The 176,270-nt window shown below is 55.5% G+C and carries 165 protein-coding genes, 1 tRNA gene and 2 pseudogenes (1 of these 168 running past the window's edge); 70 read left to right on the top strand and 98 right to left on the bottom strand.

Features of this window, described 5'->3' with window-relative positions:
• The 22 genes from ACAW74_RS04760 to ACAW74_RS04865 all read left to right on the top strand — a co-directional run.
• A protein-coding gene (locus ACAW74_RS04760; protein ID WP_370697047.1) for a sialate O-acetylesterase crosses the window boundary here: on the top strand, positions 1-494 show its 3' portion. Its footprint begins 370 nt before the window's first position; the window shows 494 of its 864 coding nt (coding positions 371-864); the start codon falls outside the window, past its left edge; its stop codon occupies positions 492-494.
• A gap of 124 nt (positions 495-618) precedes the next feature.
• Positions 619-1,482, top strand: coding sequence for an alpha/beta hydrolase (locus ACAW74_RS04765; protein WP_370697223.1), 864 nt, complete (start codon positions 619-621; stop codon positions 1,480-1,482).
• Between the two features lie 46 nt (positions 1,483-1,528).
• Complete coding sequence (locus ACAW74_RS04770; protein ID WP_370697048.1) at positions 1,529-3,202, top strand: GH39 family glycosyl hydrolase; 1,674 nt, start codon at positions 1,529-1,531, stop codon at positions 3,200-3,202.
• A 19-nt stretch (positions 3,203-3,221) separates the two neighbouring features.
• Positions 3,222-5,312 carry a discoidin domain-containing protein gene (locus tag ACAW74_RS04775; RefSeq protein ID WP_370697049.1) on the top strand — a complete coding sequence of 697 codons (2,091 nt, stop codon included), beginning with the start codon at positions 3,222-3,224 and terminating at the stop codon, positions 5,310-5,312.
• 152 nt (positions 5,313-5,464) lie between these two features.
• Positions 5,465-6,592 (top strand): esterase, encoded by a 1,128-nt coding sequence (locus ACAW74_RS04780; protein ID WP_370697050.1) that lies wholly within the window; start codon positions 5,465-5,467, stop codon positions 6,590-6,592.
• A 21-nt stretch (positions 6,593-6,613) separates the two neighbouring features.
• Complete coding sequence (locus ACAW74_RS04785; protein WP_370697051.1) at positions 6,614-7,783, top strand: alpha/beta hydrolase-fold protein; 1,170 nt, start codon at positions 6,614-6,616, stop codon at positions 7,781-7,783.
• Between the two features lie 12 nt (positions 7,784-7,795).
• Positions 7,796-8,875, top strand: coding sequence for an alpha/beta hydrolase-fold protein (locus tag ACAW74_RS04790; RefSeq protein ID WP_370697052.1), 1,080 nt, complete (start codon positions 7,796-7,798; stop codon positions 8,873-8,875).
• 55 nt (positions 8,876-8,930) lie between these two features.
• Positions 8,931-10,037 carry an alpha/beta hydrolase-fold protein gene (locus ACAW74_RS04795; protein WP_370697053.1) on the top strand — a complete coding sequence of 369 codons (1,107 nt, stop codon included), beginning with the start codon at positions 8,931-8,933 and terminating at the stop codon, positions 10,035-10,037.
• A gap of 67 nt (positions 10,038-10,104) precedes the next feature.
• Complete coding sequence (locus ACAW74_RS04800; RefSeq protein WP_370697054.1) at positions 10,105-11,256, top strand: alpha/beta hydrolase-fold protein; 1,152 nt, start codon at positions 10,105-10,107, stop codon at positions 11,254-11,256.
• A 68-nt stretch (positions 11,257-11,324) separates the two neighbouring features.
• Positions 11,325-13,247 carry an alpha/beta hydrolase-fold protein gene (locus ACAW74_RS04805; protein WP_370697055.1) on the top strand — a complete coding sequence of 641 codons (1,923 nt, stop codon included), beginning with the start codon at positions 11,325-11,327 and terminating at the stop codon, positions 13,245-13,247.
• A 79-nt stretch (positions 13,248-13,326) separates the two neighbouring features.
• On the top strand, positions 13,327-14,436 hold the full coding sequence (locus ACAW74_RS04810; protein ID WP_370697056.1) for an endo-1,4-beta-xylanase: 1,110 nt from the start codon (positions 13,327-13,329) through the stop codon (positions 14,434-14,436).
• 110 nt (positions 14,437-14,546) lie between these two features.
• The gene (locus ACAW74_RS04815) at positions 14,547-15,146 is read left to right on the top strand and encodes a Crp/Fnr family transcriptional regulator (protein ID WP_370697057.1); all 600 of its coding nucleotides are present in this window, start codon (positions 14,547-14,549) and stop codon (positions 15,144-15,146) included.
• 110 nt (positions 15,147-15,256) lie between these two features.
• On the top strand, positions 15,257-15,547 hold the full coding sequence (locus tag ACAW74_RS04820; protein WP_370697058.1) for an antibiotic biosynthesis monooxygenase family protein: 291 nt from the start codon (positions 15,257-15,259) through the stop codon (positions 15,545-15,547).
• Between the two features lie 412 nt (positions 15,548-15,959).
• Positions 15,960-17,882, top strand: coding sequence for a sialate O-acetylesterase (locus tag ACAW74_RS04825; protein WP_370697059.1), 1,923 nt, complete (start codon positions 15,960-15,962; stop codon positions 17,880-17,882).
• A gap of 245 nt (positions 17,883-18,127) precedes the next feature.
• Positions 18,128-18,703 (top strand): RNA polymerase sigma factor, encoded by a 576-nt coding sequence (locus tag ACAW74_RS04830; protein WP_370697060.1) that lies wholly within the window; start codon positions 18,128-18,130, stop codon positions 18,701-18,703.
• A complete protein-coding gene (locus ACAW74_RS04835; protein WP_370697061.1) occupies positions 18,700-19,056 on the top strand; it encodes a hypothetical protein in 357 nt (118 codons plus the stop codon). The genes ACAW74_RS04830 and ACAW74_RS04835 overlap by 4 nt, the downstream gene beginning before the upstream one ends.
• Positions 19,049-19,513: a Spy/CpxP family protein refolding chaperone gene (locus ACAW74_RS04840; RefSeq protein WP_370697062.1), complete on the top strand. Its 465-nt coding sequence runs from the start codon at positions 19,049-19,051 to the stop codon at positions 19,511-19,513. Before ACAW74_RS04835 ends, ACAW74_RS04840 begins: the two co-directional genes overlap by 8 nt.
• Before the next feature lie 78 nt (positions 19,514-19,591).
• A complete protein-coding gene (locus ACAW74_RS04845) occupies positions 19,592-19,990 on the top strand; it encodes a hypothetical protein (protein ID WP_370697063.1) in 399 nt (132 codons plus the stop codon).
• A gap of 53 nt (positions 19,991-20,043) precedes the next feature.
• A complete protein-coding gene (locus ACAW74_RS04850; RefSeq protein ID WP_370697064.1) occupies positions 20,044-23,046 on the top strand; it encodes a TonB-dependent receptor domain-containing protein in 3,003 nt (1,000 codons plus the stop codon).
• Positions 23,047-23,159: 113 nt separating this feature from the next.
• Complete coding sequence (locus ACAW74_RS04855; RefSeq protein ID WP_370697065.1) at positions 23,160-23,672, top strand: RICIN domain-containing protein; 513 nt, start codon at positions 23,160-23,162, stop codon at positions 23,670-23,672.
• 221 nt (positions 23,673-23,893) lie between these two features.
• A complete protein-coding gene (locus ACAW74_RS04860) occupies positions 23,894-25,438 on the top strand; it encodes a zinc metalloprotease (RefSeq protein ID WP_370697066.1) in 1,545 nt (514 codons plus the stop codon).
• A 27-nt stretch (positions 25,439-25,465) separates the two neighbouring features.
• Positions 25,466-26,041, top strand: coding sequence for a HEAT repeat domain-containing protein (locus ACAW74_RS04865; RefSeq protein ID WP_370697067.1), 576 nt, complete (start codon positions 25,466-25,468; stop codon positions 26,039-26,041).
• 95 nt (positions 26,042-26,136) lie between these two features.
• Here ACAW74_RS04865 and ACAW74_RS04870 read toward each other — a convergent pair whose 3' ends face one another.
• The 4 genes from ACAW74_RS04870 to ACAW74_RS04885 form a co-directional block, all read right to left on the bottom strand.
• Positions 26,137-27,000: a sigma-70 family RNA polymerase sigma factor gene (locus ACAW74_RS04870; RefSeq protein WP_015331426.1), complete on the bottom strand. Its 864-nt coding sequence runs from the start codon at positions 26,998-27,000 to the stop codon at positions 26,137-26,139.
• Positions 27,001-27,067: 67 nt separating this feature from the next.
• Positions 27,068-29,203, bottom strand: a complete 2,136-nt coding sequence (gene pnp, locus ACAW74_RS04875; RefSeq protein WP_370697068.1) for a polyribonucleotide nucleotidyltransferase — start codon at positions 29,201-29,203, stop codon at positions 27,068-27,070.
• Between the two features lie 383 nt (positions 29,204-29,586).
• Positions 29,587-29,862: a 30S ribosomal protein S15 gene (rpsO, locus tag ACAW74_RS04880; RefSeq protein WP_015331424.1), complete on the bottom strand. Its 276-nt coding sequence runs from the start codon at positions 29,860-29,862 to the stop codon at positions 29,587-29,589.
• Between the two features lie 115 nt (positions 29,863-29,977).
• Positions 29,978-30,520, bottom strand: a complete 543-nt coding sequence (locus ACAW74_RS04885) for a PAS domain-containing protein (protein WP_370697069.1) — start codon at positions 30,518-30,520, stop codon at positions 29,978-29,980.
• A 274-nt stretch (positions 30,521-30,794) separates the two neighbouring features.
• On the opposite strand from ACAW74_RS04885, the gene ACAW74_RS04890 reads away from it, so the two are divergent.
• Together ACAW74_RS04890 and ACAW74_RS04895 are read left to right on the top strand one after the other, a co-directional pair.
• Positions 30,795-30,868, top strand: a tRNA-Asp gene (locus tag ACAW74_RS04890).
• A 139-nt stretch (positions 30,869-31,007) separates the two neighbouring features.
• A complete protein-coding gene (locus ACAW74_RS04895) occupies positions 31,008-32,174 on the top strand; it encodes a tyrosine-type recombinase/integrase (RefSeq protein ID WP_370697070.1) in 1,167 nt (388 codons plus the stop codon).
• A gap of 208 nt (positions 32,175-32,382) precedes the next feature.
• Here the strand turns inward: ACAW74_RS04895 and ACAW74_RS04900 are convergent, their stop codons facing one another.
• The 18 genes from ACAW74_RS04900 to ACAW74_RS04985 all read right to left on the bottom strand — a co-directional run bounded on the left by ACAW74_RS04900 (position 32,383) and on the right by ACAW74_RS04985 (position 53,138).
• Positions 32,383-33,834, bottom strand: a complete 1,452-nt coding sequence (locus ACAW74_RS04900) for a hypothetical protein (RefSeq protein ID WP_370697071.1) — start codon at positions 33,832-33,834, stop codon at positions 32,383-32,385.
• 34 nt (positions 33,835-33,868) lie between these two features.
• A complete protein-coding gene (locus ACAW74_RS04905; RefSeq protein ID WP_370697072.1) occupies positions 33,869-34,465 on the bottom strand; it encodes a master DNA invertase Mpi family serine-type recombinase in 597 nt (198 codons plus the stop codon).
• Positions 34,466-34,589: 124 nt separating this feature from the next.
• On the bottom strand, positions 34,590-35,996 hold the full coding sequence (locus ACAW74_RS04910; protein WP_370697073.1) for a hypothetical protein: 1,407 nt from the start codon (positions 35,994-35,996) through the stop codon (positions 34,590-34,592).
• A complete protein-coding gene (locus tag ACAW74_RS04915; protein ID WP_370697074.1) occupies positions 35,996-41,095 on the bottom strand; it encodes a phage tail tape measure protein in 5,100 nt (1,699 codons plus the stop codon). The genes ACAW74_RS04910 and ACAW74_RS04915 overlap by 1 nt, the downstream gene beginning before the upstream one ends.
• Before the next feature lie 487 nt (positions 41,096-41,582).
• Entirely contained in the window at positions 41,583-42,140 is a 558-nt protein-coding gene (locus ACAW74_RS04920; protein WP_370697075.1) for a hypothetical protein, read from the bottom strand.
• The gene (locus ACAW74_RS04925) at positions 42,131-44,188 is read right to left on the bottom strand and encodes a DUF5977 domain-containing protein (RefSeq protein WP_370697076.1); all 2,058 of its coding nucleotides are present in this window, start codon (positions 44,186-44,188) and stop codon (positions 42,131-42,133) included. The genes ACAW74_RS04920 and ACAW74_RS04925 overlap by 10 nt, the downstream gene beginning before the upstream one ends.
• Complete coding sequence (locus ACAW74_RS04930) at positions 44,176-44,697, bottom strand: hypothetical protein (protein ID WP_370697077.1); 522 nt, start codon at positions 44,695-44,697, stop codon at positions 44,176-44,178. Before ACAW74_RS04930 ends, ACAW74_RS04925 begins: the two co-directional genes overlap by 13 nt.
• A complete protein-coding gene (locus ACAW74_RS04935) occupies positions 44,694-45,545 on the bottom strand; it encodes a hypothetical protein (protein ID WP_370697078.1) in 852 nt (283 codons plus the stop codon). The genes ACAW74_RS04930 and ACAW74_RS04935 overlap by 4 nt, the downstream gene beginning before the upstream one ends.
• On the bottom strand, positions 45,542-45,718 hold the full coding sequence (locus ACAW74_RS04940; protein WP_370697079.1) for a hypothetical protein: 177 nt from the start codon (positions 45,716-45,718) through the stop codon (positions 45,542-45,544). Before ACAW74_RS04940 ends, ACAW74_RS04935 begins: the two co-directional genes overlap by 4 nt.
• Positions 45,718-46,158: a glucosaminidase domain-containing protein gene (locus ACAW74_RS04945; RefSeq protein ID WP_370697080.1), complete on the bottom strand. Its 441-nt coding sequence runs from the start codon at positions 46,156-46,158 to the stop codon at positions 45,718-45,720. Before ACAW74_RS04945 ends, ACAW74_RS04940 begins: the two co-directional genes overlap by 1 nt.
• The gene (locus ACAW74_RS04950; RefSeq protein WP_370697081.1) at positions 46,092-46,466 is read right to left on the bottom strand and encodes a hypothetical protein; all 375 of its coding nucleotides are present in this window, start codon (positions 46,464-46,466) and stop codon (positions 46,092-46,094) included. The genes ACAW74_RS04945 and ACAW74_RS04950 overlap by 67 nt, the downstream gene beginning before the upstream one ends.
• Before the next feature lie 309 nt (positions 46,467-46,775).
• Positions 46,776-47,384, bottom strand: coding sequence for a hypothetical protein (locus tag ACAW74_RS04955; protein ID WP_370697224.1), 609 nt, complete (start codon positions 47,382-47,384; stop codon positions 46,776-46,778).
• Entirely contained in the window at positions 47,276-48,079 is an 804-nt protein-coding gene (locus tag ACAW74_RS04960) for a hypothetical protein (RefSeq protein ID WP_370697082.1), read from the bottom strand. Before ACAW74_RS04960 ends, ACAW74_RS04955 begins: the two co-directional genes overlap by 109 nt.
• A 26-nt stretch (positions 48,080-48,105) precedes the next feature.
• Positions 48,106-49,098, bottom strand: coding sequence for a DUF6712 family protein (locus ACAW74_RS04965; protein ID WP_370697083.1), 993 nt, complete (start codon positions 49,096-49,098; stop codon positions 48,106-48,108).
• Positions 49,095-50,429 (bottom strand): hypothetical protein, encoded by a 1,335-nt coding sequence (locus ACAW74_RS04970; RefSeq protein WP_370697084.1) that lies wholly within the window; start codon positions 50,427-50,429, stop codon positions 49,095-49,097. The genes ACAW74_RS04965 and ACAW74_RS04970 overlap by 4 nt, the downstream gene beginning before the upstream one ends.
• On the bottom strand, positions 50,430-50,726 hold the full coding sequence (locus tag ACAW74_RS04975; protein WP_370697085.1) for a hypothetical protein: 297 nt from the start codon (positions 50,724-50,726) through the stop codon (positions 50,430-50,432).
• A 335-nt stretch (positions 50,727-51,061) separates the two neighbouring features.
• Positions 51,062-52,621, bottom strand: a complete 1,560-nt coding sequence (locus ACAW74_RS04980) for a terminase large subunit domain-containing protein (protein WP_370697086.1) — start codon at positions 52,619-52,621, stop codon at positions 51,062-51,064.
• The gene (locus ACAW74_RS04985; protein WP_370697087.1) at positions 52,614-53,138 is read right to left on the bottom strand and encodes a hypothetical protein; all 525 of its coding nucleotides are present in this window, start codon (positions 53,136-53,138) and stop codon (positions 52,614-52,616) included. The genes ACAW74_RS04980 and ACAW74_RS04985 overlap by 8 nt, the downstream gene beginning before the upstream one ends.
• A 94-nt stretch (positions 53,139-53,232) precedes the next feature.
• Between ACAW74_RS04985 and ACAW74_RS04990 the strand changes: the two genes are divergently transcribed.
• Positions 53,233-54,255, top strand: coding sequence for a DUF4062 domain-containing protein (locus ACAW74_RS04990; protein ID WP_370697088.1), 1,023 nt, complete (start codon positions 53,233-53,235; stop codon positions 54,253-54,255).
• Positions 54,256-54,460: 205 nt separating this feature from the next.
• Here ACAW74_RS04990 and ACAW74_RS04995 read toward each other — a convergent pair whose 3' ends face one another.
• From ACAW74_RS04995 to ACAW74_RS05140, 30 genes are all read right to left on the bottom strand, one after another.
• Positions 54,461-55,033 carry an AAA family ATPase gene (locus tag ACAW74_RS04995; protein ID WP_370697089.1) on the bottom strand — a complete coding sequence of 191 codons (573 nt, stop codon included), beginning with the start codon at positions 55,031-55,033 and terminating at the stop codon, positions 54,461-54,463.
• On the bottom strand, positions 55,030-55,209 hold the full coding sequence (locus ACAW74_RS05000) for a SymE family type I addiction module toxin (protein WP_370697090.1): 180 nt from the start codon (positions 55,207-55,209) through the stop codon (positions 55,030-55,032). Before ACAW74_RS05000 ends, ACAW74_RS04995 begins: the two co-directional genes overlap by 4 nt.
• 70 nt (positions 55,210-55,279) lie before the next feature.
• Positions 55,280-55,447 carry a hypothetical protein gene (locus ACAW74_RS05005; protein ID WP_370697091.1) on the bottom strand — a complete coding sequence of 56 codons (168 nt, stop codon included), beginning with the start codon at positions 55,445-55,447 and terminating at the stop codon, positions 55,280-55,282.
• Between the two features lie 55 nt (positions 55,448-55,502).
• Positions 55,503-55,661 carry a hypothetical protein gene (locus ACAW74_RS05010; protein ID WP_370697092.1) on the bottom strand — a complete coding sequence of 53 codons (159 nt, stop codon included), beginning with the start codon at positions 55,659-55,661 and terminating at the stop codon, positions 55,503-55,505.
• Positions 55,662-55,770: 109 nt separating this feature from the next.
• Entirely contained in the window at positions 55,771-56,580 is an 810-nt protein-coding gene (locus ACAW74_RS05015) for an N-6 DNA methylase (protein WP_370697093.1), read from the bottom strand.
• A 60-nt stretch (positions 56,581-56,640) separates the two neighbouring features.
• Complete coding sequence (locus ACAW74_RS05020) at positions 56,641-57,315, bottom strand: hypothetical protein (protein WP_370697094.1); 675 nt, start codon at positions 57,313-57,315, stop codon at positions 56,641-56,643.
• Between the two features lie 95 nt (positions 57,316-57,410).
• Positions 57,411-59,168 (bottom strand): hypothetical protein, encoded by a 1,758-nt coding sequence (locus ACAW74_RS05025; protein WP_370697095.1) that lies wholly within the window; start codon positions 59,166-59,168, stop codon positions 57,411-57,413.
• Between the two features lie 56 nt (positions 59,169-59,224).
• Entirely contained in the window at positions 59,225-59,968 is a 744-nt protein-coding gene (locus tag ACAW74_RS05030; protein ID WP_370697096.1) for a GREB1-related protein, read from the bottom strand.
• On the bottom strand, positions 59,947-60,570 hold the full coding sequence (locus ACAW74_RS05035) for a ParB N-terminal domain-containing protein (protein ID WP_370697097.1): 624 nt from the start codon (positions 60,568-60,570) through the stop codon (positions 59,947-59,949). The genes ACAW74_RS05030 and ACAW74_RS05035 overlap by 22 nt, the downstream gene beginning before the upstream one ends.
• A gap of 18 nt (positions 60,571-60,588) precedes the next feature.
• Complete coding sequence (locus tag ACAW74_RS05040) at positions 60,589-61,212, bottom strand: hypothetical protein (RefSeq protein WP_370697098.1); 624 nt, start codon at positions 61,210-61,212, stop codon at positions 60,589-60,591.
• A 90-nt stretch (positions 61,213-61,302) separates the two neighbouring features.
• Positions 61,303-61,554, bottom strand: coding sequence for a hypothetical protein (locus tag ACAW74_RS05045; RefSeq protein ID WP_370697099.1), 252 nt, complete (start codon positions 61,552-61,554; stop codon positions 61,303-61,305).
• A 184-nt stretch (positions 61,555-61,738) separates the two neighbouring features.
• Positions 61,739-62,122: a hypothetical protein gene (locus tag ACAW74_RS05050; protein WP_370697100.1), complete on the bottom strand. Its 384-nt coding sequence runs from the start codon at positions 62,120-62,122 to the stop codon at positions 61,739-61,741.
• A gap of 12 nt (positions 62,123-62,134) precedes the next feature.
• Entirely contained in the window at positions 62,135-62,332 is a 198-nt protein-coding gene (locus ACAW74_RS05055; protein WP_370697101.1) for a hypothetical protein, read from the bottom strand.
• A gap of 66 nt (positions 62,333-62,398) precedes the next feature.
• Positions 62,399-63,067 carry a hypothetical protein gene (locus ACAW74_RS05060; RefSeq protein ID WP_370697102.1) on the bottom strand — a complete coding sequence of 223 codons (669 nt, stop codon included), beginning with the start codon at positions 63,065-63,067 and terminating at the stop codon, positions 62,399-62,401.
• Positions 63,068-63,160: 93 nt separating this feature from the next.
• Positions 63,161-64,153, bottom strand: a complete 993-nt coding sequence (locus tag ACAW74_RS05065) for a hypothetical protein (protein WP_370697103.1) — start codon at positions 64,151-64,153, stop codon at positions 63,161-63,163.
• 56 nt (positions 64,154-64,209) lie between these two features.
• Positions 64,210-64,710: a hypothetical protein gene (locus ACAW74_RS05070; RefSeq protein WP_370697104.1), complete on the bottom strand. Its 501-nt coding sequence runs from the start codon at positions 64,708-64,710 to the stop codon at positions 64,210-64,212.
• 2 nt (positions 64,711-64,712) lie between these two features.
• Positions 64,713-65,573, bottom strand: a complete 861-nt coding sequence (locus ACAW74_RS05075) for a S49 family peptidase (protein WP_370697105.1) — start codon at positions 65,571-65,573, stop codon at positions 64,713-64,715.
• Positions 65,574-65,742: 169 nt separating this feature from the next.
• A complete protein-coding gene (locus ACAW74_RS05080; protein WP_370697106.1) occupies positions 65,743-66,060 on the bottom strand; it encodes a hypothetical protein in 318 nt (105 codons plus the stop codon).
• A gap of 96 nt (positions 66,061-66,156) precedes the next feature.
• Positions 66,157-66,621, bottom strand: a complete 465-nt coding sequence (locus ACAW74_RS05085; protein WP_370697107.1) for a DUF1353 domain-containing protein — start codon at positions 66,619-66,621, stop codon at positions 66,157-66,159.
• Positions 66,621-67,064 (bottom strand): hypothetical protein, encoded by a 444-nt coding sequence (locus tag ACAW74_RS05090; protein WP_370697108.1) that lies wholly within the window; start codon positions 67,062-67,064, stop codon positions 66,621-66,623. The genes ACAW74_RS05085 and ACAW74_RS05090 overlap by 1 nt, the downstream gene beginning before the upstream one ends.
• Before the next feature lie 15 nt (positions 67,065-67,079).
• Complete coding sequence (locus ACAW74_RS05095) at positions 67,080-69,950, bottom strand: phage tail-like protein (RefSeq protein ID WP_370697109.1); 2,871 nt, start codon at positions 69,948-69,950, stop codon at positions 67,080-67,082.
• 3 nt (positions 69,951-69,953) lie between these two features.
• Positions 69,954-70,535, bottom strand: coding sequence for a hypothetical protein (locus ACAW74_RS05100; RefSeq protein ID WP_370697110.1), 582 nt, complete (start codon positions 70,533-70,535; stop codon positions 69,954-69,956).
• 188 nt (positions 70,536-70,723) lie between these two features.
• Positions 70,724-71,200 carry a hypothetical protein gene (locus tag ACAW74_RS05105; protein ID WP_370697111.1) on the bottom strand — a complete coding sequence of 159 codons (477 nt, stop codon included), beginning with the start codon at positions 71,198-71,200 and terminating at the stop codon, positions 70,724-70,726.
• A 590-nt stretch (positions 71,201-71,790) separates the two neighbouring features.
• Positions 71,791-72,030, bottom strand: a complete 240-nt coding sequence (locus ACAW74_RS05110; protein ID WP_370697112.1) for a hypothetical protein — start codon at positions 72,028-72,030, stop codon at positions 71,791-71,793.
• 19 nt (positions 72,031-72,049) lie between these two features.
• Positions 72,050-72,355, bottom strand: coding sequence for a hypothetical protein (locus ACAW74_RS05115; protein ID WP_370697113.1), 306 nt, complete (start codon positions 72,353-72,355; stop codon positions 72,050-72,052).
• A 21-nt stretch (positions 72,356-72,376) separates the two neighbouring features.
• Positions 72,377-72,535, bottom strand: coding sequence for a hypothetical protein (locus ACAW74_RS05120; RefSeq protein ID WP_370697114.1), 159 nt, complete (start codon positions 72,533-72,535; stop codon positions 72,377-72,379).
• Between the two features lie 172 nt (positions 72,536-72,707).
• Positions 72,708-75,674 carry a primase-helicase family protein gene (locus ACAW74_RS05125; protein WP_370697115.1) on the bottom strand — a complete coding sequence of 989 codons (2,967 nt, stop codon included), beginning with the start codon at positions 75,672-75,674 and terminating at the stop codon, positions 72,708-72,710.
• A gap of 132 nt (positions 75,675-75,806) precedes the next feature.
• The gene (locus tag ACAW74_RS05130; protein ID WP_370697116.1) at positions 75,807-76,073 is read right to left on the bottom strand and encodes a hypothetical protein; all 267 of its coding nucleotides are present in this window, start codon (positions 76,071-76,073) and stop codon (positions 75,807-75,809) included.
• On the bottom strand, positions 76,070-76,228 hold the full coding sequence (locus ACAW74_RS05135) for a hypothetical protein (protein ID WP_370697117.1): 159 nt from the start codon (positions 76,226-76,228) through the stop codon (positions 76,070-76,072). Before ACAW74_RS05135 ends, ACAW74_RS05130 begins: the two co-directional genes overlap by 4 nt.
• A gap of 117 nt (positions 76,229-76,345) precedes the next feature.
• Positions 76,346-76,579: a hypothetical protein gene (locus ACAW74_RS05140; RefSeq protein ID WP_370697118.1), complete on the bottom strand. Its 234-nt coding sequence runs from the start codon at positions 76,577-76,579 to the stop codon at positions 76,346-76,348.
• 125 nt (positions 76,580-76,704) lie between these two features.
• Here ACAW74_RS05140 and ACAW74_RS05145 point away from each other — a divergent pair, with 125 nt between their 5' ends.
• From ACAW74_RS05145 to ACAW74_RS05160, 4 genes are all read left to right on the top strand, one after another.
• Complete coding sequence (locus ACAW74_RS05145; protein WP_370697119.1) at positions 76,705-77,043, top strand: helix-turn-helix domain-containing protein; 339 nt, start codon at positions 76,705-76,707, stop codon at positions 77,041-77,043.
• Between the two features lie 419 nt (positions 77,044-77,462).
• Complete coding sequence (locus ACAW74_RS05150) at positions 77,463-77,663, top strand: hypothetical protein (protein ID WP_370697120.1); 201 nt, start codon at positions 77,463-77,465, stop codon at positions 77,661-77,663.
• A 356-nt stretch (positions 77,664-78,019) separates the two neighbouring features.
• Entirely contained in the window at positions 78,020-78,676 is a 657-nt protein-coding gene (locus ACAW74_RS05155; RefSeq protein ID WP_370697121.1) for an SDR family NAD(P)-dependent oxidoreductase, read from the top strand.
• 158 nt (positions 78,677-78,834) lie between these two features.
• Positions 78,835-80,142 (top strand): glycoside hydrolase family 2 TIM barrel-domain containing protein, encoded by a 1,308-nt coding sequence (locus tag ACAW74_RS05160; RefSeq protein WP_370697122.1) that lies wholly within the window; start codon positions 78,835-78,837, stop codon positions 80,140-80,142.
• A gap of 11 nt (positions 80,143-80,153) precedes the next feature.
• Here ACAW74_RS05160 and ACAW74_RS05165 read toward each other — a convergent pair whose 3' ends face one another.
• Together ACAW74_RS05165 and ACAW74_RS05170 are read right to left on the bottom strand one after the other, a co-directional pair.
• Positions 80,154-82,658: a glycosyltransferase gene (locus ACAW74_RS05165; RefSeq protein ID WP_370697123.1), complete on the bottom strand. Its 2,505-nt coding sequence runs from the start codon at positions 82,656-82,658 to the stop codon at positions 80,154-80,156.
• A gap of 153 nt (positions 82,659-82,811) precedes the next feature.
• Positions 82,812-84,038: an MFS transporter gene (locus tag ACAW74_RS05170; RefSeq protein ID WP_370697124.1), complete on the bottom strand. Its 1,227-nt coding sequence runs from the start codon at positions 84,036-84,038 to the stop codon at positions 82,812-82,814.
• A 110-nt stretch (positions 84,039-84,148) separates the two neighbouring features.
• On the opposite strand from ACAW74_RS05170, the gene mazG reads away from it, so the two are divergent.
• Positions 84,149-84,979, top strand: coding sequence for a nucleoside triphosphate pyrophosphohydrolase (gene mazG, locus ACAW74_RS05175; RefSeq protein ID WP_370697125.1), 831 nt, complete (start codon positions 84,149-84,151; stop codon positions 84,977-84,979).
• Positions 84,980-84,993: 14 nt separating this feature from the next.
• On the opposite strand, the gene ACAW74_RS05180 is transcribed toward mazG, so the two are convergent.
• Entirely contained in the window at positions 84,994-85,617 is a 624-nt protein-coding gene (locus ACAW74_RS05180; protein WP_370697126.1) for an SGNH/GDSL hydrolase family protein, read from the bottom strand.
• Between the two features lie 121 nt (positions 85,618-85,738).
• Between ACAW74_RS05180 and ACAW74_RS05185 the strand changes: the two genes are divergently transcribed.
• On the top strand, positions 85,739-86,317 hold the full coding sequence (locus ACAW74_RS05185) for a hypothetical protein (protein WP_370697127.1): 579 nt from the start codon (positions 85,739-85,741) through the stop codon (positions 86,315-86,317).
• Between the two features lie 87 nt (positions 86,318-86,404).
• Here ACAW74_RS05185 and ACAW74_RS05190 read toward each other — a convergent pair whose 3' ends face one another.
• Complete coding sequence (locus ACAW74_RS05190) at positions 86,405-86,794, bottom strand: hypothetical protein (protein ID WP_370697128.1); 390 nt, start codon at positions 86,792-86,794, stop codon at positions 86,405-86,407.
• Positions 86,795-87,102: 308 nt separating this feature from the next.
• Between ACAW74_RS05190 and ACAW74_RS05195 the strand changes: the two genes are divergently transcribed.
• Entirely contained in the window at positions 87,103-90,093 is a 2,991-nt protein-coding gene (locus tag ACAW74_RS05195) for a serine hydrolase domain-containing protein (protein WP_370697129.1), read from the top strand.
• A 108-nt stretch (positions 90,094-90,201) separates the two neighbouring features.
• Here ACAW74_RS05195 and ACAW74_RS05200 read toward each other — a convergent pair whose 3' ends face one another.
• Positions 90,202-92,718 (bottom strand): beta-propeller fold lactonase family protein, encoded by a 2,517-nt coding sequence (locus ACAW74_RS05200; protein WP_370697130.1) that lies wholly within the window; start codon positions 92,716-92,718, stop codon positions 90,202-90,204.
• Between the two features lie 191 nt (positions 92,719-92,909).
• On the opposite strand from ACAW74_RS05200, the gene ACAW74_RS05205 reads away from it, so the two are divergent.
• Positions 92,910-93,509, top strand: a complete 600-nt coding sequence (locus ACAW74_RS05205) for an RNA polymerase sigma factor (protein WP_370697131.1) — start codon at positions 92,910-92,912, stop codon at positions 93,507-93,509.
• Positions 93,506-94,210 carry a hypothetical protein gene (locus ACAW74_RS05210; RefSeq protein WP_370697132.1) on the top strand — a complete coding sequence of 235 codons (705 nt, stop codon included), beginning with the start codon at positions 93,506-93,508 and terminating at the stop codon, positions 94,208-94,210. The genes ACAW74_RS05205 and ACAW74_RS05210 overlap by 4 nt, the downstream gene beginning before the upstream one ends.
• Before the next feature lie 16 nt (positions 94,211-94,226).
• Here the strand turns inward: ACAW74_RS05210 and ACAW74_RS05215 are convergent, their stop codons facing one another.
• Entirely contained in the window at positions 94,227-95,402 is a 1,176-nt protein-coding gene (locus tag ACAW74_RS05215) for an acyl-CoA dehydrogenase family protein (protein ID WP_370697133.1), read from the bottom strand.
• A 242-nt stretch (positions 95,403-95,644) separates the two neighbouring features.
• On the opposite strand from ACAW74_RS05215, the gene ACAW74_RS05220 reads away from it, so the two are divergent.
• The 3 genes from ACAW74_RS05220 (at position 95,645) to ACAW74_RS05230 (ending at position 98,646) form a co-directional block, all read left to right on the top strand.
• Entirely contained in the window at positions 95,645-96,355 is a 711-nt protein-coding gene (locus tag ACAW74_RS05220; RefSeq protein ID WP_370697134.1) for a porin family protein, read from the top strand.
• Positions 96,356-96,385: 30 nt separating this feature from the next.
• A complete protein-coding gene (locus ACAW74_RS05225) occupies positions 96,386-97,111 on the top strand; it encodes a porin family protein (protein WP_370697135.1) in 726 nt (241 codons plus the stop codon).
• 134 nt (positions 97,112-97,245) lie between these two features.
• Positions 97,246-98,646 (top strand): alpha-L-fucosidase, encoded by a 1,401-nt coding sequence (locus ACAW74_RS05230; protein WP_370697136.1) that lies wholly within the window; start codon positions 97,246-97,248, stop codon positions 98,644-98,646.
• Positions 98,647-98,703: 57 nt separating this feature from the next.
• Here ACAW74_RS05230 and ACAW74_RS05235 read toward each other — a convergent pair whose 3' ends face one another.
• The 3 genes from ACAW74_RS05235 to ACAW74_RS05245 all read right to left on the bottom strand — a co-directional run bounded on the left by ACAW74_RS05235 (position 98,704) and on the right by ACAW74_RS05245 (position 100,954).
• Positions 98,704-99,276, bottom strand: coding sequence for a TetR/AcrR family transcriptional regulator (locus tag ACAW74_RS05235; protein WP_370697137.1), 573 nt, complete (start codon positions 99,274-99,276; stop codon positions 98,704-98,706).
• A gap of 80 nt (positions 99,277-99,356) precedes the next feature.
• On the bottom strand, positions 99,357-100,457 hold the full coding sequence (ychF, locus tag ACAW74_RS05240) for a redox-regulated ATPase YchF (protein WP_370697138.1): 1,101 nt from the start codon (positions 100,455-100,457) through the stop codon (positions 99,357-99,359).
• A 173-nt stretch (positions 100,458-100,630) separates the two neighbouring features.
• Complete coding sequence (locus tag ACAW74_RS05245; RefSeq protein WP_370697139.1) at positions 100,631-100,954, bottom strand: DUF3276 family protein; 324 nt, start codon at positions 100,952-100,954, stop codon at positions 100,631-100,633.
• Positions 100,955-101,222: 268 nt separating this feature from the next.
• Between ACAW74_RS05245 and ACAW74_RS05250 the strand changes: the two genes are divergently transcribed.
• Positions 101,223-101,669: a septal ring lytic transglycosylase RlpA family protein gene (locus ACAW74_RS05250; protein WP_370697140.1), complete on the top strand. Its 447-nt coding sequence runs from the start codon at positions 101,223-101,225 to the stop codon at positions 101,667-101,669.
• 251 nt (positions 101,670-101,920) lie between these two features.
• The gene (locus ACAW74_RS05255) at positions 101,921-102,844 is read left to right on the top strand and encodes a DUF58 domain-containing protein (RefSeq protein ID WP_370697141.1); all 924 of its coding nucleotides are present in this window, start codon (positions 101,921-101,923) and stop codon (positions 102,842-102,844) included.
• A 95-nt stretch (positions 102,845-102,939) separates the two neighbouring features.
• Here the strand turns inward: ACAW74_RS05255 and ACAW74_RS05260 are convergent, their stop codons facing one another.
• From ACAW74_RS05260 to ACAW74_RS05290, 7 genes are all read right to left on the bottom strand, one after another.
• On the bottom strand, positions 102,940-103,695 hold the full coding sequence (locus tag ACAW74_RS05260; protein WP_015331342.1) for a zinc ribbon domain-containing protein: 756 nt from the start codon (positions 103,693-103,695) through the stop codon (positions 102,940-102,942).
• Positions 103,696-103,803: 108 nt separating this feature from the next.
• The gene (locus tag ACAW74_RS05265) at positions 103,804-104,913 is read right to left on the bottom strand and encodes a Nif3-like dinuclear metal center hexameric protein (RefSeq protein WP_370697142.1); all 1,110 of its coding nucleotides are present in this window, start codon (positions 104,911-104,913) and stop codon (positions 103,804-103,806) included.
• A 117-nt stretch (positions 104,914-105,030) separates the two neighbouring features.
• On the bottom strand, positions 105,031-105,897 hold the full coding sequence (locus ACAW74_RS05270) for an inositol oxygenase family protein (protein WP_370697143.1): 867 nt from the start codon (positions 105,895-105,897) through the stop codon (positions 105,031-105,033).
• A 163-nt stretch (positions 105,898-106,060) separates the two neighbouring features.
• Positions 106,061-106,441, bottom strand: a complete 381-nt coding sequence (locus ACAW74_RS05275) for a type II toxin-antitoxin system VapC family toxin (RefSeq protein ID WP_370697144.1) — start codon at positions 106,439-106,441, stop codon at positions 106,061-106,063.
• Complete coding sequence (locus ACAW74_RS05280) at positions 106,441-106,725, bottom strand: YlcI/YnfO family protein (protein ID WP_370697145.1); 285 nt, start codon at positions 106,723-106,725, stop codon at positions 106,441-106,443. The genes ACAW74_RS05275 and ACAW74_RS05280 overlap by 1 nt, the downstream gene beginning before the upstream one ends.
• A 137-nt stretch (positions 106,726-106,862) precedes the next feature.
• A complete protein-coding gene (gene groL, locus ACAW74_RS05285; protein WP_370697146.1) occupies positions 106,863-108,497 on the bottom strand; it encodes a chaperonin GroEL in 1,635 nt (544 codons plus the stop codon).
• A gap of 110 nt (positions 108,498-108,607) precedes the next feature.
• The gene (locus ACAW74_RS05290) at positions 108,608-108,886 is read right to left on the bottom strand and encodes a co-chaperone GroES (protein WP_173401288.1); all 279 of its coding nucleotides are present in this window, start codon (positions 108,884-108,886) and stop codon (positions 108,608-108,610) included.
• A 263-nt stretch (positions 108,887-109,149) separates the two neighbouring features.
• On the opposite strand from ACAW74_RS05290, the gene ACAW74_RS05295 reads away from it, so the two are divergent.
• From ACAW74_RS05295 to ACAW74_RS05305, 3 genes are all read left to right on the top strand, one after another.
• A complete protein-coding gene (locus ACAW74_RS05295) occupies positions 109,150-109,854 on the top strand; it encodes a hypothetical protein (RefSeq protein ID WP_370697147.1) in 705 nt (234 codons plus the stop codon).
• An 82-nt stretch (positions 109,855-109,936) separates the two neighbouring features.
• Entirely contained in the window at positions 109,937-112,651 is a 2,715-nt protein-coding gene (locus ACAW74_RS05300; RefSeq protein ID WP_370697148.1) for a vWA domain-containing protein, read from the top strand.
• A gap of 260 nt (positions 112,652-112,911) precedes the next feature.
• Positions 112,912-113,265, top strand: coding sequence for an energy transducer TonB (locus ACAW74_RS05305; RefSeq protein ID WP_370697149.1), 354 nt, complete (start codon positions 112,912-112,914; stop codon positions 113,263-113,265).
• 95 nt (positions 113,266-113,360) lie between these two features.
• Here the strand turns inward: ACAW74_RS05305 and ACAW74_RS05310 are convergent, their stop codons facing one another.
• The gene (locus tag ACAW74_RS05310) at positions 113,361-114,116 is read right to left on the bottom strand and encodes a DUF1223 domain-containing protein (RefSeq protein ID WP_370697150.1); all 756 of its coding nucleotides are present in this window, start codon (positions 114,114-114,116) and stop codon (positions 113,361-113,363) included.
• A gap of 77 nt (positions 114,117-114,193) precedes the next feature.
• Here ACAW74_RS05310 and ACAW74_RS05315 point away from each other — a divergent pair, with 77 nt between their 5' ends.
• The 4 genes from ACAW74_RS05315 (at position 114,194) to ACAW74_RS05330 (ending at position 117,348) form a co-directional block, all read left to right on the top strand.
• Positions 114,194-114,571, top strand: a complete 378-nt coding sequence (locus ACAW74_RS05315) for an MGMT family protein (protein ID WP_370697151.1) — start codon at positions 114,194-114,196, stop codon at positions 114,569-114,571.
• Positions 114,572-114,641: 70 nt separating this feature from the next.
• Positions 114,642-115,295: a hypothetical protein gene (locus ACAW74_RS05320; protein ID WP_370697152.1), complete on the top strand. Its 654-nt coding sequence runs from the start codon at positions 114,642-114,644 to the stop codon at positions 115,293-115,295.
• Complete coding sequence (locus ACAW74_RS05325) at positions 115,296-115,979, top strand: response regulator transcription factor (protein WP_370697153.1); 684 nt, start codon at positions 115,296-115,298, stop codon at positions 115,977-115,979.
• A 19-nt stretch (positions 115,980-115,998) separates the two neighbouring features.
• Positions 115,999-117,348, top strand: coding sequence for a sensor histidine kinase (locus ACAW74_RS05330; RefSeq protein WP_370697154.1), 1,350 nt, complete (start codon positions 115,999-116,001; stop codon positions 117,346-117,348).
• A gap of 44 nt (positions 117,349-117,392) precedes the next feature.
• Here the strand turns inward: ACAW74_RS05330 and ACAW74_RS05335 are convergent, their stop codons facing one another.
• The 5 genes from ACAW74_RS05335 to ACAW74_RS05355 all read right to left on the bottom strand — a co-directional run bounded on the left by ACAW74_RS05335 (position 117,393) and on the right by ACAW74_RS05355 (position 123,032).
• On the bottom strand, positions 117,393-118,373 hold the full coding sequence (locus ACAW74_RS05335; protein ID WP_370697155.1) for a hypothetical protein: 981 nt from the start codon (positions 118,371-118,373) through the stop codon (positions 117,393-117,395).
• Positions 118,374-118,453: 80 nt separating this feature from the next.
• Positions 118,454-119,500 (bottom strand): hypothetical protein, encoded by a 1,047-nt coding sequence (locus ACAW74_RS05340; RefSeq protein WP_370697156.1) that lies wholly within the window; start codon positions 119,498-119,500, stop codon positions 118,454-118,456.
• A gap of 36 nt (positions 119,501-119,536) precedes the next feature.
• The gene (locus ACAW74_RS05345) at positions 119,537-120,784 is read right to left on the bottom strand and encodes an MFS transporter (RefSeq protein ID WP_370697157.1); all 1,248 of its coding nucleotides are present in this window, start codon (positions 120,782-120,784) and stop codon (positions 119,537-119,539) included.
• A gap of 139 nt (positions 120,785-120,923) precedes the next feature.
• Complete coding sequence (locus ACAW74_RS05350) at positions 120,924-121,655, bottom strand: hypothetical protein (RefSeq protein WP_370697158.1); 732 nt, start codon at positions 121,653-121,655, stop codon at positions 120,924-120,926.
• 117 nt (positions 121,656-121,772) lie between these two features.
• Positions 121,773-123,032: an arsenic transporter gene (locus ACAW74_RS05355; protein ID WP_370697159.1), complete on the bottom strand. Its 1,260-nt coding sequence runs from the start codon at positions 123,030-123,032 to the stop codon at positions 121,773-121,775.
• Positions 123,033-123,935: 903 nt separating this feature from the next.
• Here ACAW74_RS05355 and ACAW74_RS05360 point away from each other — a divergent pair.
• Together ACAW74_RS05360 and ACAW74_RS05365 are read left to right on the top strand one after the other, a co-directional pair.
• Positions 123,936-127,634 carry a PAS domain S-box protein gene (locus ACAW74_RS05360; RefSeq protein WP_370697160.1) on the top strand — a complete coding sequence of 1,233 codons (3,699 nt, stop codon included), beginning with the start codon at positions 123,936-123,938 and terminating at the stop codon, positions 127,632-127,634.
• Positions 127,635-127,692: 58 nt separating this feature from the next.
• Complete coding sequence (locus ACAW74_RS05365) at positions 127,693-129,153, top strand: glycoside hydrolase family 30 protein (protein WP_370697161.1); 1,461 nt, start codon at positions 127,693-127,695, stop codon at positions 129,151-129,153.
• A gap of 9 nt (positions 129,154-129,162) precedes the next feature.
• Here the strand turns inward: ACAW74_RS05365 and ACAW74_RS05370 are convergent, their stop codons facing one another.
• A complete protein-coding gene (locus ACAW74_RS05370; RefSeq protein WP_370697162.1) occupies positions 129,163-129,603 on the bottom strand; it encodes a WapI family immunity protein in 441 nt (146 codons plus the stop codon).
• A gap of 216 nt (positions 129,604-129,819) precedes the next feature.
• Here ACAW74_RS05370 and ACAW74_RS05375 point away from each other — a divergent pair, with 216 nt between their 5' ends.
• From ACAW74_RS05375 to mnmE, 4 genes are all read left to right on the top strand, one after another.
• Positions 129,820-130,200: a response regulator gene (locus ACAW74_RS05375; RefSeq protein ID WP_370697163.1), complete on the top strand. Its 381-nt coding sequence runs from the start codon at positions 129,820-129,822 to the stop codon at positions 130,198-130,200.
• Between the two features lie 101 nt (positions 130,201-130,301).
• Positions 130,302-131,063 carry an MBL fold metallo-hydrolase gene (locus ACAW74_RS05380; protein WP_370697164.1) on the top strand — a complete coding sequence of 254 codons (762 nt, stop codon included), beginning with the start codon at positions 130,302-130,304 and terminating at the stop codon, positions 131,061-131,063.
• Positions 131,064-131,151: 88 nt separating this feature from the next.
• Positions 131,152-132,189 (top strand): oxygenase MpaB family protein, encoded by a 1,038-nt coding sequence (locus ACAW74_RS05385; RefSeq protein WP_370697165.1) that lies wholly within the window; start codon positions 131,152-131,154, stop codon positions 132,187-132,189.
• Positions 132,190-132,289: 100 nt separating this feature from the next.
• Positions 132,290-133,657 (top strand): tRNA uridine-5-carboxymethylaminomethyl(34) synthesis GTPase MnmE, encoded by a 1,368-nt coding sequence (gene mnmE / locus ACAW74_RS05390; protein ID WP_370697225.1) that lies wholly within the window; start codon positions 132,290-132,292, stop codon positions 133,655-133,657.
• Positions 133,658-133,685: 28 nt separating this feature from the next.
• Here the strand turns inward: mnmE and ACAW74_RS05395 are convergent, their stop codons facing one another.
• The 3 genes and pseudogenes from ACAW74_RS05395 to ACAW74_RS05405 form a co-directional block, all read right to left on the bottom strand.
• Positions 133,686-133,832, bottom strand: a complete 147-nt coding sequence (locus tag ACAW74_RS05395) for a hypothetical protein (protein ID WP_370697166.1) — start codon at positions 133,830-133,832, stop codon at positions 133,686-133,688.
• A gap of 241 nt (positions 133,833-134,073) precedes the next feature.
• Positions 134,074-134,433, bottom strand: a pseudogene (locus tag ACAW74_RS05400) (ATP-binding cassette domain-containing protein); the annotation flags it as partial.
• On the bottom strand, positions 134,390-134,719 hold the full coding sequence (locus tag ACAW74_RS05405; protein ID WP_370697226.1) for a hypothetical protein: 330 nt from the start codon (positions 134,717-134,719) through the stop codon (positions 134,390-134,392). The gene ACAW74_RS05405 and the pseudogene ACAW74_RS05400, both read right to left, overlap by 44 nt.
• A 68-nt stretch (positions 134,720-134,787) precedes the next feature.
• Between ACAW74_RS05405 and ACAW74_RS05410 the strand changes: the two genes are divergently transcribed.
• Complete coding sequence (locus ACAW74_RS05410; protein ID WP_370697167.1) at positions 134,788-135,018, top strand: VF530 family protein; 231 nt, start codon at positions 134,788-134,790, stop codon at positions 135,016-135,018.
• A 72-nt stretch (positions 135,019-135,090) separates the two neighbouring features.
• Positions 135,091-136,563: an IMP dehydrogenase gene (guaB, locus tag ACAW74_RS05415; protein WP_370697168.1), complete on the top strand. Its 1,473-nt coding sequence runs from the start codon at positions 135,091-135,093 to the stop codon at positions 136,561-136,563.
• Between the two features lie 74 nt (positions 136,564-136,637).
• On the opposite strand, the gene ACAW74_RS05420 is transcribed toward guaB, so the two are convergent.
• The 11 genes from ACAW74_RS05420 to pnuC all read right to left on the bottom strand — a co-directional run bounded on the left by ACAW74_RS05420 (position 136,638) and on the right by pnuC (position 148,304).
• Positions 136,638-140,051, bottom strand: coding sequence for a M36 family metallopeptidase (locus tag ACAW74_RS05420; RefSeq protein WP_370697169.1), 3,414 nt, complete (start codon positions 140,049-140,051; stop codon positions 136,638-136,640).
• Positions 140,052-140,201: 150 nt separating this feature from the next.
• Positions 140,202-140,930, bottom strand: coding sequence for a metallophosphoesterase family protein (locus tag ACAW74_RS05425; RefSeq protein WP_370697170.1), 729 nt, complete (start codon positions 140,928-140,930; stop codon positions 140,202-140,204).
• Between the two features lie 16 nt (positions 140,931-140,946).
• A complete protein-coding gene (locus ACAW74_RS05430) occupies positions 140,947-141,669 on the bottom strand; it encodes a DUF2306 domain-containing protein (protein WP_370697171.1) in 723 nt (240 codons plus the stop codon).
• Between the two features lie 102 nt (positions 141,670-141,771).
• Complete coding sequence (locus ACAW74_RS05435) at positions 141,772-142,665, bottom strand: LytR/AlgR family response regulator transcription factor (protein ID WP_370697172.1); 894 nt, start codon at positions 142,663-142,665, stop codon at positions 141,772-141,774.
• Between the two features lie 12 nt (positions 142,666-142,677).
• Complete coding sequence (locus ACAW74_RS05440; protein WP_370697173.1) at positions 142,678-143,301, bottom strand: rhomboid family intramembrane serine protease; 624 nt, start codon at positions 143,299-143,301, stop codon at positions 142,678-142,680.
• 1 nt (position 143,302) lies between these two features.
• Positions 143,303-144,286, bottom strand: a complete 984-nt coding sequence (locus tag ACAW74_RS05445) for a polyprenyl synthetase family protein (RefSeq protein WP_370697174.1) — start codon at positions 144,284-144,286, stop codon at positions 143,303-143,305.
• A 35-nt stretch (positions 144,287-144,321) separates the two neighbouring features.
• The gene (locus ACAW74_RS05450; protein ID WP_370697175.1) at positions 144,322-145,083 is read right to left on the bottom strand and encodes a DUF5672 family protein; all 762 of its coding nucleotides are present in this window, start codon (positions 145,081-145,083) and stop codon (positions 144,322-144,324) included.
• A gap of 11 nt (positions 145,084-145,094) precedes the next feature.
• Complete coding sequence (locus ACAW74_RS05455; protein WP_370697176.1) at positions 145,095-146,093, bottom strand: glycosyltransferase family 2 protein; 999 nt, start codon at positions 146,091-146,093, stop codon at positions 145,095-145,097.
• A gap of 139 nt (positions 146,094-146,232) precedes the next feature.
• Entirely contained in the window at positions 146,233-146,829 is a 597-nt protein-coding gene (locus ACAW74_RS05460; RefSeq protein WP_370697177.1) for a hypothetical protein, read from the bottom strand.
• Positions 146,830-147,183: 354 nt separating this feature from the next.
• Positions 147,184-147,651, bottom strand: a complete 468-nt coding sequence (locus ACAW74_RS05465) for an adenylyltransferase/cytidyltransferase family protein (protein WP_370697178.1) — start codon at positions 147,649-147,651, stop codon at positions 147,184-147,186.
• Positions 147,648-148,304: a nicotinamide riboside transporter PnuC gene (gene pnuC, locus ACAW74_RS05470; RefSeq protein ID WP_370697179.1), complete on the bottom strand. Its 657-nt coding sequence runs from the start codon at positions 148,302-148,304 to the stop codon at positions 147,648-147,650. Before pnuC ends, ACAW74_RS05465 begins: the two co-directional genes overlap by 4 nt.
• A gap of 131 nt (positions 148,305-148,435) precedes the next feature.
• On the opposite strand from pnuC, the gene ACAW74_RS05475 reads away from it, so the two are divergent.
• Entirely contained in the window at positions 148,436-149,629 is a 1,194-nt protein-coding gene (locus ACAW74_RS05475) for a Gfo/Idh/MocA family protein (RefSeq protein WP_370697180.1), read from the top strand.
• 145 nt (positions 149,630-149,774) lie between these two features.
• Positions 149,775-150,356 (top strand): type 1 glutamine amidotransferase domain-containing protein, encoded by a 582-nt coding sequence (locus ACAW74_RS05480; protein ID WP_370697181.1) that lies wholly within the window; start codon positions 149,775-149,777, stop codon positions 150,354-150,356.
• Between the two features lie 122 nt (positions 150,357-150,478).
• On the opposite strand, the gene moaA is transcribed toward ACAW74_RS05480, so the two are convergent.
• Together moaA and ACAW74_RS05490 are read right to left on the bottom strand one after the other, a co-directional pair.
• Complete coding sequence (moaA, locus tag ACAW74_RS05485; protein ID WP_370697182.1) at positions 150,479-151,459, bottom strand: GTP 3',8-cyclase MoaA; 981 nt, start codon at positions 151,457-151,459, stop codon at positions 150,479-150,481.
• A gap of 87 nt (positions 151,460-151,546) precedes the next feature.
• Positions 151,547-152,005, bottom strand: coding sequence for a hypothetical protein (locus ACAW74_RS05490; protein ID WP_370697183.1), 459 nt, complete (start codon positions 152,003-152,005; stop codon positions 151,547-151,549).
• 160 nt (positions 152,006-152,165) lie between these two features.
• On the opposite strand from ACAW74_RS05490, the gene ACAW74_RS05495 reads away from it, so the two are divergent.
• Complete coding sequence (locus tag ACAW74_RS05495; RefSeq protein ID WP_370697184.1) at positions 152,166-152,636, top strand: GAF domain-containing protein; 471 nt, start codon at positions 152,166-152,168, stop codon at positions 152,634-152,636.
• A gap of 9 nt (positions 152,637-152,645) precedes the next feature.
• On the opposite strand, the gene ACAW74_RS05500 is transcribed toward ACAW74_RS05495, so the two are convergent.
• A complete protein-coding gene (locus ACAW74_RS05500) occupies positions 152,646-153,164 on the bottom strand; it encodes a pyridoxamine 5'-phosphate oxidase family protein (protein WP_370697185.1) in 519 nt (172 codons plus the stop codon).
• A 134-nt stretch (positions 153,165-153,298) separates the two neighbouring features.
• Between ACAW74_RS05500 and ACAW74_RS05505 the strand changes: the two genes are divergently transcribed.
• From ACAW74_RS05505 to ACAW74_RS05525, 5 genes are all read left to right on the top strand, one after another.
• Entirely contained in the window at positions 153,299-154,426 is a 1,128-nt protein-coding gene (locus ACAW74_RS05505; protein WP_370697186.1) for a glycosyltransferase, read from the top strand.
• Positions 154,427-154,579: 153 nt separating this feature from the next.
• Positions 154,580-155,245: a polysaccharide deacetylase family protein gene (locus ACAW74_RS05510; RefSeq protein WP_370697187.1), complete on the top strand. Its 666-nt coding sequence runs from the start codon at positions 154,580-154,582 to the stop codon at positions 155,243-155,245.
• Positions 155,238-156,278: a glycosyltransferase gene (locus ACAW74_RS05515; protein ID WP_370697188.1), complete on the top strand. Its 1,041-nt coding sequence runs from the start codon at positions 155,238-155,240 to the stop codon at positions 156,276-156,278. The genes ACAW74_RS05510 and ACAW74_RS05515 overlap by 8 nt, the downstream gene beginning before the upstream one ends.
• 148 nt (positions 156,279-156,426) lie before the next feature.
• Positions 156,427-156,723: a hypothetical protein gene (locus ACAW74_RS05520; RefSeq protein WP_370697189.1), complete on the top strand. Its 297-nt coding sequence runs from the start codon at positions 156,427-156,429 to the stop codon at positions 156,721-156,723.
• An 81-nt stretch (positions 156,724-156,804) separates the two neighbouring features.
• The gene (locus ACAW74_RS05525) at positions 156,805-157,638 is read left to right on the top strand and encodes a TatD family hydrolase (protein ID WP_370697190.1); all 834 of its coding nucleotides are present in this window, start codon (positions 156,805-156,807) and stop codon (positions 157,636-157,638) included.
• On the opposite strand, the gene ACAW74_RS05530 is transcribed toward ACAW74_RS05525, so the two are convergent.
• Positions 157,625-159,445 carry an ABC transporter ATP-binding protein gene (locus tag ACAW74_RS05530; protein WP_370697192.1) on the bottom strand — a complete coding sequence of 607 codons (1,821 nt, stop codon included), beginning with the start codon at positions 159,443-159,445 and terminating at the stop codon, positions 157,625-157,627. The two genes, ACAW74_RS05525 and ACAW74_RS05530, sit on opposite strands and share 14 nt — an antisense overlap.
• A 92-nt stretch (positions 159,446-159,537) precedes the next feature.
• Positions 159,538-160,965: a high affinity choline transporter 1 gene (locus ACAW74_RS05535; protein WP_370697193.1), complete on the bottom strand. Its 1,428-nt coding sequence runs from the start codon at positions 160,963-160,965 to the stop codon at positions 159,538-159,540.
• A gap of 199 nt (positions 160,966-161,164) precedes the next feature.
• On the opposite strand from ACAW74_RS05535, the gene ACAW74_RS05540 reads away from it, so the two are divergent.
• The 4 genes from ACAW74_RS05540 to ACAW74_RS05555 all read left to right on the top strand — a co-directional run bounded on the left by ACAW74_RS05540 (position 161,165) and on the right by ACAW74_RS05555 (position 168,237).
• Entirely contained in the window at positions 161,165-161,794 is a 630-nt protein-coding gene (locus ACAW74_RS05540; protein ID WP_370697194.1) for a TetR/AcrR family transcriptional regulator, read from the top strand.
• The gene (locus ACAW74_RS05545) at positions 161,781-163,463 is read left to right on the top strand and encodes a TolC family protein (protein ID WP_370697195.1); all 1,683 of its coding nucleotides are present in this window, start codon (positions 161,781-161,783) and stop codon (positions 163,461-163,463) included. The genes ACAW74_RS05540 and ACAW74_RS05545 overlap by 14 nt, the downstream gene beginning before the upstream one ends.
• A gap of 100 nt (positions 163,464-163,563) precedes the next feature.
• The gene (locus ACAW74_RS05550; protein WP_370697196.1) at positions 163,564-164,715 is read left to right on the top strand and encodes an efflux RND transporter periplasmic adaptor subunit; all 1,152 of its coding nucleotides are present in this window, start codon (positions 163,564-163,566) and stop codon (positions 164,713-164,715) included.
• Between the two features lie 87 nt (positions 164,716-164,802).
• The gene (locus ACAW74_RS05555; protein ID WP_370697198.1) at positions 164,803-168,237 is read left to right on the top strand and encodes an efflux RND transporter permease subunit; all 3,435 of its coding nucleotides are present in this window, start codon (positions 164,803-164,805) and stop codon (positions 168,235-168,237) included.
• 70 nt (positions 168,238-168,307) lie between these two features.
• Here ACAW74_RS05555 and ACAW74_RS05560 read toward each other — a convergent pair.
• The 3 genes and pseudogenes from ACAW74_RS05560 to ACAW74_RS05570 form a co-directional block, all read right to left on the bottom strand.
• Positions 168,308-168,628 (bottom strand): annotated as a pseudogene (locus tag ACAW74_RS05560) (PIN domain-containing protein); the annotation flags it as partial.
• An 85-nt stretch (positions 168,629-168,713) separates the two neighbouring features.
• Positions 168,714-168,920 carry a DUF8507 family protein gene (locus ACAW74_RS05565; RefSeq protein ID WP_370697199.1) on the bottom strand — a complete coding sequence of 69 codons (207 nt, stop codon included), beginning with the start codon at positions 168,918-168,920 and terminating at the stop codon, positions 168,714-168,716.
• 148 nt (positions 168,921-169,068) lie between these two features.
• The gene (locus ACAW74_RS05570; RefSeq protein WP_370697200.1) at positions 169,069-170,037 is read right to left on the bottom strand and encodes a lysylphosphatidylglycerol synthase domain-containing protein; all 969 of its coding nucleotides are present in this window, start codon (positions 170,035-170,037) and stop codon (positions 169,069-169,071) included.
• A gap of 32 nt (positions 170,038-170,069) precedes the next feature.
• Here ACAW74_RS05570 and ruvC point away from each other — a divergent pair, with 32 nt between their 5' ends.
• The 4 genes from ruvC to ACAW74_RS05590 all read left to right on the top strand — a co-directional run bounded on the left by ruvC (position 170,070) and on the right by ACAW74_RS05590 (position 175,053).
• Positions 170,070-170,663: a crossover junction endodeoxyribonuclease RuvC gene (gene ruvC, locus ACAW74_RS05575; RefSeq protein WP_370697201.1), complete on the top strand. Its 594-nt coding sequence runs from the start codon at positions 170,070-170,072 to the stop codon at positions 170,661-170,663.
• Between the two features lie 268 nt (positions 170,664-170,931).
• Positions 170,932-172,269 (top strand): PhoPQ-activated protein PqaA family protein, encoded by a 1,338-nt coding sequence (locus tag ACAW74_RS05580; protein WP_370697202.1) that lies wholly within the window; start codon positions 170,932-170,934, stop codon positions 172,267-172,269.
• A gap of 969 nt (positions 172,270-173,238) precedes the next feature.
• Positions 173,239-173,652: a hypothetical protein gene (locus ACAW74_RS05585; protein WP_370697203.1), complete on the top strand. Its 414-nt coding sequence runs from the start codon at positions 173,239-173,241 to the stop codon at positions 173,650-173,652.
• 654 nt (positions 173,653-174,306) lie between these two features.
• Positions 174,307-175,053, top strand: coding sequence for a CPBP family intramembrane glutamic endopeptidase (locus ACAW74_RS05590; RefSeq protein ID WP_370697204.1), 747 nt, complete (start codon positions 174,307-174,309; stop codon positions 175,051-175,053).
• A gap of 559 nt (positions 175,054-175,612) precedes the next feature.
• Here the strand turns inward: ACAW74_RS05590 and ACAW74_RS05595 are convergent.
• The gene (locus ACAW74_RS05595) at positions 175,613-176,053 is read right to left on the bottom strand and encodes a hypothetical protein (RefSeq protein ID WP_370697205.1); all 441 of its coding nucleotides are present in this window, start codon (positions 176,051-176,053) and stop codon (positions 175,613-175,615) included.
• Positions 176,054-176,270: the final 217 nt, after the last annotated feature.

Genomic DNA, 176,270 nt, shown 5'->3' on the forward strand with positions numbered 1-176,270 from the left:
ACAAAGCGCTGTACCAGGCCTACCTCGATTCGTCAGCAGCCGAGAAGCCCTGGATGATCAACATGGCGAAGCAGTATGGTGGCAACCCCTACCAAAGGCTGGTCGAGATGGCGAAGCTGGCGCAGCAACAGGGCGTTATCAAAGGGATCTTGTTGCACCAAGGCGAATCGAATACGGGCGATAAAGCCTGGCCAGCCAAAGTCCAGAAAATATACAATGACCTGCTGGCCGACCTGAACCTCCCCCCCAACTCGGTGCCGCTGCTCGCCGGTGAGCTGGTCAACGCCGATCAGGGAGGGAAATGTGCCAGCATGAACCCCATCATTGCCACCCTCCCGCAAACGATTCCACTGGCACAGGTTATTCCCTCGAATGGGTTGGCGCCCGTGCCTGATAAGTTGCATTTTACCAACGAAGGCATCCGAAAATTCGGCAAACGATACGCGGCAAAAATGCTCGGGTTGCTGGGCTACAACGTACCTGCGGTAGACTGACAACCCCACCCCGACACCCGCCCCATTTATCGGCAATGAATTGATAGCGACTTTATTTCTCCAAATGATTATGAAAACGGATTGGCGGCAGACAATAGCGCGAACGACTGTCATCGCAACGGTGATGATGGCTTCGTTCGGAGCAAACGCCCAGGAAATCATCCCCTTGTATTCGGGGGCAGTTCCTAATTCAAAAACGTCGGATGTACAGGAGTCTGGTGCCGAAACGGGTGTGATCAAGGGCGTCACTAAACCCACCCTGGCTTATTTCAAACCGGCACCCGACAAGGCATCCGGGGCGGCCGTCATCATCATTCCCGGTGGCGGCTATGGCGTGGTGGTGTATAACGGCGAGGGCGTCAACACGGCAAAAGCGCTGGCCGAAAAAGGTGTGGCCGCGTTTGTATTGAAATACCGCCTGCCCAGCGACGCCATCATGCCCGATAAGAAAATCGGTCCGTTGCAGGATGCCCAACAAGCCATCAAACTGGTGCGCGAGAATGCCGCCAAGTGGGGCATCGACGCCAATAAAGTAGGCATTATGGGCTTTTCGGCGGGTGGTCACCTAGCCTCGACAGCGGCCACGCATTTCGAGAAAGCGTATGTCGACAACGCCAGTAACGCCAGCCTGCGCCCCGACTTCCAGATTCTGGTTTACCCTGTCATCAGCATGCGCGACAGCCTCACGCATGGCGGCTCGCACGATAATCTGCTGGGCAAAGCCCCATCACGGCAAGATATCGAGCTATTCTCCAACGAGCTACAGGTACGTGCCAACACGCCCCCAACGTACCTGACCCACGCGGCCGACGACAAACTGGTCGACGTCGATAACAGCATTGCCTATTTCGAAACCCTGCGCCGCCAGAAAGTACCCGTCGAAATGCACATCTACCCCAAAGGTGACCACGGTTTCATCTTCCGCCACCCCGGCTGGATGGAGCCACTGTTCGACTGGATGAAGCTGAACAACTGGCTCAAGCCCTGAACGGCTCGGTGGACCCCAAACTAGTACAACAAAGCCCTCCTCAACCATGATTCGCATCGTCCTTCTTCCTTTCCTATTGCTTTGTCTCCGGTTTGCTTCCGCGCAACAGACGCCGGTTTCGATTCAGGTCGATGCGACCAAGCCGGTGGGCCAGATGAAACCATTCTGGGCGTTCTTCGGCTACGACGAGCCCAACTACACCACCCGCAAAGACGGCCAGAAACTCCTGACCGAACTACAGCAACTGAGCCCCGTTCCGGTTTACGTGCGGGCGCACAACCTCCTGACTTCCAAAGGCGAAAGCCCAGGCCCGGATCTGAAGTGGGGTTTTACCGATGCCTACAAGGAAGACGCCAACGGCAAGCCCATTTACAACTGGATGACGGTCGACAGCATCGTGGATACGTACATCAAACGGGGTATGAAACCGCTGATGGAAATCGGGTTCATGCCCAAAGACCTGTCAGCCAAACCCGAGCCCTACGCCCACACCTGGAGCAAGGGCGGCAACATCTGGACCGGCTGGACGTACCCACCCAAAGACTACGACAAGTGGCGCGAACTGGTGTACCAATGGGCGAAACACTCCATCGACCGCTACGGCAAAAAAGAGGTTAGCTCGTGGCTCTGGGAAGTCTGGAACGAACCCGACATTGGCTACTGGTCAGGTACGTTCGATGAGTATTGCAAGACCTACGATTATGCCGCCGACGGCCTGAAACGTGCCTGTCCCGAATGCACCATTGGCGGGCCGCACACCACCAGCCCGCGCAGCGAAAAGGCATATAGCTACCTGACCCGGTTCATCGAGCATTGCCTGCGGGGACAGAATTACGCCACCGGCAAAACGGGCACGCCGCTCCAATACATCGGCTTCCACGCGAAAGGCAATCCGGAAATTGTGGACGGGCATATCCGTATGAACATGGGCGTGCAGTTGAAAGACGTGCAGCGGGCCTTCGAAGCGGTGAACTCGTTTCCCGAGCTCAAAAACATTCCCATCATCATTGGCGAGTGTGATCCCGAAGGTTGCGCCGCCTGTTCGGCCACGCGTGACCCCAAGTATGGGTACCGCAACGGCACCATGTATTCCAGCTATACGGCCTCATCGTTTGCCCGCATCTACGAACTGATGGACCAGCACAAAGTAAACCTGCGCGGAGCCGTGAGCTGGTCGTTTGAGTTTGAAGATCAGCCGTGGTTTGCGGGCTTCCGTGACCTGGCCACGCATGGCGTCGACAAGCCGGTACTGAACATATTCCGAATGTTCGGGAAGATGAACGGGCAGCGACTGGCCGTGCAGGCCAGCCAGGGTTTACAGGCGACCGACATCATCGCCAACGGCGTCCGCAGCCGAAACGACATCAACGCCATCGCCAGCAAAAGCGCCAATTCGGTCTGTGTGATGGTCTGGAATTACCACGACGACAACGTACCTGGCCAGGCGGCTCCGGTCGAACTAACCGTAAGCGGCCTCGGCAAAAACAAGGTACAGGTTCGCCATTACCGGGTCGACGATCAGCACAGCAATTCCTACGAAAAATGGAAATCGCTGGGCAGTCCGCAACAGGTTTCGGCTGACCAATACAAGACGCTTGAAAAAGCCGGGCAGCTAGAGGAACTGACTCCGACAACGACAAAGGCGGTCGCCAACGGCAAAACCACCTTAACCTTCGACCTGCCCCGGCAGGGTGTATCCTTCGTTCAATTGACCTGGTAATTCTTACGGACCACCGCGTATGCGTAAATCATTGCTTCACTTTCCACTCGTACTGTTTCTGCTGACGACTCTTGCCGGCTTGGCCCAGCCCAGCCCGCCCAAGCCCGTCGGCCCATTACCCAACGCAAACCAGTTGCGCTGGCAAAAAATGGAATACTACGCCTTCATCCATTTTTCGATCAACACCTACACCGACATGGCCTGGGGGCTGGGCAACGAAGACCCGAAGCTGTTCAACCCGACGAAGCTGGATTGTCGGCAGTGGGCGCGGATCTGCAAGGAAGCTGGTATGAAAGGCATCATTTTCACGGCCAAGCACCACAGCGGTTTCTGCCTCTGGCCCTCGAAATACACCGAGTACTCTGTCAAAAATGCGCCCTGGCGTAACGGCAAAGGCGATGTGGTGCGCGAACTGGCCGACGCCTGCAAAGAATACGGCCTGAAATTCGGCGTGTACCTCTCGCCCTGGGATCGCAACCATGCCGACTACGGAAAGTCCGAGTACATCACCTACTTCCGCAACCAGTTGACCGAGTTGCTGACTAACTACGGCGATATTTTTGAAGTCTGGTACGACGGGGCCAATGGCGGCTCGGGCTATTACGGTGGGGCCAACGAAACGCGTAAAATCGACGCCAAGACGTATTACGACTGGCCGAATACGTACAAACTGGTCCGTAAACTCCAGCCCAACATCGTGATCTGGAACGACGGGGGCGACCGGGCCGACCTCCGCTGGGTGGGCACCGAGGCTGGGTACGTTGGCGAAACCAACTGGAGCCTGCTGAATGCAACCGGCGACGTACCTGAAGACCAATTGCGCCACGGTGTCGAGAACGGCAATGCCTGGGTGCCGGGCGAAGTGAACACGTCGATCCGCCCCGAGTGGTTTTACCACGAGCGCGAAGACCGAAAGGTGAAAACGTTGCCGCAACTGATGGATACGTATTACAATTCCATCGGCCGAAACGGGACGTTGCTGCTCAATTTCCCGATCATGCCCAACGGGTTGATTAACGAACTAGATGAAAAAGCGGTACAGGCCTTCGCTAAAGCGACCAAAGAGGCCTTTGCTGTGAATCTGGCGAAAACGGCGCGGGCCACGGCCTCACAGGTACGTGGGAAAAGCGCGGCTTACGGTGCTGAAAAAGCCATTGATGCCGATCTGGACAGTTATTGGGCAACGGATGAGGGCACCCGAAACGCATCGTTGACGCTCCAGTTTGGCAAACCCACGGCGTTCAATCGCTTTCTGGTGCAGGAACACATCCGGTTGGGGCAGCGGGTCAAATCGTTTACGGTCGAGGCCCTGGTAGATGGACAGTGGAAACAACTGGACAAACAAACGACCATTGGCTACAAGCGGATTCTGCGGTTTCCAACCGTAACGGCCACCCAACTGCGGCTGACGATTCTGGATGCCAAAGGCTCCCCGCTGATCTCGAATCTGGCCGTTTACAATGCGCCCCTCATTCTGTCGCCCCCCGTCATCACCCGTAATCAGACTGGCGAATTGCACATCAAACCCGGTGATAGCGAGTCGGACGTGTACTACACCCTCGATGGCAGTACGCCAACCGCAGCGTCCAGCCAATACACGGCACCAGTGAAAACCGGTGCTGGCAAAGTGGACGTCAAAGCCATTGCCTACAACCGGTTTACGAAACAGAGCAGCGTACCCAGCGAGGAAAGATTCGACATCAACCGCGCAGCCTGGAAAGTGATCAGCACCGACGCCAATTCGGCGAATCGGGCACTGGACGGTAATCCGGGTACGTCGTGGCACCAACCCAAAAGCCTGAAGATGCCCGCCGATCTGGTCATTGATCTGGGTAAGGACGAAACGCTCGTCGGTTTCCGGTATCTGCCCGCCCAGAATTGGTGGGAAGAAGCCAGCATCATTACCCACTACGAGTTTGCCGTTTCGCCGGACAACGCGACCTGGAAAAAGGTCAGCGAGGGTGAGTTTTCCAACATCAAAAACAGCCCCGTCTGGCAAACCCAATCGTTCGAGCCAACCAAAGCCCGTTACGTCAAACTCCGCGCGCTGAAAAACACGCAGGAGGGGTCGGCCTCGGCCTATGCCGAAGTAGATGTGATTACGCAGTGAGTGTGTTGTTTTCCTAGTTTTTGTCATCCCGAGGAACGAGGGATCTCTTGTAGCCGGATGTTTTTAGCCTTACCCGAAGATCCCTCCTATCGTCGGGATGACAAAAACGGATGATAAAACAAAATCAAATCATTCCTAAACCTTAACTATCTATGAACCAACAAGTAGTTCGTCGATTCTGGCTCTTCTGGGCTGTATTCGGCCTGTATGCCGGGGCGCTGGCCCAGCCGCCCGGCGGACCGGTAGTGGTGTCGCCACAGGTGAATGCCGACAACACGGTTACGTTTCGGTTGCTGGCGCCCGCAGCCAAAGACGTAAAGCTGAACGCCCAGTTTGAAAAGGCTCCCGTCACCATGACCAAAGATGCGCAGGGCGTCTGGAGTGTGACAACCGCACCCGTGAAGCCAGACATGTATCCGTATTCGTTCGTGGTCGATGGCATTTCGGTGGCCGACCCTAAAAACTCAGCCATCTTTCCGAACGAAGGATTTCAGAATAGCGTGGTTGAAATAACCGGCGCTACGCCGTTGGTGCATTCACTCCGGAACGTACCCCACGGCACGGTATCGTATCGCTATTACACCTCGCCCGAACTGGGGCAACGGCCCGTGGTCGTGTATACCCCGCCCGGCTACGAAACCGACACAAAAACAACGTACCCGGTGCTGTACCTGCTGCACGGCACAACGGACGTAGAAGAAACCTGGACGAAAGTGGGGCGGGCAAACCTCATTCTGGATAACCTGATTGCGCAGCGAAAAGCCAAACCGATGGTTATCGTGATGCCCTACGGACGGGCATATCCGACCATCAGCAAATCGTCGGGGAGCCTCCGCAACTGGGACAATTTGCAGGCGTTCAAGAAGGATTTTATGGGCAACCTGTTCCCGTTTGTCGAGAAGAACTACCGGGTAAAGAAAGACAAAGACAGCCGGGCCATCGCCGGGTTTTCGGGTGGTGGTGGCGAAACGCTCTACCTGGGCCTGAACAACCCCGACCTGTTTAGCTGGGTTTGCGGCTTTGCGCCCGGTATGCTCAAAGAAGAGTTCGACCGGAACAATGCCACCGCGTTTGCCAATCCCACGCAGACCAATCAGCGGCTGAAGCTCTTCTGGATCGGCGTCGGCAAAGAGGACGGCCTGTACCCTGTTATTAACGACTACCTGAAGGTGCTCGACGAGAAAAAGATCAAGCACGAAACGATGATCTCGGAGGGCGGCCATACCTGGATGAACTGCAAGCTTTACCTGAGCACGATTGCCCAGAAACTATTTCAGTAACCCAACTAAGCCTCTGAACCAATGAAACAGTACAACCAAAAATGGGTCCGGCTAACGCTGCTAGTGGCCCTGCTTTGCGCGGTTGGCATTATCCATGCCCAGCCGCCCCGTGGTCCGCTGGTGGTGTCGCCACAGGTGAACGCCGACAAGACCGTTACGTTCCGCTACCTGGCTCCGCAGGCCAGCAAGGTAGAGCTGAGCGCGCAGTTCGAAAAAGCCCCGCTGCCCATGACTAAAGACGCCCAGGGCATCTGGAGCGTGACCGTCGGCCCCGTCAAACCCGATATTTACCCGTACAACTTTCGCGTGGATGGCGTATCGGTGATGGACCCGGCCAATGTCGCGTTTTTCCCGAATGAGCGCTTCAAAGCCAGCCTGGTCGACGTACCTGGCGATACGCCCCTGATTCACGCCATGCGCGACGTACCCCACGGTTCCATCAACTACGAATACTACCCGTCGATGGAAGGAACAACCGGCTCGCTGGTGGTATACACGCCACCGGGTTACGACCAGAAGCCTAACCAAAAGTACCCGGTCTACTACCTCATCAGCGGCACGACTGATACCGAAGAGACCTTTTTCAAAGTCGGCAAAACCAACCTGATTCTGGATAACCTGCTGGCCGAGGGCAAGGTGAAACCGATGATCATTGTCATGCCCTACGGCAACATCGCGGCCCGCGTTGCCGAACAAAAAGGCGGTTCCAAACCCGCCGACCCGACCGTTCGCGACGGGGCCGATGCCGTCAAACGGGCCAACGATTTCACGACGGATCTGGTGAGCAACGTCATTCCGTACGTCGAGAAAAGCTACCGGGCCATTCCTAATCGGGAGAGTCGGGCAATCGGCGGGTTTTCGCGCGGGGGCGGGCAAACGCTCCGGGCCGCTTTCAGCAACATGGACAAGTTTGCGTACGTGTGCGCTTACAGTTCGTACCTGTCGCCCCAGGAAATGGACACGAACTTTCCGACTATTGTCAGCAAACCCGACCAGACGAACAAGCAACTCAAACTGCTGTGGGTGAGCGTAGGGAGCGATGATTTTCTGTACAAAGGCACCGTGGAGTTTATGGACTACCTGAAGGCGAAAAAGGTGAACTACAAAAGCCTGATCACCGACGGTGGGCATACCTGGATGAACGTGAAAACGTACGTTGCCGCCACTACGCGCCTGCTGTTTCAACCCTAAACCGTTACGTCCATGAAACGCATTCTTTATATTCTGCAAGCCGTTCTTTTATCGGGGGCTACGGTACTGGCGCAGCAACGCCCACCGGCGATCAGCTCGCCCGATGTGCATAAAGACCATAGCATCACGTTCCGGTTTTTCTCCCGAAATGCCAAAAAAGTGACGGTTTCCGGCGAGTTTCTGAAAGCCCCGGTCGCTATGACGAAAGACACCTCAGGTATCTGGAGCGTAACCGTGCCACCGGTGAAGCCCGATATCTATCCGTACAGCTTTATGGTCGACAGCGTGTCAATCGCCGACCCGAGCAACACCTACATCTTCGCCAACGAGCGCTTCAAACGCAGCATCGTCGACGTACCCGGCGACCAGCCGCTGGTGCATTCGCTCCAGAACGTACCCCACGGCAAAATCAGCTACCGCTATTACAAGTCAGGTACGTTGGGCACGACGCGGCAACTGCTGGTGTACACGCCACCGGGCTTCAACCCGAACGGCAAGACCAAATACCCGGTGCTGTACCTGATTCACGGCGGCTCCGACACCGAAGAAACCTGGACCAAAGTGGGCCGCGCCAACCTGATTGCCGACAATCTGATCGCGCAGGGAAAAGCCAAACCCATGCTGATTGTGATGCCCTACGGCAACGTGCGCCCCGCGCCGATGGCTGATTTCACGAAAGACATGGTCAACGACATCGTACCCTTTGTGGAGGCCAATTACCCGGTCATCAAAGAGAGCAAAGGACGCGCGGTAGCGGGCTTTTCGGTCGGTGGTGGACAGACGCTTAACATCGGCCTGACCAACCCCGCTACATTCGCTTACGTCTGCTCATACGCGCCCTACACCGCTACCGACGAGTTCAAGGCGAATTTTTCCAACTGGTCGCCCGATGCGAACAAGCTCAACAGCCAGTTGAAACTATTCACCATCAGCGTCGGCACCGACGATTTTCTGTATGAGCCAGTGAAGCAGAACATCGCCATGTTCAACGAGAAGAAGATCAATGTTAAGCCGCTAATAGTACCCGGCGGCCATACCTGGATGAACTGCAAACTGTACCTGGCGAATACGCTGCCGCAGCTGTTTCAGTAACTGTCTTTCTACCCCACCCCCAACCAATATTCCTAATCAAATTCCCTTTAATCAAATGACAGTCAAACCAATCGCTGCTTTTGTTGCAGCCACGCTACTCAGTCTCAGCGCCTTTGCGCAGACAATTCAGGAGGATTTCAAACCCTCCGAACTCAACCAGCCGGGGCAGGAATACCCGCAGGTGAACTCGCAGGGTTACGCCCGGTTCCGCATCTTTGCCCCCAAAGCCGACAGCGTCAAGGTGAGCCTGGGTCTCGGAGGTCGGGGGGGCACCATGCTCAAAAAAGGAGCCGACGGGTACTGGACGGCCACCACGGAAGGGCCGATGGATGAAGGCTTTCACTACTACAACGTAACCATCGATGGCGGGAAATTCAACGACCCCGGTGCCAAGAATTACTACGGCTCCGTTCGCTGGGAAAGCGGCATCGAGATTCCGGCCCACGATCAGGATTTTTACGCCCTGAAAGACGTACCCCACGGCAACGTGCAGCAGATTCTGTTCCCCTCGAAAAGCACCGGTACGTCGCGCCGGGCGTTTGTGTACACACCACCGGGCTACGAGAAAGAAAAGTCAAAGAAGTACCCGGTACTGTATCTGCAACATGGCTGGGGCGAAGACGAAACGGCCTGGAGCAACCAGGGCCACGCCAACCTGATCATGGATAACCTGATCGCCGAAGGCAAGACCAAGCCATTCATCATCGTGATGACCTACGGCATGACCAACGAGGTAAAGTGGGGTAAAATTCGGGAGTTCAAAATCGACCCGTTCCAGACGGTCCTGACCGAGGAACTGATTCCGTATGTCGATGCCAATTTCCGCACGATGAACAACCGGGATAACCGGGCGATGGCGGGCCTCTCGATGGGCGGCATGGAAACCAAAATGATCACCCTCAACAAGCCCGACGTATTTGGGTACTACGGTCTGCTGAGCGGTGGCGTTTACGCCCCCGACGACCTGAAGGACAAAGCAAAACCGAAGCTGGTGTTCATCAGCTGCGGCAGCAAAGAGCGGCCCGATGGCGTAACGAAAGCCGCCACCGACCTGAAAGCCGCCGGATACAATGCCGTTTCGTATGTGTCGGACAAAACCGCCCACGAATTCCTGACCTGGCGCCGGAGCCTGCACGAACTGGCCCCGCTGCTGTTTAAGTAGGCGAAATAGTCATGATGCTACGCGTCATTGCGCTTCGCTGTCATTAAATATTCCTAAACCCTTTATCATGAAACGGTTAATCGCATTATTTATCGGGGTGGCAAGCCTGACGGTACCGGCTGTGGCTCAGACCACCGGCGTACCCGCCACAACGAACATTCCGGGGCAAAAGTACCCGCAGATTCTGCCCGACAACCGGGTGGTGTTTCGGGTGAAAGCGCCCGACGCCCGCAGGCTGCAAATCGATTTGGTGAAGAAGTACGACATGGTGAAAGACACCAGCGGCTTCTGGACCGTAACGACGGAGCCGGTCGTGGAAGGTTTTCACTATTACTCGCTCATTGCCGATGGCATTGCCATCTGTGATCCGTCGAGCCAGACGTTTTACGGCATGGGGCGCATGGCCAGCGGCATCGACATTCCCGATAAGGACATGGACTATTACCAGCCCAAAAGTGTGCCGCATGGCCAGGTACGTTCGGTCAATTACTACTCCGACATGACCAAAGCCTGGCGTCGGGCCAACGTGTACACGCCCCCCGGTTACGACGAAAACCCGAAGAAGCGCTACCCCGTACTATACCTGCAACACGGCTCGGGTGAAGACGAAACCGGCTGGCCAACGCAGGGGAAAGTGGATTTCATTCTCGACAACCTGATTGCCGCCGGACAGGCAACGCCCATGATCGTGGTGATGGAACGCGGCTACGCCACCGACCCCACCCGCCCCGTCAGCACGACCCCTACGGGCCCCGGCGGCATGAACAGCAACGTATTTCCCGAGGTGCTGGTGAAGGAAGTGATTCCGATGATCGACAAGCAGTTCCGTACGCTAACCGATCGTGAGAATCGGGCGATGGCGGGCCTGTCGATGGGTGGTTTCCAGACGTTCCAGACCACGATGACCAACCTCGACAAGTTTGCCTACATCGGCGGGTTCAGCGGGGCCGGTCGGTTGCAGCCGGGTGCCGACATCAAGCAACTCTACGACGGCGCCTGGACCGATCCCGACGCCTTCAACAAGAAGATGAAAGTGGTCTACGTAAGCATCGGCACCAAGGAGCCCGAGCGCATGTATAACGGTGTGAAAGGGTTTCATGACGCGCTCGACAAAGCGGGCATCAAGCACGTGTACTACGAGTCGCCGGGTACGTCGCACGAGTGGCAAACCTGGCGCCGGTCGCTCCGGCAGTACGCCAGCCTGATCTTTAAAAAATAACCCAGTGCATGGCCTGCTCTTCGTCGGAATGACATAAAAGCCGCTTGTCATGTCAACATAGTAAAATCATGAAACGATTCTTATACCTGATGACTGCCCTGAGCTTGTTAAGCGTTGGCAGTTACGCCCAGAACATAGAGAAAGAAGCCCCGAAAGGCTTCGACCAGGTACGTTCGGGCATCGCCACGGGCAAACTGGATTCCATCAGCTACCCGTCGAAAACCGTAGGTACGTCCCGTAAGGCGCTGGTGTATACCCCGCCAGGCTACAACAAGAAGACGAAATACCCGGTACTGTATCTGCTGCACGGCATCGGGGGCGACGAAAAAGAATGGCTGAACGGCGGCAAACCGCAGGTCATTCTCGACAACCTATACGCCGAAAACAAGCTCCAGCCGATGATCGTGGTGATGCCCAACGGCCGCGCCATGAAAGACGACCGGGCGGTGGGTAATGTGTTTGAGAAAGACAAGGTCGAAGCTTTCGCTACCTTCGAAAAAGACCTGCTGACCGACCTGGTTCCGTTCATCGAGAAGAAGTACCCAACCCTGACCGACCGCGAACACCGCGCCATTGCGGGCCTCTCGATGGGCGGTGGTCAGTCGTTGAATTTTGGCCTGGGCAACCTGGATAAGTTTGCCTGGGTAGGTGGTTTCTCCTCGGCCCCCAACACCAAACGACCCGAAGAGCTGGTGCCGAACCCCGCCGATGCCAAACAGAAGCTGAAGCTGCTCTGGATTTCGTGTGGCGACGCCGACGGGCTCATCACATTCAGCAAACGTACCCACGATTATCTGTACCAGAATAGCGTGCCGCACATCTACTACGTGGAGCCGGGTGGGCATGATTTTAAGGTCTGGAAAAACGGCCTGTACATGTTCTCGCAATTCCTGTTCAAGCCCGTCGATGTGGCCTCGCTGACCAAGTACACTGTGCTGGGCACCCCGGCGGCCACCAACGCCCGCAACGCCAAATACCCGCAGATTCTGCCCGATAACCGCGTGGTATTTCGGGTGAAAGCGCCCGACGCCCAGAAGGTACAGATCGATCTGGGCAAGAAATACGACATGGTGAAAGACACGAGTGGCTTCTGGACCGCCACCACCGACTCCATCAGCCGGGGCTTTCATTACTACTCGCTCCTGATCGACGGCGTAGCCACGGCCGACCCGGCCAGCGAAACCTTTTACGGCATGGGCCGGATGGCCAGCGGTATCGAAATCCCCGATCGTGAAAGTGGTTACTACGCCATGAAAGACGTACCCCACGGCGACATCCGCATCAAACGCTACCTCTCGAAAGCCACCAACACCTGGCGCGAGATGTACGTCTACACCCCACCGGGCTATGACAAATCGACCGACAAGTATCCGGTGCTGTACCTGCTGCACGGCGGGGGCGAAGATCAACGCGGCTGGGCTACGCAGGGTAAAACAGACCTGATTCTGGATAACCTGATCGCCGAAAACAAAGCCAAACCGATGATCATCGCTATGCTCGACGGCAACGTGAGCGCCGGTGGCCTGGCCGGTTTCAACGAAAACGTGCTGAAGGCGTTTGAAAACGAACTCAAGCTAGGCGCGATTCCCTTCGTGGAAAGCAACTTCCGGGTCGAAACCGACGCCAAAAACCGGGCACTCGCGGGCCTGTCGATGGGTGGCTTGCAGACGCTGTACGCGGGCATCAAAAACACGAATATGTTCTCGAACCTGGGTGTGTTCAGCTCAGGCTGGTTTGCCAACAACCCCAAGCTGACTGACCCGCAATATGCCTTCATGAAAGACAACGCGTCTACCATCAACAGCAATCTTCAACACCTGTGGATTTCGATGGGCGGCAAGGAAGACATCGCTTATCAGAACTGCCAGGTTATGATGAAAAAATTCGATGAGTTGGGTGTCAAGTACAGCTACAGCGAATATGCGGGCGGCCATACGTGGCCTGTCTGGCGGCACGACCTGTCCCAGTTTGCGCAGGTGCTGTTCCGGTAGAGACCGCGGCGGCGGACCGTGCAATCCCTTGCGTCTCATCCAGTTACCGAATTGACGCAACCTGAAACAAAACCTTTTTATGCTTTCGAAAAATCACGTAATCACCCTTAAGGCAGCGGCCTTCCTGAGCCTATCCATACTGCATGGAACGGGCTACGCCCAAAAAATACCCTCGCTGAAGGACACGTTTAAAAAGGATTTCGGCATTGGCACCGCGCTGAACAATGCGCAGATCGACGAACGCGACCCGGAAACGACGGCTTTTATTGTGCGCCAGTTCAACATGGCCACGCCCGAGAACATCATGAAGTCGGCGCTGATCCACCCCAAGTGGGACACCTACAATTTCGAGATGGCCGACAAACTGGTGGCGTTTGGCAAAAAGCACAACATCAAGATCAACGGGCATACGCTGGTCTGGCACTCGCAGTTGCCGCCGTTTATCCGGGGGATCAAAAGCACCGATTCCATCCGGGCGTTCTTCACCGACCATATCAAAACCGTAGCCGGGCGGTACGAGGGCAAGGTCTTCTCATGGGATGTGGTCAACGAAGCACTCAATGAAGATGGCACCATGCGCAAATCGGTGTTCCTGCAATACCTGGGCGACGATTTCGTGACGGAAGCCTTCCGGCTGGCGCAACAGGCCGCTCCTAAAACCGAGCTGTATTACAACGACTACAACAACGAACAACCCAAAAAGCGGGCGGGCTGTATTGAGCTTGTGAAAAAGATTAAGGCCGCTGGGGTACGTATCGATGGCGTAGGCATTCAGGGACACTGGCACGTCGGCAAAGTACCGCTACAAGACATTGAGGAAAGCATTTTGCAGTACGCAGCCTTAGGTGTGAAAGTGATGTTCACCGAACTCGACATCGAGGTATTGCCGCGCAACTTCCAGGGGGCCGATGTGGGTCAGCGCATGACCGCCAACGCCCAGTCGAACCCCTACCCCGACGCCCTGCCCGACAGCGTGCAGCAACAACTGGCTTCTGATTACGAAGCCCTGTTCAAGCTCTTCCTGAAGCATAAAGACAAAGTCACCCGCGTCACGTTCTGGGGCGTCAACGATGGCGATAGCTGGCTGAATGGCTGGCCCGTTCGCGGTCGTACCAATTACCCGCTGCTGTTTGATCGGAAAAATCAGCCCAAACCGGCTTTTTATAAGGTGTTGGCCGTGAAGAAGTAAATCATTTTCTGAGTAGCGGGAAACGAGTGTTTGGCCGGTCGATAGCTGACTAAACACTCTTTTTTTGTTGCTGCGTTAAAGAAGAGGAGACGGATCAGACCTGTTAGATCTTGGAAAATACACCACCCTTTTCATCAATCTTCGACCACATCACTTCACACATAAACCTGAATCAACAGGATAAGGAGTTGTTCACGTCGGTGCTGAGGGTGAGAAAAGTGAAGCGCAGACAGCTACTGGAACAGCCCGGGTTCATATCAGGCCATCGCACTTACGTAGTCACAGGGGCTTTCCGGGCCTATTTCGTCGGGACCGACGGGCAGGAACATACGCTCTCATTGGCTGTAGACAACTGGATGATCGGCGATCCGGGTAGCTTCCTGTTGCAGGAACCAGCGACGTTGTTTGTCGAAGCCCTCGAAGACAGTACAGTCATCCAGTGGACTTATGAAAGCGAGCAAATGCTGGTCGAAAAAATACCCCATTTTTCGGTAGCCATGATGCGAAGAGCGCAGCAAATTGCGGTTATGATTCAGCGACGGGTAGTGTCTTTGCTAAGTCTTACCGCCGAAGAGCGCTACGAGGAGTTTGCCCAGACCTATCCGGTGTTCGTCCAGCGCATTCCGCTATATGTCATTGCGTCTTACCTGGGAATGACCCGCGAGTTTCTTTCCAAAATCCGCAATCAGAGAACCGCTCCGAAAAAGTAGATCGCTACGTGAACTGGTTCACACTCATTTGGTAATCCAGTTCACCCACCAAGTCATGGCTCTATCTGAACTTTGCTGCGTCAATCCCGACGAATTAAAAGCAAGTTACTATGAATACGCCATTGAATGTTATTGTTCGCTTTGACGTACCCGCAGACGGTATCGACGCACTTATTGCGTTAATCGGGCACTTTTTCAGGAATGAGGTAAGCCGCTTTCCCGGTTTTATATCCGCAAAACTTCATCGTAACGAGGAGGGCACTGTCCTGATCAACTATGCCACTTGGGAATCACAGGAGGCCTTTTTTCACTTCATGACATTCGCCCGCGATTCGGAGTTCTCCAAACAAATTCAGGCCTATAAACCAACCCAGGACCGGGTTTTCGAAGTCTCACTGTAAAGCAGAAGTATAGGGTGCCTCACAGGGCGAATAAGCCTGTTACATTCATTCGAACGGCCTTATTCGCCCCGATCCATATGTAGCGGTTTCAGCCAGTCACGTGCGTCGGGCCAAAACGAGACAAAAGTAGCTGGTCCTCCGGTACAGAAAGTCCAAGTTCCAGAGCCAGCAACATAATGAAAATGGCGACTAATGGCATCACCCAGGAAAGCACCCGCTCCAGGAGTAGCTCAACGCGCCGGGTTTCGTAACACCCTCGATGGATAGCGAGGGAGAAATCGCCCGTTTCCGGCTGACCCGACAAATGGCCCGCTCCTGCCCGGCCATAAAAACCTGCCTGAACCCGCCTTTTTTAAAGTAATTGCCATGGCGAAATAGCCTTTTACCTTGTATACATTTTTTTTACCGACAGATGAAACCGATTGCATTGCTTTTGTGGACCCTTCTACTACCAACCAGTATACTGGCCCAGCTTCGGTTACCCAGCCTGATCAGCGATGGCATGGTGCTGCAACGCGATAAACCCCTGACCATCTGGGGCTGGGCAAAAGCGGGCGAAAAAATCACGGTGCGCTTTAACCGAAAAAGCTACAAAACCGTAATGGATGCGAACGGAACGTGGCGGGCTACGTTACCCGCCATGCCAGCGGGCGGTCCCTTCACGATGGACATTGTCGGAACCACGCAATTGACCGTAAAGGACATTCTGCTGGGCGACGTCTGGTTTTGCAGCGGCCAAAGCAACATGGTGCACCAGTTGAATATCCACGATGTGACCTATGCCCGTGAAATCGCCGAAGCTAACTTCCCGCAGATCCGGCAGTTTTGGGTACCTACGCTTACCAACCTGCAAGGCCCCCAAACCGACGTACCCAACGGGCAGTGGAAAAAAGCCGTGGGCGACGACGTGCGTCCGTTTTCGGCGGTGGCGTATTTCATGGCCAAAAAGCTGCATCAGCAGTATAACGTACCTGTCGGCATCATCAACGCCAGCGTGGGCGGCACGCCCATCGAAGCCTGGATCAGCGAGGCCGGGTTTAGTAATCTACCAACGCAGAAGGCAACCATCGACAAAAACAAGGATACGGCCTACGTCAACAGCTTGACCCGCCGAGCACCCGCCCCCCGCGCCGCGCCGCCCGTTGATCTGGGTATGTCGGGGTCCGCCAAGTGGTACGAGGCCACCTATTCCCCGAAAGGCTGGCGGCCCATTAACATCCCAGGCTATTGGGAAGATCAGGGCATAAAAGACCTCAATGGCGTAGTCTGGTACCGGCGCGACATCGACATACCGGCGTCGATGGTGGGCAAAGCCGCGAAGGTGTTTCTGGGCCGGATTGTCGATGCCGACGAGTTGTACATCAACGGCAAACAGGTGGGTCGAACGACCTACATGTACCCTCAGCGTCGCTACAACGTACCTGCCGACCTGCTGAAAGCGGGCAAGAACACCTTCGTGGTCCGGGTAACCAACACGGCCGGCAAAGGTGGGTTCGTGCCCGACAAGCCGTACTGTATTTTCGCGGGCGCCGACACCGTCGACCTGAAGGGCACCTGGCAGTACAAAGTAGGCACCACCTACCGGCCCTTCGCGGGCGGGGGCTTTGGCGGGGGCATCAACGCCCAGAACCAGCCAACGGCCCTGTACAACGCCATGGTCGCCCCCGAAATTCAGTATGCCATCAAAGGGTTCTGCTGGTATCAGGGCGAGAGCAATGCCGGTCGGCCCCAAGAGTACCAAACGCTGCAAACCGCGCTGATCAACGACTGGCGGCAACGCTGGAGTCAGGGTCAGCTGCCGTTTCTGTACGTGCAGCTTCCCGGCTTCATGGACTACAACTACCAGCCCTCCGAGAGCGGCTGGGCGGTGTTGCGCGAGGCCCAGTTCAACGCCCTGTCGACACCCAATACGGCTATGGTCGTCGCGATTGATCTGGGCGAATGGAACGACATCCACCCCGACAATAAAAAAGGCGTGGGCGACCGGCTGGCGCTGGCTGCGCAGAAACTGGCCTACAACGAGAACCTGGTGTATTCGGGGCCCTTGTACCAGTCGGCAACGGTCGACGGCAACAAGATCGTGATCGGCTTTACGAACGTCGGGGGCGGGTTGATAACCAACGACGGCGAAGAACTGGGCGACTTCGCCATTGCAGGCGCCGACAAGAAATTTGTATGGGCCAAAGCCAGCATCGTCGGCAACACGGTGGTGGTGAGTAGCGACGAAGTGCCTTCACCCCAATACGTGCGTTACGCCTGGGCCGACAACCCCGTTCACCCCAATTTGTACAACAAAGAAGGCCTGCCTGCCTCGCCGTTCCGAACCGATAAGTAAAGCCCAGCTTACGCACGGTTCCAGCCGTGTGGTGCCGTTGTTTACGTAACAAAAAACCACTTACGCTCGAGCGTAAGTGGTTTTTTGTTGGCCCCTCCCCGAGCAGCCTGCGCTTTTTTCGGTTGATAGAGAACGGAATCCATCCTTTCGAAAAAAAAGGGGCGGGCACCGCAAGTTTGCCCGAAAACCGGGACCTAACCAATTGATAACCCGCCTGGAGAACGCCCAGTATGGAGATACCCGGTATGGAGATACCTGCTGACGACATAACGTACCTGGAACGCCTACGGCAAGGCCATGAACCCACGTTTCGCTGGCTGGTCGAGACGCATCAGCAGCGGGTATTCCGAACGGCCCTGGCCATCGTCAATTCGACGGAAGACGCCGAAGATGTGGCGCAGGAGGTGTTTGAAGAGGTATTTAAAACCATTGGGACGTTTCGCGGCGAGGCCAGTCTGTCTACGTGGCTGTACCGGATTACCACGTCGCGGGCCCTGAAGAAAGAACGTGACCGAAAACGCAAAAAACGCTTCGCTTTCCTGACAACCCTATTCGACGACTCCGACACGCTCCGCCATGACCCATCCGATCATCAGACACCGCAGCTTGCCCTGGAACTCGATGAACGTACCCAGCTTATCCATCAGGCCGTAGCGACGCTGCCCGAAAACCAGCGGATCGCTTTTACACTGCATTATCAGGAAGAACTTTCGTATGCCGAGGTAGCCAGCATTCTGGAAACCTCGGTGGCAGCAGTCGAATCGCTGCTGTTTCGCGCTCGCCAATCGTTACGCAAAAAAGTAAGCTCAGTAAACCTATGAACGAGTCAAGCAACGTACCCAACGAATCGGACCCGTGGGAAAACGAGTTCCGGCGGTGGGGCAAACGGCCACAGCCCGAACCCCGTCCGTTTTTTTATACCCGCCTGCAAGCCCGTCTCAACCAATCGGTCGAGTCGGCGACGTGGCTGCCGTGGTGGCTTCGTCGGCCCGCCTACGCCTATGCCGCCCTGGGGTTGCTGGTGCTGCTCAACATGGGCGCGGTGATCAGTCTGACCAGCACCGCCCCGCCCGCCGACGAGGCAGCCCCCGCCATTACCACCTTACAGGACAATTACCTTGTCAATGATCCTGTCAATGACCCCGTCGATGATTTCACCCTGGCTTATGAATAACTCCCACCGCATCCGTCTGCTCATTGGGCTGGTCATCGCGCTGGCGGCCCTCAACATTGGCCTGCTAGCCTGGCTTTGGCTCAAACCGGCCCGGCCTGTCTTCGGACGAAACCGGCTCACCAATCCCACGTTTCTGGCCGATACGCTGAAGTTCAACGCCAGCCAACGGCAACAACTGGATAGCCTGCAAAAGCGCTATTTCGGCGAGGTCCGCCCCCGCTTCCGCCAGTTACGCAACGACCGCAAAGCCTATTTCCGGCTGGTCGACGCCACCTTCACGGCCGAGCAGCGACGTACCCAGCGACTGGCCTTCTACCAGAAATCGGCCGAATTGGACTCCATCACGCTGGCCCATTTCGACAACGTAGCGGCCCTCTGCACGCCGCCGCAGCGTCAGTTATTGAGCAAACTCCTCACCGAAATGCCCCGCCGAAACTTCCGCCGGACAGCTCGCTGAAAAAAAAGTACCGGTCGACCGCAAGGCAACGCGCCAGAGGGGACCTAAGTCTGTAAACAACAAAACAACTCAGTAACCATGCAAAAGACACTCATTGCCACTGCACTTCTTTTTGTCCTGTTCCTCACCAATGCAACGGCCCAGAATCGCCGCGCCAACCGCGCCAACCGCGACACGACGGGTAACGCTACGGGTCAGGCGGGGCCTCGGTTCAGGCAGATGGAGCAGGTGGCCCAAACCGACCTGCCCACCAGCGTACTGCCTTACATCAAGGCAACGTACCCAAACACCGAGGTGCGGCGCGTAGCCAAAGACAAGGACGGTAAATTCTACGTGGTGTTGGTCGATGCCAACAAGGCCCGTAAACTGCTCGTAACCAGCAGCACCGGCGATATCCTTCAGACCCGCGACATGCCCGCCAACATGGGCCGTCGGGGACGGGGTCAGGGCGGCAACGGCCAGCCCGAAACCAATTAGCGTAGCCTAACCGGGCGGAGTCTGTTGGCTCCGCCCCTTTTTCTCTCAACGTCATGAAGCGCCTATCCACCCTCTGCCTCCTGAGCGGCCTGCTGCTGGGGCTCACCATCACCGTTGGCTTTGCCCAGCAGTCCGATACGCTGCGCGTGCCTACCCCGCCGCCAGCCGACACACTCCGGCGTATCGCCGTGGATACCCTCCGGCCCGACACGGTGCTGGTCGGCACGCCAACTGTATCAACAACGGCCGCCGTTATTCCCAGCACCACCGCTTCGTTGCAGGGCACCGTCACCGACATCAAAGGCGACACACTGATTGGCGTTACCGTCCGGCTCACCAGCTTGCCCGACAGCAGCTTGCGGCGGGGTATGGTGACCGACGTAGCCGGGCAATTCATCTTCGACAAACTGCCGGTTGGTCAGTACCGGCTACAGGCGTCGTATGTGGGCTACATGAACGTGACCGAAACCGTACGGCTGGATTCGAGCGGGCAGCAACCGCTGTCGATTCGAATGGGCGAAACGGCCCGGCAGCTCAACGAGGTAATTGTTCGGGGGAAAACGTCAACAGCCCAGCAGTTGGGCGATACGCTACAGTTTAACGCCAACGCCTTCAAGGTGAACCGCGATGCCCAGGCTGAAGATTTGCTCAAAAAGATGCCGGGCGTTGACCTGAGCAGTGGCGGGGTGAAAGTGCAGGGCGAAGATGTCCGCGAGATTCTGGTCGATGGTAAGCCGTTCTTCGGTGACGACCCAGCCATTGCCCTGCGCAACCTGCCCGCCGAAGTCATCGACAAAATCGAGGTATTCGACCGGCAGAGCGACCAATCGCGCTTCACGGGTGTCGACGACGGCAACACCACCAAGACCATCAACATCATCACCCGGCCCGACAAGCGCAACGGGCAGTTTGGCAAGGTGTATGGCGGCATCGGCACGGAAGGTACGTATTCGGCGGGTGGTAGTGTCAACCTCTTCAAAGGCGACCGGCGTATCTCCATCATCGGTCAAAGCAACAACATCAACCAGCAGAACTTCTCGAGCCAGGATCTGCTCGGCGTGCTGGGGGGCAGCAACGGCGGTAATGGTCGACGCACCGGCGGTCGTGCAGGTGGCGGGCGCGGTGGCCGGGGTGGCGGCGCAGGCGGTGGTGGTAACGGGGGCGGGGGCGCAACAAACACCGACAACTTTCTGGTAGGCCAGCAAAGTGGCATCAACACTACCAACTCGCTGGGCGTCAATTATTCCGACAATTGGGGCGACAAGCTGACCGTTCGGGGTAGCTACTTCCTGAACCAAAGCCAGAACCGCAACGAAAGCGCCCTGCAACGTACCTATTTTCAGGATACCAATGATTCGGCACGTACCTACCGCGAGCAATCGACCGACAACGGCATGAACCTGAATCACCGGCTCAACTTCCGGCTGGAGTACACTATCGACCCCAACAACTCGCTGCTGATGACGCCGCGGCTGAGTCTGCAAAACAACCAGTCGAACTCCTTCGCCGACAGCGATACCCGGCTGGGCGACGCGCTGCTCAATCAGGCCAATAACACCTATTCGGCTACCAATAATGGCTATACGTTTGGGAACAACCTGCTGTATCGGCACCGCTTTGCGCTGCGGGGACGTACCCTGTCGCTGAACATCGGCACGACGTTCACCAACCGAAGCGGCCTGAACAGCCTCTCGTCGCTGAACGACTTTTTTGAGGGAGACACCACCCGGCAGCTCATCCAGCAACGTACCCAGACGGCCTCGGCCGGGTATCAGCTGTCGGCCAACCTGACCTACACCGAGCCGGTGGGCAAAGGCATCATGCAGTTTTCGTACAATGCCGGGCTCAACAACAGCAACTCCGACCGGTTTACGTACCGCTTCAACCCGCTGTCGGATCAGTTCGATCAGCTCGATTCACTGTTGAGCAACCGTTTCGACAATGACTACCTGACCCAGCGGGCTGGGGTCGGCTACAACCTCAATACCCGTAAACTGCGTCTCTCGACCGCCCTGAACCTGCAATATGCCGACCTGCAAAGCGATCAGTTGTTTCCGCGCGTGGGGCAGGTCAATCGCACATTCACCAACCTGCTGCCCACCGCCACCGTCGATTATCGCTTTGCCGACGATCTGCGGTTCCGGCTCACGTACCGCACCAGCACCGATGCGCCCAGCATCACGCAGTTGCAGAACGTGCTTAACAACACCAACCCGCTGCTGCAATCCATCGGTAACCCCGACCTAAAACAAAGCTACACGCACGCCCTCTCGACCCGCTTCACCAAAACGTCGGTGCAGAAAGCCAGTAGCCTGGTGGCCCTGCTCAGCCTTAACTACACCCAGGATCCCATCGGTTCGTCGTTGTTCATCGCCGACAGCGCCGGGGTTGTGCCGGGTGTGGTGGCCTCAACGGGCGAGGGCGTGTTTCTGCAACCGGGTACGCAACTAACCCGCCCCATCAATACCGAGTCGGCGCTGAGTACGCGCGGCTTTTTCTCCTACGGCACCCCGCTGACGTTCATCAAGAGCAACCTCAACCTGAACACCTCGCTCATTTACAATAAAACGCCGAGCGTTATCAACGGGCTGGTCAACCGGGCTAATACCTACGGGCTGAGTCAGGGCGTCGTGCTCAGCAGCAACATGGGTGAGAAACTGGATTTTACGCTCTCCTACAACTATGGTTTCAACCGGGTCGTCAACACGCTGCAACCCCAGTTGAACACAGCCTTCACCACACAATCGGCCGGGGGCAGCGTAGTCTGGAACGTCTGGAAAGGGCTGGTCCTGCGCTCCGACGTCAGCCATCAACGCTACGGCGGACTGTCAGACGGTTTCAACCAGCAGTTTACGCTCTGGAACGCCAGTTTGGCCCAACGGTTCCTTAGAAACCAGAACGGCGAACTGAAACTTTCGGTATTCGACCTGCTCAACCAGAACACGAGCGTGGGCCGCTCCATCTCCGAAACCTACGTCGAAGACAACCGCTCGCTGGTCTTGCGGCAGTATTTCATGCTGACATTCACCTACAACCTGCGTCAGTTCCGGTCGTAGCTACGGTTACGGGAAAATAGAGCATCGAAGCGATAAGTTGGGGCGTTTGTTGTCTTTACCGAATGACGCCTCTATGTCTGCATACGAATCACTGTTTTTCTACCAGAATCGCCATGAAGCACCTCATGCTGCTTACCTGCCTGTTCGGCGTAAGCACGTTGGCTACAACCAGTTTTGCTCAGCCGATCAAAGGGACCTACGCTATCAAAAATGTGCAGACGGGGCTGCTGCTCCGCCCTGAAGAAGCCCGTAAAGCCAACGGCACAGCTATCGTGGGCTACTCGCCCGTCAACTGGAAATGCATGACCTGGGATTTCCAGCATATCGGGCACGATGCGTACCAGTTAAAGAATCTGTTTACGGGCAAAACAATTCAGCCGGTGGCCAATGCAACCGCCGATGGCACGAAGCTGGAACAGCAGCCCCTGCAACCCAACCAGCCTACGCAGACCTACGAATTTTTGCCAGCCGGGCAGGGGCGTTACCGCATTCGGTTAAAAGGCACGGAGTTGTACATAACGCCATCAGCTGGCAGTGGCACTGTCAATTCAGCCATTGTCTTAACGAAAAAGAACGGCTCACCCAATCAGCTCTGGACTATCTACGAACAGCATCCGACCCAATAACGCCTTCGCTACCCGCTTTGTCGATCTGGTGGATACGTACCTGAGCCGCGCCAGGGCTACTATCGCCAACGAATCGATCTGGGCGCAGGTAAATTACCGCAACACCTCCATTCTGTCAATCAAGTACTTATACGTCTATAAACTCAGTAGAATAGCGCTACTAGGCCGACTGATTGGGCTCTACCTTGCCATTGGTATTTATAAACATCCACGCCAAACCAATGGAGACACCACAGACAACCACCCGGAACGCTTTTCTACGAACGGCTCCCGGAAATGCATTCTCGCCCACTGACACCGCGCCTTACGCCGAACTCGATTTCGCGAAAGCATCAATCGACGACATCAGCCGGACACTGGGTCTATCGAGGGCCGAAGCCACTAAAGTTCAGCCCTGGCTCCGCCGTTACAACGCGGCCAACGAGTTGAAGACAACCGGCCTTAAACGCACTACAGCCGAGTTGCTCAGCCGTCATATCGCCTTTAGAGCACTCCCCAAGTTTATTATCACGGACGTAATCGCTGAACCAACGTACCTGCTGAGCAACCGTACGTTTTCCCTGCTCATTCGCTTTCTGAACCAGACAGAATCGCCGGTCGAATTTCTGTCAATCAACGTGGCGTGGGCGGGTGAACCCTTCACGGTTCAGCAAGTGATTGAGCGCAACGAACAGCGGAAAGGGCAGGTTGCCGTGGCCTTCGATTCGACCCGCACGTTACCGGTCGGGTTGGCGGAGTTCACCGTCGATCTGTTTCGGGCCGATGGCAGCCAAACCTCTTTCGTCAAGTCGTTCTATGTGCTGCCGGCCAATCCGCTATCCTTGCAGGTCGCACCGGCCGGTGCCACGGTTACCGGAACCTGGAGCGTACGGGGGGCCTTTCAGCCCGCCACCAATACCTTCCTGACCGAGTGTCTGGTTACCGTGGCCAACGGTGATGCCGTACCCGTAACCATGAAACGGCGGGTCAACTGGAGTTTCTGGGATGGACCCGTGGGGAGCGGCACACTCGTCGAATCGGGCGGTTTTGACCTTGGCAGTGCGCCTGTAGTTCCGGCCTTTTCGACCTGGCAGGCGTCTTTCTGGTTCAGTTCGCCAGCCGGAAGTGGTATCCACAATAAATACAAAGCCAAAGAAGACATGGCCATCGAGATTCGGATGGAATCGACCGCAGGCCGGGTTGTTGCGGGTCAGATTACCGCCCGGGTTATGCTGGCTTATGGCGTTAACATCATCAAAGTGGGCGATTTCGGCACGCAGGAACACAACGACCTCTACACGGCGGTTGATCAGATGCGACAAATCTACGAACGGCGCGACATTACGCTCCGGGGCGTACAGCGGTACATCATCAACAACGCGCAGGCGGGCGGTTTCACGGTGCTGGATAGCGAAACCGAATTCCGGAACCTGCTGTCTGGCTGGTCGGTACAAAACGATTTCGTCGATGTCTATGTGTGTCAGGGCTTCAACTGGAATTCCTACAACGGTTATGCGGGTGATATACCCGGCCCAACCAGCAAAACAGGCAACAAAGACGGCATAGCGGTTGACAAAACAGGCTTTACAGACGCCGCCGGGGTACGTCGGCTCAACACAGCCGTACTGAGCCAATTGATTGGGCACGAAGTTGGACACTATCTAGGCCTTCAACACCTGGAAGACGCCAACAACCTGATGCGCTCCAATACGGGTGTCCGTGGACCCAACCTCGACTACAATCAGTATCGCACGATGCTACCCCACGGCTACATGGTCTTCATTTAATCAACCACACCTTTTGCGTTACCCATTATGGAAACTTCCGATTCACTAAGTCGCCCCTCGCGCCTGATCGATACCATACCAACCAAGGCAATTCAACTTCGGATTAGTCTGAATCAGCAATTACTGGCTGGTTCCTGCGGGTTTGATAAGCCCGTTGAGTTTTCCTTTACCGCCGACGAACAGCAAGTGCTGCGCGTAATAGCTACCGAACGGTTTACTCACCATACCCACCTGCGTAAGCAGGCCGTTCGGGCGTTAGGCTACCAAAAAAACATAGACGCCCTCGATGATCTGATTCGGCTAACCAAGGCTACACACGAAGAAGACACCATCCGGCTGGAAGCTATTCAGGCCATTCATCGCCTGTCACCGTCCGTTGGCCTGATCATCATGCAGAACCTGCTGACGAACGGTGCCTCAATGCTATCGCTGTTTATTCTGCGATTTCTCAGCGCATCAACGAACGCCGAAGAGCGGGCTCTGGCTGAGCACAGTTTATCGCTCAAAAAGAATCAGCGCATTCGTCAGCAACTGACGCAGAAACCATCCAAACAGACGGCGACCACGCCTAAATCAGATGGTCGTTCTAAAACGGATTCGTAGTTAACTGATTGCCAACAAAAAGCCCCGACCAGTACTGGTCGGGGCTTTTTGTTACGCTATACCCTGTGGAGTTCGTAACCTTACAGGGTTGTAGATTATCCCAGGTACGTCTTCAGCGCTTTCGAGCGTGACGTGTGGCGCAGGCGACGGATGGCTTTCTCTTTGATCTGCCGAACGCGCTCGCGGGTGAGGTTGAACTTCTCGCCGATCTCTTCCAGCGTCATGGCGTGTTCGCCATTCAGACCGAAATAGAGCGTAATCACATCGGCCTCGCGCTGAGTCAGCGTCGACAGCGCGCGTTGTACTTCCTTACGCAGTGAGTCGTTGATCAGGCCTGAATCGGGCTTGTCTTCACCGTCGTTTTCGAGTACGTCGAGCAGGCTGTTTTCTTCACCCTGCACAAACGGTGCATCCATCGACACGTGACGACCTGAGATCTTCAGGGTGTCCACGACTTCGGCCGGCGAGATATCGAGTACTGCAGCCAGTTCTTCGGGCGACGGCTCGCGCTCGAATTTCTGCTCCAGATCCGAGAACGTCTTCGAAATCTTGTTCAACGAACCCACCCGGTTCAGCGGGAGGCGTACAATCCGCGACTGCTCGGCCAAGGCTTGCAGAATAGACTGACGAATCCACCAAACGGCGTAGGAGATGAATTTAAAACCACGGGTTTCATCAAAACGTTGGGCCGCTTTGATCAGGCCGAGGTTGCCCTCGTTGATCAGGTCACCCAACGACAACCCCTGGTTCTGGTATTGCTTGGCTACCGACACCACGAAACGCAGGTTGGCCTTAGTCAGGCGTTCGAGCGAGAGCTGGTCCCCTTCCCGGATCTTCTGGGCGAGCGTCACCTCTTCGTCGGGCGTAAGCAGGTCCACTTTACCAATCTCCTGAAGGTATTTATCAAGCGATTGGCTCTCGCGGTTGGTAATCTGTTTTGAAATTTTTAGCTGTCTCATGGCTTATTGAGGTAGGTCGGGCAGTAACACCCTCAAAAAGACGCTACTACCCTTTTTAGTCAACAATTCAGGCTTTCGTATTGTTCTCCGGACGGGGTAGCAGGGCCTTACGAGATAAACGGTATTTACCCGTTTTCTTGTCAATCTCGACCAATTTTACCCGCACTTCATCGCCTACTTTAAAGACGCCGTCCATGGTTTCCAGACGCTCCCACTTCACCTCTGAAATGTGGAGCAGCCCGTCTTTGCCCGGCAGGAACTCAACGAAGGCACCAAACGGCTGAATGGTCTTCACCTTACCGTCGTAGATTTCACCAACTTCGGCAGTGGCCGTGATGCCTTTAACGCGGCCAACGGCTTTATCCATGCTCTCTTTGTTGGTCGCGAAAATGCTGACAAAACCAGCACCTTCCCGCTCCTCGATGTTGACCGTAGCCCCAGATTCACGCTGAATCTCCTGAACCACTTTACCACCGGGTCCGATTACGGCGCCGATCTGATCCTGCGCGATCTTGATCACGTATGCACGCGGCGCAAACGATTTCAGGTCCGGCTTCACGGCGTCGAGCGCCTTATTCATCTCACCCAGGATGTGCAATCGGCCAGCGCGGGCCTGCATCAGGGCTTCGGTCAGGATTTCGTACGACAGGCCGTTCACCTTCATGTCCATCTGGACAGCGGTGATGCCTTTTTCTGAACCCGTCACTTTGAAGTCCATGTCGCCCAGGTGATCTTCATCGCCCAGGATGTCCGACAATACGGCGTATTTACCGGTGTCTTCGTCGGTAATCAGCCCCATCGCGATCCCGGCAATAGGCGCTTTGATTTTGATACCGGCATCCATCAGCGCCAACGTACCTGCACATACCGTCGCCATCGACGACGAGCCGTTCGACTCCAGAATGTCGGATACGATACGGATGGTGTAGGGGTTGTCCTGACCTTCGGGCAGCATGCCTTTCAGGGCGCGGTGAGCCAGGTTACCGTGGCCAACTTCGCGGCGGCTGGCACCCCGGTTGGGTTTCACTTCACCCGTTGAAAAACCGGGGAAGTTGTAGTGCAACATAAACTTGTTGTAGCCCTGCGTCAGCGGCTGATCCACGATTTGCTCATCCAGCTTAGTGCCGAGCGTTACGGTGGTCATCGACTGGGTTTCGCCACGGGTAAAGATGGCCGAACCGTGCGCACGGGGCAGGTAATCGACTTCGCACTGAATGGGCCGGATCTCGTCGAGCTTGCGGCTGTCGAGGCGGTAGCGCTCGTTCAACACCAGGTTGCGCGATGCTTCCCAAACCAGGTCGTGGAAATACGTTTTAACCAGGCTTTCGTTCACCTCGGTGCCTTCGGGCAACGACGCCATATATTCGTCGCGAACGGCCTTGAAGCCTTCCGAACGGGCTTTCTTGCTAGCCTGTCCTTTCTTCGCTACTTCGTAAATCTTGTCATAGCAAAACGCCCGTACGGCAGCGCGCAGCTCTTCGTCGTGCGTTTCGTGATTGTACTCGCGCTTTTCGGTCTTGCCAACCTTCGCTTCGAGTTCTTTTTGAGCGGCAATCTGCGCTTTGATGGCGTCGTGGGCCACTTTCAACGCTTCAACCACTTCGTTTTCCTGCGCTTCGTCGAGTTCACCTTCCACCATGTTGATATCGCGCTCGTTGGCAGCGACAATCAGGTCGAGGGTAGCGTTTTGCAACTCAGACGTCAGCGGGTTGATTTTGTATTCGCCGTTGATTTTGGCAACCCGTACTTCCGAAATGGGGCCACCAAACGGAATGTCGGAAACGGCCAGCGCTGATGAAGCAGCCAGGGCGGCCAGCTGATCGGGCTGTACTTCGGGATCGGCCGAGATCATGGTGATCATCACCTGCACGTCGGCGTGGTAATTTTCGGGGAAAGTGGGGCGCAGCGCCCGGTCAACGAGGCGGCTGATCAGGATTTCGTAATCCGACAGCCGACCTTCGCGGCGCTGGAAGCTACCGGGAATCCGACCGGCAGACGCAAATTTTTCCTGATAATCGACCGACAGTGGCAGAAAATCGATCCCTTCGCGGGCTTCTTTACTGGCCACGACGGTGGCTAACAACATCGTATCGCCCAATCGAACGACAACGGCTCCGTCGGCCTGACGGGCCAGCTTACCGGTTTCAATCGTGATCTCCCGTCCATCGGGGAGGGCGACCGTTTGTGTGGTGACTTGAAACATACAGACAGTTTTACTTCGCGCTACAACAGCTTTAAAAACATCAAAAATTAGAGACTCTACCCTACCGCTTGCACCACAAAATTGAAGGTCGCTCAACGCCGGTCTGTTGAATCGGAGGAATCGGGGTCCTCATGCGGCCAAACGCCGCCTGCGATAACCGGGATTTGGGGAACTTCGCTTTATGAATCAAGCCTAGCCGAAAGGTCACTTGTCGGACTATGGATTATTCAAAAAAAGAAGGTACCTATTCGATAAATCGCTCGAAACTACCGGCTATCGGTAGCTATCGTTCGTTATTGGGCACCTAATGATTACTTATAAATGTCCATATATGCAAACAGGGAACCCGCTAGAGAGTTCCCTGTTTGACGCAACCGATCCGATTACTTACGGATACCGAGTTCCGCAATAATGGCCCGGTAGCGGCTGATATCTTTACGCTGGAGGTAGTCCAGCATGTGGCGACGCTTACCTACCAGTTTCAGCAGTCCCTGACGGGTGCTATAATCATGCTTGTGAGCCTTGAGGTGCTCAGTCAGGTGATTGATCCGGTACGTAAACAACGCAATCTGAGATTCTGCCGAGCCGGTGTCAGCCGAAGCTTTCTGAACACCGTGCGAAGCGAAAATTTCCTGTTTCTTTTCAGATGATAAATACATCGTCAGACAGCTTTTTGTTTACACTTGATTTTTTAACAGGCTGCAAAGGTAGGGAATAAAACTGGGAAGTCATAGCGCGCCCGTGACCGCGTCGGGCTGCCCTTCACGGCCCTGTCTACACCATAACCTCCGATTCGATGGCGATGAAGTGCGTGAGTTCACCCTGGCTGTTGCGGAGGGGATCGATCGCCACCTGACACTGGTAGGGCTCACCGCCTTTCCGGTAATTGACCAGACTGGCTTCAATAGACGTAGCCTGCCGCAGGTGTTTCCGGATACGGGAGAGTTCAAAATGGCTCGTGTCGGCCCCCTGTAAGAACTTGGGGGTGCGGCCCACGGCTTCGGCGGTGGTGTAGCCGGTCATGCTCAGGAAGCTGTGGCTGGCCCACAAAATGGTCTTCGACAGGTCGGTTAGCACCAGGGTCATACCCAGGCTAAGGGCCTTCAGGTACGTCTTCCGCTGCTTCCGGGTCAGTTTCCAGTCGAAGATGTCGATCAACTGACCGAAAACCGTAGCTTCTTTATCCTTGGCTTTCTTCTCGGCCTGATCCAGTAAAAAAATTTCCAGGCAAGGAAGCGGATAAGACCGCTGCCCGTCGAGGTTGCATCGACTGTTGGCCCGGTTAATCATTTCGGTATAAGCTTGTGAAAAAACCATGATTAAAGAAGAGAAAGGTGAAAATCAACTTGAAAGATACTAGACAGGCCGGTCATTTTCAAATCCGTGCATCGATATTGAGGCTACGGGACAGCCGCCGAAGCAAAAAAAATTTTGTGGGCTAGTTAATTGAGAACCAAGCCAAAAGCGATCTAATCGCAGCAGAAGCCACATTTTTTTCGGGCAAGGGCTTGCGCAACGTGTTTTAACGCTCTACTTTTGCACCACGATAACGGAACAACGCAGCAGCGAAGAGACGAAGTCAAAAGTAAAAGGATTGGTAGTTCAGTTGGTTAGAATGCCGCCCTGTCACGGCGGAGGTCGCGGGTTCGAGTCCCGTCCAGTCCGCAGAAGTTCAAGAAAACCCCTTCAGGAGTCTCCTGAGGGGGTTTTCTGCGTTTAATCCCCTTCCGAATCACTTCCGAACGCGCGTATTAGGGTCTTTTCCGTCCGAATTACGTCCGACTTTTTCCTGATTTCGCTGCTCATGAAGACGTCAATTCGCCTCATCATCAAAGACGATCACGTAAAACGCGACGGCACCGCTCCCCTTTACCTACAGGTGTTCATCGAGGGAAAAATGATCCGCTTCCCGCTGGAGTTAAGCTGGTCGGCGGCTCACTTCAGTAAGGCCTCGTCCAAACTACTGGCCCGGCACAAGGGGGATGCCCAGCTCGACGACTATCAGTTGATCATCCGTGCCAAGGAGGCGCAGCTTAATGAGATCTTCACCCATTACCGGCTGGCCAAAAAGACGTTGACGGTTGAGCTGCTCCGGAAAGAGTTTTACAACGAGAGTGGCCGCGACGACTTTTACGCCTTCTGGAAGAAGGAGATGGACGACCGGCTGCGGCGGCGCAAGATCGAGCAGGCTTCTTGGGTGTGTCATTCAGCCTCCCTGAGCAAGCTCAAACAATACAAACCCACCTGCACCTATCAGGAGCTGACACCCAAACTACTGGAGAACTTCCGGGCCTGGATGAAAAGCAAGCTGGGCAACGCCCCAGCTACCCGCGAGAAGACACTGAAAGATGTTCGTACTTATGTGCGACTGGCGCTGGCTTCGGGCGTAATATTCGACGATCCCTTCAAAGTCGTCAAGGTCAAACATATTGAAACCGTCCCCGACGTGCTGACGCTAGAGCAGGTTAAGCAATTACTCGACCTATATAATAGGCCCAGCCTCAAGCCCGCCTGGCACTGCGTACTTCAGCACTTTCTATTTTCCTGCTTTACCGGCCTTCGCATCTCCGACATCATGCGGGTAACGGATGCGCATATTATTGACGGCGCTCTTGTCTTTGAAGCACACAAAACCCGCAACAGTCATCGCCCCGCTATCACAATTCCGTTGCACGAGCTGGCGCTAAGCTTTATCACCAAACAGCAAGGCAAACTCTTTACCACTTTCACGGATCAGTACGCCCGGCGAATGCTTAAAGAAATCGCCTCAGAGTTAAACTGGACGATAAAGAAGTTTGGTACGCACACGGCCCGACACACCTTTGGCACCAACTTCATTGAACTGGGCGGCGACGTGGTCACACTAAAAGAATACATGGGTCATAAAAAGATTCAGACGACTATGCAATACGTACACATCAGCAATAAGCGTAAGCGGGAACAGATTAAGGTTTTTGACTACTTTAAGTAGGTTTTGCTTTCGACTTCAAGATTAAAGCTTACATCTCCCAATATATATTTGAAATGCAATCCATCGATTTAGGTGGCGATGTGGTGACGCTTTAAACACGTATGAGGCACAGTTCAAGCAAAATGGCTACACAGTATGTTAGTCTGAGTGAGCATCGAAAAAGTGTGCAAATTAATGTTTTTGATTGCTCTGATAAATGGCTAATTTACTATCGATCTGGTTTTGATACGGTAAGAAGTATTTGATTAATGTGATTGAAATCACTTATTATTTGTATATAGTATCCAGCATAAAACCAAGCTCTGCCGGGCCAGTTACCACTCGCTATTTCATTGATTTCAACATTTTCATCAAACATCAGCCTACGTCCTATATCATCACCGAACGTTTTCAATCCTGTACTTACTAACAATCTAATTTCATCTTCACTCCAAGTGTCATCAAAATTATTTGTCAGCCTTGATAAACAAATAATACTTTCGCCTCGAATTTGTATAAATTGTAAGCTATTAAAGAAGCCCATGTAACGCCATTCGCTTTCAATAAAATATTGATTATTTGTCTTGAATCCTTGTTTTTCTTGTTCAATTTTATGTCTCCTAATATCTTGTTCTAAAAATCCTAAAAATTGATCTGGATCGATTACTATTAATGATAAATATTCATTGTAAAAGCTCAAAAACTCTTTAGCTGTGAATACTAGAGTATTTATGTACAATACGCCATATAGCAGCTTTGCTTTCTGTGTTAGCTTTTTGTCCTCAGTGATCAGAATGTCACAGTAAGATGCTGTGAAAGCATGTAAGCTGTCACTTACTCTACTCTGCACAGTAGTAGCTTTCAGATTTTCAATTAAAATGCCTGTGAGTTCAAGCATTTCATATGATCTAGTGAATAAGTGAAAATTATTTATAGATTCAATATCTGTCTTATTGAACATACTTACGATAGGTAGAAAGATATTGTCAACAATAAAATTTTGGAGATCACTATTTTCTAAATCGACCTTCAGATTAGGTTTTTTATAGTCTATCTGTTGCTTAGGCAGTGAATAAGAGCTTCTTGCATCATCATAAATACTTTTAACAAATTTTTTCTGACGATCTTTAGAAGATTCTAAAGTATTTTTAAGCCCTTTATTTAAATGCCTTTCGAATTTTCTCATAGTTATATCTTTTCTACTAAATGGCACTAACTCTCTTATAGAATTGTATAAATTAGTCTCTTCTTTACTTAATGTTTTTTTGCTTTTCTCAGCTTTTTCTAAAACTTTAATATATGATTCATAAAATGCTTTAATTTGATCATAGGCCCCTATTCGTTGAGTAAATGACTTTCTTACAGAATAATTAGAGTATTCATTAAACTTACCAGAGTAGTAAGCTTTAGTAGCGTCATCTTCTTTAACCGTTAATCTGTTAATATTAAAGTTAAATCTAAAAAACTTAGACATCCCAATCTTGCTCATAAAAGCGAGATCAACATTTTTTTTGTCTGTTAGATCCCTCTTTAAATCTGAAAAATGCCCAATTGAATAAGGAAGAACAAAACTTTCCTTTTGTTTTGTTATGAGATTCAGTAAGTCAGAATATTCATTAGAATTATTAATGTTTAGAGAAAGATATCTTATTATCTGCGTGTCTAAGTATACTCTGAGCATATTTTATTTTTGAATGATTTGCCTACTGATAGATTTACATATTGTTAGTTTTAATAAAAGCACTTACTGTTTGTCTATCCACGCCCAAGATACGACCGATAGCAGAGTGCGAAACGTTAGCTTTCAGTAGCTCCTTAATTACATCTCCCTTACCCGTTAACTTCACCTCTCTATTTCGACTTCCTTGTGGCCGGCCGAGTTTGACTCCTTCTGCTTTTTTGCGCTCTAGCGCTTCACGTGTCCGTTGGCTGATTAGCTGCCGTTCAATTTCGGCCGACAAGCCAAACGCAAACGCCAACACCTTACTGTTGATATTGTTGCCTAGCTCGTAGCCTTCCTTAATGGCATATACCCGGGCGTCTTTCTCCATACACGAATGCAGGATGGCCATGATCTCCATCAGGCTGCGACCAAGACGCGAAAGTTCCGTCACGTATAATGCGTCCTTAGGTTTCATTGAGGAAAGTAACTGGCCCAGCGCCCGCTCGTCGGCAGATCGGGTGCCCGATACGGTTTCCTCAACCCAGTAGTCGATGTGGACTCTGTCGGCGGCAGCCTTCTTCAAAATCTCGTACCGTTGGTTTTCAGCCGTTTGGCGGTCAGTCGATACGCGGATATAGGCAAAAATCATAGGGGCAAGAGTTAACCCATTACTAGCATTAAATATACGCGGTTATTGACGGATTGTAACCACTGATAACATACCCTATTTATTAGGAGGTAAAACGAGCGTTTATATCCATCAGTCTACATCGCTAAGCCCGAAGTAAACTTACTTCAGCGGGGATCAGCTGCCGGCCACTGCTTAGCTGGGCCTTCATCGAACCGACCAGGTAGTTGACCCCGCTGATATGCACTTTCTGCCGGAAGGAGAACCGGGCCAGATCGGCGGGCGTCAGGTACACCACCTTCGTGACCGTGAACGTATCGGCCTTGAACTGCTCCAGCTGCCGGTAGCTCCGATCGACAAGGTTATTGGGCCCATGCCAGTAGAGCGACCGGTTGCCATGGACAGCCGTGGCGGTCGGCTCGCCATTCACCAGCCCATGCCAGAACAGCAGTTTGGGCGTCGAGGGGTTCTTGTTCTCCTTGTTCAGCGGCGAGCTACCCACCTGCGCGGTCATGGCCCTACCAGTGCCGGCATCGGTGAGCAGCGTCGACACCCGCGACCGGATCGGCAGCAGGGCGCCGTCTTCGGTCACCGTCGTTTCTGCACTCGTGTAGGTTTCGAGGGGCGCGGGGATCGGCTTCAGCAGCGCATCGTTACTATCCAACTCGTAAGACAACTCCAGGCGATTGGTCAGATCAGGCGCTTTGATGTGCTGCGGCTGGGCCTTATCGGTCCAGTCGACGACATCCCCACCCGTTAGTACCTGCGCCCCGAAGTCCATCGTGCAGACCCGTTTGTACACGTCGAACTCCAGATACAGGTTGAACAACTTCCGCAGATCGATCAGCAGCTGCGGCATCGTCAGGCCCGGCAGGTGGTTGTTGGCGTTGATGGTCGTTAAGCCGTCCAGACTATAGGTGTTGTACAGCAGCAGCCGTTGCAAGTCAGCATCGAGCGTATACTGCCCCTTAAATTGCCAGCCGGTCAACGCCCCGAACTGTCCCAATACCTGTCCCAAAAACGGCATGGGTACCCTGGCCACCGCGTTGGGCGTACCACCCGTCCATTCGTTCATTAGGCCGTTAAAGCCGGTCAAAGCCTGGTTGCCGTAAAACGCTTCGTTGCGGATCGTGGGAAAGGCGTAGGGGTCGACCAGGTGATTGGCGTCGGCTGAGCTGCCAATCGCCTCGACGCCCAGGTTCAGCTGTGACAGGGTTACGTTCTGGCTGTCGCCGAAGATCTCGCCCAGATTTTGCGTAAAAAACACGCTATACCCGGACGGCTTCACGTCATGGATCATCACGTACCCCTGCTCGATCAACTGCCCGGCGAAATACTTCTCGCAGCGGAATTTACGGGCCTGATACCCGACCTGATCCTGATAGAAGTAGCCCAGCAGCCGCCGGTTGGTCGGAGTGGCGGGCAGCTCGAACCCATAGACTCGGCTACCCTGTACCGAGTCGAAGGAAAACAGCGGGTTGAAGCGTTCCAGCGTTAGGCTTGTGGAGGGCAGCAGGTCTACCGACTCCCCATCGATGCGAATGTCAAGCATTAGGCGAATTCTGATTTTTGAACCACGACGTCAATCTGGTTCTGTACGTTAACAAAGGCCTGGTACGATACCGACAGGTCTTTATCGGCAATCCGGTTCAGCAGTTGCGACTGGTAGTTCTGGGTCTGGTTGGTGTTGTTGACCGCCCCCTGCACGCCGTCGAGTCCCTGCTTGCTGGTTTCATTCAGTTGGGTCAGCCCCTGCTTACTGGTTTCGTTCAGCTGACCCAACCCCTGCTGGGTGGTGGTCTGCAAGCTCGTTAGCCCCTGCTTACTAGTTTCGTTCAGTTGGCCTAGCGCCTCCTGCGTGGTGGTCTGTAAACTCGTCATCCCCTGCTTGCTGGTTTCGGTAAGTTGGCCGAAACCCTGTTGGGTGGTGGTCTGCAAACTCGTCAGCCCGCCCGTCAGGTCGGTGGACATTTGTTGCATCGTTATCTGCTGCACCGATCGGTTTCGCTCAGCCTCCTTCTCATTGCTGGCCTGAAGGTCCGACAGGGCCGTTTGTGTACCCGTGTTGAGCATATCGATCGCCACAGTGGTCGACTTCTCCAACTGCTTGATGTCGGTATTAAGCCCATGTTTTAGCTCCGTCAGGCTCTGAGTCGTCTGCTGTTTGAGGTCGACCAGCTGCCCTTTCAAATCCACGCCCAGCCCACTCAGCCCCGTCGACAGGCTCTTGGTCAGGTTGCCAATCAGCACCTCCAGCGCCCGGATGAGCGTATCGTTGCGTTTGGCCTGCTCGGTATTCAGCTGAAACAGGTATTCACGCACGTCGAGCCTAAACAGCCCCAGCACTTCCATGACCTGCCCCAGATCGTAGGTCTGTTGGAGCGTCATCTTCGAGAGCGCTATGTTCGTGTCCAGCAGGGTGAGCGCCGTCGCTCCGGTGTTCTTACCGATCAACTCCATCGCGGCCTGGCTCTGCTTGATCTGCTCGTCCGTAACCGAATCAATCGTTGCGGCGGCACTCTCGGCAGTTTCTTCCGAACCTGACGGCTTGTAATCCTGGACCGGCTCCTTGTAGCCCCCACTGTCGTATTCCTCCTCGATCTCGCCCATCCAGCCCCCACCGTCGAACATCACGCCCCCTTTCTGGAAGCGCCCGCGCGGCGGACCGTGTTTGACGTAATCGCCGTAGCTACCGCCTTCCCCAAAGAACCCACCGTCGCGCATGACGGGAGCACCGTTGCGGTGCAGCGAGGAATGCATCAGCCCGTCGATGAGCCGACGGTTGTTGCGGTAGGTCGACCGCGACAACACCATCACCGGCTCACCGCCTTCCATTTCGGCCACCTCTTCACCCGTATCCCGCCGGGTGATGGCCAGGCCCGAATCGCCGTAGCGGTTGCCGTGGCTGGGACCTTCCACCACGCCCGCATTGCGAACGTACCCACCCCGTCGCATCGAGGGCGGTTGCTGAGCCTTGATGATGCCGATCTGCACGGCCGTCGTAGCCGCGGACACGGCCACCCCGATCAGACCCAGCGGCCAGCCCAGCGTGGCCAGTGATTTGAGCGCTGCCTGCGCCCCGTTGACGATCGCCAGCGCGATGTCGAGCTTTTGCTGGTTGCGGAAGGCCTGCACCTGGGCCGCCTTCATCTTGGTATCCGCATCCTTATTGATCTTATCGACGCCTTTTTCGTACTCGTCTTTGCTGATCAGGCCCCGGTTGTACTTGTCTTTCCAAGCCGCCAGCTGCGAGTCGCGCTCATTCTGGATGTTCTTCAGCTCCTTCTCCAGCTTCATCTGGTTGAGCTTGTTGAGCGCATTGACCGCCATCAGCGTGTATTCCCCGATCGCGTCGATGGTCGAAATGTTGGCCTTCTGCTTTTCGGTCAGCTGCGTCTTTTCCCCTTGCAGCTTCTTGGTCAGGATGTCGGTAAACTCCTTAAAATCGCCCTCCATCAGGGCTTTGATCGCGTTGTAGTATTCCTGCTGGTTCTTACGCCGCGCTTCGGTTTTTTCGGCCGTCAGCGCCGTTTTGTCGTTTTCGTATTTGACATCGTTGGTCGTCAGGTTGGCCTTCAGCTGGTCGTCGGTGGCTTTGTTAGCCGCTGCCCGTCGATCGGTGTCGGCAATGTTGGCGTTGTTGTGGGCTACCTGCTCGGCGGCTTCGCGCTCCAGCTTGGCTTTATTGTAGTTGTATTCCGCATCGAGCCGCAGCTTTTTGGCCTCGTAGATACCCTGGGCGTTGGTACCCGCCAGCAGCAGCCGGGCGTCAGCATCGGCCACCGTCGCCCGGAACTGGGCATCCTGAAGGGCGGCATCCTCGCGGGCTTTCTTCTGGCGGTACTCCTCCTCGACCCGCTGTTTGTCAGCGATCAGCCGGTCGTTGATCTGTTTGAGCAGCGCCGCTTTGTCGGTTTCGTCCTTAACGTCCTTCTCGATCTGGATGCGCTGGGCGCTGGCCACGTCCTCCAGCTTCTGGAGCTTATCGGCTTTCTCGTCGCCTGATAGTTTAATCTTCAGGTCGAGTACCCGTTTGGCCGCTTCCGACTCCTCCTTCTCGTGCTTCAGGCGGTGGTCGGTTTCGATCTTGTCCTGATCGCGGTGCAGCTGCTCGGTCAGCGCTTTTTCCCAGACGGCTTTGGTGGTCTGACTCGCCTTGCTCTGAGCAATGGCGGCAACCTCGTTATCATACTTGAATTTAAGGCGAGCCAGATCCCGTTCCAGATCGTCCTTGATGGCGTTGATGCGGGCCTCCTCGGTCTTTCTGATCGCATCCGCCTCGGCTTTGGCCACCTCTTCCGCCTGCCGTTTGGCGGCTTCCTGCGCCTGTTTTAGCTCGGTCTGCCGGTGTTTTTCGGCCTGCGCGGCCTTTTTGTCGAGGGCCTTCTGGTCCGACGCCGTGACGATATCAGCCAGTTCATTGGCATTCTTTGTCTCGGCGGTTTTCTTGGTGTTGAGCGTAGCCTGGTGGGCGGCCACCTGTTTGGGCCGATCTTCGGCCAGTTTATCGCCGTAGCCCTTGTTGAAGGCGTCGCCAATGCTGCCGGCTGCCGACTTCACTTTGCTCACCAACTCGTCGACGTGCAAAAACGAACTGATGGCCGAGCCGATGGACTTGATCTTGGTTACGCCCTGATCGATCATCGTCCAGAACGAGGCCAGCCCCTGGCGAACCGGCTCCAGCGCCACGGTGATGCGACTCAGCCCGCCCGATACCAACGTACCTGCCGCTCCGGTCAGCAGGTTGAACCAGCCCACGCCCCGGTCGACCAGATTCCACACGAAGACAAACCCATCCCCGATCGCCGCCAGTACCGGACGCAGCGGGTCCAGCCCCCGACCGATGAACTCGATCGTTTTCTCGGTCAAATCGGCCAGCAATCCAGCCCCGGTTTTGACCACTTCCCACGTACCCGAAATGATGCCCCGCAGGGTGCTGCTGTTGTTGTAGAGCGCCGTAAAGCCAGCCACTAGCAGCGCTACCGCCGCCACCACCAGCCCGATCGGGTTGGCTGTCATGGCCGCATTGAGCAGCCATTGGGCCGCCGTTGCCGAACCAGTCCACACCTGACGCGCTTTTTCGGCGGCGGCGTGGGCGATGCTGCTGGCGGTGGCCAGTACCAGGTTCCCGTTCAGGGCCAGAATGGCCACCCCCAGCGCGGCAAACGAGGTGCGGTTTTCGCTCAGAAATTCCGGTACTGCCCGGATCACGTTCACAAACGTGACCACGCCCCGGGTGACGGCCGTCACGCCCGGCAGCAGGGACTGCCCGATCTCGGTGGCAATCAGGCTCAGCGCTTTTTGCGACTTCTCGTACTCGGCGGCGGCGTTGTTGTTGACCGTATTGAACTCCTTTTGCAGGCTGGTGCCTTCGGCCATTGCCTTGCTGGCCAACTCCTGCTTCTGGCGAACCATATCGGTCTGGTCCTTCAGCAGGGCCATTACTTTGGTCGCTTCCTGCGACTTGATGCCCAGGGCGTCGAGGCGGGTGGCCAGCTGATCAGCGGGTACGTTCTTGAGCGATTCGGCCAGCCGCAGCAGAAACTCGTTTGGATTGGTGTTGATCCATTCCTTCATCTGGCTATCGGCCACGCCGATCTGCTGGGCGAAGGTGGACGTGTCTTTTGCGGCCGTCAGCAGGATATTGGATAGCCCACCCGATGAGATCTCGGCCGACAAACCCAACTCCTGGAACGCTGCACCCAGCCCCATCGTCTGGGCGATCTGCGGGCTGAGGTCGCCCAGCTGACCCATGCGGGCCGTGAACTCGGCAATGACGGGGCCCGTAGCGGCACCATCGGCCCCTAGCTCGTTGATGGCCGAGCCGATCTGATTGATGGCCTCCCCGGCATTGAGGTCTTTGGTTTCCTTAAACAGCTTCTGGAGACCGCCCAGGGCCGAACTGACCTCCTCGGCCCCGCCGGTAAACTCGTCGCCCAGCGCCACGTTGGCCATATCGACGGATTTGACGAAGCCCAGCAGTTCGGTATTGGCCACGCCCAGCTGCCCACCGATCTGGGCAATGCCCATCAGGCTTTCTTTCGTCGAGCGGGTATCAATTTTGTCGAGTTCCTGACTCAACTCCCGGACCTCCTCGCTGCTCTGGCCGGTAGCTTTGGCCACACCCGACATCGAATCTTCGAGTTCGAGGGCTTTTTTGATACCCCCCGCCACGAAGTTGAAGGCCTGTTCGAGCAGTTCGGTGGCCGAAAATGCCGCCAGAAAACCAGCGGCGGCCCCTTTGGCCCGTTCCCACAGGCTCGGCTGCTTCTCGATCTCCTCGTTGGTGGCGCGGGTTGTCGCCCTATGGTTGGCCAGCAGGGTGTTGACCTCCTGTAGTTCATCAGCCTTTTTGAGGTAGGCTTCGGTACCAGGCGTGAGCTTGTCGATTTCGGCGGCCAGCTGCTTATAATAGCCCTTCAGCTGCTGCACCGTCATGCCCGACACGCCCATCTCCTCGCGGACCTGCTTGATAGAGGCTTCGAGTTCTTTGATGAGCGCCTTGTTGTCGGCCCACTCTTTGGTGCCTTTCTCGACCCCTTTCTGGGCTTCTTTTACGTCGTTGAGCTGCTTTTCGAGTTCACCCAACTGATTGACGACCGGCTTACCGTCGAACTTCAGGGTGAATACAGCCTCCTCTTTGAATTGCATTGCGCTGGTGGTTCAGCCATGATGGCGTAGACCAGCAGCGAAAGAATACCTTACAAAAGGCTCAGGGTAGGACGTAAAATGAACACATAGACGGTTAAGAGCAGAACAGTAGCAACGCTTGGTAAGCGCGAGAGCTGGCATGAAAAATGAATGTCTTACTTAGAAAGCAAAAGCCATTACTGTATGGAGCGACCGCTAGATTTTGACCAACTGTGTTTTGAACTAGGTTTAAAGGGGTGGATACACCTCAACGCAGGCACCAAAAGCAAGCTTTTTATTCGGTTCACGTTAGATAGGCCCTTTATTAACCGCAATCGTGTCTGTTATGACTTGTATTTTGTAAGTCTTTCTGGTAGACCCCGGCTGCGCCTTAGTAAAAGAGCACCCCGAAAAAGTTTACTTACTCTCAACTATCCACCCTTACCAAGCGATCTTTTGCGCATATTCAAGCTGTGTGATTGTCCACATACTGCATGAATCAATCCTCCTACGCTTGCTCCAGTTGTTCTTTCATCGCGCGCAGGATCGGCGTCGGCAGCGTTTCCAGCAGCTGGTTAGCCATGTCATAGATTAGCCGGCCACGTACCGGGTTGTAGAACGCCTTCGCCTTGGATCGGGTGGCGCTCCCCAGATGTAAGCGGTTGACGGCGATACCCCACGCAATACGGTTGATGGCCCGGCTCTCCGGGATGTGCAGCGTCCGGTACCTGGCTCCCAGCAGATAGCCCGGTACGTACTTGAAGTTGTCCAGGCCAATCTCCCGCACGTAGTCTTCCAGCACCTCGATTGGCGGCATCTTGTTGTAGAGCAGCTTACGCATATCCTTAAAACGCCCGTACCCGGCAAAGCCCAGCGACATTTCCGCGTACAGATCGCGGCCGATCACCAGCGATTCGTGGCGCATCGAGTTTAGCAGATCACCCGTCAGCACGAAGCCCGCCGCCTGGAGCTTGCGCTGCATGGTGATCTGGGCCTCAGCGACCACCCGGCCCACAATCTCGGTAGCCGCGCTCTCGAACTCCTCCAGCGTGAGGTTTAGTACCATGTCGTGCGCAGGTTCAGCACTTCGATAAACAGCCGGTCGCCAGTAGCCACCGTTTCCCCAGCGCCCAGCATGACGTAACCCATGCCCGCGTTCAGCGGCAGCGTCCGGGTACTGATCAGCAACCCGTTCCGATACACCAGCACCTCGCCAACCCCGGCAAAGTCGGCCCGCAGCAGCAGCAGCCAGTTGTGGGGGTTGCTGCGAAGCGGCAGCGCTACGTTGTTTTTCGGGTAGCGCCACACATCCGGATTGTTCGGGTCGAGCGCCAAATGCCAGGCGTTACCAGCCGCCGGCGTACCGTCGTAAAACACCGACAGGTTATCGGGCAGGTTGGTGCGGAAATGGAAGTAACCCGGTGGCACCGTCACCACGTAATCTTTAGGGTTCAACGCACACGAACCGTACTGATTGGCGTAGGCCTGGGTATCCATCGCTGCCAGCGCCGAGGCGACCCGCGCGGCCAGCTGCTCGGCGTTTTCGGCCCCGATGCTGCCCGCCTCCAGCACCAGCGTGGCCGGGCCACCTTCCTGCCCTTCGCCGCAGTTATTGCGGGCGTAACGCCCCGTCTGCTCGATCCGGGCGTTGGTGAAGGGCGTGGCCGCACAGACCGCCGAAGGTACGGGAGCCTGATAGCCTTCCGTACCAGGTACGTTGAGCTTTACCCGGCGCGGCTTGACCAGGCTAAAATCATCGACGTAGCGCTGCTCCAGCTGCACGGCGCCCATCAACCCGGAACGAATACCCTGCTCGTTGATAAGGCAGAACGTGTTGACCGGTACCCAGCGCGTGGGCCGGGCGGCGGCGGGTGGGGCGACGGGCAGGGCCGAATAGCCCACCTCCGTTTTGCCCAGCCCGAAGGTCAGCACCCGACCGGCCAGGTCTTCTTCGGCTCCCCGCAGTTCCAGCGCCGTATCCCCTGAGGCGGCCAGCGTCAGGGCGACGTACCCGTCCTGACTCACCAGATACACCTCCTCGGCAAACAGCAGTTCGCTCAAATAATCCAGTTCGGCCCCGTCGCGCAGGCCGGTGGCCACCGTCAGGGTACGTTCCCCGCGCCGGTTGAGCTTGACAAATTCCGCCGTTCCGGGCCGGTAATTGGGGTCCAGCGGGCGTTGGATATCGGTTCCCCGCACCAATAGTCGGCGGCTGCTGGCTCCGGTGCAGCGCAGGGTGTCGAAGCCGCCCAGCGAGTTGGCCAGCAACAGATACAGCACGTTAGGCTGGTACTCCCGGTTGACCCAATAGGTACGGACCTCCGAGAGCCGGGCGTTCGCTTCGTTCGATAACCATACCTGGTAGCTCAGTACCGTTTTTTTGGTCAGGGCCTCCTGCTGGGGCAAGCCCAACGCCACAAAGCCCACCGGTACGCTGTAGACCGTGTACTGCGCCACGTTGGCGGTCTGCATCGGCGTCAGCACCTCGCTCGTCCCATCGGTGTAGGTCACGGCTACCCGCAACCGTAGCTCGGTCGGCTTGGGCGTGTAGTTGACCAGGTGATACAGAAATTCGGGCTGGTCGGTTTCCACCCACTTCCGGGCGGGCTGCCAGGTGAGAAACTGCCGGGTGTCAGCCAGGTAACTCGTAAAAAAGTCATCCCGCCAGCTGGCGAACTGCTCCACCGATAAAGCCCCCTTCAGGGCATATTCCAGCGGAAAGGTCTGTTTGGTGTCGGGTACCAGCGTACCGTTCTGAAGGATGCAGGTCTGCACCAGAAACGGCGTGATCAGGCCCGCGCAGGCCACAAAGCCCCCCTGATCGGGCATCGGTGGGGTCCGGTGCAGATCGTCATCGAGGTACACGGCCACGTCGAACGCGGCCCCCGGATAGACCGTCGCCCCAAACTCCTGGCGAGGTGGCACCTCCCGACCGGGCAGGGTGACCAGCTCGGTGAACTCGCCGGAACCGAAGGTTTTGGGCGTTTCCAGCCGCAGCACATACGACAGGGCGGCCCGATCGGCCAGCGTATCGGGGGCCGCGTCGACCACGTAGGCAATGGGGTTGCGCGAGAACCGCAGGGGCCGAAACGAAAGGGGTGCTAGACTATCCATGCGTCAGGGAACAGTAAACGGTTAGCGGGTACGGTCACGTCGACGTCAATGTAGTAGCCCTCCAGTTCGACGTTGGCCAGTAGCCCGATCGGAAACATTTTCTGACCCGGCTGGATCATCAGCTCGAAGGGCTCGCCCAGGTCTTCCAACTCCTCGGCGTCACGGTCAGCCATTGCCCGCAGACGGCCCAGCAGGTGCAGCAGCAGTTTCTGGGTTTCGTTGCGGGCCAGCAGCCCGGCCCCAGCGCCCGGATCGGCGGGTTTCATGGCCACCGTCAGGCTGCACAGAAAGGTGAGCGAATCCAGCCCGGCCCCGTTCGTTTTGGGCTGCGACTCGGCTACCTGTAAAAAGCAGGTGATGCCGGCGTAGTCGTTGGTGTAGTAGGCCTCGATCTCGTTGATGGCCTTCAGCCCGTTGGAAAGAGGCATAAATTTTTCGATAGTCGGCACCAGCTGGACGGCTTCTTCGATGAAGGCCGTCAGGCTGAGCAGGTCCGTGATCGGGGTCATGGGTGTTGGGCTTTTTCGCGGTCTTGAGCCTCCTGCTGGTTCAGCAGATCGTCGAGCAGGGAGGCAAACAGCAGGTGGGCGGGCATGGTGCAAACTTTCTCGTAATCGCCGAAGTGGCCGTCTTTGGCCACGTTCTTCAGCAGCATCACCCAGCCCCGGCCGTCGCCGTAGCGGGGTTCGCGGCTCTTGCCAAACAGCTCCCCATACAGGGCCATGAAGGCGTTGTTAGAGCGCTCGAAGTAATCCAGCACCAGCATCTTCAGGTTTAGCGGGAGCTTATCCAGCTGCTCGGCGTGGGCCTGCGCGCGGGCCTCGTTGAAGGGTTCGCGCACGTCGCCGTTCCACTCGGCGCTGTTCATGAACTTGCGCCAGTCTTTCCGGCGGGGCCGGCACAGGATGGCCACCAGCTGGTTCAACGCCCTAGTCTTGCCCGCCACGTCGGTTACACCCTCTTCGAGTGGGGCCGCAAACTCCAGATAGGCCATGTTGGCCGCCGCCAGATCAGCCCCGGTGGTGTCGGCCATATCGGCGGCGGGCAGGTGGTAGTTGACCCCGCCGCACTCAAACGACATGATGGGCGGCTTGCCTTCCGGGGCGGTGTCAAAGAGCCAGGCGAATTGCCCCCGCAGCTGGCACCACTGCCAGGGCGTAATAATCAAATCACGCCACATGCGCGGGCTCATGCCCAGCCACACCCGGCAGGCGGCGGCCTGGTGCTCGACGGTATCAAAGGAGCCATCCGCCTTCAGGCGAGGGCACAGGATCAGCTGCACGTACTGCTCGGTGGTCAGTTCGGCCCAATTCTCGGCAACCCGGTAGGTCTTGTTACCAAATTCGATTGTCTTCATTTACCCAGTTCTTTACGTAGCTCCTCCCGATTCTCCAGTCGTTGCAGGCGGCGTTCCAGATCGTCGATCTTTTTGTTGCGCTCCTGGACATACTGCCAAGCAAAAGCGGCCAGGCCAATACTGGTGGCCTGGCCGATCAGGGCGGTAATGATGTTGATGGCGTTCTGCGACATCAGGCCAGCGGTTGGATGCGTTTCAGTTTCTGAAAGGCCAAAGCTAGTTTCCCCCCGTAGCTGGGGTTAGGACAGAACCGCCAGCAGATGTGGGCCAGATATTCGGCCCGGCTGCTGATGCTATACTTGCGGATCGTGGCCGCTTCGTAGTCGCCGTAATCATCGAGCGAAGCCACCGGGCTGGCGTACCGGCAGTAGCCATCGGGCGAAACCGACGTGTAGTAGCCCCGCCCGTTTTTCTTCATACCGAACAGGTTGTGGCCGTGCCTGGCTAACTCCACCTCTGACCACCAGTAACCCGTCTCGACGGCGCTGATGGCCCACGCCACGTCGGGGTAGCGGTACCCCTGGCGACTGATCCGCCGCCAGTAGGTCAGATGAGTTTGAACTTCGCGGCTACGAACACCGCCACGCTCACCCGCCACAGCCAGTTCTCCCACCGCGCTGCGCGCAACTTCGTCCGGGCTTCGTCGGTATGGGCCTGGGCCTGCTGGCTGACGTTCTGTTTGGCCTGCTGCTGGCGGTTGATCTGCTCGATCTGCCGATCTTTCTGGTCGACCAACCGCCCCAGCGCCACGATCGACGAGTCTTTCAGGACAATCGTGGCCCGGCTCGAAAGGGCCTCGGCTTTGTAGCGGAGCGCCAGCCGCGCGCCCTCCTCGGTGAGCAGAATCGTTTTGGGTGGTACCTCGACGGGGCGGAGCCGTTTGAGGCTGTCGTACACCGCCACGCCGGACGGGTTCGTCATTGAACTGGCGATCAACTTCACGCTGCAACTCATCCCCAGACAACCGATCAATACGACCTTTCTCGCGGTTAAGGTCGCCACGAAGCGCCTTGATTTCTGATTCATAGACCTTCAGTTTAGTGTAGACTTCGTAATTCAGCTGGCCCTGCGCGTTCAGATTCTTGTAATACGTGGTCGAGTCGAACCCCGCCGTGGCCGGACGTTTGGGGGCCGCTGCCTTTGGGCCGGACAGGACGTAGTAGCCCACGCCAACCAGCAGCAGCAGCGCGATCACGACCACCCCCACGCCGTTTTCATCGAAGAACTTTTTCATGTTTCAGGAATGAAGCGGACGATATGCCGCACGATGGACTTAGGCCGCGGGATGTTGGCGTACACGCCCTGCCGGTTGTTACCGGCGGTGGTGTTGGCCCCGTTGGCCACGAAAATGCGGACGCGGGGATCGGGAGGCCAGTGCTTCAGCAGTTCGGCGTGGGACCAGATCGTGTAGGTGATCACGTCCGCCGGCAGCGGCGTCTGCCCTTTCTTCAGGTGCCGCGCCCGAACGTTGTTGAAGGCGGCCACCGCCGTCCAAGAGCCTTTGCCCATCGGCACCTTGCACTGGATGAAGACCCACGCCACGAAGGCCGCGCAGTAGGGTTTGGTCCTAGCCGCCATGCGCTCCGGGTGCTTGATGCCACAGGCCCGAAAGTATTCGTCTATCTGCGGGTGGTCGTTGTTGTTGGTCTTCTCCTGCACGAAGGTTTGCCCCTCGGCGGTTTCCAGCACGCAGGTACGTACCCGGTTCAGCGAGTCTAGGCCGGGCGTCGCTACGCGTACAGGGCCTGGTAGTAGCTGGCAAAGACCTGCATGAACGTATAGAACAAGCCCAACAAGCAGGCTAAGACCACCCAGGCGGGGGCTTCGTGGATGAGGGATTCGAGCGAACGCTCCGAATCGACGCGATTGTGCCATATGCGGTAGAATTGAGGAAAGCAGAAACGAATGAAAAAGACCGAGACCAGGAACGTGGCGAAGGTGAGCGTGAAGGCCAGCAGGCCACGCAGGGGCGCGTTGACCAGCATCGACTGGCCGATGGCGTTCATGGGGTCCTGGGCGATGGGTTGACCGACCAGGTACGTTGCGCCCAGAAAGGCCAGAAACAGCCCGATGATGAGCCAGATGGCGTTGCCCGTCGAAATGGGCCGGGGTGCGGGTTTGGCCTCGGCTTCGGCCACGGTGGCCGGATCGATCAGGTTCAACTCGACGCCCAGCCGGGTGGCTTCGGCCTCCGCCGCGCGGGCCTTGCGTAGATACTCCTTTGCGCGCCCTTCGTCGGCACTGGTGCGGGCGATTTCGCGCCAATCGGCAGCATCCTCCAGCAGCGCCGCCCGCTGATCGACTTTCTCCTGGCGGGCCGTGGCTTCGGCCTGCTGGCGTTTCTGGGCGGCTTCGGCCCGGCGCTGGTTGAGTGCCTCCAGCTGCTGGGCGATCTCGTTTTCTTCGGCCGACACTTCGGTCAGTTGCGCTTCGGCATCAGGGCCGGGGGTTTCCTCGGGGTGCTCGACCGTGAACGGCGAGGGGCGGAGGGTGTTCTGACGGGCTACCACGTCGGTTTTGGGGGTGTTTTTCATGGTTAAAAAGAGGAAGATTGTCTATGTCAGCGCATCCGAAAGACGCCCTGGTAGCGGCTGTTGTCGGGCAGTGCGTTTGGGCCTGGGGCCGCGTAGCTGCTACTGTTTTTGTAGAGGGGATAGGCCTCGGCGTTGGCGGTCAGAAACGATTTGAGGCTGTTCAGACTCGCCGCCGCCTGCCCATCGGCCCGGCGCTGGGCCTGCTCCAATTCGTGGCCCGTTACGGCTTTCTGGTTGTAGATGCCATCGAAATCCGAGAGCATCCGCAGCTGACCGCCGGGGGTCTGCACCACGTTGAGGTTGTAGAGCGCTTCGGCGTAGGCCACCGTCGCCGCTGCCTTGCCTACCTTTTCCAGCAGGTCCGCGTTAACCGTCGAGAGATTGCCCGCCAGCTGGGCCGCTTTCAGGGCGTCGAACTGCGCTTTGCCCAGCAATGACGTGATGCTCATGCGTTCGGCATCGGCCAGATACGTTTTGAGCGAGGTGTACAGTCGGTAACTGCCTGCGGCCTGGGGCAGCGATTTTGTCAGTTCGGTGGCGTTACCAATAAACAGGCCCCGCGCGTCGCGGTAGCTGTCCGAGCTTTTCCAGGTGGGGTATTGCTCCACGAAGGTGAATAGCTGCACCAGCACCTGCTCAATGGCCTTTGAGGCGTTTTCCGCCGTTTCCCGCCGCCGCAGATCGAGCACGCCCATCCGAACCGGCTTGGTATCGTTGGTCCCCTGCTCCTGCATCCCGTTGTCGCCATCGTTGCCGATGCTGTAGGGCAAATACTTCTGGTAGGCGTAAAAGGCCAGCGCTTTCTGGGTCAACTCCAGCAGCAACCGGTTGACCGGCGTCAGGGTGTTTGCCGTCACCTGCGTTTGTAGCTCAGCCAGCATTTCCGGGCCGATAGCCGGCACGATGTACTCGTACTGCGCCAGTTCGACGTAGGATTGAATAAACGCCCAGGTGGTGGCCTTGTTGATGGCCCGCCCCAGGTAGCGTTTCAGCGTGTCAATGTCGTTGATCAGGGTCATTTTTGGGCCGGTTTAGGGGTTTTCGTATCCTGTTCGTTTCCCGAATCAGTCGCGCCGCCGCCGGAACCCGTCGCCTTTTTCGACGACCCGGACTTTTCCTTGTCGAGTGTTTCAAGCAGGATGTTGTTGAAGCCGAAATACACGTCGCTCGGCAGGCCCAATTCGGGCTTGATGAGCCGGTTCCAGTAGCTTTCGATCGCCTGACGCTCGCGTGGGGTGCGGTAGAATTGCTGGTATTCGGCGGATACCCGTAGCTCGGAGCCTGAGCCGCCCAGCTGCTTGCCGTCTGTTACGCCGGCCAGCCCGGAGAGAATGCCCGACGCATTGGCGAAGGCGGTCACCGCCATCTGGTACAACTCGGTGTACTCCTTGCCCGTCAGCTGGGTTTTGATGTCCTCGAACTGAATCCAGGGGGTCATCTTGCCATCCCCACCGATGGCGCACTCGTCGAAAATGACCCGCCGCTTGCCTTCCCCGCCGAACAGCAGGCTATCAATCTGGGCGTAGAACTTCTCCCGGAAGGCTTCTTGCGACTCGTCGGTGTCGCCGCCGAACTTGGTAAAATAATCCTCGGCTACCCGACAGATACGGGCCGCGTTGTACTCGGTATCCAGCCCGTTGTTGTGGAAGGTCGGCACCCGGTTGGCCAGCCGAATCCATTCGGCCGACGCCCACCAGATCGGGAACCCGTAGTAGAACTGGCCACTCTGCCGGCGTTTGATCTGATGCAGCGTTTCGGGCGCTGTAGCGGCATTCTCCGGCGTCAGGGCGGGTACGGCCACGATGTCTTTGGCTTTGGCCTGGCTCCAGTCGGGAGCCAGCAGCCAGGTATCGACGTAGCCTTTAGTGGCCACCACCGCCCGCACCGTCAGGCTATCGCGCACCGAGAGGGTGAGCGTGCCACCGTCCCGGCTGTGGTTGACAAAGGCGTTGCCCGTCTCGACCAGGTACGTTAGCTGGGTATTGACCAGCTCCTGAAGGTCGTTGACCTGCTCGAACGCCTCAATCTTGGCGTCGGTGTACGGCTCCCGGATGAGTTTTCCGTTCTCGGTGCGGTGGCGAAACCAGCCGCAGCCCGCCCCAAACAGGAAGTCCGCGCGGGTTTGGACCAGGTTCATCACGTCGCCGTTGCTACGGTACAAGGCCAGCATGTCGTTGATCAGCTGGTTGTTGCTCCCCCAGGGGTAAATCTTGTAGACCGTACCCTGTACGGTGCGCTTGTTGGCGGCTTTGACCGAGTTGCCGTCCTGCTGGTTTTCGACCGGCTGGGCAATGGCGCTGGGGCCGTGGGTCAGTAGTTTGACGGGGCGGTGGTTGCTCTTGGCAGTCATCTAAAAACGGTGGTCGATACGCTGACCGTTGAATGTGACAAGCAGGGGAATGTGCAACTCAAACTGCCGCCCGGAGGCCTCCACCAGATGCAGCTTTCCGGCCTGCCGGTTCTCCTGCCGAATGCTGGTGAGGTCTTTCTTACCGGTAGGCTGCTGGCCCGCCTGCCGCCGCACGCCGGTTTTCTGACCGAAGCTGCCGTCGGCTTTGCGGTAGGTCAGCTCGAAGTAGGGCGAGTGGCCCGACAGGCCCGACGCCCGGTAGCTGGCCAGCACTTGTGAGAGATAGATTGCGCTCATTGTCCCCGTTTTGGTGGTACAATGATCGGTTTGGCCCCTTCGCGCGGGTAGGACGCAACTAGACGGATGGGCATTCCGCCCTTTTTCCGGTCTGCCCGCAAACCTCAGCGGTGGCCGTCAGGCAGTTGCACCCGAATCCGGGGTCTATTTTTCCGGCTGTCTCGCTTCGCAGGCCCGCGCTGTAGCGAAACGGGCGATCGCCAAAACGAAAAAATGAATATATGCCGAGGGGGGTATGGGGGGTAACGTTACACACCATACACGTCGGCCACTGCCTGGCGCGGGGTGGCGCTGGGCAGTGGCCGATAGGATGAGCGTTCCGGGCGGAGTTGGCCTTAGCGGAAGGTGATGCCGCCCTGACGGGTGCCGCCGCCGGTGACGTATTGGCCGAAGCGCTTATAGAGCAGATAATCGAAGCAGTCGCTAAGGTGCGTAGCGTACTGCTGCGGCAGGGCTTTGTTCTGCTCCGAGGCTTTGACCTTCTCATAGGTCGTGCCATCCACAGGGGCTGACTGTAGGCTAATCAGCAGGGACTTACAACGGGTATGGTTGATCCTGATCTTGGGGATGCGTGTGTTGGTTTCCTGTAGTAAAGCATTGATAACGCGATACCGAACAGGATAAGGCGGATAAGAAGACTGGACTTTGTCAATGACGGTCCAGCCTTTGGCTTTGAGGATACCTTTGAGTAGTTCAACGTAGGTGCGCGTTCGGCCAGGGTCTTTCTTATTGCCACCGTTGTCGCCATAGATGTTGACCACTTTCTTTTTGTGAGCCTGGTATTTGTCCGCAAAGGTGGTAGCCAATTTCTCCACGAGGGTTTCGGTGGCATTGGTTACCCATAGTTCGTTGACCAGCCTGTATTCGGAGCGATGGTCCTGCCCTACGATCAGGGATGTAAAGGCCGCGTTAAAATCCCATGAGGTGTCGAGTTCTTTGGTTGGATCGTAATCGGTGCGGTCCGAGACATAGAGCCGCTTCTCCTCGTCGAACTGGTAGCCATAGCCCTCATTATAGACGTGCCTGGCTGTATCCAGGGCGTGGTAAAAGCCCCGGCCCACCGTGGTTAAACGTTGGTTGAGTATCTCCATGTTAAACGTTAGCTCGTCGCCGCAGGTCTCCCGCTGATCCTCGATGAAGCTGCCCGGCAGAAAGTCCAGGTTATCGTAGGCCGTCGACTGCATGAAAAAGTACTTACTGGGGTTCTGGGGCATCAGCTCCTCGGTCTTGAATATCCAGTTACCCTGGGGCGTCCAGGGTACGCTGGTGTAGTCGGTGATGAGCCAGTGCAGCGGGTGGTTGAAGCCTTTGCGTCCGGGCCGGGGGTCGCGGTAGATGGATTTGTTGGCCCGGACCGTTGGGCGTAGCACCTTATTGTAAAACTCCTCTTTGATGGTGGCCGACTCGTCGATATAGAGCTGATCGAAGTTGGCACCCCTTATCGTTTCGGGCCGATCGGCTGAGACAAACTGCACGGTGTAGCCATTGGCAAAGACCAGGCAGTTGTCGTAGGTACGTACCGTGTTGAGCGCATTGCGCCAGTGATCGGGCGGGCGGCGGTTGATCACGTACTGCCCGTACCCGGTTTTAGAGTTGTATTCGTACAGGCCGTGCTCCTCGAACACGGCCGATGCCTGGCTCAGAATGATGTCCTGCACCTGCCGGAAGGTCAGACCCGCCAGCCCGGCTTTCGCGCGGGGCAGCTGAAAGGCCGATTCGGCAATCAGGTGCTGGAGTACCCGGCTTTTGCCCGATGCCCGCCCACCCTGAAATGTGGCCCGAAAGCCACTTTGGTAGGCCTGTCCGTTTTTGACAAAATCGGCTTGGTTCCCCGTTACGGACTGGTGAAACAGCAGCTGCTTCGAGTTGAGCCGAATGACCGCCTCCTTACTCATTGGTTGGGCTCTCCGGGCCGTAGTTGTTCACCGTGACGTTGTTCTGCACGTACTTGGCCACCCGCGCGGGCATCAGCTCGTCGATCGACATCGGGATCTCGTCGACGTGCAGCTTGGTGAGTTTGGCAATCTCCCGCGTGGCGGCAATGATGGCCTCGGCGTTCTTGTCTTTCACGGCCAGGCTCATGGCCACGTACAGCGTTTCGATCAGGATTTTAGTGGTACCTGCTTTGTCGATGTCCTCCACTTTCCCGTAGAGTTTCGTCGACTCGCTCATGATCTGGTAGGCCTGCGAGTACTTGATACTGTATTCCTGCATGAGCATCGAGACGCACTGCTGGGGCGAAAACAGCTTACAGCGCCAGGCAAAGGCTTTGCGGTACTTCTCCAGCATCAGCTCCTCTTTGGGCGTCAGGTGCGTCTGGTGCAGCAGGTGATCCCGGAACTTGTCGAGCTTTTCGGCCTTTTTCTGGTCGCCCGACTTGTCAGGCAGTTGGGGAGAAGGTAGGGGCAGCATAAAAAACGAGGTACGGGTCAAAATTGACCCGTACCTCGCTAGCAGGGTAGGACGCTTTCACTACATTTGAAAATGTTCACTCCTTAATAGAATCATGGCACAAACACGTAAACTGCAAATATTTGTCTCCTCTACATTCACTGATCTAATTGATGAACGCCAAGCTGCCGTAATGGCCATTCTAACGGCAGGTCACATACCTGCTGGTATGGAATTATTCACTGCTGGGAGCGAAGAGCAGATGAAAGTAATCTATGATTGGATAGACGAGTCAGACGCCTATATGCTCCTGATCGGCGGTCGATACGGCAGTGTAGAACCTAACTCTGGAAAAAGCTACACCCAGCTCGAGTATGAATACGCTACGAAGGTTGGTAAGCCCACTTTTGCGCTCGTCTTGCATGAAAAATTCATCGATGAGAAGGTCGCTCAGCAAACTCGCCAAGTGGTGCTGGAGAAGAAACACGCTCGTGAATTGGAAGAATTCACGTCAATAGTAAAACGCAACATGGTCAAGTTCCCAGAGAATATAGACCAAATTAAACTACATACCAGAGAATCTATATCGGAGATTGAGCGCAAGCCAGGCCTCACAGGTTGGATACGAGCGACAGACGCAAATCAGGAAGTCGCAGAGCAGCTTGCTCAACTCGTTAAAGAAAATGGCCAACTTAGAGAACGATTAAGAAACTTACCTGATGATAGCAATAAATATGGTGGATTAAGCTTTGATCAAACTATAGAGCTCCTTAATCAGTACAGTACTGAACTTTGTTTTTCGGAACAAGGTCTAGAATTGGCAAAAACAATTAAATTCTCTTTCAACCAAAATTGCCACTACATCAGCGCCGCAGATTATTTATGGCTTTGGTATTTAGTATTACCCAGAACTGGACTGGTAGCATCTGACGATAATGAAGGCGGAATATTAAATCAATTACACGAATTAGATTTAGTGTCAATATCACCTCAGGGATTCGGCTCAAAACCTGTCTACGGAATCAACAAAAGTGGTTTGACATTTTGCTTGAAGATAAAGCATTCGACGAACATGGGTGTATTGCAGCCTATTATAACAGAGTTCAAATCTACTGGCTACGATTTATTTAGGCCGTAATTTTGGGTACAGATCGTGATCCTTCTCAGGGCCAATGCTATTTTATTCCACGCGTTATGAGCGTTAAAGGAATATTCTGGAGCATATATTGATATACTAACTATCCGGACTATGACCTACCAGCAGCCCAAGGAGAATTTCTGATATAACAAATAATGCACAGAAGGGGCTACAAGTAGTAGCCCCTTCTGTGCATTATGAAACCCTACTCAAACAAACTTCTACCACTGGGGTCGCTGATGGCCTCCATGGCATTCATCCGCATTTCCGACTCACCGTCCACGTCGTGATGCGGATGCAGCTGCGTTCCCTCGTCGAAGAAATGCGCCCAGCTGCGTTTGAGCCGCCTACCCCGTTCGTTGTGCTTATCGAGCGCAAAGTCAGGTATCTCCAGCATCCTAAATGGGTGGGTGAGCCACGCCCAGATAAGCGTCCAGTCGATCATACGCGACTTTCTGGCGCGGCACAGCAGCAGGACCGCGTGCGTCAGAAACAGCCGCTGAGGCTCGTTTTTGTCCTCCTTCTTTTTGGCCTGTTCCTGATGCATCCGGTAGAGCGCCCAAATCTGCGCGGGCATCCCCGGCTCAGCCAGCCCAATATCTTCGCTGCACATGATCCGCAGCCGCTTCCAAGCGTATTCCACGAACCCCGAATCATATAGCTCCACCGCCCAGAAGAGCGCTTCCTGCTCCCGATCCCGACGGATGCACTTTTGCATGGCACTGCTGACCTCGTAAAAGTCGTACCCCTTCTTGGTCTTTATTTCGTACTTACTCATAGCTCAAACTGATGAATGATGATTTTACCGTTTTCGATTGTTACCATGACCTGCTGGCCGATCTCAAACCCGGCCTGGGTCATCCACTGGCCAGCCAGTTGCAGGGCTGGGAACCACACCAATTGGCGGCGGGCATTTTTGCGCGTCATTGCGCCGATTTTTCGTTTACTTTGCATCGTCTGAATTGGAAGTGAACATCCTAGCTTAGACCGAGGGCCGGTGTCGCAAGCACCGGCCCTCATTTGTTTAGAACAGGCTCACCTGAGCCACGTTGATCGTTTTCTTCCGCATCCCCGATCGGATGTTCATCCACGCATCACGCAGGCATTCTCCGAAGAACAGCCAGATACGTTTCTTCCACAGGCGATGCGCCTCCCTCATCACGTGCCGCAGCAGCGTTTTCTTCTTTGTCATCTTCGGGTTCTCGAATTTCCGGGCGGTCCCGCGTTCGGGCTTGCGGATATACATCTTAGTAGGGGCGGTTTAGGGTAAAGGTGACGAACTGGAGCAGGCAGCCAGGGTACTCCTGCTCAAACATGGCGATGGCTGTGGCCATCAATTGGCACTGGAACGAGGTGCAGCCTTCCAAACCGCAGGGTTCCTGAAAATGGATTTTGAACGTGAACATTTTAGCTTCGTAGTCAGGGGGTTATGTGTCTCGACTACCTCTGTATATTCTCCCAGCAGATCGGATGTACAATTCGGCAATCCTGAAATATTTTTCGTTTTTTTCAGCCCTAAAACAGGCTCAGTTGCCCCATCTGGACCGATTTAGCCGCGGGTGGTACGGGTGCTGGCGCTTTCGGGTCGACGCGCTTTTTTTCCTCCCAGGCAGCCTTTTCGGCCTGCCACAAGCGCCACGCCCGGCACTGCTCTTTGGTGATCGGCTCGATGCTCGGACAGCCTGTACGGTTCAGGCGCGGGTTGATGTTGTAGCCGAAAAACCAGTCATCCGGCGTCAGTGAGTTCATGCACACCGCCTGCCCCACGCAGCCGTGCAGGCACATATTGACGGCCGACATCTTGGCACAGATGCGGTCCAGATCGGCGGCGTACTGGTAGTTGCCCGGAGCCGAGGTATGAGCCGCCAGCAGCATCCGCCCGGAGCCGCTGCATGGGTCCTGGATGCTGAGGCCTTGCCCCTTCAGATCGGGCGTGAATCCCGTTATCATGGTGATCATATCGCAGACCTCCGGGGGCGTGAAAAATTGACCCAAGACACCCTTCTTGGAGTTGGGTGCAATGACCTCGTAGAACGTACCCAGCGCATCGTACCAGTCGCCCGGACCATCCCCAACGACCATTTTCTGTTGCACCAGCAACCATTCGCGGGTCATGTCGGTAAACCAGTCGAGCGAACCGTGCTTCTGCTTCAGCCGCTCGCATTCGCTCGGGCGGCGATCCGTCTGACGGACCGGCATGAAGGCCTCCACCAGAAAGTCGACCCAATCGCGGAACGAGTCCGCATAATCCCATTTATAGTCGTTCGTAGAAAATACCTTGTTGAGCGCCCGCAGCTCGTGCGGCACGTCGGTTGATTTCGGCATCGCAGTAAATGAAAAAGCCCCGCCGGATGGGCACGGTCCGCCGCTGCGGGGGCGTGGTGATCAGAAGGGAACGGTATCGGTCAGGGCCGGGTGAACAAGTTGGGCCATCTTCAGCAGGTGCTCGGCGTAGTAATCCTTGATGCGGAAGGTGGTCAGCCCCTGAAACCGGCTTTCGATGTGGGTCAGCTGCCACTGGAGCGGCGAGACGAACCCGCCCGGCTTCCAGCTTTTGACGAACTGGATTATATCCTCCATGGTCACCGGAATGGGAGCCACCTCGTTGATTTCCTGAAGCTGCACATCCAACTCGATCCCGGTCTTTTTGAACCAGCTTTTCGAAACGTCGCCCAGGTGGTTGCGATCGCCCCAGCGCTCGAAGTTGTCTTTGGGGAACGGCTTCAGGTACTCGTTGAGGACCGTTTCGGCAGACAGGTACATCGTCGCATCGATGCGAACGCGCTGCCACAGGCGGGCCAGTTCCAGCGGGTTGACCGAGTTCTCGAGCAAATAACTCGTTTCCTGCGCTTCACTCTCTACGCCTTCCGGGAGCAGGGTGGGCAGCTGAGCCAGATGCGCCACGGTGTAGATGCCCAGCTGGGCGCAAATCAACCGGTCGAGGTTGTTAATGTGCATCTGCCGGCCTACCTGGCTGGCCCACTCGTTGTAATCGGCTTCGCTTTTGCCGGTGGTGGTCATGAACCGATCACGGTTTCTGCGGGTCGCTTGCGCTTCCATTGTCTGAGATATATTGGAGTTGAACATCCCCTGTATATTCTCCCAGCAAGGCGGATTAACAATGCAATGTTTTTCTATTTTTTAAAATAAACTTTCTAATTGTTGCGGTCTATTTTATTGTAATCGATCAGAAAGCTATTCTTAAACCATTTTTTCATTTCATTTGATATACTAATTTTATTATCCTTAACATATACAGTCAATAAAAAATCGTCGAATGATACAGCTGATGCATATTCGTAACTGCCAATTTGTGAAATAGTAAATTTGTTATTATTGAGTTTTGATTTTGCTTTCTTTAAATACTTATTATATTCGTCAATAGCAGTTTCTAATATTATCCTTTTCGAAGAAATTGCGTCTCTGAGTATTATTAAAGTGTCTATATTTATTACGGTTAGCGACTTGATTTTTTTTATATCATATCCTTCATTTTCCATTTTATACAACATTGATTTGAATTTATTGTTTAGGTAAGTATTTATACCAACGGCATTAAGGCTACTGTCGTGTATAACCAGTATTGGGTATATAATACATTTGCTCTGTTTTAAGCCGATGTCAAATTTGTAGATACCATTTAGAATCATTTTAATATTGTTTATTATTTGGGGCAGGCCCTTTACATTAACGAGTTTTTCGTCTATTGTAGATGCAATATTTTTCATCGAATAGGAGGTCTTTACCTTTCCACTAATAAATATGTCTTTGTTTTCAAACAAAAAAACTTTATTACCATTTCTAATATAATAATCTGCACCGCCTAAAGTATATTTCTCAATTTCTGTTCCACTAAACTGGATATAGCTTCGTTTTGAATAAATAGATTGCATTACATTATAGAGTAAAAATTTTTCTGAAAACTCAGTTGTAAAGTATTGTCTAAAAAGTGGTTTCTTACGCTCACCTATCAAATCATATATTTCTTTCAATTCAAAGTATAAACCATTGTATATCTTTTGGATTACAAATAAATCGTATACAACCATGTATGACTTATCGTCATATTTTATAATTGGTCTTGTTCTCAAGGCTATAAAATCTATATCGTCATAAATAGTCGATGATATAATAAAATTTTCCATAAATCCTATCATACTATCATCTATTTCGAAAACAACAGGACTAAAACCATCAGAATAATTTTGATTTATAAATATCCAATTTATAATCCTCGAAAATGCATTTATGTACTCATTGAAATCTTTGCAAGAATATTTTTCATAAAATACATTCAATATTTCTTTATTGCTTTCCGAAAAAAATTGAAAGCAATACAAGGCCTTTGCTAATTGTGCTGTCAATGTGTAGTAAATGAGAAATGGGCTATCATCCATAAATTCTCGTTCTGCTACAGAAATCGGCGTAAAAAATTGCACACCGGCATCTAAATCTGATTCGCTTATTTTACTGTATCCACTATTGTGCTTTACATTTTGGTCTCTGTTTACGAGTAATAAAGCCTTAAATAAATTGATTTCTGCTTCTTCTGGCCTAACAGTTCTATTATTTGTATTTATGTTAAGACCTAGGGCATACTCTAAAAAATACAAAGAGTCTATTTTACTGACAAATGAGTGGGTTGTTTCATTGATTGAGCCATTTTTAAAATCAAGTAACTTAATTTTCCTATAAAGTTTCGTCGCAAAATCTTTGTTCTTTTCACTAAACCAAGTTCCATTCAATAACCACTCCCAATTACTCCATTTTTCTAAGTGACTGACTCCTGCGATGATATGAGCAGAGATTCTAACTATATCTTCATTATTTACGCTAGCAAGATATGAATCGATGCTTTGAATTTCTTCATCAGGAAATACGTCTTTAAATTCAAGGCGGATTATCATTTTCATAGCATCTTTTATTTTAGCACTATCCCCATCTATGGGAATAGTGCTAGTTGTATTAATTAGAAAGGTAGTTTTAAAGTCTTTTGAAATTTGTGTTTTAATTGCGATTTAGCTGATGCCTTTTTCAAAGTAACGATATCTGACCCAAATACTCGCTGTAACAATTCAAAATCGTGCTGTTCAGCGTCCACATTTCTAAACTCGGACAGCCCACCCGGATTAACGAATGTCTCTTTCTGAGCAAAGTAAAACCGGGTGTCCTTCCAGCTGAGCCGGTGCTCGTAGGCATTCAAACAGCTGATCCAGTAATCTTCGTTGACCTTGATTTCCGGGCTGTACCACAGCTTCGACCCTGATAGCACACCATGGGCGCAACCGGTATGGTAGCCGGCCAGATCAATCGGCGCCATCGGGTTGTACAGCACCGGTGCCGGCACGTGGCTGAAGGAAAACAGATACGCCCCGGCCTGACGGCAGGCATCCGCCGTGGCCTGAATGATGGCGTAGGCCGTGGCTGGGTCAACTTTCGATGGCTCCCCCGGCTCGGCGTACACGCGCTGCATTGAGGCAATGTCATCGTCGAGCATGAACACCGAGCCAAAGTGCCGAATGATCCAGTCGCGCTTTCTGGCCAGCCCGATCACCGAGTCCGGGTGTGTGACAATCTCGCAGCCCGGATTATTACGCCGGTAGTCGTCGGCCTGAGCGTCCGGCACGCAGATGATCGTGTTCTCGACCACCGCCGAGGTACGTACCCGCGTGGCCCGCTTGTGGCTCGGAATTACGATTTTGCAGCTTTCCATGCGTCGATGAACTGCTTGGCGTGAATGACGCTGGTACGGCCTACCCGGTCTGATTTGTAGCTTTTAGCCTCGGAAAGCTGCAAAACCTCCGCCACATGGTTGGCGTCGATGGCGTTTGTACAGATGATCACGACCGCGCTGTACTGCTCCGAGAACTTGGCCACGATCGGCAGTTCAGGTACGTCGGCTTTGGCGCTGGTCTGCTCGTGCAGCTGCTCCACATCCGCCAGGCTAATGCCGAAATCAGCCAGATCGACCTCCGCGAAATGCTCCCGCAGCAGTTCGTCGACCCAATCCCCTTTGATGGCATTGCTGGCCACGTTGTATTCCTTGAACTCGGCATCGGTCAGCTGCCGGTTCGGTACGCGCACGTCGACCAGTTCATCACCCCGCCCCAGCGCCACCATCGCTTTGCAACGTTGGTGGCCGGCCAGCAGGACGCCATCGGCATTAATGACCGGGATCTCAACCAGCCCAAACTTCTCCAGGCTCTCGCGCAGCTTGCGGCTCTGCTGGGCCGTCATCTTGCGCGGGTTGTACTCGTAGGGCAACAGATCAACGACCTTGCGTTGCTGCGTTGTCCAAGCTAATTTCTCTAACATGGGTGCTAACTACGTTGACTAACTCAGTTTAAAGTCCATTTCCTGAATCTTCAGCTCACACGCGGCCAGCTCCTGCTCCCACTCCGTGCGTTTGGCTAGTTTGGCCTTCGGGTTCTCCAGCTTTTTCTTCAGCTTCGATTTCTGATCGATCAGCCGCCGCTTCTGGTAGGCCAGTTCATAGCGGCCGCGCGGCGGACCGTCTGGATCATCACCCGGCAGCTGCGGCAGTTCGGCATCCCGCTTTTCGACTGGCTTCTCATCAGGCAACCGCCGGTTACGCTCCAAGTAGCGTTTGCGGTCCCAGATCACCTCAATCTGCGCTTTGAGGTCCAGAATTGGGCCGGTCAGTTCCGGGCAAGCCACCCCGTCAGGTACCTGGTACAACTGGTTGCTGAGGCCGGCCATTTTCCGGTTCAGCCCATCGGCTTCAGCGGACATTTCGGCCTGGAGTCGGGCGTACTCATCACCACTCACCGTTGGCCCTTCCAGGTCAGGAGCATGGGCCTGCGGCTGGTCAACTCGCGGTTGGGGCTCCTGAAGTGGTTTAAAGTCTCTCTGCGCCTCCAGATCGGCCAAACGCGCCTTAGCCCCATCTAACTCCATCTGGGATGCACGTCGCGCCCCTACGAGCGATTCTAGCATTTGTACGGTGGCTTTTTGCTGGCGAATGTGATCCTGAAGATTCATGCCAACAAAAAACCCCCACCGGATCGGGTGAGGGTAGGACGGGCATTAGGCCTCGTCGTCGTCGCCATTGCCATCATCAGGCTTATCGACGATCATTTGTTGGAAGGTCCCGACCGCTTCTCGGTAAGCCCAGGCCTGGTGCTCGGCCTGCACGTCGGTAGACCAATCGCTCCGGGGCATATTATCGGGAGTTTCCAGATAACGCTCCAACACGAAGCTGAGGTGAGCCGCATCCACGCCCGCCTCGTGCAGATGAACACGCAGGTCGGTAAACCCTTCGGGCGCAGGAATGGGCATATGGGAGTCGGTTGGTCACTGCTAACATTCACTTGGTAAGTGACCGTGCCGTACTCACAACGGCGTGCCAACCGACGTGTCTTGGGTCACGCCGGTTGGTCACTCACCAAAAAAACTGAATGTTAGCATTGCAAACATACGAAAAAGCCCCAACGGGTCAAGGTTGGGGCTTTCGCTTACGGGGTTAATTCTGGGTCTGGTTCGGGTCATCCCCGCTACCAGCCTCCTCCTCGGGTTCGGCTTCAGGCTCTGGCTCCTTGGTCATCTCGGCCAGCTGCTCGTTAAATTTGGCTTGGATCGCCGCCAGTTCGTCGACTCGGCGTTGCTCCAGAATCTGGGTAACCTCTTCGGGTGTCTTGCCCACGAATTCGGCATTGCTAACCGCCCGTTCCTTTGCGTTTTGCAATGTCCGCACGATGTAGCCCAGATTCTCCAGCGGGTTGGTTTCCATCGCCGAGCCTTTGAACTCGCCATCGGTCATGGCGTTGAGCGCCGCCACCGCGTTTTTACCCGCGTTGCCCAGGCTCTTGAGCACGCCGTCAATTTTGTTGCTGTCTAAGTTGTACATGAGCTGTTTTTATTAGGCCGCCTCAGCTGAAGCTACCAGTTCGATATAACCCTTTGCCAGGTCTGAGCCCTCGTACAGAGTGGCCAGCGACAGCTGGGGCGTGTTGTGGTCGAGCAGCGTGGTACCCTCGCCCGTTTCGAGCTTGATCTTACCCGCGAATTCGTCTTTGACCTGATACATTTTGATGAGGGATTTACTGCGTTTAGCCATAAAAAAAGGCCCCTCCGCGGCGGCGTACCGTCCTGACGAGAGAGGCCCGGTTTAGGTACGTACCTGTTACACCGGCAGCGGCACCACCACCGTCGAGGCCAGCAGGGGCGGGTGGAAGGCGTAGCCCGACCCCTTGAACTTGAAGTCGATCTGGTTTTTGTCATCGCCCTTCGCCCCTGAGTCGGTTGTATCCTCGAAGGTCAACGGCTCCAACTGCGTACCGTATACAGCCCGATCGCCGTTTTTGTAATACACAATCGCAATCCCACCGTTGTTGATGGTCTTATCGATGGCCGCAATCTGGGCCGCATCGTAACCGGCAAACTTGCCTTCCCCGTCCACGTCGACAGTCTGATAACCCAACTCCCCTTTCCGGGCCGATTTAGCTCGGCCAGTGTTCGTATCGAAGGTCAGTACAGCCCCAACCGTGCCAGCCGCTACCGGGGGCGGGGTCGAGAGTACGCCCAGGGTGATGTCTTTTTGCAGGGGCCAGTCCGTGGTGAGGTCCGTATCGGCAAACAGCACCATTTTGGTGATACCGCCGAGGTTGGCCACCCCGCGCGCCCGGCGACTGATGCCGGTGAAGACGGCTGCGGCACCGACAACCCCTTCCGGGGCAATCACAAAATCATGCAAGCTAGGCGGCACCATCGCCTGCACTTCAGCGGGGAAAACTGCACTGGCAATCATCACCAGCGCGAAGAGAAACGAACCGAAAAGCCGTAAATGCTTCATTGTAAAGAGAGAGAAAAAGGTGAAGTAGAAAAGGCGGTGAACATCTGCGATGACTATCCTAGCTATGACTCAGACTGCCGATCGTTAGACCGCTTACTTGTCGTTCATGAACAGTACCCGGCCATCGGCGTAGTCGATACCGATTTCCCCGTCCATGAAGATTTTCAGGGTACGTTCCGCCGCTTCGACCTGGATCGAGGGAACGTCCTCGGTGGTATCTTCCGGCCCCAGCACCGCCAGGTTACCCGGCAAGGTCAGCAGCTGCTTATCCGTCCCCTTCAGCCACGAGCGGGCCTCGATCGACGAGTTGGGCAGGAACGCCAGCCGCAGCTTACCACCCTCGCGGTACACGATCTGCTGGTTGTTGCTCAGCTGCGAATCCAGCGCCTGGGTGATGTAGACGATGTGCATCGGGTCGACGGCGATAATCACCTCTTCCTCCAGCGGCTCATCGAAGGCTCCGAAGAACAGCAGGCCCAGCTTCTGAAGCTCCGTCAGCACGTTGCTGGCGTTGATCGTAGCGGCTGAAGTCACGATGTTGGCCACCGGGATGTCGCCAACCCAGCCCGTTCCCGTCGTGGCGATACCCTGGGTAAACTTCAGCTTCAACCCGTCCATGATGTCGACGGGGTTCGTGCCTGTTGAGTTCAGCACGCCTTTGTAGATGGCCCCCAGCACATCTTTCCGGCACTGACGCATCACGTTCTCCATGTACCAGTTCATGGCCTCGAAGCTGTAGATATCGCTTGAATCGGTCGCCTTCTTGCGGGCCAGGTACTGCTTGGTCCAGGCGTACAGGGTTTGTTCGTCCAGCTTCAGGTTGGCCTGGAACGGACGCAGCACACCCTCCCGGTTGGCTAGCTCAACCCCGCCTTTGTAGTTGGGTGAACCACCCTTGCGGCCAGGTTGCAGCATGGGTGTGGTCGAGCTGCGGACCAAGGGCACCTTGTCCCGAATCTGATACCCTGTAAACAACCGGTCCTGCTTGATATTGAAGCCGTTGGACTGGTTGAGGTAGAAAATTTTACTGTAGTCGGCAATATTCTCTTTGAGCTTGCTCGACAGTTTGGTTACGTCTACTGACACGTCGCAAAAAATTTAAGAGGTGAAAAAAGAAGGAAGGTGAGCGGAGCCGGTTGGGGCTACTCCTCGTCGGTGGCCGTGTGCAGATCGGCCATCAGACCCGGATAGGCCTTGGCCAGCCGGTTCTTGTCGTCGAGGATTTTCTGATCCTTTTCGCTCGTGCTGGCAGCAGGGGCGGGTTTACCCTTCCCGTTGCCCGTATCGTTGCCCATACCCGACCCTTTGAGCGAGGCCTGGTACGCATCCCACTGGTCGGCTTTGGCCTGCGCTTCGGTGGCCAGCTTATTAGCGGCCGTCAGGTCGGTATTGGCCTGAGTCAGGTTGGCTTCCGAGGCCGTGAGTTTGTCCTGGGTTTCCTTCAGCGTCGCGTTCGCCTGAATCAGATCATTCGCCACGGCCTGGTTACCTTCGGCCTGGGCGTCGAGCCGATCCTGGACTTCCTGCGCGTCTTCGGCGAGGGCGTTGAACTGCTCGGTACTGAGCGCTTCCGAAAGAGCTTTCTCGCTTTTCGGAAACAGCTCGGCCACGATGGCCGAGACGGGTTTAGTGGTTTTAGCCATGACTATTTTGAAAGTTGAATTGCTCGTTGATAGGCCTGCTGGAATGACCCTTTGCGGTCAGCTAGGCCTAGCTGCACCGCCTGACTGGCGGTGTACATTTTGCCGGTGAACACCTCATCGGACTTGATCTTGCCCACCCGGCCCCGGCGCACGTAGCCCACAAACTCCGATCGGCAGGCGTTCAGGGTGGCCTGCAACTCGGCCCGCGTGGGATCGGCGATCGGCTCAATGCCGTTGACCAGTGCCTTCTGGTGAGAACCTTCGGCCCGCATAATCTCCACCTCGATGCCCTGCTTTTCGAGGGCCTTGCTCTGGTTGGTCAGCACCATCAGCACGCCGATGGAGCCGACGCCGCCCACCTGCTGATCTTCGACCCAGATTTCCCGCGACTGGCTGGCCACGAAGTAAGCCGCTGAAGCCGCGAACGGCGTCCAGGTAACTACAGGCTTGACGGCGTTGACGGCCTGAATCGCATCGGCAAAGGCTTTGGTCGAGTCGACGGTACCACCCGGTGAATTGACCCGCAGCAGCACCGCGCGGGTGTGCTCATCGCGGCCCAGAATGCCAGCCCAGGCCATCAGCGTTTCGTTGCCGTAGGAACAAAGCTCACCCGAGCGCGACATGGCCCCGTTGATCGAGAGAATGCCCACCCCCTCCGGCGTGCGGAAGTAATCGGCAATCCGCTGCTCGCCACTGGTCAGGCGCGCGTCGATAGGCGGCGGTTCCGCGTCCGGATTAATCTGGAGAAGCGATTGAGGCAGGGGGTCTTTCCCAGCCTCCAGGCGGGGGCGGATGACCTCCCGCATACGCTCGGCGTAGCCGTAATCGAGGTACCAGGTACCGGCAAAAGAAAAACCAGTCATGAGTGTGCGTCTGGAAAATGACCGCGCGGGCGGTCCCGGCTACAAACATCCTGGGCTAGAAGGGGCCACAATAGGACACAAAAAACCCCGTCTGTAACCACAGACGGGGTTTACGTACCCACCGTAACTTAAAATAAAACTAGTTTAGGCAACCTGAGCTAGTGCTTGCTTATCCTTTGGCCTGGGCCGAATTCCAACCGACTGAGGTCAATAGCTTTATAACCTCGTTGGCCACGTAGCTGCCAACAATGACGGCGTATATGTTTTGGGAAGGGATTGCCAGCGAGTCTAAAAATTCTTTGTAGGTGATGACAAGCTCAAGCTCCTGTTCCCGTTTACAGACCACTTTAACGAACACATCTGGTCCTTGAACGAACGTAAACGATAACTTCACATCAGCGTACGTTTTGCTAACAGCATTTATCACACATTCTTCAATAATTCGCTTTTCAGCCTCAAGGCCAAGGTAATCATTTCCGAAGCCCATGAATATCTAGTTTGTTTGATGTAAAGACAAATATTAACGATTCAACTTAATCAAACAACAAATACTCAGATATTTATACAGTGTTTTTTTAGTAAATCAATTTCGAAACGAACGCCATCGCCACCAGCCAAATAGGCGAACGGCCACCCAGTACAAGCCGTTTCTCCATTCGCCCGGGGCCATCTGCTCCATCAGTCGGTAATACGCCTCATCGGCATAGGCCCTGGGGTCATTGATAGCCATGGCCAGAAGCTTAGATTGAGCGGGAAACCCGTCCCGCCGCTCTCGTAGTTGGTGATAGTCAAAAGCCTCCCAGTGCATATACAGGTAGTCATGAACAATCGCTGCCAGATTCGTGCGGCAATGGTAGGCAGGCAGCAGATTGTGCAGGAGCGGGGGCGTACTGTGACAGTCCGTCACAAATCCGGCGGTCACCGTAACCAGCCGACCATCGAACAATTCGACGGTGAACGATTGAGATACGCGCATCTGATCCCGTTTGGGTAGGCGGGAGTCGATCTCCACGCTTACCACGTAGGCCATGTCGGTTTGCCGAATCATCACAGCTGCCCACGTTGGTCGATCTTCCCGATCTCGGCCCCCAGCAGCGCGTACAGCCCATCGGCAAAGCTATCGTTTTTGGTCAGGCCTGCCATGGCCATCACCTGCGCGAAAGTTAGGCTCCGAAAGAACTGAAGCTGCGGAATAGCCCCCTCGGTGTCTGCCGTCACTACTTGACCCGTCGCGTCCACGAAGGCCCCTTCGGTGGTACGGGTGACCAGCTTGGTCTGGTAGAGCGTGGCCAGCTCCTGGCGCTGCTGCTCGGTCAGCGTCTCATCGGCTGCTGCCTTTTCCAGCAACGGAACGCCCTGATCGTCGCAGAACACGATGTTGGTCTGCTGGACCATCTCACGACTGGCCAGGATAGTAAACGAAGCAAAAACGCCCAGCCGGTTGAGTCCTGTTAGCGGCTGGGGAGCAATAGATTGTTGGATGGTTGACATGGAAAAGAAAAGAGGTTAAGCAATCACCACGTACTGAATATCAATGGTTGCCGTACCGGCATCGATCGCGCTGTCGGTCGTTGAGATCGTGAAGTCGGTGGCCGTAATGGCCGAGACGAACAGCCGCCCCAGCTGATAGCGACCGTTCTTACTGCGAGCGTCGAGCATCACCACTTTGGGCGCTGCCGTGTAGGCGGTGGCAAACGTCACCTTGCATACTTCGGCGTTTACGCCGGTACCACTGCCGGCAGTCAGGCTGATCAGGCCAGCCATGTCGGCCCCGCTGATACTGGCAGTGCCGCCCGTCCCCAGGCCGGGGCGAGTAGCTATGCCGGGTATGTTGCCACCGGCCACGATACCCGCCGATCGGATACGGCCCATCACGTGCAGCTTCTCGGCCGGATTGTCGGTACCGACCCCAATCGAGCCGGTGGCGGTGATGCGTACCAGTTCGGGGAACGAGCCACCGGCCCAGCCTTTGAACACAAAGGCATCGCCCGCCTGATCGTCGCCAGCGGCTAGCCCGATTCGCCACATGGCAATGCCCGACGAGTGAAACTGAAGCTGGGCACCCTTGCGACCTGTGGAAGAAAACTTGTTGGTAAAGGTGGCAATGACCCCGTCGTTCGCGTTCGTCCCGGCAATCTCCGCCTGCGCGTTGCTGTTGGTCAGGGCGGTGGTGCCCAGCAGCAGCTTACCGAATCCGGTCAGGCGCATGAGTAGGGCCGATAGAGCTGGCGACGTACCGGCGTACCAGTTGTAATCGGTGTTGCTCCCATCGACCTGAAGCCGAAACTCGCCGCTGTTAGCCCCCAGCCCGATGAACTGATGATCGTTACCCGTCACCTGCCACATAACCAGCTTCCGGTTACGGAACGCGCTGGGGAGCTGTAGCTCATCCAAGTTCAGTACCCCTGCCGCCGTAACGGTTAAAAACTTATGGAAGTAGCCAGCAATCCGCCCCCAGAAGCCGCCAGGCGCACCCGAGTCAGTTACGTACAGTGTCAGCCCATCAGTTTGTGACGGAATCGCGTCACGCTGGGCACCTGACATGCGGGGAAACAAAAAACCGGCATCGGTCGAACGTACTTCCAGTGCCGCGCAGTCGGGCGGGCCATCGTTGGCCTGAAAGCCAAAGGAGGCGTACTGCTTATAGTTCCAGCCAAAGGGTAGCCGATTCCAGAACCGCCCCTGGTTAGAACTTTTCCCGGAAAAACCACCCAGACCGTGCAGCGCAAAGTTTGACCCTGCCGCGCCCATAGCCTCCAATGTTACTCGCACCCGGTTGCCACCTAAATCAACCGGGATGAACAGGTAGTAGCTGGAAAACGTAATATTGGCTTCAGCTAGCCTCGTTGTATAGCTGGTTCCGCCATTGCCTGAGGTTTCTACCGTTACTTTCAAGTTTGTCGCAAAGCCGACTGCTCCCGTAAAATAGCCCATGTAGACAGCTAGCATGGCTCCTTCACTGGAATTATCGGTCTGGATGGTCAGACGGTATTTCTCACCCGCGTAAATAAGGGTTTGTGACGCCAAGAAGGGGCGGCCCGCCAGTAGCTTCTGGAAGCCCAGCGAAACCGTCGCGTTTTGCACATCCCAAGACGAGGTACCGACGTTCCATTTTTCGCATGACTCCAATAGTCTGCCTTGAAATATATCGGTATACTGGCTGAATAGAAGTCCCCTCAGGTCTTGGGCAATATTGCCCGTTGGCCCGAAGGTACTGTTCATTCTTAGCGGCAAGGCGTTCAGCGGAATGCGTTGCAGAGTCGTGCCCTGTTGCAGTACCGCGTATGTAGCGTCGGTAATCCCTCCGCCGTTATTGACTTCAGGAAATGCACTAGCCGTTAGTGTACCTGGATCGCCTTTCAGTCCCTGCGGACCACGCACATCCTGCGCCAGTGCGATGTTGGTTGTAAAACCCGTAGCCGTGAGGTATTGCCCGATGTAATCCGTAGGCTTTACCCCTTCCCCACCGATGTAATCCGTTACCTGACGCACGACGCGGTTCCCATCGGGCACGGGCAGCGTTATTTGCGTCCAGCCCCGGTAACCCTGGTCACCCTTGTCGCCTTTAGCCACCAACAGGTCCCAATTAGCTCCGACGCCGCTAAAGCTGCTGCCCGACGAACCGGCCACCTTCCGCACGTAGGCGCTGCCCCCAGTGGATACCACATCACCAACGGCATATACCGTATTGGCGACCCAGGCACCGCGCCAGTTCAGGCCTGGAATACCCCGCAAGTTGCCTTTCAGTATCCAGCGGCCTGTGCCAAACTCACAGCGGTACACGTCGCCGGTCAGCGTGTGCAGGCATAGATCACCCCGCTGACCAAAGGCAGCTGGATCGCTCAGGTCCAGTGGTACCATGTCGGAAGCGAACCATGAAGCCCCGCGAACATTAACCGCCTGACTTGCTTCGGTGACGATGCCGTTCGTGCCGACGTAACCCAGACCCGGCTTATTGCCTTCGCCACCGGTCCAGTCGACCACTTTCAGCACTATACCCTCGACCCAAGTGCTCCCTACCGGCGCTGTGCTTTGCAGTTGCAGTAGGGGCGACCAGCCTTTTATGCCCTGAGTGCCCCGAATGCTCACCGCGTCGGCAACATTGGTGACCCGGCCTGTGGTGCCGATGTACTCGCCAATGTTCGGCTTGGGGCCGAGGCCACCGGTCCAATCGACGATCTGGATCACCAGCCGCAGACCATCCGTGGCCAGGCCAAATACAGGTGCCCACGTATTGACCGATAGCATATCGATCATCTGATCGATGCCATCAGCCAGGTACTCCGCTTTGATGGATCGAGGTGGAGCGGGTGGCGTGGGTTTGAGCCACCTCCGGAAAAACGCCTTCACGTCGGAAGGCTGGTAAGGCTGCGCCATAAATTATGAGTTGAACTCGTCAGAAAATGCGTAGGAGAATTCCGCACCGGCGTTCTCAAACAGCCAGAACTCGGTGAAGCCCAGCGCCGGCAATGGCGTGAGCGTCGAACCGACCAGGTTGAAGCTGCTGGGGTTGGTCCCAAAGCCGGTGTCGAAACGAAGTGGGTACTGCGGCAGGCTGATCAGCCGCCCCCCGCCGTTGGCGTCCTGAATGACGGCCACCCAGCGGCGGCCCATAAGCCGGGCCAGCACCAGTTGGGTCTGCGGGTGGTCGCGCGGCAGGGTGATGCTTACCGTCTGGGCGTAGGCCACGCCCTGCACGCTCGATACGGTACGCTGGTTGTAGGTCCCCAGCGCCGCGCGGCAAGTAAGAGCCACGTAGGGGAAGGCCTCGCCGTCGATGAGCGTCAGGCCGCCTTCTGGCAGCGCCCAGCTGGTGAGCGTGCCGGGCCGGGTGCGTGGATCGACGACCCCCAACACGTGCCGGTCTTCCACCAGCCAGAGGCGGCGAATACCGGGCACGTTCGTTTGACCGGCCTGTTTCGGTAGTGCAGGAATGTCAGTGGTCCGGTCGACGGGAGTCATTCGGCAAAGTACCCCCGAAGAATAGCCAATTAATAGGACGCAGAATCGGCCCTTTTTAACGCTAAAAACCGCCTCCTTATGATGGAAAGGCGGTTTTTAGCCGTGAACAACTCGTCAGATGAACGAACAAGTCGGTATATCGGTGAGTACCCCCCGAAAACGGGCGAACAACTGCCCAACCTTTTTTTTCAATTCAGCGACTGCTGCATCATGCTTGTCACTTTGCGCTTCATGTAGCGCTGATGGTCGCGCCATTTCTTGCGCAGGGTGTCGGAGGCCACCATGTCTTCGGTGATGCCGTAACGCTCCATGAACAGGTTCACCGCGTCGTAATCCGACATGCCCAGCATCAGGCTCACCTCGCAGGCCTCCAGGAACATCTGGGAAAACATGTAGTTAAACATCTTCTCCAGCAGCTGAAGCTTGTTGGGGTGAATGAAGTGATTTTTAAGCGAGTCGGGGTACATCAGGATGACCGACGTGGCCTGATCGACCGCGCAGGAGGGGATTACGTGGCGGTAGCCTACCTTCTCGCAGCTGAGTTCAGCCAGTACGCCCAGCATGGATTTTCTCGATAGCTCGACGGTGGTGGTGTTGTTGCCAAAGCGGGCACAGATGAACTGACGAACGTGACGGTCGCGGACAGGTACACAGGTCTTAATCATTGAGTAGAAAGAGGTTGTCGAATCAGCTGCAAGCTATTCGGCGGGTAGTGGATTGGCAGGGACCAAGCACTTACAAGTTACTACCTAGTGAAAAACTATGCAATTATTTTTCATACGTATAACTACCGATTTGCACTTTTTAGGGAAACGTACACAACAAGGTGCCATCCTTCCGGGAAGTGGCCGCTATTTAGCTGCTAGGCGCGAGTCGCAAAAACCTGTAATTTTTTTGTAATCCTGTAACAAGGGCCTAAGTGGCTGGTTACCAGCGCAAGCAACCTGTTACGGTTTGCCGAATGGATTGTAACAACCCCCATTGGGTTTGTATCACGGCTAACTGGCGAAAGGTCAAGGGATTATGTGTTACAGATTTTTGTAACAGAGTCAATTTTGTTACAAAGACAAAATCTATTTTGTAACACCTTAATAGCTTGACAACCACAGTGTTTACCTTGCCCCTCCCCCTCTTTGTTACAGAGTTACAGCCTAAACGTAGTTCTAAGGGGAAGATTGCAAAGAAACGGCGGCTGTGGTGGCGTGGGGCACGAAAAAAGGGGCGCGAGGCCCCTTAGAGATAGGATTGTGTTTAGTTAGAAAGGCAGCAAGCTGCCGTCGCGGATCATGCTCATGACGTACTCGGTAGTGCGGTGGACCTCCTCTTCCTTCTGCACGTCCAGCAGGATAGTATTAGACCGTAGCCCATGCCAGGCGTCGAGTACGATAAACAGCCGATAGTTTTTGGCGTCAATCCATTTGCTGTACTGCCGCAGCACTACTTCAGATGGTGCCGTTGAGGTCATCATCGGTTTCTGGGGTGCTGGTGGTGTCATAGCTGTTGGTCTTCCGTATTTATTCGAAAAGCTTGATTTGATTGTGGTACTTACCAGTCGGCCCGTACAGCCGTCGGCGCCAGTTATCGCGTCGATCGTGCGCCAGGTGGCAGACGTGGCACAGCGATTTGAGATTGAAAAAGCTACAGTTAGCCGGGTTATGGTCCAGATGGGCCGTGTGTAGCTCAACCTCCGTACCGGTCTTCGGATGCGGTTCGCCGTGTTTGGCTCCGCACTCCTCGCATTTACCCTTCGCCCGGACGAACCGAATGAAATAGCTGATCTTCCGCCACTTCCGGGGGTACTTCTTTCGGTCGATGGGCATGCAGTTTGTGTCGTAACAGAGTTACTTTTTCCGATCTCGCACGCCCAGCCAATCGATAAGCAGCGGGTGTATTATCATCAGCAACAACAGGCTGGCCAGCCCAATCAGTAGACCGATGGCCACTGCCGGCAGGTAGAGTATCCCACCAATCACACAGTCCTGTAGCGCTTGCGTGGTCATGACTAATCAGCCGTTAAGTGCGTCTCGATTCGGTCAATGGCTAGGTCTACAGCGTCCAGAGCATCGCTTAGCTGTTCGTCCCTGTCTGTTTGGTGCAGTTGGTCATCAAGCCGATCTCGCAGATCATTCAACTCATCCAGTAAGGTTTCTAGTGTCGTCATCTTGGTTGAAATTAAAAGTTGAGCTTACTTTCGGGTAATGCACCCTCCTCATCATCCCAGTAGCGGCGCTCGGGGGCAAGCAGGGCGTCGGTCTGGATGTACAGGTACTCGTCGGTAGCGGTGTTGCCGGTGGTGACCCACTCCCCGCGCTGGAGCGTGTATTTGTTGTGTCGGCACATAATCCGGCCATCTTTCCCCTTCAGATCATTGGGCTGCAACGTGTAGCCGTTGTAGTTGCACCAGGCTTTGAGCTTATCCATGAAGCCTTGACTTGACAAGTTTCCCTGCACATTGGTCTTGTAGGTTTCGTAGGCCATGTAGCGCGGCACCAGTCGATCAAGGCGCTTATCGTCGGCGTTGAAATACGCATCCGCCCAGGCATGGAAATTTGGCCCCATCTGCGACTTATAGGCGTTCAGCATGACGTTATCCATGGGCGGCAGGATCTGCCCATGCTGGAGCCACAGCTGCACGCAGCGGGCCATCAGGTTGTAGTAGTGGTTCCATTCGGCGGGCGTGAAATCGGCAAACAGCGACTTGCCAAACTCCGAGATCGGTACGCGCTCCTCCCGGTAGGTTCCCTCCGGGTTTTTGTGGTAATAGTCACTGAAGGCCGTAAACCAGATGCGGCGGTACGTCGATTTGTCGAGCTTCGAGGGCGGGTAGTTACTGGTGATACACAGTTTCGGCGACTTGGCGAAGGGAATCGTGTATTTAGCCTGCCCCTTGGGGTTGACCTCCGTGAACGAGGTAATCATCGAATAGAAAAACTCGAAGTCCAGATGCTTATTGGCATCGTCGATCAGCATTAGATCGGTATGTTCGGTGGTGCCTTCCAGTACGTGCGCGTTGTTGGTCAGGTTGGCGTTTCGACCGGCCAGCATCATCGTCTGCATGAGCCAATCCAGCGAGGTATAGGCCATCGACTTGCCGGTACCGCCCTGGCTTTCGTCGACGTTGGTAATGCTGTAGTCCATCGCCCAGATAGCGAAGGCGTGGGCCGGGTCTTTGTAACGGTGCAGCAGATAGCCCAGGCTGGCCAGCTTGTTGAGCAGATGCTGTTTCTGCTCGTACTGTTCCTCTTTAGTCAGCAGCGGCCCGGCAATGTCGAACTGGTGTTTCTTCAGGTACGTGTGGCGCTCATTGTGGGGCAACTCATCGGCCTTATCCTCCAGTTCGCGGCGCCAGTATACCCGCGAGGCGTTGATTAAGTAGCGAAAGAAAAGGCAATCTGTATTTGAGATCTCGATATCCAGTTCCCCCGTTTTTTCGTCTCTGGTGACCGTAAACGGGGCATCGTGCAGCTTTACATCGTGCTTGGCTACCTCGTCTTCCCACACGTACACGTCGCACTTTTTAGACTCGACCGCCTTCACACCATCGGCCGTCACGCGCCAGGCTTCGTTCTGGAAAAACAGCCACTGAAAATCACGGCCGAAGTCCTCAAACGTCAGTTTGATGAGCTTCAGGTTATTCATCGAATCCTTGCTGAAGTTCGTGCTGCGGTGGAAGGCGTTCAGCAGATCGAGCGAGCTGTAGCGGTCATTGAGGAAATTCTTAACGAAGCGGTTGATCTGCGGAAACTCGATGGGCCGCACCACGTTGCCATCCACATGCACCAGAATTTCGCCCTTCTTATCGGTCGGCATTTCCATTAGCCCGAACCCGTTGCGGTACAAAAAATGATAGATCAGCTCGTTGTTGGGCTTGTAGTCATACAGGGGCCGACCAAACTTGGTCACCAGCTCCCCATCGCGGGTGCGCCGCACCTCCTCATCCCAGAATTTAAGCGGGTAGGCGTGCTTCAGCAGGTTGTCGAAGCTCTTGGTCGTGTAGTAGTTGAAGTAGTCGCGCCCGTCTTTACAGGGCTTCCCTGACAGGCTCCGGCGTTTCTGTAGCTCCTCCGGCAGGTATATCGTCCGCAGGTCGAGGTATTCCATCGCCAGCTTGTGCGCTTCCCGGCGGCCCGTTTCGTCGATGTCCGGTAGATTATATACGCACTCGGCCAGCCCCTTCAACTCGTTGTACTGGTAGCTCTCCAGCAGGTCAGTTTCCGAGTTTTTCCAAACGGGTAAATAGCCCAGCACAGCAACGTTCAGAGCATCCGATCCGCCGCTGCACAGGATGATTTCGGGTAGTTTGGTCGGCCCTTTCTTTTCCTCTTTCGTGGTGACCGGGTTACCCTCGTCGTCGACTGCCGTAGTAGAAGGGGGCTTTATTTCGTCCAGCCGCTTCCTGATCTGCGGCAGGCCGAACATGTATTTACTGGGCTTTTTACCAGTCGAGAAAAAACGTAACCCGCCTTCCTTCGCCTTGGGGATATAGTACTTTTTCCAATCGCCCTCGTCGAACAGAAACATCGGGTAGCTATCCGTCGATTTGAAAATGAGCGCTTCCCGGTTCTTGATGAACGTGTAGCTGGCCAGCGAATGGAGGTTATATCGCTGGCAGATCGGGAGCGCGTTTTCCAGTGCCTTTTCGTCGCTGGGGGCTTCCGCTGCCATCAGGCCCATGCGGCTCAGGTAGCTCCACACCTGCTTGGCGAACAGGTGTTTCAGATCGGCGACCGAGAATGGTTTTAGGGTCGGGTAGTATTCGCCTTCAACTTCGTCAGGAGTGGCTGGGCGTCTCTCGAACTCATAGCCGCGCGGCGCTTTTTTTGGATCATCACCCACCAGCTGGTAGCGCTCGGTAAGCAGCTTCATGGCGTCGCTAAACTCAATCTGTTCTTCCCGCATTACCACGTCGATGGGGGACATTGAGCGTTCAGAGGAACCGTAATCTTTGACGTACCAAACGCCGTTGTACTCGCTGATGGTGCAGGAAGGGGTACGTTCGTCGCGGATGCTGAATTTCTTGCCCGGTCGGGAATGACTGCGGCTATGCACACAGGCCTCAGCCTGCGGATAGTACGCTAGAATGATGTCGAGGCCTCCCCCTGTGGCATCATAGACGTGCTGTGGCGTGATGTTGGTCATTGAGCCACGAAGGACAGGGTGATAAAACTGGTGCGTAAGGACGCAGCGGGTGCGCCCCAAAAGGATAAAGACCTCATCTCTCTGTTGGGAATAATAAAGGGCGACCTGTTAGGAGCAGGTCGCCCGATCGGGTTAATCCGCGCAACCGTACTGCACGGTGAGCATACTGGTTAGGCTGGCGTGTAGAATCTCCAGCTTCGGTACCGTCAGGCTGACTGTCTTTTGGAGGCGGTCATTGCGGTCATACATCGTATAGATGGCCTCCTCCACACACATGGCTTTAAAGGCCGTTTCGGTGCCGGCAATGACGGCTTCAGCCTCGGAAAGCTGGTCATACGTCAACGTACCCAATTGGTCCTGCTCTTGCAGATCCAGCAGTAGAAATAGGTTAACGATCATGATCGGGCGGGTAAAGTTGTTGCCATCTTATTTCGGTAATGAGCGACCAGATCAGGCCTTTCGTCGAGCTTAGCCCGGAGCAGTCTGGCGGCGTAGGTTTGATAGGCCTGCACACGAGCGTGTTGCGTGAGGGGATTTGTGATGTAGTTTTGCATTCCGCTTTGGAGTTTTGGCCCCGGTACTGTGTTCGAGACAGTGCCGGGGCATTTTTATGAATTGGATTGATTAAGCGTTTTCAAAAGAGCCTTTCCATTTGCATCGAGCGGAAACAGTCACTGGATCAGATCGACCGTACGGGCAGTGGCCTGTAGACTTCCCCGCCCATTGACGATGTTCTGCATTCGACTATAGCCTACCACATCGGCATAGTAATCATCATTTTTGGCTAGCTCCGCAGCTAAACCCCTTAGGGAGTATTTGGACGGTAGTAAGGTCTGTAGTCGGCCACGCCAATAATCGACCGTTAGGGCCTGCGTATTCACCGCTCGTTTATTAGGAGAACTCATGGGGTTGACTGCGTGAAAGTCGAATCCTACATTTACACAGCAAGGGTTACTGTGTAAATTTTGATCGTTACAAATGTAGACTAATAATCTACAATGACAATACGATCATCTACATTTTTTTATAGATGGAGGAGTCTGAATTCGGGGAGCGGCTCAAAGCCCAGCGGATCGCTAAAAAATTATCTCAAGACGACGTCGCTAAGGCAATGGGAAAGCAGCACCGTACGACGATATCGAACTGGGAGAAAGGCAAACAGCAGCCTTCATTATCAGAGATAAGACGGTTGGCTGAGTTGTTAGACACGACAGTAGGTTACCTGGTTAACGGCGAAGAAAGCACCGTTCCGAAAGGGTTTCGCCTTGTTGAAGATGATCAATGGGATCAGCAGAACCGCCGTCTTATCGAGTTACAGGAAGAATTGATAAAATACCAGAAAAAGGAGTTGGCTCGCACTCAAGCCTAGCGCTGTTACGGGCCATACTCTTATCAGGCAGTTCTTTAAACAGCCTAATCCTAAACTCAACGTCGGCTTATTCAGAAGCAATAGAGCCTTTCTTAATCTGGGACTTATAAAACAACAGCCAAAAACGAATCGACCAATCGTAAGGAAAATGGCAGAACCAAGGCAAAACCTTCCGAATCCCTTCCGAATTTTCCGTAACGTACTGACTGTCAACATATATTCAATTTCCGTCCAGTCCGCAAAAGCCTGCAAGTCGGTCACTTGCAGGCTTTTTTGTTGCCCTTTAGCTCAGCATACCTAGCCGAAAAAAGGCCAATCAGTACGCTGTTCTATTTTTCGGCAGCTAACCGACATCCAAGTGACATCTTTTGACGTAGTATATAGTTACAGCCGGACGTTCAACTAACTACATCTACTGCATGACCGCTCAACAGATTGTCGACAATGGCAACCTGCGCGTCGAGTTTAGTTCCGTGACCGATGCTCTTCGCTTTATCTATCACTGCGATCGACCGGCCGACTGGGCCCGCGTTCTGGGGAGTGATGGCAAAATATGGGTGCTGGCGGCCCGCTATGCGCACATCCTGATTGCCGCTGGTTACGAATACGCCTGTCGCTGACCCCAGTACTGGCAGACAGACAGACGCTGTTAGTTCGATCGCGATTATCGGCGTTTGTAATCAGGCACAGTCATCTACGAACTACAAGCATTCGCCCCCTTCCTGCTTTATTGAGGAGAGGCAAAACGAGTGTTTTCTGTCTATAAACGAAGTGAATGCGCTACAGCCAGGTACGTTTACCAGTACATAGAATCGGCTGGTAATGCCTTGGCGTGTTGCAACAAGTCCATTTCGTTTGAGACCGGCTGCTTGGTCAAGTCTAATCGGTGTAGGATTTTCCGCTACTCCGCCTCGACTGACCGACCTGTTGCGTGTGTATCTTACGCCTCTAACCAACCGTATTTCGTTCGTCAGCCATGCATTCACCGCATCTTCTGATTATTGGCGCCGGGCCGGGTGTAGCGATGGGGGTAGCCCGGCGGTTTGGCCGGGAAGGCTTCCGAGTTACACTGCTTGCCCGCAAGCCCGATTCCCTCAGTCAGCTACGCGCCGAACTCACCAACCTGGGCGTCGACGTGGCAACGTATGCCGCCGACGTGGCCGATTTTGACGGGTTACGGCAGGTACTCGAGCAGGCAGCTACCGAGGGTGGGGCCGTGACTGTACTGCACTATAATCCGTCGGTCTACCGCGAAGCCGACGCCCTGACCCTCGACCCGGCTCTGTTCATTCAGGATATGCGCATTAATGGCGGCGGGCTGCTGGTCGCCGTGCAGGCGTTGTGTCCGGCCATGATCGCCGCCGGGTCTGGCACTGTGCTGGTGACGGGGGGCGGTTCGGCCTTGAACCCCTACGGCCCGCTGCTGTCGTTGTCGGTAGGGAAAGCGGCGGTCCGGACGATGGCCGAGTGTATTCGGCAGACGCTCGAGCCACAGGGCATTCATGTGGCTACTGTCACTATCAACGGCAGTGTCGGCAGCAATGATCATTTTTCGCCTGATCGCATTGCAGAGGTGTTCTGGATGCTCCATCAGCAACCCCGCTTTGTCTGGACGTTCGAACTAATCCACTAAACAGCAGCCTCAGGCATCTGGGCTGTCTTTTTCGGCGCACAGACGTCTTTTTTAGCTTCGATTTAGCGCTTTACGGCCAAAAATCTGCTAACCGGTAGGTGACTAGTTGGAACGCAGGCGGTCAAGATAGTTGCATGTTTTCCCCTGACCTATCTACCATGCGGTTGCTGCTACTTTGCCTGTTTGCCTTCTCTTTGGGAGGTTGCCACGACACTAGCTCGACCCAACAACGCTACACCAGCGAAGCCAGCCAACTGGCGACGGCTGTGCGGCCCACCGCCAATGGCTTTGAGCTACTCCGACATGGCAAACCATATTTTATCGAGGGCGCGGGCGGGGTACGTTACTTCGACCGTCTGAAAGCCTGCGGCGGCAACTCCATCCGCATCTGGGACGACAACGACGCCGAGCGGGTACTCGACGAGGCCCAAAAACTCGGCCTGACGGTGATGCTGGGCCTGTGGGTCGAGCGGGAGACCGAAGGATTCGACTATAACAACGGCGAGGCGATTCAAAAACAGCAGGAACGTATTCGGCAAACGGTGCTGAAATACCGAAATCATCCCGCGCTGCTAATGTGGTGCGTGGGCAATGAGGTGGGGCTGTATGCGACCAACCTGCATGCCTACGACGAGATGAACCGGCTTATGCAAATGGTGCACAAACTCGACCCTGCGCATCCGGTCACCACGGCGCTCTCGCTCGACAGCAGCCGCGAGGTGTGGCTCCTGCGCGAACGTTGCCCCGACCTCGATATTCTGTCGGTCAATGTGTATGGCGAAATCGGGAAACTGCCGCAGATGCTTCAGGAAGGCGGCTGGACAGGCCCTTACATTTTCTCGGAATACGGAGCCAAAGGGTTCTGGGGTGAGTCAGGTACGTCGCCCTGGGTGACACCCATCGAGCCTACCAGCCAGGAGAAATACGATTTTGTGAAGCAGGCTTATCAGCAGCATATCGGCTCCCGGCCACCCAAGTGCCTAGGTTCATACTTTTTCTATTGGGGCAACAAGCAGGAAGAGACAAGCACCTGGTTCAGCGCATTTGACGAAACTGGGCGCGAATCGGCCATGGTTGGTCTGATGCAGGAGTTGTGGACAGGTACGTCTCCCCGTAACCGGGCCCCTATCATCAAGGCGCTGCGCGTGAACGGCCAATCGATGCCTTTCCGTGAATTTACGGCCTCATCGACGGTACAACACGCCGATGTGCTCGTCACCGATCCCGATGGCGATACACTCACCTATCATTGGGAGATTAAGCCGCAGGCGCAGCAGAAAGCGCATTTTATGGGCACAGCCATGCCCCCGATCGAAGGCCTGATGCGCTCGCCCGCCAATGGTCAGCGGCTGTCGTTTGTGCTGCCGTCTGCACCAGGTCCCTATCGGCTCTTTGTATTCGCCTATGATCAGCACAACCACGTCGCGACGGCGAATCTGACCTTCCGGGTGGTGAAGGGAGACTAAGCCCCCCGCTCCTAGTCGAAAATCACCCCGCGAACCTGCGGGTAGCGCTCCTGAATTATGGTCAGCGCGTCGCTTTTCCAGTTAGCGCCATCGGGCGACTGCGGCGTTGCGGTCGTGCCGAAATGCGTGATCAGCACAGGTTTCTGCCGGATACTGTAAGCCTTGTGCATCCGAAGGGTGTTGTGCCTTTCCTGGTACAGGTAAGCAAACGAGTGGTGCAGCGAATCGGGGTTCTGCGCCGGATTGTCGTAGACCGATACGCCCACCCAATCGACGTAGTCGGCGCCCGGGTATTGCTCAACGATGGTGTTGGGCCGCGACGGGCACCACACCCAATAGAGGTTGTAGGCCCGGTGGTCGCGTAGGAACGTAACCACATACTGCCAGGCTTGCCGGTAGCGCAACAGCGTGTGCTGATGCTGCATGCCCCACACCTGCGTGGGGTCGTCAAACTCGGGCATCAGGCTGATGAGCACCGAACCTGGGTACGTGCGTAGGGTCGATGCCAGTTGAACGAGCGGCGCATCGTAACGGCCTTTGGTGATGTCTTCGAGAAAGAGCTGCACGGACCGTTCGGTATTGGGCGGACCAATTTCCGGCTCCAGATACAGCAAAGGCAGCTCGCCGGGGTTGCTGCTCAGTTTAGGCGGCGTAATGGATTCGAGCGTGTTGAGCGGCCAGTTCAGGTGTTGAGGTACAATTGTTTGTCCGCCCTGCTGCATGGCACTCACGGTTTGCTGAGGCTGTTCGCTGCCGAAATAAAACGGCTGCGTATTGGCATACCGAAGCTCGTGCGGGAGCTGACGCGTTTTGCGCACCACGGTGTAGGCCATCAGCCCCCCCGCCAGCAACAGCAGCACCCCGAACAACGGCAGCGCCGACCGCCGTAGCCAGCCATACAGCCCGTAACGCAGTTGCCAGGCCACCACCCGGCCCGTATGAATCGACGACTGACGCAGGCTCAGCCGGTCAAACCAGCGGATGGCCTTCAGCACAAACGCCTCCTGCCCAACCAGCACGTTGATGCTGAGCACGGTAGCATTGATAAAGGCAAAACTCAGCATCAGCAGCACAAACTCATTCCGGAACGCAAACCGCCAGTAGTGGAAAATGCTGTAGCTCATAGCCCCCATCGTAGCCAGCAGCATCAGCAGATTCGGCAAAATCAGTGTGAAATTGTTGCGCGGCCGGTCGTCTTTGGGTGTTGGAATGTAGGGCACTTTCACCCGGAATATGGTGTAAATCAGTCCCAGCGTATAGACCCACCACGTACCGCTGGCGAGCATACCGCCTACCAGGTGAAAACCGGGCTCGTGTTTTTCGATGAGCCAGCGTTGAGCGTACTGCCGCACCAGAAAGCCCGTCAGCAGCAGAGGCGTGTAGACCGTAGCAAAGACGAGCAGATCGAGCCGGATGGGCATCTCCATCAGCACCAGCGCCCCGATGGGAATCAGCAGGTCGAAGAAGTAAACAAGGCCCAGCAGGTAATAGAGCGGCAGCGTGGTGTAATGTATTTTCTGGCGCAACGTAAGCCCACTAAAAATACGCGGCAGGGTCGTCACCAGTAGCTCGAACGTACCCCGCGACCATTTCAGCTGCTGCTTGTAATAAGCTGCCATCGTAGCCGGTACCAGTCCATATGAGAGGGGCAGCGGTACGTAGGCCGACTTCCAGCCTTTCGCGTGCAGGCGCATGGCCGTGTGCATATCTTCGGAAAGGCCGTTGGCGTGGCCGCCGATGCTGTCGAGAGCCGTGCGCCGGAAGGTGCAGTTGGCCCCGATTGCCTGCGCCGTGCCATACTGACCCATACAGGTCATCATCGGGCCGTAGAAGCTGTAGGTCTGCTCAGTGGCTCCAAACGCGACGATGCTTTCTTTCTGGTTGTAATAGCCCTGCACGCACTGCACAAACCCAATCTGCGGGTCGTTGAAATACGGCAGCACCTGATCCAGAAAATCGGGTACAGGTACGTGATCGGGGTCGATCACGAGGCAGAGATCACTCGTAGCCTCACGCAGGGCATTGTTGATGTTACCCGCCTTAGCATCTTTCTTCTGGGTACGTGTTACATGCCGTACGCCCATATCGGCACAGACCTGTTTCAGATACGGGTCGTCGGCTTCGTCGCACAGGTACGTGGTATGCGGGTAACGGATGCGCTGGATGGCTTTCAGCGTGTTGATCACCATCTCATACGGTTCTCCGGCGCAATACGTCGTCAGCACATCGACCGTCAGGGGGGCATTGGCGGTGGCAGGGCGAACGGGCGGCTTTACGTTCCAGTAATGGTACCACTCGTGCAGCAACCGCAGGAGTTTGAAAACGACCGAAATCGTCAGCAGTATATACAGCCACGAATACCCAACGTTATCGGGCTGGAAGTACACCCACCCAAAAGCGGCCATGAACAACAGGCCAACGACAATCAGGATGCGGACGGGGCGGTGGTCGCCGGGCGACGACGTAAAATTATACTGGGCATTGGGAGAGGCGTCGGTAAACGTCGGCCATTTCATTCGATGTGATGGATTAGGGACTCTCTACAGGTCAGGTAAACGTCGAGTTGCTGGCAGCGCGTTACCGAAACCATAAGGTCGGAAACTCGCAAAACGAACAAGCCTTAGTTTTTAGACTGTATTTGAGGCTAATGTCACGCCGAAGTGACCGACTTAGGCCGCTCTTTCGCCCTTATTAATGAAACGGACCAGAAAAACCCAACCCAGCAACGCCATAAAGCCCGCCAGCACCAGCGGTAGCCGCAGGTCGATGGTCTCGATGTAGCCGGCAATAATGGGCGGCAGTGCAAACGAAGCCGACAACACCGACTGGTTGATGCCCAGGATTTTTCCCTGCTCGCCCGCCCCGGCACTGGCCGACACCAGCGCGGTGGCGTTGGGCGACGTCAGCCCCTGGAACAGCGCCATCAGCGGCGCTACCAGAAACACCTGCCAGGCCTGCTGAGGCAGCAGAAAGCACCACAGCGCAATGGCCAGCCCCAGCACGCTCACCCGCACAATTTGCTGTGGCGTATACTGGGCCGCAACCCGCCGCACCACCAGCCCCTGCACCAGCGCGATGCAGATGCCCACAAAGCCAAAGTACCGCCCGATCTGCACCTGATCGAAATCGAACCGCTTGAGCAGGTAGACCGAGAAAAACTGGGTGTAAAAATTGAAGCCCAGCGCATAGAAGAATACGCCCACAAAAAGGATCCTCAACCGGGCGTTGCCAAAGGCCTGGGCGATGTTCCGGAAGCCCGTGAGTGGTGTAATGGGCCGGATCAGGGGCGTAGCCAGCGTTTCGCGGAAGGCTACGAGCACCATCAGCAGATTCAGGATGGCGAGCAGCGCGGCGGCGTAAAACGGCGTGGTAAAATTGAACCAGGCTACCGTTTGGGGGTTGGCCAGCTCGCCCCCCAGCGTGGGGCCGATGATGAAGCCCAACCCGAACGCCACACCGATCAGACCGAAGTTTTTGATGCGCGATGCCGGGTCGCTTACGTCGGCGATGGCCGATTGGATGATGGCAATGTTTCCCCCGCCGATGCCATACACGATCCGGCTCAGGAACAGCAACGACAGGTTACGCTGCTGAATCCCGAGCGCGAAAATGAGGTAACCTGCCAGCGTGAGGCAGAGCGAAAAAATAAGCATCGGTTTCCGCCCATATCGATCCGACAAGGCGCCGAGTAGCGGGCCACCGAAGAAGCCGGCAATCGAAAACGACGCCAGCAGAAACCCCAATACCACCGTACGCTCATCGACGGGATAACTGGGGGGCAGCAGACCTGAGTCGGGCCGGAGCAGCAACGGTGTGATCGTGGGTGTTGCTATGCCCACGCCGATCACATCGAGCAAAACCGTAACGAAAATGGTAGTCAGGGGTAACCGATTCATGGAAAAAGGATAAACGAGCGATAAAAGGCCGGGGCGTTTTTGTATGGCAACTCGACCACTAAGCTAGCCGTTCACGCTTTCACTATTTCGCTCTTTCGTATCTTTACCGTATGACTTTCGATCAATTACCGCCGCGTCGCCAGGAACAGCTGATGGCCTTCAATCGCCTGCTGACGATTATGGACGAACTGCGCGAACAGTGCCCCTGGGACCGTAAACAAACACTGGACAGCCTCCGCCACCTGACCATCGAAGAGACCTACGAACTCTCCGACGCCATTCTGGAAGGCAACCTCAACGAGGTGAAAAAGGAAATCGGTGACCTGATGCTACACATGGTGTTTTACAGCCGCATCGGCTCCGAGCAGCCCGCCGACTCCCCTACCCGCTTCGACGTGGCCGACGTACTGAACGGTATTTCGGAAAAGCTGATCAACCGTCACCCGCATATCTATGGCGACACCGTGGCCGATACCGAAGAGCAGGTGAAGGCCAACTGGGAACAACTAAAACTGAAAGAAGGAAACAAGTCGGTGCTGGGCGGCGTACCCCAGTCGCTACCGGCGCTGGTAAAAGCCATGCGTATTCAGGAAAAAGCGCGGGGTGCGGGCTTCGACTGGGAAGAGAAAGAGCAGGTCTGGGAAAAAGTGGAAGAAGAAATGCAGGAGTTTCGGGCGGAATTCAACCACGACAACGTACCTGACGCGCCGGGGCAGGCCGAACGGGCCGAGGGTGAGTTTGGCGATCTGCTGTTTTCACTGGTCAACTATGCCCGGTTCATCAACATCAACCCCGAAACGGCGCTGGAACGAACCAACCGGAAATTCATTAAACGATTCCAGTACCTCGAAGAACAGGCGCGGGCCAACGGTCAGCAGCTTAGCGACATGACGCTGGCGGAGATGGATGTGTACTGGAATGCCGCAAAACGGATGCCATAAGGCCCCGGAGGGCCCTATTTGAGCCATTTATCTACTATAGGGAACGCTTGTTCGGCCCACTGTTTCATTTGCTTGCCCGAGTAGTGCAGGCCATCATTGGCAAATTGAGTGGCATCGCCAGCGGCGGCCCGGCTTAACGGTGTAATGTCGACAAAGGCCACCCCGGCCTGCTGGCTTTCATCGCGGGCAATGGCATTAAACGCATCGATCTGTTGGCCAATCTGCTGACGGTCACGCCCTTCGGCGTAGGGCGATTGCCCCCAATCCGGGATCGACAGGACCACAACGCGGTCGGGGCGTTTGTTGGCGTAACGAATGGCGGTTTGCAGCAATTGCCGGAACTCCGTCCGGTAGCGGTCGGTAGCCTGCCCCCGGTACTGGTTGTTCACCCCGATGAGCAGCGATACAACATCATAGGTTTTCTGATTACCAGACGCTTGAATTGCATCCTGCAACTCAGCCGTTGTCCAGCCCGTTCGGGCAATGATGTCGGGGTCGGCCAGATCAACGCCTTTCTGGCGCAGCATTCGCGCCAGTTGAACCGACCATCGGTCGGCCTCGGCGACACTTTCGCCGATGGTGTAAGAGTCGCCCAACGATAGAAACGTTTTGGCGCTGGCAGAAGCAGAAGTGGTCATTTGCGTGTCGGCAGGTTGCGTGCAACAGAAGCATGTAACCGCGAAAATCAACGTTTTTAGGGTGTTGGCTAGATCTAGCATAAAATTTGCTCTGGTAATGGTATTTGCCTACCCATAATTCATGTTCAGATATACAGCCAACGCTATGGACGAAACTGTTAGCGCACATTTGTCCGATTTCTTCAACGGAAAGATTACCCCGGAAGCCTTTGAACAGTGGATTGGGCAAACACCAGAATTGAAAGAACTGGTAACGGAAGATGACTATTTTCGGCTGGTTTCGACTGATTTTAAAGTAGCTGATGCCCGCCATTCACTAGAAGACCTACTCCGCAAGTACATCGACTGGGCACAGTATGAAAAAGAGAAATTGTCTGAAGTGCTGATGTGCATTATCTGGAAGGATAAACCGATTGATGCCTTACTTGACACATATCAACGCTATACGAACGGGCAGCGATTTCTCCAGACCCTAGGTTATAAGTACGGCAAACTCTTTACACAGGCCGAGGCACCGCGGAGCCTCCGCCGTAAGCTTACCTCCGATCCCGCGCCACTCGACCACGACGCGCTTTTCGAGAAGCACTATCCTGAACTAAAAGCAGAGGCGACCCGCCTGTTGGGGTTACTGGTAGCCGACCGCATTCGGTTTACTGGTACCTACACGGTCGGCGGGTGCGCCGAGTACACCGAGGACTAAGCACACCTGCGTCGACTTTCCAATCGCCTATCAATAAAAAAGCGGTCGGCTCGTAAGCCGACCGCTTTTTTATTGATAGGTTATCGCCTACCGGCTGGCAAGCGTATTCTGTTCCGTTTTATTGTTATTGGCAATTTTAAACCGTAGCCGGGCCGTATAGACCTGCTCCACGTAGGCAACGGGCTCCGTCGGCACGAGGCGCAGATTGACCAATTGCCGGGTCAACTCATCGTTCAGCGACTGATCACCGGTGAATACCTGCGGGTTCTTGACGCGGTTGCGTTCGTCGAGCCGAAACTGCACCACCACCACGCTGTTTTCCTGACACGCCTGCAACGCCCGCGGAAAGGTCAACCGGCTAGCCAATTGCTGTTCCACGCTTGCCTTTGGGGTGGCGTTCGACTTCTTAACGGGGTTGGCGGTGGCGCCTGCTGTAAGCAGCCCGCTTAGTATCACGGCAAAAACAAGCGTTTTCATGATGATGGCAGGTTTATACCTCTCTTTTCATGTAATAATACAAACTTTAGCCGTCAATGTTAAGCGAATGTTAACAAAATGTTAGGTTAATGTTATCTAACTCCACATTCGAACGTACCCAGCCGCCGAAAAACCGCCTTGTCGGGCAGTAACCCGATCGCTAATCTGAGCTAAGGCGTGTTTTATTCAGTCCCTCATTGGCTTTACCAACAAGCCGATCGGTTGAAGCGGGAAATGGTCGCCGACCGCGCAGCATTCCCGCCGGATTGTCCGTACTTTTGAGGATTGCCAATCCATCTTCTTTCTGCATGACTGCTCTTCGTCGGATAATTGCCGCGCTTACAGTACTTCTTGTCTTTTCTTTTCCGCTGCTGGCCCAAACGCGAACGGCCACGCGCCCCACCCTTCCCCCTTTCCTGCGCGATACGCTCGCAGCCAGCCGTTGGGCCGACTCCATCATGGCCGACCTGTCGCTCGAACGGCAGGTAGCTCAACTGATCATGGTGGCGGGCTATTCCAACCGCACACCGGGCTATGAAGATTCGCTGACGACACTCGTACGGACTCACCAGCTTGGCGGTGTCGTGTTTTTTCAGGGAGGGCCCATGCGGCAGGCAAAGCTGAATAACCGGTTGCAGGCCGCCTCGAACGTACCCCTGCTGGTGGCGATGGATGCCGAATGGGGCATTGCCATGCGCCTCGACAGCACCGTGCGTTACCCCTATCAGATGACGATGGGGGCGATGCCCGCCTCGGCCGATAACCTGATCTACCAGATGGGTGCCGACCTGGCCCGGCAGGCCCGGCGGCTGGGAATGCATGTCAATTTTGCGCCCGACGCCGACGTCAACAACAACCCCAACAACCCGGTCATCAACTTCCGCTCCTTTGGCGAAGACAAGTATGCTGTAGCCCGCAAGGCGCTGGCGTATCTGCGCGGTATGCAGGACAACCGCCTGCTAACGAGCATCAAGCATTTTCCCGGCCATGGCGATACCGGCACCGACTCGCACTACGACCTGCCCCTGATCAACAAAAGCCGGGCGCAACTCGATAGCCTGGAGTTATACCCGTTTCGGGAATTGATCAAAGCCGGAGCGGCGGGCGTGATGGTAGCGCACCTGAGCATTCCGGCCCTCGACACCACGCGCAATCGCCCGTCGACGCTGTCGCCCAACATTGTGACTAAGCTGTTGAAAACTGAATTGCAGTTCAACGGGCTGGTTTTCTCAGACGCCATGAACATGAAGGGCGTGACCAAATATTTCCCCTCGGGCCTGGCCGACCGGCGCGGGATGGAAGCAGGCATGGACGTGCTTGAATTCACCGAAAACATCCCGATGGCGATCAGCCAGATTTGCCAGGCAGTCGATGAGCGCACCGTCACGGCCCAGCAGATTGTGAACCGGTGCCGTCGTATGCTGATGGCCAAGTACTGGGCCGGCCTGAACCGCTACCGCCCCGTGGTGCTCGATAATCTGGTGGCCGACCTGAACCGCCCGGAGTCGGAGGTGATCAACCGCCGCCTCACCGAAGCCAGCCTGACGGTGCTGACCAACACGCAGAATGTACTGCCCCTGCAACGTCTCGATACCCTGCGGATCGCTTCGGTGTCGGTCGAAGCCGCCGCGCCAACGGTGTTTCAGAACCGCCTCGCCGACTACACGACCGTAACGCCTTACCAAATCAGTTCGAAAGCGACCGACGCGCAGATTGCCGCGCTAATGGATTCGCTGGGCCGCTTCAATCTGGTGCTGGTGGGCGTTCACCTCAACAACATCCGGCCGGGGGCTAAATACGGCATTCAACCCCGCACCGTCGAACTGGTGCAAAAACTGGCCAACACGGGCAAAGCCGTCGTGACGGTTTTTGGCAATGCCTACGCACTCGACGCCTTCACCGACGTGGATAAAGCACGGGCGCTGGTGATGCCCTATCAACTCACCACCCACACGGAAGACCTGTCGGCCCAACTGATTTTTGGCGCGATCGGCGCGGCGGGTCGGCTACCCGTTACCGTCAATCAGCAGTTTCGAGTGGGCGACGGCAAGACCATCGCCCCGATCGGCCGCCTCAAATACACCATCCCCGAAGAAGTGGGCATCAGCAGCACGTACCTGGCGCAACAGGTCGACTCGGTGGTGAACCGGGGCTTGCAGGCCAGGGCGTACCCCGGCTGCGTAGTGCAGTTGGCAAAAGATGGTAAGGTGATCTTCCGCAAAGCCTACGGGCAGCATACCTACGACACCAGCCTGGGCGGTGCCGCCGAACCCACCCGCCTCGACGATCTGTACGATTTCGCGTCGGTCACCAAAGTGAGCACCTCAACGCCCGCGCTGATGCGGCTGGTCGACGCAGGCAAGTTCAACATCGACGGTACGATGGGCGAGTATCTGCCGGGCTACAAGAAATCGAACAAAGACACGCTCCGCTGGCGCGACGTACTGACGCATCAGGCCAAACTGAAAGCCTGGATTCCGTTCTGGCAAACGACCAAAAACCCCGACGGTACGTTCAAAAATAAAACGTTCACCAACGTTCGCTCGAACCGGTACCCCATCGAGGTGACCGATAGTCTGTTCCTGTTCAAAAAGTACCCACGCACGATTTTCAAAGCGATCAAGGATTCGCCGCTGAACGCCAAGAAAGAGTACGTCTACAGCGACCTGTCGTTTTACCTCTACCCGCAGATTGTGCAACGGATCACGGGCGTACCGTTTGAAACGTACCTGAAAGACAGCCTGTATGCACCCATCGGGGCCAACACGCTCACCTATAACCCGCGCCGGTTCTACCCGCTCAGCCGTATCGTGCCGACGGAATACGATTCACTGTTCCGCAAAACGTTGATCTGGGGACGGGTACACGACGAAGGAGCCGCCATGCTCAACGGCCTGTCGGGCCACGCGGGTCTGTTTGGTACGGCCAACGACCTGATGAAGCTGACGCAGCTTTACCTGCAACGCGGCCAATACGGCGACCGGCAGCTGATTCGCCCCGAAACGATCGCCGAGTTTACGCGCTATCAGTTTCCTGAACTGGGCAACCGCCGGGGGCTGGGTTTTGAGAAACCCGCTTACAAGTACAACGGCAACGCGCCACGCCTCGCCAGCCCGGTTAGCTATGGGCACTCGGGCTTCACCGGTACGTTCACCTGGATCGACCCGGCCGTTGGTCTGAACTATGTATTTCTCTCGAACCGGGTGTACCCCACGCGCAACAACAACAAGATCACCGAACTCGGCATCCGTACCGGCGTAGCCGACGCCTTCTACCGAGCCATCAACCGGGGGATTTAGCGTTGGATAATGAAATAGGAATTATGAGTTATGAATTGGGGGTTGCTAATGAACCATTTAGTGCATCGGCAACCCCCAATTCATAACTCATAATTCCTATTTCATAACTCAATCGTCGTCATCTTCGTCTTCTTCTCCCCGTTCGGCCAGCTTGACGAAGGCACCACGGCGGGGGGCGGGCATCACGCTCCGTTCGCCGCGCACCGTTTGCCAGACCACTTCACTGAACACCAGATCATTGATCACGTCGGGGCGGCTAAAGTCAAACTCCGCCGAGCGGCGCGAGTTACGGTTGATCGCTACGTTTTTCTGATTCAGATCAATACCCGGCTCCTTGGCAACGAACGGCGTAGCGTTGGGTTTATTCATGAAACAGCGCCACATGGGCGTTGCGGCCGCGTCGTACTGACTCATAGGCTTCAGACCCAGAATCAGTTCAATCGTCCGTAGCATCCCCGAGGTTGAGTACATGGTGTGGTCGACGTAGTGTCGCTTCACCAAGCCACCCGCCACGAAAGCGATCGACCGATGGGCGTCGACATGATCGGGGCCGTTCTGAGCATCATCTTCGAGAATAAATACCACCGACTCGTTCCAGATGGGGCTTTTCGATAGGTGTTCGACAAAACGGCCCACAGCCAGGTCGTTATCAGCAATGGCGGCATCGGGCGTGGGGGACCCTACCCGCGCGCCCGACGTGTGATCGTTGCCAAACCGGATGGTACTCAATCTGGGTACGTTATTGGTCGCGACTAACCGGTCGAAATCGGCCTCCCAAGCTCCTTCCCGCTTCACATCCATATAGCTCAGGTCGTAGCCCTTGAACGTGGGGCAGAATCGGTCGGCGACCGCCTTGATGTTGGGTTTTTCGTCGTCGGCAAACCAGCCGTAGGTACGGAACGGGATGTTGGCCCGCAGGCAGTGATCCCACAGAAAACCATCGCGCGGATGGGCAATTTCTTTCTGTCCTTCGTAATCATACGTACCGCCCCGCCCGCCGTAGCTGGTGACCCAGTTTTTTTCGACATAATCGTTGGCATAAGCGGCCGACGACCAGTTGTGCCCATCGGCGCTTACTTCGGCATCGACATAGAAGTTGTCCAGCAGCACAAACTCACGAGCCAGCGCATGCTGATTGGGCGTCACTTTTTCAGGAAACAGGCAGAGCGCCGGATCGCCGTTGCCTTCTTTCATATCACCCAGAATCTGGTCGTAAGTGCGGTTTTCTTTGATGATGTAAAAGACATATTTGATGGGCGACGGTGCGCCCACCCGGCGAGGAATGGGGTTACCGGCTTCGCCCTCGGCCTCGGTCTCTTTCCGTTTGGTGTACGGCGTGTTGGCATAGACCAGCCGCGAATAAGCAGCCAGCACGTCAGGTTCGGGTTTGCCAGCGTCAGGTACGTCGATAATAGACAGGGTGCCTTTGAACAGCCCACCGATATACTGCGGCTGACCAGCATTAGCCTGTGGATTGGGCCCGATCTGCTGCGGTACCCGCGACCGATTTGGGTTCGGCCCCTTCGGATTGGCTTTCGAGGTAAAGCCTTTTCCGTTGGTCACGAACAGCCGGTTGCCCACCACCTTCACCGCCGTTGGGTACCAGCCTGTGGGGATGTAGCCAGTCGAGCGACTTTGTCCCTTCGTCGTCACGTCGAAAACGGCCAAGCAGTTGTTGTCAGCATTGGCGATGTATAGCGTCTGTTCGTCGTCGCTCAGAGCCAGGCCATTGGGCGTCGTGCCAACGGGCGCATCGGGAAACAGCGAAGCCGTTAGTGTTTCAATAACCCGACGGCCCGCCACGTCGATCAGGCCAACGGTGTTGTCATTGCCATTGGCCACAAACAGGTACTTCCCGTCGCGGGTCAGCAGCAGATCGTTCGGGTTCTTATTGGTCGAAATGCTCGAAACCAACGTCGGCGCGGCATCGCCCGTATTCACGTTGATCACGGCCACCCGTGCCCCGCCCCATACTGAGGCGTACAGTTCGTTTTTATTGGGCGACAGCGTGCAGGTATACCCCGCCGCGCCGAGGCTGAGCCGATGCAGCACCCGCCGGGCTTTCGTATCGACCACATACAGCGCACTATCTTCTTTGGTAACCACGTAGAGCCGATTGCGGGCATCGTCCAGGCATAGGCCAACGGGCGAAATCTTCACTGGCCACGGCTTGCCCAGTGTAATCGGTTCGAGCGCACGGAGCTTCCGGTTGTCGAGGGCATACACCAGGATTGTATTGTCGTTGCCCCCCGAGGCATAGAGCCGCTGTTCGTCCTCGCTGAAGGCCAGCCCCACGTAAGCTTTGGCTACCGTGGTCGTATCCAGCACTTGCTCCGTTTCGGGGTCGATGAGCGTAATCCGCTGGGTACTCTGCCCGTTGTTGGTTACGGCCATCAGTTTTCGCGAGGGCGACAGGGCGATGGTCAACGGCAGATCGTCGAGGTTGAGGCTACGGCCGGGCGGGGTCAGCGACCAGCCGTTCGGCAAGTCAATTCGTTTGGCAGCCAGCTGTTTATAAATTTCGGTAGCCTCTGCCGACGCCCCCGACGAGGTGTTGACCCGCTGGCAGGCCAGAAAGCCACCCACCAGGCAAAGCAGCGAAAGAACGAACCAGTGATTTTTCATAAACGATACGGATGACGAGCCAAGAACTCCCGAAATAAGCAGGCAACGACCAGATCTAACTATGCTTCATAAAATGATAACTGAGCCCAACCAGGTGGAATGCGATAAATTGGACTGGCGATTATGGAAATTGGCGCGTTGCGGCATCAATACCATGTCTTTGTTGTTTTACCGGTATACGCCCCGCGCCTATGTTCTTTAAACGGTTCCGACGCCAGCCCAACCGCCCCCGCCCTACCACCGACGCGGAGTTTGTGGCGGCATACAAGGCCACGGGCAACCTTGATTTGCTGGGCGAATTATACGAGCGGCACATCGATCTGGTGTATGCCGTCTGTTATAAATACCTGCGCGACGAAGACGACAGTAAGGATGCCGTAATGCAGCTGTTTGAGCAACTCGTGACCGACCTGCGTCGCCACGACGTGACAAACTTCAAAAGCTGGCTGCACTCGGTAGCTCGCAATTATTGCCTGATGCACCTGCGTAGTCAGCGGGTGCGCGTTGGGGCCGGCGTGGAAACCGACCTACCCGACGAGGACCGTTTTGATCAGCTTAGTCTCGCCGAATGGACCGACGATGACGACGCGCTCGATCTGGAACAAGCCCTCAGCCGACTGCCCGATGCACTTGAACGACTGCCCGAACCGCAGCGCATTTGCATCGACCTATTTTATCTGAAGCAGAAGAGCTACGCCGACGTAGCCGACCTCACAGGCTACGACTTCAAGCAGGTAAAAAGTTACCTGCAAAACGGCCGCCGTAACCTGAAATTGATCTTACAGAGATGAACCGTCACGCACACGCCTACGAACCTGCCGATCAGCTGACCATCGATGACCTCCGGGCCTACCGGGCGGGCCAATTGACGGGCGCAGCCCTCCACCGGGTCGAGCGATTGTTGCTCGAAAATCCGTTCTACGCCGATGCCCTCGATGGCCTCGACGCCCTCCAACAGGTAGGAGCTAACCTGCATACCCACACGCGCGACCTGCACATTGCGTTGCAGGAACGGGTAGAAGGCATTGCCGCAGAAACCGCCACGCCACGCCGCCTGATGCCCCTCTGGGTAACCAGCGCGGCGGCGTCGATTCTACTCGTCGTTTGTGTAGCGCTCTATTACTTCTTCTACGTTATTCCGGGCCGGGGCAACGTACAGGCGGCCGATGCCATTGAGCCCGGCACCGTACTGATCGACGCGAAAGCGCTGGGCCTCGCCCCAACCGATCACGCTGCCGAAACTGCCCCGGCTCTACCCCAGCCTGCAACCAAGGTGGTTCAGGTACGTACCCGCAAACAGCCAGTTGCTCGTGCCCTACCTGCCGTCGAACGTACCCAGCCGGTTGAGACTACGTCCGTAAAGCCCATGGCAGTGGCCCACCACGTACCTGACCTGAACGCCGAGGATACCGATATTCTGCCCCTGCCGATCAGCGAAGCAGACATCCAACGCCGACACGCCGTCGATACTGAGCGGGCTTTCCGTCAATAGTCTGACTGTCTGTATTTTACGAGTAAGCGGGCTTATACGCCACAGCGTCGACGACAATCTTGGCGATGATCTCGCGCATGATCTCCGACGTGCCACCGGCAATGGTACCCACACGGGCATCGCGGTAGGCGCGGCAGATGGGGTACTCTTCGATGTAGCCATACCCACCAAAAAATTGCAGGCAGGTGTCGATCACCCGCTTCTGCATCTCAGACGTGTATAGTTTGGCCATCGAGCATTCCTTGACCACGACCTCGCCCTGCGTAAACAGCCAGCAGGTGTGATACACAAACTGCTTCGCCATCTCGATCTCCGTGGCCACATCGGCAATCTTGTGCCGGATCGCCTGAAACTTGCCGATCGGCTTCCCGAACGCCTCCCGCTCCTGTAGGTACGTCAGCGTCCAGTCGAGGGCAAGTTCGGCACCCGAAACGGCCATGACCGCAGCTACCAACCGCTCCAGTTGCAGGCTCTCCATCAGGTAGTAAAAGCCCGCGTGTTCGGTTCCAATGAGGTTTTCCACTGGCACACGTACCTCGTCAAATCGAATTTCGGCGGTGTCGGAGCTATGCCAGCCCATCTTGTTCAGTTTCGTTCGCGACACGCCGGGGCTGTCCAGATCCACCACGAGCAGGCTTACGCCGTTGGTACCGCCACCGGGCGCGGTTTTCACGGCCAGGGTGACAAAATCGCCATACGTACCATTGCTGATAAAGGTCTTGGCGCCATTCACGACGTAGACGTCACCTTCGCGGCGCGCCGTTGTCCGAATCGCCGCCACGTCGGAGCCGGCATCGGGCTCAGTAATGGCCAGCGCGGCGATCTTTTCACCGGCAATGGCAGGCACCAGGTACGTCTGTTTGAGCGACTCGCTACCCGCTTTGGCAATGTGGTTGATCGCCATGTATTCATGAACGCTCACCGCCGTGGTAAATCCACCCATACCACAACGGGCCAATTCTTCCAGAAAGACCACCGAAAACCAAAAATCGGCGTTTGAGCCACCATACTGCTCAGCAAACGGCAACCCCAGGAAACCGAGCTCACCCATTCGCCGAAATACCCCCGCCGGAATGCGCCGGTTCGTCTCCCATTCGTCGGTATGCGGCACCACCTCTGTGCTGATAAACTGCCGGACACTCTGCCGAAACAACTCGTGTTCATCGGTGAAATAAAGGGATGGACGTTTCATGGAAGTTGGCGTTCTGGCTAATGATCTCGCTACAATCAAAGCTACGGAATGCAGGCCGTTCGTAAAAACAATGCAGTATTCTGAAACAAAACGCACAGGATGCCGTTATGCCACCAAGATGCCAACTTAAAAATGTTATACTGCACTTATGGTCATCAGTTGGCTACACAGCTACAAATCACTGTTCTACAGCGTATTGTATCTAAATAGATCCGTAAGCGCAACCAACCAATCACTTTTTTATGCAAAACGTACATTTGCAAAAATCAACGTTCACACTACTTTTCTTTGCACTCGTTCTTACTCAGCAAGTTAGCTACGGCCAATCGCGACAACGGTGGAGCTTTGGCCCCCGCGTTGGCGTTAACCTGACTAACTTCGTGGGTAGCGACGTCAAAAACGCCACCCAGAACAACCCCGACGCCAACAAATTGTTGCCGGGCCTGTCAGCGGGTGTTGGCTTCCTGTATAGCGACATCAGCCGGTTCGGCTTCGGTGTCGATCTGCTTTATTCGCAACGAGGTAACAAAGTCGAAACGAGCGGCATCTCCAATGTGAATCGCGTCAATTACCTGGAACTGCCCCTGACGGCCCGGTACTTTCTGACGGCCGGTGGTAAGTTTCGCCCCAACATCTACTTAGGTGCTGTTCCGGCGCTGCGGCTCAATGCAGTTAACAAGCTGAACATCAACGGTAGTGAGAGTAAAATCGACGTCACCGACTCATACCGCACTGCCGATCTGGGCCTGACGGGCGGTATCCAACTGAACTTCAGCACAGGCGATCGGCAGCACTTTACCATCGACGCTCGCTACACGCAGGGGATTACCAACGTTGTTACGAATTCAACCGACATCCGTAACCAGATGATCACGCTGGGTCTGGGCTATAACTTCGGCATCGGTCGTGAATATCAGCCGGGCGATCGTAAACTGCCGATTCGGCCCCGCTAGAATCAAGAGTAACCCAATCCATTCAACACAATGAACCGTACTACACGTATTCTGCTGCTGGCTTCGGTTGCCGGCACGCTTTTTCATAGCCAATTGGCGCAGGCACAATCGCGGCAGCGATGGAGTTTTGGTCCCCGCGTTGGTCTGAACCTGACCAATTTCGTAGGTAGTGACGTAATTGTTCGGAATCCGTTTCCCAATGTAGAAGCCAATCGGCTGACGCCCGGCCTCTCGGCAGGGGTCGGCTTTATCTACAGCGACATCAGCCGATTCGGCTTCGGCGTCGACCTGCTCTATTCGCAACGCGGCAACGAGTTGAAGAACAGCGCTCCGGGCTCGCGTGACCCCGAAACCATCGTATACCGCGTCAACTACCTCGAACTTCCGCTGACGGCCCGGTACTTCCTGAACCGGTCAGGCAACTTCCGACCTAACGTGTTTGTCGGTGCGGTGCCAGCCCTGCGGTTGAATGCCCGAGACAAAGCCAGCGGCAATGGTGTAACCTACACCAACGACGTAACCAGCCGTTACCGCACGGCCGATCTGGGCCTGACGGCCGGTTTCCAGCTCAACTGGCGCACGGGCGACCGGCAGCGCTTCACGGTTGATGCCCGTTATACGCAGGGGGTGACCAACATCGTGACTAACGCCTCCGACGTGCGTAACCAGATGATTACGGTGGGCCTCGGCTACAACTTCGGCATTGGCCGCGAGTATCAGCCCGGTGATCGTAAACTGCCGATTCGGCCCCGCTAACGATCCCTTTTTGTACTGAATTGACCGAAGCCACTGCATCATGTAGTGGCTTCGGTCGTTTACGTGCGCTGGTAACGCTGGTAAGTTTGAGCAGGCAGCCGCTTTGGTAAGCAAATCAACTAATGCCTACCCTTATGCACCGGCAGCTACTCACCCTACTCCTATTCCTGTGTATTGCCTACACGACGCTGGCTCAGTCGCGCTATGAAGCCAACTGGACCAGCATCGACAGTCGGCCCGTACCGGCTTGGTTCGAAGATGCCAAGTTTGGTATTTTCATCCATTGGGGCCTGTTTTCGGTGCCCGCCTTTGGCCCTACCGCCCGCGACAGCGTTGGCGTATATGATCGCTACGCCGAATGGTACTGGCGCAAATCGACCGACGGCAATCCGAAGAACAAGACGTATCGGGTATTCAAAAACTTCGAGGAACGTACCTACGGCCCCAATCACAAGTACCAGGATTTTGTGGATGGCTTCACCTGCGACTTCTTCAAACCCGACGACTGGGCGGATGTCTTCCGGCAGTCGGGCGCCAAATACGTGGTGCTCACCAGCAAACACCACGAGGGGTTCACGCTGTGGCCAAGCGCTCAGGCCTGGAACTGGAATGCGGTCGACGTAGGCCCACACCGCGATCTGGCGGGCGATCTGATCAAGGCCGTGAAGGCTAAAGGCATTCGGATGGGTTATTACTATTCGCTATACGAATGGTTTAATCCGCTATACAAAGCCGATGTTGCCGGGTACGTTGATCGGCACATGCTGCCGCAGATGAAAGACCTCGTTACCCGCTATCAGCCGGATATTGTCTGGACCGATGGCGAATGGGACCACCCATCGGAAACCTGGCGAAGCACCGAGTTTCTGGCGTGGCTGTATAATGAGTCGCCCGTCAAACAGGACGTGGTGGTAAATGACCGCTGGGGCAAGGAAACGCGCGGCAAACACGGAGGCATCTTCACGACCGAATATGACCTTGTTCATGATGCGAACTCAGAGGGAATGTCCTTCAGCCGCCCCTGGGAAGAATGCCGGGGCATCGGGTCGTCATTCGGCTACAATCGGGCCGAGAACCTCGAAGACTATTCAACCAGCAAACAGCTGATCGACATTCTGGTCGATAAGGTGGCGCGGGGTGGCAACCTGCTGCTCAACATTGGCCCCACCGCCGATGGCCGCATTCCGGTGATTATGCAACAGCGCCTTAAAGACATTGGCGATTGGCTGGCGGTCAATGGCGAAGCGATCTATGGCACACGCAAGTGGGAGAAAAGCCCGAAAGTCGACAGCAAGACCACGCTCTTCTACACGAAAAAAGGCAACGATCTGTATGCGATCTGCACCCGTTGGCCCGACGCCCCGCTGACCATCCCGGGCGTACATAAACCAAAGCGGGTCAGCCTGTTGGGCTACGCCGGGAACGTACCTGCCAAAAGCAGTGGCAATAGTCTGGCGCTCACGGCCCCGATCCTGTCACCAGCCACTATTCCCTGCCAGCATGCCTGGGTGTTTAAACTGGAAGGTGTTTTGTAGAGACGCAATCCCTTGCGTCTTTGCACTGGCCTAGACGCAAGGGATTGCGTCTCTACGTTACAGCGCGCTCATTGTTACGGCCACAATGGCCTGTAGCGTGGGGTCGTTGGTTTTGCCCAGCACCCGCAGGCCCGTCAGCTGACTCACCAGAAACGCAACGGTTTCATCGACGAGCAGATCGGCGCGGCATTGCTGCTGCTCAATGGCTTCGTAAAGCAGCGATCGAAACAACGTACCCAGGTAATTAAAATGGCGTTCGATGATCGGGGCCACGTCGGCGTAGTGGGGGCGCATCTCGAGCGTGGCATTGGTCATGAAACAGCCGCGCCGTTCGTGGTCGTCGAGCGTTTCTTGCACCGTCCGGTCGAAAATGGTCTGAATTTTGGCCCGTGCCGACTCCATGCCCGCCACGGCCTCAGCAATGTCGGCCCGGTTCAGGTCATGGTACCGCTCAAGCGTCAGCTTGTAGAGGGTATGCTTGTCGGCAAAGGTGTCGTAGAGGCTGGCCCGGTTGATTCCCATCGAATCGACCAGATCCTGCATCGACGTCTGGTGGTATCCTTTCCGCCAGAACGTTTCCATCGCCGCGTGCAGGGCATCCTGTTCCGCAAAAGCCTTCGGTCGTGCCATTGTGAAATAGGTTCAAGGTCCAACGGTCAAGGTTCAAAGCTAACAACATTGAACCTTGACCGTTGGACCTTGAACTCGTTTTATGCTCCGTGCAGGAATTCCATAATGTCGCCGTCCTGCACGACATACTCCTTGCCTTCGACTGATAATTTACCGGCTTCGCGGACGGCGGCTTCGGTTTTGTATTGCTCGAAATCGGGCAGCTTCATTACCTGCGCCCGAATGAATTTCTTCTCAAAATCGGAGTGAATCACGCCGGCCGCCGCGGGTGCTTTCCAACCCTGCCGGATTGTCCAGGCGCGCACTTCTTTTACCCCCGCCGTGAAGTAGGTGATCAGGCCCAGCAGCGCATACGATGCTTTGATGAGCTTGCTCAGGCCCGACTCGGTGAGGCCATATTCGCTCAGGAACAGTTCGCGTTCTTCGGGGTCTGTCATCTCGGCAATCTGGGCTTCGATGCTCGCCGAAATAATGACCATCTCGGCACCTTCGGCTTTGGCGGCTTCGCGCAGTTGCTCCGAGTAACTATTGCCCGACGGCAGCGACGCTTCATCGACGTTGGCGACGTACAGCACGGGCTTGGCCGTCAGCAGGTCAATATCGCCGATCGCTTCTTCTTTTTCTTCGGGTGATACCTGCACCGCCCGCGCGCTTTTACCCTGCTCGAGTGCCGCTTTGTACACCTTCAGCGTTTCCAGTACGGCTTTAGCTTTCGCATCGCCCGACTTGGCATTCCGCTCTACTTTCTGAATCTTCTTATCGACCGAATCCAGGTCTTTCAGTTGCAGTTCGGCGTCGATAATTTCCTTGTCGAACACAGGATCGACCCGACCTTCGACGTGCACGATGTTGTCGTCTTCGAAGCAGCGCACCACGTGAATAATAGCGTCGACTTCCCGAATGTTGGCCAGGAATTTATTGCCTAGCCCTGCACCCTGGCTCGCCCCTTTCACCAGACCGGCGATGTCGACAAACTCAATGATGGTTGGCACCACCCGTTGCGGCTTTACCAGCGCTTCAAGCGAGTCGAGCCGTGTATCGGGCACAGTTACTACGCCCACATTGGGCTCAATCGTGCAGAAAGGATAATTGGCGGCTTCGGCCTTGCCGCTCGAAATCGCATTGAACAGTGTCGACTTACCTACGTTGGGCAAGCCTACAATACCACATTGTAGTCCCATATGATTTGTAGAGACGCAACCCTTTGCGTCTCAGCACCGGATGATTCTATCCGTATACTAGTTGCTGACGTTGGCCAAGACGCAAAGGGTTGCGCCTCAGTCAACGGCAAAATTACAATAAAAAAGCCTCAGCAGGCAGCCAAGGCTTTTCGTGCATCAGAAGCAAAATTGTACTATTCCCATTTTAGCTCCGAATTGAAGTCATCCGGGACGGCCTCTTTTCGGTCAAATTGGGTAAAATCAGTATCGGACATCAACTCATTTTTCACATAATCGATGGTTTCCTGCAAGGATTGGACAAACTTGGCAAAGTCCTCTTTATAGAGAAACATTTTCTGCTTATCGTACGTAAATCCGTCTCCCTGCGGAAACCGACGGCTTTCCGTCAGGATAATGTAGTAGTCGTTAGCTCGAGTCGCTTTTACGTCAAAAAAGTAGGTGCGTTTGCCCGCACGCACTCGTTTTGAGTAAATTTTGTCGTTTTCTCGTTCGTCCATGCAGTCGGTGGTTAAGCAATTTGCTCATCAAAATACGACCGGAGTCGTCGTAACTAAAAAGGAAAGCCACAAAATAATTTTCCCAAAAAGTCATATTTGGCAGATAGGCTTAGTGTAGAACAGATTACACAACTCTGTGGTAACGTTTGGACAATCAGCCATTTATCCATACCTTTGTTATCAGGGAATTGCATTTTTTGGTGAAAGAGGGCGTTATGAAGCGTTTTGAACGAGTCTTCTTTTAATTGTTTCACTAACCAAAAACTGTATGAGTTTACTAATGTCCCTACTGCTGTTCGCGGGCAGTTTGAAACCGGCAAAGGCCCCTCAGGAAGGCCCCGTACAGCAGTCAGGTAAGGCGTCTTACTACGCTAACAAGTTTAGTGGATGCCGCACAAGCAGTGGTGAACGGGTAAAGCAGCACATCTTCACGGGTGCTCACCGCACACTCCCTTTCAATACGTTGGTCGAAATAACCAACACCAATAACCAACGGTCGGTGATTATCCGTATCAACGACCGGGGTCCATTTCATAAAGGCCGCATCGTCGATATGACGTATGCCGCCGCCAAAGCCATTGGCCTGCTCGGTAAAGGTGTCGCCAATGTTACGCTTCGAGTCGTGAACCCTAACCGGATGGTGTCCATGCTCGATAATTCGCTGACGCTCGATGGGCGTTCGCCACTGGTACCGGATCTGCTGCCGGTTCAGTAAACCAAACGGTATAACCACAAGCTGAGCGACGTAGGTTGTATCGATGCCGATTTGGCTGTGCGGACGAGTACAGTCCGTTTTCTATAAAACCTGATTCACGGGCTGGCCCCCTTTTTGCAATTCCCTTTTGCAAGGCACCAGACCCACGAATCAGGTTTTTTTGTGCAATCGTACCGAAGCCTCTACTTCGGACGTTCAGAAAGCGTAGTATTGTCTAAAACAACCGGAGCAGGCGCTTCGGCATTTGACCCTTGGCAGCATCACTCAACTTAGCGCAGGTACGTTCGTTCGGGAACGTTGAATTTCTGGCCCGTCAGTTGGTCGAAGGGTTTATCACGGGCCTCCACAAGTCGCCTTTTCATGGCTTCTCCGTCGAGTTTGCCGAGCATCGGCTCTACAACGCCGGCGAAAGCACCCGGCATATCGACTGGAAGGTGTTCGGCAAAACCGACAAACTGTTTGTCAAACGATACGAAGAAGAAACCAACCTCCGTTGCCACCTGCTGCTCGACGTGTCGTCGTCGATGTATTACCCCGAGAAAGATTTTGGGAAAGTAACCTTCAGCGCGATGGGCGCAGCGAGTCTGGCGTATTTGCTGCAACGGCAACGCGACGCCGTGAGCCTCTGCACGTTTGCCAACGAGATTGAACTGCAAACGCCCACCAAATCGACGCCGGGTCACGTGCACAAGATTTTTGAACACCTGAATCAACTGCTAAAGTCAAACGCGCCCAACCGGCGCACAAGCACGGCGGAGGTGATTCACGAAATTGCTGAGAAGATCAACAAGCGATCGCTGGTGGTGCTGTTTAGCGATATGTTCGATACGGCCGGTGCCGACCCCGAACGGCAGGATGCCCTGTTTTCGGCCTTGCAACACCTGCGCCATAACCTGCACGAGGTGCTGATTTTCCACGTGACGGACCGCAGCACCGAACAGGCGTTTGCCTTTGCCGATCAGCCGCACGAATTCATCGATCTGGAAACGAACGCCCGCGTAAAGCTCCAACCCAATCAGGTACGTGAAGCCTACAAGCAGGCCGTCAGCGATTATTTACAGGCGCTGAAACTCCGCTGTGCCCAGTACCGCATCGACTTCATCGAAGCCGACATCGCCGAAGGCTTCGAACAAATCCTGAGCGCTTACCTGGTCAAGCGGACGAAGATGAAATAAACTAGGTTCAATGTTCAAGGGCCAAGGTCCAATGTTCTCTCCGGATGCGGAGGCGATACATTGGACCTTGGCCCTTGAACATTGAACGATCTCTTCTACCGTCCCCGGCCCGTGGTGGCGACTTCCACAACGGCGTCGACATCGGCAAGGATACGGCCACAGTGTTCGCAGACAATGATTTTCTTCTTGTCTTTGATGTCGGCCTGGCGTTGAGGCGGCACTACGTTGAAACAGCCACCACACGCACCGCGTTTTACGGTTACCACGGCGAGGCCGTTGAGTGCGTTGTTCCGGATTTTGTTGTACGACAACAGCAGGCGCTCTTCTACGTTTTTCGACTGGGCTTCGCGCTCTACGGCGAGTTGCTTCTCGTCGGCTTCGCTTTCGGCGACCAGTTGGTCGAGTTCCTGCTTTTTCACGCGCAGGTCTTCTTTCCGGGTGTTGAGCGTTTCCTGCGTGGCGTTGATCTCTTCCTGCTTCGACTGAATGCGGAATTGTGATTCACCAATCTTCTTGTCGGCCAGTTCGATTTCGAGCGATTGCAGTTCGATTTCTTTCGAGATAGCGTCGAATTCGCGGTTGTTCCGCACGTTCATCTGCTGCTCTTTATAGCGGGCGATGAGCTTATCGGCGTCTTTCTTCGTGCTCTTATACCGGTCTACTTCTTCTTGTAGCGCGCTGATCTCACTGTTGAACTTGCCGATCCGTGTCTCGAACCCGATGATTTCGTCTTCAAGATCGCGAACTTCTTCAGGCAGGTCGCCGCGCATCTTGCGGATATCGTCTAACTGAGAATCAATGGTTTGCAGTTTAAGAAGTGCATCTAACTTTTGCGCTACCGTTAGTTCCATTCGGGGGAGTATGTTTTTTAATGTATAATGAATAATGCACACGGTGCGCTGAAAGTTCGGCAGCGCGGTAGGGTGCCAAACGCAGCGTCAGCTGGCCTTGTCCATTATTCAGTCAAAATAGTACGAAACGGGGTTCGTATTGGTTTCTGACAAAATTACCGCAAAGGTAGTGAATTTTCGGGCCAAATGCTGTTGAATCAGGTCTTTGGTAAAGACTTCGCTTTCGTAATGCCCGATGTCGCAGATCACCAAACGGCCCTCGGCGTCGAAGAATTCGTGGTACTTGTAATCGGCCGTCACGAAGGCGTCGGCACCGGCGCGCAGGGCATCGCCCAACAGAAAACTGCCCGCTCCACCGCATACGGCTACGCGCCGGATAGGCCGGTCGCGCAGGGGGGTGTGGCGCACCACGGTGGCGGCCATACTGGTTTTCAGGTACCGGAGCCAGGTACGTTCGTCCATCGGTTCGGGCAGGTCGCCCACCGCACCCGACCCGACGGTCTGGTTCGTGTTGGCGAGGGCATACAGATCGTAGGCGGGCACTTCGTAGGAATGGGCCTGTTTCATAGCCCGCACGGCGGCCCCTTCCAGGTACGTGGGTAGCAGCACTTCGAGCCGTAGTTCCTGCACGGTTTCGTCGTGCCCCACCGCGCCCACTACCGGGTTGGCCCCGTCGAGCGGCCTGAACGTACCTGTCCCTCCTACCCGAAACGAGCAGTGGTCGTATGTAGCTATGCGACCGGCCCCGGCTTCATACAAGGCCGTCAGAACACCGTTCAGGTCGGCTTCGGGGGTGTAAACGACGAGTTTGCTGAGCGTTTGGGCTTTGGGAGCCAGTATCTGCACGTTTTGCAGACCGAGCCGCCGGGCAATGTGGTAGTTAACGCCGCCGACTACATTATCGAGGTTAGTGTGGGCGGCGAAGAGCGCAACATCGTTTTTCAGTGCTTTGATCACCGTTCGCTCCACGTAGTTTTTCCCGTTCAGCTTTTTCAGCCCTTTGAATACAATCGGATGGTGCGCCACAATGACGTTGCACCCTTTGGCAATCGCTTCATCAACCACTGCTTCGGTGGCGTCGAGCGATACCAGTACGCCCGTGACAGGTACGTTCGGGTCACCCACGATGAGGCCGGCATTGTCGTAAGATTCCTGGTAGGCAGGGGGTGCAAAGGCGTCGAGGTAGTTGGTCAGGTCGCGGAGAATGGGTTGGCTCATAGTTGGGGCAGGTACGTTACTTAAAAGACAGAAATTGAGCCGCAAAATTGCGCGTAACAACGCAGAAGCGCCCTCCTTTAAGCAAAAGAGGGCGCTTCGGTGCGAGTTACCTGCTCTTTACAGCTTCAGCGTAGCGGGCAGGTATTTGGCAATCAGGTCTTCGTAGTAGGGCTTCAGCTCGCTCACGACGGGCGGCTTGGGGCTTTTCGAATACAGATCGTATGGATTGAAGGCATTGACCCATTTGAACATGGCCCGGTCGTGATCGTCGAGCAGGTGATCGTAGGCGTTCTCGCGGTGCTGGGCGTAGAACGAGTGATACCGCATCATGTACAAGGCTGGTTCGGGCATATAATCCTTCATCATCTGGTACAGATACTCATCGTGACCCCACGACATATGCACGTTCCGCAGGCCGCAGTTGGGCTCGTAGACACCGTATTTGGTGTTGTAACGCTCGTTGTGCGAGTCGGGATTCTGCTCGAAATATTCGGGGTAAACGATTTTGTCGGAATGCGCGCAACCTACGGGGAAGGTGTCACCCACCACGGCCCACTGCGGTTCGCCAAACAGACACAGTACCTTGCCCATGTCGTGCAGCAGGCCCGTCAGCACAAACCAGTCGGGATGCCCATCGGCGCGGATGGCCTCGGCGGTTTGCAGCAGGTGTTGCAGTTGATCGAGGTCGGTATCGGGGTCAGAGTCGTCGACGAGTGTATTCAGAAACTCCATCGCTCCCCATACGGGTAACTCTTTCTTGTCGAACGCCAGAAACTCGCGTTCCTTCTGCCGGACGAAGTCGTAGGTCTGGTACGTATGGTTGAGCCGGTAGAACTCCCGAACGGTATCGCGGGCCGGATCGTCGTAGTTACGATACTCGTCTTTCGCTTTGGCCTCGGGTTCGGGATAGCGAAGGAGCAGGTCGTCTTCCCACTCGTCCAGGCTGGCGAGCGGATTCTGGTCGGTATTCGGGAACGTGGTCATGCTGAGCGACTTTAGCGTCAAGCTGTAAACTTACAAAGATTTGGCCAGTAGCGCATCTACTGGATGCGCACATGCTCATATACCGAGGCAACGCTAATCAGGCAACCGATCCTGCAACTGAGGCGTTTTGCGTTATCAGCAAATGTGTACTGGGTACGTGATTTCATAGCAGCTGATCCGACACCTTGAGGCCCGGTATGAACCGAAAATCCTTCAAATTATACGTTCTCAATTCCATATCATACGCCAGCGCCGTAGCTGCAATCAGCGCATCGGGGATGCTGAGCTGGTGCGATAGCACATAGTGTTGCTGCAACTGCATCGCCAGCTGAGCAACCGACGCGTCGAGGTCTAGTAAGGTGAACCCGGTCAGCGCCTTACGGGTACGGTGAAAATCGGCTTTATTTAGCACACCCTGGAATACCTCCATCACCACAATCGGCGATAGCGCCAGTTTGTCCTTACCATACTGATTGACAAACGTGACCACTGGCTGTTTCTGCCGTAAATAATCAATCAAGATGTTGGTATCGACGAGCAGCATCAGCGTTTCCAGGCGTTCTGCCGCAACGAATTGGCATAGTCGACTGTGTCGGTAACGTGTTGGAAAGCCGGTGCATCGTCGGTAGCTGAATCAACATCAAACTGAAGCCGCTGGCTGTGCTGACGGGGGTCGAGTTTTTGAAAACTCAGCGTCATTTCCTGGGTTGACTCCAGCGCTTCAGCCAGTAATTCTTGCGCAATCTGTTCGGCCGATTTGCCAGTTACCCGCGCCCGTTCGGTCAGACGCGCTTCCAACCGTGTATCGTCTACTCGTATGGTTATCATCTCCCAATCGATTTATCGTACTTAATACGCCAAAACACCTTGTAATGGTTCAAGGTAACTTTTAAATGTAAAAACGCCCCCGATCATCCGATCGGGGGCGTTTTTATAAGGGTAGCGAACGTACCTGGGTACGTAGCTTACATCATGCCGCCCATGCCACCGCCGGGGTGTGCATGACCACCCGCCGGTGCCTCTTCGGGCTCGTCGGCGATGAGGCATTCCGTCGTCAGCAGAAGACCAGCAATCGACGCTGCGTTCTCCAGGGCCAGACGGGTTACTTTTTTCGGGTCGATAACACCCGCCGCGAACAGATCTTCGTAAGTGTCGTTCTTGGCGTTGTAGCCGAAGCCACCTTCCCCTTCACGAACCTTGTTCACCACAACCGAACCTTCGCCGCCAGCGTTGGCTACGATCGTGCGGAGGGGTGCCTCCAGGGCTACGCGGATAATGTTCACACCGGTTTTCTCGTCTTCGTTGATGGTGTTTACACCGTCGAGGGCCGAGATGGCGCGGATCAGGGCGATACCACCACCCGTTACGATGCCTTCTTCAACGGCAGCGCGGGTAGCGTGCAGGGCATCGTCAACGCGGTCTTTCTTCTCTTTCATCTCTACTTCGGTAGCAGCACCGATGTAGAGGATCGCCACACCACCCGACAGTTTCGCCAGGCGCTCTTGCAGCTTCTCGCGGTCGTAGTCAGACGTCGTGTTTTCGATCTGCGCTTTGATCTGATTAACGCGGCCCGAGATATCTTCTTTCTGACCCACCCCGTTTACGATCGTGGTGTTGTCTTTGTCGATGATGATCTTCTCAGCCTGACCGAGGTAGTCGGCCGTTGCGTTTTCCAGTTTGTAACCACGCTCTTCGGCGATTACCGTACCACCCGTCAGGATGGCGATATCTTCCAGCATGGCTTTCCGACGGTCGCCGAAGCCCGGTGCCTTCACGGCAGCCACTTTCAACGCACCACGGATTTTGTTAACCACCAGCGTAGCCAGGGCTTCACCGTCAACGTCTTCTGCGATGATCAGCAGCGGACGGCCCGTCTGAGCCACCTGCTCCAGCACCGGCAGCAGTTCTTTCATCGACGATACTTTCTTCTCCGAGATCAGGATGAACGGACGATCCAGTTCAACTTCCATTTTCTCGGTGTTCGTTACGAAGTAGGGCGACAGGTAACCGCGGTCAAACTGCATACCTTCTACGGTTTTCACTTCCGTTTCAGTACCACGCGCTTCTTCTACCGTGATGACACCTTCTTTACCTACTTTCTTCATCGCCTCGGCGATCATCGTACCGATTTCGTCGTCGTGGTTAGCCGAGATCGTGGCTACCTGCGCGATTTTGCTGAAATCGTCACCTACTGTCTGCGACTGCTCTGACAGGTTGGCGGTTACGGCCAGAACGGCTTTGTCGATACCCCGCTTCAGGTCCATCGGGTTAGCACCGGCGGCTACGTTCTTCACACCGATCGAGTAGATCGCCTGCGCCAGTACGGTCGCCGTCGTGGTACCATCACCGGCTGAGTCAGCCGTTTTTGAGGCAACTTCTTTCACCAGCTGAGCGCCCATGTTTTCCATGGCGTCTTTCAGCTCGATTTCTTTAGCTACCGTCACACCATCTTTGGTGATGGCGGGTGAGCCAAATTTTTTGTCGAGGATAACGTTACGGCCTTTGGGACCGAGGGTTACTTTCACGGCATCAGCCAGTGTATCAACGCCCTTCTTGATCTTATCGCGGGCTTCGGTATCGAAGAAAATTTTCTTAGACATTTTTTTAGAAGTTTAAAGTTTAAGGTCTAACGTTTAAAGTTGCTCCGCTTACAGGAAAGGGATTCGCAACCCAAACATTAAACGTTGAACTTCAGACATTAAACTAATTTTTAGACAATGGCGAAGATGTCGGATTCGCGCATGATGAGGTACTCTTTGCCTTCGATGGTGATCTCGGTGCCGGCATATTTGCCATAGAGTACGGTGTCGCCCACCTGAACCGTCAGGGGCTCATCCTTTTTTCCCGTGCCGATGGCCACTACGGTGCCACGCTGGGGTTTTTCTTTGGCGGTGTCGGGAATGATGATCCCGAAAGCTGTTTTCTCTTCAGCGGGTGCGGGTTCTACCACCACGCGGTCGGCGAGGGGCTTCACTTTTACGTCTTCCATTGCTGTAGTCATTGCAAAGAGCGATGATTAAGGTTGTTAAATGATTGATTACGAAGAATCAGACATCGGCCTGCCGGACAAGCACTGTGCCAAAGCTGAACACTGACAAAATTTCAGTCGATTATAATTTTTAGCCTTTACGTCGAAAAACGCATCAGTTATTTGGCAAATTCGATATGACAAAAGCATTTCTTTTGCCAAAATCCGTTTTCAGCGTACATTGACACAACGCCATGCTTTGCTTAAACTGACCGAAACTGCCTATGATTTCGCTTCCGTCTGACTGGCTGACACAAGACCGACTCGATGCCGAGTACAAACAATATGTCGTTTTGGCGTATCTACAGGGGGTTGAGCAGCGCTTTGCCCAAAATCGGCTCTGCCCTGACCTCCCCGATCTGCAACGTCACTACGACGATACCCTTCGTTTTCGGCGGGGCAAAGGTACACTGACTGCCGCCTTTCCCAAGCGTGTGGCCGGAATCAGTGGGCCGCCACCCCGGATCAACTACGAATCTGAGCTACCGGACAACCCGCTGATGCAGGAAGTCGACGACATTGTGTCGTTTGCCCTGCCCCGTTTCCACCAAACCCTCACCGAAGGCCGTCAACGCTGGGCCGATCTGGCCGCTACGCTGACACTGGAACCCGTGGGCCTGCTTCCGCTTCACCGCGACGAAGGCTATCTGTTTGTGCACTACACGCACACCGCCGATCTGTCCGTGTATCAGTACCGGCTCACGCTGTATGACACCAACGTACCTGGCGGGCGGCACGTGCACTGGCTGCTGCGCGACCGGATGCGCCGCAACCTGGGCACCACCTTCGAGCGGCTGAAAGTCGATCTGGCCCGGCAGTACAACCTGCCCAACCCGGCGGCTTTCCGGGTCGAGAGCCATCAGTTGCTCGAAGAACAGGAGACTATTTTGCCGATTACTCAACAGTTGCTCAACGAAGCCGTGGCCTGAACGCCAATGGGCGCTCCTGCGTGCTAACTTTCCCGATAGCTACGGGGCTTCTGGGCCCTTGCTTCTACCGGTTGGTTGGCCTATGCGACACCTGCTTCTGTTTACTACGTTCCTTCTCCACCTGAACAGTGGTTGGGCCACGCCCCCGCCGCCCGAAACGCCCACCCAGACGTTGAACGGTTTTGTGGCTTTTCTGAACCAGTCGGCCGAGATCGTGCTGGCTCGACTGAAAGGGCTCAAGGTTTATCAGGATGACGTAACCCGTTACCAACGCTACCCCGGTCGGGGGCTTCGGCTTCCGTCGTCGGGACCGTTAGAAACGTATTATTACCAGAAAGCACTAGCCGGAACGGGATTGACGGTCGCCGAGAAGAAACAACTCGTCGCTGCGGCCGAACAGCTGTGGCAACGGCTAAACCAGCTCGACCAGACCGGCAAGGCATTAGAAACCTACGTGCGCCTTAACGATTATGAGCGCGACAGCCTGCGCCGGTCAACTGCCCTGGTGGCTCAGTCGCAAACGCTCGCCGATCAGTGCCAGCGCGACCGCTATGCACTGGCCCGGCAGTTGGCGCAACTCCACACCCGGTACGTACCCTATCAGCCCGCCAACCCATATCTGGCTACTCAGCGCGAGATGGAGCAGATTCTGCACCAACAGCAACGCCTGCTCGACTCGCTCACCTATACACTAGCCGACGACCAACCCACCGCCTGGCCCATGGAGCGGGTGCAACAAAGCCTGCTGGCCGACGAGGAGGCACTGGCCAGCTTCGGCAAGGCCAAATCCGCACTGGCTTATCCGGCCTCCGATATGGTCGGTCGTTTTCGGGAGGCCCTGCTCTCGATTCAGGCCGTCAAGCGGCAGGCTGTCAATGACTACACCTTTGCGGCACGGCAGTCGGCAAGGCACGGCAACCAGTTCTACCTGGATCTGATCAACCACCTCAACGGCGACCTCATCGCCAGCCAACAGGCGTTTGTCGGGTACAGCCAGTCGGCGCAGCCTCTGCTCAATTACCCCACTTATTGCCCCACGTTTCGGGTAACGACCCAGCCCACCCCGCCGTCGACACGTACCCAGACGACGCCCTTCACTGAGAAACCGGCCCCGCCCTTTGCAGCTCAGCCGACTACCGCGCCCATCAGCACAGGTACGTTTGGGGTACTAAACGCCTACGTAGACGTCATCAACGAATCGCTACGGCAACTGCATCAGCTTCAGTTTGTCGTGCGCGATTACCAGTCGTCGATGGCGCTGCACCGCGATCCGGCCCGGCGTAGCTCACGAGCCGACCTGATCTATTCGCACGACAACTACCACGTACCCACCGCCGATTACCGCCTACTGCTTCGAAACAGTCTGGCGATTCCGGAGCCCTACCGCACGGCGCTGACGACGCAGGCCGAGGTGTTGCTGGCGATGCTGACCGAGCTGGATCAGCTGAGTATCGAGTTAACCGTCTACACGAACACGAAACAGTACCAGCGGGATCAGTGGCAGCGCGCCGATGCCATTCTGGACCGCTACGCCTACCTGTTCGAGCAGTTCGACCAGAAGAAAGAAACCCTGTATGTCGATGTCAGGCGGGTGTTTGAGCGGTATCGGGTTACGGCGCCGGCCAGCCCCTGGAACCGGTCGGGGAAGGCCCTGCTTGCCCTGCTCGATCACGACAAAGTGGCGCTGTTTGGGGTCAGGGATTTCTACCGCCTAAGGGCCGCGCAACTCCCCCCAACTGACGCGATTGACACCACAGCCCGCCGCCTGATCGCCAACGAGTACCAAAACCTGAACAGTTTGCCCCGGCTGGGGCGCAACAACGGACTATGCCCCTACTCGCGCTACGAAGACATCGCCGAGGCGTCGATTCGGTTGGCCGGGCTAGTCAGGAAAGCGCGACCGCTGTCGGTGCAAACGGGCGAACACCCCTATCAATCATTCTACTATGGCTTCAATCAGTTGGTCGATGACTATAATCAATTCACCGAACTAGCCAAAGAGCCCTTGCTCAAAGCCGTTACCCAACCCGACCTGTTTGTGTTCCAGCGGGTAGCCGCGTCCGGTGGTTCACCCCCGTTGCCCCAACGTACCCAGCCTGTAGTCCAGCCCGATAAACCCGCGGCCCGGCCAACCAAACCCCAACGAGTAATAGCGGGCCGTGATACGGTTTATGTGGAACGTACCCGGGTCGACACGGTCTACGTCGACCGCGGTCGCCCGGCAGAAGTGGCCCCCTCGCTGGCGGGGTTTGCGGCCAACAATATGGTGTTTCTGCTGGATGTGTCGGGGTCGATGGAAGCACCGGAGAAGATGCCCCTGCTCAAACGGTCGATCAAATCGCTGCTGAAACTACTTCGGCCCGAAGACCAGATCTCGGTCGTGGTGTATTCGGGCAAAGCGCGGGTGGTGCTCGAACCAACCTCGGGCCAACGGGCAACCGACATCGCCCGCGTCATCGACGAGTTAGCATCCGATGGCGATACCGACGGAAACAAGGGACTGCGCCTGGCCTACAAAGTCGCCAACAAAAACTACCTCCGGGCAGGCAACAACCGCATTGTGCTGGCCACCGATGGCGAATTTCCCGTTAGCGATGAAACCACCCAGCTCATCAGCGACTATGCGCAGCAGGACATCTACCTGAGCGTGTTCACCTTCGGCAAAAACCGCATCACGGGGCAGCGCCTCAACCAACTGGCCGACCTAGGGAAGGGCACGTTTGCGCACGTTACCCCCGAAACAGCCAGCCTGCAATTGCTCCTGGAGGCGCAGGCCAAAAAGATGCCTGCCCGATAATGTACAGCATGCTTTATATTATCTCAATATTAATTAGAACAAGCTACTGATTACCTGACATTTAACTCTAAATCTGTCATACAGAAAGCGAGCAATTATGTCATTTGTTAACATTCGCTTAACATTGGCGTAATTTTTTGGTAATATTGTATGACAGTCAGCAAAGCATCAAGAAACCAGATCCTTATTCAGATACTGACCTATTGAGCGTAGCGCGCCGGCTGGGTTTGGTTTTCTCACCTTTTAAGGCTCCCATCACTATGAAAACGTTTGTTTTCGCCCTGATTATGCTGGGTTTCACCAGCGGGACTTTTGCTAACCCTCGGAACAAAAAAGAGAGCAAGGCAAAGACGCAGGCTACCGTTGAACAACAACTGGCCAATTCCCTTACCTACCCGGAAGCTCTCCAAACGGCGAAAGGCAATGGCATCGTTCTGATTCAATTCAAGCTAAATCAAGATGGTCGCCCAACGGATCTGACTGTTTTTAGCGATGATAAAGCCCTAAACAAGGAGTTGTCTCAGCAGCTCCAGCGCGTTAAACTGACAAACGGCCAATCGGAAGATCCGGCTCAAGTGTATACAGCCCGACTGCACTTTAAAGCGGCCAACTAAGGCACTTCCAGTTTAAACGAAACGATCGGCGTATGTTCAGGACCTGATAGGTTCCCGGACATACGCCGATCGTTTTGGCTACTATTCAACCCCGCTTACCGCCCGACGAGTGCAACATGGCTGGCTCCCAGCGTCATCAGTGTTTTTTCCTGTTGCACGTAAGCAATGACAGCCCCATCGGCCGGGTCAAAATTGGCGGGCGCCACGAGCGTCGTCTGGCCGCGTGCCTGTCCGGGCAGCGTAGCAAACGACCGCACCACATTGTTATTCACCAGTTTGCGCCCCGCGTTTTCGCCCCGGCCTACGTCCGTGCTGACCGACCCACTTACCAGCGCCACGTTGAGCAACGTACCTGTCAGATTGCCCGTCAGGCGATAATCGACCGTGATGGTATTGCCTTTCCGCTGCGCGACGAGTTGCACGTCTACGGGGGCACTCTCCTGCAAGGCACTGGTCAGCAGTGAGTTGAGCCGCGCCCGGTTAGACCCCACAAACTCCTGCTTGCCGTTTAGTACAGCCTGGGGGGTGTAGACCGTCTGGAGCTTGAACAACTGCGCATAGCGTCGCTGCCGTTCGGTGTATTGATGCCCACTGAATGGGTCGCGCCACCCCAGCCGGTCCCAATAATCGACGTGAAAGGAGAGCGCATACACCGCCTGTCCGTCGGCTTTCGCCTGCCGAATGGTCTCACTGAGCAGCCGGTCGGCGGCGGGGCAGCTCGAGCACCCCTGCGACGTAAATAACTCAATGACCGCCACTGGCTTACCAGATTTGGGGAACACCCGGTTGGCGTTGCAGATAAACAAACTGACACCTACCAGAAGCATCAGCACCAGACGTTGCGTAGACATGATTGTTAAGGCGATTGCGACACGTACCTGAAACGCATACGCAACGCAATCGGTGCATTTTGGTTGTACTTTCGTATATGCCTGAAAAACGAAAACTAACCACGGCGGACGGGTCGGTGGCCGATCCGCAGCGCGACTATTTCGAGGATGTGTATGAGGTGGTCAAACAAGTGCCCGTTGGCCGCGTAACCACCTATGGCTCCATTGCCCAGTACCTCAGCCTGCGGGCTGGCGCGCGCATGGTGGGCTGGGCCATGACCGCCGCTCACAGCCGCGACGACGTACCTGCGCACCGGGTTGTAAACCGGCTGGGCGTTTTATCGGGTAAAAACTTCTTCGGTTCACCCACCCGCATGCAGGAACTGCTCGAAGCCGAGGGCGTTGCCGTCGATGATGATACAGTCGTCGACTTTAAAACCCGCCTGTGGGACCCCTCAGTCGAATTAGCCTCCTGACAACGTACCTGAAGTTTTCTTAATATTCGTTTAAGCCCTTCTTCATAGCAGGCCCCTACCTTTCCCACTCATGAACTGGCGCCGACGCTATCGCTACACCTTTATTGGACTTTTCTGGACAGTCGCCCTGAGTGCGCAGCCTTCCCAGACGCTATCGGGGCGGGTGCTGGGCTATATGGCCAACCGAATCGGCGACTACGATGGCTTGCAACTGCGTACTAATGCCGGTGTACTGTGGGTACGTTTTCCGCCTCACGCGGCAGCGCAGGTGCTGAAGCTCGCCCCCGTAGGGCAAGCTGTCAGCGCCACGGTGATCAGATCGCCCCACCCGCCTGGGCCACCGCCCCCCACCGGTGGTGTACAGGGTTTTGCAGATGCTGGCTACCAGTTGGTGAGCCTTCAGCAACAGGCCAGGAAAACGGGCTTTCAGCTTGCCGACGTCCCACCACCCCTCCCTACCCGGGGCCGACTGATCCAGGCCGAAGAGCCGCTGACGGGTCAACTGCGCGACGAGGCCGGTCGGTTGGTGGCGCTACTAACCACCCGGTTTGTGGTCGAACTCAAACCCCATCAGGGTGAGTCGATTCGGGAGTTGCTGGAGGGCGTGAGTCGGCTGGAACTGACGGGTTACGAGCGCACCGAACCGGGGTTTGTAAACAAAACCGGGCGGACGTTGCTTCACCCGACAACACTGACTATCAACGGACAAACGTTTGCGTTATAAATGCGAATACTCCTGATCGACGACGAAGAGAAACTGGCCCTGCACCTGCAAAAAGGGCTGAATCAGGCGGGTTATTCGGTCGACGTGGCCCTATCCGGGTCGGCCGGGCTGGAACAGGCGGCGCTGGGTTCGCATGACCTGATTCTGCTCGACCTGATGTTGCCCGGCACCACCGGCTTCGATTTGCTACGCAACCTGCGCGACTTCGGCATTGACACGCCGGTCATGATTCTGAGCGCGCTCAATCAGTCGCAACACGTGGTGCGGGGGCTCGATCTGGGTGCCGTCGATTACCTGCGTAAGCCCTTCGAACTCGACGAACTGCTGGCTCGTATCCGAACGGTGCAGCGGGGACAGGCCGGTAGCCGCCTGCCCATCTGGCACGTGGCCGATCTGACCATGGACCTGACGACCCGCGAAGTAAGCCGCGCCGGGAAATCCATCGCGCTGACACCCCGCGAGTTTCAGTTGCTGGAGCAGTTTATGCGCCAGCCGGGGCGGGTGCTGTCCAAGGCCCAGCTGACCGAAAAAGTCTGGGATTCCGATTTTGACCGGGGTAGTAACGTGGTTGAAGTGCACATGCACCAGCTTCGCAAAAAAATCGACAAAGGCTTCGCGACGCCCCTGCTTGAAACGGTGGTGGGCGTTGGTTACCGACTCCGGGGTACGTTGACGTCCGCCTGACCCGGCCCAGCCCATCACCATGATGACCGCCATCCGCCCGGCCCGCAGCATCCGATTCAAAATGGGGCTGGTTTTCGGGACTACGTTTTTTCTGGGTTTTACCGGGGCCGCCGGGTACTTGTTCAGCCGCGTTAGGGCGGTGCTGGTCGAGCAGGACAACCGTACCCTTGTCGAACGGGCGGGGCGGCTCTCAGACCGCACCTCGGTATACCCACTGGTCATTCCTCTACCTGACCGGGGCGAGGTGATGGCCCTTTGGCTGATTAGTGGCAACTCCCGTAAACGGCTCTATCAATCGCCCCGCTTTCCCACCGATTCATCACTACTGACAAGTGCCGCCGTTGTTGAAGCCGACACGTTCCGGCTAGCCCGTTCGGTGCGCCATGCCGACGACGGCTACGGCACGCTCCTCACCCTGGTAGGGCATAGCAGCCGACCGCTACACCGCGAACTGCGCAGCATGGGCTTGTTGCTCCTGCTTACGTTGCTGGCCAGTATACTGGTGTCGGGGCTGAGTGCCTGGTGGCTGAGTGGCTGGCTTCTGCGGCCGCTGCGCGCTATTATCACCTCGGCACAGTCGGTCAGCCGGGCCGAGCACACCACGCCCATCCCCATTCCGAACTCCGGCGATGAATTGCAGGAGCTGGCCGAAACCATCAACCAGATGCTGACCCGGATCGGGCAGGCCGTCGACACGCAACACACTTTTTTTGCCGCCGCTTCGCACGAACTCCGCACCCCGCTGAGCATTCTCCGCACGGAGATTGAAGTCGCTCAGCGCGAGACCATTACTGATCGCGAACGGGGTTTTCTGCACAGCCAGTTAACCGAGTTACGCCGCCTTAGCCGACTGGTCGACGACCTGCTGGCGATGAGTCAGCTACGGGCAGGTACGTTATGTCTTCGCCCCGAGACCATCGCCCTCGACGATCTGACGCTCCACCTGGCCGAACGCTACCAGCGAACCCTCAATGAACGCCACCTGTTTCTGGCAATTTCGTTCGACGAAACCGCTGACCATCTGACCGTCTGGGCCGACCTGGATAAGCTGACCAACGTCTTGCTGAATCTGCTCGACAACGCCGTAAAGTATGCGACGCCCGGCACCCAGCTCGACCTAAGCCTGAACCGGCAGGCCAACCAGCTTAGCTGGACGCTAACTAACCAGACCACTGCTCCGATCCCCGACCCCAATCAACTGAGTCGCGAATTTTACCAGGCCAACCCTCAGCATGACGGTTATGGGCTTGGTTTGTGGATCAGCCACCAGGTGATACGGCTAATGGAAGGCACATTACACGTTTCCGGCGCTGAAGGTCGGTTCCGGGCGGAGATACGGCTGCAACGCCGTGAGGGGATGCCCGCCTGACGAACATCCCCTCACCAAATCAACACCATCCGGTAGCTAACCGACTAGCTGCGGGCTTCGGCCATTATTAGTTCGCCCGTTGCCGTAACGCGGACTTTATAGAGTTGCTTACCCACGGCAATGTCGATTGTATACTCGTCGGTCGAGCCAGTCGGTGGCGTTGCCAGTTCGGCGCCCAGGAAAGTATAACCGCTAAAATTGGTTTGCAGGTACGTGCCTACTGCCGACGGCAACTTGCTGGCATCCAATATAAACGAGCGGTTAGCTGGCGCTGATGGCGTAGCTGTCGATGAACCGGGGCCAGTTGGGACAGGCGGTTTTGGCGCAGTGGCCGTACCCGACACCGGACCGGCCGGCTTGGGTGGCGTTGCCGTACCCGATACTGGTGCTGTAACGGTACCAGAACCAGGAGCACCCGGCCCAGCGGGAGGTGCCGGAGTAACAATGGCCCCACTGGCGCTCAAGTGCAGCGTTATGGGCTGGTTGTTGCTGAACAGTTTTACATCATACTGCGTCACGCCGTCATGAACGTGCAGTTCCGACCAGCCATACGTATAGGCAGCATACGTACTGCTGGTAACGACGCTGGCCACGGCCGCAGGCAATTCAGTCCGCGCCAGGTAGCTGACCGAATGTGTTCCCGTGGGAGCTGGTGGCGGCTTTGGGCCACCCTGTGGTCCGGCGGGCTTAGCGACCAAGGCGTTGCTGGCGTCGAAATCCAGGCTGACCACGGTACCGTTTTGCAGGAGTTTTACGGTTGTTCCAGCCAGCGTAGTGGTGCCGGGCTCCCGCCTGCGATCCACTTTAATGAGCGAATACCCCGCGTAGTTCTGGTCGAGGTACGTTTTTACACCGCCGGGCAAGGTCGAGGTGGGCAGTGGCGCAATCAGGGCAAGGGTTTGACTCGAGGCACCGGCCCGGGCGTTGGCTACCGATGGCTGATCGGGGTTGACCGTAGCCGTTGGGCTACAGCCCGTGATCAGCATCGTTACCAGCACGGATGCGGTGAGGATGATTCGTTTCATTGGTTTTGTCTGTTTAACAAACCAAAATTGCCCACCCCATATGAAGAAACGCTTAAGAAAGAATTAATTCATCTAACGCGTTAACGGCGCGGAGCAACGCCTTTTTTGGGGCTCACGATTTCATTGAGCAGAATGGTTAAATCATTGTTCATCAGCCTGATTTCGGTTTCCAGTTGCCCCAGCATGGTGGCACGCAACGTCAGGGCTTCGGCGTCGTAGTCATCACCCTCACCGAAATAAGCAACCTCGTGGTGGGGTTTGCGGGCGCGTTTTCCGGCGGCATCGAGCGAGGTTAGTATATCCCACCGTTCGCGTAATTCAATGACGACAGACCGGGGAGAGCCTGTGCCGGCAACACGGGTTCTGGGCTGGTTTAGGTAGAACCACACCAAGGGCGCAAACTGGGTCGATTGAGCAGGACGCTCCCAGATGTCGCGCAGCGGATTACGAACGTGCGGAAAAGCAATGCGGGGAGGTTTCTGGCGCAGGGCCAACACGCCTAATGCACCTTCACCCACGCCCCCGGCCACGTGCAGCCAGTCGGCAGCCACGTGCCGCTCATGCAGGTTCAGCAGGCTAGCCCCAATAATGGCGACGGCCCCGATGGTAATGGCGCTGATCGTCATGCGTTTCTCCCGGATATTCTCCCGGCGTGTCAGCAACGTGGCCGTTAGGGTAGCCCGCTTGGTGTCGCAGTCGATCAGCGCCGCCGCTGTGGCAATGTCGGCGGTGGCGAGTTGCAACTGATCCGTAATCCGCTGCCGCAGGGCCAGGTACGTAGTTGACGGCGCGGCCTCCGATTGTCCGGCCGGTAGCGCGCTGGTTTCGGCGGCTTCCAGCCGGGTTAGTTGCACCAGCAACGGGATCAACCCCACCGCCTGCGCCATTTGCAGCGCCCGCGGTCCGTAGCGGCCACGCAACAGGGTCTCGTCGGCAGAGCCCGCCAGGAGCGCAGCTGGCCGGAACACGTACCCAGACGTGTGACTCGAATCGATCGCGCACTGATCCTGCGCCACCCGTTGCAGGGCTTCCGACGCTCGCCGACTGGTCATACAACTGGTTGCCAACAGCATAACTAGCCCTCCCAACAGCGCATGCCTCGCTGCTACGTAGTAAAATCGGTTCATAATAATGTGTTTGTTCAGTTGTTGAGGTAGCTTGTATCAGGCTGTTTTGTCAACCGTTTCCGGCACAAAAAACCAGAGTACGGCCACGGCCGCTACGGCAATACCGGCCAGTACCAGAAAGGCCGTATTGTAATTACTTCGTTGCAGGATGCCTCCCGCAAAGGCGTTACTCAACGACGCGCCCAGCCCCACGGCCGTGGCAATAGCCCCCTGGGTAGTGTTGAATAGCCCACTGCCTCGCGTCAGGTCCGATACCACCAGAATCGATAATACGCCGAAGATGCCCGCTCCAACCCCGTCGAGCACCTGAATGGCAACCAGCAGCGTGGGGTCGTTGGTCAGGGTATACAGCAGTCCCCGAACGGGCAGCACGGCAAAGGCAATCAGCAGCAGCCGTTTACGACCCGATGGCGCCAGCTTACCGGCCCAATGACTGACGGGAATCATCACGACCTGCGCCACGATAATGCAGGCCGACATGTAAGCCGACGACGTACCGGCATCTATCCCCTGCGCCAGTCGCTGCCCCAACAGCGGGAGCATGGCCGCATTGGCGAAGTGAAACAGCACGCAGGCCAGCGCAAAAAACAGAATGGAGCGGTTGCCAAAGACCGCCCGCCAACCCGAAGGCTTATCCTCTGCGTCGTTATAGTCGCCAGTTTCGTCGGGGCAACCCCGTGCCAGCTCATGATCGATGTCTTTTTCCTGAATCTGCCAGATGGAGAAACTACTGATGAGCGACATGACCGATAGCAAGACGAAAATACCGGCGCTGCTCACATAGTAGCCAATCAGCCCGGCCAATAAGGCGGCAAACACGTTGCCCGCGTGGTTGAACGTCTCGTTTCGCCCGACTCGTCCGTCCAGCGCCTTCGGCCCGACGATGCCCAGCGTGATAGCCGCTACGGCAGGCGTAAACCAGGCTGCCGCTACGCCCATAGCCACCTGCCCGCCGATAATGACACCGTAGACAGGAAACGAGATGGTTAGCAACGCTGCCGATGCAATCAGTAGGGAAGCCACTACCGAAAACAGCCGTTTGTAGCGCGTCCGGTCGACCAGCGCCCCGGCGGGGGTTTGGGCCGCCACCGTAGCGATGCCCATGACCGACATGGCAATGCCAATGTTTTGAGCGTCCCAGTGCAGGGTTGTGAGCAGGTAGATGGCCAGGTAAGGCCCGAGGCCGTCGCGGACGTCAGCCAGAAAAAAGTTGGCGGCGTCGAGCGCACGCAGGGTGCCCCTCCCCGGTTGCCGGGTGCGGGAAGCAGGTAGTGTATCGATCATTTTATAGCGTTGAGTACTGGTAATCTATCGGGCACGATGCCCCCGGATGGGGCGCAAATCGGTCAGCGATGTGCACGTATCGCTGTAAGCACTTAGTAAAACAGACCGGGGCCAGCCTCGACTGGCCCCGGCGTAATCGTTACTGAATCAGGTACGACTGCCCGCCCACCGTCAGCACGGAGGCGCGTACGATAGCATGCTTCTGCAGTTGTACCTGTCCATCGCCAAGCGGCTGTGCGTAGCCGTCAACGGTCACGGTACTCCCTTTAGGCGCCAACGTCGTTAACTGCCCGGCCACGTGAGGCGGCATTTTCACTACCGTTCCGTCGGCCAGTACCAGTCCGTTGGCCCGGCCTTCACGGTCCAGTTGAAAGTCAGCTACTTTACCATTGATGGTTTGTCTGGTGGGAGTCATCGGGTTTTGAGGGATGGCCGGAGGCGAGTCCACAAGCTGTGTTTTCCCCGCATCCAGTTTCACCAACTGAAACAACGTTTCACCCTGCGGACTAACCTTGCTATAGCCCATCACCGCGACCCGGCTACCGGCTTTGATCGCCGCCTCGACCTGCTGACCCAGGTGTGTACCAAATCGCACCGGCTGCGTGGTAGCATTGGCGTTCAGGGTAAAGCCATTCAGGATACCGTCTTCGTTGGCAGTCAGTTGGCCCACCGTTCCCGAGAGCGTCGTCAGCGACGTAATCGCCTGGGGTTGAATCGGGTGTCCTCCACCGGGCCGGGGCGGTCTTGGCCCACCACCCGCCAGTTGAATTGGCGAAGCCAATGGTTCGGCCGGAATCTGGGCGTGCGTTATCGTTGTCATACAGGTGCCCATCAGCAGGGCGGTATACAGGGCAATCTGGTTCGTTTGCATATGCGTTGACGAGTTAGTTTCGCTGGCAAACCTATCGGTGCCAACTGAGGCCAACCTGAACAAAGCATTAAGTTTTCTTAAGCCCATACGGTAGCCAGGCAACGGCTGGGTACGTTCTCAAGGCAGTTGATAATAAGCCCATACGGTAGCCAGGCTAGCCAACAGGGCCAGCAGCATCACCGGTATTCCTAGTTTGAGAAACGCCCAGGCACTGACGCGCAGGCCCTCGCGCCGTAGTGCCACTAGCCACAGAATCGTTGCCAGCGACCCCGTTACCGACAGATTTGGCCCCAGGTCAATACCAATCAGCAGAAAGCTTTTGATCATGTCAGGCACGGCACCAGCCTGAATAACAGATCCCACGATCAGGCCCGCCGGGAGGTTGTTCATCAGGTTGCAGGCCAGGGCCAGCCCGCCCCCGCTCAGCCAGGCTGTTTGGGTTATCGAGCGGGCGGCCTCCTGCTGTAACAACGCCGCCAGATAGCCAACAAGACCCGTTTTATTAAGCCCTTCCACCAGCACGAACAGACCGGCTACCAGCGGTAACACCGACCACGACACCTGCCTCACGACCCGCCACGGATTTGTTCTGGCTTTGGCCAATACGACCAGCGAGGTCAGCACACCGGCTACGGCTGTTGGCAGGCCGAGTTCGGCATCCAGGGCCGATGCACCCAGCAGCACCAGGGCCGTCAGGGCAATGCCAGCCAGTGCCAGCTTTCCCCCCGCAGGCAGCCCAGGCACCGGAATGGCCCGCGCCACGCCCCCCTGCAAACTCGCCCGCTGCGTGTAGCGCAGTACGGCATACGTGACGGCAATCGACACCAGCGATGGAGCTCCATACTGCGCCAGCCAATGCCCCAGTGAAGGCATATGGGTGCCGTAGATGACCAGATTGGCCGGGTTGGAAATGGGCAGCACAAATGAAGCGGCGTTGGCTATGAACGCGCAGATGAACAGGTAAGGCAATGGCCGTTCTACGTTGGCAGCCCTCACGGCCGCAGCCACCGCTGGCGTCAGCACGACCGCCGTAGCATCGTTCGACAGAAACGTCGTGACCACGACGCCAACCAGATAGACCAGCGTAAACAGTCGACCAGCCGACCCGTCGGCCCGGTTGGTAGCCAGCGCCGCCAGCCAGTCGAATAGCTGCTGATCGCGGGCCGTTTCGGCCAGCAGCATCATGCCCGTCAGAAACAGATACACATCGGTGCCTTTCCCAATACCGGTCAGGGCGTCGGTCGGCGTAATCAGGCCCAGTAGGAGGAGCAACACGGCACCCGCCACGGCCCAGACAAACTCAGGTACGTTGAACGGGCGGACAATAATGCCGGCAATGGCAAGCAGCGCAATAATCCAGATACTACTAATGACCATGTAGACTAACGTGATGATGTGGATGGGCTAAAGCCGTCGTAGACAGCCGGAAAAACGCGGATAACTGCGTAAAATGGCTTATCAAAAAGACGCATACCGCGGCTACTGTTTTCATTTATAACCAGCAACTTATGACTAATTTGATCTAAAAATGACGGCGATGTTGCCTAATTACACGAACAAACAAAGGGTGTTTTGCCTGCCAGATGTGGAGACAATTGGCTTGTTGGCTCAGCGTAGTACATATACCCAGCCCGTTATTTTATTGTTTCGTAGTTAGAGCGACCTGACAACCTGCTTTCGATGAGACTATCCATCCACAACCTATTGACCGACAGTATCTTATTTCTACAATTGATCAAATAGCGTATTCAGCAAGTACTTACTTCCTAGTACAGCAATTAATCGATATTTAATCTAAAAGAATGCGTTTTAACGCTGACTTTACTGCTAGCTATTTACATAAAAGTTGTTCTTTCCTACGTTGCCCTATACTATTCTTACTAAATTGTAAGTTTTAAAAAAAGAAGAAAGGGCAAATACACTCTATGGGCAGGCTCATTCGCTTTTTTTACGACGATAACCAGTCGACAGTTCAATCAGAGTCAATCGATTAAATCGCTTCTGCCTACTCTTTTTTTCGCTCCACTAATCGTGCACGTTGAGGCGTTATCCCTCCCGACGGCAACAAGCAACGTACCTACGTTCGTTACTACTAGTGGCAGCGGACGATTGGACATTGGAGCTTTCCCGGCTTGGGTCCGTTCTATTTCTTCCCGCCTTTTTTCAATGCATTCGCCCTTTTGCTGGCTAATCCGTTCGTCTTGAAGTAATTTAGTTACTCATTGCCAGGAGTAGCGATGAGTAACCACCAATGACTATAAACGAGCCCCTCTGTTTCTGATGACGACCACCACCCAACCTTTTGATGTACGAAAAACCGTTGATCAGTTGAATCTGATTGGGTTGACCGTCGAACACGATGGCTCGGTGTCGTACGTAAACCCGTACACATTGCGGGTGACGGCCTGGTCGATGGACGAAATTATTGGCCGGAATTTCTTCGAGGTGCTGGTGCCCGCCGCCGACCAAACCACGCTGAAAAAGCTCTTTCAGGAGGCCTTACTGCGGGGTAGTTTCCCCGAACAGCGCGAAATTCAGATTCTGACCCGCTCAGGATCGACCCGCAACGTTCACCTCAACTCCTTCATTCCCAACGGTACGGGCGGCCGCACCGATGCTTTCACGCTCGTTGGCGAAGACCTGACCAACAAACGGCGGGTCGCGTCGGCGCTGAGTAATACCAACGCGCAGTTGCAGGACCTGGTCGACAACACCAGCGACCTGATTCAGCTGATTACCCTCGACGGCAAATTCATTTTTGTGAACCGGGCCTGGCGTGAAGTCCTGGGCTACAGCGCCGATCAGATTGCCTCGCTCTCCCTGCTCGACGTGCTACACCCCGACTTCGTGAAGAGCACCCTCGACCGGCTACAGCGCGTGCAGGAGGGGGAGCCGAACCCGTCGTTCGAGACCGTATTCAAGACCAAGGAAGGCCGCACGCTATTTCTGTCGGGGAGCGTCAACTGCCGCTACGATCAGGGCAAACCCACTGCCTTCCGGTGCATCCTGCGCGACATCACGCAGAAAATCAGGGCCGAGAAAGCGCAGCGGTTGTACTATAGCATTGCCAGCTGGACGCTCAACACGCCCAACCTCGATGACTTTTATCAGCGTGTTCACCACGAACTGGGCAACATCATCGACGCCAGCAACTTTTTCATCGCCCTGTACGACCAAAGCAAACGCTACCTCATCTTCCCCTACTATGTCGATGAGTCGTTTCAGGGCAATATGCGGTTCACCAAAAAGCGCCTCGGCAGCGGCCTGACCGAGTACACCATCCGGGCCAACAAACCGCTTTTCCTGCACGATACCGACATTTACCGGCTCGCCCAGGAACACCAGATTGACCTCTACGGTCAACAGCAGCCCAAGCTGATGCTGACGGCCCCACTGCGGATTGGCGACGAAATCACGGGCATCATCGGGGTGAAGTCGTACAACGATCCCAACCGTTACGGCCCGCGCGATCTCGAACTGCTCGAATTCATTTCGGGGCAGGTGGCGCTGGCCATTGCCCGCAAACAGGCCGAAGCCGCGCTGAACAAGCAAACGGCCCGGCTCAACGCCATTTTCGACAGCAGCACGTACCTGATCTGGTCGGTCAATAAGGCGATGCAGCTGACGACCTTCAACCAGAACTACGCCCAACTGATCGAGCAGCTGACCAACGAAAAACCCCGCCTGTTTCTCAGCGCCGAAAAACAGGGCTGGCGCGGCGTGGGCGACGACAACCGGCGGCTACTCGACGAACGCTATAAACAGGCATTCCGGGGGCAGCGGCAGAACTTCGAGATGCGCTTTGAGATGGCGGGGAAGGAAAGCTGGCTCGAACTGCACCTGAACCCCATCCTGCTCACGGGCGGCGTGATCGAGGAAGTATCGGGCATCGCGCGCGACATCACTAACCGAAAGGTCGCCCAGCTCAATCTCGAGCGCAGCGAAGAGAAATTCAGGGGCATTTTTGAAAACCTACAGGACATCTATGTGCGGGTCGACCGGCATGGGCACGTCACGATGGTCAGCCCCTCGGTGTTCAAACGCAGCGGATATACGCCCGACGAAGTGCTGGGCGAAAACGCACTTAACTACTTTGTCGACCCCGGCGTCATCAGGCGGGCGTTGTTCAAGCTGGTACGTACCCGGTCGGTACGGAATTTCGAAGCGACCCTTCGCCGCAAAGACGGCACCGAACGGCAGTTTATGTTCAACATGCTGCTGCTCAAAGACGAAGACGGGCGCTACTCGGTAGTGGCGGCGCTGGCCCGCGACATCACCGAACTGAAGCGGCAATCGGCCGAACTGGTGAAGGCCAAAGAAGAAGCCGAACGTTCGCTGAAGGTGAAAGAGCGGTTCCTGGCCAACATGAGCCACGAGATACGTACCCCCATGAATGGCGTGATCGGCATGGTGGATCTGCTCAACGACACCGTCCTCAACGACGAGCAGCGCGATTACGTGCGCACCATCCGCCGGTCGTCGGAGACGCTGCTCAACATCCTGAACGACATTCTCGACCTGTCGAAAATTGAGGCGGGGAAAATGGTGTTGCACGAAGCCCCGGTCACGCTGTCCGAAATTTTCGAGAAGCTGATTGCCCTCTTCGGGCAGCAGGCCAACGCCAAGCAGAACAAGCTCTTCTACACGCTGACGCCCGAGTTGCCCCAATACGTCATCGCCGATCAGACCCGGCTGTTGCAAATTCTGTCGAACCTGACCTCCAACGCCCTGAAATTCACCGAACAGGGCACTGTCGAGGTGGCGGCGTCGCTGGTGAGCAAGCGAGGCAAATTCAATCGGATTCGGGTGGAAGTGCGCGATTCGGGCATCGGTATTTCGCCGGAAAACATCGGGTTACTGTTCAACTCGTTCAGCCAGGTCGATACGTCGTCGCGGAAAACCTTTGGCGGTACAGGCCTAGGGCTCTCGATCTCGAAAGAACTGGCGCACCTGATGAAAGGCGAAGTGGGCGTGGAGTCGACAGTGGGCATGGGCAGCACGTTCTGGTTCACGGTCGAGTTAAAAGAAACGGCCATCAGCCCCACCCAAAGCCCGCAGGAAGCCGCCGCCGATATGAAAGTGACGGATTTCTTCACCGATTACCACCCCGTCATCTTACTGGTCGACGACAACGCCGTAAACCGGAAAGTCGCCAGCGAAATCCTGCGTAAAGCCGGTTGCATCGTCACGACGGCTTCGAGCGGGCCGGAAGCGATCGAAGCGTATAAAGGGAGCTTGGAAGCCGGAGACAGGAAACCGGAGACGGTTGCTTCCGGCCTTCCTTTCGATATCATCTTTATGGACATTCAGATGCCCGACATGGATGGGGTCGAAACGACGCGGTTCCTCCGCCAACAATTCGACAACCAGTTGCCGCCCATTGTGGCCATGACGGCCTACTCGATGCGCGAAGACCGCGAACGCTTCCTCAGTCAGGGCCTCGACGACTACATTCCCAAGCCAATCCGGGCGCAGGGTCTGATTGCCAAAGTCAATGACCTGATCAAAAACAAACCCGCCCCCCCCGCAGAGACCGGTCCGCCGGTGCGGCAATCCGGTACGTCTGCCACGCAGCAGCAACCAGCGCTGTCTCCAGCCCCTAGTCCCGAGCCCCCCGCCCCTTCCCCGCTCCTTGCCCCCTACCAGTCTGAACCCGTTATCGACCACGACATTCTGGAACAACTGCGCGACATTGGCGGGGCCGAACTGGTTGAGAGTGTGTTTGATGATTTCGTGACCGAGGCCACCGAACTGGTTACTGAATCACTCTCGGCGTTTGAGGCGGGCGACATTCCTACCGTCAAAAGCCACCTGCACACGCTGAAAGGCAGTGCCGGCACGGTGGGCGTGGCCCGGTTGGCGCGCATTGCCCGCGAAGCCGAGGGTAAGCTGAAAGTTCAGGACACCAGCCAGTTGGCGCAGGAGCTGAAAGCCCTCGAGGCTGCCTTCAACGAGTTTCTAGCGACGCCACGGCCGTAATCCAGGTACGTTGGTGAGGTCGGGTGGCTGACCAACGTACCTACTACCTTCTTTTCCTATGCCTGTATCTGTTCATTTCGGCCACACACACTGGCGCTGGCTGGCGGCCTTCGGACTGCTGAGCAAGTTGATAACCGACTACCAGACGCCGTTGACGGCTCAACCCACCGCCAACCAATCTATTGCATTAGCAGCCCCAACAGATGTGGCTTGCTGGCTGACGGCACCGGGCCAGAATATCCGTTTCCAACAGCAAAAAAGCGGGTTAGTTTTCAGCTCAGTAGCCAGCCGCGGAACGGTTATCGACATCGATCCAACGCAGACGTTTCAGACGATGGACGGGTTTGGGTATACGCTCACGGGCGGCAGCGCTATACTAATTAACCGACTGAAACCCGCTGACCGGGCTGCCCTGTTGCGGGAGTTGATCAGCCCCACGGGCATCGGGATCAGCTACCTGCGTATCAGCATCGGGGCGTCGGACCTAAGCGACCGCGTGTTCACTTACGACGACGTACCTGCGGGTGAAACCGACCCGAGTCTGGCTCGATTCAGCCTGGAACCCGACCGGGCCGACTTGCTGCCGCTGCTGAAACAAATTCTGGCCATCAACCCCAACCTGACCATTCTGGCTACGCCCTGGACGCCGCCTGTCTGGATGAAAACGAACGGCAGTTCGAAGGGAGGCAGCCTGAAACCGGATTACTACGACGTGTATGCCCGGTACTTCGTCCGGTACGTTCAGGCCATGCAGGCAGAAGGCATTCCCATCCACGCCGTCACGATTCAGAACGAACCGCTACATCCCGGCAACAATCCGAGCCTGCTGATGACCAGCGCCGAGCAGGCCGATTTTCTGAAGAAAAGCCTGGGACCAGCCTTCCGGAAAGCAGGGCTTTCGACCAAAATCATTCTGTACGATCATAATGCCGACCACCCCGAATACGTCACTGATATTCTCGCCGACCGGGAGGCGGCGCAGTATGCCGATGGGAGTGCGTTTCACCTCTACAACGGACCCATCAGCGCGCTGGGTAAGGTTCATGACCAGTTTCCGACGAAAAATCTGTACTTCACCGAGCAATGGACGGGCGTTAAAGGCACGTTTCAGGGCGATCTGAACTGGCACGTCAAGAACCTGATCATCGGGGCGCCCCGCAACTGGTGCCGTACGGTGCTGGAGTGGAATCTGGCCGCTGATCCGGCCCAGAACCCGCATACCGACGGGGGCTGCACCGAATGCCTGGGCGCACTGACCATCGACGGCAATCGGGTGACGCGCAACGTAGCATACTACATTATCGCCCACGCGTCGAAGTTCGTCAGGCCGGGGTCGATACGGATCGGGTCCACCGAATCGGGCTCCCTACCAAACGTAGCCTTCAAGACACCAGCCGGAAAAAAAGTGCTGATCGTGCAGAACGAACGCGATTCTACGCAGACGTTCACCATCCGGCAAGGTCGGCGCGCGGTGGTCGCGACCCTGCCGGGCGGAAGCGTCGGTACGTATGTCTGGTAAACGGGCTAATCAGGCCCGTACGGGAAACTTGTTGAGCTGACGGGCCAGGTCGCCAATAGCCTGCCGCAGTTCGTCTTTATTAGGCGTTACGGGAAGCCAATAGGGCCGGGTATCATCGTCGTGCCAGGCGGGCGTGGCGCTGTCGCTCATGCGGATGCGGAACACGTAATGCTCCTTCGCATCCGACAGATTGCAAAAACTCAATGTAGGTTCGATGAAGGTCAGTTTGGGAGCCAGTTCGGCGTTGTCGATCACCGATTGCATCCAGTCGTGGAGCATTTCCAACTCCCAGGTCGACAGAAAAGTTAGCGTCCGGGTCGACTGTTGCTCGCCCTCTTTCGTTACCAAACTGACGATTAGCCAATTACGATCCAGAAAATCAGCCGAATCACTATACTCATAATCGAGTATGTTCAGTTCAAAATCCCCCTGAGGCCCAGTTAGTTTCATAGTCGTTGATTACAGAAAGAGGCCGGTCTCACCCGTTGATTGTTGCCCGCAGATAAAACCGATAAACACCATAGGCAAGCCAGATAAAGTTAGCCAAAACACAGCTCAATAGCTACCCGTGTAGCGAAAATTTATCCCTCTGATTTTAAACAGGGGTGGCGGTGGTTGGCCTTTTTGCGTTAATTTCACCGACCTAAAACAGACCTTTTTACCCGTATGGCATCCTCGAAGCGCGTCCTGATCGCCGAAGACAGTTCCGTTATTCAAAACCTGGCCCGCAAAATTCTGGAGTTTCAGAACTACGACATTACGGCGGTAAAGAATGGGGAGCAAGTCATGCAAATTCTTGACAAAGAGGACTTCTCCATTCTGCTGCTCGACATCAACATGCCTGTCATGGATGGCATGGAGTGCGTTCGGCAGGTACGTGCCCTTAGCGACAAAACCAAGGCCAACATTCCGGTGGTGGCCATCACCGGCAATGCCCGCAACTACACCGAAGAAGAATTCAAATCGGCTGGTTTCAACGATGTGCTGGTGAAACCGCTCAATTTCGACCGCCTCGTTGAGGTTGTCAACCACTTAACTGACAAATAAAGACGTTTACAGTTTTCAGTTTTCAGTTGCTCCGTTTCTGATGACGTACAGCAGGACGGCAGCGCAACTGAAAACTGAAAACTGAAGACTGTAAACGTTCTATGGTTATCACCCTCCTCGGCACAGGCACGTCATCGGGCGTTCCGCTGATCGGCTGTCAGTGTCCCGTGTGTCGTTCGGTCGATTTTCGCGACAAACGACTCCGCACATCGGTACATATCGCCGTGGCAGGGAAAAGCTTTGTGATCGACACCGGGCCCGATTTTCGCCAGCAGGTACTGCGCCTGGGCCTGCTGACCCTCGACGCCGTTCTCTTTACGCACGAACACAAAGACCACACCGCCGGCCTCGACGAGGTACGGGCCTACAACTTCCGGTCGGGGCAGGATATGCCCATATACGCTCGTGAAAGTGTATTGCAACAACTGGAGCGCGAATTCGCCTACATCTTTGCCGAATTCAGGTATCCCGGCGTTCCCCGCATCATTACCAACATGATCCGCAACGAGCCGTTCGAGGTGCAGGGTGTGCCGATCACGCCCATTGAGGTGATGCACCACAAACTGCCGGTTTTTGGCTTTCGCATCGGCGACTTCACGTACCTGACCGACCTGAACTACATCAGCGACGACGAGTTGGCAAAAGTACGCGGCACCCGCGTACTGGTGCTCGATGCCCTCCGGCACGAGCCGCATCTGTCGCATTTTACTTTATCTGAAGCCCTGGCGCTGGTCGAGCGTATTCAGCCCGAACGAACGTACCTGACGCACATCAGTCATCAGATGGGTCTGCACCGCGAAGTCAACCAGAGCCTCCCCGCGGGCGTACGGCTCGGGTATGATGGCCTCCAAATCAACCTGTAGAGACGCATTCCCATGCGTCTCCTGGGCGTCAGCCAAAACCATCCAACCACACCGGCAACCCATCCGCCGTTCGCGTTGTTGTACCGGTATGATCGCCATTAAACCTACCCGCGTTTTTACGGATGCCCAGCTGGCCAATGCCCGGTTGCAGGGCGATCCCCCCGCCGACGCCGTACTTGCCGCTGTAGCCGCGCAGGGACATCACGCGGCCGTGGGTCAGTTGATGCGTTGGCTGGGTGACACCACCTCCTTTGACACGACCGGCCAACCCGAGGCCGTACGGCAATTTTTTGTTGACCATGCCCACCTGCCGACCTGGGCCGATCGGGCGCGGATGCAGCGGGGCATGGCCTTCTTCCAGCAACATGCCGGGGCGATTGGCCTCGCGCTGGGTACGTTGTCGCTGCCGTATACGTACCTGGGGGCCAACGGCATTCAACTGCTCTGGCTCACCGAACGCATCAAAACCGACACGCCGCGCCGCCTTCAGGAAACAGGCGAGTGGGTATTTGCGGTCAATGATCCCAAAAACTGGCTGAGTAGCCGAGCGGGTACTGGCACCCCGAAAGCCATTACGTATACACTGAAAATCAGGCTGATTCATGCCGCTGCCCGTTGGTATGCCTATCAGGCAAACACGAACGGCGTGCCGCGCTGGGACGAGGCCTGGGGCGTACCGGTCTGTCAGGAAGATATGGTCGGTACGATGGGCGCCTTCAGCTACATCGTCCTGCGTGGGCTGCGCAAAATGGGCGTTTCCATGACCGAAGCCGACGAGGAGGATTACCTGCATCACATTAACGTAATTGGCTTTATCAACGGGGTTTCCGACGAACTACTTCCCCGCAATCTGCGCGAAGCCTTTCACCTCGACAAGCTCATCGCCCGGCGACAGTTTGGCCCCTCGGAAGCGGGGCGGGGCTTGACCAAGGCGCTGCTCGATGCCATCACGACCCTCAGCGGTAAACCATCGGCACGGAACCTCGCCGCCGCTCAAATGCGTTTTTTCCTCGGCACCGATCATGCCGACGCGCTGGGCATTCCCAACGTGCCGGTCGAAGAGTCGCTGATGGGTATCGTTAACCGACTCCCCATCTTTCCCAAACTGATACCAAAAACAGTTTGAGGTTTAACGTCTGTCGTTTGACGCCAGTCATTCGTTGGCTGCACACCGGCCAAGTGGCGACAACGACAAACGTTAAACCTCAAACCTCCAACTCATTTTGATCCACCAACTCGAACCTATTGCGGCGCTGGCTACGGCCCCCGGTATTGGCGCTATTGCCGTTGTGCGCGTATCGGGCGAAGGCGCCATTGACCTGACCGCCCGGCTTTTCCGTGGCAAAGACCTCACGCAGCAGCCAAGTCATACAGCTCATTTTGGCACGCTCCGTACGACCACCGGCCTGCTGATCGACGAAGTACTCGTTACGGTGTTTCGCAGCCCGCGTTCGTTTACCAAAGAAGACATCGTTGAGATCTCGTGCCACGGCTCCGAATACATTATCCGGCAAATCCTGACCGAGCTGACCAAGGCGGGCGCCCGGCTAGCCAAGCCCGGCGAGTTTACACAGCGGGCCTTCCTCAACGGACAATTCGATCTGGTGCAGGCCGAAGCCGTAGCCGATGTCATTGCGGCCGACTCAGCGGCGAGCCACCGCGCGGCGCTGAGTCAGCTGCGGGGCGGTTTTTCCCGGCAGTTGAAAGACCTGCGCCAGCAACTGATCGACTTTGTGGCGTTGGTCGAATTGGAACTGGATTTTGGCGAAGAAGACGTCGAATTTGCCAAACGCGATCAGCTACGGCAGCTGATGCAGGCTATCCGCGCCGTCATTCAACCCCTAATTGAGTCGTTTTCGGCGGGTAATGTCATCAAGAATGGTGTTCCGACGGTGATCGTGGGTAAGCCCAACGCGGGTAAATCGACGCTGTTGAACGCGCTGCTGAACGAAGAAAAAGCGATTGTCTCCGACATCCCTGGCACCACGCGCGACGTAATCGAAGATGAACTCTTCATCGATGGCATCCGGTTCCGGCTCATCGACACAGCGGGCCTGCGCGACACCACCGATACGATCGAGGCGATTGGCGTGGAACGTACCCGGCAGCAAATTGAGAAAGCTGCGCTCGTCGTCTACCTGTTCGATGGCACCACGACCACACCCGCTGCGTTGCAGGAAACGCTGGCTGAACTGGACGGGTCAGGTAAACCCTATGTGCTGGTTGGCAACAAAGCCGACGCGACGCCCGCTCATACGCAGCAGACCCTGAAAGCAGTCGGCCGAATTTTGTGGATTTCGGCCAAAGAAGCGCAGATCGACGCGCTGAAAACGGCGCTGTCGACACAGGCACGCGGCAATTCAGCCATGCAGACGGGCAGCGCCGTCGTGACCAACGCACGTCACCTGCAACACCTGATCGCTACTGACGAGGCCATTACCCGCGCCCTGAGCGCACTCGACGCAGGTACGTCGGCCGATTGGCTGGCGATGGATCTGCGCGTGGCGCTGCGCGAACTGGGTGAGTTAACCGGCGAAGTCACCACCGATGATCTGCTCGATTCGATCTTCAGCCGGTTTTGTATCGGTAAGTAGCCGTTGCCCAGAGGCTTATTGGCAACGATTAGCCGAAGATAACGCGGGCTACCAACAGGACGAGTGAGCAGCTTAAAACAGTGGCGATCAGGGCGACAACGCTCCAGGTAAGCGTATTTACCCAATCAAACGAATGCGTAATGGTTTCAGCGGGATAAGAACGCGTAAGTTTCATGGTAGTTTTAGCGTATTATACGTAGTGGTTATGCTTAGACTTCATTCATAACACATGGTCACATCATCATCACTTTTTACTTACCTTTTTGTATAAAATGGTAGGTAAGTCATTTGTAACCACACGATTACGATGTACGGTTAGCTATACTAACGGGAATGATCGCCCTACGGATGTCTGTATTTATAACTATTTGTAAAAAATATTTTGCCAATCTTATAGATACGGTAACCAAAGGCTCTTAGGCTTTGACAATCTGCCCATCGGACATTTCAATAATGCGATCGGTGCCTGCTGCAAAATCAGGATCGTGCGTAACGGCGATGATGGTTTGTCTCTGCGCGGCCAAATCCCGAAAAATACTGAAGACATTATTCGTGTTGGCCTTGTCCAAATTGCCCGTTGGCTCGTTGCCCATTATGATGGTGGGGTCGTTGGCCATCGCACGGGCAATCGCTACCCGTTGCTGCTGCCCGCCCGACAATCTACTGGTTGGTTTGCGGGCATAGTCGGCCATACCCACCAGCTGGAGCTTCTGCATGGCCCGCTCTTCCACCTCAGTCGCTCCTTATTTGCCCCGTTTCAAAGCAGGCAGCAGCACCTAGCGCCTGCGTTAACGCATCGATCAGCGGGTGCGTTGGCGACGAAACCTCATCGGCGACAGTAGGTGGCGGTACAAAAACAGACATATCGACCGGTGGCGGGGCTTGCGTTGAGCCACCGAACGTAAGCGCGGGCAACGTACCTGGACGTGGAACAGTATCAGGAACGTGGTTGACTTTACTCAGTTTGCTGCCGGTTCGGCTGGGTACGTTCCGATTCGGTGTTCCTTCCGTAGGTTTGTAAGGCTTTGGTGAGCCGGGAGCAATCAGGCGGCAGCCATTCACCCGTAAAAACGCAGGTTTCGCTAGTCAAGCAGCCCTTTTTGGTCAATTCAACTAAACCATCATACTCAATGCCTCAGGAACAACCCAACAATCCGCTCCACGGGATCACGCTCGCCCAGATCCTTGAGCAACTTGTGCAGCACTATGGCTGGAACGAACTGGCCGAGCGCATTCCGATCAACTGTTTTCGCAGTAACCCCAGCCTGAAATCGAGCCTGACATTTCTGCGCAAGACGCCCTGGGCGCGGGAGCGGGTGGAAGGTTTATACCTGAAGCTGATGCGCCAAACGCAGTCTTAACAATTCCATTACCTAACTTCCAAAGATTCTTCGTAGATTTGTCCGGCAAATAACACTCCCTGTTTATTTGCCATGAGCTTAGACGCCAGCAAGTTTTTGTACGAAGCGCTTACCTACGACGACGTACTGCTGCTCCCCGCCTACTCGGAGGTTCTGCCGAGAGACACCAACACCAACGCCCAGCTTACCCGCGCCATTCGCTTGAATGTGCCGCTCGTTTCTGCCGCGATGGACACCGTCACCGAGTCGGATCTGGCCATTGCGATGGCACAAGAAGGCGGTATCGGTATTATCCACAAAAACATGAGCATCGAGCGGCAGGCCGAACAGGTCCGCAAGGTAAAACGCTCTGAAAGCGGGATGATCATCGATCCCATCACGCTTACCGAAGGCTCTACCCTCGCCGATGCGCACCGGATTATGCGCGAATCCAAGATCGGTGGTATTCCCGTCATTGACGACAACGGTACGCTCATCGGTATCCTGACCAACCGCGACCTGCGTTTCCAGCGCGACCTGTCGCAGCCCGTTACGGCCATTATGACCCGCGAAAACCTGATCACGGCCAAAGCCGGGCTTTCGCTGGAAGATGCCGAGAGCATTTTGCAGGAATACAAAATTGAGAAACTGCCCATCGTCGATGACCAGTACAAGCTGGTGGGCCTCATCACGTATAAAGATATTCTGAAGCGCAAAAGCCACCCCAACGCCTGCAAAGACGAACTGGGCCGGCTGCGCGTGGGTGCCGCCGTTGGCGTAACGCCCGATCTGCTGCAACGCATTGAGGCACTGGTGAAGGCAGGCGTCGATGTGATCAGCGTCGATACGGCCCACGGCCACTCGCGCGGTGTGCTCGATGCCGTTCAGAACATCAAGGCAACGTACCCGAAACTCCAAGTGATCGCGGGGAACGTGGCGACGGGCGAAGGGGCCAAAGCCCTGGCCGATGCCGGTGCCGACGCCGTGAAAGTAGGTGTTGGGCCGGGCAGTATCTGCACCACGCGGATCATTGCCGGGATCGGGATGCCGCAGCTGACGGCCGTGTACGAAGCCGCCAAAGCCCTGCGTGGCACAGGCGTTCCGGTGGTGGCCGACGGAGGCATCCGTTTCTCGGGCGATATCACCAAAGCCATTGCCGGTGGTGCCAGTACAGTCATGATCGGATCGTTACTGGCTGGCACCGAAGAAGCGCCCGGTGAAGTCGTTCTGTTTGAAGGTCGCCGGTTCAAAAGCTACCGGGGTATGGGTTCTGTTGAGGCGATGGAAGATGGATCGAAAGACCGTTATTTTCAGGATGCCGAAGATGATATCAAGAAACTCGTTCCCGAAGGCATTGTGGGCCGGGTGCCGGTAAAAGGCAAAGTGTCGGAGATCGTCTATCAAATGGTGGGTGGCCTGAAAGCTGGCATGGGGTACTGCGGAGCGGCCTCCATCGAAGCCTTGCAGGAGGCCAAATTTGTGAAGATCACTACGGCCGGCTCTAAAGAAAGCCACCCACACGACATTCAGATTTCGAAAGAAGCGCCCAATTATTCGTCGCGGTAATCGAGGCTTTTTCAGTATAAACGGGGGGAAATGGCAAGGTCATTTCCCCCTTGTTTGTTTCTATTGGCCGAGCTTTAATTCAGGGTCGCAATCTGGCCCGAGCCCTGCACCGATAACCTTCCGTTACCACCAAACCGAATGCCTTTGGCCTGCCCCGTATAAGCATCGGGTACAGTCACGGTATGCAGAACCCTGATGGGCAGCGTACCATTCGGAATGCAGTTGCAGTTCCAGGTCGAGGGGGCGTTCCAGGGGCCCGACGCCACCGACTCGACGAACGTACCCGGCATCACGGTAACCGTACTGGTAAGGCTCTTGTCGCTGAGGCAACTGAGGCTACCCGTTGTCCGTTGGCAGCGGGCGTAATACTGTGTTGTTGCGGTTGGTGAAACGGGCATGCTCACCTCGCCATCACCAACCGTTTGGTACCATCGGAGCACAGCTGTCGCGCCCGTACACCCGCTGGCGCTCAGCACCACCGAACTTCCCTGTGTGATGGTTACGCTGGCAACGGTAGGTGGTGCCGTCGTCTGGATGGTAAACGTGGTGGCCCGGCGACAGGCTACCGATTCGGCCGTCGAGACGTAAAACGTGGTGGTACCCGGCGTGGCCGTATTGGGCACCCCGGAGCCAGCTACGCCCACCGGGTTGAAAACAGGGCCGGTAAAGATGGCCGAACCGCCACTGGCACTCGTGAACCAGTTAGGTGTGCCGCCAGCAAATACGGGGGCGCTCGCCTGCAAGGTGTAACTGCCCGTTATGCCATTGTTATAAGCCGAGACCACAACGATATAGGTGGTTCCCTGCACCAGCAAATGGGTCAGCTTAGACAGCCGATCGGCGCCGCTGTCGTCGTCGCCGCGCAGAAAGTTGGCACCGGGATTCGCCGGGTTGAAGGCCGTCTGATACAGCGACAGGTACGTGTCATTGTTGCCCCCATCGCTCAGCGACGCGGCCGTGATCTCAAACGTTTGGGTGCCGCTGGCCGGGGCCGTAAACGTGTAGGAGCGATAATACACGGTCGACCCGGCGGCGTAGGTCGTTACGTTGTCGCCCGTGGCGTGGGCATAAGTAGGCGAGCTGGTTGTCAGGGTTCCACTCAACGTACCCAGCAGGCTGACAGGCACCACAAGTCCCTGTCCGGCAGGTACCGTGGCATTCTGACAGATGGAATAGGCTCCCACGGTTGGCGTTACGATCGGGCTTACCAACACCGTAACCGGCACGACCGACACCGTCCCGCATGCGTTGGGGCTCATCGAAAAGCTATAGATTACCGTGATGGGGGCGTTGGTTGTGTTGACGAGCATCTCATTGACTACAGCCCCATTAGCCGTAGCGCTGGCGTTGCTGATACCCGACACTGCCGGTCGCGACCAGGCGTAGGTCAGGCCCGACGTACCCGAGGTGGCCGTGTAGGCGAAAACCGTTCCCGTACAGATCGTAGCGGTGGTAGGCGAGCTTAGGTTGGCCCCATCGATAGGCGTAAAATCTTCGATCACGATCCGGTCGTTCGATGAGCTGCCCGTTGAGGCATTGGCTCCTAGCCCACGCCGCGCAAACGCCCGACCGATGGCACAGCGGTACCGCCCGTTGAACAGCAGTTGATCGGCCTGTAAGATGGCGTCCCGCGCCTGCACAAAGCTGGGGCTACACGGTTGCAGGCGCAGCCCTTCGTTTACCAGTTTCAACGCGGCCACGTTGCCCCGCATCGCCGTTACGCTGGCCGGGGTACTGTAGACATTGGCCTCGATCTGCCCATCCTGCAAGATGATTTCCCAGGTCATATCCCATAGCATCGTCGCCCAGATCGAGCCGATCCCGTGGGGCCGCGAGAAACTTACGTCGCCCACTTTCGCGTAGGTGACCGGGTTGTTGATGTTCGCCTTATCGTAGGAGTACCGGTACAGCCGAATGCCCGACCCGGTCGTTGGTTGCCCCACCACGTAGGTGCCGATGCTACGGGGCAGGTTAGCACTGGCGACATTGGCACTCAGCGACGACCAGTTGGTGGTCAACATCAGGGCCAGGTAGTCGCTCCAGCCTTCGCCGGGCTGCTCTATGTTTTGCAGGCACGACACATTGGCCGGGCCACCCGTCAGCCGAACCGACCAGCCGTGGCCATACTCATGCGAAATAATGCCGTTGTCGAAATCACCGTCGGGCTGGTAGCTGTTTCCGGTCCAGAGGTACATCTGCATACGGCCATTGCCGCCGTCGGGCGGGGTCGAAAAGTTGGCGTTATTGGTGCCCGCCCCATCCTGTGCATCAGCCAGCACATAGTCGTTACCGGCCCCACCCCGCCCCTGGTTGGTCTGCTGAAAATTGCCGCTGGGTTCGTCGAATCCGTAGCGCCACAACACGTCGTGAATCACGTTGCTCCAGTAAAACAGGTTAGTGATAGCGGCACTCTGGTTGGCAGCGGCGGTGTTTAAGCCCTGTGTGTAGGGAAAGTCGAATTCCAGCGTAGCCGATGCTGGGCTGACCCCTACCCCGTCGTTGGCATTCGCGTCTTCCTGCGCCCAGACATTGTTGCCCCGGGTGATGGTGTAGCTGGTGGTGCCGTCGGTATGCCAGCCATTGGTAGCGCCCGGTCCCGTACCGCCGGGAACGAAACGGGTATACGGGTTCGTCGAGACGGTGCGGGTGCCAAAACTGGGGCTTTCCAGCGGGTAATCGAACACCGTGTAGCTATTGGCAGCAAACGATTTTGCGGGCAATCCAAACGAACGAATAGGCGCTTTGCTATGACCCACCGGCGGCCCGTGTGTATGGGCGGGCGCACCGAAATCACAATGAATCACCTCGTCGACCTGCCGCACCACCTCGCCCGTGTTGGCATCGAGGTGAATAGACCAGCGGTTTTTGCCGTCAGGGGTCAGAAAGGTAACGTTCCAGGTGAGTTGCAGCCTATCGACCACGCTCTCGCCTTTTCGGTCGACTTCCATAGGCAACCAGTACAGCTTTACGTTGATGGGATCACTGGAGACGGCCGCGGCCGCGTAAACCGTTTTCGTAAGCGTACCATCCCCCAGCCTGACGGTACTGATTTCCCGAACCTGACCGGCATCGAGCACAGGCATACCCACATGCGTGGTCGCTTTTTTCAGCACTTCGAGGGGCGTAAGCGTGTTTTTGCGTGAACCCACATTCGGGAGGCTGGCCGAGTTGGGGACAAAATTGTGCGTCAGGTACGTTACCTGACCGCCCGCCAGCACGACATTCATCAGCCGGTTGTAGACCTCAATCGACTGGTAGCCCTGATTGAAATAAACATGATACCAGCCCGTGGTCGGCGACAGGTAAGCGCTCGACACAATCAGCTCATCGACATCGGCCGGGCTGATTGCCTGAGCTTGCCCGTGCTGACGTACATACTGCTTTGCCGTTTCGATTTCAGCCTGGGCATAGGCCCCATAGCCCGCCAGGCAGAGTAGCGTCAGTAGGATAGCGGCAAACGGGGTACGTCCGGTAAACGGTGGATTCATAAACGAATAGTCACAGGTGCAGGATTGCTTAGGCTGATCTAAGCTACTCGTTCTACGACTGACGCCCAATAGTTTATCCGAAAACCGACCCCTATTTACTCGTTGGTCATGTTTTGCGCTATCCCTTTATCGCCTCGATACTACCTTCTCCTAAACGCTGATAATCCGAGTAGTTAAACCGTGCGGCGTTACCGTGATTTCGCGGTAGTAGGGCGGTGTTTTGTCCAGTTTCAGCTCGGGGGTGTCCGGGTCGAGCTGAATGTAGGTAGAGGGCGTAATGAACACCGTGGTATTGGCCCGTTGGGCAACCGCCTCGCAGTGATAATGCCCGCTGATCACCTGCATCCGGCAGGGCAGTTCCTCTGTGATTTCCAGCCACAAATCCTGTTGTTTGAACGGGTATTTGACATCCATGAACTTGGTATCGGCAGGCAGCACCGGGTGGTGACAGAAAATCAGCGCATTATGATGGATGGCGGCCAGTTCGTCGGCCAGCCAGGTCCATTGTGCTTCCGAAAAAACACCTCGCGACGAGTCGAGAAACAGGGCCGGATAGCCTTCCAGCGGGGTAGCACTGTAAAGCTCATTGCCGTTGAGATGGCGCGTCAGATGCAGCTCTTCGGCCAGCATCACCGAGTCGTCGTGGTTGCCCGGAATCGCAAACCACATGCAGGGCAAATCCTGCAATTGCTCGTAAATCCAGCGGTATATCTCACGCACCCCGACATCGAAACACAGGTCGCCGCCCAGCACCAGGCAGTTGGGTTTGGTAGCCCGGATGGCATCGAGTGTTTTCAGGAAATTGGCCCGCACATCGACGCCCGCCGGCATCTCGCCTTCGGCGCCAATGTGAATGTCGGTAATGAATGCAATTTTCATGCACCCAAATTAGTAATTAATCGGGTTGTTGGGCTACCCGAAGGCCTTTATCCGCGCCGACGGTGGGCGCAAACTTCCGTTTGTAATAGGCCACTGTCCGCCCGATCATCATCCCCCCCAGTATCGACGGCGCTATCCAGACGGCGGTAGCCACCCATTCGGGCGCATCGGCGGGCGTCAGCAGGCGTTGGTTGGTGACCGCCGCGGCCGTAAATGTGGCAATATATGAGGCGCCCATGCGCGTAAAGTGCTGAAAGAACCAGTGCATTTTCTCGGTTGGTTGCCGCATCTGTTGTACGTCCTGCACGCCGAAGCGGGTCAGCAACAGGCCGAAAAAGGTGAAGACAATGGGCAGAAACTGAAAGCCGTTCAACACAAGCAGGTACGTCCCGAAGAGCGCCATCGCCAGCCCGCACCCCAGCGCTGTATATACCAGCCCCCGGTCAAACAGCGTGGTCTGCCCTTTCTTTTGTTTGGTGGCCCGCCAGCCCGACATGCAGAAATAAAAGCTGAGTATGGCAATGCCCGACAAAAACAGGCGCATCATCCTGAAGGGTTGCAGCGTACAAAGGAGTATTGCCGTTACGGCCACCACGATCATGCACCAGACATACACCAGCCCGGCGCGGTTGTGAAGTCGGTTTCCTTTCTGAACGACCATCGGTATGATCCCTACGAGCAGGGCAATAATACCGGCCAGAACATGGGTAACCGTGAGTGAAGTAATCAGCGTTTTCATGAGCAGCTTGTGCGTTTGCGTTGAACAAACGTAGTGGCTCAAGCGACTCGGCACCAGCCCGATGGGGCGTTTGGCAACGTTTGGGGCGTTTGGTAAAGCCGTTCAGCCAGCATGAAGCCGCCGAATCAGGGTGTCGTTGTATTTGCGGGCTACCGGTACTACCAGCGCCCCCTGCGCCAGATGCAGTTTGTAGCCCTGCGCATTGCCCGACACCCGCGCCACACAGTCGAGGTTGACCACGTAGGAACGGTGGCAGCGCGCAAACGGCCGTTGATCGGCGGGGAGCTGTTCGTCGAGTTGAGCTTCCAGCCGGCTGAGGCTGCTTCGCATGAGTTCTTTAGCGAGTTGCGCCTGCTTCTGATAATAAACCGTGCAGTAGTTATCGCTCGACTCGATGGCCAGCAGGTCGTCGGGTGGCAGGGTGAGGGCATCTTTCCCGTTGTCGGCCAGCAGGGTTAGCAACGTTACTGGCGTGGCAGGCTGCGGATGGGCGGGCTGTGTCTCCAGTTCTTCCGACAGGGCCGTGGCGTCGCGGGAATAACGCCGGAGTTGAATGATGTAGTTAGTGAGCACAACGCCTACCGCTGGGAATATGCCGATCAGGAAGGTCATGCCCAGCACCCAACCCCAGCCGCCCGCCAGCGAATGACCGGTCAGCCAGCCCAGATAGAACCGGTTAGCTACCGTGATGAGCAGAATGTGCGTCAGAATGTAGGTGATCTCGCGGCCAACCGTCCAGTTGGTCTCGCTAAACTGCCGGGGAAACAGGCGCGGCAGCAACACGGAGTCGATCAGCAATACGCCGAACGTAACCAGCCCGAAGCCCAACACTTTGAGGGACTTGTAAGGCAGTTGCCATTCGTTGATACCGAACGGCTGAAACAGCAGCAGAAACAACCCGACAAAGGCCCCAATCAGCAGACTTCGCCCCAGTATCTGCCCCGTCGACTCGTGACTGGGATAGGGCTGCCGTAAGAATGCGACCAGCTTATTCACTCATCCGTTGGTTTAAAACGGCCGCCAACTACCTACCTGTTCAAAAAAGCTGGGAATAGCCTGCGGAAAAACCACGGCCATGAACAGGATACCAAACAGCGCGCCATATAAGTGCGCGTCGTGGTTGATTCCCGAACTACCCTGCCGCGCCGCATAGTACGAATACCCCAGATACAGAATCGCGAAAATGAAACCGGGGATCGGCACGGGAATGAAGAAGAAGTAAATACCCGTCAGCGGGAAGACCAGGATAGTGGCGAAAATAATAGCCGACACCCCGCCCGAAGCCCCCAGCGAATTGTAGCGGCTGTTGTCTTTGTGCTTGATCAGCGTCGGGATATCGGAGATCACGATAGCGATCAGGTAAAATACCACCAGCACGATGCCCCCGATACCCGGAAAAAGTTGGTTGAATATCGCTTCGACGTTTCCTCCAAAAAAGTAAAAGCTGAGCATGTTGAACAGCAGGTGGCTCAGGTCGGCATGCAGAAATCCCGACGTGATGAGCCGGTAATACTGGCCCTGATGCGCCACTGCATATGGGTTCATGATCCAGCGATCCATGAGGCCGGGGTTGTTCCAGGCCGCCAGACTGATGCCGACTGTTACGAGAATGAGGAGGAGGGTGATAGACATATCAGGATTCGCGTTCGACTAACTGGTGGGCAAAATCAAGGAGAATGGCTTTTCGGGCGGGGTCGGCTTCGACCTGTTCCAGGTTGGTAAACCCTTTGTTGACGTACTCGGCCACCCGCTGTTCAGCCAGTTGCCGAATGCCCAGTTGGTCGTAGATCTGCGTAACGGCGGCCACTTTTTCGGCTTTGTCAAACGAGTCGCGGGCCAGCCAGTCGAGCAGTTGGGTACGTGTTTCGCCTTCGGCCCGTTCGAGGGCTTCGATCAGCATGAAGGTTTTTTTGTTGGCGATGATGTCGCCCCCTACCTGTTTACCAAATTTGACCGGGTCGCCATACACATCGAGTAGATCATCTTTAAGCTGAAAACCAATACCAATGTTTACGCCCGCTTCATATAAATGTTGCGTACTATCAGCATCGGCGCCGGCGATGAGCCCGCCAAGTTCCATGGCAAAGCCCAGCAGCACCGACGTTTTCAGCCGGATCATTTCGATGTATTCCACCTCTGAGACGGCGTTGGTCAGCGTGTCGCGGGTTTCAAAATTCATGTCCATCTGCTGTCCTTCGCAGACTTCGGCGGCCGTCTGGCTGAAACGCTTCAGTACGGTGCGCAGCTGAGCCGGGTTTACATCGAGCAGTTGCTCGAAGGCCCGCACGAGCATCACATCGCCCGACAGAATGGCAATATTGGCGTTCCATTTTTCGTGAACCGTAGGCTGCCCCCGGCGCAGGGGGGCCTTGTCCATAATGTCGTCGTGCAGCAGCGTAAAATTATGGAAGACCTCCACGGCAACGGCGGGCTTGAGGGCCTGCTGCCAGTTGTCGGTAAACAGGGCGGTGGTCATGAGAGTCATCAGCGGGCGCAGTCGCTTGCCGCCAAGATTCATGATATACCGAATAGGATCGTATAGCTCGGCCGGTTGCTGGCCGTAGTTGGTAAGCTCGAATTGGCGTTGTAAAGCGTCCGCTAACTCTATGGGATTCATGCAATGGGTGTTGTTCGGGGCTAAAGCTAAGGCCGCTACACCTCATGACCAAATTGCCGCAGGATCGGCCGCCAGAAATCCAGATCGTATTTGTCCCAGGCGTGGCAGCCCAGCGGCAGTTCGCCGCCGTTGATGACCAGGCTGCGCTTCGGCTCCAGTTCGATGGCAAAATGCAGCGCCTCACCTGCTTTGGGCGACCGAATCAGGTGACGGTACGGGATCAGGCGCGGGTAGTGCAGCGAAAAAAAGCCGTCTTCGTTACCCGGCCATCGTTTGTGAAACCGGTGGTAGACCTGCAACAGCCGCAGACAGGTACGTACCCGGCGCAACGACAGCCCACCGTTGAGCAACGGCCGCTGAAACACCTTCGATACGCGGGTACGAATGGTTTCGGGCTCATCGCGCACCGGCCGAACATCGGCAAACTGCGGCGCACCCACGTAATCATACCCACGGCGACACCAATCGGCCAGGGTATCGCGCAGGATAAACGCGTCGAGCTGGCAGATGAGCATGTAGTCGTAGGCCAGAAAACGCTCGTAAAACAGTTCAGAACAAAGCAGTTCGTTGTACCCTGCAACGCTGGTGAAATAGCGATCAGCAAACGAATCGAACTGTAAAGTAGGGAAGTCGACAAGCCAGCCCGACAGATCAAGCCCTTCAGGTTTGATGACGGTCAGCGGGTAATGGCCCAGCATCGTTACGGATTGCTGCAACGAAATCCGCTCGTAGGGCGAGAGGGTAGCCTTGTAAGCCGGAACGACAACAATAACAGAAAGTGGCTGAGCGGTATCCAACGGTGAGTCAACTAGGGTTCAAGCAAATCGCCCAGGACAGTTTTCCACCAATGCCCCGGAAATAACTGGTAGCGCCCCCGTGCGGCCTCGGCAAGTACCGCCGGCCAGCGAAACACCCGAAAAACGGGCAGTTGCACCCGCTGCTTCAGGTGGTCGGCCATCTGCGCCAGCCGCGCCAGCCGTTGCGAATCAATGTCGGTGCGGGCGCGAAGCAACTCATATAATTTTTGGTACCGGTCAGCCAGTTTCAGAATGGGTTCCATCCGTTCGGCCCGGTCGCGGCGCAGGCGATCGGCCAGCGTCACTTTGGCGCGGGCGGGCTTAAACCCAACCTGTTGGCTGCTGTGCTGCCGGTACTGAATCAGCGGCTCACTGATGAAGCCGATGCGGCCTTTCAAGGCCAGTACCAACGACATCCAGGCATCGTGAATCAGGTATTGTACATGCGTTGGGAAAGGCAACAGCGACGCCAACGCCGCCCGACGAACGGCCATCGTCGCACCCGTAACCACGTACCCACTGAACAGCAGTTCGTAGCCCTTGCCATCCTGCCACTGCTGCTGGGCTTCGGACGTAAACTGCACCACTTCCCAGATACGATGCCCCGTTGGCCGCGAATCGTCGTCGATCAGGTCGGCGTCCGAAAACACGGCGTCCATGTCGGGGTGGGCCGCAAACCAATCGGCTGTTTTCTGGAGACGATCAGCCCGCCAGGCATCATCCTGATCCGACAGCACAACGATGTCGCCCGTGCAATGTGTCACGGCCCGCTCGAAGCTTTTGGTCGAGCCTAGGTTTTGCTCGTTTGGGTAAATGTGTACGGGAAAAGGTGCCGAGGCCGCCCAGTGTTGCAGGTAAGCAACGGTATCGTCTGTCGAGCAATCGTCGACCAGCACCAGTTCATCCGGCAGGCGCGTCTGGGCGAGAATGCTGGCTAACTGTTCGGGCAGGTAGCGTGTACCATTATACGTACATAAGGCTACCGATAGCGTGTGGGCGGGTGTACTCAAGCGACAATCGATCAAAAAACGGCTGCCACGCTCCAATCAGGGGCATACCTGTGCCGCAAAGGTACGTACCATCCCAACACTAACCCAAACCATTGGGTCATTGTCGTTGGTCATCATTGGCTGCACAGGTATGCCCCTACTAGAACCGATAGCCGGCCCGGAGGCCAAAGAGCGGCGCCAAACCAGATGGCCCCACGTAGGCAGCGCCCGTGTGCAGGCTCACCTGCGTATTGAGGGCGAGCGCGTAGGTATATTCGATCAGACCGTGCCCACCGACATTCCAGCCCTCCGAATGCCGCCGCTTAACCAGTGGCTCGGTGCCACCGGGAATGGGATAAGGATCCACCTTGTCGAACAGGTCGTCGCGGCTATACCAGAAGGAAGGGCCCACGCCCACCCGAAAGCTATGATGGATGGCATGCAGAAAATTGTAGGTGGCTGTCAGATCGACGGTTGTCCGACGGCGGGAGTTCTCGCCCACGCTCACCAGATCGGGCACCAGTATCGTCTGGCGCTGACTCCCCATAAAACCGACCGTAGCCCCAATACTGACCCGATCGCGGGCCACATAGCGCCGATACTCGAAGGCATAGCGGTATTTCAAGCCGTTGGCCGGATCAATGCCCAAATAGTCGGGTCCAAGTTGAACTACGTTTTTAGACCGCAGATAAGGCCCTTGTGCGTAGGCCGTCGCCACAACCAGTAAACAGCAAATCAGCAGGCAGATGTGCTTCATACGGAGATCGGTTTTCGGAAAAGAAACGTAAGCATCTCAGAAACTAGTGTAACCAACTATTCTCTTTTATAACGACATGATCAGGGCAACAGCCAACCTCATTTTATGGCGCTCAAAATTGGCGTCGCCGAGCCAGAAACCCAGCTGGCCATGACCTGACAAGAGGGGCAATAGCGACGGTGAGGTTTAGTCGAGCCAGCGCCTTATCTACCCGTTTTTGTTTACGGCAAAAAAGAGATTTCGTTCGTGTTTACAAGGTAATCAATCTTTCCTGTCAGCCAACCGGTTACCTACTGAAACGCCCAAGAATAAACAGATCAACATCCTGTTAAAAATTGAGTTTGCTCTTACGCTTCACAGGCCGAAATAAGGCTGCACGATGGCCGGTATGTGCTCCCGGAAAGCCGCCGGATCGGCCCGAATCTGGGTAGCCGAAATAGGCACCTGCTGCCGGGCGGGGTCAAAGGCCACAAAACGCAGCCCGCTATGGTAGGCCAACGGTTCGCCGTAGGCTTCGGAGGCAAAAAAGACCGTCACTGCCGGGAAGCGACGTTTGATAAAGGCCGCCCACGCTTTGGTGGCTTCCCAGAGCGGAAGCGTCGGGTCGTGAAAATCATCGGCTTCGCAGGCCAGTTCGATCGTTGGGTATGTACCCAGCAGGCTTTTCAGCCACTCAAACCGCCATTCAGGCGGAATGGGGTCGTCGGGCGTGTAGCTCATCGACACAATCAGGTGGTCGCACTGCTGCCGGGCAAAGTCGATCAGGGCCAGATGCCCCTTGTGTACCGGCATGAACTTGCCAAAAACCAGACCCGTCGTCATTGGTGCAGTCGGTATTCTTTCGTCCACAAACAAGCGCCCTGCACGGCAATACCGCAGAAAATCACGTATTCGGCGGCCACCAGTTTAACACCCTTGGCAAAATACACGTAGGTCAGAATGATGTCGACCACCAGCCAGACATACCAGCATTCGACCCGTTTCTGCACCATCATATACGTAGCCACCACGCTCATCACCGTCGTGAACGAGTCGATATAAGGGAAGGCACTCGGCTGGCTGAATACCACCGGCAGCAGCGTGTGCAGGTTTTGGGCGAACGTACCCAGCACCAACGTACCCAGCAGGCCCAGCAGCACCCAGGTCAGCGCCTGCCGGGGTGGCATTCGGGTCACGCGCAATTCGTCCTGTCGGTTTTCTTCGCCCGGTTTGGGGTGCGTCCAACGCCACCATCCCTGGATGTTCGTCACGAAGAAAAACACCTGTAGGCCCATGTCGGGGTACAACTGAATCTGATAAAACAGAAAGAAGAACAGGGCCACACTCACCGCCCCCACCGGCCAGCTCCACACATGAGCCTGCGCCGATAGCCAGACGGCCACACCGCCAATGACCACGCCGAAAAACTCGAGGTAGCTCATGGGGTACCCCCACAGGGTAAAGAAGATGGTCTCGATGTCGAAGAAAGCAGGCATTAGAACTGGTTAGGTTTGACGTTTGATGTCTACCGTTTGACGTTGATTCGCGCCCCTGTCGGACATACGCCTTCCCTACGGTAGCCATTAAACGCCAAACATCAGACATCAAACGTCAAACTCCATACAGTATGCAACAAATTGCTATGCTTGGCGGCGGCTTCATCGGCCGCTTCTATGCCGAATCGTTACAGGGACAGCGCAGCCGCGACAAGGTAGTGGCCATTTATGCCCGCCGCGAAGAAACCGCCCGGAAATTTGCCACCGACTACGGCTGTACCATCTGGTCCATCGACATGGAGGCCGTCATCGCCCACCCCGACGTGACCATGGTCTGCATTGCCCTGCCCAACAACCTCCACGCCCCGGCCGTGGCACTCTGCGCCAAACACAAAAAGAACGTCGTCTGCACCAAACCCCTGGGCCGCACCGCCGACGAAGCCCGCCACATGATGCAACTGGTGGAAGATGCGGGCATTTTTGGCGGCTACCTGGAAGACCTTTGCTATTCGCCCAAGTTCCTCAAAGCCCTCGACACGGTGAAAAGCGGCTCGCTGGGGCGCATTCTGTGGGCCAAATCCCGCGAGACCCACCCCGGCCCCCACTCCAACTGGTTCTGGGACAAAGAGCAGGCCGGCGGCGGCTGCATGCTCGATCTGGGCTGCCACTGCGTGGAGATCGCCCGCAATTTCATCGGCAAAGACATCCGGCCCGTGGAGGTGATGTGCTGGGCCGCCACGCAGGTGAAGCCCATCGACGCCGAAGACCACGCCATTGCGCTGGTGAAGTACGAAAACGGGGCCATCGGTCAGTTTGAAGTGAGCTGGACCTTCCGGGGCGGCATGGACCTGCGCGACGAGGTGATGGGCACCGAAGGCACCATCTGGATCAACAATTTTCTGCGTACGGGCTTCGAGATGTTCACCACCGGCAAAGCGGGCGATTATGTGGCCGAGAAGGCCGAAAGCAACGCGGGTTGGCTCTTCCCGGTTGGCGATGAGGTAAACGATCTGGGCTACAACCACATGTTTACCGACATGTTCAGCGCCTGCGAGGAAGGCCGCGACCCGGCCGAAACCTTCTATGATGGGTACGTAGTCAACGCCATTCTGGATGCGGCCTATAAATCGGCGGAGACGAAGCAGTGGGAGCCGGTGCAGCTACCCGTCTGGCGCGGGCAGGAAGGCGTAGAACAGGCCAGCAACCTAGTCGAGTACGACGCCGACCATTACCTGATCAAAGAGGAAATGACCCACTACGGCAAGAAGAAGCTCATTCTGAAAGAAAAAAACACCGGCCAGATCATCGAACGGGAGATTGCGTAACCCGGCCTGTTGAATTCCAGTCGCTCGTCAATACGTTTGTCATTCGTCGGGTTCGGCCGAAGCGACGCCAACCCTATGGTGGGTTCGTTAGTTATACAGATGGAGCCAGTCAACACCAGCTCCATCTGTATAACCACTCAACATCATGGAAAATCGACAAGACGACGGTACCGTTGAAAAGAAAATCGCTATCCTGCTCACCGATGGGTTCGAGCAGGTCGAAATGACCGAACCCCGCAAAGCACTGGAGGCTGCGGGCTTTCAGACACACCTGATTTCGCCCAAACAAGGCGAAGTAAAAGGCTGGGATGAAACCGAATGGGGCGACACCTTCCCGACGGACCTGCCCCTCGACGGTGTCGACCCGGCTCAATACGACGCGCTGCTGCTCCCCGGTGGCGTCATCAACCCCGATCACCTGCGGCAGGAACCCAAAGCGGTGAAATTTGTGCAGCACTTCTTCGAGACAAGAAAGCCCGTAGCAGCTATCTGTCACGCGCCTATCATGCTGATTGAAGCCGACGTGGTGCGCGACAAAGAACTGACCTCGTTCCCCAGCATCCAGACCGACCTGCGCAACGCCGGTGCCAATTGGGTCGACCGTGAAGTGGTGATGGACGGCAACCTCATCACCAGCCGTAACCCCAACGACATCCCGGCTTTCAACCAGGCGTTCATCAATGTGCTCAAAGAAGGCAAACGCGCAGGGGTAGGTGAAGCGAGTTAGGAATGAATGCATAATGTATGATGAACAATGTACAATGAGGTCAGAAGGCACACCGGTGTCGACGAGCGAGCCTGCGCCAGCCATTGTACATTGTTCATCATACATTGTTCATTCATTTCTCCTTACCCCCCAATCGTGGCCATGGATTCACTCACTTCGGGGCGATTGGCTTCGGCTTCGAAGCCGTTCTTGGGGCGGTGCGCAAAGGCTTTCAGGAAAGCCGCCGTCAGGTCAGCGTCGGTAGCGCCATTACGGAGCAGAGCCCGCACGTCGAGCACGCCATTGTCGTAGAGGCAGGTCTTGAGCGTACCCTGCGCCGTCAGCCGGATGCGGTTGCAGGAGCCGCAGAACGTACGCGTGTAGGCGGCAATGACACCCAACGTACCCACGTGGCCCGGTGCCTGATACACGGCAGCCGTGGCGTGAGGCTCGGCGGGTAACGCCTGTAGATCCGGGTAAAATGAGCGCAGCTCTTGCAAGATGCGCTGATGGGTCCAGGTGAGTTTGGCGTAGTGGTTACCCTCTCCATTGAACGGCATTTCTTCGATAAACCGAATGTCGATCGGCTGCGTACGGGCCAGTTCGGCCAGTGGGTACAGGTCGTCGATGTTTTTACCATCCATCACCACGGCGTTGATTTTTACCTGGATATTGTGGTCCAGTAGCTTATCCAACGTACCCAGCACGGCCGGCAATTCGTCGCGGCGGGTAATCTCGTGGAAGCGCGTCCGGTCGAGGCTGTCGAGGCTCAGGTTTACCGATTTCATACCCAGCCGGGCCATCTCGGCCACGTGCGGGGCCGTCAGCACGCCGTTGGTGGTCATGTGCAGTTCGCTGAGGCCGGGCGTGGCGGCAAGGCGCTCCATAAACGGCATCAGTCCTGCCCGTACAAACGGTTCGCCGCCCGTCAGCCGCACCTTCGATACGCCCATCCGGGCCAACACCGCCACGATTCGCTCCATCTCCTCGTAGGTCAGCACCTGGTGTTTAGGCAGGTACTTAATTCCCGACTCGGGCATGCAATAGAAACAGCGTAGGTTGCAACGGTCGGTGACGGCCAGCCGCAGGTACGTGATTGGGCGATTGTGATTATCGAAGAGCATCAGCGAAACAACAGCAGCAAGCGCCGGAATGTTGCTGATGCAAGATAACTCATTTACAACTGCCTCCAGAACCCATTTTGCGGGCCGTCAGCGTACAAATTCGAGGTGTTCGTCGTCGGCGGGCTCTTTATAATCCAGTTTGACGTTGCTGGCCACGGTGGCGGTGTTGACGTTCCAGCTCTGGCTGATGCGGTCGTAGGGTTTGTCTTTGCCCAAGCTGATGGTCAGCGTGGCGACCGATGGGGCCGCGCCGTAATAGGTCACGCCGCCGGGTGTCGAGGTCCACGTGCCCCGGATGGTCTTCCCTTTTTCGGTAGCCGTCAGCGTACCATCTGCCGAAAACGTGAACGTAATACCGGAATAATCTGACGTTTTCACTTCAGTCCGTTGCCGATACAGGCTTACTGTCCACGTACCTGTCGTCAGTACTGGCTTCACATCATCGGCGGTTGTCGTTGTGGTGGCAGGGGTGGCGTCGTCGCTTTTTTTGCACGAAACAAAGGCCATGGTCAGCAGTAGCGACGCGGCAAGAAGGCGGGTTTTCATGGTCGTACGGGGTTTTGTCTGTTTAGCCGCCTATACGAAAAACGGCAGCTCCCGGTTGCGTCGCCCACCCCGATTGGACCGGTAGTTAGACGGCCATTCGTACCTTTACCGGCTACATAACTAGCCAGACGCTCGCCCAACTGCTGAGCCAACGTACCTGATGACAACCACGAACATTCAGCCCATACTCGACGCCCTGAACACCACGGGCACCACCCCCGACTGGACAGCGACACTCAACCAAGTTCTCCAGGCATTCGACTGCACGACCGGCACGATCCATCGCCTCGATACCGAAACGGGCCTGCTCACGCTGGTAGCCTATGCCGGGATGCCCGAGTTTTTGTTACCTAAAATCAGCCAGATTCCGATTGGGAAAGGCATGGCCGGTATTGCCGCCGAACGCCGTGAGGCCGTCCAACTCTGCAACCTGCAAACCGACGAGTCGGGTGTGGCCCGGCCCGCTGCCCGTGATACCAAGGTGGAAGGCTCCATTGCTCTGCCCCTGCTGCTCGACGGCACGCTGTACGGCACCCTCGGCATCGCCAAACCCGTCCCCTACGACTTCCCCGCCGAAGAGATAGCCGCGTTGGAACAGATTGGCGACGCCATGAGCCGCGCGTTGGCCTAGGGGAGTCGATTACCTCGGCTCGTCGCCTAGTTTTTCATTCCGTCCCGACGAATCGGGTTGCCCCGTCAGTGCGCCTTTGGCCATTTCGAAGAGGGTCATCATCTTACCGCCGGGACGGTCCCAGTATTCACCCGCGTGGGCGTTTACCTTGATCAGGCAGATGCGGGGGTCGTCTTTGCCATTCGGAAACCACGTTTTCAGCACGTCGCTCCACAGTTCGTTGATCTTCGCTTTGTCTTTCGTGACGTCGGCCCGGCCCGACAGCGACACGTACGTTTCGGGACCGGGGTCGGCGTAGCCAAGCGCTACCCGGCTGTTCTGCCCGATCTCCCGGACCTTGTTGCTGTCGTCGTAGGCGAAAAACCACAGCGTGCCGTCGGGATCCATCTCGTGGGTCGACATGGGGCGCGTGTGAAAATCACCGTCGGGCTCCTGCGTGGTCATCATTGTAATCCGGATGTCTTTGATTTTTTCCCGAAGGGTGTCCAGTTCGTGGGCATTCAATCGGGGAGCTGCCTGTGCCTGCATGGTTTTGTCCTGTTAGTACTCTACTGCAACACTAGAGAGACAACGACCGCGACCCCGACCTATTGAACGGGAAAAGAACCGGCTGACGCAACTGCTCTGCGTTCTTCTTTTTCGTACCTGCTTACCTTTACCCCATGATCTGGTTTCTTTGGGCGCTTGCCGGGGCTTATGCGCTAGGTACGTTGTGGCTCTGGTGGGGGTGGCAGTGGTTGCCGACGCCAACAGTCGCACCAACTGATTCGACCTCGCTCCCATCGCTGACGGTGGTGATTCCGGTACGCAACGAAGCCGACAACCTGCCCGCTCTGCTAGCCGACCTGAGCCAGCAAACGTACCCACACTTCGAGGTGATCGTCGCCGACGATGCCTCCACCGATACCACCGCCACGCTGGCCCAAACGTTTTCCCAAACAGCTCCTTACCGGCTTACGGTGCTGGCACTCGCCGACGACCCAACCGTGGCCTCGCCTAAAAAACGGGCCATTGCCCAAAGCATAGAGCGAGCCACCGGTACGTTCATCGTTACGACCGACGGCGACTGTCGGGTGGGGCCGCGGTGGCTCGAAACGATGGCCCGTTTTCAGGCCCGTAGCGGGGCCAGACTGGTGAGCGGGCCCGTTACGTTTACAACCGATCGCTCCGTTTTTGGCTCTCTACAAACGGTGGAGTTTGCCTCGCTCATCGGGGCCGGGGCCGCTACGATGGCCCACGCCCGACCTACCATGTGCAACGGCGCTAACCTTTGCTACCAGAAAGCCGTTTTTCGGGATGTAGGTGGTTTCGCGGGCATCGATCAGGTGGCTTCGGGCGACGATGAGTTGCTGATGCACAAGATTTCGGCGCAGTACCCCGGTGGCGTACGGTTTCTGAAAGACCCGAACGCCATCGTCGAAACGGCGGCGCATGGGTCGCTCACGGCCTTCTACCGGCAGCGCAAACGATGGGCGGGCAAGTGGCGCACCTACAGTTCGCTCTTCCCGACCCTGCTGGCGGTATTTGTTTTTTTGTGTAATCTCACGCCGCTGTTGGTGGCAGCCGGTTGGGAGCTGGGGCTTGTTCCGGCGGGTACAGCGCTGGCGATTATCTTGCTAAAGATCGTCCCGGAGTGGTTTTTTCTGGGGTCGGTGTTGCTGTTTTTGCGAAAACGCTTTGCCCTGTGGTGGATACCCGCCACGCAGTTGATTTACCCGTTTTACGTCGTCTTTTTCGGCATCGCCGCCCAGCAACCCGGCGTTATCTGGAAAGGCCGGAGGTTACGGTAGTAATGTATAATGAATAATGCACGATGCACAATGACCAGTCGCCGCCGTTAGCTTCCAGCCATTATGCATTGTACCGCAGCGGCTAGGCGCCCCCGGCGGACCGCATCGTACATTGTACATCGTGCATTATTCATTATACATTACCCCTTCCCCATGTCCCTGTTCCTGCATAAATCAAACTTCCTGTTCCGCACGGTCTACCCCGATTTCTGGTGGCGACTCGAAGCGAACCCCGACGAACCGACGCTCTACCTGACGTTCGACGACGGTCCCATTCCGGGCGTAACGGAGTTTGTGCTCGATCAGCTGGAACAGTATGCCGCGCAGGCTACGTTTTTCTGCATTGGCGACAACGTGGGTAAGCACCGCGATGTGTTCTACAAAGTCATCGAGGCGGGCCATCTGATTGGCAATCATACGTTTAACCACCTCAACGGCTGGAAAACGCACGATGAGGTGTACTGGGCCAACATTCGCAAATGCCAGCGGCAGCTGGGTATTCAGACGCCCCTGTTCCGGCCCCCTTACGGCAAAATCAAGAAGAGTCAGGCGGCGGGTATCCGATCCGAGCTGACGGTGGTGATGTGGGACGTGCTTACCGGTGATTTCGATCGGTCGCTGGCGAAAGAGACGGTGCTGCAAAAAAGCATTCAGTATACCGAACCGGGCTCGATTGTGGTGTTTCACGACAGCATCAAAGCCTGGCCGAACCTGCAATACGTACTGCCCCGCTACCTGGACGAATTTGCCCGGTTGGGCTACCAGTTCAGGGCATTGCCGGTCGATATACCCATTACCCGCCCACCGGCTTATGTCTGAGCCATTGCCGAAGCCATTGACACAGCCTTCACTTGAGCCGCCGTTTGTATCGGTACTGGTGGCGGCCCGCAACGAGGCCGATACGCTGGGCGACTGCCTCACGGCCCTGACCCGCCTAGACTATCCCACCGAGAGCTACGAAGTGCTCATCGGCAATGACCAATCGACCGACGAAACGGCGTTCGTGGCCATGCGATTCGTCGCCCAAAATCCACATGTTCACCTGATCGACATTCAGTCCCAGCCGACGGTTGCCCCACCCCGGCTCAATGGCAAGGCCAACGTGCTGGCACAACTGGCGCAACAGGCGCGGGGCGACGTGCTGTGTATCACCGATGCCGACGTGCGGGTACCGCCGTCCTGGCTGACGGGCCTGCTGGCTGAGTTTGGCCCCAATACAGGCATCGTCACGGGGACCACGCTGGTGCAGGGAGCAAGCTTTTGGGCGCGGATTCAAGCCATCGACTGGCTGCTGGCATTCGGCCTGATTCAACTGGCAACGTACCTGCGCCTGCCCCTCACCGGATCGGGCAACAACATGGCTGTACGGCGGGAGGCCTACGAGGCGGTGGGTGGCTTTGCCGGACTCCCGTTTTCAGTGGTGGAAGATTATACGCTCTTTCAGGCGGTGGTGGCGAACGGCTACGGCCACGCCCATCGCCTCCGCCCCGACGTGCTGGCCGAAACCCTGCCGACGCCCACGCTGGGTACGTACCTGCAACAGCGCAAACGCTGGATGCAGGGCGCTTTTTCGTTGCCGATCCCGCTGCTGAGCGGCGTTCTGTTTCAGTACCTACTCGTACCCATCCTGCTGATCGTTGCCCTGTTCGCTCCGAAAACCGCCCTGTTTATCTATCTGGCGAAGTGGCTGTTTCAGACAGGCGTGGCCTTCTGGACGTTGCAACGTACCCACCAACCCCACCGCTGGCCCGACGTGTTCCTGTACGAACCCTGCCAGATCGGGCTGGGTACGTTATCGTTCCTCTACTACCTCCTCCCCATCCCCGTGCGCTGGAAAGGGAGAGCGTATTGATGGGTTTGGTTACGGCTCCAAATAACGTCCCCGAATAAGCGAAGTCGTCTTGGAATAAGTTAGTATTACAGCTGCCTAGCCTGTGCTTGTAACGTCCAGAGGCGAGTAAGGTGCGTAAAATCCGTCAACCAATCACGGAGTTAACCTCATGACAAACAAAGCCCTGTGTCTGCTGAGCCTGCTAACGATCGGCTACTTTTTCCTCTTATGCATCAATGGCTACCTTATCAGACTAAACAATCCCCTTTTGGGAGCCATCCAGGAGTTGGTCACGATACCAGCTCTGGCGCTCGAAATAGTCTTGTTGGTGGTAGCTGCCAAACGGCTTAGCCAGACTGGCCTCTTCCGGGATAGATATTTGCTGACATCGTTTAGCGTCTTGTGCCTGAATGCCTTCTTTATTATTGGCTCTTTTGCGCTGGCCTTCCTGGGCCATGCCGTCTAACTAGAACTCGCACCTACCTCCAGCATCAAACTTTAAACCTTAACCATCAAACCCCAAACACCCCTCCCCTACCTTTGCGGTATGATTTCGCTGATTGATACACACGCACACATATACGACGAGAAGTTTGACGCCGACCGGATGGTGGAGGGGCAACCGCAGGGTACCCGTGACGATATGCTACAACGCGCCTTCGCGGAGCGCATTTCGGAAATATGGATGCCCAACTGCGCCGCCGAGACCGTACCCGGCATGATGGCCCTCGCCCACCAGTATCCCGACCGGTGCCTGCCCATGATGGGCCTGCACCCGACCTATGTGAGTGAGACCGTCGAAACGGAACTGGCCTTTGTGGAGCAGCAACTAGCGCAGACCCGGTTTCTGGCCGTGGGTGAAATCGGGCTGGATTTCTATTGGGATATGACCTTCGTGCCGCAGCAGTTTATGGCGTTTGAAACCCAACTCCGCTGGGCGGCCGAGCGGGGCCTGTTTGTGTCGCTGCACACCCGCTCGGGCCACGACCGCAACGCCATGATGGAAGCCGCCGATCTGATTGATAGACTGGCGCTGCCGGGCCTACGGGGCATTTTTCACTGTTTTGTTGGTACGCTCGACGAAGCCCGGCGTGCCATCGAGATGGGCTTTTTGCTTGGCATTGGCGGCGTCGCTACGTTCAAGAATGGCGGGCTCGACAAGGTGATTCCGCACATCGGCCTCGATCATCTGGTGCTCGAAACCGACGCGCCTTACCTCGCGCCCATCCCGTTCCGGGGCAAGCGCAACGAACCCGCCTATACGCGTTACATCGCCGGGCGCGTGGCCGAGTTGCTGGGTACGTCGGTCGAAGAAGTAGCTCAGGCCACGACAGCCAACGCACTTCGCCTGAAGACGAGCAACCGGCCTATGCCTGTGTAAGCACGCCATTTTTCGGTTGGGGAGCGGGCGTGTCGGGGCCACTGTTGCCGCCTTTGCGCTCGCCAATCTGCTGCCGCCACATGGCATAGTACAGGCCTTTCTGCGCCAGCAACTCCTCGTGGCGTCCCTGCTCGGCAATGTGGCCGCGTTCGAGCACGAAAATGCGGTCGGCGTGCAGGATGGTGCTGAGCCGGTGGGCGATCAGGATCGTAATGTGCTGATGCAGTCCCGACAGCTTTCGAACGGTGTTGGTGATTTCTTCTTCCGTCAGTGAATCGAGCGCCGACGTAGCCTCGTCAAATACCAGCAGCGACGGATTCCGCAGCAACGCGCGGGCAATGCTCAGGCGTTGTTTTTCGCCCCCCGACACTTTTACGCCGCCTTCGCCAATCACGGTATCGAGCCCCTGTGGCGCACGGGCCAATAGGGAGTCAGCCGCAGCCTGATGTAGCGCGTTAAGGCACTGTTCGTCCGTCGCGTTGGGGGCTACAAAGCGCAGGTTTTCGCGGATGGTGCCCGCAAACAGTTGGGTATCCTGCGTCACGAAACCGATCTGTTCGCGCAGTTGGTCGAGGTCGATCTCGGCGCCAGGTACGTTGTTGTACAGAATCTGGCCACGTAGCGGCGGATACAGCCCCACCAGCAGCTTCACGAGCGTGGTTTTACCACTACCACTCGGCCCAACAAACGCGATGGTTTCGCCCACTTCGGCGTCGAAAGTGATGCCATCGAGGGCGGGGTTGCTGGCCGTCAGGTGTTTGAAATGCACATCGGCAAACGCCAGCTTTTGCAGCGTACCGATGTTTTTCGGATGGGCGGGCCGCACGTCGCGGGGCGTGTCGAGGATCTGCTGGTAGTTGGCGAGCGAGGCTTCCGTTTCGCGGTAAATATTGATGATGTTGCCCAGTTCCTGCAACGGCCCGAAAATGGCGAACGAGTAGATAAACAGCGAGAAGAATTCACCCACCGTGATCTCGCCCTGCACCACCAGAAACAGCATGAGTAGCATAATGGCGTTGCGGAGCAGGTTGACGAACGTACCCTGAATGAACGACAGCGACCGGATGTAGCGCACCTTCTTCAGTTCGAGCTTCAGAATCTTGCCTGTTGTGCTGTTGAGTCGTTCGGTTTCCTGCTGCGCCAGCCCGAGGCTTTTCACCAGTTCGATGTTCCGCAGGCTTTCCGTTGTCGATCCGGCCAGAGCAGTGGTTTCGGCCACAATCGTCTGCTGTACTTTCTTGATTTTCTTGCTCAACAGCGAGCTGACGAAACCCAGTAGCGGGATGGTCAGGAAGTAAGCCGGGGCGATGGGCCAATAAACCGTGGCGGCATACCACATCACGAAGATGATGCCCACAATCGACGTAAAGAGCACGTTGACAAACGACTGAATCAGCTTCTCGACGTCGGTGCGGACTTTCTGGAGTTTACCCAGCGTTTCACCCGACCGTTGGTCTTCAAACACCTGATAGGGTAGATCAAGCGAATGGCGCAGACCGTCGGTGTAGAGTTGGGCACCCAGCCGCTGCGTGATCACGTTGACGTAATAGTCCTGAAAATTCTTGGCAATCCGGCTGACCATCGCCACGCCCAGCGCCTGCAAAATCAGCAGGCCGGCTCCTACCTGAAGGAACCCCCAGAAGTTGACATCCCGCAGCGAACCACCAGGCTTGACAACGTACTGGTCAATAATTTTGCGAAAAATGTACGGGTCAAGCAGCGAGAATACCTGGTTGACCGCCGCCAGCACCAGCGCAAGAATCAGCAGGCCCCAATATTGGCGCAGATACGAGTAGAGTAGTTTCATAGAGGAAGAACCGTAGAGACGCAAGGGCTTGCGTCTCCCATGCGTCAGCAACATTCACCGCCGTTAAAAAGTCCCCAACCGCCTCCGTTCTTTCACTTCGCACTCAGGCTCCCCCCTACCATCCCTATCGTACTGGCGATCAGGCCCCAGAGCATGGGCGGGAAGGACGTACCCAACCAGAGACAGAGTATCCATACGCCGAAACCCAGCGTAATCGACCAGAGGCAGCCGGGCAGGTTGGCCCGTTTCCAGTAAATACCCGCCGCCAGCGGAATGAACAGCGACACCAGACTAAACGCCGACGACTCGCCCACCAGATCGAAAATGCTGGTGGAGCGGCCCAGCGTCATACCCACGCAAATGACCGAAATAACCACGATGGCCCAGCGGATGGTGTGCAACAGCCGAACGTCGGTCAGGTTGGGCCGGAAAAATTTCACGATGTTTTCGCCGAAAACCGTGGCGGGAGCCAGAATCGCACCGCTCGACACGCTCAGGATGGCCGATGTCAGCGCGCCAAAAAATAGAATTTGGAGCGGCAGGCTACCGTGGCGCATCACCATGTTCGGGATAATCAGCTGTCGGCTTTGCTCATCAGCACCGGCCAGATCGGGGTGGAGCAGACGGGCGGCGACGGCGATGAAGAGGGGCAGCGCGGCCACTGTCAGGTAGAGTCCCGAGGCCAGATATGAGGCCCGCACCGATACCGTTGCCGATTTGGCCGACATCACCCGCTGGAAAATGTCCTGTTGGGGAATGCTGCCCAGCCCGATGGTCATCCAGGCGGCCAGGTACGTTGCCCAGCCATAGCCCTGACCGACCCGGGGAGCCTGTCCCGCCTCGGCGGGAGTGCTGCTGGGCAGAAACTGAAAGAAACCTTCGGGCATCCGCGCCACCACGCCCCCAATACCACCCACCTGCGGGTACAACACCACGGCCAGCACCACCAGCGCCAGTATGATGATCAGGTTATGCAGGAAATCGGTGATGGAGATCGACCACATGCCACCCAGCAGTGTATAAATCATCACGATTGAGGCACTTACTACAATGCCCCAGGCCATCGGAATCCCGATCACGACGTTGAGTACGATGCCGATGGCGATGTACTGCGCGGCAATCCAGCTGAAGTAAGACGGGATCACGATGATGGCGCTCATCAACTCCGCCGACCGCCCATACCTTACCCGGAAATAGTCGGAAAAGGTGGTAATACCTTCGTTGTATAAAGGCCGGGCAAAAAAAGCACCGACCAGAAACAGGCACAGCGCCGATCCAAACGGTTCTTCGATGATGCTAAGCACACCTCCCTTCGGAGCCGCCTCGACAAATTTGGCCGGGGCGCCCATAATGCTTTCTGAGCCAAACCAGGTGGCAAACGTGACCGACGTAGCCAGCGCCAGCGACAGCCCCCGACCCGCCAGCACAAAGTCCTGCGTGGTGGTGACACGCCGCGCGGCCCACGCGCCGATAGCAATGTTGGATAACAGATAAATGCCGATGCTGACGATGAGGATCATGAGTGACGTTGGCAATAAAGCGTTCCGAACGATGAGCGACGAGATGGCTTGCGCACGAGCATGTGCACGCCCCAAATTTCATAATTCTTAGTTCTTCCTTAATCTTTTAAAGATTCACCAAAAAACGGAGGAAACTCCGAACTATCCAATAGTTTCCCCCGTTCCATGCGTAACAACAAGTAAGTTGATTACCCATGCAATGAAAGAAAAGATACTGGCTGAAGCAGAACGGCTCTTCTGGAAATATGGCGTTCGGACCATCACGATGGACGACATTGCCCGGCGGCTGGCCATCTCCAAGAAGACGATCTATCAGCATTTTACCGACAAAGAAGACATTGTCTATCAGGTCGTTGAATGGCACATGACCCATGAGCAGAACGACTACTGTCGGTTGAAGGAAAAGGAATTAAATCCCATCGAAGAGATTGTGCTGGCTTCCAACATGATGCGTCAGCACGCCGATAAAGTTAACCCGAGTTTACTGCTTGACGTACAGCGCTACTTCCCCAAAGCCTGGGAGGTATTTCTGAAACACAAAGAAAACCACATCACCAAAGACCTGATCGATAACCTGCAACGCGGCGTGGAACAGGGTCTTTACCGGGCCGATTTCGACATTGAGACGATGGCCCGGCTGCGGATCGAATTAATACAGCTTGGCTTCGATGAGCGCGTCTTCCCCCATCAGCGGGATGTTTACACCACGCAGGATCAGCTCCTCGACCACTACATCCGGGGCATTCTGTCGGAGCGCGGGCTGTCGATTTATGAGGCTTTAAAAACAAAAGTGAACGAGTACAACCTGAGTATCTATGAAAACAAATAATACCATTCGCTTGCTACCGGGTTGGCTGCTGGCGGGTTGGTTGAGCGCCTCTACGCTGGGCATCGCCATGGCGCAGATACCCACGGGTACGGTGCCTACGCAGCCGTCGGTGGGGCAGCAACCTACCGGAGGAGCACCCAGCGGCCAACAACCTAATGCCCAGCAACCCGCCGGAACGGGAGCTGTTATTGCGCAACCCGGCACACCCGGCACGGGAGCCGTGGTGCCGTCGCAACCAGGTACGTTACCTACCAATACGCAACCGGGTGTGTCGAACTCGCCGGTCAATCTGCAACCAGCCAACGTACCCGCGACGATCAATTCGGGATTGGCACCGGCACCGACCGGGCTGAGCAATAACGGGCAATCGGGTTCGGGACAGCCATTTAGCTTGCAGGAAGCCATTGACTTTGCCGTTAAGCAAAACGTCAACGTGCGGAACAGCCAGCTCGATGCGGTCAGTGCCGAAGCGCGCATCCGTGAGGTGAAGTCGTCGGCCCTGCCGCAGGTCAGCATCAGCGGTTCGTTTACCGACAACCTGATCATTCAGCGGGCGTTTTTGCCAGCGAAAACGTTCAACCCAACAGCACCGGCTGATGCCCCCGACATTGCCGTTGAGTTTGGGGTACCTTATTCGGCCAACGCCTCGGCTACGCTGAACCAGTTGCTCTATAGCGCCAGCCTGAATGTGGGTCTGCGGGCCGCCGCTACTTATCGTGAACTGGCCCAACGGACCATTCAGTCTACCAAAATTACGGTGGCGGAGCAGGTGTCGAAGGCCTACTACGGCGTGCTGGTAGCGCAGGAACGGGCTAAACTGCTCGACCTGAACATTGGGCGGCTCGACACGCTGCTGCGTGAAACCAACGCGCTGAACAAGCAGGGTTTCGTGGAAAAACTCGACGTGCAGCGCCTCGAGGTACAGGCCAACAACCTGCGGGCCGAGCGTCAGAACGTACAGAACCTGATTCAGCTGAGCTACGCGCTGCTGAAGTTTCAGATGGGCCTGAGCGTGAATGACGACATTGCCCTGACGGAGCAGCTTCAGGAACGGAATCTTGATGAACTACGGCAGTTGATTGCGCCCGACCCGACGTTCCAGTACAGCAGCCGGATTGAGTTTTCGACACTCGAAACGCAGATCAGACTCGCTCAACTCGACATCGAAGGCACGCAGAAAGGATACTACCCTACGTTGTCGGCGTTTGTTAACTACGGGTACAACAACGGCCGGAGCAAGATCGGGCAAATGTTCACGACGCCTTATCCGAACTTCTCGACGGCGGGGCTAAGCCTGCAAATCCCGGTGTTCGATGGTGGGCTGAAGAAGTACCAGATCGCGCAGAAGCGGATCACACTCCAGAAAGCGCAGAACAGTGGCGAGTTGCTCCGTAACTCCATCGACCTGCAAATCCGGCAGTCGAGCATCACGCTCAACAACGGATTTCAGACGCTGCAAACCCAGCAACGCAACCGTGACCTCGCCACCGAAATTGTGCGTGTCACCCGGATCAAGTACAAAGAAGGCGTCGGCTCCAACATCGAGGTGTTGAACGCCGAAACCTCCCTGCGCGAAGCCCAAACCAATTATTTCGCCTCCCTCTACGATTTCCTCATCGCCAAGGTGGATCAGGACAAAGCACTGGGTCGGCTATACATCGGACAATAAAACCGTTTGACGTTTGACGTGTCAAGTTTGACGTTACAGCTGCACCGCTAAACCGGTATGGCAACATCAAACACCAAACGTCAAACCTCAAACTCAAACCATGAAACAGACCTATTTAACCATATTGTTGCTTGCGGCGACGGCCTCAGGTACGTTGCTGACGAGTTGCGGTGGGGAGAAGAAAAGTGACCTTCAAACCAAAAAAGAAGAGCTGGCCAAGCTCAAAGGGGAGCAGGGCGACCTGAACGCGAAGATCAAAACGCTGGAAACCGAACTGGCCAAGCTGGACCCTGTTAAGCGGGAAGAAGCCAAGGTAAAAGCGGTATCGGTATCGCCGGTAACGGCCACGACCTTCCGCCACTTTGTGGAGTTGCAGGGCTCAATCGACGCCAAGAACAACGTGCAGGTATCGCCTAAAGGAGCCGGTGGCACCATCACGGCCATGTACGTAACGGAAGGCACGCCGGTACGGGCCGGGCAGGTGATTGCCAAGCTCGACGATCAGATCGTTCGCGAGTCGCTGAACGAGGTGCAGACGCAACTGGCGCTGGCCAACACGGTCTATGAAAAGCAGGCGAACCTCTGGAAGCAGCAGATCGGCACCGAGTTGCAGTACTTGCAAGCCAAGAGCAACAAAGAGTCGCTGGAGCGCCGCATCGCCACCATCAAAGCGCAGATCGGACAGTCGAATGTAACGGCACCCATCTCGGGTGTGGTCGATCAGGTGAACGCGAAGGTGGGTATGACCGCCGCGCCGGGCATGGGCATCGTACGCATCGTGAACCTCTCGCAACTGAAAGTGGTGGCGAAAGTGGCCGATACGTATGCGGGTACCGTTCGGAAAGGCGATGCCGTGCAGATCAACTTCCCCGACATCAACCGGCAGTTGAACGCCCGCATCAGCTTCGTGTCGACCTCGGTTGACCCGCTGAGCCGCACCTTCACGATCGAGGCCCCGCTGCCGTCGAGTAACGATCTGAAACCGAACATGCTGGCGCAGGTTAAAATCAACGATGCCTCGACCGCGAATGCCGTTGTCATTAACCAGAACCTGATTCAGAATACGGAGAACGGGCAGCTTGTCTATGTAGCTGTCAACGAAGGCGGTAAGCGCGTGGCCAAGGCCCGCAAAGTAACGACGGGCCAGAGTTACGGTGGCCAGATTGAGATCAAGCAGGGCCTGAGCGCCGGTGACCAGCTCATCACGCAGGGCTACCAGGAAGTGACGGATGGACAGGCCATTTCATTTTAAGTTCAAAGTCCAACGTTTAACGGTCATTGTTCAGAGTCACTTTGAACCTTGGACGTTGGACTTTGAACGTTAACCCCAACTAAGCGCATGCGCTTTTCAGACTACAAAACCCTCGGCTTTACCAACTGGTGCGTCGAGAACCGAACGGCAGTCTACATTTTCACCATCCTCATCACGCTGGGGGGGCTGTTTGTGTACAACAACCTGCCGAAAGAGCAGTTTCCCGACATTAAGATCCCGACGATTATCGTGCAGACGGTGTATTTCGGAACGGCACCCGCCGATATCGAAAACACCATCAACAAGCCGATTGAGAAGCAGATCAAGTCGATCACCGGCGTGAAACGGGTGAAATCGAATGCCTTGCAGGACTTCTCGCTCATCACCGTCGAGTTTAACCCCGACGTGCAGGTACCCGAAGCCCTCCAACGGGTACGTGACGCCATCGACAAGGCAAAACGCGACCTGCCGCAGAAGGTCGACAGCGGCCCTACAGCCCAGGACGTGAACTTCTCGGAGTTCCCGATCATGAACATCAACCTGGCCGGTAACTTCTCGCTGAACCAGCTGAAGGACTATGCCGAGGACATGCAGGACGCCATCGAGGCCATGCCCGAAATCAGCCGGGTCGACATTGTGGGGGCCCTCAAGCGGGAAATTCAGATCAACGTGGATCTGCCACGTATGCAATCGTCGGGCCTGGCGTTCTACGACATTCAGAGTGCGGTTCAGGGCGAAAACATCAACGTATCGGGTGGCGATCTCGATGTGGACGGTGTGCGCCGGACGTTGCGCGTGAAGGGTGAATTTACCAACGTGGATCAGATCCGTCAGTTACAAATCCGCACGGCAACGGGCGCTACGCTGCGCCTTGGCGATGTAGCCGATGTGCAGGACAGCTTCGAAGAACAACAGGATTTTGCCCGTCTCGACAACAAAACGGTTGTAACCCTCAACGTAATCAAACGTGCCGGGGCCAACCTGCTGTCGGCGTCGGAGAAAATCGAGCAGACGATCGAAGAGTATAAAGCCGACCGGTTCCCGCAAGGTCTCGACATCAAGATCACCGCCGACCAATCGGAACGGACGAAGGAAGACGTCAATGACCTGGTGAACACCGTGGTGCTAGGCTTCATCTTCGTGGTATTGGTGCTCATGTTCTTCATGGGGGTGCGCGACGCCATCTTCGTGGGGCTGTCGGTGCCGCTCTCGGCGCTGGTTGCCTTCGTACTGATGCCTATTCTGGGACCAATCGTGGGCACGGCCTTTACATTGAATACAATCGTACTCTTCGCCTTCCTGCTCGGGCTGGGCCTGGTGGTCGATGACGCCATCGTGGTGATCGAAAACACGCACCGGCTCTTCAACCAGCACAAAGACTGGACGATTCAGCAGGCCGTGAAAGCGGCAGCAGGTGAGGTGTTCATTCCCGTACTCTCAGGTACGTTGACGACCATCGCGCCGTTCTTCCCGCTGCTGTTCTGGCCGGGTATCGTGGGTGAGTTCATGAAGTTTCTGCCTCTGACGCTCATTCTGACGCTCTTCGCCTCACTGTTTGTGGCCTACGTGATCAACCCCGTGTTTGCGGTGTCGTTCATGAACCGCCACGACGACGACCACCACGAAGACAATCAGGGCTTCGACGCCATCAAACGGCCGCTGATCGTGATGACCGTGCTGGCTGCGATCGGGTACGTGATCGACCGGGGTCTGGGCAACCTGTTTGTGTTGTTCATCCTGCTCTACGTCTTCAACCACTATGTGCTGACGCCGTACCTGATCGTACCGTTCCAGGAAAACCTGTTGCCGAAGCTGAAAAATGGCTACCGGCGGCTGATCTCATTCCTGCTCGTTGGCTGGCGTCCGGTAGGTGCCGTAGCGGCAGCGTTCGGCTTGCTGGTGATGACGTTCCTGCTGATGGGGGTTTTCCCACCGACGGTGATCTTCTTCCCCAGCGGCGAGCCTGACTACATCTACGTCTATAACGAGATGCCCCAGGGTACCGACGCCAAAGTGACCGATTCGCTGACGAAGGTGATCGAGAAGCGGGTGTATAAAGTGCTCAACGACAACAAGGCGATGGGCGCCGTGAACTCGATTATCTCCAACATAGGCAAGAACGCTGGTGACCCGCAGAACCCTGACCGCAACGCCACGCCGCAGAAATCGAAGGTGACGGTGGCTTTTAAAGGCTCGCAGCACCGCGACGGTCTCCCCACCGACTCAATCCTGTCGAAGGTAAGGGTGGCTATGCAAGGCATTCCGGGTACCGAAATTTCAGTGCAGCGCGAAAGCAACGGCCCACCGACGGGTAAACCCATCGCGGTGGAGATTGCGGGCGACGATTTTGCCACGCTGCAACAGTTGGAAAAACAGGTACGTCAGCGTATTCAGCAGGCGGGCATCGAAGGCATTGAGCAGTTGAAGTCGGATCTCGTCACCAACAAGCCGGAGATTGTCCTGAACATCAACCGCGACAAAGCGGAGCGTGAAGGGATTAGCTCGCAACAGGTGGCATTCAGCATCCGCACGGCGCTGTTCGGCACGGAAATTTCGAAGTTCCGCGACCCGAAAGACGAGTACCCGATCATGCTTCGGCTGAAGAAAGACAACCGGAGCCAGATCGAGCGACTGCTGAGCCAGAACATCGTGTACCGCGACATGAACTCGGGTGGAGCGCTCCGGCAGGTACCGCTGACGTCGGTCGTGGATGTGCAGTATTCGACTACGTTCAGCCAGATCAACCGCAAGAATCAGGAGCGCGTGGTTACGCTCAGCTCCGACGTGGTGGCGGGTTATAACGCCAACCAGATTGTGGCCCAGATTCAGCAGTTGGTCAACGACCTCGACGTACCCAACGGCTATAGTATTCGCATGGGTGGTGAACAGGAAGACCAACAGGAATCGATGAACTTCCTGGTCTCGGCCTTCGGCATTGCCATCCTGTTGATCTATCTCATTCTGGCAACGCAGTTTAACTCGGTGATCAAGCCGTTCATCATCTTCACGACCATTCTGCTGTCGCTCATCGGTGTGTTCCTCGGCTTCATGATTACGGGCAAAGACTTCTCGGTAATCATGTCGGGCGTGGGGATCATCGCCTTGGCGGGTATCGTGGTGAAGAACGGGATTCTGCTCATCGAGTTTATCGAAGAGCTACGCGGCCGGGGTATGCCGACGCGGGAGGCCATTATTGAAGCCGGTGGCACCCGTCTGACGCCGGTATTGCTGACGGCCGCCGCAGCCGTACTCGGTCTGGTTCCGCTGGCGTTTGGTATCTCGATGAACTTCGTGAGCCTCTTCCGCGACTTCGACGCCAACCTGATCATCGGTGGGGCCTCTTCGGTGTTCTGGAACATCCTGGCCTGGACGATCATCTACGGCCTGACCTTCTCGACCGTACTGACGCTGGTGATTGTGCCGTGCCTCTACTGGATCAACGAGCGCGTGCGCGACAAGTGGTTCCGCAAAGGCAATCAGGCAACCGTACCGGCCCACCAGGAAGAACCGGCCGAAGTGTAGCCAACGTACCTAGAATGCAAAACGCCCCCGATCGTATGACCGGGGGCGTTTTGCATTCTAGGTACGTTGGCTATAAGGCCTGTAGCATCTTCGCAAACTCATCAGGCCTAACAACCGTGAGCTTAGGAAAATCTAGTGTGTGAAATACATCAAAACCTCGATCATAAGTGACCAGACACAGAGCATTTACAGAAATAGCCAAATTTGAAAATTTGTCATCATCCGGATCGTTCGTAATACACCAGACATAATACGGTTCGGCAAACACAACGTTCGTTGCGGTACACAGCAGATTAAGGATCAAACTGGCAGTTGCCGAGCTATAGAATTCACTTACTTTCTCTTCATACTCAGCCAAAATTTCGGTACTGACCGCCCAATCGAAGCGCTTATCCCGAAATGCTTCTTATATGAAGAACTCTTGATTGGCGCGGTTAATGGTAGTGAGCAACACGTTGGTGTCGATATCTCACTCATCATCCTTGCCTCAACTGCTCATAGTCTGCAGCTTTAATGCCTCGTTCCTGAACGGTTTGGTCTACATTTGCCAAAAGCATATCGCTGTAGAACGCCGTTAGCTTATCACGCAGCACAGTGATTTCCTGTTCACTCATCGGGCGGTTGAACAAACGTAATAAGGTCAATTGCATCTCATTAAGGCCCGTTTGCTGAGGTTGTGTCATACCCATAGTTGCTGTTCAATCAATTGGCTAACCCTACTAGCTACATTAAAGTTAACAAAACACGGGCACAAAATACCCGAGTCTGGCATTAGCAAAAACCGTCGACGGTGGTTAAGACCAGCCTGTTAGGTGCTTAATGGCCGAGACATTACCTTTCCCCGACTGCCCGGCTCACTGTCCGCCCGACGAAGGCTAAGCCGATCAGTACCGGGAGCAGAATATTGATCAGCCAGAGCGTCAGCGTAGCGGTGAGCAAGAGCGGAGCCGGTAGGCCGAACGGTGCAAACACCCAGAGCGCAGCGGCCTCCCGAATGCCCAGATCGCTGAGCCAGTTGAAGGCCGGCGCGATGGTTTTCACCAGATAGATGACGCCGACGCCCGACGCCAACGGGACCGCCGCCAGGTCGACGCCATACAGTCGGAAAGCGGCCACCAACTGCACCGAAAAGATCAGATGTCGCAGCAGGGCCAGCCCAAACGCCCCGGCCATATCGGCGTGGCTGTACTGCCCGATTACGGCCCAATAGCCAGCATACGTACCCAGCCGGGGCCACCGCGCCGACCAGCTGACGAACCGATGCCGATAGAAATTCAGCACGACACCCAGCGCCGACAACGTACCCAGCAGGCCCAGCAACACCCGGCCACCCGTAGTGTTTCGAATGGGCGCATACGTCAGGTACGTTGCCCAGGCCACCGCCCCGACCACCACCGCCACATAGAACTGCATGCCACCCGACACCAGCGCCGCCCCGACGGCCGCCCCCCGACTCGCCCGGATGGAAAAGACCCGCCCGGCGGTGTCGCCCAGCGGACCGGGCAGGGCCATACCCAGCGACAGCCCCGCCAGCACACCGCCCAGCGCTTCCGGAAAACGCAGGGGTTGCACCCGCCGGGCCAGCCACTGCCATTTTAAGGCTTCGACCGACCAGTTCAGCGGCGTTAGCGCGAGCAGAATCAGCGCGTTGGGCGACGTCCAGTTGGTGTGGCGGAGTTGTTGGGCGAGCGTTTTCCAGTCGGTGGGTTGCTGCCGGATGGTGTAGGCGATGAAGAGTAGCAGCCCGAAAAACGTCGCTAGTTTGGCCCAGAAAGTGATTTTTTTAGAGAAACTGGGCATTGAAACCGATTCCTTAGCGTTACCTTGCACACATGGCCTTGCAGACAAAAGCTTCCCAACCCGATTTACCCGAGAAAATTATTCTTGGCGTTGACCCCGGCACGCAGATCGCCGGTTACGGGGTTATCTCGGTTAGGGCCGGGGTGATGCGGATGTTGCAATACGGCGTGGTGAACCTCACCAAATATACGACCCACCAGCTCAAGCTTCAGAAACTGCACGAAACGATGCTGCGCCTCATCGAGGAACACCACCCCGACGAGATGTCGATCGAAGATCCGTTTTTCGGCAAAAACGTGCAGGCTATGCTCAAGTTAGGTCGGGCGCAGGGCGTGGTGATGGCCGCTGCCCTCTCGCGCAACATTCCGATCGTGGAATACGCGCCGCGCCGGGTGAAGCAATCGGTGACGGGGAACGGCAACGCCTCCAAAGATCAGGTCGCCCATATGGTGTCGCACCTGCTAAAAGTGGACCTGGAGCCGCAGTTTTTCGACGCCACCGATGCGCTCGCCATCGCCATCTGCCACCATTTCCACGAAAACGCCCTGCCCACCCGCTCGACCAAATCGACCAAAAAAGGGGCCTGGGGTGCTTTCGTCAGCGAAAATGGCGACCGGGTCATGTAAAGCGATACCAATGGGAGTGGGATCGTTATAAGCCTTCCTACGCAGGTGGCAATAGACTTGTTATAAAGTAAACCTGTCTTGGTTTGTATTGCGGCAGACTAACGTTCAATTTGCCTTGTATCCTGTGAATTGCACTCTTTTAAACTGAGTCGCGTAAGGGTTCTTATGTTAAGGAATTGTTCTCAGCTAGTTTAAGTCCGAAACAGTCTTAGAAACATTATGACAGGCAGGTCTTCGTATGGCTGTTAATACTTTTCTGAGCAGATCATTGACTAGCATTCTGCTCTTTATCGCAAGCACATTTATTGCGTTTTCACAATCGCCCGGCACCCTTGTTACGCGAGAAGTTCCGGCAAAACCTCATACTATTTTACCTCAGTATGTTAGTGAATCAGATTCTGCCTATCAGTGGGAAATAATTCAGCGGTCAAATACGAATAAGGGTACTTTCTTTCAGCTATCGCTTGTATCACAGAGATGGCGAAACATTCGCTGGAAGCATAATTTATTCGTGTTCTTCCCGGTTTCGCATTCATCAACGACGGGATTCTTATCCTTACAAATGTCGTTTGAGCCCGATCAGGCTTATACCGGGCTTTTACAAGCTGCTCAAGCTACGGGTATGCCCTGTGCTATACTATGCGACGTACCCAATCAGCCTCTATTTGGTGGGAAGTGGGAAGACGAACTCCTTAATTACACCTTTGAGCGCTATCTGCAAACCGGAGAGGGTACTTGGCCTTTGCTACTTCCGATGGTTAAGGGAGCCGTTCGAGCGATAGATGCACTTCAAGCGCTAACTAAGCAACAAGCTTTTCCTATTCTTGAGCATTTCATTCTTGCTGGTCACTCAAAACGAGGCCATACTGCTTGGCTTACGGCTGCAGTAGACAAGCGTGTAACCGGACTCGTTATTCAGGGATTCAACACGTTGAATTCACTAGCCCAAATTCCGCATTATTTTGCTGTTTATGGTGAACTCAATCAATCCGCTTTAGCTGCAAAAAAAGTAATCGAGCAAATAAATACGGAACGTGGGCAGAATCTGCTCCAGATTGTGGATGCCTACACGTATCGAGACCAGTTAATGTTGCCCAAGCTACTCATCATTGGCACTAACGATGACTATACACCAGTGGATGCATTGAATTTGTATTGGCCTGGTTTGCGGGGCTCTAAATCGGTTCTGTCTCTAACAAATGCAGACCATGTTGGAGCCAACAACGATGCTCGGCTCTTTCCAACGGCCTACGCTTTTATTCAAGCCACAGCAAAAGGTGAAGTTTTACCCACTCTGCAAAGCAATCTTGACCAGAAGAAAGGGAAAATTAAGCTGATTATTACAACTGACGAATCGGCTTCGTCAGCTTGTGTTTGGCGAGCTCACTCATCAACTCAAGACTTCCGAGAAAGTCAATGGGCAACTCAGTCGTCGGTCTTAAGTGTTGAGTCAATAGCGCAAAAAGGGAGGTCTTTTAAGCGTTTTGTACTGGAAATTGATGAACCTGCATCCGGATATACTACTCTGATCGGTGAGGTTGAGTTTAATAAACAACCGAAAAACTTCTTGTTATCAACTATACCCTACGTCATAAAGAGCAAGTGATTTTCTATTGTGTAAGTAGACGTCCTGTTCGAAAGCTTTGCTCTGGCGGGCTATAAAGTAAGTGCCCTCTTTATATAAGTTGGCAAACACCCCCGCTCCACCAAATTGGCTAGGAAAGGAACCTGGCGCACTTTCATCAGCGAGAACGGCGACCGGATGCTGACGAGAGTGAAATCGCTATGAGCTCGCCTAAACAGCAGTAGTAGACAGGTTATGAAGCGAACGTTCCTCTATGTTGCGACAGGCCAACGTTCAACTTGACTTGTAACCTACAAATTGTGCTTTTAAAGTAGACTATATAGTTTTTATATACAGGCAACCTTTATAAATAGTACTTACTTCGCCTGTTCTTTGAATAAGTAAAGTTGAAAAGCAATTTATATCCGCCTGATGCAACCCGAAGAGGCGGTTCTTCATCTACTAGCTACTAAATAGAATCACTAGCTAATTAACTTTGAAGGCCTCCACGATGAACCGGTTCTTGTTATGCATCGCTATCAGTTCATTTTTTAGTTCATGTTCTTATACTAGGAACTGGCAGGGAACATCCAATTCTCAAGTTGCCCAAGCCGAGTTCAACGAGCTGAACGGCAAACAATCATTTATACTCCATGTTCCTGATAACGACACCTATCTGTATTATCAATTCAACGAAACGGATGGAGAACTGGAAGCTTCTATAAAGTCGGCATCCGAACAGGTATTCAGTAAAAAAATAGACTCTTCAGAAGCAAACTCTGTTCATGTACTTAATCAGAAAGGAGCATTGTATAGAGTGACACTAAAGGGTAAGCATGCATCAGGCGCATTCGATGTCAGGTTTGTATCGGCTACTAAATAGACGGTTCGACTAATTGACAAAAATAAATTGATGTATAGTTAAAGAGATTGAGCTTACATACAATGTACAGTTACATAGTAGATTCGTAGAATGAGTTATATTCGCTGCTAACCGTCTCAACTACTTGTATGACACTTGACATCAAACGGATTTTAGGCCGATCCACTTTACTCCTACTCATAGCCACTTACTTAACTCAATGTAATGGAAACTTCTTTTACATTTGGCGTACCGGTAAACAACATGAATTTACAGTCAAACAGACTCGTTATCAACCAGTCTCTGATAGCTCCCCTGTTGTCGAAATTACAGGAGAGCTTGATGGAAATGCTGTAGTCTTTATACCTAATGGTTCTCCAGATAGCACAGGCTTTCCAACATGGCCTGGTAATTACTCACCAAGCTATGATAGCTATGTTGTGAGCCTTCAGAAAGGTAAAGTTGATAAGAAAATACATACTGAAATGAGGAGAGATTTCAAACTAATCTATCGACCAATTACGGCAAAAAGCGGATCGCTAAATATCAAAGTGAACTATTAAGCGCTATTGCAAAAGTGCGTTTATATAAAGCTGAAACTGCTCAGTTTTCTAACCAATCGGCAAAGCTTTTAGGCCAACGTTCAAGCCAACTATACCAGAAAGCCAATCCAGTGTAGGTTAGCACTCCTATCAAGACAATGCACAGCTTACCTCTCGAATTAGTGGCTCCCCAATAGATAATGCCAGTTACAGGAATGAGGAGCGTCATCACGATAGTAATTACCCATTTTGTTCTATAATCAAACGTTACGTTCAAAAGTTTTGACCTAATAGCATCTAACGGAAGTGGCAAATTTACATGAGTCAACAAACACGCCCTGCCTACCTGCTCGACCAAATCGACCAAGAAAGACTCCTCGGTTGCTTTCGTCAGCGACCGGACCCTGTGGATATAATTGCTCTACGCTCCCTTAATCATGTGGCTTAGACTTGCCACAAAAGAAACCTTTGTTTGTGTTGTAACAGAACTAAAGCACAATCTGACTTACCAGCTTTTCAACATAAGTAGTATAGCTATCATTATGTAAAAGGACAAAAACAAAATTAGTTGAGAGAAGGAATCCGTTAAAAAACTTGGAAAAATGCAGGATAAACAAAGTAATTAGGGGAGAGATTATAAACCAAACGCTTTGATTATTACCGTACTCCACACCTATGTCTACTTATAAATTTGGTCGTATTCTTCTAGTTAATAGTTTACTAGTTATGACCCTTAATGGGCTATTCTACTGGCAGTCTGTTAAAATTCTATTGGATCAACGACAAGCTGCTATTTTGATTGGGCTAGCCTTTTACGCCATTCAATTCGTAGTTACTTACCTTCTATTGGGCTCGCAGAAAACGTGGTTAATCCAGCCATTTCAAGCCAAGTCTATTTTACCAGCTCTGGCAGCAATGGTCATTGTAGAGGTAATAACAGTTTGTCTCATAGCAGGTTTGACGACTTCTCATCAAACGAATTTTGTTCCAAACCAAATCACATCCTACTTGCTCGTATTTGTTCTCAACTCGTTGCCAGGAGCCCTACTGGAAGAATGGCTATTCCGTTACTTACCTTTCCGATTTGGTCAACAAGCAACAAAACGCTACCAATCTCTCCTGTACTGTCTGGGAGCGCTCGTTCTATTCACTTTGATTCATATCCCTGCCTATTTTCTTCAATACAATCTTAGTTTAACCGAACTGGGTCGAGTTTTTATAATGGGTCTATTTTTTCTTATGATCTATTTATTAACCCGAAACTTAACTTTTACTGCCCTTTTTCATGGGTTAACTAATAAACCCCTTTATCTTATTGAATCGCCCTACTACTGGTTGTATTTTTACGTAAGTGTGTTCGTAGTTAGTATATGTTGGGCAGTATTGAATCGCAGCAAACAGCGCAACTCATTTGTTGTATAAATTTTAATATAATACTTAAGATCTATTTACTGCGGATCGCTCCATAAGATCGTGCTATATCGGTACATAGGATAAATGCTCGTATCCTCTGCAATAGACTTAGTAAGCAATCTAGTGGCATCGAACTCTTCTCGGCAAATCGTTCTAAAAGCGTTGAAATCGATTAGGCAGCTAACCTTAGAGGATCGTTGGGTTAACGCTTTGACGACTTCAGCGATTCGTTCAGGTAACCAAGCTTTACAAAGAAATAAGTCAACACCTGTTGATAAGTGATAATACAAGCCTACCATAACCCCTTATTTTTAAGGTAGGCCTTCTTCCGTTTCAAGCGTTGATCTCGAATTGGGATATACACTGTAAAGTATACTGTTGCCACCACCACTAACAGACGGATCAAAATTGCTGATGCCGTTAGTTGACTAATATTCATATTAAAGAAGTTCAGGATCATAAAGGCGCTAGAAGATTAGGTACGTTCACTGAGATCAAGACGATCCTGACCCGCCACAATATTCTACACCCACGAACTTATTATCCCCTTTAACCAAGCTTTGAGCTTTTATTTTCGGATCGTAAAATTGTAGATGGGTTGCTCAGGTAGTGGTATGAATTCTCCATTTTTTCGTTGCGCCACCAACGTGAGTTTAAACACTATATGATCTTCGGGTTGGGCATTCTGAAAGAAAGCAGTAGGCAACTCTTTATCCGTTACAGTTAGTTGAGCGACTTGGCGGCCATTCCGCACGAAGACAGCTTCTGTATTCTTGATTAATACTTCTGGCTTAAAATCGCTGTAGAAGTCGTTCGAACTTGTATTCAACAGCGCCTTAAAGCGAATTCCTTTAGCATCCGCTTTTATTCCAGTTTGCTGATTGATTGGCTTGCCATCAGAAAAGACAGCTACTGCAACCTGTGGTTTTGGAGTAAACGGTAAGCTCTGAGCTAGTAGGCTATTTGCAGCCACTAAGAGACAGGTAAAGGCCAAGAAGATCGATTTCATTGAAGAGACTAAGTTTATATACAGTCAAAACGTTTTATACACTTACTCGCGTATCTCGTTTGTCAAAATCCCTACGACTAACACCAGCATACTAAGAGATTTCTATGGTCTAAGCAAGCGAATAGGTATATGTTTTGTCATATTCCTGATTCTTACTCACTACCGCATAAGCTCGCCCTATTAGCTTATTCCGAACGGCGTTCAAAACAGCCATCTT

This window comes from Fibrella musci (assembly GCF_041321105.1).
Lineage (GTDB): Bacteria > Bacteroidota > Bacteroidia > Cytophagales > Spirosomataceae > Fibrella > Fibrella musci.

What these genes read in the sequence shown, in the direction of transcription:
- ACAW74_RS05170 (WP_370697124.1), bottom strand. Translation starts at nt 84,038, where the DNA reads ATGAATCGGTTACCCCTGACTACCATTTTCGTTACGGTTTTGCTCGAT.
- ACAW74_RS05295 (WP_370697147.1), top strand. Translation starts at nt 109,150, where the DNA reads ATGATTTCGCTTCCGTCTGACTGGCTGACACAAGACCGACTCGATGCC.
- pnp (WP_370697068.1), bottom strand. Translation starts at nt 29,203, where the DNA reads ATGTTTCAAGTCACCACACAAACGGTCGCCCTCCCCGATGGACGGGAG.
- ACAW74_RS04985 (WP_370697087.1), bottom strand. Translation starts at nt 53,138, where the DNA reads ATGCTGCCCCTACCTTCTCCCCAACTGCCTGACAAGTCGGGCGACCAG.
- ACAW74_RS05120 (WP_370697114.1), bottom strand. Translation starts at nt 72,535, where the DNA reads ATGACCACGCAAGCGCTACAGGACTGTGTGATTGGTGGGATACTCTAC.
- ACAW74_RS05425 (WP_370697170.1), bottom strand. Translation starts at nt 140,930, where the DNA reads ATGAAAATTGCATTCATTACCGACATTCACATTGGCGCCGAAGGCGAG.
- ACAW74_RS05305 (WP_370697149.1), top strand. Translation starts at nt 112,912, where the DNA reads ATGAAAACGTTTGTTTTCGCCCTGATTATGCTGGGTTTCACCAGCGGG.
- ACAW74_RS05050 (WP_370697100.1), bottom strand. Translation starts at nt 62,122, where the DNA reads ATGTACAACTTAGACAGCAACAAAATTGACGGCGTGCTCAAGAGCCTG.
- ACAW74_RS05315 (WP_370697151.1), top strand. Translation starts at nt 114,194, where the DNA reads ATGCCTGAAAAACGAAAACTAACCACGGCGGACGGGTCGGTGGCCGAT.
- ACAW74_RS04810 (WP_370697056.1), top strand. Translation starts at nt 13,327, where the DNA reads ATGCTTTCGAAAAATCACGTAATCACCCTTAAGGCAGCGGCCTTCCTG.
- ACAW74_RS05335 (WP_370697155.1), bottom strand. Translation starts at nt 118,373, where the DNA reads ATGAAACGAATCATCCTCACCGCATCCGTGCTGGTAACGATGCTGATC.
- ACAW74_RS04905 (WP_370697072.1), bottom strand. Translation starts at nt 34,465, where the DNA reads ATGATTTTTGCCTATATCCGCGTATCGACTGACCGCCAAACGGCTGAA.
- ACAW74_RS05515 (WP_370697188.1), top strand. Translation starts at nt 155,238, where the DNA reads ATGTCTGAGCCATTGCCGAAGCCATTGACACAGCCTTCACTTGAGCCG.
- ACAW74_RS05530 (WP_370697192.1), bottom strand. Translation starts at nt 159,445, where the DNA reads ATGAAACTACTCTACTCGTATCTGCGCCAATATTGGGGCCTGCTGATT.
- ACAW74_RS04790 (WP_370697052.1), top strand. Translation starts at nt 7,796, where the DNA reads ATGAAACGCATTCTTTATATTCTGCAAGCCGTTCTTTTATCGGGGGCT.
- ACAW74_RS05465 (WP_370697178.1), bottom strand. Translation starts at nt 147,651, where the DNA reads ATGACGACGGGTCTGGTTTTTGGCAAGTTCATGCCGGTACACAAGGGG.
- ACAW74_RS04900 (WP_370697071.1), bottom strand. Translation starts at nt 33,834, where the DNA reads ATGCTCAGAGTATACTTAGACACGCAGATAATAAGATATCTTTCTCTA.
- ACAW74_RS05290 (WP_173401288.1), bottom strand. Translation starts at nt 108,886, where the DNA reads ATGGAAGACGTAAAAGTGAAGCCCCTCGCCGACCGCGTGGTGGTAGAA.
- ACAW74_RS04925 (WP_370697076.1), bottom strand. Translation starts at nt 44,188, where the DNA reads ATGGATAGTCTAGCACCCCTTTCGTTTCGGCCCCTGCGGTTCTCGCGC.
- ACAW74_RS05035 (WP_370697097.1), bottom strand. Translation starts at nt 60,570, where the DNA reads ATGTTAGAGAAATTAGCTTGGACAACGCAGCAACGCAAGGTCGTTGAT.
- ACAW74_RS05475 (WP_370697180.1), top strand. Translation starts at nt 148,436, where the DNA reads ATGCAACAAATTGCTATGCTTGGCGGCGGCTTCATCGGCCGCTTCTAT.
- ACAW74_RS05340 (WP_370697156.1), bottom strand. Translation starts at nt 119,500, where the DNA reads ATGAACCGATTTTACTACGTAGCAGCGAGGCATGCGCTGTTGGGAGGG.
- ACAW74_RS04965 (WP_370697083.1), bottom strand. Translation starts at nt 49,098, where the DNA reads ATGACCCTGATCAACGACATTGACACGCTGAAACGCTACCTGGGGCGG.
- ACAW74_RS05260 (WP_015331342.1), bottom strand. Translation starts at nt 103,695, where the DNA reads ATGGAACTAACGGTAGCGCAAAAGTTAGATGCACTTCTTAAACTGCAA.
- ACAW74_RS04855 (WP_370697065.1), top strand. Translation starts at nt 23,160, where the DNA reads ATGAAGCACCTCATGCTGCTTACCTGCCTGTTCGGCGTAAGCACGTTG.
- ACAW74_RS04860 (WP_370697066.1), top strand. Translation starts at nt 23,894, where the DNA reads ATGGAGACACCACAGACAACCACCCGGAACGCTTTTCTACGAACGGCT.
- ACAW74_RS05300 (WP_370697148.1), top strand. Translation starts at nt 109,937, where the DNA reads ATGCGACACCTGCTTCTGTTTACTACGTTCCTTCTCCACCTGAACAGT.
- ACAW74_RS05565 (WP_370697199.1), bottom strand. Translation starts at nt 168,920, where the DNA reads ATGACACAACCTCAGCAAACGGGCCTTAATGAGATGCAATTGACCTTA.
- ACAW74_RS04820 (WP_370697058.1), top strand. Translation starts at nt 15,257, where the DNA reads ATGAATACGCCATTGAATGTTATTGTTCGCTTTGACGTACCCGCAGAC.
- ACAW74_RS05005 (WP_370697091.1), bottom strand. Translation starts at nt 55,447, where the DNA reads ATGACAAAGAAGAAAACGCTGCTGCGGCACGTGATGAGGGAGGCGCAT.
- ACAW74_RS04775 (WP_370697049.1), top strand. Translation starts at nt 3,222, where the DNA reads ATGCGTAAATCATTGCTTCACTTTCCACTCGTACTGTTTCTGCTGACG.
- ACAW74_RS05280 (WP_370697145.1), bottom strand. Translation starts at nt 106,725, where the DNA reads ATGATAACCATACGAGTAGACGATACACGGTTGGAAGCGCGTCTGACC.
- ACAW74_RS05020 (WP_370697094.1), bottom strand. Translation starts at nt 57,315, where the DNA reads ATGGAAGCGCAAGCGACCCGCAGAAACCGTGATCGGTTCATGACCACC.
- ACAW74_RS05015 (WP_370697093.1), bottom strand. Translation starts at nt 56,580, where the DNA reads ATGCCGAAATCAACCGACGTGCCGCACGAGCTGCGGGCGCTCAACAAG.
- ACAW74_RS05145 (WP_370697119.1), top strand. Translation starts at nt 76,705, where the DNA reads ATGGAGGAGTCTGAATTCGGGGAGCGGCTCAAAGCCCAGCGGATCGCT.
- ACAW74_RS04940 (WP_370697079.1), bottom strand. Translation starts at nt 45,718, where the DNA reads ATGTCGCAGAACGCCATCAACATCATTACCGCCCTGATCGGCCAGGCC.
- ACAW74_RS05030 (WP_370697096.1), bottom strand. Translation starts at nt 59,968, where the DNA reads ATGGAAAGCTGCAAAATCGTAATTCCGAGCCACAAGCGGGCCACGCGG.
- ACAW74_RS05245 (WP_370697139.1), bottom strand. Translation starts at nt 100,954, where the DNA reads ATGGACGAACGAGAAAACGACAAAATTTACTCAAAACGAGTGCGTGCG.
- ACAW74_RS05110 (WP_370697112.1), bottom strand. Translation starts at nt 72,030, where the DNA reads ATGACACCACCAGCACCCCAGAAACCGATGATGACCTCAACGGCACCA.
- ACAW74_RS05350 (WP_370697158.1), bottom strand. Translation starts at nt 121,655, where the DNA reads ATGCAAACGAACCAGATTGCCCTGTATACCGCCCTGCTGATGGGCACC.
- ACAW74_RS04935 (WP_370697078.1), bottom strand. Translation starts at nt 45,545, where the DNA reads ATGAAGACAATCGAATTTGGTAACAAGACCTACCGGGTTGCCGAGAAT.
- ACAW74_RS04975 (WP_370697085.1), bottom strand. Translation starts at nt 50,726, where the DNA reads ATGAGCGCAATCTATCTCTCACAAGTGCTGGCCAGCTACCGGGCGTCG.
- ACAW74_RS05080 (WP_370697106.1), bottom strand. Translation starts at nt 66,060, where the DNA reads ATGGGCTTCGGAAATGATTACCTTGGCCTTGAGGCTGAAAAGCGAATT.
- ACAW74_RS05510 (WP_370697187.1), top strand. Translation starts at nt 154,580, where the DNA reads ATGTCCCTGTTCCTGCATAAATCAAACTTCCTGTTCCGCACGGTCTAC.
- ACAW74_RS04960 (WP_370697082.1), bottom strand. Translation starts at nt 48,079, where the DNA reads ATGAAAAACACCCCCAAAACCGACGTGGTAGCCCGTCAGAACACCCTC.
- ACAW74_RS05085 (WP_370697107.1), bottom strand. Translation starts at nt 66,621, where the DNA reads ATGATTCGGCAAACCGACATGGCCTACGTGGTAAGCGTGGAGATCGAC.
- ACAW74_RS05070 (WP_370697104.1), bottom strand. Translation starts at nt 64,710, where the DNA reads ATGGCTAAAACCACTAAACCCGTCTCGGCCATCGTGGCCGAGCTGTTT.
- ACAW74_RS04915 (WP_370697074.1), bottom strand. Translation starts at nt 41,095, where the DNA reads ATGCAATTCAAAGAGGAGGCTGTATTCACCCTGAAGTTCGACGGTAAG.
- ACAW74_RS04870 (WP_015331426.1), bottom strand. Translation starts at nt 27,000, where the DNA reads ATGAGACAGCTAAAAATTTCAAAACAGATTACCAACCGCGAGAGCCAA.
- ACAW74_RS05055 (WP_370697101.1), bottom strand. Translation starts at nt 62,332, where the DNA reads ATGGCTAAACGCAGTAAATCCCTCATCAAAATGTATCAGGTCAAAGAC.
- ACAW74_RS05525 (WP_370697190.1), top strand. Translation starts at nt 156,805, where the DNA reads ATGATTTCGCTGATTGATACACACGCACACATATACGACGAGAAGTTT.
- ACAW74_RS05270 (WP_370697143.1), bottom strand. Translation starts at nt 105,897, where the DNA reads ATGACCACGTTCCCGAATACCGACCAGAATCCGCTCGCCAGCCTGGAC.
- ACAW74_RS05205 (WP_370697131.1), top strand. Translation starts at nt 92,910, where the DNA reads ATGTTCTTTAAACGGTTCCGACGCCAGCCCAACCGCCCCCGCCCTACC.
- ACAW74_RS05045 (WP_370697099.1), bottom strand. Translation starts at nt 61,554, where the DNA reads ATGCCCATTCCTGCGCCCGAAGGGTTTACCGACCTGCGTGTTCATCTG.
- ACAW74_RS04785 (WP_370697051.1), top strand. Translation starts at nt 6,614, where the DNA reads ATGAAACAGTACAACCAAAAATGGGTCCGGCTAACGCTGCTAGTGGCC.
- ACAW74_RS05230 (WP_370697136.1), top strand. Translation starts at nt 97,246, where the DNA reads ATGCACCGGCAGCTACTCACCCTACTCCTATTCCTGTGTATTGCCTAC.
- ACAW74_RS05000 (WP_370697090.1), bottom strand. Translation starts at nt 55,209, where the DNA reads ATGCAAAGTAAACGAAAAATCGGCGCAATGACGCGCAAAAATGCCCGC.
- ACAW74_RS05325 (WP_370697153.1), top strand. Translation starts at nt 115,296, where the DNA reads ATGCGAATACTCCTGATCGACGACGAAGAGAAACTGGCCCTGCACCTG.
- ACAW74_RS05420 (WP_370697169.1), bottom strand. Translation starts at nt 140,051, where the DNA reads ATGAATCCACCGTTTACCGGACGTACCCCGTTTGCCGCTATCCTACTG.
- ACAW74_RS05190 (WP_370697128.1), bottom strand. Translation starts at nt 86,794, where the DNA reads ATGAAAACGCTTGTTTTTGCCGTGATACTAAGCGGGCTGCTTACAGCA.
- ACAW74_RS05135 (WP_370697117.1), bottom strand. Translation starts at nt 76,228, where the DNA reads ATGCAAAACTACATCACAAATCCCCTCACGCAACACGCTCGTGTGCAG.
- ACAW74_RS05130 (WP_370697116.1), bottom strand. Translation starts at nt 76,073, where the DNA reads ATGATCGTTAACCTATTTCTACTGCTGGATCTGCAAGAGCAGGACCAA.
- ACAW74_RS05115 (WP_370697113.1), bottom strand. Translation starts at nt 72,355, where the DNA reads ATGCCCATCGACCGAAAGAAGTACCCCCGGAAGTGGCGGAAGATCAGC.
- ACAW74_RS04895 (WP_370697070.1), top strand. Translation starts at nt 31,008, where the DNA reads ATGAAGACGTCAATTCGCCTCATCATCAAAGACGATCACGTAAAACGC.
- ACAW74_RS05105 (WP_370697111.1), bottom strand. Translation starts at nt 71,200, where the DNA reads ATGATTAAGACCTGTGTACCTGTCCGCGACCGTCACGTTCGTCAGTTC.
- ACAW74_RS04830 (WP_370697060.1), top strand. Translation starts at nt 18,128, where the DNA reads ATGGAGATACCTGCTGACGACATAACGTACCTGGAACGCCTACGGCAA.
- rpsO (WP_015331424.1), bottom strand. Translation starts at nt 29,862, where the DNA reads ATGTATTTATCATCTGAAAAGAAACAGGAAATTTTCGCTTCGCACGGT.
- ACAW74_RS05430 (WP_370697171.1), bottom strand. Translation starts at nt 141,669, where the DNA reads ATGAAAACGCTGATTACTTCACTCACGGTTACCCATGTTCTGGCCGGT.
- ACAW74_RS05265 (WP_370697142.1), bottom strand. Translation starts at nt 104,913, where the DNA reads ATGAGCCAACCCATTCTCCGCGACCTGACCAACTACCTCGACGCCTTT.
- ACAW74_RS05160 (WP_370697122.1), top strand. Translation starts at nt 78,835, where the DNA reads ATGCGGTTGCTGCTACTTTGCCTGTTTGCCTTCTCTTTGGGAGGTTGC.
- ACAW74_RS05210 (WP_370697132.1), top strand. Translation starts at nt 93,506, where the DNA reads ATGAACCGTCACGCACACGCCTACGAACCTGCCGATCAGCTGACCATC.
- ACAW74_RS04885 (WP_370697069.1), bottom strand. Translation starts at nt 30,520, where the DNA reads ATGGTTTTTTCACAAGCTTATACCGAAATGATTAACCGGGCCAACAGT.
- ACAW74_RS05200 (WP_370697130.1), bottom strand. Translation starts at nt 92,718, where the DNA reads ATGAAAAATCACTGGTTCGTTCTTTCGCTGCTTTGCCTGGTGGGTGGC.
- ACAW74_RS04845 (WP_370697063.1), top strand. Translation starts at nt 19,592, where the DNA reads ATGCAAAAGACACTCATTGCCACTGCACTTCTTTTTGTCCTGTTCCTC.
- ACAW74_RS05440 (WP_370697173.1), bottom strand. Translation starts at nt 143,301, where the DNA reads ATGTCTATCACCCTCCTCCTCATTCTCGTAACAGTCGGCATCAGTCTG.
- ACAW74_RS05540 (WP_370697194.1), top strand. Translation starts at nt 161,165, where the DNA reads ATGAAAGAAAAGATACTGGCTGAAGCAGAACGGCTCTTCTGGAAATAT.
- ACAW74_RS05180 (WP_370697126.1), bottom strand. Translation starts at nt 85,617, where the DNA reads ATGACCACTTCTGCTTCTGCCAGCGCCAAAACGTTTCTATCGTTGGGC.
- groL (WP_370697146.1), bottom strand. Translation starts at nt 108,497, where the DNA reads ATGTCTAAGAAAATTTTCTTCGATACCGAAGCCCGCGATAAGATCAAG.
- ACAW74_RS04910 (WP_370697073.1), bottom strand. Translation starts at nt 35,996, where the DNA reads ATGCTTGACATTCGCATCGATGGGGAGTCGGTAGACCTGCTGCCCTCC.
- ACAW74_RS04950 (WP_370697081.1), bottom strand. Translation starts at nt 46,466, where the DNA reads ATGACGAACCCGTCCGGCGTGGCGGTGTACGACAGCCTCAAACGGCTC.
- ACAW74_RS05095 (WP_370697109.1), bottom strand. Translation starts at nt 69,950, where the DNA reads ATGGCGCAGCCTTACCAGCCTTCCGACGTGAAGGCGTTTTTCCGGAGG.
- pnuC (WP_370697179.1), bottom strand. Translation starts at nt 148,304, where the DNA reads ATGCCTGCTTTCTTCGACATCGAGACCATCTTCTTTACCCTGTGGGGG.
- ACAW74_RS05555 (WP_370697198.1), top strand. Translation starts at nt 164,803, where the DNA reads ATGCGCTTTTCAGACTACAAAACCCTCGGCTTTACCAACTGGTGCGTC.
- ACAW74_RS05355 (WP_370697159.1), bottom strand. Translation starts at nt 123,032, where the DNA reads ATGGTCATTAGTAGTATCTGGATTATTGCGCTGCTTGCCATTGCCGGC.
- ACAW74_RS05165 (WP_370697123.1), bottom strand. Translation starts at nt 82,658, where the DNA reads ATGAAATGGCCGACGTTTACCGACGCCTCTCCCAATGCCCAGTATAAT.
- ACAW74_RS05125 (WP_370697115.1), bottom strand. Translation starts at nt 75,674, where the DNA reads ATGACCAACATCACGCCACAGCACGTCTATGATGCCACAGGGGGAGGC.
- ACAW74_RS05010 (WP_370697092.1), bottom strand. Translation starts at nt 55,661, where the DNA reads ATGTTCACGTTCAAAATCCATTTTCAGGAACCCTGCGGTTTGGAAGGC.
- ACAW74_RS04795 (WP_370697053.1), top strand. Translation starts at nt 8,931, where the DNA reads ATGACAGTCAAACCAATCGCTGCTTTTGTTGCAGCCACGCTACTCAGT.
- ACAW74_RS05545 (WP_370697195.1), top strand. Translation starts at nt 161,781, where the DNA reads ATGAAAACAAATAATACCATTCGCTTGCTACCGGGTTGGCTGCTGGCG.
- ACAW74_RS04780 (WP_370697050.1), top strand. Translation starts at nt 5,465, where the DNA reads ATGAACCAACAAGTAGTTCGTCGATTCTGGCTCTTCTGGGCTGTATTC.
- ACAW74_RS04920 (WP_370697075.1), bottom strand. Translation starts at nt 42,140, where the DNA reads ATGGTACTAAACCTCACGCTGGAGGAGTTCGAGAGCGCGGCTACCGAG.
- ACAW74_RS05235 (WP_370697137.1), bottom strand. Translation starts at nt 99,276, where the DNA reads ATGGCACGACCGAAGGCTTTTGCGGAACAGGATGCCCTGCACGCGGCG.
- ACAW74_RS05250 (WP_370697140.1), top strand. Translation starts at nt 101,223, where the DNA reads ATGAGTTTACTAATGTCCCTACTGCTGTTCGCGGGCAGTTTGAAACCG.
- ACAW74_RS05375 (WP_370697163.1), top strand. Translation starts at nt 129,820, where the DNA reads ATGGCATCCTCGAAGCGCGTCCTGATCGCCGAAGACAGTTCCGTTATT.
- ACAW74_RS05570 (WP_370697200.1), bottom strand. Translation starts at nt 170,037, where the DNA reads ATGCCCAGTTTCTCTAAAAAAATCACTTTCTGGGCCAAACTAGCGACG.
- ACAW74_RS05090 (WP_370697108.1), bottom strand. Translation starts at nt 67,064, where the DNA reads ATGTCAACCATCCAACAATCTATTGCTCCCCAGCCGCTAACAGGACTC.
- ACAW74_RS05590 (WP_370697204.1), top strand. Translation starts at nt 174,307, where the DNA reads ATGTCTACTTATAAATTTGGTCGTATTCTTCTAGTTAATAGTTTACTA.
- ACAW74_RS04865 (WP_370697067.1), top strand. Translation starts at nt 25,466, where the DNA reads ATGGAAACTTCCGATTCACTAAGTCGCCCCTCGCGCCTGATCGATACC.
- guaB (WP_370697168.1), top strand. Translation starts at nt 135,091, where the DNA reads ATGAGCTTAGACGCCAGCAAGTTTTTGTACGAAGCGCTTACCTACGAC.
- ACAW74_RS05040 (WP_370697098.1), bottom strand. Translation starts at nt 61,212, where the DNA reads ATGCTAGAATCGCTCGTAGGGGCGCGACGTGCATCCCAGATGGAGTTA.
- ACAW74_RS04840 (WP_370697062.1), top strand. Translation starts at nt 19,049, where the DNA reads ATGAATAACTCCCACCGCATCCGTCTGCTCATTGGGCTGGTCATCGCG.
- ACAW74_RS05395 (WP_370697166.1), bottom strand. Translation starts at nt 133,832, where the DNA reads ATGAAACTTACGCGTTCTTATCCCGCTGAAACCATTACGCATTCGTTT.
- ACAW74_RS05075 (WP_370697105.1), bottom strand. Translation starts at nt 65,573, where the DNA reads ATGACTGGTTTTTCTTTTGCCGGTACCTGGTACCTCGATTACGGCTAC.
- ACAW74_RS05320 (WP_370697152.1), top strand. Translation starts at nt 114,642, where the DNA reads ATGAACTGGCGCCGACGCTATCGCTACACCTTTATTGGACTTTTCTGG.
- ACAW74_RS05310 (WP_370697150.1), bottom strand. Translation starts at nt 114,116, where the DNA reads ATGTCTACGCAACGTCTGGTGCTGATGCTTCTGGTAGGTGTCAGTTTG.
- ACAW74_RS04995 (WP_370697089.1), bottom strand. Translation starts at nt 55,033, where the DNA reads ATGAGTAAGTACGAAATAAAGACCAAGAAGGGGTACGACTTTTACGAG.
- ACAW74_RS05360 (WP_370697160.1), top strand. Translation starts at nt 123,936, where the DNA reads ATGACGACCACCACCCAACCTTTTGATGTACGAAAAACCGTTGATCAG.
- ACAW74_RS05535 (WP_370697193.1), bottom strand. Translation starts at nt 160,965, where the DNA reads ATGATCCTCATCGTCAGCATCGGCATTTATCTGTTATCCAACATTGCT.
- ACAW74_RS05195 (WP_370697129.1), top strand. Translation starts at nt 87,103, where the DNA reads ATGACTGCTCTTCGTCGGATAATTGCCGCGCTTACAGTACTTCTTGTC.
- ACAW74_RS04825 (WP_370697059.1), top strand. Translation starts at nt 15,960, where the DNA reads ATGAAACCGATTGCATTGCTTTTGTGGACCCTTCTACTACCAACCAGT.
- ACAW74_RS04800 (WP_370697054.1), top strand. Translation starts at nt 10,105, where the DNA reads ATGAAACGGTTAATCGCATTATTTATCGGGGTGGCAAGCCTGACGGTA.
- ACAW74_RS05490 (WP_370697183.1), bottom strand. Translation starts at nt 152,005, where the DNA reads ATGAAAACCCGCCTTCTTGCCGCGTCGCTACTGCTGACCATGGCCTTT.
- ACAW74_RS04850 (WP_370697064.1), top strand. Translation starts at nt 20,044, where the DNA reads ATGAAGCGCCTATCCACCCTCTGCCTCCTGAGCGGCCTGCTGCTGGGG.
- ACAW74_RS04765 (WP_370697223.1), top strand. Translation starts at nt 619, where the DNA reads ATGATGGCTTCGTTCGGAGCAAACGCCCAGGAAATCATCCCCTTGTAT.
- ACAW74_RS05215 (WP_370697133.1), bottom strand. Translation starts at nt 95,402, where the DNA reads ATGAAACGTCCATCCCTTTATTTCACCGATGAACACGAGTTGTTTCGG.
- ACAW74_RS05520 (WP_370697189.1), top strand. Translation starts at nt 156,427, where the DNA reads ATGACAAACAAAGCCCTGTGTCTGCTGAGCCTGCTAACGATCGGCTAC.
- ACAW74_RS05100 (WP_370697110.1), bottom strand. Translation starts at nt 70,535, where the DNA reads ATGACTCCCGTCGACCGGACCACTGACATTCCTGCACTACCGAAACAG.
- ACAW74_RS05225 (WP_370697135.1), top strand. Translation starts at nt 96,386, where the DNA reads ATGAACCGTACTACACGTATTCTGCTGCTGGCTTCGGTTGCCGGCACG.
- ACAW74_RS04980 (WP_370697086.1), bottom strand. Translation starts at nt 52,621, where the DNA reads ATGAGTAAGGAGGCGGTCATTCGGCTCAACTCGAAGCAGCTGCTGTTT.
- ACAW74_RS05495 (WP_370697184.1), top strand. Translation starts at nt 152,166, where the DNA reads ATGACAACCACGAACATTCAGCCCATACTCGACGCCCTGAACACCACG.
- ACAW74_RS05275 (WP_370697144.1), bottom strand. Translation starts at nt 106,441, where the DNA reads ATGCTGCTCGTCGATACCAACATCTTGATTGATTATTTACGGCAGAAA.
- ACAW74_RS04805 (WP_370697055.1), top strand. Translation starts at nt 11,325, where the DNA reads ATGAAACGATTCTTATACCTGATGACTGCCCTGAGCTTGTTAAGCGTT.
- ACAW74_RS05025 (WP_370697095.1), bottom strand. Translation starts at nt 59,168, where the DNA reads ATGAAAATGATAATCCGCCTTGAATTTAAAGACGTATTTCCTGATGAA.
- ruvC (WP_370697201.1), top strand. Translation starts at nt 170,070, where the DNA reads ATGGCCTTGCAGACAAAAGCTTCCCAACCCGATTTACCCGAGAAAATT.
- ACAW74_RS05505 (WP_370697186.1), top strand. Translation starts at nt 153,299, where the DNA reads ATGATCTGGTTTCTTTGGGCGCTTGCCGGGGCTTATGCGCTAGGTACG.
- ACAW74_RS04770 (WP_370697048.1), top strand. Translation starts at nt 1,529, where the DNA reads ATGATTCGCATCGTCCTTCTTCCTTTCCTATTGCTTTGTCTCCGGTTT.
- ACAW74_RS05220 (WP_370697134.1), top strand. Translation starts at nt 95,645, where the DNA reads ATGCAAAACGTACATTTGCAAAAATCAACGTTCACACTACTTTTCTTT.
- ACAW74_RS05410 (WP_370697167.1), top strand. Translation starts at nt 134,788, where the DNA reads ATGCCTCAGGAACAACCCAACAATCCGCTCCACGGGATCACGCTCGCC.
- ACAW74_RS05460 (WP_370697177.1), bottom strand. Translation starts at nt 146,829, where the DNA reads ATGAAGCACATCTGCCTGCTGATTTGCTGTTTACTGGTTGTGGCGACG.
- ACAW74_RS05330 (WP_370697154.1), top strand. Translation starts at nt 115,999, where the DNA reads ATGATGACCGCCATCCGCCCGGCCCGCAGCATCCGATTCAAAATGGGG.
- ACAW74_RS04930 (WP_370697077.1), bottom strand. Translation starts at nt 44,697, where the DNA reads ATGACCCCGATCACGGACCTGCTCAGCCTGACGGCCTTCATCGAAGAA.
- ACAW74_RS04835 (WP_370697061.1), top strand. Translation starts at nt 18,700, where the DNA reads ATGAACGAGTCAAGCAACGTACCCAACGAATCGGACCCGTGGGAAAAC.
- moaA (WP_370697182.1), bottom strand. Translation starts at nt 151,459, where the DNA reads ATGCTCTTCGATAATCACAATCGCCCAATCACGTACCTGCGGCTGGCC.
- ACAW74_RS05370 (WP_370697162.1), bottom strand. Translation starts at nt 129,603, where the DNA reads ATGAAACTAACTGGGCCTCAGGGGGATTTTGAACTGAACATACTCGAT.
- ACAW74_RS05550 (WP_370697196.1), top strand. Translation starts at nt 163,564, where the DNA reads ATGAAACAGACCTATTTAACCATATTGTTGCTTGCGGCGACGGCCTCA.
- ACAW74_RS05385 (WP_370697165.1), top strand. Translation starts at nt 131,152, where the DNA reads ATGATCGCCATTAAACCTACCCGCGTTTTTACGGATGCCCAGCTGGCC.
- ACAW74_RS05140 (WP_370697118.1), bottom strand. Translation starts at nt 76,579, where the DNA reads ATGAGTTCTCCTAATAAACGAGCGGTGAATACGCAGGCCCTAACGGTC.
- mazG (WP_370697125.1), top strand. Translation starts at nt 84,149, where the DNA reads ATGACTTTCGATCAATTACCGCCGCGTCGCCAGGAACAGCTGATGGCC.
- ACAW74_RS05585 (WP_370697203.1), top strand. Translation starts at nt 173,239, where the DNA reads ATGACACTTGACATCAAACGGATTTTAGGCCGATCCACTTTACTCCTA.
- ACAW74_RS05445 (WP_370697174.1), bottom strand. Translation starts at nt 144,286, where the DNA reads ATGAATCCCATAGAGTTAGCGGACGCTTTACAACGCCAATTCGAGCTT.
- ychF (WP_370697138.1), bottom strand. Translation starts at nt 100,457, where the DNA reads ATGGGACTACAATGTGGTATTGTAGGCTTGCCCAACGTAGGTAAGTCG.
- ACAW74_RS05380 (WP_370697164.1), top strand. Translation starts at nt 130,302, where the DNA reads ATGGTTATCACCCTCCTCGGCACAGGCACGTCATCGGGCGTTCCGCTG.
- ACAW74_RS05345 (WP_370697157.1), bottom strand. Translation starts at nt 120,784, where the DNA reads ATGATCGATACACTACCTGCTTCCCGCACCCGGCAACCGGGGAGGGGC.
- ACAW74_RS05480 (WP_370697181.1), top strand. Translation starts at nt 149,775, where the DNA reads ATGGAAAATCGACAAGACGACGGTACCGTTGAAAAGAAAATCGCTATC.
- ACAW74_RS05060 (WP_370697102.1), bottom strand. Translation starts at nt 63,067, where the DNA reads ATGAAGCATTTACGGCTTTTCGGTTCGTTTCTCTTCGCGCTGGTGATG.
- ACAW74_RS05185 (WP_370697127.1), top strand. Translation starts at nt 85,739, where the DNA reads ATGTTCAGATATACAGCCAACGCTATGGACGAAACTGTTAGCGCACAT.
- ACAW74_RS05155 (WP_370697121.1), top strand. Translation starts at nt 78,020, where the DNA reads ATGCATTCACCGCATCTTCTGATTATTGGCGCCGGGCCGGGTGTAGCG.
- ACAW74_RS05150 (WP_370697120.1), top strand. Translation starts at nt 77,463, where the DNA reads ATGACCGCTCAACAGATTGTCGACAATGGCAACCTGCGCGTCGAGTTT.
- ACAW74_RS04990 (WP_370697088.1), top strand. Translation starts at nt 53,233, where the DNA reads ATGGCACAAACACGTAAACTGCAAATATTTGTCTCCTCTACATTCACT.
- ACAW74_RS05500 (WP_370697185.1), bottom strand. Translation starts at nt 153,164, where the DNA reads ATGCAGGCACAGGCAGCTCCCCGATTGAATGCCCACGAACTGGACACC.
- ACAW74_RS05365 (WP_370697161.1), top strand. Translation starts at nt 127,693, where the DNA reads ATGCCTGTATCTGTTCATTTCGGCCACACACACTGGCGCTGGCTGGCG.
- ACAW74_RS05595 (WP_370697205.1), bottom strand. Translation starts at nt 176,053, where the DNA reads ATGAAATCGATCTTCTTGGCCTTTACCTGTCTCTTAGTGGCTGCAAAT.
- ACAW74_RS04970 (WP_370697084.1), bottom strand. Translation starts at nt 50,429, where the DNA reads ATGACTGCCAAGAGCAACCACCGCCCCGTCAAACTACTGACCCACGGC.